This is a genomic window from Bradyrhizobium sp. ma5, assembly GCF_042258955.1.
In the GTDB taxonomy this organism is placed as follows: domain Bacteria; phylum Pseudomonadota; class Alphaproteobacteria; order Rhizobiales; family Xanthobacteraceae; genus Bradyrhizobium.
The window spans coordinates 4,825,027-5,047,749 of the sequence record NZ_CP170156.1 but is presented as its reverse complement, the minus strand read 5'-3'; the positions used below and the strand labels follow the sequence as shown (position 1 = coordinate 5,047,749).

Below are 222,723 nucleotides of genomic sequence, written 5' to 3'. Positions count from 1 at the left end.
CTTCGGCATCGCGGCGATCGTGGCGCGGAGGAACTGCCGGCAGGTGTTGATCTCAACCGGCAGCGGCTTATTTTGCGGCGGCACGCAGCGCACCGCGTTGCTGATCCGCGCGTCGACCAGCTTCATGCCGTCGTCGGGCCGCGCCCGATAGACGCCGCTGGCAAAACCATATTCGAGCAAGGTCGCGTAGAGCAGGTCACCGGCATAATCGCCGGTGAACGGACGGCCGGTGCGGTTGGCGCCCTGCATGCCCGGCGCCAGGCCCACGATCAGCAGCCGAGCATTCGGATCGCCGAACGATTCCACCGGCGAGTTGAACCAGTCGGGGTTGCGCGCGCGGGCTTCTGCGCGGAAATCGGCCAGCCTTGGACAGAGCTGACAGTTGCTGTCGGGACGCGTCGGGGCGGCGACGAGATTACTCGTCGAATTCGTCATCAGCTCCCCGGGGGGCCATGGTGGTCGCGCGCTGCAGGAATTGCGGGGAGTGGTGACGCGGTTCGCGCGGGGCCGGACGTTCGGACGGATCGCGGCCAAGCTTGGATTGCAGCTCGACGAGGTCGGTGAAGACGTCGGCCTGGCGGCGCAGCTCGTCGGCGATCATCGGCGGCTGGCTCGCAATGGTGGAGATGACGGTGACGCGAACGCCGCGGCGCTGCACGGCCTCGACCAGAGAGCGGAAGTCGCCGTCGCCGGAAAACAGGATCATCTGGTCGATGTGCTCGGCCAGCTCCATGGCATCGACGGCGAGCTCGATGTCCATGTTGCCCTTCACCTTGCGGCGGCCGCTGGCGTCGATGAATTCCTTGGTCGCCTTGGTGACCACGGTGTAGCCGTTGTAGTCGAGCCAATCGATCAGCGGACGGATCGACGAATACTCCTGATCCTCGATGATCGCCGTGTAGTAGAACGCACGAAGCAGCGTGCCGCGACTCTGGAATTCCTTGAGAAGGCGCTTGTAGTCGATGTCGAAGCCGAGCGTCTTTGCAGTTGCATAAAGATTGGCTCCATCGATGAAGAGCGCGATCTTGTTGGAAACAGGTGACGACATCAAAGTGTTCTCGCGTGGTTGTTAGTGTTCTTAGCGCGGCGGTGATCAACCGCGCGTAATTTCCGGCGTTGCTGCCTAAAGTTCTGTGAATCTTTCCCCACGACAGTCACCACCGCAATTATGGTGAGGCGAGGGCAAAAAGCCTAGACCTTTGACATTGCAATGAAGAGATTTACTTGCCTGGGACAGCAACCTAGCCATGTCGTCAGACGCTCCGGCCGTTCTGGCCCCGGCAGAGGGGGTTATCAGAGCCTGTTGGGAAGGCAAATCACAAATTTTGCCTTGCGAAACGGGGGCTAGCCCTATAACTAACCCTCATAACCTACATGTTCGGTCCCTTTTACCACGGAGCGCCTCGAGATGGCTCGCGTCACCGTCGAAGATTGCATTGATAAGGTCGACAATCGTTTCGACCTCGTCCTGTTGGCCGCGCATCGCGCCCGGATGATCTCGTCGGGATCGCAACTCACGGTTGATCGCGACAACGACAAGAACCCGGTCGTGTCGCTGCGGGAGATCGCCGATTCGACGATCTCGCCGGAGGACCTGAAAGAGGAACTCGTGCACTCCCTGCAGAAGTTCGTCGAGGTCGACGAGCCCGAGCCGGACACTGTGCCGCTGATCGGTTCCGCCGGTGCCAGCGTCGACGCCGACGACACCGAGGTCGCGGTCGAGCGCATGACCGAGGAAGAGCTGCTGAAGGGCCTCGAGGGCCTGGCGCCCCCGGAAGAGCAGCCCGAGGAAGACGAGTAGGCTCGTCGTTCGGCTCCGCATCTCGGATCAATTTGCCAAAGGCCCGGAGATTGCTCCGGGCCTTTGCTTTTGTTGACAATTTCGCTGTTACGGTGCGTCCTATGCGGGCGCGGGAAATTGAATGGTTCCAGGGCCCGCGCGGGGTGCAGCTTCGTTCGAAAGCGCACTAGATTGAGGAGACGGGACGTTCCGGTCCCGCGCGAGAGGCAGCGAGTTCATGGCGTATCGACGCCGCAGTTCCATCCAGATGCAGGCTGCAACCGAAACGGTCGCGGTCGCGCCGGCGTCGCCCGCGGCGGAGAGGCCGGCCAAGCCGCGGACCCGAATGATGCGACAATATGACCTTGTCGAACGCGTCCGGTCCTATAACCCCGACACCAACGAAGACCTGCTCAACCGCGCTTACGTCTACGCCATGAAGGCGCACGGCACTCAGACGCGTGCCTCCGGCGATCCCTATTTCTCGCATCCGCTCGAGGTCGCCGCGATCCTCACCAACCTCAAGCTCGACGATGCCACGATCGTGGCGGCGCTGCTGCACGACACGATCGAGGACACCGAGGCGACGCGGGCCGAGATCGACCATGTGTTCGGCCATGAGATCGGCGCGCTGGTCGAAGGCCTGACCAAGCTGAAGCGGCTGGAGCTGGTGTCGCGCGAGGCCAAGCAGGCCGAGAATTTGCGCAAGCTGCTGCTGGCGATCGCCGACGACGTCCGCGTGCTGCTGATCAAGCTCGCCGACCGCCTGCACAACATGCGCACGCTGGAATTCGTGCCGCCGGCCTCACGCCGCCGCATCGCCGAGGAGACGCTCGATATTTATGCGCCGCTGGCCGGCCGCATGGGTATGCAGGAGATGCGCGAGGAGCTGGAGGACCTGTCGTTCTTTGTGCTCGATCCCGAAGCCTATGCGGTGGTCAAGCAGCGGCTCGATTCACTGGCCGAGCGCAACCGCAACCTGATCGGCGAGATCGAAACCCAGCTCTCCAAGAACCTGCAGAAGAACGGCATCACCGCGCGGGTGTTCGGCCGCCGCAAGCAGCCGTTTTCGATCTGGACCAAGATGGAGCGCAAATCGGTCGGCTTCGAGCAGCTGTCCGACATCTACGGCTTCCGCGTCATCCTCGACGATGTCGGCGCCTGCTATCGCGCGCTCGGCATCGTCCATACCACCTGGCCGGTGGTGCCGGGCCGCTTCAAGGACTACATCTCGACGCCGAAGCAGAACGACTATCGGTCGATCCACACCACCGTGATCGGGCCGGGCAAGCAGCGCGTCGAGCTGCAGATCCGCACCGAGGAGATGAACCAGATCGCCGAGTTCGGCATCGCCGCGCATGCCTTCTACAAGGAAGGGGCGGGCTCGCCGCATGAGCGGCTGAAGCACGAGTCCAACGCCTTCGCCTGGCTGCGCCACACCATCGGCATCCTCTCGGAGAGCTCCAACCCGGAAGAATTCCTCGAGCACACCAAGCTCGAGCTGTTCCACGACCAGGTGTTCTGCTTTACGCCGAAGGGCAAGCTGATCGCGCTGCCGCGCAACGCCAACGTGATCGACTTCGCCTATGCCGTGCACACCGGCGTCGGCAACAGCGCGGTCGGCTGCAAGATCAACGGCAAGTTCGCGCCGCTGTCCTCCGAGCTGCAGAATGGCGACGAGGTCGAGGTGCTGACCTCGAAGGCGCAGTCGGCGCCGCCATCGGCCTGGGAAGCGCTCGCCCGCACCGGCAAGGCGCGCGCCGCGATCCGGCGTGCCACGCGCGATGCGGTGCGCGACCAGTATGCCGGCCTCGGCCGCCGCATCGTCGACCGCCTGTTTGCCCGCGCCAAGATCGAATATGCCGACGACAAGCTGAAGGGCGCGCTGCCGAGGCTGGCGCGCACCTCGATCGAGGACGTGATGGCCTCGGTCGGACGCGGCGAGATCAAGGCCTCCGACGTCGCGCGCGCGATGTATCCCGACTACAAGGAAGAGCGGCTGCTGCGCTACGGCGCGAAGGGTATGGCCGCCAAGCTGAAGACGCAGCCGGCGGCGCATCCGGCACGCGCCGCCTCGGTGATCCCGGTGCGTGGCATCAATTCCGACCTGCCCGTGAAGTTCGCGCCAAACGGCGGCGCCGTGCCGGGCGATCGGATCGTCGGCATCGTCACGGCGGGCGAGGGGATCACGATCTATCCGATCCAGTCGCCGGCGCTGAAGGATTTCGAGGAGGAGCCGGAGCGTTGGCTCGACGTGCGCTGGGACATCGACGAGACAATGCCGCAGCGCTTCCCCGCGCGCATCCTGATCCACAATGTCAACGAGCCGGGCAGCCTCGCCCAGATCGCGACCGTGATCGCCGAGCACGACGGCAATATCGACAACATCCACATGTCGCGCCAGTCGCCGGACTTCACGGAGTTGACCGTCGATCTTGAGGTCTATGACCTCAAGCATCTCAGCGCTATCATCGCGCAGTTGCGCGCCAAGGCCGTCGTCGCCAAGGTCGAGCGCGTCAATGGGTAAAGGTGGATGCGCAGGGCATCGGCGAGTGGACGCGACGCCGTCCGTCGGACGGCTATGCCCGCGCATGACACGTTAGAATTGCAGGTTAGAGACATGTCGAAGGCTCCTCCACTCCGTCTCGGTATCAACGTCGATCACGTCGCGACCCTGCGCAATGCGAGGGGCGGCGCGCGGCCCGACCCGGTGCGGCTGGCGCTTGCCGCGATCGCGGCCGGCGCCGACGGCATCACCGCGCATCTGCGCGAGGATCGCCGCCATATCCGCGACGAGGACATGGCGCGGCTCAAGGCCGAGATCTCCAAGCCGCTGAATTTCGAGATGGCGGCGACCGACGACATGCTGCGGATTTCGCTCGCCACCAAGCCGCATGCGGTTTGCCTGGTGCCGGAACGGCGCCAAGAGCTCACCACCGAAGGCGGCCTCGACGTGGTCGGCCAGCACAATGCGCTGGCGCCTTTCATCGCGCGGCTCAATGATGCCGGCATCCGGGTCTCGCTGTTCATCGCCGCCGATCCGAGGCAAATCGAGATGGCCGCGCAGCTGAAGGCGCCCGTGATCGAGATCCACACCGGCGGCTGGTGCGACGCCGTGGTCGACGGTCACAAGGACAAGGCGGAGGCCGAGTGGAAGCGCATCGTCGCCGGCGCGAGGCTCGCGCAGGCGGCCGGGCTCGAGGTTCATGCCGGCCACGGGCTGGATTATGAGACGGCGGAGACGATCTCCGCGCTGCCCGAAATCCGCGAGCTCAACATCGGCTATTTTATGATGGGCGAGGCGCTGTTCGTCGGCATCGCTGCCACGGTGCGCGAGATGCGTGCGGCGATGGACCGCGGCCGCGCCAGGACGCAAGGCGCCGTCAGCGCATGATCATCGGCATCGGCTCCGACCTGATCGACATCACCCGGATCGCGAAGGTGATCGAACGGCACGGCGAACGATTCCTCGATCGCATCTTCACCGACGCCGAACGCGCCAAAGCGTTGCGCCGTGCCAACAGCGAGAAGATGGTGGTCGCAACCTACGCCAAGCGCTTCGCCGCGAAGGAGGCTTGCTCCAAGGCGCTCGGCACCGGTATCCGGCGCGGGGTGTGGTGGAAGGACATGGGGGTGGTGAACCTGCCGGGCGGGCGGCCGTCGATGCTGCTGACCGGCGGGGCGCTGGCCCGGCTTCAGGAGCTGACGCCCGAGGGCATGCAGGCGCAGATCGACCTTTCGATCACGGACGATTGGCCGCTGGCGCAAGCCTTCGTCATAATTTCGGCGGTTGCTCCCGCCAGATGAGCGGGCGGCGCCGGAATCTGCCAGAAAACTTCAGCAAACTAAAAAATCATTGACATTTCAATGAATTGCGAAGTTTTGAGGCGGCGCTTGATTGCGCCCCTGCGAACAACCGTCTAAAACGCCGCAGGGTATCGAGCGAGACGCGGATTCCGGGTTCAGGCCGGAATTTGCCCTCAAGATCAGAATCAAGGCCATTTTCCTCACGCGGGGGTCGAACGCTTCGCGTGGAGAGAACGTTCTGCCACCGCGTGGGCATCTGGGCCCGCGGGAATTGGGAAAGCAATGAGCGCGACCACCGGGACCAAATCTGAGAGCGGCTTGGGCGAGACCATCCGCGTCGTCATCCATGCCCTTCTGATAGCGCTCGTCATCCGCACCTTCCTGTTCCAGCCGTTCAACATCCCCTCCGGGTCGATGAAGGCGACGCTGCTGGTCGGCGACTACCTGTTCGTCTCGAAATATTCCTATGGCTACAGCCACTACTCGATCCCGTTCTCGCCGAACATCTTCTCAGGACGCATCTTCGGCTCGGAGCCGAACCGCGGCGACATCGTGGTGTTCCGCCTGCCGCGGGATGACTCCACCGATTACATCAAGCGCGTCATCGGACTGCCGGGCGACCGGATCGAGGTCCGCAACGGGCTGCTCTACATCAACGATGAGCCGATCAAGCGCGAGCGGCTGAGCGATTTCGTCGGCGAGGATCCCTGCGGCTCGGCGGACGCGACCGCCCGGGTCAAGCGCTGGAAGGAAACGCTGCCGAACGGCGTTAGCTATGAGTCGCTCGACTGCACCGACAACAGCTACATGGACAACACCATCGTCTACACCGTTCCGCCCGGGCATTTCTTCATGATGGGCGACAACCGCGACAACTCCACCGACAGCCGCTTCCTGTCGCAGGTCGGCTACGTGCCGTTCGAGAACATCATCGGGCGTGCCCAGATGATCTTCTTCTCGATCGCCGAGGGCGAGCAGGCCTGGATGATCTGGCGCTGGCCGTTCGCCGTGCGGTGGAATCGCCTATTCTCCATCGTGCGATGAACGACGATACCGCAGCCATCAACGATCAAGCGCCCACCGGCGAGCCGAGCCAGACGCCCGCCGCCGAGAGCACGGCCGCGCCGAAGAAGCGGCGCAGCAAGGCTGCCAAGGCGGCTGAAGAAAAGGCCGCGATCGCCGGCACCGAGGCGCGCATCGGGTATACGTTCTCGGATGCCGCGCTGCTGACCACCGCGTTCACCCACGTCTCCGCGCTGAAGCCCGCCACCCGCAACCGCGCCGACAGCTACCAGCGGCTGGAATTCCTCGGCGACCACGTACTCGGGCTGATCGTGTCCGACATGCTGTTCCGGGCGTTCCCGAAGGCCGATGAGGGCGAGTTGTCGAAGCGGCTCGCCGATCTCGTGCGCAAGGAAAGCTGCGCCGACGTCGCCAAGTCGCTCGGGCTGCTCGAGGACATCAAGCTCGGCATGGTGAAGGCGGTCGAGGGCGCGCGGCTGCGCAAATCCGTGCTCGGCGATATCTGCGAGGCGGTGATCGGAGCGATCTTTCTCGACGGCGGCTACGAGGCCGCGCGCCAGTTCGTCGAGCGCAACTGGACCGAGCGGATGCACAAGCTGCGCCGGCCGCTGCGCGATCCCAAGACCGTGTTGCAGGAATGGGCGCAAGGCAAGGGATTGCCGACGCCGGTCTATCGCGAGGTCGAACGCACCGGCCCGCACCACGATCCGCAATTCCGCGTTGCGGTTGACCTGCCGGGCCTGGCCTCCGCCGAGGGCCTCGGGGGCAACAAGCGCGCGGCCGAGAAAGCAGCAGCATCCGCGATGATCGAGCGTGAAGGCGTCGGCACCAATGACTGACGAACCCAAAGGGCAGGGAGACGCGACGCGCTGTGGCTTCGTCGCGCTGATCGGTGCGCCCAATGTCGGCAAGTCGACGCTGGTCAACGCGCTGGTGGGCTCCAAGGTCACCATCGTGTCGCGCAAGGTGCAGACAACGCGCGCGCTGATCCGCGGCATCGTGATCGAGGGCAACGCGCAGATCATCCTGGTCGACACGCCCGGCATCTTCGCGCCGCGGCGTCGGCTCGACCGCGCCATGGTGTCGACCGCCTGGAGCGGCGCCCACGACGCCGATCTCGTCTGCGTGCTGCTCGATGCGAAGTCGGGCATCGACGAGGAGGCCAACGCGATCCTGGCCAAGCTCGAAACCGTCGCACATCCGAAGATCCTGGTGCTGAACAAAGTCGACCTCGTGCAGCGCGAGAAGCTGCTGGCGCTGGCGCAGGCCGCCAACGAGCGGATGCGCTTCGAGCACACCTTCATGATCTCGGCGCTGTCGGGCGACGGCGTTGCCGACCTGCGCGAAGCGCTGGCCAAGCTGGTGCCCGCGGGACCGTTCCTCTATCCCGAGGACCAGATGTCGGATGCGCCGATGCGGCATCTGGCGGCCGAGATCACCCGCGAGAAGATCTACAGCCATCTGCACCAGGAATTGCCGTACCAGTCGACGGTCGAGACCGACAGCTGGACCGACCGCAAGGACAAGTCGATCCGCATCGAGCAGACGATCTTTGTCGAGCGCGAGAGCCAGCGCAAGATCGTGCTCGGCAAGGGCGGCGCCACCATCAAGTCGATCGGCGCGCAGGCGCGCGCCGAGATCGCCGAGATCATGGGCGTTCCCGTGCACCTGTTCCTGTTCGTCAAGGTGCGCGAGAACTGGGGCGACGATCCCGACCGCTACAAGGAAATGGGACTGGACTTCCCCAAGGAATGAGCCGGCGCCCGAATGTGCCCAGAGCAGTGAGCGGGCCCAAAGCAATGAACGTGCCCAGAAATGTGCTGTGGTTTGAGGTGCTGCTCTATCTGTCGCTAACGCTCGATGCGTTGTCGGTGGCGTTCCAGGACCGCACGCCGACCGACATGCGGACCGATCAGATGATCACCGGCGAGACGCTGACCGCCGGCTGCATGATCCTGCTGCTGGTGTATTTCGTCCGGCTCGCCGCGCAGCACCGCAAGAACTGGCCGCGCTGGGCGCTCGGCGCGATGCTGGTGCTGTCGGTGATCTCGCTGGTGCAGGTGATCGGCGAAAAAGGCCTCGAGCTCGACAGCGCCATCGAGGTGGTGTCCTGTATCCTGACCGCGGCCGGACTGTATTACTCCTTCACTGGCGACGCGCAGGGCTGGTTCAACGCGTAAAGGGCGGTGCGCAGGGCGCGCGCTGCCAAAATATCGAAAACAACCCCATGCAAAGTAGCCGGTGGCGACGGGCGCTCGGCCGGGCAACTTGACACGTCGGGCAACTCAGCATTACAATTCTAATATTCCGAAATTATGCAAGCGCTGCCGCCCGTCGGCGTGACGGCGCATGATGACTGCGCGGTGCGCTGGAATCCTGTAGTCTCTCTTTCATGGAATGGACCGACGAAGGCATCGTGCTGGGCGTGCGGCGGCATGGCGAATCCTCTGCCATCGTCGAGCTCCTGACCCGCGAGCACGGGCGCCATCTCGGCCTCGTGCGCGGCGGCGCCAGTTCGCGGATGCGGCCGCTGCTGCAGCCGGGCAACAGCGTCACGGCGGTGTGGCGGGCGCGGCTCGACGAGCATCTCGGCATGTACGCGCTGGAAGGCACGCGGCTGCGGGCGGCGACGCTGCTCGCCTCGTCGCACGCGGTCTATGGCGTGACCCATCTGGCGGCGCTGGCGCGGCTGCTGCCGGAGCGCGATCCGCATGAAGACATCTACGAGATGCTGCAGGGGACGCTCGACGATTTCGACGATGCCGGTATCGCCGCGGTGCACCTGATCCGGTTCGAGCTCGCCATGCTGACCGAGCTCGGCTTCGGGCTCGACCTGGAAAACTGCGCGGCGACCGGAGAGACCACCGACCTGATCTACGTGTCGCCGAAATCCGGCGGCGCCGTGTCCCGCGCCGCCGGCGAGCCGTGGCGCGACCGCCTGTTGCCGCTGCCGGCGTTCCTGCGCGAAGGCGAGGGCGGCGCCAACGGCTGGTCGGAGCAGGACCTGCGCGACGGTTTCCAGATCACCGGCCTGTTCCTGCTCCGCCACGTGCTGGAGCCCCGCGGCCAGGGCCATTCCGACGCTCGCGAGGGGTTTATCAACGCCGTGACCAGGCCGCGGACCCGAACGGCGGTTCCGTAAGGCCGATTCGGGCCCTAAATTCCCGGTAATTCGCGGCTTGCCCGATTCACCGCCAAGGTTTAACGCCTCCCCATGGGAAAACGACAGGTACCGCCGGAAAAGCCGGCCGAAATTCACGAGGTGCCGCTGCGTGACGCGCTCGAGGAGCGCTATCTCGCCTATGCGCTCTCGACCATCATGCATCGTGCGCTGCCGGACGCCCGCGACGGGCTGAAGCCGGTGCACCGGCGCATCCTCTACGGCATGGACCTGCTCGGGCTCGACCCGCGCGCGGCGTTCAAGAAGTCGGCCAAGATCGTCGGCGACGTGATGGGCTCGTTCCATCCGCATGGCGACCAGGCGATTTATGACGCCATGGTGCGCCTCGCGCAGGATTTTTCCTCGCGCTACCCGCTGGTCGACGGCCAGGGCAATTTCGGCAATATCGATGGCGACAACGCGGCCGCCTACCGCTACACCGAAGCCCGCATGACCGAGGTCGCGCGGCTCCTGCTCGAAGGTATCGACGAGGACGGTGTTGAATTCCGCCTCAACTACGACGGCCAGACGAAAGAGCCGGTGGTGCTGCCGGGCGGCTTCCCGAACCTGCTCGCCAACGGCGCGCAGGGCATCGCGGTCGGCATGGCGACCTCGATTCCGCCGCACAACGCGGCCGAACTCTGCGACGCCGCGCTGCATCTGATCGAGAAGCCCGACGCCAAGTCAAAGGCGCTGCTGAAATGGGTCAAGGGCCCAGACTTCCCGACCGGCGGCATCGTCGTCGATTCCAAGGAATCGATCATCGAGGCCTACACCACGGGGCGCGGCTCGTTCCGCACCCGTTCGCGCTGGACCCAGGAGGAGGGTGCGCGCGGCACCTGGGTGATCGTCGTCACCGAGATTCCGTGGCTGGTGCAGAAGTCCCGGATCGTCGAGAAGATCGCCGAACTCATCAACGAGAAAAAGCTGCCGCTGGTTGGCGATGTCCGCGACGAGTCCGCCGAAGACATCCGCCTCGTGATCGAGCCGAAATCGCGCACCGTCGATCCGGCGCTGATGATGGAGTCGTTGTTCCGGCTGACCGAGCTGGAAAGCAAGATCTCGCTGAACCTGAACGTGCTGATCAAGGGCCGCATCCCGAAGGTGGTCGGCCTTGCCGAGTGCCTGCGCGAATGGCTCGACCATCTGCGCGACGTGCTGGTCCGTCGTTCCAACTTCCGCAAGACTCAGATCGAGCACCGCCTGGAAGTGCTGGGCGGCCACCTCGTCGCCTATCTGAACCTCGACAAGGTGATCAAGATCATCCGCACCGAGGACGAGCCGAAACCGGTCTTGATGAAGACCTTCAACCTCACCGAGGTCCAGGCCGATGCCATCCTCAACATGCGCCTGCGCAATTTGCGCCGCCTGGAGGAGATGGAGATCCGCACCGAGGACAAGGATCTGCGCAAGGAGCTGAAGGGCATCGAGGGCCTGCTCGGCTCCGAGACCGAGCAATGGGCCAAGGTCAGCGATCAGGTCCGCAAGGTGCGCGACATCTTCGGGCCGAAGACGCCGCTCGGCAAGCGCCGCACCACGTTCGCCGATGCGCCCGAGCATGACCTCGCCGCAATCGAGGAAGCCCTGGTCGAGCGCGAGCCGTGCACCGTCGTGATCTCAGAGAGGGGCTGGGTGCGGACGCTGAAGGGCCACGTCGAGGATCTCTCGGGGCTCGCCTTCAAGACCGACGACAAGCTCGAGCACTCGTTCTTTGCCGAGACCACCTCGAAGCTGCTGCTGTTCGCCACCAACGGCAAGTTCTACTCGCTCGATGTCGCCAAGCTCCCGGGCGGCCGCGGCCATGGCGAGCCGATCCGCATGTTCATCGACCTCGAGCAGGACGCCGCGATCATCTCGCTGTTCGTCAACAAGGGCGAACGCAAGTTCCTCATTGCGAGCAGCGAGGGACAGGGCTTCATCGTCAAGGAAGAGGACTGTGTCGGCAACACCCGCAAGGGCAAGCAGGTGCTCAATGTCGAGATGCCGAACGAGGCCCGCGCGATCACGACCGTGAACGGCGACACCGTTGCGGTGATCGGCACCAACCACAAGATGGTGCTGTTCGGTCTCGACCAGGTGCCGGAGATGGCGCGCGGCCGCGGCGTTCGGCTGCAGAAATACAGCAGCTCGGAGCTGTCCGATGTCGCGGTATTCGATGCCAAGACCGGCCTGACCTGGAAGGATTCCGCCGGCCGTGAGCACAGCATGACCTTGAAGGAGCTGGCCGACTGGCGCGGCAACCGCGCCGACGCCGGCCGGCTCGCCCATGGCCTGCCGAAGTCGAACAAGTTCAATCGCGGCGTGGAGTAGTTGCGAAGGGCGGGTTAGGCGCAAGCCGTAACCCGCCGTTCGACAGCTGCGGTGTGATAGTATCCGCATTTCACCGCGCTATAACCGTCGCCGACGATATCGGGCGACGGTTGCCATGGCACACAATCACGACCATGACCATGACCACAGCGGTCATTCTCACGCACACGCCGGTCACTCGCATGCCGGGCATTCCCATGCCGGGCACAGCCATGCGCCCGCGAGCTTTGGCACGGCCTTTGCGGTCGGCGCGTCGCTCAACACCGCGTTCGTCATCGCCGAGCTGATCTTCGGCTATTCCGCCAACTCGCTGGCGCTGGTCTCCGACGCCGTTCACAATCTCTCCGACGTCATCGCGCTGCTGCTGGCCTGGGGCGGGGCGTGGCTCGCCGGCCGGCGCCCGACCGACACTCACACCTATGGCTACCGCCGTGCCTCGATCCTCGCGGCATTGTTCAACGCCGGGCTGCTGTTGATCGCGGTCGGCGGCATCGCGGTCGAAGCGATCAACCGCTTTCGCGAGCCGGCCGAAGTCGCAAGCTGGACCGTGGTCTGGGTCGCGGCGCTCGGCATCCTGATCAACGGCGGCACCGCGCTGCTGTTCATGCGCGGCCGCGACAGCGACCTCAATGTGCGCGGCGCCTATCTGCACATGGCGGCGGATGCCGGCGTCTCGTTCGGCGTCGTGATCGCCGCGCTGCTGATCATGGCGACCGGCTGGCAATGGCTCGATCCGGCGATCAGCCTGGCCATCGCCGCGGTCGTGCTGCTGAGCGGCTGGGAGCTTGCCCGCGACAGCGTCAACCTCGCGCTCGACGCGGTGCCGAGAGGCATCGATCTCAAGCAGGTGAGGGATTATCTCGTCGCGCTTGAGGGCGTCACCGAAGTGCACGATTTGCACATCTGGGCGATGAGCACTAGCGAGACGGCGTTGACTGCGCATCTGGTGCGGCCCGGCGGACATGACGATGTCTTCCTGCATCGCGTCTGCGGCGAGCTGTCGGAACGGTTCAGCATCCACCACGCGACCCTGCAGGTCGAGATCAGCAGCGAGACCTGCCGGCTGGCGCCAGCGGAAATGGTCTAACCGGCTGCGGCCGCTTCACTCGCGTTCAATTGATCGATCAACCCACGTCCGTGTCTTCCACGCCCGCCGCTGAGACGGCACATTGCGGCCGCGCGCGTAGAGCGGGCTCGATCAATGGAGGGCAACGTGAAGAAGGCTATCGGTCTTGCAATGTTGCTCTGGGTCGTGGGCGCGGTGCTGCCCGCGGACGCCCAGCCGGTGAAAACAGGCGTCGAGCGACTCTACATCCTCAACTGCGGTGAAGGCGTTGCAGGCGACATTTCACGCTGGTCGCCTGGCGTCAATGAAGGCAAGTCGATGGACTTCGTCGACAATTGCTATCTGATCAAGCACGCGCAGGGTTGGTTCCTCTGGGACACCGGCATTCCCGACGCAGTGGCGGCGATGCCGAACGGCCTTGCGCCCGCCGATCCCAAGGCCGTGACCTGGCGGCGGCCGAAGACGTTGGCCGCGCAGCTCGACCAGCTCGGCGTGAAGCCGTCGGACATCAAGGCTATCGCCGTCTCGCATACCCATCCCGATCATATCGGCAATGTCGAGATGTTCCCGACCGCGATGCTGTATGTGCAGAAGGCGGAATATGAATGGCCCGGCGCCAACAATGCGCCGCGCTTCAAGCCCGAGCATCCCGTCACGAAGCTCGAGGGCGATCGCGACGTGTTCGGCGACGGCGGCGTCACCATCCTGTCGACGCCGGGCCACACGCCCGGCCACCAGTCGCTGCTGGTGAAGCTGCCGAAGACCGGCGCTGTTGTGCTGACCGGCGATGCCGTCCACTTCAGAGACAATTGGGACAATCGTCGCGTGCCGAGCGCAAATGCCAGCAAGGAGCAGACGCTGGCCTCGATGCAGAAGATCGCCGACACCCTGACCAAGGAGAAGGCGCAGCTCTGGATCAACCACGACAAGGCGCAGCGCGACGGGCTGAAGCTGTCACCGGATTTCTATGACTGAGCGGCTTCGCGACCGCGCGCTTTCGACCAGTTTCGAAATATCTGCGCAGTCGCGTCGTTCATCGGAAAGAAGCTTTCGATGCGCAGCTCCTGCAGCGTGACGTCCTGGGGCGTTCCCAGCGTTGCGATGGTGGTGAACAGCTGCAGGTGGACGTCACCCTTGTGGAACAGCATCGGCAGCACCGGTCCGGACGCGGGTCCCGCAGGCGGCGCGGTCAACGCAGCCTCGACGCCGTCATAGGCCAAGAGGCGTTTGAGCAAGTCGGCCGTCGCGCCGGTGCCGTCGGCGGCGGCATCGGCCTCGACGCTGCGGACGAAGTAGGCCGCCACTTCGGTCCAGTTGTTGAGATAGGGCCGCAGCACGCCGGGCGCGACCAGTGCATCGGCGAGATTGACCGCTGTGCCTGATACCAGCGGCCCGACCAGGAATTCCACCAGCTTCCCGGCGCCTGTATTGGCGAGCAGCAGATTCCAGTGCCGATCGACCACAACCGCAGGGAAGGGCTCCTGCTGCGCCAATATGAAATCGAGCGCGTAACGGATTTGCGCGAGCTCAGGCGAAGCAAGGTCGGTTTGCCGCCAGACCGGTGCGAAACCGGCCGCGACCAGCAGCGCGTTCTGCTGGCGCAGCGGCACGTCGAGCGCCGCGGCGAGCCGGATCACCATGTCGCGGCTCGGTGCGGCGCGGCCGAGCTCGAGGAAGCTTAGATGGCGCTGCGAGATATCGGCGCGTCCGGCGAGCTCGAGTTGCGAATGGCCCTTGCGCTGCCGCCACCAGCGCAAGCTGGCTGCAAAATCGCGCTGCTGCGACATGAATACCTACCAGGTAGTTGCTGGAATGACTTCTCTCGGCAAGATGCCACAAGCGAGCACGAAACGCATGGGGACCGGAATGGGCGAGTGGATCGGCGTTGCGATTGCACTGGTCTCGAGTTGTCTCGGCGGCACCGCGGCGGCGATCACGCGTTATCTGGCAGGCAATGCCGACCCGATCACGCTTGCGATCCTGCGCTGGGTGATCGGCTTTCTCTGCGTGCTTCCCGCCGCGGTCCTGCTTCGCGCGAAGTGGCCGCGGCGCGAGGATTTACTTGCGGTCGCTGCGCTCGGGATCGCCTTCTTCGGCGTGTTCTTTGTGCTCTACAACATCGCGATGTCCTACACGACGGCGGCGCGCGCCAGCCTTGCGCTGGCGACGTTGCCGCTCTCCACCATGGTGGTCGGTGCCTTGCTCGGCATCGAGCCGCTGACGATGCGCAAATCGGCCGGGGTTTCGATTGCGGTGCTCGGCGTGGCCGCCGCGCTCGCATCCGGGCTGTCGGCGGCGCCGGCGGGGGCATGGCGCGGCGAGCTGATCATGGCTGCCGCGGTGCTCTGCATGGCGTTCTACAACGTGCTGTCACGACCGTTCATCCGCCGCTCCAGTGCGCTCGGTTTCCTCGCGGTGGGCATGGGCGCGGGCGCGGCGGCGCTGGTGGCGGTCGGGATGTTCACCGGCAGCCTGGCGACGCTGCGCGAATTCGGCCCATCGCAGTGGATCGCGGGGCTCTATCTCGGAATAGCCGGCGGCGCGCTGGCCTTCATCCTGTGGGTGCTGGCGCTCGAGCGGGCCTCGCCGACCCGTGTCGCCAACACCATGACGGTCAATCCGATCGCCGCCGGGCTGCTGGCGAAGCAGCTGATCGGCGAGCCGATCACCGCCAATCTGGTCGTTGGTCTGATCGCGGTCTTCGCCGGAATCTGGATCGCGACGTCGGAGACCAAGCAGGCCTGATCAACTGTGCGGGGCGGACGGCGCGGTCACCGGCGGAGCCGGCGTGTGCTTCGGCTTCATCGTGCCGGCGTAGAACGACAGGGCGTAGACCAGGATGATGCCGGCCAGATAGACCCCATAGGATTGCGGCGGGGTGATCGCCCATCGCATGAGGCGTCGGATCGGATTCGGCTGGCCGGCGTCGTTTTCCATGCGGCTCTTGTGCGCGAAGGCCGGGGCAAAGGGAAGCGGAATCGCCGGCATTCGACGGCGTCGTTCCGCCCGAAAATGATGAAGAGGGATGGCTTGCAATGCCGCACGAGCGTCCGCATCTGTCACGCGAACGACCAGCCCTTCCTCCCGCACCAATTGCCCGGCATAATCCTGCGTATGGAACTCACGCCCCGTTTGCGCCTCATGAATTGGCTGGTCCGCCAGGGTCTGACCGGCCTGCCGGAAAACGACCTGCTGCGCGGCTTCTGCGAGCGCTGCCGGGCCGCCGGCATGCCGTTGTCGCGGGCGATCGTCTTCATCGACACCCTGCACCCGATCTTCGAGGGCCGCGGCTTCCGCTGGAACGACGGCGAGAGCAACGAGGCCGACATCTTCGAATACGGCTCGACCAGCAGCGGCGAGGCCAGCCAGAACTGGCGGCGGTCGGCGTTCCATCACATGCTCGAAAACGGCCATGACGAGATGGTGATCGACCTCAATGGCTCGCACGATTTTTCGATGATCGGCGACCTCGCCGAGAAGGGCCACAAACACTTCGCCGCCTTCGTGCATCGCTTCGGCGAGGCCGGCACGATCGGCGAGATGGACTGCTTCTACTCCTACTACACCACGCGCCGTTCGGACGGCTTCGACGAGAACCATATGTCGGCGCTGCGCGACCTCGTGCCGGTGCTCGGGCTCGCGATCAAATCGGCCGCCCAGGTCGAGATCGCCCGCACGCTCGGACGGGTCTATCTCGGCCGCGAGACGGCGGAGCAGGTGCTGCGCGGGCGCATGCAGCGCGGCATCACCGAGAAGATCAAGGCCGTGCTGTGGTACTCCGACGTGCGCGGCTCGACCGCGATCAGCGAGCGCATCGGCCCGGACGAGATCATCCCGTTCCTCAACGACTACGCGCAGGCCTCGATCGACGCGATCCATGATGCCGGCGGCGAGGTGCTGAAGCTGATCGGCGACGGCGTGCTGGCGATGTTCACCGGCGAGAACATGGCGAGCGCCAGGCGCGCGGCACTGCGCGCCGAGCACAGATTCCGTCATAACATGCGCGTGCTGAACGATCGCCGCGAGAACGAGGGTCGGCCGACCACCACGGCCTATGTCGGCCTCCATGTCGGTGAGGTCTTCTACGGCAATATCGGCAGCGAAGACCGGCTGGATTTCACCGTGGTCGGACCCGCCGTCAACGAGGTCAGCCGGATTGCCTCGATGTGCGCCTCGGTTGATCGGGAGCTGCTGACCTCGACCGATTTCCGCACTGGCCTCGACGCCGCCGGCCGCAACTATCTGGTCTCCACTGGCCGCTTCGTCCTGCGCGGCATCGGCCATGCGCAGGATCTCTTTACGCTGGATCCGGCCGTCACCGCCGACGAGGTCGTCGGCGGCAAGTACGAGCGCTATCTGGCAAGTTAACCGATTTCGTTCCGTCGTCATTGCGAGCGAAGCGAAGCAATCCATCCCGCCGCGGTTGGGGTCTGGATTGCTTCGTCGCTTCGCTCCTCGCAATGACGGCGAGCACAGGGGCTGTTCAACAGCGCGCGGGTTCGCCGACCATGTCGGGCTGCCGCCTGAGCGACACCGCGGGCGACATCAGGATCACCAAAGCCTGGACGGCGAAGATCGCGGCCGCGAGGTAGAGGCAGGCTTCGGCGCCGTAGAGGCCACCGACGACGGCGCCGAGCGCGGAGCCGAGCGGGCGGGCGCCGTAGCTCATGATGTTGATCGCCGAGACGCGGCCGAGCAGCGAGGGCGGCGTCACCGATTGCCGCAGCGTGGTGGTCGAGATCACCCACAGGATCGGGCCGACGCCGAGCAGGAAGAAGCCGAGGCCCGCGAGCAGCGGCGTCGCAATCCAGGTCGTCAGCGCCATCACGAGCGAGGCGACGAGGCCGGTGACCGGGCCGAGCCCGATCACGGTGCCGAAGGCCAGCCGCTTCATCACGCGGGTTGCGAACAGCGCGCCGACCACCATGCCGACGCCGTACATCGCGAGCGTTGTACCGACACCGGTGGCGCTGAGCCCGAGATGGCGCACCGCATAGGGCACGAACACGGCGAGCAGCAGGAAGGACGCGGTGTTGAAGATGAACTGGGTGATGAACACCGGCCGCAGCAAGGCGTGATGCATCACGAAGACGGCGCCTTCCTTGATGTCCTGCAACGGATGGCGTCGCGGGGCAGGCTGGCGTGCCGGCTCGTAGATGCCGGCGAGCAGCACGACCGCGATCGCCGACAGCGCCGCGGCAAACCCGAATGCGGGCGCAGCGCCGACCCAGCCGACCAGCACGCCGCCGAGCGCCGGGCCGCTGGCGAAGGCGACGGTGCGCGCAAGTTCGATACGGGCATTCGCGGCCGGCAATTGCTGCGAGGTCACCAGCGACGGGACCAGCGCCGGAGCTGCGACGCTATAGGCAACCGTGCCGCAGACCGCGATGAAGCCGAGCAGAGCGAGCAGCGGCAAGGTCATCGCGCCGAACCACAGCAACAGCAGGATCGCGGCCAATGCAGCGGCGCGCAGCGCCTCGGAGCCCGCCATCACCCAGCGCCGCGACACGCGGTCGGCGAGCAGGCCGGCGGGTATAGCAAACAGAATGAATGGCAGCGTCAGTGCGGTCTGCAGCAGGCCGGTCTGGCCTTCGCCGACGCCGAGCACCAGCACGGCGACGATGGGCGCGGCTGCAAGCGCAATCTGCTCGGCCGATTGCGCGGCGAGGTTGGACCAGGCCAGGCGATTGAAGGTAGCCGGCAGGCGAGGCGTATCGGCGGACATGGCAGAATCCTTGGGGACATTCGATCTGGCCGTAGTGTGTGGTTGGAAGACGCCCGATCCCACCCGTTTCCCGACAACGCCAAAAGCAAAGGCCCGCGTGACGGCGCGGCTTCATTTCCTTCTCGTTCTCAACTCGATTCACCCTATGGGGGAATTGCGACTTGGAATCGCGCGGCGTCGAATTGGCGCAAGCAGTCCAGTCGCTGGGCGAACTCCATCAACAGGAGACGAGACATCATGAGCCAAGCCCCCTACGAGAGTTTTGAAGGCCGGCCTGATCCGGAGCGTCGCCGGCTCCTGAGCATCGCCCTTGCAAGCGTCACGGGGGCAGTTCTGCCGGCAGCATCGCGCGCGAGGTCAAACAGGTCCAAGCATGGGAGCCGACGCTCAGGGCAACGACGTGCACCTGTTTCGACGATGCGCCGGAACAGGCGTGGACAGCACGGTCTGCTGCACGATCAGGCTATCGAACCTACTGCCATCACGCTTTCGTGGAAGTGAGGACGAGTTTGGCAGCCGCATCGGAGCTGCATTCCCGTCTCCCGCTTGCGGGGAGGGCTACGGTGGGAGGCGACCGGTATCATTTTCGTGAGCCTAGATGCAGTTGCAAATGAGTTGCAATAACGGGAGAGATCGGCCATCCTTTCGTGATGGACGCTCGGACTCCTGAAATGTCTTCCGTTTCTGTTCCTGACGCCGTGCCAGACGGCTGGCGCGGCGATGCCGGGCATGCGCGCAGCCTGCCCGAGGTGAACGCGACCGTCGCGGTGCCGACTTCAGGCGTGTGGTGGCGGCGGCTGCTGGCCTTCGCCGGGCCGGGCTACCTGGTCTCGGTCGGCTACATGGACCCCGGCAATTGGGCCACCGACCTCGCGGGCGGATCGAAGTTTGGCTACACGCTGCTGTCGGTCATCCTGCTCTCCAACCTGATGGCGATCCTGCTGCAGGCGCTTTCGGCCCGGCTCGGCATCGCCACCGACCGCGACCTGGCGCAGGCCTGCCGCGCGACCTATTCGCAGCCGGTGAATTTGCTGCTGTGGCTCGCCTGCGAGGCCGCGATCATCGCCTGCGACCTCGCCGAGGTGATCGGCACCGCGATCGCGCTGAAGCTGCTGTTCGGCATTCCCTTGATCGGCGGCGCGCTGCTGGCGGCGCTCGATGCGTTCCTGCTGCTGCTCCTGATGAACCGCGGCTTCCGCTTCCTCGAAGCCTTCGTGATCGCGCTCCTGATCGTCATCGCGGTCTGCTTCGCGGTCCAGATCGCCGCCGCCGCGCCGCCGATTGCCGGCGTGATCGGCGGCTTCATACCGTCGCGCGAGATCGTCACCAATCCGGAGATGCTCTACATCGCAATCGGCATCATCGGCGCCACCGTGATGCCCCATAACCTCTATCTGCACTCATCGATCGTGCAGACCCGCGCCTATCCGCGCACCGAGGAGGGCCGGCGCGACGCGATCAAATGGGCGACCACCGACTCCACCATCGCGCTGATGCTGGCGCTGTTCGTCAACGCCGCGATCCTGGTGCTGGCGGCCGCGACCTTCCACAAGAGCGGCCACTCCGATGTCGCCGAGATCGATCAGGCCTTCGAGCTGCTTTCGCCGCTGCTCGGGCTCGGCATCGCCTCGACGCTGTTTGCCGTGGCGCTGCTGGCCTCCGGTCTCAACTCGACGGTGACGGCGACGCTGGCCGGCCAGATCGTGATGCAGGGCTTTCTCGACCTCAAGCTGCCCGACTGGTTGCAGCGGCTGGTGACCCGCGGCATCGCGATCGTCCCGGTCATCGTGGTCGCCGCGCTTTATGGCGAGAGCGGCACCGCGCAGCTCTTGGTGTTCAGCCAGGTCGTGCTGTCGATGCAGCTGCCGTTCGCGGTGATCCCGCTGGTCCGCTTCGTGTCCGACAAGCGCAAGATGGGCACATTCGCGATCTCGCGTCCGGTTGCGGTCGCGGCGTGGATCGTCGCCGGCCTGATCGTGGTCCTGAATGTGAAGCTGCTCTACGACACCATCTTCGGCACCTAGAGCGTCTGACCGAAAGTGCTAGTCCTGCGGCTCGGCCAGCGCCTCGCCTGAGGCGTCGACGCGCAGCCAGCCCGACGGCGCGAGCCGCTGCTGCGGCAGGAAGCGGCCCTTGTAGTCCATCTTCTTGGAGCCCTCGATCCAGTAGCCGAGATAGACGTAGGGCAGGCCCTGCCGGCGGGCGCGGGCGATGTGATCGAGGATCATGAAGGTGCCGAGCGAGCGGGCCTCAAGCCCCGGCTCGAAGAACGAATAGACCATCGACAGCCCGTCGCTGAGCACGTCGGTCAGCGCCACCGCCATCAGTTCGTCGCCGCGGCCGGTGATGGCGCTGTCGGCATTGCGCTTGCGGTACTCGATGATCCGGGTCTCGACATGGCTGTCCTCGACCATCATCGCGTAGTCCAGCACCGTCATGTCGGCCATGCCGCCGTTGCGGTGGCGGCGGTCGAGATAGGCGCGGAAGACCGAATATTGCTCGGAGGTCGGGACCGCCGTGCGCTGCTCGCCGATGATGTCGGCGTTGCGGGCCAGCACCTTGCGGAAATTGCGTGAGGGGCGGAATTCGTTGGCGACCACCCGGACCGAGACGCAGGCCCGGCACTGGTCACAGGCCGGGCGGTAGGCGATCGACTGGCTGCGGCGGAAGCCGCCATGGGTCAGCAAGTCGTTGAGATCGCCCGCTTTGTCGCCGACCAGGTGCGTGAAAACCTTCCGCTCATGCCGGCCCGGCAGATAGGGGCAGGGTGAGGGCGCCGTCAGATAGAACTGGGGGGTATCACGCGAGTGCTGGGTCACGTCTGATCGTCAGGCTCCACATACAATACAGGCAGCCGAGTTAGCATCGCCCCCCGGAGGCTAACGGTCAATTGGTTTAGGCGGGCCTAATAAGAGGCCCGTGCGGCCGGGGTGACCTGGGTCCGGACCGAGCTGTTGATGATGACGGTTCCGAGGATGATGTCATGCAGCAGCCGGCGGCGGCCGTTGAACAGTCCGACCAAGAGCACCAGCGGCGACAGGAACGAGATCGTCACCCAGAACAGCACCGCGTGGATGGCGCCGAGCACGAAATAGCCGCGCGCGCCGTACCAGGTGCGCAGTTCGAGGTCCATCATGCGCATGCCAAGCGTGGCCGAGTGCTGCCCGCCGATCGAGGCGCCATAGTAGACGATGGCCCAGACGATCGAAGCCGGCGACACCAGCCAGAACAGCGCCCAGCCGAGGCCCAGCGTGACGATGCCGAAGATCGCGATGAAGATCACCGCCAGGATCACCGGCACCGACAGCACGAAGAGGTCGATCAGGAACGCAAAGACACGCCGCGTCGCCACGCCACGGAACAGTTCCGGCTGCATCAGCGGATCGAACGCATGCGGGGGAACGCCGCCGTCGTTGCGCCAGGCGCTACCGTCACTGCCGTAAGACATGACCAACCTCCGATGAAACTCCCGCGCAGGACATGGGAGCACGAGCCGCGCCTGCCAAGTCCGCGCCAACATTAACTAGCCGAAATATTCCGGCGATTCGGCGGCCGAAACCGTCTGCCTCGGTGTAGGCTGGAGGTTGCGTGACGGCGGGGGGCATATGGGCACACAGATCGGGTTGCGCTGCCGCTGTGGAGAGGTTCGGGGCGTGGTCACGAACGCCGCGCCGACGGCCGTCAATCGCGTCGTCTGCTATTGCGACGACTGCCAGGCGTTCATGCACCGGATCGGGCGGGCCGATCTGCTCGATGTCCACGGCGGTACCGACGTTGTCCAGGTCGCCCCGGCGTCGCTCAGCTTCGTGCAGGGGCAGGACAAGATCGCCGGGCTGCGGCTGACGCCCAAGGGGCTGTACCGATGGCACACCACCTGCTGCAATTCGCCGATGGGCAACTCGCTGACGCCTGCTATCCCATTCGTCGGAATCGCAGTGCAGGCCTTCGAGGGCGGTGCGGCGCGCGTGGACGAGGTGTTCGGCAAGCCAACCGGCGCAATCCTCGGCAAATATGCGGTCGGCGAAGCCCCGAAGGGATCGACCGGCTTCAACCCGTCGCTGATCCTGCGCGCGATCGGCAAGATTTTGGGCTGGCGCCTGCGGGGCAAGGCTTGGCCGCACCCGTTCTTCAAGCGCGAAACGAATGAGCCGGTCTACCCGCTGAGGGTGCTGTCGCAGCACGAGCGCGAGGCGCTGCGCCCGCTCTGCGGTCCACGTCCAACCGCGTCGGCCGGACCCGTGTAGCGCCCTTACGATTCCGCCTTGATCTTCTCGGCGGCCCGCGGCGCAAAATAGGTGAGGATGCCGTCGGCGCCGGCGCGCTTGAAGCCGACCAGGCTCTCCATCATCGCGCGCTCGCCGTCGATCCAGCCATTGGCGGCGGCGCCCGCGATCATCGCGTATTCGCCTGACACCTGGTAGACGAAGGTCGGCATCGCGAAATGGTCCTTCACGCGACGGACGATGTCGAGATAGGGCATGCCCGGCTTCACCATCACCATGTCGGCGCCCTCGGCGATGTCGAGCTCGACTTCGCGCAGCGCCTCGTCGGAGTTGGCGCTGTCCATCTGATAGGTGCGCTTGTCGCCGGTCAGCGTCTTGGCCGAGCCGATCGCGTCGCGGAACGGGCCGTAGAACGCCGAGGCGTATTTTGCGGCATAGGACATGATCTGGACGTCGCCAAACCCGTTGTCGTCGAGCGCCTCGCGGATCGCGCCGATCCGGCCGTCCATCATGTCCGACGGCGCGATCACGTCGCAGCCGGCCTCGGCCTGGGTCAGCGCCTGCTTGACCAGCACCGCGACGGTCTCGTCGTTGAGGATCTTGCCGCCCTCGATCAGCCCGTCATGGCCGTGGCTGGTGAAGGGATCGAGCGCGACATCGCAGAGCACGCCGATGTCGGGAAATTCCTTCTTGATCGCGCGCACCGCCTGGCAGACCAGATTGTCGGGGTTGAGCGCCTCCGAGCCTTGCTCGTCGCGCAGGGCCGGCTCGGTGAAGGGGAAAAGCGCGATGCAGGGGATGTTGAGTTTTGCGGCGCGCTCGGCATCGCGGACGATCTGGTCGACTGTGAGCCGCTCCACGCCGGGCATCGAGGCCACCGGCGTGCGGGCGTTGTGGCCGTCGACCACGAACATCGGCCAGATCAGGTCGTCGGTGGTCAGCACATTTTCGCGCACCAGGCGGCGGGCCCATTCGGACTTGCGATTGCGACGCATCCGGATCGTGAGGTCGAGCGAGGGGGAGGCGAGGGCGTCAGTCTGGCGCCGCGGCGTATCGCGCAGTTCGATCGGGCGCCCGAATTTGATCGCCATGTCTTGTTCTCCTCGACGGACGGCTGGTCTGGACTTGATATAAGTCGGGTTCTAGCACCTGTCAGGGGTGCCGTCATTGCGCCGCTATTGCAGCCCTGTTGCACTCTTGGCGCCCTTGATCTACCGCAACGGCAATTGATTTTGCCGCCCCGGCGGGCCAAGACTGCGCCATGAACCCCATTTTGCAGCCGTTGTGCGGCGATTCGGATGTCTGACACCTCTGCACGCGATCAGGCGCGGGACAACGCCATCTCGGTGAGCGCGATCTCGTCCGACCGGATCGAGCCGGACGACAATGCGTGGACGCGGCGCCTCGTCATCTTCCTGCGTATCATGGCCGTCGTCTCGGTCGCCAAGGGCCTCTATCACTGGGCCCAGGTGACGGGCTTCGTCGGCGGCGAGGAGGAGGCCTTCGAGAACCAGTCGATGGCCTGGCAGACTGCCACGATCTATTTCGCCGTCATCGAGCTCGTCGCCGCCGTCGGGCTCTGGCTCGCGACGCCGTGGGGCGCCGTGGTCTGGCTAACTACGGTGGTCTCGATGGCGGTCATCGAGCTGATGTTTCCGGGCATCTATGGCGGCAGCCTTACCGTGGTCGGGCTCGAGGCCGTGATGCTCGCGGCCTATCTGGCGCTGGCCTGGATGTCGGCGCGCGAACGCCCGCCATAGGCCCGCGCACCGTGATGGCTTGAGCACTGTTGCCCGGCTGCGACAGCGCGGCGAATAGCCGACGGTGGCACCCAATATATCGCAGTCGTGCGCGGAGCGAGAAGACAGCGTCGCTGGTTCTGCTAGGTGGATGCCACAGATCGCATCCCCATTTAAGGCGTCCCATCTCGGCAGCGCCTTTGCGGGACCTGCCGTCGGGACCCATTTCACCGGATCTCGGCGCGTGTGCCGGCCGGCTTTGCGCGGGCCGACGGCGGAACCGATCTGGCCGCGGCGACCAATGTGGGCGGCTTGCGCGCGTCCCGCCCCGATGCGCTCTCATAAAATTTTCGAAGAATTTTCCGGTAACCGATCGGTCACCGTAAAGGGTTCCCTCATACCCGTTACGGCACCGTTTCGAATTCGGACGCTGCTGTTTCCGAATGTGACAGGTAAGGCACACGAAGCGTGAACAGGGGCCTGCCACCGTCAATGAAAAGTTGCGAAAAGTCCTTGATCCATGGGCTTAATCCACGATTCACTGTCTTAAATTCATGATCTCTTTATTCTCTTATTTAAGCGGATATTCAAACGGCCCCCTTACGTTGGACCTATCAGGCGGGACACAAGTTTCGTCGAAATAAAGTCGATAAAAACGACAAACAGGGGAAGTGTCATGATGAAAGCCGTTGCGACAACGGCGGCGGATGCCGCTGATCGCGCTACCGGTCAAGCTCCGGTGCAGCCGCTCTATCTCGAAGCCCTGACTTTGGTGGAGCGGCTGCATCGCCGGCTCCTCGACGTCATCAAGGACGAATTCGATCGTCGTGGCCGCGCCGACATCAACTCGGTGCAGGCGCTGCTCCTGTACAATATCGGTGACAAGGAGCTGACCGCCGGCGAGCTGCGCACCCGCGGCTACTATCTCGGCTCCAACGTTTCCTACAATCTGAAGAAGCTCGTCGAGCTCGGCTTCCTCGATCATCAGCGCTCGCGCGTCGATCGCCGCTCGGTCCGCATCCGCCTGACCCCGCAGGGCCAGGAAGTCCGCAAGATTGTCGATGCGCTCTATCAGAAGCACGTCAAGACGGTCGAGCAGGTCGGCGGCATCTCGAACGAGGAGTTCGCGAGCCTCAACAAGTCGCTGCACCGCCTCGAGCGCTTCTGGACCGACCAGATCCTGTATCGCCTCTGAGCCTTCCTCTCCTTGCCTGATGGCCAAGCCGGCCACCCAGAAGACCGGCAGCCTCCCTCCAGTCCAGCCTTGCAGTCAACGCATCGGTCATGCCCGGCCGATGCGTTTTTCATGCTGCACCTGCGAAAATAAATAGGTCCCGGCGAGGAACCAAGCCGCTTCCTGCGCTTTATCCCGTCTCCCAACAGAGAGGCAGGGATATGCTGGTCGAGCGCGGGATTGAGGTGCTGAACGTCGAGGTCGTCGGTGACGCCTACGCGATCGCCTCGAATTATCTGCGCAAATCCGGCATCATTCCCGACACTTTCGCCACCAATGAGCGCCTGCTCGGCATCATCGTGAAGCTGTTCCAGCGCGGTGAGCTGAACCGACTCCGCCTCGCCAACAAGGCGATCGCGAAGTTCGAGGCCGAGACGCTGGTGGTCGCCTGAGCGTCAACCCGGAGACTTCAATGGAAGCTGCGATCGATCGGATCATGCAGACGTATGACCTGCTGCTCAACCGCACGTCCGCTGCAAGCGACGAAGCCCGGGCGAAGGTGACAGAGTACGTGCAGACGCTGTTCGAGGCTGGCGAGCGCGATACGCACCGGTTGACGGTGTGCGGGCTGACCTATCTGCGCCAGCTCGACGGCAGCACCGACCATGTGAAGGCCGGGTTTACCGGGCTGTAGCGGCCTGGTTTCTTTCCATCACCGTCATCCTGAGGAGCGCCAACGGGTCCGCGCGAAGCGCGGCCGATGACAGGCTCCGCGCGTCTCGAAGGATGCACGGCCACGAGCCCGGACGTGCACCCTTCGAGGTTCGCTGCGCTCGCACCTCCAGCGACAAAGGCGAAGCCTCTGCGCGGAGATCACGGTGATGGAGCAGATTCAACTGTCAAACTGCCACTCGGTGTCATCACCCGCGCATGCGGGTGATCCAGTATTCCAGAGACGCCTGTGCTTGAGCCGAGAGGCCGCGGCGTACTGGATCGGCCGGTCGAGCCGGGCGACGACATATGAGGACGAGGATGCAGCTCCGCATTCCCGCGACGTGATTGCCCGAGCTTTGCATTTCGTTTTCGCGCTCTCTCTTTCAGAGGGCGCAGGGGTCGGTTCGCGGGGAGGCGGCGCCTTGCAAGCACGCGGCTGGGTTTGCGTGGCTCTCGGTGCGTCCCAGATACGCCGCCGGCCTGGTTCCGTCGCCGGAACCCCGTACTGATCCGGATTTCATCAAAAGCCAGGATGGTCGTAATACAACTCTGCCGGCACTACTTTTGTTTACAGAGCATTTTTTAACTTTTGAGTTTTTACAGATCTATTCCAACCGGCAGAAAAGGACCGTCCATGTGACGGTCCTTTTCGATTCGAACAATCACCCCAGCAGAAGCCACGCCACGCTGGCAAGCAGCGCCATCAGCGACACGACCGCAGCGCAGACAAAGGCAAGCTCCACTCCGTCGAAATGGTGATGGTTCTGGTGATGGTTCGCCTGCATCGTCGCCCTCCTAGATGGGCGTTCGTTGACCCGGGGACGTCAGCCATTCCGTCATGTGCGCGGCGGCTTCATTATGCTGCGCGCGCTGGAGCAGCGCGTCACGGTCCTGGCCGGCCGGAAGTTGCCCGGCACGGTCGCGAAGTTCTTTCGCTCCCTCGGTGAGCCGGATTTCGAGCGTATCAGCTTGCTTCACGCGGCGGCGGATCTGTCCCATGCATTTCCCTTTATCGGTTCCTGCCCGGAACAGGAGCCCAATTATCGGGACACCGTAAGGTTCCAAGCTTAAAGCTCTTTCGGCAGTACGCCTGCCAATTCCATTGCTCCGGTGCGCGGGAAGAGCGTTGCGGAAAATGTGCCGCGCTTCAGCTTCAGCGCCCACCGGCAATCCGGTTCACCTGATCCCGTTTCGAGAAGCGGCGGTTGACCTCACGCCGGGTGGACTGCGGCGCCTATCGGTGGAGATGCGCACCGGCGATGTGGCGGTGAACTCCGGTCCCGGCACGTCGCAGGTGGGGAAAGTATTCTTCAGCCATGTCAATGCACGTGCCATCGAGGCTGTGTGCCGCCTGATGGTTGATTCTCTCGATCTCGAAACGCTCATCTCGGTTATCCCATTATGCCGCTTCGTCGGCATGCACCACCGTCCGTTCGCGATGCGAGCGCGAATGAATGAAGCGGCCTAGCTTTCCGAATTGAAAATTGCCGGGACGGAATTTTCTCCGCGCTCCCGGACTGGGACGATAACTCTGTGCTTGTCGTTCTGGTTCCCGGCAAAGCAACGGTCGATACGATCCGCCTTCTGATTGGCGGGCTACACGCCGCCGCTGCGATGTCAAAACTGAAATGGAGCAACCGAAACGGACAGTTTTCCGTCGGCTGATTTTTGCGCGGTAAATTCCACTTCCTTCGACGCCTTGACGTCGCCGACGGATACCGAAATCCCGCCGCTGCACTGCAGGGTTCGCTTGTCCTTGCTCGTCGAAGTCGTGACGATTCTTTCACCGAGCAGGTATTGTGGCTTCGAATCTTCCGGATCAGGCTTGGCCGTCGACTCCTTGGCGGCGTAGTTGACCAGCGGATTCCGATGGTCGTCGGCAATGGCCTGGAGCACGGCCTTTCGGGTGTCGATCGAATCGCACGCGAGCTGATCGCCACAACCGCTCAGAACAAGCAGAAGCGCAAAACCCATGAGCGAAAGCAGTCGTGACGCCATGACAATACTTTGTGTGGATGGGTGGATGCTTTCCGACAACCGACCCGAAGGAGCATGGTTCCTGCGCGCCCCCTCAAAGCGCGCGGCCGCCCGTCGGACGACGGCTTTGCCCCTGAGCGATCTGCGCCGTGGTCTGAAGAGAAAGATGGGAAGCTACCGGAGACTCGCGCCTGGCCAGTCTGACCTTTGGTGAGATCGCTCACATGCGGTTCTGTCGAGGAACCAACGAAAATCGGCAGCGTAGACTCGCAGCTCCCGGCCTTTGCCCCCAAGCCCTCCGGGAGTAGCGATCCCCGGCGCTGTGAAACCTCCGGCGCCCGGGGATCGTTGGTTTGCGGATCAAGCAAACAGGAACACGCCCAAGGTTGGTCGGTGGGTTGGTCGGTTGTCGCACGTTCGGTGCCTTCCGCTGGCGGCATCGGATCATCAACGCGGGAATCCGGCTTCACTGCCTCTTGTTCGCCCGGCTGCGGCGAAGTTCGAGGTGCAAGCAAACGCCCCAGCGCGGGAATGCGCCGGGGCTAGTGCGCCGCTTGCTCGTCAAGCTGCGTGATCGGCAATGCACCGCCAAGCAGGCGAACTTTCGGTGTTACTTGTTCTCAGGAATCCAGGTCGTGCTGGCCCGATCGTACTTGAAGCCCGGTGCAGCCTTCAGGCTGTCCTTGGTCTCGTCGAGCGTGAGCCACCACTTGTCGTCTTTCTTTTGCGATTTGACGGCCGTGTACGGCACGATCACGTCCTTCTCGCCGGCGCCGAGAAAGCCGCCGACGCCGACGACGAGGCCGGTCACCTTGCCCGCCTTGTCGACAAGCACGTCGTCGATCGTCCCGATCTTGGATTCCTTCGGATCATAGACATTCTGCTTGTAGTAGTTGGTGATGGTCCAGCTGTCCGTCGGGGCGGCGGGCATAGTGGTCGCCGCGTGCGCGGCGGTCGCGAACGCCGCAGCCAAGATGCAGCCGATAGCAAACTTCTTCATAAGAGAAACTCCTCGCCTTCAGTGGAGATGACCGATCCGGCAGGCACCGTCACCCAGGATAACGACTGCCGCATGGCCCAAATAATGATGATTGGCGTGCTCGGCGCCTATTAGTCGGACGTGCAGACCTTGACTGTCTTCATGCCGGTCTCGGCTTCGGAGCGCGTCTTGTAGATCGTGCCCGACGGGCCGACGACGGTGGTCGTCGTATCGACCGGCTTCTGATCGACGATCGTGCACTTCTTCGTCTTGACGTCCTGCACGACGTAGAATTCGTCCGCTGCAAATGCCGGCGTGACAAAAGCGGCAAGCAATGCTGCCGCGACAATCGTTTTAACGTTCATGTTCTCTCCTCCAATGCCGTATCTATCGGCGGAGGTGGAACGGGAAGAAGTCGCGATGGTTCCTAGAGTTGGACTGGCCGGCGGCACCGTGCTGCGCGGTGTGCCGTCGCGACGGGATTCTGATCTGCGACATTAGCTAAGCCGGCTTCGAGCGAGCCGGCCGGCCCCCGGCTCAAGTCATCGCAAGCGGAAAGCAATCAGCGAGGTGCGGCGATTTGCAGCATGGTGTAGCTGCGCCGCGGGCTTGCCGAAGGCTGTGGCGAATGGTCGCTAAGGATGCGCAGACGCGAGCTCGGCGCGCGATTCCATAACCCGATGGGACTCGCGCCTATCGATTGGCGATGCGACCACGCGACTGGACGCAGCCGGCGATCGGCGGGTTGCGTCTGAAAATCCAGGAGGAAGCCCCATGATCTCGTCCCGCATGCGCCTGTTCGGCGCGGTCGTCGCGCTGTTGCTTGGGGCGAACGGTCCGGCGCCCGCGCAGCAACTCGAGCTCAAGCTGATGGCGCCCGCGGCGCCTGGCGGCGGCTGGGATCAGACCGCGCGTTCGATGCAGCAGGCGCTGGTCGCCGCCGGTGTCGCGCGCAGCGTCCAGGTCACCAACGTGCCCGGCGCCGGCGGCAGCGTCGGCATCGCGCAGTTCGTCAACGGCGCCAAGGGCGACGGCAACCAGATGATGGTCAACGGCTTCGTCATGGTGGGGGCGCTCGCCATGAACAAGTCGCCGGTGACCCTGGATCAGGTGACGCCGATCGCGCGCCTGACCGAGGAGACCCAGGTCATCGTGGTGCCGGCGAGTTCGCCGATCAAGACGGCGCAGGATCTCGCCACAGCGCTCAAGGCCGATATCGCCAAGGTGACCTTTGCCGGCGGCTCGGCCGGCGGCGTCGACCACGTGATGGCGGCGCTGTTCGCGGGCACGGTTGGCGCCGACGCGAAGAAGATCAACTACATTCCGTTCTCGGGCGGCGGCGAGTCGCTCGCCGCCATTCTCGGCGGCAAGGTTACGGCTGGCATTTCCGGCCTCAGCGAATACGACGGCCAGATCAAGGCCGGCAAGCTGCGCGCGCTCGGCGTAACCTCGGCGCAGCGTCTGCCCGGCGTCGATATCCCGACCTTCAAGGAGCAGGGCATCGAGCTGGTGCTGGCCAATTGGCGCTCGGTGGTGGCGCCGCCCGGCATCACGCCGGAGCAGCGCAAGGTGCTGAGCGATGCCGTCGAGAAGATGGTGAAATCCGATGCCTGGAAGGACATCCTGAAGCAGAAGGGCTGGGATGACGCCTATCTCGGCGGCGATGCGTTCGCCGATTTCCTGAAGAAGGAAATCACGCGCGTGACCGAGGTGCTGAAGTCCGTCGGCCTCGTGAAATCATGACGCCGGACACGGTTTCCGACAATCTCCCGCGCGCGCCGGCACGGCGGCTCGATCGCGCGGGCATCGCCATCGCGGCCGCGCTCGCCGTCCTCGCCGCGGTGCTGGTGTGGGACGCCAGCAAGCTGCCGGCCACGACGATGTACGGTATGGGCCCGGAGGCGATGCCGATCGTGATCGCGATCGGCCTCGTCATCCTCGCTGTCGGCAATCTGATCGACGCGCTGCGCGGCAACCTGCCGCCGCGCGAGAGCATGGATCCGAAACCGGTGTGGCTGATCATCGGCGGCCTCGCGCTCCTGATCGCCATCATCGGCTTCGGTGGTGGCTTCATCCTTGCCACCTCGGCGCTGTTCGTCACCACCTCGGCTGCCTTCGGCCGGCGTGCTGTCCTGGCCGACACTGCCATCGCGCTCGTGATCACGACCCTCATTTATCTCGCGTTCGACAAACTGTTGACGCTGAGCCTTCCCGCCGGCCCGCTGGAGCGATTGCTGTGATGGACACTTTCGCCGCGCTGGCGCACGGCATGGCGGTCGCCATGCAGCCGATGAACCTGCTCTACGCCCTGATCGGCGTGTTCCTCGGCACCGCGGTCGGCGTGTTGCCCGGCATCGGTCCGGCGCTGACGGTCGCGCTGCTGCTGCCGGTGACCTACAAGCTCGATCCCGGCGGCTCGCTGATCATGTTCGCCGGCATCTACTATGGCGGCATGTACGGCGGCTCGACCACCGCGATCCTGATCAACACGCCAGGAGAGAGCGCGTCGATGGCGACCGCGCTCGAGGGCAACAAGATGGCCAAGGCCGGCCGCGGCGGCCCGGCGCTGGCGACCTCGGCGATCGGCTCGTTCGTGGCAGGCACCATCGCCACCATCGGCCTCGCATTCCTCGCGCCGTGGCTGGTCGACTTCGCGGTGCGGTTCGGGCCGGAGGATTACTTCGCGCTGATGTGCGTCGCCTTCGTCACGGTATCGGCAACCTTTGGCGACTCGCCGGTCCGCGGCCTCACCAGCCTTTTCATCGGCCTGACGCTCGGGCTGGTCGGCATCGACAAGCTCACCGGGCAGGCGCGGCTTGCCTTCGGCATCCCCGAGCTGCTCGACGGCGTCGAGGTGACGACGCTCGCGGTCGGCCTGTTCGCGGTGGGGGAGGCGCTCTATGTCGCCTCGCGTCGCCATCACGCCGAGGAGAAGCTCGAGCCGGTGCGCGGCTCCCTGTGGATGACGCGGGAAGACTGGCGGCGCTCGTGGAAGCCGTGGCTGCGCGGCACGCTGTTCGGCTTTCCGATCGGCGCGCTGCCGGCCGGCGGCGCCGAGATCCCGACCTTCCTGTCCTACTCAACCGAGCGGCGGCTGACCAAACATCCGGAGGAGTTCGGCAAGGGCGCGATCGAAGGCGTCGCCGGACCCGAAGCCGCCAACAATGCCTCCGCCGCCGGCACGCTGGTGCCGCTGTTGACGCTCGGGCTGCCGACCTCGGCCACCGCGGCGATGATGCTGGCGGGCTTCCAGCAATACGGCCTCAACCCCGGGCCGCTGCTGTTCGCGGAGCGGCCGGACCTGGTGTGGGGCCTGATCGCGAGCCTGTTCATCGCCAACGGCATGCTGCTGGTGCTCAATCTGCCGCTGGTCGGGCTGTGGGTGCGGCTGCTCGCGATCCCGCAGCCCTGGCTCTATGCCGGCATCCTGGTGTTCGCGACCATGGGCACGATCGCAGCAAAACCGTCGGTGGTCGAGCTGTCGATGCTGGCAGCGTTCGGCGTGATGGGTTTCCTGATGCGGCGGTTCGATTTCCCGATCGCGCCTGTCGTGATCGGGCTGATCCTCGGGCCGATCGCCGAAAGCCAGTTGCGCCGCGCGCTGGCGATCAGCCTCGGCGATCCCATGGTGCTGCTGCAAAGCCCGATGTCGGCAACGCTGCTCGGCGTTGCGCTGATCGCGCTGCTGGCACCGTTCGTGCTGAGGGGACTCGGGCGGTTCAAGGCCAATGAAGATTAGGTCGTGAATCGATCGATCTGCCAGACGGCAACGCCGCCAACATTTGCGTGATCGGGAAATATCCAAACTCCGATCTCGGTCTCCCTTTCAGCAACGCACACGCCTCGCTTGCGCGAGGCACAATCAAGGCGGCTGAACGATGAAGACGATCTACCTTCTGGCGGCGCTCATGCTGGCGCCATCTCTCGCGACCCAAGCAATCGCTCATACGCGAACCGGCAGAGGCAGCGATCGCGTGCATGTCGGCACAGGACCGACGATTGGGGGCGGACTGCTAGGCTACAGGATCGTCGGTCGTCAGATCGCGGCTCCGCCGTGGAGTGCTGCCTGCATGAACGACGTAGGCCCATGGCAATGCGACGAGCCGATGTGGGTCTATGGCAGCCCAGACTATGTCGCGCAGTTCAGGAATGCATTCTGACGTTGGTCCCGCGCGCGGCCGGTGCGACTGGCTCGGATGCCCTCGGGCTGCCGTGGGAAGCCCTTGGCATGTAAAAGGCCCGCTCCGGGGCTCGCAATTCGGAGCGGGCCAGTCTGGGCGCGGCAAGTCTAGCCGCGCCGCGAACCTAGCGCGACATGCTGACACCACCCTGACGGCGGTCAAAAAAGGAGAGGCGGTTGCACGCCGCCTCTCTGTCTCAATGATGGATTTTTGAACGGAATGTTGCGCGGCGTGCTCACCATTTGTAGGCGAGGCTTGCCGTGATGCGCCGGCGATCGCCGTAGTAGCAGGAGCTGATCGTCGCGCAGCTCGCGACGTATATCTTGTCTGTGACGTTCACCACATTGAGTGCCGCGCGCCAGTTCTTGTCCCACTCGTAGTGCAAGGCGAGGTCGCCGAGCACGACCCCCGGGACGCGCGCGGTGTTCGCGGTATCGGCAAACGACGAGCCGACATAGCGCACGCCGCCGCCGAAGCCGAAGCCGTTCAGCGGGCCGTCGCGGAAGGTGTAGTCGGTCCAGACCGAGGCGAGCTGCCGCGGCGTGTTGGTCGGCACGGTGCCGACCAGCGCGGCATTGAGGTCCTTGCTGACGAACAGCTCGTAATTGGTGTAGCTCGCCACCAGTTTGAAATCCCGCGTGATGTTCGCCACCGCCTCGAGCTCGACGCCGCGCGAGGTCACCTCGCCATTCTGGGTCTGGAACAGCGTGTTGTTCGGATCTGTCGTCAGCGCGTTCTTGCGCTTCAGATCGAACAGCGCGACGCCGAACCGCGCATTGAGCCCGACCGGCTCGTACTTGACGCCGACCTCGGTCTGCTCGGAGGTCTCCGGCAGCAGCAACTGGCCGGCGGCATTGGTGCCGATCACCGGATTGTAGCCCGTCATGTAGGACACGTACGGCGCAACGCCGCTGTCGAAATTGTAGATCGCGCCGACCCGGCCGGAGAACTTGCTGTCGTCGCGGCCCTGGGAAGCGCCGATCCGGTTGTTGTTGGTGAGATCGACCCAGTCCTGGCGCCCCGACAGCACGACCGTCAGGCGGTCGAGCTTGACCTGATCCTGCAGATAGAGCCCGGCCATGCCCTGGGTGAGATAGGCGTTCTGATACAGCGGGCCGCTATACGGCAGATTGTTGCCGTAGACCGGATTGAGCGCGTTGAGAGTCGTGCCCATGCCAAAACCCTGCCGGTCGTCGATGCCGTAATATTTCAGATCGACGCCGACCAGCGCGGTGTGCTGCAGCGCGCCGGTCGAGAAGCGATATTCGAGCTGATTGTCGAGGTTGAGCTGCGTGGCGATGCCGCGGGTGTAGAAATTGCCGCGGGTGATGTCGGCGGCCGCCGGTGTCGTCGCGTAGCCGAGCCCGTAGAGGCCGGCGTAATAGACGTCGACATGTGCCATGCGCGCGTTCTGGCGGAAGTCGACGTTGTCAGTCACGCTCTTCTGGAACTGGTAGCCGACCATCTCCTGGTCGCGGCGGAACTGGTCGACGCTGGGATCGCCGACGAACAGGCTGGTCGGAATCCGGCCGAACGGCGCGTTGGTGACGGTGCCAACATAGGGCAGGAAGTTCAGCGCGCGGGTATTGCTGTGCGAGGCCATACCGAACACCGTGAGGCTGGTGTCGGCATCGGGCCGCCAGGTCACCGACGGGGCGAAGAAGAAATTGTTGTCGTAGACATAGTCGGTCTGGGTGCCGCCGCCCTGGGCCTGGCCGACCAGGCGATACTGCACCTGGCCGCCGCCGGGCTGCGCCGTCGCGCCGCCAATGTCGAACTGGGTATAGGCGTTGCCGAAATTGTTGACGCCGGTCTCGATGTAGCGAATGGGCTCGGCCTGCGGCAGCTTGCTCACGGCGTTGACGAGGCCACCCGGAGCCGACCCACCATACAGGATGCCGGAGGGACCGCGCAGCACCTCGACGCGCTCGAGATTGAAGGGCTGCAGCTTCCAGCTCGCATAGGAGGTGTAGAACATCTGTAGGCCGTCGAGGAACAGCGACTCGTTCTGCGCGGGGAAGCCGCGGATCATGAACCAGTCGTTGCGGAAGTCGGCGCCATAGGTGCCGCCGATGACGCCAGGCGTGTAGCGCAGCACCTCGTCGAACTTGCTGACGATCTTCTGGTCGCGGATCTGCTCGGCGCTGATGACCGTCACCGATTGCGGCGTCTGGATGATCGGCGTGCTGGTCTTGGTGCCGCTGGCGCTCTGCCGCGCCAGGTAGCCGGTGACCGGGCCGTTGGCGCGCTCGTGTCCGCCGCCTCCGCCCGCGGCCTGCTGTGCCGCCTGTGGCTGCGCGCCCACTGGCGCGACTGTTGCGCGGCGCGAGGCGCTGCGCGCGCGCGTGGTCCGTTGCGAAGGCTGCTGCGATCGCGCCGCTTGCCGGTGCTGCGGCGCATCGACCGTCACGGACGGCAATTGCGTCTGCGCGAACACTTCGTCTGCACCAGCAACCGAAAACACCACCAGAGCCGAAGCAGCAAGCCGCTGCGGCCGAATCCATCCGTCCGTCATTCAACGCCCTCAAAGAGAATTGTCTTCGGCGTCGTTGTGCGCGCGGTTAGAAGCTATCGAAGCTGTGCGCAAAGCCGGTCTGTGTGACTGAGAGACAACGGAGTACGTCGTACATTTGCACGCATCGCGTGAGAGGCTTGAATCGATCCAGTGTTGAACGATTCAAAAATCGAACGATTCAAAATCGTCTCGTGACTCGATGCATCATGATCGCGCGTGTGATGATCCAGAGAGTCGGCCGTCGCGTGATTGAGTGAAGCGTGATTGGGGGACCGGCACTGGCGAAGTTCGAGGGTGTTGCTTGCGCCTTGAGGCGTCAGCCCCGATGGGGCGGGCGCTCGGGAAAGAGGGCGCACGTCCGCCCCGCAGGCTGCCGCGGCGATGCCGTCCGGGAGGATCGGAACCGGGTCACGGGCGGGCCGGCCCGGCCGGCTGGCAATCCCCGGCATCCCCACCATATCTGGCATAATTGACCGGCGGGGACCGCAACCGCTTGGCCATTTTGGGGTGATGTGATAACCCTCTGAAACCAGCTTCGACCGCCACTCGTGACCGTCCGCATCCCGTGTAAAGGCTTGCGGCGGTGGAGATATTTCGCCGATGACCTCATCGTCCAAGACCGCTTCCGCGCCCGATTCCTTCTTCACGGCAACCCTTGCCGAGGCCGACCCCGAGATCGCTGCCGCGATCAAGGGCGAGCTCGGTCGGCAGCGCCATGAGATCGAGCTGATCGCCTCCGAGAACATCGTCAGCCGCGCGGTGCTGGAGGCGCAGGGCTCGGTGATGACCAACAAATATGCGGAAGGTTATCCGGGCGCGCGCTACTACGGCGGTTGCGAATGGGTCGACGTCGCCGAGAACCTCGCGATCGAGCGCGCCAAGAAGCTGTTCGGCGCCGGCTTCGCCAACGTCCAGCCGAACTCCGGCAGCCAGATGAACCAGGCGGTGTTTCTGGCGCTGCTGCAGCCCGGCGACACCTTCATGGGTCTCGACCTCGCCGCCGGCGGCCATCTCACCCACGGCTCGCCGGTCAACATGTCCGGCAAGTGGTTCAAGGCCGCGCACTACACGGTGCGCCGCGAGGACCAGATCATCGACATGGACGAAGTCCAGAAGCAGGCCGAGCAGGTCAAGCCGAAGCTGATCATCGCCGGCGGCTCGGCCTATTCGCGCGCCTGGGACTTCAAGCGCTTCCGTGAGATCGCCGACTCGGTCGGCGCGTATCTGCTAGTCGACATGGCGCATTTCGCGGGCCTCGTCGCTGGCGGCGTGCATGCCTCGCCGGTGCCGCACGCCCACGTCACGACAACCACGACCCACAAGTCGCTGCGCGGTCCGCGCGGCGGCCTGATCCTCAGCAATGACGAGACGCTCGCGAAGAAGCTGAACTCGGCGATCTTCCCCGGCCTGCAGGGCGGCCCGCTGATGCACGTCATCGCCGCCAAGGCGGTCGCCTTCGCCGAAGCGCTGCGGCCGGACTTCAAGGTCTACGCCAAGAACGTGGTCGAGAACGCCAAGGCGCTGGCGGAGACGCTGCGCAGCCATGGGCTCGACATCGTGTCCGGCGGCACCGACAACCATCTGATGCTGGTCGATCTCAGGCCGAAGGGCCTGAAGGGCAACATCTCCGAGAAGGCGCTGGTGCGCGCTGCGATCACCTGCAACAAGAACGGCATCCCGTTCGATCCCGAGAAGCCGTTCGTCACTTCGGGCTTGCGTCTCGGTACGCCGGCTGCGACCACGCGCGGCTTCGGCGTCGCCGAGTTCAAGCAGGTCGGCGGCATGATCGCGGAAGTGCTGAACGCGCTGGCGCAGTCGCCGGACGGCAAGGCGCCGCTGGTCGAGGCTGCGATCAAGGAGCGCGTCAAGGCGCTGACCGACCGCTTCCCGATCTACCAGTAGCCGTTCGCTCGTAAAGGTCCCGTCGGATGCGCTGCCCGAGCTGCAATTCTCTCGATACGCAGGTCAAGGACTCGCGTCCGACCGAGGACTCCGCCGTCATCCGCCGGCGGCGCGTCTGCATGGCCTGCAACTTCCGCTTCACGACCTTCGAGCGGGTGCAGCTGCGCGAGCTCACCGTCATCAAGCGCAACGGCCGCCGCGTGCCGTTCGATCGCGACAAGCTGGTGCGCTCGCTGCAAATCTCATTGCGCAAGCGCCCGGTGGAGTCGGAGCGGGTGGAGAAGATGGTGTCGACCATCGTCCGCGAGCTCGAAAGCGGCGGCGAGGCGGAGGTCTCCTCGGAGGCGATCGGCGAGATCGTGATGGAGCATCTGCGCCAGCTCGACGACGTCGCCTATGTGCGCTTCGCCTCGGTCTATCGTAATTTCCGCGAAGCCAAGGACTTCGAGGCCGTGCTCGACGAGCTGACCGGCGAAGACGACCCGCGGATCGCGACGTTGCGAAAATGATCTTCCGCATTCTGGAAGAGCAGCTCGGGCAGAAGGCCAAAGAGGCGAAGGAAGCGGCCAAGGAAACGGCAAAGGCCGCCGACCTGCGCTTCATGCAGCTCGCGCTCGCGCTCGGCCGTCGCGGGCTGGGGCGCACCTGGCCCAATCCGGCGGTCGGCGCCGTCATCGTCAAGGACGGCGTGATTGTCGGCCGCGGCTGGACCCAGCCCGGCGGCCGCCCGCATGCCGAGGTCGAGGCGCTGAGACGGGCAGGTAGCGCCGCGCGCGGCGCCACGCTCTATGTCACGCTCGAACCCTGCTCGCATTTCGGCCGCTCGCCGCCTTGCGCGGATGCCGTCGTCGCAGCCGGGCTTGCCCGCGTGGTTTCGGCGATCGAGGACCCCAATCCGGACGTCGGTGGCAAGGGGCATGCGAAACTGCGAGCCGCTGGGATCGCGGTCGATGTCGGGCTGTGCGCCGCCGACGCCGCGCGCGACCATGCCGGGCATTTCCGCCGGATCACGGACCAGCGCCCGCATGTGATCCTCAAGCTTGCGGTGTCCGCCGACGACAAGATCGCAGCCGGCGGACACAAGCCAGTTGCGATTACCGGCGAAGCTGCGCGAACCCGTGTGCATCTGCTGCGCGCGCAGAGCGATGCGATCCTGATCGGCATCGGCACGGTCAGGGCCGACGATCCAATGCTGACCTGCCGGCTCCCCGGCATGGCGGCGCGCTCGCCGGTGCGGGTGGTGCTGGATCGCGCGCTGCGGATCGCGGGCGACAGCCGCCTGGTGCATTCGGCGCGCGAGACGCCGCTCTGGGTGATGACGTCGGATCTTGCCGAGGCGCCGGCCGCGATGATGCTCGGTGCTGCCGGGGCGGAGGTGATCCGCGTTGCGTCCAGCGCGCAACCGGGGCTCGACCTGCCGGCGGTGTTGCATGCGCTGGCGGAGAAGGGCATCACGCGGCTGATGGTCGAAGGCGGCGCGCGGGTGGCAAATTCTTTCGTGGCAGCGGGCCTGGTCGATGAAATCTGGCTGTTGCGCGGACCCGAACCGATCGGCGCCGATGGTGTTCCCGCGCTGGACGCAATGCCGCTCGACGCAATCACGCAGTCGCCGGGCTTCAAGGTTCGTGCTAGCGAAACCTTCGATAACGACAGTCTCACGATCTACGAGCGTGCGTAATGTTTACCGGAATTGTCACCGATATCGGCGAGATCACCAGCCTGAAGCCTGTGGCGCAGGGGCAGCTGCACCGGTTGCGGATTGCCTGCGACTACGACCAGACCACGATCGCCGACGGCGCCTCGATCGCCTGCAACGGCGTCTGCCTCACCGTGGTCGCCTCCGGCACGGCTGACGGCAAGACCTGGTTCGATGTCGATGCCGCGGCCGAGACGCTCGGCATGACCACCGCCAGGCACTGGGCGCAGGGTGGCCGGCTCAACCTCGAGCGCGCGCTCAAGATCGGAGACGAGCTCGGTGGTCACATCGTGGCCGGGCATGCCGACGGGATCGCGACCATCGTCAAGCGCGACGATCTGCCTGACATGGCGCGCTTCGAGCTGCGAACCACCCGCGAACTGGCGCGTTTCATCGCGGCGAAGGGATCGATCACGCTGGACGGCGTGTCGCTGACCGTGAATACGGTCGATGACGTCACCTTTTCGGTGCTGATCATCCCGCACACGCTGTCCGTCACGACCCTGAGCGGCTGGAAGGCCGGCAGTGAGGTCAATATCGAGGTCGATCTGATGGCCCGCTACGCGGCGCGGCTGTCGGAGATGAAATGACGGCGTAGCCGTCATTCCGGGGCGATGCGTCAGCATCGAGCCCGGAATCGCGAGATTCCGGGTCTGGTCCTACGGACCATCCCGGAATGACCGTGTTTGAAGCATTCCTGCTTGGCTTCAGTCGTTGGGGCGACTACAAACTCGCAAAACGTTGACATGCAACGTTATCGGTGAATGTCAACAAAATGAAATGGATACCTAAATGGCTGACGCGCGGCGCGCACCCCTGAAGGACCAGACCGACATCACAGGCGCACGCGTGCTGATCGTCGAGGCCCGGTTTTATGACGACATCCAGGATGCACTGCTGGAAGGCGCGCTTGCCGAGCTGAAGACGGCCGGTGCCAGCCACGACGTGATCACGGTGCCGGGCGCGCTGGAGATTCCCGCCGCGATCGCGATTGCGATCGATGCGGCGGCGGCGAACGGCAAGCCCTATGACGCGGCGATCGCGCTCGGCTGCGTGGTGCGCGGCGACACCATCCATTTCGAGATCGTCTCGCAGGAATCCTCGCGTGGATTGATGGATCTGGCGGTGAGCCGGAAATTCCCGCTCGGCAACGGCATTCTCACCGTCAACACCGAGGCGCAGGCCTGGGCGCGGGCGCGTGCCAGCGAGTTGAACAAGGGCGGCGACGCCGCGCGCGCGGCGATCGCGATGCTGCGGGTCAAACGCCGTCTGGCAAAGGCCTGACCATGGCTCACAACAAGAAGCCCGCGAAAGCCCCCGACAGGAAAGCCAACCGACGCGGCGCGGCACGGCTCGCGGCCGTGCAGGCGCTGTACCAGATGGACATTGGCGGCGCGGGCATCAACGACATCTTCGCCGAGTTCGAGAGCCACTGGCTCGGCAACGAGGTCGAGGGCGAGAAGTACCTGCCGGCGGAAGCGGCGTTCTTCCGCGACGTCGTCTCTGGCGTGGTGCGCGACCAGGCCAAGCTCGATCCGCTGATCGACGAGGCGCTGTCGAAGGGCTGGCCGCTGAAGCGGATTGACGCGATTTTGCGCGCGGTGCTGCGGGCCGGGTCCTATGAGCTCGAGCACCGCCGCGACGTGCCGGGCCGCGTGGTGGTTTCCGAATATGTCGACGTCGCGCACGCCTTTGTCGAGAAGGACGAGACCGGCATGGTCAACGCCGTGCTCGACCAGATCGCACGCCAGTTCCGCGGCGACGAGTTTGTGCGGAGCTAAACCACGTATTCCGCCGTCACCACCCGCGCATGCGGGTGATCCAGTACGCCGCGGCGGTTATTGGCAACAACAGCTTCCGCGGCGTACTGGATCGCCCGGTCAAGCCGGGCGATGACAGCTGAGGGGAACGCGCGCGATATGCCAGAGCGTCACGACAGTCCCTCCGGCGAAGACTCCCTCATCGCGCGCTACTTCAAGCCGCTGGCGACCGACCCGGGCGCGTTCGGGCTCGACGACGACGCCGCGGCGCTGCGGGCGGCCGGCGAGGACATCGTGGTCACCACGGATGCGATCGTTGAGGGGGTGCATTTCCTCCCTGATGATCCGCCCGACACCCTGGCGCGCAAGGCGCTGCGGGTGAACCTGTCCGACATCGCGGCCAAGGGGGCGGTGCCGGCCGGCTTCGTGCTGACGCTGGCGCTGTGCCACGCCGAGGAGGCCTGGCTCAAGCCGTTTGCCCGCGCGCTCGGCGAGGACGCCAGCCATTATGGCTGCCCGCTGCTCGGCGGTGACACGGTGTCGACGCCGGGACCGCTGATGATCTCGATCACCGCGTTCGGGCGGCTGCCGCAGGGCAAGATGGTGCACCGCGCGGGGGCAAAAGCCGGCGACCGCGTGTTCGTGACCGGCACGATCGGGGATGCCGCGCTCGGCCTCGACGTGCTCCGGGGCGGCCCGGTCGCCGCGGCACTGGCCGACGATGCCGCCGGACGGGATTTTCTTGCCGGCCGGTACCGTGTGCCGCAGCCGCGCAACGCACTCGCCAAGGCCGTCCGCAGCTACGCCAGCGCGGCGATGGATGTGTCTGACGGTCTCGCCGGCGATCTGGCCAAGCTTTGCGCAGCCAGTGGCGTGACAGCCGTGATCAACGTGCCGAGCATCCCGTTGTCGCCTGCGGCCGCGGGGCTGCTCGCGCGCAAGGCGATCGGTATCGAGACGCTGGTCGCTGGCGGCGATGACTACGAACTCTTGTGCGCGGTGCCGGGCGATCGCGCGGACGCCTTCCTGCGAGAGGCACGGCAGGCCAAGGTCGCCGTGACCGCGATCGGTGGCCTCATTGCTGGCTTGTCACCGCCAAGCTTCCTCGACGGACAGGGCCGGGAACTGGCGCTGAAGCGGCTGTCCTACAGCCATTTCTAGAACGTCCGGCCGAAACGCGCCGACTTTCCCTCTAAATAGCTGCCAATATCGGCGTTTTCGGCCGCAGGTGGCGTTGCACAGCGGTAACGATTTTGGCAAGGTCGCGCCCGATTTGAGGCAATCCGTTTTTGGGGAGGATTGTCCTCGCAAAATAAGCGCCTGCCGCCCCCTAGCGGCACAAAGAAGGCGCGGGGGTTACATCAAGGATCTGAGGCAACATTCAATGACAGCTTTATGGTTGATTGTGCTCTGCGGGGCGCTTTCCATCGTCTACGCGATCTGGGCGACGCAGTCGGTCTTGAACGCGGATGCGGGCAGTGCCCGCATGCAGGAAATCGCGGGCGCGGTGCGCGAGGGCGCACAAGCCTATCTGCGGCGGCAATACACGACGATCGGCATGGTCGGTATCGTGATCTTCGTGGTGCTGGCCTACTTCCTTGGCCTTCTGGTGGCGATCGGCTTTGCGATCGGCGCCATCCTGTCGGGTGCGGCCGGCTTCATCGGCATGAACGTCTCGGTGCGCGCCAACGTCCGCACCGCGCAGGCGGCGACCACTTCGCTCGCCGGCGGCCTCGAACTCGCCTTCAAGGCGGGTGCGATCACCGGCATGCTGGTTGCCGGTCTCGCGCTGCTTGGCGTCACCATCTACTTCATGGTGCTCGTCAAGTTCATGGGGCTGGAAGCCGGCAGCCGCACCGTGGTCGACGCCATGGTGGCGCTCGGCTTCGGCGCTTCGCTGATCTCGATCTTTGCCCGTCTCGGCGGCGGTATCTTCACCAAGGGTGCTGACGTCGGCGGCGACCTCGTCGGCAAGGTCGAGGCCGGCATCCCCGAGGACGATCCGCGCAACCCGGCCACCATCGCCGACAACGTCGGCGACAATGTCGGCGACTGCGCCGGCATGGCGGCCGACCTGTTCGAGACCTACGCGGTGACCGCGGTCGCCACCATGGTGCTCGCGGCGATCTTCTTCGCCAAGACGCCGATCCTGGTGAACATGATGACGCTGCCGCTCGCGATCGGCGGCATCTGCATCATCACCTCGATCATCGGCACCTTCTTCGTCAAGCTCGGCGCCAGCCAGTCGATCATGGGTGCCCTGTACAAGGGCCTGATCGCCACCGGCATCCTGTCGCTGGTCGGCGTCGCGGCCGTGATCAACTGGCTGATCGGCTTCGGCAAGCTCGATGGCGTCAGCTTCACCGGCATGGCGCTGTTCGAGTGCGGCGTGGTCGGTCTCGTCGTCACCGGCCTGATCATCTGGATCACCGAGTACTACACCGGCACCGATTATCGCCCGGTGAAGTCGATTGCGGCGGCCTCGGTCACCGGTCACGGCACCAACGTGATCCAGGGCCTCGCGATCTCGATGGAGGCGACCGCGCTGCCTGCGATCGTCATCATCGCCGGCATCCTGGTCACCTACAGCCTGGCCGGCTTGTTCGGTATCGCGATCGCGACCGCCACCATGCTGGCCCTGGCCGGCATGATCGTCGCGCTCGACGCCTTCGGCCCGGTCACCGACAACGCCGGCGGCATCGCCGAGATGGCGGGTCTGCCCAAGGAGGTGCGCAAGTCGACCGACGCGCTCGATGCGGTCGGCAACACCACCAAGGCGGTGACCAAGGGCTACGCGATCGGCTCCGCCGGTCTCGGTGCGCTGGTGCTGTTTGCGGCCTATAATGAGGACCTCAAATTCTTCATCGCAGACTCTGCCAACCACCTCTACTTCAAGGGCGTCAATCCCGACTTCTCGCTCAATAACCCCTACGTCGTGGTCGGCCTGCTGTTCGGCGGCCTGCTACCGTATCTGTTCGGCGCGATGGGCATGACGGCGGTGGGACGTGCCGCCAGCGCAATCGTTGAAGAGGTGCGCCGTCAGTTCCGCGAGAAGCCCGGCATCATGCAGGGCACCGACAAGCCGGATTACGGGAAGGCGGTCGACCTGCTGACCAAGGCGGCGATCAAGGAGATGATTATCCCCTCGCTGCTGCCGGTGCTGTCGCCGATCGTCGTCTACTTCCTGATCTATGCGATCGCGGGCGGCGGCGCGGCGGGCAAGTCGGCGGCGTTCTCCGCGGTCGGCGCCATGCTGCTCGGCGTCATCGTCACCGGCCTGTTCGTCGCGATCTCGATGACCTCGGGCGGCGGCGCCTGGGACAACGCCAAGAAGTACATCGAGGACGGCCACTACGGCGGCAAGGGCTCTGACGCCCACAAGTCCGCGGTGACCGGCGACACCGTCGGCGATCCCTACAAGGATACGGCGGGCCCGGCGGTCAACCCGATGATCAAGATCACCAACATCGTGGCGCTGCTGCTGCTGGCGATCCTGGCGCACTAAATTCTTGGCGCACTGAGCGGCGCCAAACGAAGGAATGCAAAACCCCGCGGTGCGAGCCGCGGGGTTTTTGTTTTGCATGGACTTGGTTCGGTGTACTGCCGGATTGATCGGCTTTCCGCCAACGATATCTGCCGACAACCAGACGCGAACAGAACGGAGATCAATCGATGTCGCTCTCATCCGCACGGAACTATGCGCTCCGCGCCTCCAAGTCGCAGGATCAGAAGGAGGCCATCGAGCTGCTGTCGCAGGCGATCATGGAGCTGGCGATGTCGATGGAAGCAACTGACGCCAAGATCAAGAAGATCAACAAGTCTTCGTAATCTTGGCCGCACCGTGCTCCGGGAGGAATGCGAGTGACGGCTGCGCCGTCACTTCACCTCCATCTGCAAGCCTTCCTTCTCGATGATGGCGGCGAACTTCTTCGTCTCGGCATCGACGAAATCGGAGAATTGCTGCGGCGTGCCGTAGTCGGCGCGGGCGCCCATGCCACTGATGTTCTTCCTGACGTCGTCGCGCTCCAGCATCGCCTTGATCTGACGGTTCAGCTCGTCGACCACGGGTGCGGGTGCGGCCTTCGGCAGGAACACGCCGAACCAGGACGCGACGTCGAATTTGGCGAGCTCCGGCGCGCCCTCGCGCATCACAGGCAGATCGGGTGCGGACTCGCTGCGGTCGGCCGTGGTGACGCAGAGCCCGTTGAGCTTGCCGTCCTGGACCTGCGGCAGCGACGGATAGAGATTGTCGAACAGGATCTGGATGTCGCCGGCGAGCCCGGCCTGGAGCGCGGGGCCTGCGCCGCGGAACGGCACATGCGTCATCTTCAGCCCGGTGAGTTGCAGGAACCAGGCGCCGGTGAGGTGAGGGCTCTGCCCGGTGCCGGACGAGCCATAGGTCAGCTTGTCGGGATTCTTCTTCAGATAGGCGATCAATTCGGGGATCGACTTGATGTCGGTCGATGGATGCGCCGAGACGATGTTCGGGATCCGGATCATGTTGGAGACCGCCTGCAACTGCTCGGCCTTGTAGGTCAGGTTCCGGAAGATGCTGAAGGCAATCGCGTTCGGGCCGGGATTGCCGATCAGGATGGTGTGGCCGTCGCCTTTGCTGCGGGCAACCTCCGCGGTGCCGATGGTGCCGCCGGCGCCGGAGCGATTCTCCACCACGACCGACTGGCCCCAGAGCGGCTGCAAATGCGCCGCCAAGAGCCGCCCCATCACGTCGGTCGAGCCGCCGGCCGCGGCCGGCACGATGATCCGAACCGTTTCCGTCGGCCGCCAGTCGCCGGCTCCGAGACTGGCGCGTGGCAGGATCGACGCGGCCGCCAACGCGGCCGTGCCCGACAATACCGTACGACGGGAAAATCTCTTCGCTCTCACGCGCTTACCCCCTGCTCAGGCTTCTTGTTTGCGAGCAAGCCTAGGGGACCGCTTGCCCGTGGGGCAAGCGACAAACTGGCGCAGTCCTTAAGCTCTAGTTGAAGCTCAGCAGCTTGAAGAGCGGTGTCAGGTAGGACATTTCCTGGCCCGACGTCGGCGTGCTGCGGCTGACGAAGTCGAAGATCTTGCCGTCCTTCAGGCCGTAATTGGCGAGCCGGCGCACCTGGCGGTTCTTGTCGAAATAGACCGCGATGACGCGCTGGTCGACCACGCGCTGGTTCATGAAGGCGACGGGGCGCGAGGTCCGCTGCGAGATGTAATAGAACACCTCGCCGTCGAGCGTTGCGACCGTCGAGGGCGTGCCGAGCACGATCAGCACCTGATCCTGGCTCGCGCCGATCGGAATCTGCTCGAGCGCCCCGTCGGGCAGGATGTAGCCCTTCTGGAATTGCTCGCCGGCACAGCCGCCGAGCGCAGCGGCGCAGAACAGACCAACGACCGCGATAGCGCGGAAGCGCGAAAGGAACCCGCGCGCGGAAGCTGCGCGAGACTGTCGTGAAAAGGTGTGGTTCATCGGCGGATCTGATCCGTCCTCTTGCATCGGCCGGGGCATTGACGTACCGGGCAGCTCAATGGATTGCAATCATGCCGGCGTCCGACGGGCGCCCCCTCAACAGGCGTCCCTTTGGGGACCGGCAGCCGGAACCCGCTATGCTTTGGCCGTTCAATCACTTCAGAAGACCCCGGGTGCCCGCGCGCAGCACCATTGAGACCATCTATGGCATGATCGTGACGCAGGCGCGAGAACCGTTGTTTTACCGTGACTTGGGCGTTCCGGACACGGTTAATGGCCGTTTTGACCTGCTTCTGATGCATCTGTGGGTGGTGCTGCGGCGATTGAAATCCGCGGAAGGCGGCGTGGAGCTGTCCCAGGCCCTGTTCGATCATTTCTGCATCGACATGGACGACAATCTCAGGGAAATGGGTGTCGGCGACCTGACGGTGCCGAAGCGGATGCAGGCGTTCGGCGAGGCCTTCTATGGCCGTACCGCGGCCTACGACCTGGCGCTGACCGACGGCGACGAGGCCCTGGCGCAGTCGTTCTGCAAGAACATCCTCAATGGTCAGAACCTCGACAAGGCCCGCGAACTGGCCGTCTATGCCCGCCAGGCGATGGCCGAGTTGGCGCGCGCCGACCTCGCGGCGCTGACCCGGGGGGCATGGCGCTTCCAAGCGCCGCAAGCTGCGAGGACCACGGCATGAGCGGCGGCAGCACAGGGCGATCAAATGCCGCGCGGGACCCTTGGCGCGTTCTCGTCAATGTCGCGCAGATCCCGGATACCGGGCTGCATCGCGAGATCGTGGCCGACGAGGCGACGCGCAAGGCGATGGCCGAGGTCGCCGAGTTGCGCGAGGTCGTGTCCGCGCATGCCGAGTTCGATCTGCAGCCCAAGCGCGACGGCAGCTACCACGTCACCGGCAGGGTTCAGGCGAGGGTTGGGCAGACCTGCGTGGTGACGCTCGATCCGATCGAGAGCGAGGTCATTGAGCCGATCGATGTGGTGTTCGCGCCGCCGGAGCAGATCCCGGAGATGGCCGACCTCGTCGACGACGCCGAGGAAAGCGAAGAGGAGACTCCGGACCCGCCGGAGCCGATCGTCGGCGGCTTCATCGACATCGGCCGGCTCGCCACCGATGCGCTGTTTCTCGGTATCGACCCCTATCCGCGCAAGGCGGATGCGGTCTTTGAACATGAGGTTGAAGCGCCTGATCCGGAAAATCATCCCTTCGCCGCGCTGAAGGCGCTGAAGGACAAGGCCGACGGCAAGAAGCCGAAGGGGAATTGAGGGAAGCCGAGGGAAGCCAGCGCCAACATTTGAGGGGATGGCTTGCCTGCGGGCCTGCGCGAGGGGTATTCCCGGTTACTTCAAGTATGCGTCATAATAGTTTGAAATGTAACGTATTTCTGGTATGTCTTGATGTGTTGCGTGACGGTTCGGCGCCTCGGTTGTTTGTGGTCAAGAGGTTGTGTCGGACCGCGGACACGCTATTGTCGCGGCCCGGCCGGGACGCGAGTTCGTGTTTCGCCGCGCGCCGTTGACGGCGGTGACTTCAAGCTCGCGGTCTTCATCTGAAGGGCTGTGGGAGAGCAGGCTTCCGGGACGTTCATGCCTCATAAGGTTCGAATCGCGCTTGACGCCATGGGGGGCGATGTCGGCGCATCGGTGGTCATTCCCGGCGCCGCGATCTCGTTGAGCCGTCATCCCGACAGCGAATTCCTGCTGGTCGGGGACCGGGCCCAGATCGAGCCGGAGCTTGCGAAACATCCGGCGCTGAAGGCGGTATCGAAGGTGATCCATACCGACGTCGCGGTGAAGAATGACGAGAAGCCGAGCCAGGCGCTGCGGCGGACCCGCAGGGCGTCGTCGATGTGGCTGGCGATCGATGCGGTGAAGCACGGCGAGGCCGACGTTGCGGTCTCTGCGGGCAATTCAGGCGCGCTGATGGCGATGGGCAGTATCAATCTGCGGACGTTGCCGGGCGTCGACCGCCCGGCGCTCGCTGCGGCGTGGCCGACGCTGCGAGGCGATTCGGTGGTGCTCGATCTCGGAGCCTCGATCGGCGGCGACGCTCGCCATCTGGCAACGCTCGCGGTGATGGGCAGCGCGATGGCGAGCGTGCTGTTCAATCTCGAGCGGCCGACCGTCGGCCTGCTCAATATCGGGTCCGAGGAGATCAAGGGCCACGGGGAAATCCGCGAGGCCGCCGAGATGCTGCGCGCGATGAACGCGCCGCAGTTCAACTATATCGGCTTTGTCGAGGGCGATGCGATCGGCAAGGGGCTCGCTGACGTCATCGTGTCGGAAGGCTTCAGCGGCAATATCGCGCTCAAGGCCGCCGAGGGAACCGCGCGCCAGATGTTCACGCTGTTGCGCGAGGCGATGTCGTCGAGCTTGCTGGCGCGGATCGGTTACCTGTTTGCCCGCGGCGCGTTCCAGAAGCTGCGCGACAAGCTCGATCCCAACAAGTCGAATGGCGGCCTGCTGCTCGGCCTGAACGGCGTGGTGGTCAAGAGCCATGGCGGCACCAACGCGGAAGGCTTTGCCTATGCGGTGGATGTTGGCTATGAGATGGCCCACTACGATCTCCTCACCAAGATCAATCAGATGCTCAACCGTGACGGCGGCGCCCTGGTAAAGGCGCAGACCGCGCAGGAGGCTGTCTCGTGACTACGATACGTTCGGTAGTGCTCGGCTGCGGCTCATATTTGCCGGAGCGGGTTTTGACCAATGCCGAACTGGCTCAGCGCATCGATACGTCGGATGACTGGATCGTGCAGCGCACCGGTATCAGCGAGCGGCACATCGCTGCCGATGACGAGTTCACCTCGCATCTCGCGATCAATGCCGCGCGCGCCGCGCTCGCCGATGCCAAGATCGACGCCCAGTCGATCGACCTCATCGTGCTGGCGACCTCGACGCCCGACAACACCTTTCCGGCGACCGCGGTCGCCGTCCAGCACGCGCTCGGCATCAACCACGGCGTCGCGTTCGACCTGCAGGCGGTGTGCTCCGGCTTCGTCTTTGCGCTGACCACCGCCGACAATTTCCTGCGCGCCGGCGCCCACCAGCGGGCGCTGGTGATCGGCGCCGAAACCTTCTCGCGCATCCTCGACTGGAACGACCGCGGCACCTGCGTGCTGTTCGGCGATGGCGCCGGCGCGGTGGTGCTGGAAGCGCAGCAGCATTCCGGCACCACGGACGATCCCGGCGTGCTGACGACGCATTTGCGCTCGGACGGGCGCCACAAGTCGAAGCTGTTCGTCGATGGCGGTCCCGGCTCGACCAAGACGGTCGGCCATCTCCGGATGGAAGGCCGTGAGGTATTCAAGCACGCCGTCGGCATGATCACCGATGTGATCGTCGATGCATTCAAGGCCACCGGCTTTACCGCCGACGACATCAACTGGTTCATTCCGCACCAGGCCAACAAGCGAATCATCGATGCATCGGCCCACAAGCTGCATATTGCGCCGCAGAAGGTGGTCTTGACAGTCGACAAGCACGGCAACACCTCGGCGGCCTCGATCCCGCTGGCGCTGTCGGTCGCCGTGAAGGACGGACGCGTCAAGAAGGGCGATCTGGTGCTGTTCGAGGCGATGGGCGGCGGCTTCACCTGGGGCTCGGCGCTCGTGCGCTGGTAGCGCATCGTCAAAGAGTATCGGCAGGTTGCCGGCATCTTTCCAGCGCCCGGATGCTGGTCGCTGTTGACCATTGCGCGCTAAGCTTTTAATTTCAGTCAAGAAATTGTTCGCCGAGAGTGCGGGGCAGGCGATGACCAATGGAACTGGAAAAACAGTGACGCGCGTCGATTTGTGTGAGGCGGTCTACCAAAAGGTAGGTCTGTCGCGCACGGAATCGTCGGCGTTTGTCGAGTTGGTGCTGAAGGAGATCACCGATTGCCTGGAAAAGGGCGAGACGGTGAAGCTGTCCTCATTCGGCTCCTTCATGGTGCGCAAGAAGGGCCAGCGTATCGGGCGCAATCCAAAGACCGGCACCGAGGTGCCGATCTCGCCGCGGCGTGTGATGGTGTTCAAGCCGTCGGCGATCCTGAAGCAGCGGATCAATGGCCATGTCGTCACCAATGGCGACGGCAGCAAGGCCGACTAGGGCGTTTTCAAGCGAAGTGGATACCCGGTTCGCGTGAAGAAGACGCGCCAAAACTAGAATCAAGGGCCCCGTTCCGATTCAACCGGAACGGAAGGGGCTCTGGGCATTGAAGCCAGAGGAGCGGGCATTTGGACAAGGCGCCGGATGCGTTCCGTACCATCAGCGAAGTCGCAGATGAGCTCGATATTCCCCAGCATGTGCTGAGATTTTGGGAAACGCGCTTCGCGCAGATCAAGCCGATGAAGCGCAGCGGCGGACGCCGCTATTATCGCCCCGACGATGTCGACCTGCTCAAGGGCATCCGCCGGCTGCTCTACGGCGAGGGTTACACCATCCGCGGCGTGCAGCGGATCCTGAAGGAGCACGGCATCAAGTCGGTGCAGGGCATCGCCGACCAGACCGCCGCCGTCTCGTTCGGCGCGGTCGAGGAGGCGGTCGGCAACAGCATGGCCGAGCCCGACGACCTCGAGAGCAATGACGGCCTCGATTTCGACGGCGAGGAAGGCGACGGAGACGAGGGCGGTATCGACTACCGATTCGTCGATCCCGACGAGGACCCGATCCTGTCGACCTACAAGAAGGCGCACGCCCATCCGGGCAAGGCGTCGGCCGCACCGCCGGTGCGTCCCTCCGTCCCTCCAGTGGACCGGGAAAAGCTCGAACGCGCGCTGCAGGAGCTGGTCGCCTGCCGGCAGCTGATCGATGCGGCGATGAAGGACGGCTGAGCCAAGGAAGCTGCCATGGGGAACCGGGCCCCGGATTGCAGCCTTTAAGCGCCTGCGCCGCCTTGCGCGAACGCAGGATCGCAGCTAATGGAACGGCATCGGAGCGTGGCGCAGCCCGGTTAGCGCACTAGTCTGGGAGACTAGGGGTCGGAGGTTCAAATCCTCTCGCTCCGACCATTTTTCAAAGCATGCGATTTTGAAAGCATTCGGGCGTTGTTTGCGACCCGATGCGGCGATCGTCAGGTCTCGAGATCCATCGCGGCGATCAGGCATGCCTTTTCCATGCGGTTGTTGAGCATCGCAAGCTTGGCCGTGAACTCGGCCAGTTCGGGCTCGCTGAATTCCTCGAACACGGTCTTCTTGAACGCCTTGTGCTGGTCGGCGAGGCCCGCCAGATGCTTTCGGGTCTTGTCGGTCAGCGACAAGCGGACCACGCGCGCATCGGCCGGCGAGGACGCGCGGCGCAGCAGCTCCTTCTGCTCGAGCAGCTTGGACTGCGTGGTCACGAACGACGGATCGACATGCAGCAGCTTCGACACCACGTTGATCGGCACGCCGTCGTCCTTGTCGAGGTCCGAGATTGCAATCAGGATCATCCATTGCGGACCGCTGACGCCAAGCGCCTTGCCCCAGAGCTGGCGGACCCGTTCGAGATGCGAGTTGATGGACGAGATCTCGAGCGTAAAGCGCTTGATGATGTCGAGATTCTCGATGGCGCGCAGGCGCGCCTGATCCTTCCTGGTCACTGACACAGCTTCCCCTTCCCTAGGTGCCGACTCAGCTTTGTGCTGATTTATTTCTTGATTCCGGCGTCGACGGGACGTTTTTTCTAGTAAGTCGCTCAGGAAGGCAAGTGAACGTAATGCAATTATGATGCGTGTGTGACGATTGGACTTTTTGGGGTGCGACAAATTGGCCATGCAGGTAAGGGGCTTACGTCGAGCGTTGCTGGCGGGACACAGTGTGGCCGCATTCGCATTCCTGACTTTATAAACTATTTTGATTGGGCAACTCGCCCATGCATATTGAACCCGGCGGTAGGGGAATCTCGATCGTCCCGTTGCGGTGATCGTTCAAGTCCGTCGCACTCACAGATTGATCTGAGGGTGCGAGGTTTGGGGAAAACGGTCTTGGACAATGCGGGAGGATCACGGGGCGCTCGCGGCCCGGACTCTACGCATATGAGCAACTTGGAGGTTTAATATGAAATTGGCGAAGAGCCTTATTCTGGGCTCGGCCGCTGCGCTGGTCGCGGTCGGCGGGGCACAGGCAGCCGATCTTCCCGTTAAGGCCAAAGCGGTCGAATACGTGAAGGTTTGCTCTCTCTATGGTCCGGGCTTCTACTACATCCCCGGCACCGACACCTGCATCAAGCTGGGCGGTTTCGTTCGTGCCGACGTGGTTGTGAACGGCAACAGCGTCTACGGCCCGAACGTAAACGGCGCCAGCGGTGCCAACAACCGCTTCACCAACGGCTACACCTGGCGTTCGCGTGAAGACTTCAACATCGACACCCGCACCGCGACCGAGTACGGCGTGGTCCGCACCTACTTCGACGCGGTGTTCACCTGGACCACGGATAGCTACGGTCCGGGCGCTGCCGCCGGTTCGACGATCTATTCGCCGATCGGCACGTCCTCTGCGCCGAACAACGCTGGCTCGGGCAACGTTGCCGCTGGTTCGGTCGGCGTCTACTACGCCTTCATCCAGTTCGCCGGCTTCACCATGGGTAAGGCGGTCTCGCAGTTCGCTGCTCCCTGGAACGGTTATCCGGGCAACAACTACGACGGTCTCGTCGGCGGCGTGAGCACCACCAACGGCATCAACCAGTTCACCTACACCGCACAGTTCGGCAACGGCGTGTCGCTGGCTCTGTCGGCGCAGGACCAGGCTGCCTACATGCAGGCTGGCGTGAACAACCTCTCGGTTGCCGGTGCTTACGGCTCGAGCGACTACGCTGGCACGATCGCGCCGGACTTCGTCGCTGCGCTCAAGGTCGACCAGGCTTGGGGCATCTTCCAGGCGTCGATCGCCGCGCATGACAATCACGCAGCCTACTACGGCGGCACCGAGTTGACCGGTCATCCCGACGACAAGTGGGGCTGGGCTGGTGCGCTGGCCCTGTCGATCAAGAACATCCCGACCGGACCTGGCGACACCATCAACATCCAGGGCGTCTACACGGACGGTGCGACCCGTTACAACATCCAGGAACTGGCCAGCCAGTTCAGCTCGGTCGCCATCTACAGTGGTTCGAACCTCCCGGGTGCGTATGGCAGCGTCGGCTTCGGCACTGCGCCTGACACGGTGTTTGGCCCTGGCGGTCAGCAGCAGAGCGTCAAGACCTGGGGTATGCGCGGTGCGTACACCCACAACTGGGATCCCTACTGGAACACCAGCATCTACGGTGCTTACGCTGCGATCATGTACAACGACACGGCTAAGTCGCTCATCTGCGGCGTCGGCGGCGTCGGTGGCACGTTCCGCACCACCTTCGGTGGCGGCGCTGGCGTGACCAACTGCAACCCCGACTACAACATCGCGCAGGTCGGCTTGATCACCCGTTGGACCCCGGTCAAGAACCTGACCTTCTCGGCCGACGTGACGTACGTCCACCTCGACCAGAAGTATGCCGGCACGATCACCACGGCTGCTGCTGCTGTCGGCAAGCCGACCGCGACCTACGAGCTGAAGGATCAGGACACTGTCCAGATGCTCTTCCGCGCTCAGCGCAACTGGTAATACCGGTTGATCTGATCACGATCTGACAGAACCCCGGCAGGCAACTGCCGGGGTTTTTCTTCGACTGAAAATAGGTAGCGGAAGATTGGCTGCGTCAATTCGGTCCAGGCGAACAACGAAGACGTGCCATGCGATTCATTCGCGGCAAATTTATTTACTTACCTGATCTACTAAACTATATATGTGGCGGCCAACACATTGAATGATGGCTCTTAGCTCATGCTAAGCCTCCCAAACCTCCGGCAATGCCCTGCCGGAGGTTTTTGATTCAAGGCACCGGCCGCCGTCGCCGCCGATGGTGATGCGCGGCCGTCGCAAACAGTTGCTCGCAAGCAGGGCTCACTCCGTCTCGCCGATTCGACGCCGTCAAGATTTGACGGAATCGATCCGCAGTGCATTCTCGTTACTCATGAGACGCTTCAAGAACAGCCGCCTGGCTCGAATGAGCAGCGGCCATTACTGCTTGATCCGGGATCTCGGGCTGGTGAAGGGCGGCAAGGGGTTACGGCACCATGAAGTTGTCGTCGACTTCTCGTGGCGCGGCCTGCTCAAGCTTGTCTTGAGCGCCGGCACCGGCGTTCTGCGGCGGCGCGCGCCTGTGCAGATCGAGACAGCCGAATAGCGCGCGAGCGGTCCCGCGCTCCGACATCTCGCTCACCGAATTCGCGGACAAGCGTTCGAGATTCGAGCGACATCATCGCAGCATCCGAGAGCGCGCATACGATGACGATGTATCGGGCCATGCCGCTTCTGCGCTTGTCGATATCGGATTGTTCGCTACGCGGAATGATTTCGATCTGCTGCCGGCGGCACACTTGCGCGCGATGAGTGGGCGCCGTTGCTGCGCGATAATTCGGTGATGTAGAGTGCCGCAGCCAAGCGGCTGCGACTGCGATCCGCGCTCCAGCCGAAACCAAGAACAAGCAGGCAAGAATCAAGGAAGGAACGGATCTCACATGAAGGATTTTGCCGGAAAGATTGCCGTCATCACCGGTGGCGGCACGGGCATGGGGCGCGAGCTGGCGCGGCAGCTCGTTGCTGAAGGATGCAACGTCGCGATGTGCGATGTCTCGATGGAAGCGATGGCCGAGACCAAGCGGCTGTGCGAGGTCGAGAAGCTGCCGCAGGGGCTGCGCATCACCACCCATGTCGCCGACGTCTCGATCGAGGACCACTACAAGCGCTTTCGCGATGAGCTGGTCGAGCAGCAGGCGACCGACAAGATCCATCTGCTGTTCAACAACGCCGGCATCGGCGGTGGTGGCAGCCTGTTCACCAATACGCGCGAGCAGTGGGAGCGCACCTTCAACATCTGCTGGGGTGGCGTCTATCTCGGCGTCCGCACCTTCCTGCCGCTGCTGGTGAAGGCCGACGAGGCGCACATCGTCAACACCTCGAGCGTCAACGGCTTCTGGGCCTCGGTCGGCATGGGCGTGTCGCACACCGCCTACAGCGCGGCGAAGTTCGCGGTGAAGGGATTCACCGAGGCGATGATCAACGATCTCCGCCTCAACGCGCCGCACGTCAAATGCTCGGTCGTGATGCCCGGCCACATCGGCACCTCGATCGTGTCGAACTCGCGCAAGGTGCAGAATGGCGCCGACCAGCTCAATCCCGACGAGATCAGGCAGGCACGCCAGCGTCTGCAAGGGCAGGGCATCGACGTCGCCAAGATGTCGGATGCCGACATCCAGCAGCTCGCGCTCGACCGTGCTCGTATCTTCCATGACGAGGCACCGACGACGGCCGCCGCCGCCGCCAAGATCATCCTCGATGGCGTGAAGGCCGATCGCTGGCGCATCCTGGTCGGCGACGATGCGCATCTGCTCGACGAGCGCGTGCGCAACACCCCGGAGCAGGCCTACACGCCGGAGTTCTACCAGGGGATCGTGGCGGCGACCGGCTGGAAGGTCGGGTGATCAGCAGGTCCGGTTCTGATCGATCAGAACCGGACCTGCTTCCCGTTTCGACGCGGTGCGCGTCGCGCGAAACGCTACCTGCGGATCGCGCGCTGGCGTGATCCCGCCTGATAGGCGAGGCGATAATGCCCGGAGCAATAGGGCATGCCGCCGAGCGGCGTGTTGCCGCAAAAGCAGAAATCATCGGCGCCAGGTGTGCTGATCGGCCAGCGGCAGCGCTGCTCGCTCAGCTCGAATAGCGAGCAGTTGTTGGCGCTGACGATCGGTGCATCGTCGGCCACTTGTTCGTAGACCTCCTGAAGCAACCGGAGCTGCTGCTTCGCGGTCGCCCGCTGCGCGGCGTGCGCGGTGGATTTCTTCCGCCTGGCACGGCGTTCGTCCGGCGTCGTGCGCGTCAGGTTCAGCCGCGACAGCTTGCCGATCACCGCATTGCGGCTGACGCCGATATTGACGGCGATGTCGCGGCAGGAGAGGCCGGCTTCAAAGTAGATCTTGAGTTGGTCGACGCGCTCCGGCGTCCAGGTCGGCTCGATGGTGATCATTTTGACGGTTCCACGTTCTGTGTTGAACCGCCGCGCCGGCACACGTCCCCGTCAGGGCGTGCGGCCGTTGTCGCGGATTGCAAGCAACCCGTCCTTGATGGCGAGCCGAATGCCTTCCTCGATCAATGTCCGTGCGACGCCCGGGACGCTCGTGCCGTGGGTGCCCTGTCTCACCAGCTTCTCGAGGTAACCAATGGTCGAGAGCGCCAACGTGACCGGGACGCGGTCGGTTTCGGCCTTTTCTGTAGCCATGAGAAAACGCTTAACCCTGAACGCTTGTACTGAAAAGTATTTATTTAGAGTCTATTTAGGAATATGGCGGTCCGTCAAGCCGTGGACTGCGAAACTGGACGCGCACGCTCGCGCGCGCCGGAAGCTGATTCCGGCGCGGCGCTGCCGTCAAATTAGCTAGGTAAATGAGTGTATTAGGATCGTAACTCGACCTTGACCGGGAACGTCTTGAGAAGCCGTTCAGCTGTTTCGGCCTTGTCCGCCGGCGCGCTCACACTCAGGTACAGCCCGCGGGACGGGTCGGTGATGGCCTCGACGCTGACCTCGCCGGACAAGCCTTCCCGCGCCAGCAGTTCACGCGCGGCCTCGCCGGCGGCGATCTCGCGCAGCTTCGGCTTGAAGATCTTGCCGACCGGCGTGACCGGCATCTCGGGGATCACCGACACCACCCGCGGCCGCGCCGGCGGCTCCAGGATGTTGTCCTGCACGAAGGCGGCGAGCGCGTTCGGATCGATATGGGCGCCGGGCTGCGCCGAGACGAACAGCATCGGCACTTCGCCGGCATAGCTGTCCGGACGCCCGACGGCCGCGGCCAGCGCCACGCCCGGAAACGCCAATGCGGCATCCTCGATCGCGCGCGGATCGATGTTGTGGCCGCCGCGGATGATGACGTCCTTGGCGCGGCCCAGAATGTAGACGAAGCCGTCGGCGTCGATCCGGCAGATGTCGCCGGTGCGCAGCCAGCCGTCGCGGAACGCCTCCTCGGTCTGCTTCTTGTCGACGTAACCGGCGAACACCTGCGGACCCCTGGTCAGGAGCTCGCCGACCGGCGAGGGCCACGGCCCGGTGTTGAGCTTGCCGCCGTCAAGGATCGCGAGCTCGACCAGCGGATTGCGGGTGCCGACGCTCTCGGCGCGCGGCTTCACGCCGTGCACGTCGTGGGTGATGGCGCCGGCGAGCTCGGTCATGCCGTAGAGCTGCTGGATGCAGGGGCCGCCCCAGGTCGCAAGGTACCGCCGTTCGATCTCCGGCGGGCAGATCGAGGCGCCGGTGGCGGTGACGCGCAGGGTCGAGATGTCGCTGTCCGCGACCGGGATGTCGGCCAGCGCCCCGAGCGTGGTCGGCACGTTGCCGGAGATGTTGACGCGGTATTTCTCGACGATCTTCCAGAAATGCGTGATCAGCGCCGGATCGCGGGCGCCGGCCGGGCCGGGGATGAAAATCGTCGTGCCGGCGGAAAGGCAATTGGCCGTCGTGCAGAACAGGCCGCCGACATGGAACAGCGGCATCGTGATCATCGCGCGCTCGCTGCGGTGAAAATCGAGCGCCATGCGCGAGGACACGGAGGATGCGACCATCGCGCGGTTGGTGAGCCGCGCCACCTTGGGATGACCTGTCGTGCCGCCGGTCGGCAGCATCACCGCGACCCGGTCGGCCTCGCTCATGTCCTTGGACTTGCCGTAGTCGTCGCGCCACGCGGGATCAGGCCGCAGCACCTCGCCGTCGAACGCGATGCTGCCGTCGAGCGGCACGATCACGATGCGCTGGAGCGACGGCACCTCGCGCTGCAAGCCTTCGACCCGCTCATAGAGCCCGCCCGGCATGCCGGGCGGCGGCGCCAGCAACAGCTTTGCCTTGATGGCGTTGAGCTGGGCGACGATCGCCTCGCGCGTGAACAGCAGATTGAGCGGCTCGGCGACGCCGCAGGCGGCTGCGCCGAAGATCGCGACCACGGTCGCCGGGCACGCCGGCACCAGGACGGCGACCGCATCGTCCTTGCCGATGCCCTGGCCGCGGAAATAGTTTTCGGCCGCCTTGATGCAGCCCATCAGATGATCGTTCGAGATCACGACCGGGTTGGGATCGAGCGGCGAACGCAGATAGATCGCGGCTTCGGCGTCCGGCGCGCCCTGGGGGCCGCGGGCAATGAGATCGAGGATGCGCGGGCAGGCGGCGAGCGTCTCCTGCATCTCCTTGTCGCGCGCAGCCTCGTCGGCCGGCGAAAGCCTGTCCTTGAGCATATCCGTCCCCGTCCATTTTTGTTCGTTGGAACGGGGATTGTATCGAGCCGCGCTTGCGGAACACAAGTGCGGCTTATCGACCGGCGTCAGCCGTGAACGACCGATTTGGCGATCATGCAGTGAATGCCCTTGGAGCCGTTGACGGTCTGCGTGACGCGCAGGTCGGCGGCCAGGCTGCACAGCATATAGGCGTCCTCGCGCGACAGATTGCGCTTCTCGCCGAGCAGCACGATCATGTCGCGCAGCGCGCGCACCACGCACTGGTCGAGATCGGGATCCATCGCCATGGTCATGTAATGGTCGGCGGTCTCGGCGCGCGGATAGGCGAGCTTGAGGTCCTTGCGCAGGGTCAGGCGGAAGCGGCCGGTGAGCGCGGTCTCGATCGCGGTGACGCAGACCTCACCGTCGCCCTGCACGCCATGACCGTCGCCGCAGGAGAACAACGCGCCCGGCACGAACACCGGCAGATACAGCTTGGCGCCGGCCCCGAGCTCCTTGTTGTCGAGATTGCCGCCCATCGCGCGCGGGATCAGCGAGGAGATGCGGCCCCAGGCCGGCGGCGGCGATACGCCCATCACGCCGAAGAACGGCTTCAGCGGCAGGTCGAGCCCCCATGGCATGCGGCCGACCATACGCGCGCGATCGAGCGGGATGTTGAGGATGCGGGTCTCGTGGAAATCGTCGGGCAGGGTGCCGGACAGCGGCTTGATCAGATTGTAGCCCCAGTCCTGACGGAGCTGGACGTCGAGAATATCGACCTCGAGCACGTCGCCGGGCTCGGCGCCGCTGACGGCGATCGGGCCGGTCAGGATGTGCCCGGGCACCATCCGCTCGCATTTCGCGTGAATGTCGTCGAGCTCGGGAGGCACGACGAACTTGCCACGGTCGGGCACTACGTCGGGGCCGCCGCTGACGGTCTCGATCGTGACCTCGTCGCCGCTTGCGATGGTCAGGACCGGCTTCAGCTTTGCTTCGAAGAAGCCCCAATGGCAGGTTTCGGGACTGGACTTCAGATGATGATGGGTCATGTGACTGCTTTTTATTGCATTCCCGACAGCGTATGACGCTGTAGCAGAACTTCGCAGAGGCTTCGCTTGTTTTTTGTGCTCTCCAAGACGCTCGGCATCCTGCTGCTGCCGATCAACTTCCTGATCGGTATCGGCGTGATCGGCGCCGTTCTGCTGCTGACGCGGTTTGCCCGGCTCGGCGGCAGGTTGATGGTGGCGTCAGCGCTGCTGCTCGCGATCTGCGGCTTCTCGCCGCTCGGCAATGTCCTGATCTCCATCCTGGAGCAGCGCTTTCCGCCATGGGACGCTTCGCGCGGCGCGCCCGACGGCATCATCGTGCTCGGCGGCTCGATCGATGCCGATCTGTCGGTTGCGCACGGCACGCCGGTGGTGCGCACCGCGGCGGATCGCGTCATCGCGGCGGCGGCGCTCGCGCGCAGATATCCGAACGCGCGCCTCGTGTTCACCGGCGGCAGCGCGAACCTGATCTCGAATGACGCGCGCGAAGCCGACTACGCCGCCGAGATATTCGAGAGCCTCGGCATTGCCAAATCGCGATGGATCATCGAGCGCCGCTCGCGCAACACGGTGGAGAATGCCGAGTTCTCCAAGGCGCTGGTCGATCCCAAGCCGGGTGAGCGCTGGCTGCTCGTGACGTCGGCCTATCACATGCCGCGGTCGGTCGGGCTGTTCCGCAAGGCGGGATTCAACGTCGAGGCCTATCCGGTCGATTGGCGGGTCGGCAATGTCACGGGTTTCGCGACGCTCGCGGTCGAGGGCCTGTCGCGCACCGATCTCGGCGCGCGGGAGTGGATCGGGCTGGTGGCCTATCATCTGGCGGGCAAGACCGATGATTTGCTGCCGGGACCAGCACGTTGAGCCGCACCACGAGCTTGTCGCTTCCCTCGTCCAATCCGGCTAACATCAAAGCAACAGGCGGCGCCAAGCCGCCGATCACGGGAGTTTCTCGCCATGCAACAGCAGACACCGCCGGAACAGTTCGACCTCTCCGCAATGGTGGCCGACCTGAACAACCTGCTGCGGCTGAAGACCACGGTCATCGGCATCAAGATGTTCGCGCGCGTCGAGGAGATGGAGGCGATCCCGAAGATCCGCCGCCCGTCGGCGGTCCACACTACGGACCAGATCGTCAGCATGGCCTCGCGGCTCGGCTGGACCGTCGGCATCACCGGCGATGATCTGGTCGGCGCGCAATGCCGTGCGGTGATCGGGCTCGCGCCGCAGGACGAGAAGTGGCTTGCCGGCGAGAACTATGTGGGCGTCTGGCACGGCACGGCCGAAGACGCGCGCAAGCGCCAGGAGGCGCTCGACGTGGTGCCTTACGGTCAGTACCAGGCGATGGCGGTGAGCCCGCTGACCAGCGGACGTCTCAATCCGCCCGACATCTGCCTCGTCTACGCAACGCCGGGACAGATGATCATCCTGATCAACGGGCTGCAGTATATCGGCTACAAGAAGTTCGAGTGGGGCGTGGTCGGCGAAACCGCCTGCGCGGACTCGTGGGGGCGGGCGCTGAAGACCGGCGAGCCGAGCCTGTCGCTGCCGTGCTTCGCCGAGCGCCGCTATGGCGGCGTGCCCGACGAGGAGATGCTGATGGCGCTGCCGCCGGCCTATCTGGTGAAGGCGATCGCGGGGATGAAGCAGCTCGCCAAGAACGGCCTGCGCTACCCGATCGCACCCTATGGCATCCAGGCCGACGTGCGCGCCGGCATGGGCGTGTCCTATGCCAAGAAATAGCTGCAAGAAATAGCTGCGAGAAATAGCGGCAGGAAATACTGGATTGCGTCGCCGCGCCCGCGATGACAAAAGGGGCGCCCATTTTGCTGCGCACGGAGCCCGATCCATGTCCTCGTCGAAACTCGACATCGTCGTTTATGGCGCAACCGGCTTCACCGGCCAACTCGTCGCCGAATACCTCGCGGCGCATTATCGCAACGGCAGCCTGAAATGGGCGATGGCCGGGCGCAGCAAGGACAAGCTCGCCTCGGTCCGTGATGCGATCGGCGCGCCCGCCGACACGCCGCTGATCGTTGCCGATGCCGGCGACGCTGCATCGCTGAAGGCGATGCTGGCGCAGACCAAGTCGGTCATTTCTACGGTCGGTCCGTATCAGCTCTATGGCAATGAGCTGATCGCGGCCTGCGTGGACAGCGGCACCGATTATTTCGATCTCTGCGGCGAGCCGGTCTGGATGCGGCAGATGATCGACAGGCACGAGGCCGCGGCAAAGGCCAGCGGCGCGCGGATCGTGTTCTCGTGCGGCTTCGATTCCGTGCCGTTCGAGCTCGGCGCCTTCTTCGTCCAGGAGGAAGCCAAGCGGGTGTTCGGTGCGCCGGCGCAGCGCGTCAAGGGCCGGGTGCGCGACATGCGCGGCACGCTGTCCGGCGGCACGGCCGCGAGCGCCAAGGCAACGTTCGATGCGGTCGCCAAGGATTTGAGCCTGGTCGCGATCCTCAACAACCCGTTTGCATTGACGCCGGGCTTCGAAGGCCCAAAGCAGCCGCGCGGCAGCAAGCCGGCCTATGAGGACGACCTGCACTCATGGACGGCGCCGTTCATGATGGCACTGATCAACACGCGCAACGTCCATCGCTCCAACATGCTGATGGGCTTTCCCTACGGCAAGGAGTTCGTCTACGACGAGATGGTTCTGACCGGCCCCGGCGAGAAGGGCGAAGCGATCGCCAAGCGCGTGATGGCGCTGAATTCCGAGAAGACCGGGCCGAGCGCGCCGAAGCCGGGCGAGGGACCGTCGAAGGAGGAGCGCGAGAACGGCCGCTACGATCTGCTTTATCTCGCGGTCGCGCCTGACGGCCGCATGGTCCGCGCCGGCATCAAGGGTGATCGCGATCCCGGCTACGGCTCGACCTCGAAGATGATCTCGGAATGCGCGATCTGCCTGTTGCGCGACACGCCCGACGTCGCCGCCGGCTTCTGGACGCCGGGAGCGGCGATGCAGCACAAGCTGATCAAGCGCCTGGTCGATCACGCCGGGCTGACGTTCGAGGTCGAGAAGTAACTTCCCGTCCCCTTGTCCCGTGTCATCGCCCGGCTCGACCGGGCGATCCAGTACGCCGCGGCCTCTCGGCTCAAGCACTGCTGTCTCTGGAATACTGGATGCCCCACTTTCGCGGGGCATGACAGCTGGTAGCTACGCCGCCGCGCGCGGGTTGTACGCGTACATGAAGTCCATGCCCTTGGACGACACCGGCAGCAGCAGCTTCAACATGTGATCGCGCAGCCAGGCGCCGGTCGGGCCGAACTCGCGCTTGCTGTTGCCGTTGCGGCGGGCGATCGCCACGATCTTCTCGGCGCGCGGGCGCCGTTCGTGCTCGAAGGCCTGGAACGTCAGGCCGAGCTCCTGGCCGTCGCGCATCAGCATGCCGAGCCGCATTGCATCCTCCAGCGCGAGCGATGCGCCCTGGCCGGCATGCGGGCTGGTGGCGTGCGCGGCGTCGCCGATCAGGAGCGTGCGCTTGCGCGACCAGGTCGGCAGCGTCGCGACGTCGAGCGTATCGGTCACCACGATGTTTTCGGCGGCCTCGATGATCTCGGGGATCGGCGCGTGCCAGCCGGCGTGGAAATCGCGCAGATGCTGCCTGATCGCGTCCTGGCTCTGCAGCCGGTAGGCCGCCGCGGTCATGCCGTGCGATGGCTGCGTGCTCCACCACATCCCACCCGTGTCCGGATCGGGGCTGCACAGGCCGTAGCCGAAGAAGCCGCTTTGCCCGAACGTCGTCTCGAGCTTCTGACCGATCGAGAGGCGCTCGAACATGGCCCGCGGCACGAATCCGCCGAAACCGATCAACCCGGTATCGAACGGCGTCGGACCGTCCGGGATCACGTGCCGACGCACCGCCGAATGCACGCCGTCGGCGCCGATCACGAAATCGCCCTCGGCGGTGGTGCCGTCGTTGAAATAGGCGATGACCGGCTGGTCGCCGCGATCCTCGATCTTCACCAGCTTCTTCTCGAAGAACACCGAGACGTTGGAGGCCCAGGCCTTGTCGATCAGCGTCTCGTTCAAGGTCGCACGGCACATGTTCACCGCGGGCTGGCCGAAGCGCTGCTGCATGTTCTGATTGAGCGAGCCGAGCTTCTTGCCGGCCTGCGAATAGAAATCGAACGACTCCGCGATCGAGCCGCTGCGGATCAGCTCGTCCGCGAGGCCGAGCTCCGCCAGCACATGCATGCCGTTCGGTGCGATCTGCAAGCCGCCGCCGATCCCGGTGGAGTAGGGCCATGCTTCATAGAGCTCGGCCTCGATGCCGGCGCGGGTCAGGAACATCGCGGTCACCGGACCTGCGATGCCGGCGCCGATGATCAGAGCTTTACGGGGACGTGAGGTCATGCCTTGCTCCGTGCATCCGTGTGGGGTACGAAAGGTTAGTTGCTAATTATCTTAGAAGATAAGATATTTGGCGAGTAAGATATAGGAGCAGATTTGTCAAGCGGGAAGTCGCGCGCGGCGCTGATGCAGGAACTTGAGGAGGCGATGCGCCGGTCATCCGCGCAGGGCGTGATGTACGGCCAAGCCGTTGCAAACATGGCTGGAATCTCCAATTCCGACATGGAATGCATGGATATCCTGCACCTCGAAGGGCGGGTGACCGCGGGCCGTCTCGCCGAAGTCACCGGGCTGACCACCGGCGCGATCACCGGCGTGGTCGATCGACTGGAGAAGGCGGGTTACGTGCGCCGCGAGCGGGACGAGAGCGACCGCCGCAAGGTCTTCATCTCGGTGATGGAGGAAAAGGCGGCCGAGATCGGCAAGTTCTACGTGCCGATGCAGGAGGCGATGCTCAAGCTCTGGAGCCGTTACACCGACGACGAACTGCGCCTGCTGCTGCGCTTCGCCAATGACGGCTACAAGGGTGTGCTGGAAGCGACCGGCGCGTTGAAGACGGTGATCGACATGCCGCCGGAGCAGCGCGCCGAGCTCAAGCTGCCGCCGAAGCCTCGTCGCTGACCTCGGCCGGTGTCGCGCGGGTGCGCTCGGTGGCCGCGTACATGCCCCACATCGTGCCCAGCATCATCCAGAAATGCCGCCAATGGTCGGTATCGATGATGAAGCTCTCGCCGGCGATGCCGAGGAATGCCGAGAAGATCGCGAGGTAGTCGCGCTGCCACGGCACCCGCTTGTAGATGTAGCGGAAGCCGATGATCGCGCTGACGAACACCAGCGCCGGATAGCAGATGCCCGAGATCCAGCCGCCCGACATGAAGGCGTTGAGGAAGGAGTTGTGGGTGTCCTCGGGGAAGTAGGTGTGGAATTGCAGCGGGCCGATGCCAAACGGCAGCTCGAGCGCCATCTGGGCACCGAGGATGTGGCGGCCGAAGCGGCCGAAGCGGCCTTCGTCGTAACTCTGGTCGAAGCTCGCGCGCTGCTTGAACATGTCGGCGACCGAGCCGATCGACAGCAGCACCGCGACCAGTGCGACGGCCAGGATCGCGGCGATCAGGGTCATCACGATGATGCGCGAGCGCTGCGCCTGCGAGCGGCTGGTGAACACCATCAGCGCCAGCATGAAGGCCGCGGTGACGATCAAGCCGCCCCAGGCCGCGCGGGAGAACGACAGCAGGATCGCAAGCGAGATGATGCCGAAGGCGATGGCATTGCGGAACGCCTTGCCGAAGCGGTCGGTGACCACGCTTTGCAGCGTGAACAGCGCCGGCAGGATCAGGAATGCGCCGAGCACGTTCGGATCCTTGAAGGTGCCGCGGGCACGATCATACAGGGTCAGCAGATCATAGCCGCCGGGCACCAGATGGAAGTAGCCGGCGATGCCCGCAAGCGAGGCGATCATCGCGCCGACGATCAGGCCGCGGCGCAGCATGTCGAGCCGCGCTTCGGTGTCCTCCGACATCACCATCGCGAAGAAGATGACGGTGACGGCCATGTACCAGGAGGTCAGGACCCAGTTCACCACCTCCGGCTTGTCGAGGAACGGCACCGCGCCGATGCTGTAGCCGACATTGAGCACGATCAGCGCGAACAACAGCGGCATGAACACGAGCTGCATGCGCAGGCCTGTGGCAAAGAACAGCACGCAGGCGGTCAGCGTGACCAGTTCATACGGGCTCGGCTCGATGAACACGATGGCGATCGAGGCGCCGGCGAGCCACACCAGCGCCCGCTGCAGCGCCAGCACGCCTGACGGCGCCGATGTCGGCGAATGGGACGTCCCGGCTGTCGCCGCATAGGCCATCGGATACTCACGCAACTCGATACAAAATCTTGGTTCCGTCATTGCGAGCGGAGCGAAGCAATCCACCTATCCTCGAATGGCGGCATGGATTGCTTCGTCGCTTCGCTCCTCGCAATGACGATAGTCGATCTCAGTACGCGTTCTCGTTCTTGGTCAGCAGCGAGAACGGGGTCTTGAGCAGGATGTAGAGGTCGAACAGCACCGACCAGTTCTCGATGTAATAGAGGTCGAATTCGACGCGCTTCTGGATCTTCTCATCGGTGTCGACCTCGCCGCGCCAGCCGTTGATCTGCGCCCAGCCGGTGATGCCGGGCTTGACGCGGTGGCGGGCGAAGTAGCCGTCGACGGCCTCGTCAAACAGGCGGTTCTGCAGCTTGCTCTGCACGGCGTGCGGACGCGGACCGACCAGCGAGAGATTGCCCTTGAGCACGACGTTGAACAGCTGCGGCAGTTCGTCGAGCGAGGACTTGCGGATGAAGCGGCCGACGCGGGTGACGCGCGGATCGTTCTTGGTCACCACCTTGGAGGCGGTGGGATCGGCCTGGTGATGGTAGAGCGAGCGGAACTTGTAGACGTCGATCCGCTCATTGTTGAAGCCGAATCGCTTCTGGCGGAACAGCACCGGGCCGGGGCTGTCGAGCTTCACCGCAAGCGCCACCAGTCCGAGCACCGGCAGTGCCGCAAGTAGGGCCAGGCCGCCGACCACGCGGTCGAACAGCCATTTCAGCACCAGATCCCAGTCGGTGATCGGCGCCTCGAACACGTCGAGCGTCGGCACCTTGCCGACATAGGAATAGGAGCGGGGGCGGAAGCGCAGCTTGTTGGTATGAGCCGACAGGCGGATGTCGACCGGCAGGACCCAGAGCTTCTTCAGCATCGCCAGGATGCGGGTCTCGGCCGAGATCGGCAGCGCGAACAGCACGAGGTCGACGCGGGTGCGGCGGGCGAATTCGACGATGTCGTCGACCTTGCCGAGCTTCGGTGAGCCGGCGCAGGTCTCCATGGCGCGGGCGTCATTGCGGTCGTCGAACACGCCGAGCACGTGGATGTCGGAATCATCGTCGGCATTGAGCGCCTCGATCAGTTTCTCGCCGTTCTGGTCGGCGCCGACGATGATGGTGCGGCGGTCGAGCCGGCCATCATGCGCCCAGGCGCGTACCATCGAGCGCAGCGCGAGCCGTTCGGCGATCAGCACCGCAAGGCCAACGCAGAAGAACGACGACAGCCAGAACCGCGAGACCTCGCCGCCGAGCTTGACCAGGAAGGAGACCCCGATGAACAGCAGGAATACAAACGCCCAGGACGAGATCATCCGCGTCATCTGGCGGAGCTGGCCGCGAAAGATCTGTACCTGGTAGATATCCGCGGCCTGGAAGCAGACCACCGCCGCAGCCGACATGCCGAGGATCGATGCGATATATCCCCAATGGATGGCGATCGGCCTGACATAGGCAAAATAGAGCCCGACGCCGACCAGGCTGAGCAGCACGAAGTCGGCGAGGCGAACCACGCCGGCGATCACGACCGGCGAGTAGGCGCTGCGGACTTTCTGATTGGTAATAGCGAGCGCGGCCGGCGACAGGCGGCGGCGGCGTTCGACCTGCGGCTGAGCGGCCGTCGCAGACGCAGCGGCATCCAGCATCGAGCGTGCGTTAAACGGTTCCACGAGTCCACGTCCATTTCTGCGCGTGCAGATGGGCATCCGCGCGCAGCACCGAAATTCCCCTGGATGTGAGTTAAGGGGACAAATCGGAAGAAACGGTTACGTGTGTAAGAAATGGTTAACGTTTGGCGAATGCGTCGCGATAGCCGGCCAGCACGCCCTCGACCATTGCGCTCTGCGAGAAATGTTCGGAAATCCGTTCGCGGAGTTTCTGCGCGCGCGCAGCGGTAGCGGTGGGATTGTCGAGTGCGGCCTTGATAGCCTCGGCCATCGCGCCGGCATTGCTGGGCGCGAACAGCGCGTCGGTGTGGGTATCGAAGATCTCCGGGATGCCGCCGACATTGGCCGCGATCATCGAAACACCGGCCGCGCCGGCCTCGATCACCACATAGGGCATCGAATCGCCACGCGAGGGAACCACCAGAATGCTGCCCTTCGAGAAGCCGTATCGCGCTTTGACGTGGCCGATAAAGCGAACGGCATCGCCGAGCGACAGCCGCTTCACCTGCTCCTTGAGCCGTTCGAACTCCTCGCCGTCGCCGCCGAGCGTCAGCGTCACCGGCTTGCCCTCGGCGCGCAGTTTCGCCACCGCATCGATCAGGAGGTCGGCGCCCTTGATGCGCCGGAATTCGCCGACATAGGCCACGTCGGAGGCGTCGTCGGCCTTGGGAACCGGTTCGAATTCCTCCGACGTGACGCCGTTGAAGACACAGCGGACGAGGCCTGAGGGCTTGCCCACCGTGCGCTGATAGGTGTCGCGGGCGAACGCGCTCTCGAACAGGAACAGGTCGGTGCTGTTCATCAGCGTACGCTCGAGCTGGCTGTAGAAGCGGCCCTTCCAGGTGTCGAGCGGATAGTGCAGCGAGCCGCCGTGTGGCGTGTAGACCCGGATCACCTTGTCCGATCGCCGCCGCAGCCGGACATAGGCGCCGGCCTTGGCGCCATGACCATGCACGACATCGGGTTTCAGCTTCCGGGTCAGGCCGGCGATATGCGCCCAGACCATGAAGTCGGCGAAGCGCGGCTCGCGGCGAATAGCCACCCGGTGGACGCCGAGCTTGAGGCGTGGCTCGATCTCGGCGAGGACCGCGTCGGCCCGCGTGCCGCCGGTCAGGCTGTCGGCGACGATGCCGACGTGGTGGCCGCGTTCGATCTGGCCGTTGGCGACATCGAGGATGTGACGAATGATGCCGCCGACCGGGGCACGGACGACGTGCAGGATGCGGAGCGGCCGTTCCTGATTTTGATGCTGTGCCATCGATCAGAACCAGCGTTCGCCGACGAAGACGGTGTCGCCGGGCCCGATCGGCGTGCCCAGGGGAACGACGAAGCGGCCGGCGCCCGATGCATCGGTGTGGGTGAGGGTGACCTCGTCGCGCCTGGCGCGCGGCGAGAAGCCGCCGGCGATCGCCACTGCGCTCTCGACCGTCATGTTGGGTACATAGGGATATTGGCCGGGAGCCTGAACTTCGCCGAGGATGAAGAACGGGCGGTAGGATTCGATCTCGACCGCCACCGAAGGCTCGCGGATGAAGCCGTTGCGCAGCCGTGCGGTGATCTCGGCGGCAAGCCCGGCAGGCGTTCGGCCGCGTGCCGGCACCGAGCCGATCAGGGGCATGGTGATCGCGCCGGCCGCATCGATCGCATAGGAATTGGTCAGGCCCTCCTGGCCATAGACCACGACGCGAAGCCTGTCGCCGGGGCCGAGATTATAGGCCTCACGCGTCGGCGCGGGATCGGCATAGGCCACGGCCATCGGCGCGGGCGCAGCAAAGTCTGGCTGCCCATACGCCATCGAATCGAGGGCCGGGTCACCGGCAACCGGCGACGTTCGGCCCATGCAGCCCGACAACGCGAGCGCAGCAATCAGACAAACGAGGGGAGCGCGCAGGTCGCGCATGTGAAGAATCCCGCAACAATATCGGCGTCGATTAACGGCACTCATGGTTAACAAACGATGACGGCCGGTGGTGGCCGCCGCATCCACCAACTCCGCCGATTAACCCAGCAGCAACCTTAATGGACTGTAATCGCGGCCATTGAGATGGAATCGCGGCGTCCGCGGGAGTTCGTTATGCGTTTTGCATTCTGGCGTAGAGGCAAGGAAAAGGCCGCGGCGCAACGGGCGTTGCCGAAGTCTGCGCCGGTTGCCGCCGAAGCCGTTGCGAGACCGGCTGCACCGATATCAGCTCCTGACGAGCCGACGCGTCCGGCGGAGACGACGGATCTCGATCTGCATGTGCTCGGACGCGCGCTGGCGCGCAAGCGAAGCTGGATCATCGTGCCGACCGTGCTCGTGTTTGCGGTGTCGCTTGCCGCCGTCAACGTCGTGACGCCGCGCTACAAGTCGGAAGCGCGAATCCTGATCGACAATCGCGAGAACGCCTTCCTGCGCCCGAACGGCGAGCGCGACCTCGAGCGCACCTCGCTCGACGCCGAGGCCGTGACGAGCCAGGTCCAGCTTTTGCTGTCGCGCGATCTCGCTCGTGACATCATCAAGAAGAACAAGCTCGCCGAGCGCCCGGAGTTCGATCCGGTGCTGCGGGGCTTTTCCCCGCTGAAGTCGCTGCTGGCGCTGTTCGGCATCGGCCGTGACCCGTTCAGTCTGACCCCGGAAGAGCGGGTGCTCGATTCCTATTACGAGCGCTTCCAGGCCTATGCGGTCGACAAGTCGCGCGTCATGGTGATCGAATTCCAGTCCGAGGATCCCGAGCTTGCGGCGCGCGTGGCCAACTCGATTGCCGACGGTTATCTGGTGTTGCAGCAGGCGGCGCGGCAGGACCAGGCCAAATCCGCCAGCACCTGGCTGCTGGGTGAGATCGACAAGCTGCGCAGCAAGGTCGCGGAAGCGGATTCGCGGGTCGAGGAATTCCGCTCCAAGTCGAGCCTGTTCGTCGGCACCAACAATATCCCATTGTCGAACCAGCAGATGGGCGAGCTGAACACGCAGCTCAACAATGCGCGTGCGCTGAAGGCGGATGCCGAGACGAAGGCGCGGCTGATCCGCGAAATGCTTCAGGGCGGCAAGCCGATCGAGGCCTCCGAAGTGCTCAATTCCGAGCTGATCCGCCGGCTCGCCGAACAGCGCGGTACGCTGCGTGCGCAGCTCGCCGAGCAGTCGTCGACGCTGCTCGACAACCATCCGCGCATCAAGGAGTTGAAGGCGCAGATCGCCGACCTCGACCGCCAATTACGCGAGGAAGCCGGCAAGATTTCGCGCTCGCTCGACAACGATGCCCGCGTCGCCGATGCCCGCGTCCAGGCGCAGCAGGCGGGCCTGGATCAATCGAAGAAGCAGGCGTCGTCGAGCAACAGCCAGGACGTCCAGCTGCGCGGATTCGAGCGTGAAGCCAAGGCGCAGCGCGATCTGCTGGAAGCCTATCTCGCGAAGTATCGCGAGGCGACCGCACGCGAGAACATCGAGGCGGCACCGACCGACGGCCGCATTATCTCGCGCGCCACGGTTTCGAACACGCCGGCCTATCCGAAGAAGCTGCCGATCGTGCTGATCGCCACGCTGGCGACGCTGTTGCTGTCGTCGGGCATCATCATCACCGGTGAGCTGCTGCGCATCTCCGCGCCCGGCGCGGTGGGCCGTGCCTTCGCACCGGCCGCCGCAGTGATCCGGCGCCGCGAGCCGATCATGGAGACCACGACTGTCGACGAGCCGGCACTGACGCTGCCGCCTGAACCTGAGCTCGCGTCGCCGCTCGCGCCCAGCCTGTCGCCCGAGCCTGATCTGAGGTCCGAGCCCGCCGTTGCATATGAGCCCGTAATCAACGATCCGCAGCCTGTGCCCGCCCGGACGGCCAACGAGATCGATGAGCTGGCCGAGCGCCTGGTCGCGGCCGGTCCCGCCGCCCACAAGGTCACGGTGCTTGGTCCGGCCGCCGGCGAGAGCGTCACGCTGACCGCGCTGACGCTGGCCCGTCTGATGGCGCGTCAGGCCAAGGTCGTGGTGGTCGATCTCGTCGCGTCTTCACCCGCGCTGACGGCGGCAACTGTCGATTCCGGCGCGCCCGGCCTTGCCGAACTGATGCAGGGCGAAGCGACGTTCGCACAGATCATCACCAAGGATCGGCAGTCGCGGGTTCAGATCGTCAGCGCCGGGCGTCCGGGCTTCGATCGCTCGCATCTGCAATCGCCGCGGCTGGCGTTGGCGATCGATGCGCTGCTCCGGGTCTACGACCACGTGCTGCTCGACGCCGGCACGGCCGTCGACCTGCCGGCCGAGCTGCTGACCGCAAAGGCGCAAGCCGTCGTCGTGCCCGATGCCGGAATGGCGCAGGATGCCCGGCGCTCGATGGTCGATCAGCTCAGGGCCGTCGGCTTCTCCGAAGTCACGATGCTGAGCAAGCCCTGCGCGCCGTCGGAAACGGTCGTGACCGGTCCGCGCGTGGTGGCGGCCTGACGAAACCTTCAAAGCGCGATGGGTTGAGCCGTCATCGCGCTTCTCTTCGGAGGGCGCCTCTCGCCTCTAGATGGCGCCTCAGTGCGCGAGCATGGGCTCACGCGCGGCCCGCTCGAGGACGGGATCGATCCGCAGCCTGATCGTGACCAGCGCGCCGATCAAGCCGACGACCGCGAGCAGCAGCAGGCCCGCGGTGAATCCACCGGTCAGGTCCTTGAGATAGCCCATCGCGAACGGGCCCGCGAAGCCCGACAGATTGCCGAGCGAGTTGATCGCGGCAATGCCCGCCGCGGCCGAGGCGCCGTTCAGGATGCTGGCCGGCATCGGCCAGAACATCGGCGGCACCGCCGAAACGCCGATCTGCGCGATGCAGAGCAGGCCGATGATCAGCACGGGACTGGAGACCAGTCCGGCGAGGCCAATGCCGACGGCGGCGAGCACGAGTGCGCCGGCGACATGGTAGCGCCGTTCACCGGTCTTGTCGGAATGGCGGCCCAGCAGCACCATGCCGACCGCGCCGAACACGAAGGGCAGGGCGGCGATGAAGCCTGTCTGGGTGTCGGTGACGCCAAACGCCTTGATGATGGTGGGCAGGAAGAATGCGACACCGTAGCTGGCGGCGTTGAGGCAGAAGTAGACGAGGGCGCAGGAGAGCACCCGCGAGTCGGTGAGCGATTGCATGACCGAGATGTGCTCCACGGCTTCCTTCTTTTGCCGCTCGATCTCAAGCGTGTTCTGCACCCATTTGATCTCGTCGGGCTGCAGCCAGCTCGCCTGACGCGGGAAGTCCGGCAGCATCGCCAGGACGGCGAAGCCGACCAGCACCGACGGCAGTGCTTCGCAGATGAACAGCCACTGCCACCCGGTCAGACCGCCTCCGGACAGGTTGAGCAGCAGGCCCGAGATCGGCGCCCCGATGATGCTCGAGATCGGGATCGCGAGCATGAACAGGCTGATGACGCGGGCCCGATAGATCGTCGGGAACCAGAGGGTCAGATAGAAGATGATCCCGGGGAAGAAGCCGGCCTCGCAGGCGCCGAGCAGCAGGCGCAGGAAGTAGAAGATCCACTCGCTCGAGAGGCCGCTCGCCGCGGACATCTGCGGGATGAACGCGAACGCCGCCGAGACGATGCCCCAGCTGATCATGATGCGGGCGATCCAGCGCCGCGCGCCAAACCGTTCCAGCAGGATGTTGGAGGGCACTTCGAAGAAGAAGTAGCCGATGAAGAACAGGCCCGCGCCGAGCCCGTAGGCGGCTTCGCTGAGCCCAAGCGCCGTGTTCATGTGCAGCTTGGCAAAGCCCACATTGACGCGATCGAGGTAGGCCACGAAGTAACACAGGATGAGGAACGGAATCAGCCGCCGCATCATCTTTCCGATTGCGCGCTTCTCGACATCGTCGCTCATCGTTCCCATCCCTTCCGGTTTTTCGATTCGGCGCACGGTGATCGCGCTGTCCGGGCGGCACCTTCGTGCAGCCGCAGCGGTTCGTCGCCTTGCCCTTGCAAGTATTGCATTCATTGTTGTGTAATCGACCGCCGCGTGACTAATGGCATTTGGGAATGGAGCCACGGCGAAACTGTCATGATGCACCGCGGTATGACCGCGGGAACCCTGGAGCGTTTTCCAGCGAAATGGATGCCGGTTCGCGGCAGGAAAAGCGCGTCAAGATAGATTCAAGAGCCAGGATGGTGGCGGGCCGTGATCAATAATCTGAAATTGCGCCAGTTGCGCCTGCTGGTCGCGCTCGACAGCGAGCGCAAGCTGCAGCTGGCCGCCGAGCGCCTCAACATCACCCAGTCGGCGGCATCCAAGATGCTGGCCGAGATCGAGGCCGTGGCGCGGGTTCCGTTGTTCGAGCGGACGGCGCGCGGCGTCGAGCCGACCGCCTATGGCTCGATCCTGATCCGGGGCGGCAGGAGCGTGCTGGCCGACCTTGACCGGGTCACCAATGAATTCGCCGGTTACCGGTCCGGCGAACTCGGCACCGTATCGGTCGGAACGGTTGCCAAGCCCAGCATCGACCTCGTCGTCGATGTGATGCAGTATCTCGGCGAGAAGCTGCACCGGGTGAACATTTCACTCGATGTCAGCACCAGCCCGCCACTGGTTGCGCGGCTGCTCGCGCTTGAGCTCGATTTCATCGTTGCGCGGATACCCGTCGGCGTCGATTCCGGGCAGTTCGACTATCACGAGATCGGCGCCGAGCAGGCCGGCCTGCTGGTTCGCGCCGAGCATCCGCTGGCCGCGCTCGACAGCGTCAATCTGGAAGACACGGTCGACCTGCAATGGATTTCCCAGCCGCGGGAATCCTTCATGCGCCAGGCGCTTGAGCGGCTGTTCTACAGCCGGGGCATTGCGCCGCCGCAGCGCATGATCAACACCGAATCCTTCTCCGCCTCGATCGGAATTGCCGCAGGGATCGATGCGATCGTGCCGGTGCCCCTCTTGATCTTCGATCTGCTCGATCCGCAGCGCTTCAAGATGCTGCGTATCCGCGACCAGCTGATGCTCGAGAGTTACGGGCTGATCAAGCTGCGCAGGCGGGCGCTGTCGCCGGCCGCGATGCTGGTGTTCGATGCGATGATGCGGCTTGGCGTCGAGAGCGGACGGCAGGCGTCCGACAGCTCTATCTAACGTCGCCCTGTGGGCGTCCTCAGCGGAACATGCTGCGCAGGTTCTGCGCGATTTCGAACAGCGCCGGATTTTGCTTCACGGCGCGCTTGGCGCGGCTGATGGCCGCCAGCGCGCTTGCCGCCGGCTTGCCGCGCAGGCTGAGCGGAACGAAGCTGTCGACGATCGCTTCGTCGTCCTTGCAGAACAGCCGCTTGTACTCGTCCGAGCCGATGCCGAGGTCGAAGGCGCGGTAGTTCATGCCGGCATGGCGATCGATGATGTCGCGCATCAGGATCAGGCCGGGGCTGAACTTGGAGTTGGCCGACATCGTGTAGGTGTTGAACATCATCGAGAACCGATGACCGTCGGAGACACCGGCGTAGATCGCAATCACTTCCTCGTCACACTCCAGCGCGTGGATGTCGATCGCGTAGCCCTTGCCGTCGGCGCGCGGCGCAAGGCAGGCGCTGCGGATGAACTGCTCGACGCCGGGCTCGGCGAACACGTCCGGCAGCTTCTGCTCGGCCATGCGCTGCGGCTTGACGCGGAAGAACCAGTCGAGCAGGCGGTAGACGTCGGCGCTGTCGGCCGCGACGTGATAGCGGTAGCCGGGCAGCGGCTGCAGCTTGCGCTCCTTCCCCTTGAGGCGACGGCGGAACGAATTGCTGATCAGCGCTGCGGGCGCGGCGCCGGGCTCGATCACAAGCAGCGGACAGTCGTTCACCGAAGCCTGGTGCGGCAGCAACGCCAGTGGATTGGGCTGGTCCTGCCAGCGCAGCGGCTGCTGGCACAACACGAGCGCGTCGACGCGGGACCGCTCGGCAATCGAGCTCATCAGAGCCGTGATGTCGGCTTCGGTTGCGTTGGCGGCGAAGTCCTTGTCGTACAGCGCCATGTTGAAGGTCGCATGCTTGCCGCCCATGAAGCTCGCGCAGTTCGCGCCCAAGCGAGACTCGATGGCAAGCGGCAGCAGCAGCAGCGGACGGCGTTCGCTGTCATGGGCCACGACGATGAAGGGCCGCAGTCCCTCGCGCTCGCCGACCTGGCGTTGCCAGTTGGCGAGAAAATCGAAGCGCTGATAGGGCGTGTAGCTGTGTTGCGGTGTCTCGAGACTGCGCCAGGTCGCCTCGGCCGCGGTGAGGTCATGAAAGATGTCGACGCCGGCGACGCGGATTGCGTTCGGCCACGGTTGCGTCCCCGCCGTCTGGCCTTCAACTGCCGCCGCCATGATCATCTCGGAACCCAAATTTTTTAAGGTATTAATTTACAGGTCTCGGCTGGGGCCGACCTTCGCAGGGAAATGTCAACAAAGAGTAATAAGAATGGCTCGGCAGGGGGCTTGGCGGCGTGTGTGGGAACCGCCGGGCAGAGGCGGGGATTTTGGCGCCGGACAACAGGATTTTGCGGCGGGCCCGGATGGAGCTCGCCTATTTCAGCGGCGCCTTCCGTCTGCGGGAGCGCGAGGCCGGGGGCGCCGGGGCTATCCTGCGCTTCGCGCGCGTCCGTCCCGCGCACCGGCCCCGGTTCCAGCCGCTGAAATCCCAGGAGATCACGCCTGCCTTCCTCGATCGCACCATTCGTGCGCTGAAGCGCTGGAAGTACGACATCGTCGGGATCGACGAGGCTTGCCGCCGCGCGGTGACCATGCCGGAGCGCCGGCGCTTTGTCTGCCTGACCTTCGACGGCGCCAGCAAAGACGTCGTCACGCATGGCTATCCCGTGCTCGCAAGGCACGGCGTGCCGTTCACGCTCTATTTGCCGACAGCCTTCCCGGATGGCGTGGGCACGGCGTGGTGGCTGGTGCTCGAGGACATCATCGCGCGCGAGAGCCGCATCAGCCTTGTTATCGACGGCAGGGAGCGGCACTTCGTGGTCTCGAGCCTGTCGGACAAATACGAGCTGTTCGATTTCCTGTCCGGCTGGCTGCGCAAGCTGTCGCCGCGTGATCTGTCCTATGCGGTAAACGATCTCGGCCGGCGCTATTCGGCCGATGCGGCGCAATTGTCACGCAGCACGTCGCTCGACTGGAAGGATCTGGCGAGGCTTGCGGATGATCCGAACGTGACGTTCGGCAGCGCGACCGTGAACTATTCCGTCCTGTCCAATCTCAGGGATAGCGATGCGCAGCGCGAGATGGCGATGGGAAAGGCGGTTGCCGAGAGCGCGCTTCGGCGGCCGATCAAGCATTTCGCATTCCCGTTTGGGGACCGCGACGCGCTCCGCCGTCCGCATGTCGTGATGGCCGAGGAGGCCGGCTTTGCCAGTGCGGTGTCGACCATCTCTGGTGTGGTCGAGGCGCAGGGGCGCACCAATCTCTACGCGCTGCCGCGCATCGCATGGGACGGCCGCGTGCGCTCATTACGGATGATGCGCGTGCTGCTCTCGGGCGTGATGTTCGCACCGGTGCGGCCGACCCGGCACGGGCGCGACGAGGGCGCGATCTAGGCGCGGTCGGGCCGGGACATCCAGGAGACGATCGGCATCGCCGGCAGCACCCAGCCAAGTCCCGCGACGACATAGAAAATCGCCTGGAGCAGTCCTGAATTGGCGAGCCACGGGGTCTGGGCGATCGTCATGCCAAGCAGCGACCACACCACGACCAGGATCAGCAGGAAGATGGTTCCGAGCAGTTTGCGGGTGCGTATGGCCATGGCGGAGATGTAAACTCGTGATCCAGAGTGTTTTCGCGCGAAGTGGGTACCGGTTCGCGCTAGAAAACGCGTCAAAACAAGGTTCTGGAGCTCGTTCCCGATCGATCGGAACGCGGCTCCGGGCGGCGCTTGCGCGACCGGCGCGGCGGACTATAAGGGGCCCGAAAATCCAATCAAGTCAGGGCGAAATGGCCGGTATTTCCGCACAACCATCGCAGCTCCGCGCCGTCAGGGTCTGGCTGATCGCGGTCGCCGCCCTGATCGCGCTGATGGTCCTGGTCGGCGGCGCCACGCGGCTCACCGAGTCCGGCCTGTCGATCGTCGAATGGAAGCCGGTGACCGGCGCGCTGCCGCCGCTGACCGAGGCGCAGTGGACGAAGGCCTTCGAGGGCTACAAGACCATCCCGCAATATCGCGAGCTCAACGCCGGGATGACGCTCGATCAGTTCAAGACGATCTTCTGGTGGGAGTGGAGCCACCGGCTGCTCGGCCGGGTAATCGGCGCCGCCTACCTGCTGCCGTTCCTGTATTTCCTGTGGCGTGGCGCGGTGAGCGGCGAACTCGGCCGGCGGCTGTGGGTGATCTTCGGTCTCGGCGCGCTGCAGGGTGGCGTCGGCTGGTGGATGGTGGCGTCAGGCCTCTCGGAGCGCGTCGAGGTGTCGCAATATCGGTTGGCGACGCATCTGGTGCTGGCGCTCCTGATCTTCGCGGCGATCGTCTGGACGCTGCGGCGCTTGACGGACCGTCCGTCGGTCATTGCGCCGGTCAGGCTGAAGGTCACGAGCGCGGTGCTGCTCGTGCTCACCTTCGTGCAGCTCTATTTCGGCGCGCTGGTTGCGGGCCTGCGCGCGGGCAGGGTCTACAACACCTGGCCCGATATTGACGGTGGCTTCATTCCATCGGCCGATCGTCTCTGGTTCGAGACGCCGTGGTGGCGCAATTTGTTCGACAACACGCTGACGGTGCAGTTCGAGCACCGCATGACCGCCTATTTGCTGTTCGCGCTAGCGATCGCGCATGCGATCGATGCCGTGCGCGCCCGCGCCGGAGGTGCGGTGATCGCGGGCGCCTGGTGGCTGGTGGCCGCGATCACGCTGCAGGCGACGCTCGGCATCCTGACGCTGCTGCATCAGGTGCCGATCGATCTGGCGCTGACGCACCAGGCGGTCGCGATCGTGGTGCTGACGCTCGCGGTGCTGCAGGCCGAGCGCTTCGCGGCGCGGCGGACCGAACGGGACCAGCCGAATCTGGTTCCGGTCGGCCAGTCGCTTTGATCCATCAGGACAGATAGTCGAGCCCGATATCGAGCGTGGCCGAGCTGTGGGTTATCCAGCCGGCCGAGATCAAATCGACGCCGGTGGCGGCAATCGCCGCGGCGGTCGAAGCGGTGATACGGCCGGAGGCTTCGGTGAGCGCCTTGCCGCGCGCCATTGCTACCGCCTGGCCGAGCTGCTCTGTCGTCATGTTGTCGAGCAGCACCGCGTCGACACCGAGTGCCAGCACCTCTTCAAGCTGCGCCAGCGTGTCGACCTCGACCTCGATCTTCACGAGATGACCGGTATTGGCCTTGGCGCGCTCGATCGCAGGACGGACACCGCCGGCGAGCGCGACATGGTTGTCCTTGATCAGCACGGCATCGTCGAGACCGAAGCGGTGATTGCCGCCGCCGCCGGCGCGCACCGCGTACTTCTCCAGCGCACGCAGCCCCGGCGTGGTCTTGCGGGTGCAGACGATCTGCGCGCGCGTACCTGCGACAGCTTTGACGAGCGTGGCGGTTGCGGTCGCGACGCCGCTCAGATGGCAGAGGAAGTTGAGCGCGGTGCGCTCCGCGGTGAGCAGGCTGCGGGCCGGCCCGTCGATGATCGCGATGACATCGTCGGGTTCGACAGCGCTGCCGTCGGGCCGCTCGGCGCGCAACTCGACCGCCGGCGACACCGTCTGGAAGACGGTGCGCGCGATGTCGAGCCCGGCGATCACGCCGGGCTGTCGCGCCCGCATCACCAGGCGGGCCTGCTGGCTGGCCGGTACGATGGCGTCTGCCGTGATATCGCCGGCGCGGCCGAGATCCTCGCGCATGGCGGTTTGCACGATCGGCTCATACAGCAACGGCAACAGGGGATTGAGGGTCATGAGCGGGCACTCCTGGCTGATAGCTTGGATTCAACGATGTCGTGCGCGGCGGCGAGCGCTTCCGCACGGGTGAGGGAAGACGGCGCTGCCGACAAAGCGGTGTGGGGGAAATCGGTGCGGAAATGACCGCCGCGGCTTTCCTCGCGTCTGATGGCGGCAATCGCGATCATCAATCCGACCAAAGCTGCGTCGGATGCCGCACTGGGACTGCGTGCGAGCGGATAGAGGCTCCGGATCGCGCGCGCGATACCGTCGTGATCGCGCAGCACGCCGAGCCCCTGGGTGAGGATCGGACGTACGGCAAAAGGATCGGAGGCGGGCGGCATCGTGTGTTCGCTCAACATCGCGCGTGGACCTGCGCTGACGCCTTCGATGCTCTCGGCGACCCAACGCGCGCAGACGATCGCTTCCATCAGCGAGTTGCTGGCGAGCCGGTTTGCACCGTGCAGCCCGGTGCGCGCGGCCTCGCCGCAGGCCCATAGGCCCTGCACCGTGCTGCGGCCATGGCCGTCAACCGCGATGCCGCCCATGTGGTAGTGGACCGCCGGCCGGATCGGGATCGGATCTGTGGCGGGAGCGATGCCCGCCATCTTGCAGAACGCGCTGATCACGGGATAGCGCTGCGCGAAGTCGGCGCCTGGATGCTGGCGCGCATCGAGGAAGGTGCGGTGCCCCGCGGCGCGGTGGCGCCAGACGGCGCGCGCGACGATGTCGCGTGGCGCAAGCTCGGCGCCGGGCTGATCGGCCATGAAGCGCTGCCCGGTCTCGTCGATCAGGGTCGCGCCGTCGCCGCGGATCGCCTCGGTCAACAGCGGCATCGGCCGTGACGGCCCGTCGAAGGCGGTCGGATGAAACTGGACGAATTCGAGATCCGACAGCTTTGCGCCGGCATGGGCCGCGAGTGCGAGCCCCTGGCCGAAACATCCGCCGGGATTCGTGCTGTCTGAAAACAGCCCGCCGATGCCGCCGGTCGCGATCACGACGCGGTTGGTGGCTATCGTTAGCGTACCGCGGTCGCTGGCTGCGAGCACGCCCCTGATGGCATTGTCCTCGACGAGCAGCCGGCGCGCCTCGACGCCTTCCAGTAAGGTGATCGATGGCGTCTGGCGGACCGCCGCGATCAGCGCGCGCATGATCTCGCGGCCGGTGCCGTCGCCGGTGGCGTGCACGATGCGGTTGCGGCCGTGCGCGGCCTCGAGCCCGAGACGCCAGCTGCCGTCGGCGCGGCGGTCGAAGGCGACGCCGAGCTCGGCCAGATGCTCCACGGCGGCAGGCGCGGCGTGGACGATCCGGGATGCTGCGGCCGCATCACAGAGGCCGGCACCCGCAGCAAGAGTATCGGCGAGATGGAGGGCAGGGGTGTCATCCGCGCCGACCGGCGCGGCGAGACCACCTTGAGCCCACATGCTGGAGGCTTCCGCGCCGAGCGGCGATTTCGACAGCAGCACGACCGGCTCGGGCGCGAGCTGCAGCGCGGTCATCAGCCCCGCGGCGCCGCCGCCGATGATCACCGGGCGGCCGTTGAGATCGGAGATATCGGTACTCATATCGCCAGCATCCTTTCGACACTCCTGCGCGCGCGATCGGCGATCGCGGGATCGATCATGACCTCGTGCTGATTGGTCTCCAGCGCGTGGCGGATGTTCTTCAGCGTGATCCGCTTCATGTGCGGACAGAGATTGCAGGGCCGGACGAAGTCGACATCGGGATTGCGGGCCGCGATGTTGTCGCTCATCGAGCATTCCGTCAGCAGCACCACACGCGGCGGACGCTTGGTCTCGACGAACGACTGCATCGCAGCCGTCGAGCCGGAAAAGTCCGCTTCGGCGACCACCTCGGGCGGGCATTCCGGATGCGCCAGAACGGTGACATCGGGATAATTCTCACGCAGCTGACGCACGTCGTCGGCGGTGAACAGCTCATGCACCTCGCAATGGCCCTTCCAGGCGATGATCTTCTTGCTGGTCTGCTTGGCGATGTTCTGCGCCAGATATTCATCCGGCAGCATGATGACGCGCTCGGCGTCGAGCGATTCCACGATCCTGAGCGCATTGCCTGACGTGCAGCAGATGTCGGACTCCGCCTTCACCGCGGTCGACGTGTTGACATAGGCAACCACGGGCGCGTCCGGGTAGCGCGCGCGCATCAGCCGCACGTCGGCTGGCGTGATGGAGTCCGCCAGCGAGCAGCCGGCCTTGAGGTCCGGGATCAGCACGGTCTTGGCCGGGTTCAAGAGCTTCGCCGTCTCGGCCATGAAGTGCACGCCCGCGAGCACGATGACATCGGCGTCGACCTTGGTTGCTTCACGCGCGAGCAAGAGACTGTCGCCGACGATATCGGCGACGCCGTGGAAGATCTCCGGCGTCTGGTAGTTGTGTGCCAGCACCACCGCATTGCGGCGGCGTTTCAGTTCGAGGATCGCGTCGACGTCCTCGGCGAACGTGGCCCATTCGAATGGCGGGATGACGCGCTTGACGCGCTCATAGAGCGGCGCGGTGCGGGTGAGCAGATCGGTATCGAGTGCAACCATTTATACTCTCCTTGAGCATAAGATGGTTTATACTTATCCTGAGCATAAGGCATGTCAAGTGCGCGAAAGCGGGAGCTTGGTGCCGGCGACGGCCCGTTCGGCCAAGACGGCGTGGCGGAAGCGGAACAGCTTGGCCGGCCGTCCGACGGTATCGGCGGCCATTGCGCCAGTCTCTTCAACGAGTTCCTGCTGCTCGATGAGCCGGCGGAAGTTCTGCTTGTGGACCAGCCGGCCTGCGAGTGCCTCAACACTGCGTTGCAGTTGCAGCAGGGTGAACTCGGCCGGCATCAATTCGAATACCACCGGACGGTATTTGATCTTGGCGCGCAGCCGCGCGATTCCGGTCGCGAGGATGCGGCGATGATCCGCCGACATCGGCTTGCCCGGCACGATCGGCGCCTCGCGGTCATGCGCGCGCCCGGCTTCCGGGATCAGCAACGCCTCGTAGAGCAGCTCGTAGCGCTGCAGCACGAGTTCTTCGTTCCAGTCGCGATCGTCGAGGCCGAAGGTGATCGCGCAGCGCTGCCAGCGCTCGCGCTGCAGTGTTGGTGATGGTGCTGCCTTCGCCCATGTCTTCAGCTTCGGCGCGATCATCTTCGCAAGGCAGACCGGCGTGCCGGCGCGATGATCCTCCCAGGGGAAATAGTCGTACCAGCCGGACCAATGTGCCTCAAAACCTTCGCCGACCTGGTCCTCGCGGGTCAGGCCGAGATAGCTGATCGAGACGCTGTGCGGCGTCCTGGCGTCGCCGGACCGGCCGCGGTCGGCAAAGGTGTAGAGCTGCTCGACATAGCCGAGCGGATGGCCAGTCTGCGCCTCGACCCAGGCGCGCAGCGCGGTCTGCAGCGAGCGATGGGTGAACTCGAACGGGCCGCTCGGCAGCGCGGAGCCGCCGGCGATGGTCATGATCCTCGGCGTGCCGTCGGTGACGGCGACCAGCACCGCGACGAGGTCGGCGGTCACAGCGTTGCCCGAAGCCGGTGCGCTGGTTTTCTTCTGCGGCGATCTGGCCACGCGCGTGTCCCGGGCTAGCAGTAGCCGTAGACGCCGCAGGCGTAGGGCAGGCGGTCCCAGTAGGTCACATAGGCGCCGCCGTAATAGGGGCCGTAATAATTGTAGGAGTGCCAGTTGCCGTAATAGCCGGGCAATGACGACGATCCAGGCAGCAGCGGTTCACCCTGCATGTACGGGATGTACGGCTCTGAGTTGAGCGGGATCACCTTGGGCTCGACGACCACGAGCTGGCGTCCGCGCCGCACATAGGTCGGTGACGTGATGGTGGTGCGGTAGGCGTATTGTCGGCGCGGCAGGCCCGCCGGCAGCTGGCGCGCGGCCTTGACGGTGGCGCGTTTGGTGACGACAGGGCCGTCGGCGGCGTCAGCAGGCGAAATCGCAAACAGCGCGATCGCGAGCGGCAATATCCAGCGCAGCATCAATGGTCTCCCGAATCATCCGGAGCCTATCACTGCCACTTTATGCCGGATTGAGCGTTAACGAGAGACCCGTCGGTATTAAGCGTTAACGAGACGGTCGGTTCGGGCAAGGTTGCCGGAGCGATGCGGGTGCACCGCTCCCGGAACCAACGTCGGGATCAGGCGCGCAGGGCCTGGTCGAGGTCCGCGATCAGGTCTTCCTTGTCCTCGATCCCGATCGACAGCCGCACCACCTCGGGCGCGGCGCCCGATTTCACCTTGGCGGCGTCGTCGAGCTGGCTGTGGGTGGTCGAGGCCGGGTGGATCACCAGCGAGCGGGTGTCGCCGACATTGGCGAGGTGAGAGAACAGCCTCAGGTTCGACACCAGATTGACGCCTGCGTCGTAGCCGCCCTTGAGGCTGAAGGTGAACACCGCGCCGGCGCCCTTCGGCGCGTATTTGCGCTGCAGGGCGTTGTACCTGTCGCCGGGCAGGCCGGCGTAGTTCACCGCCGACACGGCCGGGTGGGTGGAGAGGAATTCCGCCACCGCCTTGGCATTGTCGCAGTGCTTCTGCATGCGCAGCGGCAGCGTCTCGATGCCAGTCAGGATCATGAAGGCGTTGAACGGCGACAGCGCGGGGCCGAGGTCGCGCAGGCCGAGCACGCGGCAGGCGATTGCGAAGGCGAAATTGCCAAAGGTCTCCTGGATCCGGATGCCGTGATATTCCGGGCGCGGCTCGCTCAGCATCGGATATTTGTTGTCCTTCGACCAGTCGAAGGTGCCGGCGTCGACGATGATGCCGCCAAGCGAGTTGCCGTGACCGCCGAGAAACTTGGTCAGGGAGTGCACGACGATGTCGGCGCCATGGTCGATCGGCTTGATCAGATACGGCGAGGCCAGCGTGTTGTCGACGATCAGCGGCACGCCGGCCTTGCGCGCGACGGCCGCGATCGCCTCGATATCGGTGATGCTGCCGGCGGGGTTGGCGATCGACTCGATGAAGATCGCCTTGGTATGCGGCGTCACCGCCTGTTCGAAGCTTGCGACGTCGTCGGGATCGGCCCAGGCGACGTTCCAGCCGAACGCCTTGAAGGCGTGGGTGAACTGGTTGATCGAGCCGCCATAGAGTTTTCGCGCGGCGATGATTTCGTCGCCGGGCCGGAGCAGTTGTTGCAACACCACGAGCTGCGCGGCGTGGCCGGAGGCAACCGCGAGCGCTGCCGTGCCGCCCTCGAGCGCTGCGACGCGTTCCTCGAGCACCGCGTTGGTCGGGTTGCCGATGCGGGTATAGATGTTGCCGAAGGCCTGCAGGCCGAACAGCGACGCCGCATGGTCGGCGTCGTTGAAGACGAATGACGTGGTCTGGTAGATCGGCGTCGCCCGCGCGCCGGTGGTGGGATCAGGCTGCGCGCCGGCGTGCACGGCGAGGGTGGAAAATCCCGGAAGGCGATCGGTCATTCTTTGTGTCCTGTTGTGGCCTGGTCGAAACGCGCGGCATGCTGATGGCGGCGGCGTCCGCCGTCAAGCGAGTTGGGCACGCCGCCGGTTTTGGGAGGGGCATCCCGGGCTATACCGGATGATCGGAGCGATTATTCCGCTGCGATGTCAGGTCGTCTCGGTCTTGTTTTTTGCCGCGCGGTCGGATGCCGCAGTCTGGCCGCCGCCAAAACTCGTGCGGTTGAGCGACAGCCGCATGCCCTGAGTCGGGATCGGCGCGCGCTTGGAACTCAGCGTGCGCGAGTTGACGCCCATCCAGGAGATCTCCGACGACAGCCGGCCGTACTCGATCTTCGGGCAGCGGTTCATCACAACCTTGAGGCCTGCGGCCTCCGCCTTCTCGGCGGCGGCATCGTCGCGTGCGCCGAGCTGCATCCAGATCACCTTCGGCAGCGGCGACAATTTCAGCGCCTCCTCGACGACGGGCATGATGTGGCTCGAATTGCGGAAGATGTCGATCATGTCGATCGGGCGATCGATATCCGCGAGCGATGCGACGAACGGCTTGCCCATCAGCGCCTTGCCGACATGGCCGGGGTTGACCGGGATCATGTCGTAGCCGCGCTGCGCCAGATACTTGAACGCGAAATAGCTCGGCCGCACATTGACCGGCGAGGCACCGACCATCGCGATCGATTTCACGTTGTTCAGGATGCCGCGGATGTAGTTGTCGTCGTAGGCGTCGTGGTTCATCTGTCTTCCGGGTTTGTCATTCCGGGGCTCGCGAAGCGAGAACCCGGAATCTCGAGATTCCGGGTTCGATGCTGCGCATCGCCCCGGAATGACGACGCAAAAATTGCGCCGTTACTTATCCTGCCACTTCGGGTCGCGCTTTTCGATGAAGGCGCCGATGCCTTCCTCGGCGTCGCGCGCCATCATGTTTTCGGTCATCACCTCGGCGGCGAAGCGATAGGCCTCAGTGAGGCTCATCTCGGCCTGGCGATAGAACGCCTCCTTGCCAAGCTTGACGGTGTAGGCCGATTTCAGCGCGACCTTCTCGGCCAGCGCGATCGCGGCGTCGCGTTCGGTACCTGCCGGCACCACGCGGTTGACGAGGCCAATGCTCTGCGCCGTTGCCGCGGAGACCGGTTCACCGGTCAGCAACATCTCCATCGCCTGCTTGCGCGGCACGTTGCGCGACAGCGCCACCATCGGCGTCGAGCAGAACAGCCCGATGTCGACGCCTGGCGTGGCAAACGCCGCGGCCTCGGAGGCGACCGCGAGGTCGCAACTCGCGACGAGCTGGCAGCCCGCCGCGGTCGCGATGCCCTGGACGGACGCCACCACCGGCTTTGGCAGGTGCACGATCGCCTGCATCATCGCGCTGCAGGCATTCATGATCTCCGCGAAATAGGCGCGGCCGCGGTCGGCGTCGGTGCGGCGCGCGGTGAGCTCCTTGAGGTCGTGGCCCGCGCAGAAGGCCGGGCCGTTGGCGGCGAGCACGACCGCACGGATGCTCTTGTCAGCGCCGATATCGTTCAGCGCAGCGTGCAACTCGCCGATCAGGCCCTCGGAAAGGCTGTTGCGCGCCGCGACGCGGTTGAGCGTCAGTAGCGCGATACTGCCCACGGTCTTGCGCAGCAGGATCGGCTGGTGTTGCGGCGCTTCGGCGCGGGCGGCTTGGGCGGACATGGCAAAAATTCCACTTTGGTCTCTATGACAACTTAATGTAACAGGCAGGCTGAAGCGAGGGCAGGGACCGCATGGCGATTGCGAAAATGAGCGTAGCTGATCTGGAGGAGTTCCTGCGCAAGGAATTTCCGCAGGCGTTCACCCACGACGACATCCGGATCGAGAGCGCCGACGGCGAGACTGCCCTGCTGCGCCAGCGCTTCAGCGAGCGCATGCTGCGGCCGGGCGGCACGGTGTCCGGACCGACCCTGATGGGGCTGGCGGATTTCGCGATGTATGTGGTGCTGCTGTCGGCGATCGGGCCGATCGGCCTTGCTGTCACCACCAACCTCAACATCAACTTCCTGCGGAAGGGCCAGCCGGGGCAGGACGTGCTCGCGGTGGCCAAGCTGCTGAAGCTCGGCAAACGGCTTGCGGTCGGCGAGGTGAACCTGCTGTCCGGCACTTCACCCGATCCGATCGCCCATGTCACGGCGACCTATTCCATTCCAAATCAATAGTCTTTTCTGCGGTATTATTGCACCATATTTACAAGCGGTTGTTTTTGCTGATATAAATTGCGCGTATCGGCGTTGACGCGCGCCCGCGGCTTCTCTAGAAACCCACGCAGTTCGGCGCATTCGGCGCCGATTTCCTTTTCACGGATTTCACACATGAGCACGTTCTCGGCCAAGCCCGCCGAAGTGACGAAGAAGTGGGTTGTGATCGACGCCAAGGGTCTGGTCGTCGGTCGTCTCGCCACGCTCGTCGCGATGCGCCTGCGCGGCAAACACCTGCCCACCTACACCCCGCATGTCGATTGCGGCGACAACGTCATCATCGTCAACGCCGCGCATGTGGTGCTGACCGGTCGCAAGCGCGACCAGAAGGTCTACTACAAGCACACCGGCTTCATCGGTGGCATCAAGGAGCGCACCGCGAAGCAGATCCTCGAGGGTCGCTTCCCCGAGCGCGTCGTCGAGAAGGCGATCGAGCGCATGATCCCGCGCGGTCCGCTCGGCCGCATGCAGATGGGCAATCTGCGCGTCTATCCGGGTGCCGAGCATCCGCATGAGGCCCAGAGCCCCGAGAAGGTCGATATCGCTTCCCTGAATCGCAAGAACACGAGGGCCGCATAATGTCCGATACTTTGCAGTCCCTCGACCAGCTCTCGCAGGTCAAGCCGGCGGCTCCCGACGCGCCGAAGTACGTCAAGAAGATCGACAAGTTCAACCGCGCCTACGCCACCGGCAAGCGCAAGGACGCGGTCGCCCGCGTCTGGATCAAGCCGGGCGCCGGCAAGATCTCGGTCAACACCCGCGACATCGAAGTCTACTTCGCCCGCCCGGTGCTGCGCATGATGATCCAGCAGCCGCTGGTCGCTGCCGCCCGTAACGGCCAGTACGACGTGATCTGCACCGTCGCCGGTGGCGGTCTGTCCGGCCAGGCCGGTGCTGTCCGCCACGGTATCTCGAAGGCGCTGACCAACTTCGAGCCCGAGCTGCGCGGCGTCCTCAAGAAGGGCGGCTTCCTGACCCGCGATAGCCGCACGGTCGAGCGCAAGAAGTACGGCAAGGCCAAGGCCCGCAAGTCCTTCCAGTTCTCGAAGCGCTAATTCGAGTTCTCAAATGCGCGGCAATTGCCGTGTGCATCGAGTTGCAGAGGGCGCCGCGAGGCGCCCTTTTTGCTGCACCCAACAGCGCGTGCTTCGACGCGAATTAGCGCAGTTTTTCATGAAAACTTGCGTGTGCGTGCAAACGAAATTGGAACTCGGGCCTTCTAGCTTGCGGGCTCGCACTGGCGCTGCATCACCGTATTATTTGCGCCTGCGAACGTTGCATCACCGGGCTGGGGTGACACTATGTCGTTCGATCCATCGACGCTTTATCTGTTCGCCACCATGGTCGCGGGCATGCTCGGCGCCATGCTCTGGTTGTTCGGCAGGCAGGAGAACATTCCCGCGCTGAAATGGTGGGGCACCGCCTATCTGCTCGGTGCGGCCTCCGTCGCGCTGTGGACGGTCGGCAGCTCGACGCTCGATCCGATGGTCCTGCTGGGCCTCAATGCGATCGGCTTCGCCGCCTGCGGCATGGTCTGGAATGCTGCGCGTATCTTCCACGGCCGCAAGGCCAACCTGCTGGGCCTTGTGCTCGGTCCGCTCGCTTGGATCGGCACCGTGACGACCATGCAGGATCCGGCGATGCGCCTGACCATCGGCGCCGGGATCGTCGCGATCTACGCCGCGCTGACCGCCTCCGAACTATGGAGCGAGCGCCGCCGCGCGATGCAACGTCGCTGGATTGCGATCGCGATCCCGGTCGCACATGGCTGCGTCCTGATGCTGCCGATCCTGGTCGGCGACCTGCTGCGGCTGAACGGCCAGAACTTCATCAGCAGCTTCTGGGTCACGCTATTCTCGATCGAGCTCGTGCTGTACGCGATCGGCACGGTGTTCGTGATCTTCATGATGGTGTCTGACCGCGCGGTGGCCGTGCACAAGACCGCTGCGTCGGTCGATCCCTTGAGCGGCATGCTCAACCGCCGCGGATTTACCGAAGCCTGCGCGCGGGTGATCGAGCGGGAGGCCACGGCCGGCCGGCCGGTCACCGTGATGATCTTCGACCTTGATCACTTCAAGTCGATCAACGACCGGTTCGGCCATCCCGCGGGCGACGAGATCCTGAAACTGTTCTCCGCCGTGGTGGTCAACAGCCTCAGGATCAGCGATCTGTCGGGCCGGATCGGCGGCGAGGAGTTCGCGGCACTGCTGCCGTGCTCGCTGGAGGAGGGCGTCCTGGTCGCCGAGCGCGTGCGCGAAGCCTTCGAGAACAGCAACATCAGCTGCGAGGAAGGTTCGGTCGATACCACGGTCAGCATCGGCGTGGCCGGTGGACCTGCCGGGACCGAGCTCGAGGTGCTGCTGGCCTCGGCCGACACGGCGCTCTACCAGGCCAAGCGCAGCGGCCGCAACCGTGTCGAGGCGGCGGAGGAATTGCCGCTGTCGCTGGAGAATTGGCGGCGCAAGACCGCGGGCCTGCCGGCATCGGCGCGGCAAAAGCCCACGCCCGCCCGCGCGTGAGTGCGCGGTAACGACTGGTTAGCCATTCGATCCCATGCTTTCGGGCATGGAATCGATCCGAACACGCAACCCCCATTCAGCCCTGATGTCGCTCGAAGCCGACGCGGCTTCGGCGCGCAGGGGCTTCGCTTGCCTGTTCTCGGACTCCGGTGAATACGAGACCGCGCTGATCGCCGAACGCCGCGCGCAGGGACGATACCAGCCACCGAGGAGCCGCTGGCCGATCGTGATGCTTCTCGGCGCGATGCTGATGGTCGTCGGCACGGTGCTGCTGTTCAACTGAACCGCCGCGTGATTGCCGGATCGGGCGCCCAACGCGGGCGCCTTTTGCTTTTGGGCGGGCTGGGCTAGAGACGGGCCTCAAGGGAAACCAACAAGGGAGGCCAGAGCTCGATGATCACGGAAATCGCACAGATCGACGTCAAGCCCGGTAGCGAGAAGGATTTCGAGGCGGCGGTGGCCAAGGCGCGCCCGCTGTTCCTGCGTGCCAAGGGCGGCAAGGGGTTCGAACTGCACCGTTCGATCGAGAAGCCGTCGCGCTATCGCCTCGTGGCCAAATGGGAGACGCTGGAGAACCACACCGTCGATTTCCGCGGCTCCGAGGATTTCACCGCCTGGCGCGCGCTGGTCGGTCCCTATTTTGCCGCCGCGCCCGAGGTCGAGCACACCGAGACCGTCTTGACCACCTAAGGAGGATTTACGCTGCCTGCGCCGGCGCTTGATCCTCCGCCTTGAAGTGGTCGATCATCACCTTGGCAATCGCCATCAGCGGCAGCGCCAGCGCGAGCCCCCAGATGCCGAACACGACGCCGAGCAGGATCTGGAACGCGAACAGTGTTGCCGGCGGGATATCGAGCGCCTGGCGCTGGATGATCGGCGTCAGCACGTAGCTTTCCAGCGCGTGCACGCCGAGGAACAGGATGAAGGCCGACAGCGCCGCGATCCACCCGCTCGCCAGGCTCGCCAGCACCACGATCAGCCCGCCCAGGATCGCGCCGACCGTCGGGATGAAGGCGAGCAGGCCGGCCTGGATGCCGAGGATGAACGAGCTCGGAATGCCGATGATGGCGAGCCCGATCCAGGTGACGAGGAACACCGCGGTCATGGTGATGATCTGCGCGATCAGCCAGCGTTCCAGCGTCTCGCCGATGCGGTCGACGATGACGGTCGCCTGCGCGCGGTATTTGGCCGGTGCAATGAACAGCAATCCGGCGCGGTAAATGCTCGGCTGGGCCGCGAAGGCGAGGCCGAGGAACAGCACGATGAAGAAGTTGCCGACGACGCCCACAGTGCCGAGCAGCACCTTCAGCGTCTGACTGATGATGGCGCCGCCACTGGAGGCCAGCGCGCCGGCGCCGGGGATGCCGTGCGACTGCGACGACGTTGTGGGCGTCGATGTCGTCGTCGTCACGGCGGAGCCTTCGCCTTTCGCCTCGCCGGCGGCGTTGGTGAAGTCGAGATAGCTGGTATCGACGCCGCGCTGCTCGAGGAACTCCTTGACGTTGCCGAGCTGCGATTTGATCGTGTTGCTCAGCACCGTGGCCTGCTGTGCGATCGTGGTGCCGCCGAGGAACACGATGCCGGACAATAGCCCAGCCATCGCCAGGCAGACGATCGCAAGCCGCAACGCGTGAGGCAGCCCGGTCAGCCGGCCGAGCAGGGTGGCCATGGCATTGAGGGCGACCCCGAGCAGCATGCCCGCGAACAGCAGGAACAGGGTCGCGGCGAACTGCCAGGCGAACGTCAGCAGGGCGGCGAACAGCACTATGCCGATGCCGCCGACGGCGATCGCCCATGCCATGTCATTGCGGGCCTGCAGGCGATTGTCAGCCGGGTCAGTCACGGGTGATTCCCCCTTCGCGACGGTGTTCAGTGCAGTCTTTGGCGAAAATCCCGCCGGGATCAAGCTGGGCGGACCGTGCCGGTTTGCCGCTGACACGCCGTGGTCCGGGGGCGCCCGTTGGGCGCCAAGCCGGATTGGGACCCCCGAGGGCTGCGAATCTGTGCAGGATCGCAAGCCCCCCTGTGCAGATATAGACAGTTGATCCGGCGGGAACTCGAAGGCATGATCGTCTCCGCAAAGTCGCAAACTTAGAAGAATCATTGCGCGAGACTTCAATAATGAGACGGCCCGTGGTCGGCGTGATCGGAAACGCCCATCGCATCGAAAATCGTTTCACAGTCCAGATGGTCGGAGAGCGCAACCTTCGCGCGGTTGCCGAGGTGTCGGGCGCCGTGCCCTTGATGTTCGCTGGCAGCCCCGAAATCACCGAGGTCGCCGCCTTGCTCGACGTGGTCGACGGCGTGGTGCTGACCGGGGCCCGCGCCAACGTTCATCCGACCCGCTTCAACACCGAACCTTGCGCGGCTCACGAGCCCTACGACATCCACCGCGACGACGTCGCGCTGGCGCTGTCGGAGGCCTGCGTCGCGCGCGGCGTGCCGATCTTCGGCATCTGCCGCGGCCTGCAGGAGATGAACGTCGCCTTCGGCGGCTCGCTGCATCCGGAGATTCGCGAGATCCCGGGCCGCATGAACCACCGGATGCCGCGGCTGGAGAATGGCGAGATCCATCCCGATCCGACCGTGGTGTTCGCCGACCGTCACGACGTCGCGCTGACGCCGGGTGGCGCCTTCGCAAGGATCCTCGGCTGCGAGTCCATTCGGGTCAATTCGCTGCACGGCCAGGGAATCCTTAAGCCCGGCGAGCGCGTCGTGATCGAGGGCATCGCCGAGGACGGCACCATCGAGGCGATCCGCATCGCCGATGCGCCCGGCTTTGCGCTCGGCGTGCAATGGCACGCCGAATACGATCCGCAGCGCAACCCGATCAACCGCGCGCTGTTCGAGGCCTTCGGCGACGCCCTGCGCGAGCGGCGCCGGGCGGCGTAGCTGGCCCGCTCACCGCACAGCTTGGGTAGCAATATCGTCAGCCGCAAACGTTTCAAGCGAGCCTAGACCAGATGAAACCCGCTGCTTGTGTCGGGCACCGGCGGGTAGGGCGTGCCGGCCGGCAGGCCGAGATAGAGATATTCGAGGCCGTAGGTCGCCGCGAAGCTGGACGCATTGGCGTCGAGGACGATGTTGCCTGCGGTGCCGAAATGCAGCTCGGGGCGGCTCAGGCCGTCGGTCGAGAAGGCCGGCGCGTCATTGATGGAAAGGCCGGTAAAGCTCGCATTCAGATGCGAGAGGTCGGCGGCATTGCCGGCGAGATCGGAGATCGCAGCGCCGTTCGCGTTGAGGCCCGTCACCCCAAGCGTCGCGGTGGGATTGTCGGTCCCCGAGACGAGATAGTCGAAGGCGAGCTTGGTTGGATCGTGCAGCGCCGCGGTCGCTGCCGCATCAAAGATCGCGTTCGCGCCGTTGTTGAGCGTGAGCGCCGGCGTGCCGCCGGACACCGTGACGGCTTCGTTGAAAGCCAGCGTCAAGATGACGGACGCGCCGGCCGTCTCGATGCCGATCGCCGGCGCCGCGCTGACCCCGCAGGCCTCCGGCGCAGTGGTGTCGATTTGCAGGATGCCGCCGGGATTGGTCACCGCACCGACGAGGCTCGCATGATGGCCGTAGCTGTCCGTCAGCGACGCGCCGTGCAGCAGGAAACCTGATACCGCGAGATCTGCCGCGTTGTCGCCGGCGGCGACCGTGAAGCTGAAGGTCAGGGCATCGCTCCCACTGCCGCCCGTAAACGTCGCGACACCGCCGTCGTTGAGCAGCAAGGTCGGCGCGCCATGGGTGGTGTCCACGGTGACGGCGTCGCTGATGTTTAGCGTGAAGGTGACGGCGTGGCCGGCGTTGAGGTCGCCATTGCCATTCGAGATGCCGGCGCCGCTCGTCGCAACCGACAGCACCGACGGCAGCAGGAAGATCGCGGTGCCGCCAAAGCCGTCGCCGCCGACACCAAAGGTCTGACCGGCGAAATTGTCGTTCGGATCGAGCTGGAAGTCGAAGGTCTTGTTGTGTTCGGTGAGCTCGAGCAAATCGCCGGGTAGCAGCGTGACCGCGGCATTGCTGCCGATGCTGACACCATAGAAATCGATGGTGTCGCCGATTGCAAAGCCGCTGATGATGTTGGCCGGCGGCGTGTGCGCGTCGATCTCGAGTGTGCCGCCGGCGCCCTGGAACACGACCGGTGTGCCGCCGGTCACGCCGCCGCTCGCGATTTCGACCAGCCCGCCCGCGATCGTCACGCCATCGGCCGAGCCTCCGGAATCGACGGTGAGCGTGCTGCCGGCATCGACGATGATGCCGTGGATCGCGCCGCCGTTGTCGATCTCGGCATTGCCGCCATCAGGCGCAACGGCGGTTGCGGTACCCGCGACGTCGAGCGTGCCGCCCGCCTGCACCACAAGGTTGCCGGCGGTATGGCCGGCTGCGACGAAATAGATTTCGCCGTCGAACACGAAATTGTCCGGCGTCGACGGACTCCACCCGAGCGTCTGCATCTGGATGAAATCGGTCTGGGTGAAGCCGTTGATGACACCCGAATTGCTTTCATTGTTGAAGGCATCGTCGCCGAACGGGCCCGGACCCCCGCCGGAGCCGAAGCCGGAATCCCAGTCGCCGAGATCGCCCTTGGCGACATGGTTGTTCCAGCTTGCGAGGCTGGTCGCGCCATTGTCGATCGAGAAATAGCCGGTGGAGTGGACGGCGCCGGGCGCAAGCTCGCGGACGCCGGGCGCCGAGAAGCGGAACAGGTCGGGGACGCCCCAACCATTGGAATAGTGCTCGCCATTGACGCCGAGCAGCGAGTCGCGGCCCATCACCTCGGTGATCTCGTGCTCGATCGAGCCGACCAGATAGTATTGATTGCTTCCCGGCGTGGCGGTCGGTCCGTACGACCAGTTTGTCGTGGCGTCGAAGCCGACCCAGCCGTCATTGGCCGGATCGTTGGCGCCGATTAGACCGAGCGCCTTGGCTTCCGCGCGCCCGATATCGAACGTTCCACCGCCGGTCGGATCCGATGTGGGCAAGGTCGCGAAGGCCGCGAGTTGGGCGCTGGAGGTGCCGTCCGCGATCAAGGCATCCCTGATCGTGGCGTAGTCATAGGCCGGCGCCTTTGCCTCCTCGCTTTCACCAAGGAAACCGGACGAGATTGCCGAGCCGCCGACCTCGCCCCAGCCGACATTGATGTTGAGGCTGACGTTGTTGGTGAAGGCGGTGTCGAGCAGGTTGACGACATAGGCGACCGCGGTCTTGAAGCCTGACGGCGCAGATGCGACGCTCGGGTCGTAGATGACGTTGATCTGCACCGATGCCTCCCGGGAGACTGCGAGCGACTTTGCGGAGCGCCGGCGGCTCGTGCGCGCCTGCGGCCGCGCGAAGATGCCCCGAATCGCAACCGCTGGCTTGGACTCCCCGGCGCTGGAGGTGGTTCAACCGGCATCGGCGGGTGCCGGCGCGGGTCTTCCCCGTACTTATACGGATACGAAAATGGCGGATTGCAGGGCCGGACTCGGCTAAGCAAGAAGGCGCAAGCCACCCGATATTGCCCCGGCGCCGACGATCCTTTCCGATATTATTTTGCTTTTCCATTTTCCGGTGCAGCTGCTCACGATGAGTTGGTCGGGATGAATTTGTCGGGCCGACTGGCGGCCGGGATGATGCTTCCCGTCGTCACACTCCTGCTGGCGCTGGGTTCATCCATGGCATCACCTGGCCGGGCATTCTGCTCGCTTGTGGTGTGGTTTCGGTGGTGTTGATGACGGCTGAGATGATTGCGAGGTCGCAGTCCAGAACGCCCGCCCAATTGGTGCGGGCGGCGGAGGCGCTGTCGCGCGGCGAGCAGCTCTCGATACGCCCGAGTGGCGACGACGAGGCCGCTCAGCTCGCTGCGACGCTTGCCGAACTGTCCGCGCAATTGGGCAGCCGGCAGCATCTGCTGGAGAAGACCGTCGAGAGCATCCGCGATCCGGTGGTGGTCGCCGACGAGCATGCGATGATCGTGATCGTCAACGCCGCGGCGCGGCGGCTGTACCGTGTCGAACCCGGTTTTGACACCCTGACCGGGGTTCGCACCTTCCAGAACTATTATGCCGACGGCACGACCGTGATGCCGGTCGCAGAGACGCCGATGGCGCGTGCGCTGCGCGGCGAGGATATCGACGATTGCGAACTGATCGTCAAACCGCTGCGGCCGGAACCGGCTGTCTGCCTTGTCGCCAACGCCAGGCCGCTGCGCGACGATGCCGACAATTTGCGCGGCGCGGTCATCGTGCTGCGCGATGTCACCGCGGAGCGTCAGGCGCATCGGGCGCTGGTGGAGAGCGAGCAGATGGCGCAGGCCATCGTCAGGACGGCGCTCGACGCCTTCGTCCAGACCGACCAGGACGGCATCGTGCTCGACTGGAGCCCGCAGTCCGAGGCGCTGACCGGCTGGACGCGCTCCGAGGCGGTCGGCCGGCGCGTGGTCGAATTGGTGTTTCCGGAAGAGCTGCGGGTTGCACACCGGCAGCGGATCACCCGCTTCCTGCAGGAGACCGCGACCGGCGGCATGGGCATGCGCTATGAAACCGCATCCGTGCACCGCGACGGCCACCGGTTCTATGTCGAGGTGTCGCTCAATGCGCTGCGCCGTGGCGATGGCTGGATCATCAATTCCTTTGTCAGGGACGTCACCCAGCGGCGGCGCGCCGAAGAGCAATTGATCCAGGCGCAGAAGACGGAATCGCTCGGGCGGTTGACCGGCGGCATTGCGCACGACTTCAACAACATGCTGACCGTGATCACCGGCACGATCGAGATCCTCGCCGACGGCGTCAGGGATAACCCGCAGCTCGCCGCGATCGCCAAGCTGATCAGCGACGCCGCCGATCGCGGCGCGCAACTCACCTCGAGCCTGCTGGCATTCGCGCGCAAGCAGCCGTTGCAGCCCGCCGAGACCAACGTCAACGACCTGATCGGCGAAGTGGTCCAGCTGCTATCGCAGACGCTGGGCTCGCAGACCGAGATCAGGACAGAGCTCGGCCGCGACGCCTGGTTCGCCTTCGTCGACCGCAGCCAGCTCGGCGCGGCGCTAGTCAATCTCGCCATCAATGCGCGCGATGCGATGCCTGAGGGCGGAACGCTGACCTTTGCGACCCGCAACATGCAGCTCGGGATTCCCGATGCCGTGGCGCACGGCGTCGAGCGCGCCGGCGATCATCTGGTGATCGAGGTGAGCGATACCGGTACCGGAATTTCGCCGTCGTATCTGGAGAAGATCTTCGATCCGTTCTTCTCCACCAAGGAGGTCGGGCAGGGCACCGGGCTCGGGCTCAGCATGGTGTTCGGTTTCGTCAAGCAGAGCGGCGGCGGGATCGAGGTCAAGAGCGAGCAGGGGCGCGGCACCATCTTCAGGATCTATCTGCCCAAGGCGGACGGCACCGCGCAGCGCGCGGTCGAGGAGGAAGAGCTGCCGGTCAGGGGCGGCAACGAGACCATTCTGTGCGTCGAGGATGACCCCACGATCCGTGACTACGTCACGGGCCAGCTCGAAAGCCTCGGCTACAGCGTGCTGATTGCGGCTAACGCAGATGCCGCGCTCGAGATCGTCAGCCGCGGCACCGCGTTCGATCTTTTGTTCACCGATATCGTGATGCCCGGCAGCATGAACGGCCGGCAATTGGCGGAGACGCTGATGGCCGGGCGACCGGCGCTGCGGGTGCTGTTCACGTCGGGCTACAGCGATGGCGCGCTGCCGGCGCAACAGGGCCGTGGCGGCCACGGCATTCCGCTGCTGACCAAGCCCTACCGGCGCAGCGAGCTGGCGCGGATGCTGCGGCGCTGCCTTGATCTTCAGGTCGATTTTCAGGGCGATCCGGTTCCGCAGCCTTACTCCGTGCAGCCCGATCTCGAACGCTTCCTGCGCGAGAACCCGCCTGAGAAGAATTAGTCCGCAGCGCGGACTGATCACTTTCGCAAGCCCCGACACGATGGATATCGCGGAGCTTATCATCGGGCCGCTCGTTGCGCGGACCCGTTGGCTCAACCCATCCTGCGCGCTACGCTGCTCGACACAGGCTAGGCGCAGGAGAACAGTGCGGTGCAGGATCACAGCAAGATCGCGATCTTCGACGGCCACAATGATGCGGCTCAGCACCTGGCTGAATACCGGGAAGGCGGGCGGGATTTTCTCGTGCGCTCCGAGGATGGTCATCTCGATCTGCCGCGTGCCCGGGAAGGCGGCATGGTCGGTGGCCTGTTTGCGATGTACGCCAAGGCAGAACATCCGCGCCAAGGCGATTTCACCCGAACCGCCGACGGGTACGAGGTGCGCCTTGCGGAGCCGCTCGATGCTGCCTATACGCGCCGTACCATCGATGCCCAGCTGAGCGCACTCGAGACCATGGTGGCCCGCGCCGGCGGAAAAATCCGGTGCGCGACGACCGTGGATGAAATCGAGGCGGCACGCAGGGACGCAGCGTTTTCAATTGTGCTGCACCTCGAGGGCGCCGAAGCGATCGACGCCGATCTGGACGGGCTGGCGCAGCTTTATTCCCGCGACCTGCGTTCGCTTGGCCTGGTCTGGAGCCGGCCCAACATCTTCGGCCATGGCGAGCCGTTCGCCTATCCGCGCTCGCCGGATACCGGCCCCGGTCTGACTGACGCGGGGAAGGCGCTGGTGAAGGCCTGCAACGAGCTCGGCATCATGCTCGATGCAGCTCATCTCAACGAGCGTGGGTTCTGGGATCTCGCAGCGGTCAGCACCGCGCCCATCGTGGCCACCCACGCCTGCGCGCATGCGGTCTGCCCGGCCACGCGCAACCTGACCGACAAGCAGCTCGACGCCGTCAGAGCATCGGGCGGCGTTGTCGGCTTCAATTTCAGTGTGTCCGAGGTGCGCCCGGACGGGCACCGCGATCCGGACATCCCGATCGATACCGTCGTCGACCACCTCAGCTATCTGGTCGAACGGATGGGTGACGACCACGTTGCGCTGGGATCCGATTTCGACGGTGCGCTCATGCCCCTTCCGCTCCGGGATGCAAGCCACCTCCCGAAGCTGATCCATGCGCTGCGGGCGCACGGCTACGATGACGCAACACTGCACAAGCTCGCATTCGACAATTGGATGCGGGTGTTCCGTCAAAGCTGGCGGTGAAAACTGCTGCACACTGTCGGTCGATCGTGATCTATTATAGCTGCACAACAATGGCGCGGCCGGTCAACGGCCCGATTCAGGGAGCATGGAATGCAGGACCGCAAATGGTCGAGACGCGACTGGCTCAAGGTGACGGCGGCGACGGCTACGGGCATGGCGTTCGCCGAACCGTTGCGGGCGGCGCCGCCGCCGGCTGAGGCCGTGACGTCGGAGTTGATCGCAGCCGCCAAGAAGGAAGGCAAGATCTCGTTCTACAGCGCGCTCGAACTGAACACGGCAGAGCGTCTCGCGCGCGACTTCGAGCAGAAATATCCCGGCATCAGCGTCCGTGTCGAGCGTTCCGGCGCGGAGCGCATCTTCCAGCGCATCGCGCAGGAGCAGGGCAGCGGCATCCATGCCGTCGACGTTGCCAACTCGACCGACCCCGCGCATTACCTCGACTGGAAGAAGAACGATTGGCTCGCGGCTTACCTGCCGGAAGACGTCGCCAGGCATTTCCCGGCCGATCAGATCGATCCCGACGGCACCTCGGCGACGTCCTGCGCCTGGTTCGAGGTGATTGGCTACAACACCGAGCAGGTGAAGCGCGAGGAGGCGCCGAAGAGCTACGCCGATCTGCTCGACCCAAAATGGCGCGGCAAGATCGTCAAGGGACACCCGGGTTACTCCGGCGCGATCATGACCGCGACCTTCGTGCTGGCGCGCGATCTCGGCTGGCCGTATCTGGAGAGGCTTTCGCAGCAGCGGGTGATGCAGGTGCAGTCGGCGGCCGATCCACCGAAGAAGATCCTGCTCGGTGAGCGCGCGGTCATGGCCGACGGCAACGACTACAACCTCGTGCTGGCCAAGGATCAGGGCAAGCCGGTCGAGGTGGTCTACCCGACTGAGGGCGCGCCGCTGATCATCGTGCCGAGCGGCATCTTCAAGAGCGCGCCGAACCCGAACGCGGCACGGCTGTTCCAGAGCTATTTCTTCAACGCCGAAACCCAGCAGATGCTGGCGGACGAATTCGCGCACCGTTCGTTCCACGCCAAGGTGAAGGAAAAGGCTGGCCACGTGCCGCTCGACAAGCTGAAGATGCTCAAGGCCGATCCGGCCCAGGTGCAGGCGCAGAGCGAGGAGATCAAGGCGCGCTACGCGAAGCTGTTTCGGGTGTGACAGCCGGTCCTCGCCTCCCATCCTGCGAGCGAGGTCAACGACGAGGAGCATTGGACAATGGCGATCGGAGCTTTGCGGACCGCGGATGTATGCTTTGATGGCCTGCCCGGCTATGCGTTCGCGCCCAACTATCGTGACGATCTTCCCGGCTATGCCGGTTTGCGCATGCACTATCTCGACGAGGGACGGGGCAATGCCCGTGTTGCGCTGTGCCTTCATGGCCAGCCGACCTGGAGCTACCTTTATCGCAAGATGATTCCCGGCCTCGTCGCCTCCGGCTATCGGGTGATCGCGCCCGATATGTTCGGGTTCGGTCGCTCCGACAAGCCTGTCGAGGAGTCCGTGTACACCTTCGACTTCCATCGCGAGAGCCTGATCGCCCTGATCCGTGCGCTCGATCTCGGCCGCATCACGCTGGTTTGCCAGGACTGGGGCGGCTTGCTCGGTCTTACCATCCCGATGGACATGGCCGATCGTTTCGAAGCGCTGCTGATCATGAATACCATGCTCGCGACCGGTGACCGGCCGCTGACGAAGGGCTTCATGGATTGGCGCGCGTGGAGCAACGCGAATCCCGACATGGCCGTCGGCAAGCTGATGGCGCGCGCCTGCCCGCAGCTCTCACCCGCGGAGGCCGCGGCCTATGACGCACCTTTCCCTGATGCCAGCTACAAATCCGGTGTGCGCCGCTTCCCGAATCTCGTGCCGGACCAGCCCGATGCCGGCGGCGCGGCCATCTCGCGCAAGGCGCGCGAATGGTGGCGAAGCGAATACAGTGGCAAGACCGCGATGGTGATCGGCATGACCGACCCGGTGCTCGGGCCGGTCGTGATGGCGGAGATGCGGCAAACGGTCCGCAATTGCCCCGAGCCGGTCACGCTCACCGCAGCTGGACACTTCGTGCAGGAATGGGGTGAGGATGTCCTGAAGGGCGCGCTGCCGCTGCTGTCCTGACCGCGGAGGATAGGCAGAGACGGGTAAGGGCAGCCGCGCTGCAAAGCTTGAACTGATCGGTAATCTCAGGCCGCACGCATCACCCGCTGTGCGCGATATGCCTGGGGCGACAGCAGCGTCAGCTTGCGGAAGGCCTTGCGAAAGCTGCTCTCGTCCTCGTAGCCGGTGGCGCGGGCGATGGCCTTGATTGGTTGCGCCGTCGTCTCCAGCAGCGTTCGGGCGTGCTCGACGCGGCGGCGCATGATGAAGGCCTGCGGCGGCTCGTGGGTCAGTTCGCGGAAGCGACGGTTCAGCGTCCGCTCGCTCAACCCCAGCGCCTGCGCAAGGCTGCGTACCGTGATCGATGCCTTGCCGGTGCAGCGCACCAGCATGTCCGCCTTCATCAGCAGTGGATCCTGGGCGAGCATGTAGCCGAGCGGCATGAAGATCGCCTGCGTGCGCTGTGCGGTGTCGATCACCGCATAGTCGGCGCAGACCTTTGCGACCTCCGGGCCCTCGACGAGCTCGATCAGCCGCAGCAATAGATCGACCCACGACATCGGCCCGGCGGCACAGACCAGGCGATCCGCCTGTGTGAGCACGGCATCGCTCGCGAGATCGATCCTGGGATGGCGGCGGCGGAGTTCACTTTGCAGCCACCAGGTGATGGTGGCGCGGCGGCCATCGAGCAGGCCGGCATTGGCGAGCAGCAGCACGCCGCTGCAGAAGGCGCCGATCAAGCGACCGCTCGCATGTTGCTGGCGCAGCCAGGCGCCGGCCCGGTCATATTGCGGTTGCAGGTGCTCGGCGGTGAGATGATCGACCAGGCTGCCCGGCACGATGATCGCGTCGAATGCCGTGCGCTTGCTGACCGCGCCGTCGACGGCGAGCAACTTGCCGCCGCCGGCACGCACCGCCTTGCCGTCGAGCGAGAGCGTCTGCCAGGTGAACCGTGCCTTGCCGCCGCGCAGCTGCATCACATGGTTACCGAGCGTGAGGATGTCGGCGATGCCGGCGACCGCCGATTGCATGCAGCCTTCCAGCGCGAGGATCGCGAGCTTCATGGGACCTCCGAAATTTGCCGTCATCCTACCCGATTGGCGCAGGCAGGCCGTGGCAGATATTGCCCGATCTCTGTCCGATCGGCCACTGCCTGAGTGCGGTGTCCAGGTCCATCTTCGTTGCGTTGTCACAACCTCAGCAATGGAGAGAGACCATGCCTTACGTCACCATTTCCACCGTCCGCGGCATCTTCGATGTCGCGCAGAAGCAGGCGCTGCTGCAGCGCGTTACCGATCTCATGGTCGAGGTCGAGGGGCAGGGTAACCCGGACTTCCGCCGCAACGTCTGGGTCAAGATCGAGGAGGGCGAGCCGGCGAGCTGGTCGCTCGGCGGCATGATCCCGACGCCCGACATGATCGCGGGCAATTCCGGGGCGCTCGACGCCGGCGGACGGCGGGTCGCGAAGGCGAAAGTTTAAGCGAAGAAGGGGCGTCTTCGCGGCATCGTCATTGCGAGCGAAGCGAAGCAATCCATCTCTCCGTGTGCGCGGATGTGTGGATTGCTTCGTCGCTTCACTCCTCGCAATGACGGAGAGATACGGCACCAAAACAAAAGGCGATTCCGGTGGAGGCGCCTTTTGCACGCGCCACGATCTGCGCTAGACGGTAGCTAAGGCCGGCGCACCTCGAAGTAGGTCTTGCCGCCACGTTCAAAGCCCGCTTCCTCATAGAAGCGGAGGGTGGTCTCCCGCTTCGAGCCCGTCGCCAACAGAACCTTGTAGCAGTCGGCCTGCCAGGCAACATCGAGCGCGTGCGCAAGAACACGTCGGCCGAGCCCCTGCCGGCGGTAGTCGGCGTGGGTGACGACATTCTCGATCACGGCATATGATCTGCCACCTCGCGACAGGTTGGGCACGATCGCGAGCGTGCACGAGGAGACAAGCAGCTCCGCTGCTTGCGCCACGACCACGGTCATGAAGCTGGATGCAAGCAAATTCGACCAGACCCGCTCGGCAGCGACTGTCTCCAGCTCAGGATCGTGCGGATGAAGGTGTCGGTAAAGCTCCAACAGCTCGGGCAGTTCGTGCGCTGCCGCAGATCGGACGATCGCTTCGGTCATGGACTGATTCCAGGGATCACGGCTTCGCAACCCATCGCGCCGGTGCAAGCCTTGAGATGATGGGTTTCGCGGAGTTTATCATCGGGCCGCGCGTTGCGCGGACCCGTTGGCTCTACCCATCCTACGCATCGTTCAACCAAAAACAAAAGGCGCTTCCGGTGGAAGCGCCTTTTGCATTCGTGAGGTGCCGTAAAGCTTACAGCGAATAGTACATCTCGAACTCGACCGGGTGCGGGGTCATTTCGAAACGGGCGACCTCGGTCATCTTCAGCTCGATATAGGCGTCGATGAAGTCGTCGTCGAACACGCTGCCGTTCTTGAGGAACGCGCGATCTTTGTCGAGGCTCTCGAGCGCCTCGCGCAGCGAACCGCACACGGTCGGGATCTGCTTCAGCTCTTCCTTCGGCAGATCGTAGAGGTCCTTGTCCATCGCCGGACCCGGATCGATCTTGTTCTTGATGCCGTCGAGGCCGGCCATCAGCATCGCGGCGAAGCCGAGATAGGGATTGGCCATCGGATCGGGGAAACGCACCTCGACGCGCTTGGCCTTCGGGTTCGCCGTATAGGGGATGCGGCAGGACGCCGAACGGTTGCGCGCGGAGTAGGCGAGCAGCACCGGCGCCTCATAGCCCGGGACCAGACGCTTGTAGGAGTTGGTCGACGGGTTGGTGAAGGCGTTGATCGCCTTGGCGTGCTTGATGATGCCGCCGATGTAGTGCAGGCAGGTTTCCGACAGATCGGCATACTTGTTGCCGGCGAAGGTCGGCTTGCCGTCCTTCCAGATCGACTGATGGACGTGCATGCCCGAGCCGTTGTCGCCATAAACCGGCTTCGGCATGAAGGTGGCGGTCTTGCCGTAGATGTGCGCGACCTGGTGGATGCAGTACTTGTAGATCTGCATATGGTCGGCCATCAGGGTCAGCGTGTCGAACTTCATGCCGAGCTCGTGCTGGGCCGACGCCACCTCGTGGTGGTGCTTCTCGACCTTGACGCCCATCTTGGCCATCGCGCCGAGCATCTCGGAGCGCATGTCCTGCACCGAGTCCTGCGGCGGGACCGGGAAGTAGCCGGCCTTGGTGCGGATGCGGTGGCCGAGGTTGCCGCCTTCATACTCGGTCGCCGAGTTGATCGGCAGCTCGGAGGAATCGAGGCGGAAGCCGGTGTTGTAGGGGTCGGCCGAATAGCGTACGTCGTCGAACACGAAGAACTCGGCCTCGGGGCCGACGAACACGGTGTCGCCCACGCCCATCGACTTCACCATGGCCTCGGCCTTCTTGGCGATGCCGCGGGGGTCGCGGTTGTAGGGCTCGCCGGTGGTCGGCTCGAGCACGTCGCAGGTGATGACCATGGTGGTCTCGGCGAAGAACGGGTCGATCGTCGCGGTGACCGGGTCGGGCATCAGGCACATGTCGGATTCGTTGATCGCCTTCCAGCCGGCGATCGACGATCCGTCGAACATCGTTCCCTCGGCGAAGATGTCATCGTCGATCATGCTGACGTCGAAGGTGACGTGCTGCCACTTGCCGCGCGGATCGGTGAAGCGCAGGTCGACGTATTTGACGTCGTTGTCCTTGATCGATTTCAGGACGTCTTTGGCGGTCTTCATGAATACCCCTTATGGATGTGCGGGTGGTTTCCAGCGGAGAGCGACGTTATTCCCGCTTTTGGCGAGTTCGTGTGACTGCTGAAACGAAATGAGGCTGCCGAAGCAGCCTTTTTTCTCTTTTGCCGTCAGAAAATCCGGATAGCACCGCCCTTAAATAGCGTCCAGCCCGGATTCGCCGGTCCGGATGCGGATGGCTTCCTCGATATTGGAGACGAAGATCTTGCCGTCGCCGATCCGCCCGGTCTGGGCTGCGCGGCGGATCGCGTCGATCGCCTTCTCGACCAGATCGTCGCCGATCACGATCTCGATCTTCACCTTGGGCAGGAAGTCGACGATGTATTCCGCACCGCGATAGAGCTCGGCGTGGCCCTTCTGGCGGCCAAATCCCTTGGCCTCGGTCACGGTGATGCCTTGCAGTCCGACTTCCTGGAGCGCTTCCTTCACCTCGTCGAGCTTGAAGGGCTTGATGATGGCTTCAATCTTCTTCACTGAGCGCCTCCCGGGCATTGCAGATTGCAGGGTCGATTTCGATGCGCGTGGGGCGCAGTCTGGTTGGTCTTAAGCCTTCCGGCGGGTGGCCGGAAACACGCGCAATGGTCGCATCGGGCGGCATTGTGCGCGGCTTCCTCAAAAGCAGGGTCTATGCCAAGTTGTTCAGGCCCCCGATTTCGGAATGTTATCAGCCTTTTAACAGGCAGTCGGCTGATATCGAACTACACGGGCTATGATATCCAAGCCCAACAAATAGGCAAATAGATCAATCCGTATGCAGTCGGCCCGTAGAAACCCCGCGAACGTCACAGGAATTGCCTCTCGAAAAGGCGAAGCGATTGAGGATTCGGCATGGACGTTCTGACCACCACCGAGATGGAGCGCGCCGATCGGCTGACCATCGCAGCCGGCACGCCGGGCTTTGCGCTGATGATGAGCGCCGGCCAGGCCGTCGCCGAAGCCGCGATGGACCTGGTCGAGGAGGGGCCGATCGTCGTGGTCGCCGGCCGCGGCAACAATGGCGGCGACGGCTTTGTCGCCGCCGCCGAGCTCGCCGCGCGCGGTCGCGAGGTGTCGGTGATCCTGCTTTGCGAGCGCGACAGTCTGCAGGGCGACGCGGTGCTGGCGGCGAAGGGCTGGAAATATCCCGTGCTGCCGTTCAACCCGCAGGCGATCGGCAAGCCGGCGCTGATCATCGACGCGCTGTTCGGCGCCGGGCTCAATCGCTCGGTCAAGGGCGACCCGCTGGAGATGATCGCGGCCATCAACGCCAACGGTACGCCGGTGCTGGCGATCGACCTGCCGAGCGGTATCAACGGCACATCGGGCGCTGTCATGGGCGCGGCCGTGCAGGCCACCGAGACCGTCACCTTCTTCCGCAAGAAGCCGGCGCATCTGTTGCTGCCGGGCCGGATGTATTGCGGCCGGGTGCGCGTCGCCGACATCGGCATCGATCCGCAGGTGCTCGACGAGATCAAGCCGCTGACCGCGGAGAACGTGCCGCAGGCCTGGCGCTGGTCGTTTCCGGTGCCCCGGATCGATGGCCACAAATACGCAAGGGGCCACGCAGTCGTGGTCTCCGGCGACATCGCTTCGACCGGAGCGGCGCGGCTCGCCGCGCGTGCGGCGCTGCGCGCCGGCGCCGGCCTCGTGACGCTGGCCTCGCCGCGCGATGCTCTTGCCGTCAACGCGGCGGCGCTGACCGCGGTGATGGTGCGCGCGGTCGATAACCCGATCCAGTTCGCCGAACTGCTCGACGACAAGCGCCTCAATGCCTGCGTGATCGGGCCCGGCGCCGGGGTCAGCGCGCGCACCCGCGACTTCGTTCACACTACGCTGTCAGCGCGGCGACACCTGGTGCTCGACGCCGACGCGCTGACCAGCTTTGCCGGTTCGCCGGACCGGCTGTTCGAGGCGATCAAGTCCTTCGATGGACAGCAGGTGGTGCTCACTCCGCATGAGGGCGAGTTCCCGCGCCTGTTCAGCGATATCTCCAACAAGCATCCCGGCCGCTCCAAGCTCGAACGCGTCCGCGCGGCGGCCGAGCGCTCCGGCGCCGTGGTGCTGCTGAAGGGCGCAGATACGGTGATCGCATCTCCGGACGGCCGCGCCACCATCGCCGGCAACGCGCCGCCCTGGCTTGCCACCGCTGGCGCCGGCGACGTGCTGGCAGGCATCATCGCGGGCTTCCTGGCGCAGGGTGTCGCGGCATTCGAGGCCGCCAGCATCGGTGTGTGGTTGCACGGCGAAAGCGCCAGCGAGGCGGGGCCCGGCCTGATCGCCGAGGATCTGACCGAGGTGCTGCCGGCCGTGTTCCGCCGCCTCTATGACGAGTTCGGGATTGAGTATTAAGCGGCTCACGCTTGCCGACATGGACGCCGCCGCGCGTGTGCACCGCGCGGCGTTCGACAATGCGCTGCCCTGGCTCGCGGGCCTGCATACGCCCGACGAAGACCGCTGGTTCTATCGCGAGCGGATGTTTGCCACCTGCACGGTGTGGGGCGCATTCGACGGCGGGGCGATGAGCGGCGTGATCGCGTTCCACGACGACTGGATCGAGCAGCTCTACGTGTTGCCGGCCGCGCAGGGCCGCGGCATCGGCGGCACGCTGCTCGAGATCGCAGAGCAGGGTGCGGACCGGCTGCAACTCTGGACCTTCCAGCGCAACGCGCGGGCGCGCCGCTTCTACGAGGCGCGCGGCTTTGCCGCGGTCGAGGAAACCGACGGCAGCCGCAACGAGGAGAGGGAGCCGGACGTGCGCTATCTCTGGGCGCGCAGGGCCGGCGGATGACATATTGATCGGATTGACTGACCCCAGCCGGACCCGGGGAACAGGACGGGGCTCACGGCGGGGCGAAAGATCATCTGGCAATCGGCCACCATTTGAGCACTTAATGCCTGTATCGACGAGCGAATGTACCCTTAGCCTCGAAGCTGCGTGGTACGGACCGGAGCAACATGACGAGTCCCTGCCGCGTTCTAATGATCTATCCGAAGTTCGTTCCAGACTCATTCTGGAATTATACGGAAGCTTGCGAACTCGTCGGCGCGAAGTATCCGGCGGCGCCACTCGGACTGATCACCGTCGCCGCCATGCTGCCGAAACATTGGGAGGTTCGGCTCGTCAACCGTAACACCGAGCCTTCGACCGACGCGGACCTTGACTGGGCCGACCTCGTCATGATCGGCGGTATGCTCAACCAGCAGCCTGATTTTCTCCACCTGATCGATCTCGCCCACCGGCACGGCAAGCCGGTATGTGTCGGTGGGCCTGACGTCTCCTCCAGCCCGCACCTTTACTCGGATGCGGACTTCCAGGTGATCGGCGAGGCCGAGCACATCATCGAGGAATTCATCGCCGCCTGGGAACGCGGTGAGCGCAAGGGCGTGTTCACCGCCGAGAAATTCAAGATCGACGTCACGCTAAGCCCGATGCCCCGCTACGATCTGATCAAGTTCGATCATTATCTCTTTATTGGCGTGCAATATTCGCGTGGCTGCCCGTTCACCTGCGAGTTCTGCGATATTATCGAGCTGTACGGGCGCGTGCCGCGCACCAAGACCCCTGATCAGATTCTCGCTGAGCTGCAAGCGCTCTACGATCATGGTTATCGTGGGCATGTCGATTTCGTCGACGACAACTTCATCGGCAACAAGAAAAACCTCCGCATCTTGCTGCCGCGGCTCAAAACCTGGCTGGAAGAGCGAGACTATCCGTTCGAGTTCTCGACCGAAGCCTCGATCAATATCGCTGATGACAGCGAGCTGTTGCAGGCAATGAAGGACGCGAACTTCTTTGGAATTTTCGTCGGCATCGAGAGCCCGGATCCGGAGACCCTCGTGCAGATGAAGAAAAAGCAGAACACCAGGCGCAACATCGCCGAGAGCGTTCACAAGATTTACGACTATGGCATGTTCGTCACGGCGGGTTTCATCGTCGGGTTCGATACCGAGAAGGTCTCGATGGCGCAGGCGATGATCGACTTCATCGAGGAGGCGAGCATTCCAGTCTGCATGGTTGGACTGCTCTATGCGCTGCCTGGCACACAGCTGACGCGGCGGCTGGCCCAGGAAGGCCGCCTGCACGAAGGCCATGATCTCATGAAGGTCGAGCAGGCGGGCGACCAATGCACGCTCGGCTGCAATTTCGAGACCAAGCGTCCGCTTCGTGACATCCTTGTGGACTACAAGACTGTGCTGGGGCACGTGTTCAGCCCGGCGGCATATGCAGGGCGGCTGTCGCGGCTTTCCGTCATGCTCGACCGGTCCGATCGGCGCCGCGATCTGCCCGATGGCGACGTGCGCACGAAGCTTGGCGGCATCGAGGGCGTACACAGGATCATGCGGACCCTGCCGGAGGTTCGCGAGCCGTTCTGGAAGACCTTCGTCGAGGTCGCCAAGTCCAACCCAGGCGCACTGCGCTACATTGTGATGCTGATGGCGCTGTACCTGCACTTCGGGCCGTTCTCGAAGCACGTGATCGGTGAGATTGACCGCCGGATTGCCGAACTGGATGCCAAGCCTCCGGTAAGGGTCGCGGAGCTTGTGCCGCGAGCTCAGCTGGACGCCGTTTGATGGACGGCAAAGTTCGCTGGCGGGGCCGCGGGATCTGCATGCGCCAGCCCGCGAGCTGTCGCTGATCTCCAAGCGGCGCAGCAGGATCACGATTGAGCAGCCCATGCGTCTCGCCGATTTCATCGCATCAGCGCGCCGCCGCCGTCCGGACGGTATCGATTGCGCCAATCCACGCCATTTCAAGAATGAGGACCGCGAATGACCGTCTATGTGATCGCACTGGTGAAGTTCACGCAGGAGGAATACTACCGCCGTTATCAGTCCCGTTTTGCCGGCGTCTTCAAGGCCTTCAACGGCCGCCTGCTGGCGGCCGATGAGAGGCCGAAGGTTCTCGACGGCGAGTGGACCCGCGACAAGGTCGTGATCATGGAATTTCCCGATGAGACGGAGGCGACCCGCTTTCTCGACTCGCCGGCCTATCAGGAAATATCCAGGGATCGCATCGCTGGCGCGACCGTGCTGTCACTGCTGGTGAAGGGGCTGCCGTAGCCGCTGTGAGCAGCACGCGTGGCCGCACCGGCACCGCGGGCGGTGCCGACGAGACTCAGGCAACGTCGGTGGAAAGCGAAACGCTCTTCCATGCATCGAATTCGGCCTGCAGCAGTTTCATTTTTTCCCCGACCAGCCGCACGGCATCGCTGCCGAGCAGCAGATGCGCCGGCGGATCGTCCGACAAAGCGAGCTTCAACATCGCCTGCGCGGCCTTTTGGGGATCGCCGACCTGCCAGCCGTTCAGTTCCATCCGGCGTTTTCGGATCGGGTCGATGAGAGCGTCATAGTCTGCGATCGACCGTTCGGCTCGTACCATCGATCGTCCGGCCCAGTCGGTGCGAAAGCCGCCCGGCTCGACCGCGGTGACCTTGATGCCGAGGTCCTTGACTTCCTTGCCGAGGGTTTCCGATATCCCTTCCAGCGCGAACTTGCTGCCATGGTAGTAGCTGAGGCCGGGCATCGTGATGATCCCGCCCATCGACGTGATGTTGAGGATGTGCCCGGCGCGCCGCTTGCGCATGAAGGGCAGCACCGCCTGGATCATCGCGACCGCGCCGAAGACGTTGACCTCGAACTGGCGTCGCAGATCGTCGATCGATGATTCCTCCAAGATGCCCTCGTGGCCATAGCCGGCATTGTTCACGAGAACGTCGATCGCGCCGATCCTGCGCTCGACATCGGCGACCGCGGGCGCGATGGCCTCGGTGTTGGTAACGTCAAGAACCACTGGGCGCGCACCTGCGCCGAGCGCTTCGAATTTCCGCTTGTCGTTCTCGTTGCGCACGGTGCCGGCGACGGTATGGCCGTCGGCCAATGCTGCCTCGGCCAACGCGCGGCCGAAGCCGGACGAAACACCCGTGATGAGGAAAGTCTTTGCCATGGAGATGTCCTTCAGATCGAGATTGCAGGCTCGATATAGGCGACTTGATTAGTGCAATAATCAGCATAGAGTGGCATGATCTGATGCAGATAATCGAACAATGCAGCACGCTGGCCTTTTCGAGCTGAACGCCGTCGTCGCGATTTCAACGCGTCGCAGCTTTCGCGCGGCCGCGACTGAACTCGGCATTTCGCCCTCGGCGTTGAGCCATGCGATCGCCGCCCTGGAAAAGCGGCTTGGTGTGCGCCTCATAAACCGGACGACGCGCAGCGTCGCGCTGTCGGAAGCCGGAGAGCGCTTCCTCGCCAGGGTCAGCCCTGCGTTGCGCGAGATTGCCGGCGCGATGGAGGATGTGAACGAGTTCCGGGATACCCCCGCAGGAACGCTGCGCATCAATTTGAAGGAGCGGGCCGCGCACCAGATCCTCCGTCCGGTCGTTGCAAAGTTTCTACGGCGCTATCCCGACATGAACGTCGAACTGACCCTGGAGGGACGTCCCATCGATATTGTCGCTGAAGGTTTCGATGCCGGCATCCGGCTGGCCGAAGCTGTGCCGCAGGACATGGTCGCGATCCCCTGCGGCCCGGACACGCGCTTCATCGTCGTTGGCGCGCCGGATTATTTCGCCCGCGCTTTGGTGCCGCGCTCTCCGCTCGATCTCCTCGCCCATGAATGCATTCGCAGGCGGATGCCGAGCGGCAAGCTCTATCACTGGGAGTTCGAGAAGCGCGGCGGCGAGCAGATGGTGGTGGATGTTCGGGGCAGGCTGACCCTCGACAGTGACAGCCTGATGGTCGAAGCCGCACTCGACGGCCTGGGACTGGCGTTCGTCAGCGATTTTTGGGTGACCGGGCATCTCGCCGCCGGCACCCTGCGAGCCGTGCTGGACGACTGGACGCCGCCATTTCCCGGCTTGCGTCTCTACTATCCACGACACCGGCACATGACGGCCGGGCTTCGTGCCTTCGTCGACATGATCCGGGACGAGACGAAGTCGGGTGCCAGGGGTGGGGTGGTCCGTTCACCTGCGGGCGCATCGGCCCCATCGAACCATAGTTGATCCGGCAAACGTGATCTTGCAGCACGATAATTTTGACGGCGACGGTACAGTCCGGGCAGAGGCTGATCCTTGGGACGCGGCAATTCGCGTTGAAGCCTCCTCTCGCGTTGGCCATGCCGGTCGCCAACACCGACAGGACTGTTGATGGACGCGCGGAGAGACGCGGGGCTAAGGCCCAACGACATTCTCTCTCGTATCATCCGGAAACTGTCCCATGAGTGGCAGGCAAAACGATTTCCTCGCTCAGGCGCTGCAACAGGGCGCAATGGCGCTCCGAACGCAGCAGTTCGCTCGGGCAGAGCAGATTGCGGCCAACATCCTGAAATCCAGCCGCACGGACAGGAACGCAGCGCTTCTGCTCGCACATGCGTTGAGGGGACAGAACCGCGGAGGCGAGGCGATCGCATCGCTCGAAAGGATTGCACGCCGCCCGCCATATCTCCCTTCATTTCAGGAACTCGCCGGGCAGCTTGCCAAGGTCGGTCAATACGACGAGGCGATCAGCACGGTCGAGGCCGGCCTGGCGCTGGCCCCCGACAGCGTCGATCTGAAGCTTGATCTCGGGCGGCTGCTGCATGATACCGATGACTTCGCGCGGGCTGCGCATGTCCTGACCGCCGCGCGCGATGCTGCGCCGGGACGCCCCGATATTCTCAACCAACTCGGGCGGGTCCTGGTCCTGCATGGCGACTACGCCGCGGCCGCGGATGCTTTCCGCCGCGTGCTCGCCCAGTACCCTGACGATCGCTCGACCCGCGCCTACCTTGCCACATCGCTCTTCGAGCAGGGTGAGCGCGACGCTGCCGAGGCGGCGCTGCGCTCCGTCATTCGTGGTCAGCCCCAGCTTCTGGGACGCGCGGCGTTCGTCATGGCCGCGGGATCGCGTGGCCGCTTCTTCTTCGCGCAGAGCGACGCTGCGAAATTCCTCGGCGGGGAAGCAGGCTGAGCGGATCGAACGAAATCTCGTCGCGCCTCAGGCCCTGAAGTTTCTCCGGTAGAGGTTGGGCTGTCGCTTGAGCTCACCCCTGAACTCGCCGACGCGCTTGGCTTCTTCCGCGGTGAATGACGATGCCTGCGCAGTCCAGTCGTCGCGCTTGACCGGAATGCATTGCGCGATGGGGGGCCCCTTGCGGAGGACACCTCGGAAATTCCGGTCGTGCCAGTACGCCGGGAAGTGCACCCAGTTGTCGGTATAGAGGTCCGAATTGACCAGGCCGCTGAGCGTGGTGAACGGCAGGTCGAAGCGGTTGACGGGATGCGTGAAGTAGATCGCGTAGCCTTCAGGCGCCTCGACGGTCCACAGATTGTGGAATTTGAGAAAGAAGCGGCCCGCTTCGAACAACGGTGTGCCGCTGACCTGACCCGGATCGTGAAATCCGATCGGCGAGCGCGGAAATTCGGGTGTGCCTCCCGGCGGCAGGTCGTGATCCCAGGTGATTTCGCCGTCCTCGACCTTGAGATCGCAGACCAGTGGCAGCAGGTACCCGCAGGTCATCGCGTCAACGAACGGCGGGCAGCGCTTGATGGTGTCCTCGTCGTGCAGGTTGATCGAGGAGAAGGCCGTTGCCGGCATGGTCTTGAGCCAGTCGGGAATGCCTTGGGCCGCCGGGACCGGTCGCGGGATCAGTCCTTCGAGCTGTTTCGGACAGCGAAATTTGAGCGTCAGCTTGTTGTTGTTCGTCATTGGGCGCTCCAGTGCGCCCGATCGACCTACATGATGATGTCGTGAATTCTCGCTCACGATCGATTGATGGCGACCTCAGCCATGCGTCAGACAAACGCCAATCCGTTGCCGCCCTCATCGGAAGCAGGGGCAGATACAATCTGAAGCAAACGGGAAGCGCCGGGCGCGCTAGCTCACGAGATACTTCGCCACCGCCGGCTCGTTCCATTCGATGCCGAGCCCGGGACCGCGGGCCGTCACTGCGCCGTCTATGATCTCGGCGGGCCTTGCGAGGATCGCGCCGGCGAAGTCGAGGAACTCGAGCCAGTGCGCGGTCGGCGTCACCGCCAGCAGATGCGCGCTGACTTCCGCGAACAGATGGCTCGACATCGGGATCGATGCGGCATCGGCCTGTCCCGCGACCTGCATCCAGCCGGTGACGCCGCCGACCTTCATCACGTCGGGCATGATGAAGTCGGATGCGCCGGCCGCGATCGCCTCGGCGAAACCGCGGGGAAACCACCAGTTCTCGCCGGCCTGGATCGGCGTCGGCGAGGTCTCGCGGACCCTGGCATGACCGGACAGGCTTTCCTGCGGTACCGGCTCCTCGATCCAGTGCAGGTCGTAGGGCGCAAGCCGGGTGATGCGGCGGGCGGCTTCGGCCGGATCGAGCGACTGGTTGAAATCGATCATCAGCGCGATGTCGGGGCCGAGCAGGGCGCGCACGCCCTTCACGACGCGCTCGTCATTGGCGGCATCGCCGTCGCCGCCCTTGATCTTGATGCCCTTGAAGCCTTGGTCGAGCGAGCGGCGCAGCGCGCGCTCGTCCGCTACGGGATCGACCGCGCCATAGCTGTCATAGGCCTTGATTGGCTTCGCCGAGCCGCCGAGCAGCTCGACAAGCGGCCGGCCGGCGAGTTGGCCGAGCACATCCCAATAGGCCATGTCGAGGCCCGACACAGCCATACCGACCAGACCTTGCGCGCCGAGCAGCCGGAACTTGGCATCCATCGCCTTCATCAGATCGAACGGGGCGACTGGCCTGCCGATCAGCTCGCGTCCGATCTCGTCGATCAGATAGCAGAGAGGATGAAGTGTGAGCTTGCTGTAGGCGAAGATGTAGGTGCGGCCGGTAACGCCTTGATCGGTCTCGACATCGATCAGCACCAGCGGGCCGGAATCGATCAGGCCAAACGCGGTCTTCACAGGACGCTTGAGCGGCACCACGACGCTTCGTGCCTTCACTCCGCGAATCGCTGCAACTGTCTGGCTCATCGGTGCTTCCTTTGGCGGTTTCCACTTCTTGTCATTGGACACTGTACCATCGCAGCAGCCGCGGCGCGGCCCAATCGGTCGCGACCTGCTCGATCAGATAGCGGCCGGGGTATTCGGCGAGGAAGGCGATGCGCTGGGTCTGGCCCGGTTCGACCGCGAGCGTGTCGAGCCAGAACGGCTTCCAGCCGTCGTCGAGCCGGTCGAGCAGACGGAAGTGATGGCCGTGCAGATGAAAGGCGCTGGCGATTGCGCTCGGGTTGGTCAGGGCCAGCACGATGGTTCGGCCTGCCTTGGCCTGAAAAGCCGGGGCGGTGGAGGGCTTGAACTCCGCCGGGCGGAACCAATCGGTTGGCGTGCCCAGCGCCAGATCGAATCTCGCTGCACTCTTGAGATCGAGCTGGGCGGGCATGTCGTTGCCCGGGAGCGGCGGGGCCGGCGGGAACGGCGCCGTCCGGATCGGCGGTTCGTTCGAGACAACCAGTTTGCCGACCGGGCGGGCCTGCTTGCCGTCGTGCAGCAGGATCGGGAAGCTGGTTCCGGCCGGACCGGTCACATCGACAAAGACGTCCGTACGGCCGCCCGGAGCCAGGATCAGCGCACCGTTGCGGGCCGGGAACGGTTCGGCCGGCTGGCCGTCGATCGCCATCACGCGGACGTCGAGATTCTCGAGCTTGACCGCCAGCACGCTGCGTTGGCTGCCGTTGATAAAGCGGAGTCTGAGACGGGCATTGGCCGGTGCCGAGATTTCGTATGAGCTCTTGCCGTTAATTGTATGAATCTGCGTCGAATCTTTCGGATCGCTTCCAGGCGGGATCGCGGTTCCATCGGACTGCAGGCGCCACTCTTCGATGAGCAGGACCTCGTCGCGATCGACCGCCACCGGCGAGGTGCCGGTCACGATCAGCGGGCGCGGCCGTGCCGGCGCCGAGCCATCCCCGAACAGCGGTTCGCACAGGAATGTGCCGGCATGCCGAAGCGGCAGCTGAAAGGTATCCTTTGCCCCGGCGGCAAGGGGCGCCCGGGAGGCCAGCGGCTCCGCGGCCGGGACGCCATCGAGCCCGCGGCAATCAAGTGCGGCGGCAACCGGCAGCTCGTTGCCGAACGTCACGTCGAGGACCTCGCCGCGCTTGAAGCGGAGGTCGCCACTGCCGAGCGACCAGACCGGGGTCTCCGGGGTGCCCGGACGAAGCAGGATGCGGTCGGTTTTGGCCTGCAACGCGACCGCCGTCCGGCCCTGTGCCCAGCCGGTGCTCGGCCAAGCGGGGCAAAGCGCCGCGGCGCCGAGGCCGGCGATCAGGTCGCGTCGAGTGAGGGAAAATTCGGGACTTGCTGCAGGGCTTGCCATCCGGCCGATGCGGACCATTTTCAGATGTACCTGTCCAGTCGCGATCGGTCGCAGGGCGGGCTCTCCAGCGGCCATTTTTTTGCTGCGAACCGGTGGGCGCATGTTATAAGCCCGGCCGCCCGCGGCATCGCGGCCGGAGTGGATGCTTTTCGCGCGGGCGTGGCGGAACTGGTAGACGCGCTGGATTTAGGTTCCAGTGACGAAAGTTGTGGGGGTTCGAGTCCCTCCGCCCGCACCAAGCGCTTACAGCGTTTGCATGACGAATTCTTGGAGAACCTTGGGCCCCGAAGGGGACGAGGGTTCGCCGAACCCACAGACGTTAGGCCGCAAGGCTCACCGTCGAACAGACTGGACACTGCCACGGCCGCTCGGGCCGCGGCAAAAGCGGAAGAAGATTGATACCATGCAGGTCACCGAGACCCTCAACGAGGGACTGAAGCACGAATTCAAGATCAGCGTTCCGGCATCCGATCTCGATGCCAAGGCGGGCGCCAAGCTGGTCGACCTCAAGGACAAGGTCCGTCTCAACGGCTTCCGTCCCGGCAAGGTGCCGGTTGCGCACCTGAAGAAGATCTACGGCCGCTCGGTCATGGCCGAGACCATCGACCAGACCATCAGCGACACCAACCGGCAGATTTTCGAAGATCGCGGCTTCCGCCTCGCCGGCGAGCCGAAGATCACGATGCCGACCGAGAAGGACCAGGTCGAGGAATTGCTGTCGGGCAAGACCGACCTGACCTACACGGTCGCGATCGAGGTCGTGCCGCAGATCCAGCTCGCCGATTTCAAGTCGTTCTCGGTCGAGAAGCCGGTGGTCGATGTCTCCGACGCCGACGTCGACGATGCCATCAAGCGCGTCTCCGAGGGCAGCCGTCCGTACAATGCCAAGGCCGAAGGGGCGGCGGAGAAGGGCGACCGCGTCACCATCAGCTTCAAGGGCACCATCAACGGTGAAGCCTTCGAGGGCGGTACCGGCGAGGGCATTCAGGTCGTGATCGGCGCCGGCCAGTTCATTCCGGGCTTCGAGGAGCAGCTGATCGGCATCGGCACGGGCGAGACCCGCACGCTGAAGGTCCCGTTCCCGAAGAACTACCTCAATGAAAAGCTCGCCGGCCAGCCGGCCGAGTTCGAGACCACGGCGACGCTGATCGAGGCGCCCGGTGAGGTCACGGTCGACGACGAATTCGCCAAGACGCTCGGCCTCGAGTCGCTCGACAAGCTCAAGGAGTTGATGCGCGAGCGCCTGACCGCCGAGTTCGCTGGTGCGACCCGCCAGAAGGTCAAGCGCGCGCTGCTCGACCGGCTCGACGAGAGCCACAAATTCGAGGCCCCGCCGTCGCTTGTCGCCGAAGAGTTCAACCTGATGTGGAACTCGATCAAGGCCGAGATGGACTCGACCGGCAAGACCTTCGCCGACGAGGACACCACCGAGGATGCGGCCAAGGAGGAGTACCAGAAGATCGCCGACCGCCGCGTCCGCCTCGGCCTCGTGCTCTCGGAGATCGGCGAGAAGAACAAGATCACCGTGACCGACGACGAGGTCTCGCGCGCTGTCATCGAGCGCGCGCGCCAGATGCCGGGCCGCGAGAAGGAAGTCTGGGATTACTACCGCAGCAACGCCCAGGCGCTGGCCCAGCTCCGCGCCCCGATCTACGAGGACAAGGTCGTCGACTTCGTCCTGGAGCTCGCCAACGTGACCGAGAAGAAGGTCTCGAAGGATGAGCTGTTCAAGGATGAAGACGCCGAGAAAACTGCCGCTTAATTGCGGCACCTCGCGTTAATGATGAACCGTGAAAGCACGCCTGCGACGGGCCTCCGTCGCTAGGCGCGCCGACGCGAATCGGCTTGAACTTCTGCGACCTGCCCAGTTGGCTAGTGCCGGTCTTGTCGGCCGGAAATTGGCCCATATCTGGGTTAAGCCTTAACGTTCTGCATCACCCCTAACCCTTGGGTTCTTTCATGCGCGATCCCGTTGAAACCTACATGAACCTCGTGCCGATGGTCGTCGAGCAGACCAATCGCGGCGAACGCGCCTACGACATTTTCTCGCGCCTGCTGAAAGAGCGCATCATCTTCGTCACCGGTCCGGTGGAGGACGGCATGTCGACGCTGACCGTCGCGCAGCTGTTGTTCCTTGAGGCCGAGAATCCGAAGAAGGAAATCTCGATGTACATCAACTCGCCGGGTGGCGTGGTGACGTCGGGCCTTGCGATCTACGACACCATGCAGTTCATCCGTCCGCCGGTGTCGACGTTGTGCACGGGGCAGGCGGCCTCGATGGGCTCGCTGCTGCTGGCAGCCGGCGAAAAGGACATGCGCTTCTCGCTGCCGAACTCGCGCATCATGGTGCACCAGCCGTCCGGCGGCTTCCAGGGCCAGGCCACCGACATCATGCTGCACGCTCAGGAGATACTGAATCTCAAGAAGCGCCTCAACGAGATCTACGTGAAGCACACTGGCCAGACCTACAAGGCGATCGAGGACGCGCTCGAGCGCGACAAATTCCTTACTGCCGAGGATGCCAAGACGTTCGGTCTCGTCGACAAGGTCATCGACAAGCGGCCGGAAGACCCGTCGGCGGCCAAAGCTGCCTGACGACGCCGGCTGATCTGGACAGGCGACCCGGGGCGTCGGTGTGATCTCCACATTGACGCCTCACATAGTCGGCAAAGCAGGACGGCGGAGTACCTCGCAAGCGCATACGCGGGGCCAGAAAGTTCCGCTTTCGTGCTCATGGCTCGGCGTGGTAATCCCGCAACGTTCCGTGGATTTCGACGCGTATTCCACGTACGATCGTGGAAAATCACGGTATTGTCACGGTCTTGAGCCTGCCCCCCGATTAGCGAATTCTTGATAGTCGGGTGCCAGCATGGTTGGCTGTAATGCATCGGCTATGATCGCGGAGATTCGAATAAACCGTGATCCACACGGTCAGTATTGCGTAGGGTCTTTTTTGGTACGGAATTTGCTCTATCTACCCAATACTCCGGTTTTGTGCCGGATTGGGTCGATCTGGCAAACGAGGTCGAACGGCGGACGGAGATAATGAATGAGTAAGGTCGGCACGAGCGACGCCAAGAACACGCTATATTGCTCGTTCTGCGGCAAGAGCCAGCATGAAGTTCGCAAGCTGATTGCCGGACCGACTGTCTTCATTTGTGACGAGTGTGTCGAACTCTGCATGGACATCATTCGCGAGGAGAACAAGTCCTCGCTGGTGAAGTCGCGAGACGGCATCCCGACACCGAAGGAAATCTGCAAGGTCCTGGACGACTACGTGATCGGCCAGAGCCATGCCAAGAAGGTGCTGTCGGTCGCCGTCCACAATCACTACAAGCGGCTTAACCATCAGACCAAGCACAACGACGTCGAACTGGCGAAGTCGAACATCCTGCTGATCGGTCCGACCGGTTCGGGCAAGACGCTGCTCGCGCAGACACTGGCCCGCATCCTCGACGTGCCCTTCACCATGGCTGACGCCACGACGCTGACCGAAGCCGGCTATGTCGGTGAGGACGTCGAGAACATCATCCTGAAGCTGCTGCAGGCCGCCGACTACAACGTCGAGCGCGCGCAGCGCGGCATCGTCTATATCGACGAAATCGACAAGATCAGCCGCAAGTCCGACAATCCCTCGATCACCCGCGACGTGTCGGGCGAGGGCGTCCAGCAGGCGCTGCTGAAGATCATGGAAGGCACGGTGGCCTCGGTCCCGCCGCAGGGCGGCCGCAAGCATCCGCAGCAGGAGTTCCTGCAGGTGGATACCACCAATATCCTGTTCATCTGCGGCGGTGCCTTCTCGGGCCTCGAGAAGATCATCTCCGCGCGCGGCCGTTCGACCTCGATCGGCTTCGCGGCGCAGGTGCTCGCGCCGGAGGATCGCCGTACCGGTGAGATCTTCCGTCACGTGGAGCCGGAGGATCTGCTGAAGTATGGCCTGATTCCGGAATTCGTCGGCCGTCTGCCCGTCGTCGCGACGCTGGAAGACCTCGACGAGGCCTCGCTGAAGAAGATCCTGACCGATCCGAAGAACGCGCTGGTGAAGCAGTACCAGCGGCTGTTCGAGATGGAGAACATCGAGCTCACCTTCGCCGACGAGGCGCTTGGCGCGGTCGCCCGCAAGGCGATCGAGCGCAAGACCGGTGCGCGCGGCCTGCGGTCGATCCTGGAGAGCATCCTGCTCGAGACCATGTTCGACCTTCCAGGCCTCGAAGGTGTCGAGGAAGTTGTGATCTCGCGCGAGGTCGTCGAGGGCACGGCGCGTCCGCTCTACATCTATGCTGATCGTTCCGACCGCGCCGTCGAGAGCAGCGCGAGCGCCTAAGGCGCAACTTTCTGTCGTCGCAATTCATGCGGCTGCCGGGCGATCCGGCGGCCGTTGTGGCGCAGCAGCAGGCCATTTTCGCGTCGCAGTAAATGCCTGTTTAGCCTATATTTCCCGGCACTTCTCAGACTTGACACCCCCCCGCCTGATAGCCACCTAATGCTATCGGTGAGGGATCTCATGTGTTGAGATTCGTCGCTTTACGATGCGGAATATGCGGCTGCTGACGGCAATCTAATTCCGGATCACCAAGGCACCTTGTGGCGGTTGCGCAAGCAGGCGGACTGCGTGCAAGGGGGCAAAACAAAAGGATAAGGCCATGACGACATCAAAACCCCGGCCAACGATCGTCCACGGCGAAAGCCACTCCTATCCGGTGCTGCCGCTCCGCGACATCGTCGTCTTCCCGCATATGATCGTGCCGCTCTTCGTCGGCCGCGAGAAATCGATCCGCGCGCTCGAAGAGGTGATGAAGAACGACGCGCTGATCATGCTCGCGACGCAGAAGAACGCGTCCGATGACGATCCGGCTCCCGATTCAATTTACGAGACTGGTACGCTTGCCAGCGTGCTGCAGCTCCTGAAGCTGCCCGACGGCACCGTCAAGGTGCTGGTCGAGGGCCTCGAGCGCGCGCGTGTCGAGAAGTATTCCGACCGCAGCGAGTATTACGAAGCGACCGCGGTCGCCCTCGCCGACGCGGACGCCACCTCGGTCGAGGCCGAGGCCTTGGCGCGTTCAGTCGTGTCCGACTTCGAAAGCTATGTGAAGCTGAACAAGAAGATCTCCGCCGAAGTCGTCGGCGTGGTTCAGGCGATCACCGATTTCGCCAAGCTCGGCGACACCGTTGCCTCGCATCTCGCGGTCAAGATTGCCGATCGGCAAGCGATCCTGGAGACGTTGTCCGTCACCCAGCGCCTGGAGAAGGTGCTCGGCCTGATGGAGAGCGAGATCTCGGTGTTGCAGGTCGAGAAGCGCATCCGCTCGCGCGTCAAGCGCCAGATGGAGAAGACCCAGCGCGAGTATTATCTGAACGAGCAGATGAAGGCGATCCAGAAGGAACTCGGCGACGACGAAGGTCGCGACGAGCTGGCCGATCTGGAGGAGAAGATCTCCAAGACCAAGCTGTCCAAGGAAGCGCGCGAGAAGGCCCAGCACGAGCTGAAGAAGCTGCGCCAGATGTCGCCGATGTCCGCGGAAGCGACCGTCGTGCGCAACTATCTGGATTGGCTGCTGTCGATCCCGTGGGGCAAGAAGTCCAAGGTCAAGAAGGACCTCGAGGCCGCGCAGGCGGTGCTGGACTCCGATCACTACGGGCTCGAGAAGGTCAAGGACCGTATCGTCGAGTATCTCGCGGTGCAGTCGCGCGCCAACAAGCTGACCGGACCGATCCTGTGCCTGGTCGGGCCTCCCGGCGTCGGCAAGACCTCGCTCGGCAAGTCGATCGCGAAGGCGACCGGCCGCGAGTTCGTGCGCGTGTCGCTCGGCGGCGTGCGTGACGAGGCCGAGATCCGCGGTCACCGCCGCACCTATATCGGCTCGATGCCCGGCAAGATCATCCAGTCGATGCGGAAGGCGAAGACCTCGAACCCGCTGTTCCTGCTGGACGAGATCGATAAGATGGGCGCCGATTTCCGCGGCGATCCGTCGTCGGCGCTGCTTGAGGTCCTAGACCCCGAGCAGAACTCGACCTTCAACGACCATTACCTGGAGGTCGATTACGACCTGTCCAACGTGATGTTCATCACGACCGCGAATACGCTGAATATTCCGGGACCGCTGATGGACCGCATGGAGATCATCCGGATCGCCGGCTACACCGAGAACGAGAAGGTCGAGATCGCGCGCAAGCACCTGATCCCGAGCGCGATCTCCAAGCACGGTCTGGACTCCAAGGAATGGTCGATCGACGACGCGGCCTTGCTGTTGATGATCCGCCGCTACACCCGCGAAGCGGGCGTGCGTAACCTGGAGCGTGAGCTCTCCACACTCGCCCGCAAGGCGGTGAAGGAGCTGATGATCTCCAAGAAGAAGTCGGTGAAGGTCACCGAGGCGAACATCGAAGAGTTCCTCGGCGTTCCGAAGTATCGCTTCGGCGAGATCGACGACGAGGATCAGGTCGGTATCGTCACCGGCCTGGCGTGGACCGATGTCGGCGGCGAGCTGTTGACCATTGAAGGCGTCATGATGCCCGGCAAGGGCAAGATGACCGTCACGGGCAATCTGCGCGACGTGATGAAGGAGTCGATCTCGGCGGCGGCGTCTTACGTCCGCTCGCGCGCGATCGTCTACGGCATTGAACCGCCGATGTTCGACCGCCGCGACATCCACGTTCACGTGCCGGAGGGCGCAACGCCGAAGGACGGTCCGTCCGCCGGCGTGGCGATGGCCACCGCGATCATCTCGGTCATGACCGGCATCCCGGTCCGCCACGATGTCGCGATGACTGGCGAGATCACGCTACGTGGTCGCGTGCTGCCGATCGGCGGTCTCAAGGAGAAGCTCTTGGCTGCCGCGCGCGGTGGCATCAAGACGGTGCTGATCCCCGAAGACAACGCCAAGGATCTCACGGAGATTTCCGATGCGATCAAGGGCGGCATGGAGATCATTCCGGTCTCGCGGCTGGATGAGGTCGTTGCCAAGGCGCTGACCCGCGTGCCCGTGCCGATCGTCTGGGAAGAGGAGACCAGCAAGGTCGACGTCAAGCCCGACGCTTCGGATGAGGCGTCCGGTGGCCTGACGGCGCACTGAGCGAAACTCCAATCGAAATAATGAAACGGCGCCTTCGGGCGCCGTTTTTGTTTTGGCTCTGGTGCGGAAGGGGGGCCGATCTCGCGCACCAGACCATGCATTGACAATAAATGCCGTCTGGCGGTCAGGGCGTCACGTCGCGGACGAAATCGTTTGGTGCAGTCTGGCCTTCGACAAGAAGCGTTTCTGAAGCCGATCCCAGATCAGAAGAAAGCGATCAGATGACCACGCAACCTGGAGCGCCACTGCCCCCTGACGATATCAACCGGAACCTTACGTTGGTGCATTTCGACGATCCGATGCTTCGCCATGTCTCGATCGCCCACACCATCCTCGTGTCCGGCGAGCAGACCGGCGGCCGCTACTGTCTGATCGACATGCTGGTGCCGCCCGGCGGCGGCCCGCCGCCGCACCGTCACGAGTTCGAGGAGATGTTCACCATTCTGGACGGCGAGGTTGAGTTGATCTTCCGGGGGCAACCATATCGGGCAGGCGCCGGCTCGACCGTGAACATCCCTGCCAACGCGCCTCACGCGTTCAAGAACAGGTCCGACAAGCCGGTCCGCATACTCTGCATGTGCACGCCGGCAGGCCAGGAGGAGTTATTCTTGGCAGTGGGCGATCCGGTCGCGAGTCGTACTGCGCCGCCGCCAAACCTCGGTCAGGCCGAGCGAGCTGGACGCATTGAAAGAGCAAAGGCACTGTCCGCGAAATACCGGACCGAACTGTTGGCATGAGGCATCTCGTCTCGCGGCGGGCGGCCAGACCAGGCTAGCGGGTTGCCGCGAGGGCTTGCACGGTTGCCAATGCACCGCCGTGCGCAACTACTCCTTTTTCTCGACGAGGAAATTGCCGATCGCCCCGAGCGCCATCAGCACGCTGGTGCCGAGGAACACCGCGCGCATGCCGATATGGCCGCCGATGAATCCGCCGGCGAGCGGGCCGATCACCTGGCCGGCATATTGCGCCGAGATCGAGTAGCCCAGCATGCTGCCGGTGACCGTGTCGGGTACGCTGTGCCGGATCACGCTTGCGATGCACGGCAGCAGGCCCCCGAGCGCGAGCCCCATCAGGAAGCGGAGCAGGATCAGCTGCCAGCCGCTGACCACGAAAGCCTGCGGGATCAGCAGCAGTGCGGATGCGGCCAGGCAGATGGTGATGATCCGCCAATGGCCGACGCGATCGGCGAGCTTGCCGAGATGCGACGACGACAGCAGGCTGCCGAACGCCGCTGCCGACATCACGAGGCCGGCGACGAACGTCACCTGCGGCGTCTCGACCAGCTGCGCGACATAGACCGTGATGATCGGTTCGATCGACATGTTGGCGATCATCAGCAGCAGGCCGGTGCCCCACATCGCGACGACAGGACGCTTGTCCGGAACCAGCGACCAGCCGCCACGCGCCTTGGCGCCTTTCGCTGTCTTCGGACGCGCCTCCTCGCGGATCAGGAAGGTGGTGCCGAGGAAGGTGATGAAGATGACGCCGCCGATCAGGAAGAAGGTCGCGCGGATGCCGATCAGGCCCGGTAGCACGCCGCCGACCAAGGGGCCGACCAGGCTGCCGGCCATGATGCCGGCCGACAGCACGCCGATCGCCCAGCCGGAGCGCGCCTTCGGTGTCTGCGACGCGATCAGCACGGTCGAGCCCGAGGCGTAGCCGCCGAGCAGGCCGGTCAACAGCCGCAAGCCGACCAGCTCATAGACATTGTGCGCCATGCCGATCAGCGACATGGCGACTGCCATGCCGAGGCTGGCGCGGATCAGCATCAGCTTGCGGCCATAGCGGTCCGCAAGCCGTCCCCACAGCGGCGCCGTCAGCGCTGCGCTGAAGAAGGTCGCGCCGTAGGCTACGCCCGACCATTGCACGATGGCGGCATGGTCGGTCACGCCGAGCTGCTCGACATAAAGCGGCAGGAACGGCAACAGCAGCGTCATCCCCACGATGGTCGTGAAAGATCCGAACACGCAGACGATGAGGTTGCGCCTCCAGGGGCCGGCGTCGAGGGCCGCCTCGCGATCGATCTCCATGTTCATGTCAGCGCAGCCCGATGACGGCGAAGCCGCGCGCCCGCAGGCCGCGGCGGTCTTCGTTCAGCGAACGGAGCAGGCGATTGCGGGTGTCGGCGATGTGATCGGCGGCCTCGCGCGCAGCGGAATCCGGATCGTTGGCCTTGATGAAGCCGAGAATGCGCCGGTGCTCGCGCCAGGCCTGCTCGCGCGAAGGTTCGGTCCACACCTCGAGCCAGCGTGCCCGCGACAGCCGCGTCATGGCGCCCGCGATCGCCTTGACGATGAAGGGGTTGCCGGAGAGGCGAGCGATCTCGACATGGAAGTCGGTGCCGGCCCGGTGCCATTCCTCGCGCGGCGCGCCGGACTGGCAGGCATCTAGCATCTCCTCGACGCCGGCGATGTCGGCCGCGCTCGCCCGCGCACAGGCGAGGCGGACGGCCGTCGTCTCCAGCGGGATCCTGAACTCCGCAAGCGCCTCCAGCTCACCGAGGTCGATCGGTGCGACGATCCAGTTGCGGCCGTCGCGGCGGACCAGCTCTTCACCTTCGAGCCGCACCAGCGCGGCGCGGATCGGCGTGCGCGATCCCTCGAACCGGCTCTCGAGCCAGCGCTCCGTCAGCCGCTCGCCCGGGCCGAGGTCGAGGGAGAGGATCATCTCCCGGAGCTGGTCGTGGATCTGAAGCATCTGCGACATGGCGGTCTGCCGGTGTGGGAGTAGGTTATTGTCGACGTATCCCGAATTGGTATCCCAAACAATCCCGTTTTGGGATACCAGTATTGTCCCAACGGGGCACCACACCGTGTCCCGGATGCCTTGCGGGGCCGCATCTCCGGGAACGACCTCTTGGCGACAGCCTTATTGGACAACGCCGACTTGGGAGAGCGCGGATGCAGATCGACGGGCAATGCCATTGCGGCGCCGTGACCTATCAGGCCGAGATCGATCCCGAACGGGTGTCGATCTGCCATTGCACGGACTGCCAGGCGCTGACCGGCTCGCCCTATCGCGTCACGGTGATCTGCGCCGCCGAGCAGGTCCGGCTGACGGGAGGTGCGCCGAAGATCTACGGCAAGCGGGGCGACAACGGCCGAATCCGCTTCCAGCATTTTTGCGGCGACTGCGGTTCCCCGTTGTTTACGAGCGGCGAGGATGGCGGTCCGGACGATTGGGGGATCCGCTGGGGCAGCATTCGCCAGCGTGGCGAATTGACCCCGCGACGCCAGGTCTGGTGCCGCTCCGCCGCGCCCTGGATCAATGATCTCAAGGGATTGCCGGCGCGGCCCAGGGATTGAAGCCCAAGGATTGAAGCCTACGGATTGGGGCCTTGCAGCCTGGCGACCTTGCGCCCGAGGGGCGGGCGAGGCTAAAGAGGCGCGCAGGTAAGGGCGGCTAGCTCAGCTGGTTAGAGCATCTCGTTTACACCGAGAGGGTCGGGAGTTCGAATCTCTCGCCGCCTACCAGCCTTCGCTCCTCATGGCTACGGCTCGGCGAGCCAGCTTTTGCGGATCAACTCAACCGCTTGTTCGGTCCGCAGGGCGAAGGCTGTCGCGCCGAAGCTCGAAGAGCGAAGGCGGACTGGTTCATCAGGAATCGCTGCTGTTCCCCGCGAGCTACGAGCCGAGGCGGACAAAAGTATGACTGCCTTCATCATCATTCTTGCCGCGCAGATTTGATGCCGGCACGGCTGCGATGCTAATCTCTCCGCCTAACCGGGAACTCGATGCATGCGCAAACTCGCCGCGATTTTTCTTCTCACCATGATTGCCGGACCGGCATTGGCGCAGCAGGACCACGTTCAGCGCTATCGCGAAGAGATCGAGAAGTCGCCGTCGGATGTGGCCAACGAGGCGCGGCAGCAGCGCGCCTACCAGCGCGCGCTCAGTGGCGTGCCGGACCAGAAACCGACCGATCCGTGGGGCATTGCGCGCAGCAATGACGGACAGGCTGGCCCGAAGGGGACTGCCGCCAAGACGCCTGCGCCGAAGCCGGCCAAGCCGACGAGCGCCGCCGCCAAATAATTCGAGAGGGCGGACCAGGTCGATGAAGCACTACGTCTGCAAATTGACCGGACCGCGCCCGACCTTTCCGCAGGACATGACGCCGCAGGAAGCCACCATCATGCAGGCGCATGTCGCCTATTGCGGCGAATTGCTGCAAGCCGGCAAGGCGCTGATCTTCGGGCCGGTGGCCGATCCCGCCGGGGTCTGGGGATTGGGCGTGCTGCAACTACCTGACGATGCTGATCCGCAGGAGATCGTCGCCAACGATCCCGTCGTCAGGGCCAATGCCGGATTCACCTATCAGGTGATGCCGCTGCTGCGCGCTGCGACGCGCGAGAGTTGCTAGAGTCTCTGGAAGCTTCTCAACAAGGTTGGATCGCATGAACGCAGGCCATCCGCAGAACGCCGATCAGATTGCATATTGGAACGGGCCGGGCGGTCAGCGCTGGGCGTCCAGGCAGGCCGCGCAGGATATCGTGCTGCAGCCGGTGCTCGACCTCCTGATCGATCGCGCCGCGCCGAAGGCCGGCGAGCGCATCGTCGATGTCGGCTGCGGCAGCGGCGCTTCGACGAATGGGTTTGCGAACAAGGTGGGGCCGTCAGGCCATGTGTTCGGCGTCGACGTCTCCGGGCCGATGCTGGAGCGGGCACGGCAAAGCACGCCGAAGGATGCGCCGGTCACCTATGCGCTCGCCGACGCCACGGTCTACCCGTTCGATCCCGCAAGCTTCGATCTCCTGGCGTCGCGTTTCGGCGTGATGTTCTTTGCCGATCCGGCGGTGTCGTTCGCCAATCTGCACAAGGCGCTGAAGCCGTCGGGCCGGCTCGCCTTCGCCTGCTGGCAGGAGCCGCGCGAAAATCCGTTCTTCATGGCGCCGTTGCAGGCGGTCTACAAGCACGTGCCGAAGCTGCCGCAGCTTGGTCCCGACGACCCCGGCCCCTTCTCATTCGCGTCCGAAGCGCGCGTGAACCGAATCCTCGGCGAAGCAGGGTTTGCCGGCATCGCGATGGAGCCCTGCCGGCTTGAGTTCGACGTCGCGATCGGGCGCGGAATTGACGCCGCCGTCCAGAGCGCGCTCGAGATCGGGCCCGCCAGCCGCGCACTGGAAGGACAACCGGATGACCTCCGGGCCGCCGCCGTCACGTCGATCCGCGAGGCGTTGACGCCGTTTGCGAAGGGCGATTCTGTGCTGCTGCCCGGCGCGATCTGGATCGTGACGGCGCGGGCCTGATCAGGCCTTCTCTTCCCAGATCATCGCCAGATGCACGATGGTCTGCACGGCCTTCTCCATGTCCTGGCGGCTCACCCATTCGAGCCGCGAATGAAAGGCGTGCTCGCCAGCGAAGATGTTCGGGCAGGGCAGTCCCATGAACGAAAGCCGCGAGCCATCCGTGCCGCCGCGGATCGAGGTCTTCACCGGCAATAGCCCTGCGCGCTCGATCGCCTCGATCGCATAGGCGACGATCTGCGGGTGGCGATCGATCACCTCTTTCATGTTGCGGTATTGCTGCTTGACCTCCATGCGGTAGGTCGAGCGCGGATATCCCTTCATGACGTCCTGCACGATCTTTTCGAGCAGCGCTTCCTTCTGCGTCAGGCCGGCCTCGGTGAAATCGCGCACGATGAAGTCGATCCGCGCGTTTTCCAGGGCCCCCGAGATGGCGACCGGATGCAGAAAGCCTTCCTTGCCCTCGGTGGTCTCGGGCGAACAGGTATCCTTCGGCAGGCGATCGACGATGGCGGCCGCGATCTTGATCGCGTGCTCCATCTTGCCCTTGGCGAAGCCTGGATGGGTCGCGACGCCTTCGATGATGATGCTGGCGCCGTCGGCGGAGAAGGTCTCGTCCTCGATATGACCCGCGGTCTCGCCGTCCATGGTGTAGCCGAAATCGGCGCCGAGCTTCTTGATGTCGACCTTGTCGACGCCGCGGCCGATCTCCTCGTCCGGCGTGAACAGGATCTTGATGGTGCCGTGCTTCACCTGCGGGTTGGTGACGAGGAAATGCGCGGCATCCATGATCTCGGCGAGGCCGGCCTTGTTGTCGGCGCCGAGCAGGGTGGTGCCGTCGGTCGTGATGATGTCGTTGCCGATCTGGTCGGCCAGCGCTTCGTGCTCGGCGGCGCGGATCACCTGCGAGGCATCGGCCGGCAGCACGATGTCGCCGCCGCGATAATTCTTCACGAGCTGCGGCTTGACGTTCTTGCCGGTGCAGTCGGGTGAAGTGTCCATGTGCGAGCAGAAGCAGATAACCGGCACCGTCTTGTCAGTGTTGGCCGGGATCGTCGCATAGACGTATCCGTGGGGATCAAGATGCGCATCCGATATGCCCATCGCCTGCAGCTCGGCGACCAGCAGGCGGCCGAGATTCTTCTGCTTCTCGGTGGAGGGGCAGGTCGGTGAATCCGGGTCGGACTGGGTGTCGATCACGACATAGCGCAGGAAGCGCTCGGTGACGGTGTGCTTGAAGTCGAGAGCCGGTGCCAGCATGAAGACCGCGCAGGAATGGAGGACAGGAACATGACGCTCAGGCGAAGTTGGTTTGCGCAAGCAAAGCGCATCGAGAGACAACTCTACAACAGAAAAGCGCCACTCCGGGGCCGCGTCGCGAGCCGGAATGGCGCTTGGTATCAAGCAAGTTAAGGACCCTAAACTGCTTCCTTCAACTCCTTGGCGGCGCGGAAGGCGACCTTCTTGCTCGCCTTGATGTGGATCTGCTCGCCGGTTGCCGGGTTGCGGCCCATGCGGGCGGCGCGCTTGCGAACCTGGAGGATGCCGAGGCCGACGATGCGGATCCGCTCGCCCTTCTTAAGGTGCTTGGTGATCCGGGTGACCATGTCGGTCAGGATCGCCTCGGCCTGCTTCTTGGACAGCTCCTGCTCTTCGGCGATGGCCGCCGCCAGGTGCTTCAGCGTGATCGTCGCCGGGGTCGCTGCTTTCTTCGCCATGTGTGGCCCTCCTCGTTGCTGAATGGCTGGATTGCTGCTTTCACGCGAATGGCGCGCCGTTCGCGTCGGGAAAATGCGTCCGGAAGAGTCCTGAAACCGCCGGTTCTGGGAACAGGCAGCGCCGGGCCCGGCCACAGGAAACCCAGACGTATCAGGCCTTATTTGATTCGGGGCTTTGCTGACTACGCCGTTTCCCTTGAAAACAGGCGACAACTCGCGTCCACAGCGCGAAAATACCCGCGCTGTGCAGGGCTCCGCAACGTGCTTGACTATCCGGATGCGGGCCTTTATGCCCTCGGTCCTGCGCGGATCAATCCGATGATCGGCATCCGCGGGAGTAGCTCAGTTGGTTAGAGCGCCGCCCTGTCACGGCGGAGGCCGCGGGTTCGAGTCCCGTCTCTCGCGCCAGTCTTATCAAGCACTTAGACCCAGGTTCCAGACTTAAGGCATGTCGCGCGCAGCGCCGTCATGACACCTTGAACGTCCTTTTGCTCGGGCTTCCCGCGCTCCGATAGTCGCCACCTCTCAGACGATCTCGATCGCTGGTTCGCACCCGGCAATCGCCTGATCCTCATTCACGCGCGCAATCTGACACTCCGCGACGCCCGAAACGATCAGCCAGGTTTCCGGCTTCGCTCCTTCGCCAATCACGACCGTTGCGTCCTGATCCGGGAGTGCTTGGAGCAGTTGAAGTAGCTCGCGGACTTTCATCGACATGCTTCCTGGAGGCCGGCCAACTGGTTCGCCTCTCACGCAAACATCACGTCGGCTGATGCGGTAGTGACTATCGCCACCCAGACCAGCAGGTCTCGGTTCGAGCGCGGAGCGTAACGCGCGAGCCTGACGTCAGCCTTACTCTCATGGCATCGCCCTAGGCGACAGAGGTCGCAGCCAGTGCGGAAACCGCGTCAGCGGTTCCACCACCTCCCGGAACTCACACGCTTTCGATGTGTCTTAAAGTTGCCGGAGTAAGCGAAGACAGTTCAGGAAATCTAGACGACGCGAGCGTGGGCGAGGGCTGATGAAGCGAATCTGACACGGAGGCGTGCTGATGAATTGGAGTTCGTGGCTCAACGAATACTACAACGACGAACTGGAAAAAGCGGACGCCGCCTGCCGAAGCGGAGCGTCCGTCTACGACGCACTCAAATGGATCGACGATCCGTATCTGTGGAACGTGCTGCTCTGGAAGGAATATGATGGCTTCAAGGCCATCAAGGCCGCCATTCCCGATCCGCCCGACGCCGGCACCCAGAAAAACTGGAGCGGTCGTTCCGGGATGGAGCTCGGCGCCGCAGTCATCGAAACCTATCGCCTGTTGCACGACAAGCTCAGGTGTCATCTCGATAAGCCATTCAATGAATGCGCGGTGCTGGACTATGGCTGCGGCTGGGGCAGTGTGCTCCGGTACTTCATGAAGGATGTGCCGCTGCGCAATCTGCATGGCTGCGATCCGCACAAGGGCATCATCCAGGTCGCGCAACGTTCCAACCCGCGCGCGGATATCGTGTTGTCGGACAGCCTGCCGAGACGTCTGCCGTTCAACCAGAAATTCGATGTCGCTTACGCGTTATCAATCTGGACGCATCTCTCGCCGGCCGCAAGCGACACATGCCTCGCCGCGGTTCACGATTCTCTGGAGAATCGCGGTCTCTTTCTTCTGACCATTCGGCCGCCGGCATACGCATTCTATGAGCCGATTTCCAAATTGCCTGGCTGGGATCAGCAAAAAATCGCCGAGACTGTGGCGCGAGACGGATTCTACTTCTATCCGCAAAGCTATCCGGTCGACGGCGTAATGACCTACGGCGAAACAATCATCAGCAAGCGCTACATCGAGACGCACTGGACCGACAGGTTTGATCTCGTTGACGTCGGCATGAACGGGATCTCACCGTATCAGAGCATCATCGTTCTCCGAAAGAAGTGAGGCCGCCACAGGGTTGGTCGCGGCATTGTGCAAAAATCAGGCCGCGACACCGACGGCACTCATGGGCCGCGTTGACTGTTGCTGATGATGCGAAGCTTCCGTTCGCCATTCGGGCGTCAGCCACCACAGCAGGAACAGCAGGGCGATCCCGTTCGAGGCCAGGCTTGTCGTGAGCGGCACGTTCATGATCGCCTGAACGGCGATGCCTGACGACACCGCGATGAAGCGTGGTGACAGGTGCCGCGAGACCATCGACCCCACTGACAGGATCAGGCCGCACACGAGTGCCGAAACCGGGGCGAGCGCAAGACCAACCGACGCGATGCCCTCGGTGGCGAGGAAGGAGGCGTTGAAATTGCCGTCGCGATAGATCGCTCCGAGCGCTGGGCCGAGCTCGCCATATGGGCAGGCGATCACCTGTCGCACGATCGATATCTGGCAGAAGCGCGTCAGGTCGCGGTGTGCAAAGAAGTCGGCATATTGATCAAGGGCGAGCGATGGGATTGCGAGGAAGCGCAGGTTGATGGCGCTGAACACGACGTAATCGCGGTCGGCGCCGAGCATGGCAAACGCCGTCAGCCCGATGATCATCGGAATGAGAAATGCGAGCACCGTGGCCAGCCGCGGGTTGAACCGGCCGAACAGCCAGAACAGAAACGGCAGCCAGATCGGCAGCAGCAGCACGGTCTTGTTGTTGACCACCGGATAGAAGCAAAGCGCAAACAGCAACACGCAGGCGGCCTGTATCCATTGCCGACGCGACGCGAAATGCGCGAACAGATAGGGCAGCACCGCGCCGATGATGATTCCAGTGAGATAATTCAACAGCGCCGGCCGCGTGACGGCGTTGCGGGCTGCGCCATAGGGATTGCCGAGATTGGCGCCGTACGAGATGTCGGCGACCAGCACGACGAAGGACGACGCCAGCAGCAGCAGCGCAATGCGTTTGATCGCCGCATCAGACAGGCCGGGCCGCCACACCGGCATGTTCTGGAACATCAGGGGGATCATGGCCGTGGTCAACGCGGCGACCATGGCCCAGCGGGCGATAGCATGCGGATAATCGAACGCGCTGAAGAAGCTGAGCCAGACGAAGCCGAACACCGCTGACAGCAGCGCGAAGCTCACCAGATAACCGAAGCTGAAGCGGCCTGCGACGAACGCCGGGATGAAGAAGGCCATCATCGCCGTGCCGAGGATGGCCTCGACCGTGATGCCGGAGCGCCAGACATGCATCGCCGGGAACGCGTACCCGCAGGCGATCATCGAGGCGGTGCTGAGGACGAAGAATGCGAGGATTGTGACCCCGACAGTCAGGTCGTCGCGCGTCAATTGCATCGGCCCGTCCGATTCGAAAGCTGTGTGACAGCTAGCAAGTCGGCCTTGGGCTAATCAAGTCAAGCAAGGTTAGACAGCGTCTCGATCCGTATTGTTATGTTTCCGCCGGGCGATCGGTCACCGCAGCGCCACATTGAATTCACAAACGCGCGACGCGTTGCCTTGTTCAAGCAAAGAATGCAGCGACCGCGTTCAGGTCGGATTGTCCGGGGGCGTCGCCACGCAAATTCGCGTCGATGATGCGGCGGCAGGCATCGACCGTATGGGTGTCGCCCAATTCATTGGCGGCCTCGAGGATCGACCAGACCGTGTCCAGGGGAATGTCGCTCTGCATGGTCGCGTTCGGGTCGGACAGCATCGGCGGCGCCGGGGTTAGAATTCGAACAGGTCGCGGCCGCGCCGCGCCATGGTGTGCAGGTCCGCCATCGTGCCGCGTACGGCGTTGCAGCGGCGGCATTCGATGATGGTGTCGCCGGACGCATGCGCGGGATCGGCGACCTTGATCGCCAGGCTGCCGCAATCCGTGCAGATGATCTTGAATCCGGTCGAAATTACTTGCTGCTGCAAATTCATTGTGGGCCTGCGCCTCTGTTGACGTCCACCTTACGGAACAATTTTTAAAACGGGGATCGCGGAGCGGATTGCAATCGAATGACCGCGTTAGGAGGCGGTTAAGATTTCGCCGCGGCGGCGCGTTGGCCAAGCCGCGCGTGCATCTCGCGCGCCCCGATCTCGGTGGTCCTGCAGTCGCCGCAGCCAACACTGGCGAAGGCCACATTGTCTTGATCGAAGCGCGAGACGATCAGGACCAACAAAAAGCCGCCCGAAGGCGGCCGCTTTGTTTGCCGAAGCGTCAACACCGTCTTAGCGGACCGTCGAGGTGCCCGAGGAGGTGATCGCGACAGGCTTGCCAGCCTTGATGACCTGGTTGGTCTGGGCGGTCTGGGTGAAATCCGCATTATTCCGGGCCGAAATGCCGAAAGCCGCAACCCCGATGGCCGCAACGAGCGCAACAACCACAATTTTGAGGTGGGTCGCGCGATCGGCAGAATGGATCGAGTGGTTCATGGTCGCCTCCGGGCGTCTATGCGCCGTCTATGGCAGCTAGTGCTAAGCCCCATCTGTTTCCGGATCGTTTCGTGAGTTCCCGGAAATGGTTTCGTGCCACGGACGGATTGGTTTCACCGTGCCTTGCATCACACAGGGAGAGCGCTGAAACTGGCCGCGGGCGCGGACGGTGCCTGGGAGAAAAACAATAATGAAAACAAGGAATATGACCCGACGGCGGGTGCTGGGAACTGGCACGGTGGCGCTTGCCGCGGCGATGTTTGGTAAGCCGTCTCTTGCCGCTGCCGAGTTCGACTTCAAGCTCGGCGTCAACACTCCGGAAACCCATCCGCTAACAATCCGTTTGGTCGAGGCGGCGAAGGCGGTCGGGGCGCAGTCGTCGGGCCGGGTCAACATCACGGTGTTCGCCAACAGCCAGCTCGGCGGCGATCCGGAGATGCTCTCGCAGGTCCGCGCCGGCGGGATCGAACTGTTGGCCGCGCCCAGTATGACGCTGTCGACGCTGGTGCCGCTGTCGGGCCTGCCCAGCATCGGCTTCGCCTTCCAGTCCTACGACCAGGTCTGGGCGGCGATGGACGGCGGCGTCGGCGACATCGTCCGCGATGCGATCGCCAGGACCGGCGTCGTGCCGCTAAAGAAGGTCTGGGACAACGGCTTCCGCCAGATCACCTCGTCGTCGAGCCGGCAGCTCAACAGCGTCGACGATCTCAAGGGCTTCAAGATTCGCGTGCCGTTGACGGCATTGCTGACCTCACTGTTCTCAGGACTGGGCGCATTGCCGTCGAGCATCTCCTACAGCGAGCTCTATTCGGCGCTGCAGACCCACATTGTCGAAGGGCAGGAGAATCCGCTGGCGCAGGTCTCGACCGGAAAGTTGTACGAGGTGCAGAAATACTGCGCGCTGTCGAACCATTGCTGGAGCGGCTACTGGATCCTCGGCAACCGCCGCGCGATGGCGGGTCTGCCGCCCGAGCTGCTCGAACTGATCAATGCGGCATTCGACGCGGCGGCGGTAAAGGAGCGCGCCGATCTGGTCGAGATGGACCGCTCGTTGCAGGCCGAGCTGACCGCGAAGGGCATGACTTTCAACAAGCCCGATCCGGTGCAGTTCAGGGCCGCGTTGGTGAAAGCCGGCTTCTACACGCAGCGGCAAAAGACCTATGGCGCGGACGCCTGGGCGGCGCTGGAGAAATACACCGGCAAGCTGACGTGAGCGCAGCCTGACATCACGCGCGTGATTACCTGACACGTAATCGCGCGCGCGATCTCCCTTTGCGATGGTCGGTGCATCGGCGGCGATGTTGCCGATCGATCTGCAAAGGGACTTCCATCATGGCAAGCCAACCGCTCTATGCGACCGCAAGCGACGGCACAAAACTGTTCATGCAGGATTGGGGCTCGGGCAAGCCGGTGCTGCTGCTTGCCGCATGGACATTCAATTCCGGCGTCTGGGGCAGCCAGATCGTGGCGCTGAACGCCAAGGGCTTTCGCTGCGTTGCGCCTGACCGGCGCGGCCACGGCCGTTCCGACATGCCGATGACGGGATACGATCTCGACACGCTGACCGATGATGTCGCCGCCGTGATCGAGCAGCGTGATCTTCGCGACGTCACAATCGTCGCGCATTCGATGGGATCGATCGAGGCGGTGAATTATCTGGCGCGTCACGGCGCCGATCGTATCGCGCGGCTGGTCCTGGTCGCGCCGACCACGCCGTATATCGTCCAGACCGACGACAATCCGGTCGCGGTGCCGAGAGCGATGGTCGAGGCCCAGAATGCTGCGATCGCGCAGGACTTCCCGAAATGGATGGGCGAGAACGAGGCGCCGTTCTTCATGCCCGACACGCCAGATGCCACGCGGGCCTGGATCAGGGAGATGATGCTGAGCGTGCCGCTTCCGGTGGCGCTGGCCTGCCGCAAGACCATCTCGTTCGCCGATCTGCGCGCCGCGGCCAAGCGTATCGATCGCCCGACGCTGATCGTGCACGGCGACAAGGATGCCAGCGCGCCGCTCGAACTGACCGGCGCGAAGACGGCGGCGCTGATCAAGGGCAGTAAGCTCGCCGTCTATGTAGGCGCGCCGCACGCTTTGCCGCTGACGCACAGCGCGCGCCTGATGGCCGACTTGCTGGCCTTCATGGACGCTTAACTGGCGCGCGCGATGTCCGATCGGATCCAGCGCGCTGCCCAGACGAACAGCAGCGCGCCGAGTGTCGTCGTGACCGCTGCCGACAGCAGCGAGTAGCGAACCGCATCCGTGCCGTACGCGCCCTTCAGGGCGTCGTTGATCATGCCGACGGCGAGGGGGCCGACGCCCTGGCCGAAACAGGTCGCGGTGAGCAGCACGATCGCCGAGGCCAGCGCGCGCATGCTGGGCTTTGCGACCGTCTGGGCGATCGCGAAGATCGGGCCGAGATGGAAGCCGACCATGAACGAGGTCAGCGCGAGCGTCGCTACCATCAGCGTGAAGCTGTGCGTCAGCATGCACAATGCGAAGACGGGACCGGCGAGGCCCGACATGATCGCGGGCGCCCATAACTTCCAGCGATCATCGCGGCGGCCGATCTGCGCCACCACGAGGCCGCCGATCAGCGTGCCCGCCATGCCGGCGAGGCCCTTGAAGGTGCCAGCATAGGTGCCGATCTCGGCGCTGGTGAGGTGATGGATGCGCGCCAGGAACGGCGGGATCCACACCGCGGTGGCGTAGTTGGTGTAGGTTGTGAGGCAAAAGCCGACCAGCACGATGAGGAAGCTCGGCTGCGCGATCAGGAAGCCCAGCGTCGGCCCGATCGGCTCGGCCTTGAAGGTCTCGGCCATCGCACCGCGCCTCGGCTCGGAGATCGTCAGCCACAGCACCGCGGCGAGCGCGATGCCGGGCAGGCCCGCGGTGAAGAAGGCCATCCGCCAGCCATAGTGCTGATTGACATAGCCGCCGATGAAATAGCCGAGGAAGACGCCGAGATAGGTGCCGATCGCGTAGATGCCGAGCGCGCGCGGACGCTCGTTCTTGTCGAACAGATCGGCGATCATCGATTGCGAGGCCGGCGTGCCCGCCGACTCTCCGATGCCGACCCCGACCCGCGCCAGTGCCAGCGTCGCGACGCTGGAGGCCATGCCGCAGAGATAGGTCATCGCACTCCAGAACGCGAAGGCTGCCGCGACGATGTTGCGGCGGTTGAGGCGATCCGCCATCCGCGCGATGGGAATGCCGAGCAACGAGTAGAACAGCACGAAGCCGAACCCGGCGAGCAGGCCCATGGTGGTGTCGCTGAGCGCGAACTCCTTCTTGATGGGCTCGATCAGCACGTTGAAGATGGTCCGGTCGAGGAAGTTGAGGGCGTAGATGATCGTGAGCAGGCCAAGGACGTAGTAGCGGCGCGCGGCGGGCGTGGCGGCGACTTGCGCTTGCGCGGCCGCCTGCGGTGCGACATCGACCATGACTTCCTCCCCCGATTTTTGTCTTTTCTTGTTTGCTTTGCGCGCGGGCCTTACCCCTCGCGGATGTAATTCCCTGCTTCGAATTCCACCGGCTCGGCATCGGCATCGAACGACACGCCGATCGGGTCGCGGCCGGCGGCCATGGCCTCGAGCTGGTCAGAGAGCATCCGGCGGATCATCAGGACGCCGCGGTCGCTCTGGCCGAAATGCTCTTCCGAATGAACCGTCACCGGCCCCTGGCCGACCTGCGCCTCGTAGTCGCCGGGGAATTGCTGGTGCTCCTGCTCCGTCATGTCCCACCAGAACTTGCCGTTGAACTTCGAGCGCATCCGGCCGATATCGCCCGCGTTCTTGACCCGGCCGGCGACATAGATGCGGAACGAGGTGTCGTCGATCGGCAGGGTCCAACCGATCGATTCGACGCGGGCGAATTGCGCGACCCGCGGGTTGGGCACGACGCGGAGCGTGGGCAGGGCGGCCTCGGTGACGCGATAGAACACCTTGCCGTCGTCCTGCCTGCGGATCGAGCGCACCGCGACGCCGCGCGGCGACATCTCGAACTTCACCTCGGGCATCGAGGCCATCATGGTCGTGAATTGCGGCCCGGAGAACGAGCCGTGTAGCACCGGCACATGGTAGGGGTCGGCGACGTTCTCGAAATGCTGCAGCCAGTTGCACGGGATCACGGCAGGGCCGCCGCCGCCGATCGAGGAATCGTCTGCCTCGACGAACTCGCCGTCGTCCATGGTCTCCAGGCATTCGTAGCGCGGCAGCACCGGCTGCTTAACCGCCGGGCCCATATAGGCGAAGATCAGGCCGTAGCGTTCCTGCACCGGATACCAGGGCTGGCGCACCTTGTCCTTGAACAGGCCGCCTTCGGGCTCGCAGGGCTGTTCGAGGCAGCGGCCCTCGGTGTCGAACTTCCAGCCGTGGTAGCAGCAGCGGATGCCGTCTTCCTCGACCTTGCCGTAATAGAGTGTGGTGCCGCGATGACAGCAGCGCGCATGCAGCAGGCCGACCCGGCCGTGCCGGTCGCGGAACAGGATCAGGTCCTCACCGAGCGCACGGACTTTTCTGGGGATATCGGTCGCGTCGCCCGAAAGGCCGATCGGGTGCCAGTAGCGGCGCAGCAGCTCGCCCATCGGTGTGCCGCGGACGACCGAGGTGAGCTCGGTCCGAGTGGTGGACGGCTGCATCGCATAGGCCGTGCCGAGATCGCGATCGAGCTGGGTCATCGTCATGCTGTTTCCTCCCCGCCGCCGGATTCTTGCCGACGGTCGCTGTGTCGTTGATGGCAGTCAACGTTGTTGACGAAGTCAACGATATATCGATGACAATGTCAACGATCTCGATTAGCTTGGCAGCGATCAGCTTTGTTGGCAGAGGTTGGCGATGACCGAGAAGCTCAGGACTGCGAGGGCCTTGCCGCCGGAGGCGGTCGTTGACGCCGAGCTGGCGCCGATCACCGCGATGATGTCGTCGCGACTGATGGTGCTGGCGAATCTGCTCAGGCGCGGTGCGTTGCTGCGCTACAAGCGCCTGACCGGGCTGTCCTCGGTCGAGTTCGGCCTGGTTGCCTCGCTCGGCCGGCGGCCGCCGATGAGCGTGGTGCGGCTTACCGAAGCCGTCGGCATGGACAAGGGGCAGATCAGCCGGGCGCTCGCCGAGCTCGTTGCGCGGAAGCTGGTCTCCAAGGCGGCCAACCCGCGTGACAATCGGGAAACACTTGTCTCCCTCACCAAGGCCGGGCTCGCCGCCCATGACGCCATTGTGGCCGGCGCGCAGGAGCGAAACCGGCGCCTGCTGGAACAGCTTGGTCCGCAGGATCTTGAGTTGCTACTTGCACATATCGACCGGCTGACGTTGGCCGCGGCCGAGATGCTCGCGGTCGAGCGGGAGCTGGGCTGATATGGGAAGAGCGCAGGGCACCGGACGGCGCCGGCGGCGTTCCCCGTTGTGGCAAGCGCTTCCGCCTGATGCGGCAAAGAGCCCGCGGGAGGGACGGTAAAAGCGTCAAAATTGCTTGTCTTGCGCCCCCTGTTGCGCTGCGCTAAAGCCTCAAGAACAATTCCAATCAACGAATCTGCGGGACGTTCGAAACCGCAGCAAGAAGGCCCCGCCGATGACCGGCATCCTGCAGAATTATCTCCCACTTGTGGTCTTTATCGGGGTAGCGAGCCTGATCGGGCTGGCGCTCCTGATCGCGCCGTTCCTGGTCGCGTTCCAGTCGCCGGATCCGGAAAAGCTGTCCGCCTATGAATGCGGATTCAACGCTTTTGATGACGCCCGCATGAAGTTCGACGTCCGCTTCTACCTGGTGGCGATCCTCTTCATCATCTTCGATCTCGAAGTGGCGTTCCTGTTCCCCTGGGCCGTGGCGTTCGGAAAACTGGGCGCGACTGGTTTCTGGTCGATGATGGTGTTCCTGGCCGTGCTGACGGTCGGGTTCGCGTATGAATGGAAGAAAGGCGCGCTCGAATGGGATTGAGCCCCACCGCCGCAACCTCGCAGCCGGCGATAGCGCAAGCTCCGAGAGGCATTCTCGATCCGTCGACCGGCAAGCCGGTCGGCGCCAATGATCCGTTTTTCCTCGAGGTCAATCACGAGCTGTCCGACAAGGGCTTCTTCGTCGCCGCGGCCGATGACCTCATCACCTGGGCGCGTACCGGCTCGCTGATGTGGATGACGTTCGGTCTCGCCTGCTGCGCGGTCGAGATGATGCAGGTCTCGATGCCGCGCTACGACGTCGAGCGCTTCGGCTTTGCGCCGCGCGCCTCGCCGCGGCAGTCCGACGTGATGATCGTCGCGGGCACCCTGACCAACAAGATGGCGCCCGCGCTGCGCAAGGTCTACGACCAGATGCCGGAGCCGCGCTACGTCATCTCGATGGGCTCCTGCGCCAATGGCGGCGGCTACTACCACTATTCCTACTCGGTGGTGCGTGGTTGCGACCGCATCGTGCCGATCGACATCTACGTGCCGGGTTGCCCGCCCACGGCGGAGGCGCTGCTCTACGGCGTGCTGCTGCTGCAGAAGAAGATCCGCCGTATCGGCACTATCGAACGCTAAGGTTTCAGGCATGGACGACGGCAAGCTCGACGCCCTTGGGCAGACGATCGTGAGCGCGCTTCCGGGCGCCGCCACGGCGCACTCGGTCGCGTTCAATCAACTCACTATCGACGTCGAGATTGGCAGAATCGTGGACGTCGTCAGTTTTCTGCGTGACGATCCGAACTGCCGCTTCGTCAACTTCACCGACGTGACCGCGGTCGACTATCCGAGCCGCGAGAAGCGCTTCGATGTCGTCTACCATCTGCTGTCGCCGACGCTGAACACGCGTATCCGGGTGCGCGGCCAGGCCGACGAGACCACGCAGGTGCCTTCGATCATCGGCGTCTTCCCCGGCGCCGACTGGTTCGAACGCGAGACCTACGATCTCTACGGCGTGATCTTCGTCGGGCATCCGGACATGCGCCGCCTGCTGACCGATTACGGTTTCGACGGCCATCCGTTGCGCAAGGATTTCCCGCTCACCGGCTTCGTCGAGGTTCGCTACGACGACCAGGAGAAGCGGGTGCTGTACGAGCCGGTCCGGCTCAACCAGGAATTCCGCAAGTTCGATTTCCTCTCGCCCTGGGAAGGCGCGGACTATCCGCTGCCCGGTGACGAGAAGGCCAAGGCGGAGCCGAAGCCATGAACGAGCAACCGCAAGATCTTCGTAACTTCACCATCAACTTCGGCCCGCAGCATCCGGCGGCGCACGGCGTGCTTCGTCTCGTGCTGGAGCTCGACGGCGAAGTCGTCGAGCGCGTCGATCCGCATATCGGCCTGCTTCACCGCGGCACCGAGAAGCTGATCGAGCACAAGACCTATCTGCAGGCGATTCCGTATTTCGACCGGCTCGACTACGTCGCGCCGATGAACCAGGAGCACGCGTTCTGCCTCGCGGCGGAGAAGCTGCTCGGCATCACGGTGCCGCGTCGCGGCCAGCTCATCCGCGTGCTGTACTGCGAGATCGGCCGCATTCTTTCCCATCTGCTCAACGTCACCACGCAGGCGATGGACGTCGGCGCGCTGACCCCGCCGCTGTGGGGTTTTGAAGAGCGCGAGAAGCTGATGGTGTTCTACGAGCGCGCCTCAGGCTCGCGCATGCACGCGGCTTTCTTCCGCGTCGGCGGCGTGCACCAGGATCTGCCGCTGAAGCTGATCGACGATATCGAGGCGTGGTGCGATCCGTTCCTCAAGGTCGTCGACGACCTCGATACGCTGCTCACCGGCAACCGCATCTTCAAGCAGCGCAACGTCGATATCGGTGTGGTGCCGCTGAAGGAGGCCTGGGAGTGGGGCTTCTCCGGCGTCATGGTGCGCGGCTCGGGCGCGGCCTGGGACCTGCGCAAGTCGCAGCCGTATGAGTGCTACGCCGAGATGGATTTCGACATTCCGATTGGCAAGAACGGCGACTGCTACGACCGCTATCTGATCCGCATGGAAGAGATGCGCCAGTCGGTGCGCATCATGAAGCAGTGCATCCAGAAGCTGAAGGCGCCGGACGGGCAGGGCCCGGTCGTGGTCGAGGACAACAAGATCGCGCCGCCGCGCCGTGGTGACATGAAGCGCTCGATGGAAGCGCTGATCCATCACTTCAAGCTCTACACCGAAGGCGTGCACGTGCCGGCCGGCGAGGTCTACGCCGCGGTCGAGGCGCCGAAGGGCGAGTTCGGCGTCTATCTCGTCGCCGACGGCACCAACAAACCCTACAAGTGCAAGATCCGCGCGCCGGGCTTCGCCCATCTGCAGGCGATGGATCACATCTGCAAGGGCCATCTGCTGGCCGACGTTTCCGCCATCCTCGGCTCGCTGGACATCGTGTTCGGCGAGGTCGACCGGTGATGATGTCCGCATCCGCACCGCGCGCAATGAGAGTTTGATCGATGTCCGTCCGCCGCCTTGCCCCGAAGGAATTGCAGCCCGCGAGCTTCACGTTCACGGACGAGAATCTTGCCTGGGCCAAGAAGCAGATCGAGAAGTATCCGCCGGGCCGTCAGGCCTCGGCTGCGATCGCGATTCTGTGGCGCGTGCAGGAGCAGCATGACGGCTGGGTCTCGGAAGCGGCGATCCGTGCCGTCGCCGATCTGCTCGAGATGCCGCATATCCGCATGCTGGAGATCGCGACCTTCTACACCATGTTCCAGCTCTCGCCGGTCGGCAAGAAGGCGCATGTCCAGGTGTGCGGTACCACGCCGTGCCGGCTGCGCGGCGCCGCCGACCTGATCGAGGTGTGCCAGCATCGCATCCATCACGATCCCTTCCAGCTGTCGAAGGACGGCAACTTCTCCTGGGAAGAGGTCGAGTGCTTAGGGGCCTGCGTGAACGCGCCGATGGTGCTGATCTGGAAGGACACCTACGAGGATCTGACGAAGGAAAGCTTCGGCAAGGTGCTCGACGGCTTTGCCGCCGGCAATCCGCCGAAGCCGGGCCCGCAGACCGACCGCCAGTTCTCGGCGCCCGCAGGCGGGCCGACGACGCTGAAGGAAACCACCTGATGCGGGGCTTTCAGGTGCAGGAAAACGAGGTGGGGAGGGGCGCTGCGATGAAGGCCTGGCGCACGATCGCCCTGCATACCACCGTCGCGGCCGGCTTCATGTTCCTGCTGCAACGTTACGGCCTGAGCGCCACGCTGGAATCCAGCCTGTTGTGGGCCATCGTGTTCGGCGGCTGTGCCGCCGGGCTCGCTTACTCCCAAGCCAATCGGTGATGTTCGGAAAGTTTTGAGCATGCTCGACGACAAGGACCGCATCTTCAAGAACCTCTACGGCCTCCATGATTGGGGCCTCGAGGGCGCGCGCCGCAGAGGCGCCTGGGATGGCACCAAGGGGATCATCGACAAGGGCCGCGACTGGATCATCAATGAGATGAAGGCCTCGGGCCTGCGCGGCCGCGGCGGTGCGGGCTTCCCGACCGGCATGAAGTGGTCCTTCATGCCGAAGGAATCCAAGGACGGCCGTCCGAGCTATCTCGTCGTCAACGCCGACGAGTCCGAGCCCGGCACCTGCAAGGACCGCGAGATCATGCGGCACGATCCGCATCTTCTGGTCGAAGGCTGCCTGCTCGCGAGCTTCGCGATGGGCGCACATGCCTGCTACATCTACATCCGCGGCGAGTTCATCCGCGAGCGCGAGCGGCTGCAGGCGGCGATCGACCAGGCCTATGAAGCCAAGCTGGTCGGCAAGGACAACATCAACGGCTGGCCGTTCGACATCTATGTGGCGCACGGCGCCGGCGCCTATATCTGCGGCGAGGAAACCGCGCTGCTCGAAAGCCTCGAGGGCAAGAAGGGCCAGCCGCGGCTGAAGCCGCCGTTCCCGGCCAATGTCGGCCTCTATGGCTGCCCGACCACCGTCAACAACGTCGAGTCGATTGCGGTTGCGCCCGACATCCTGCGCCGCGGCGCCGCCTGGTTCGCTGCCATCGGCCGTCCGAACAATGTCGGCACCAAGCTGTTCTGCATCTCCGGTCACGTCGAGCGGCCCTGCAACGTCGAAGAGGCGATGGGGATTCCGTTCCGCGAGTTGATCGAGAAGCATTGCGGCGGCATTCGTGGCGGCTGGGACAACCTCAAGGCTGTGATCCCCGGCGGCTCGTCGGTGCGCATGGTGCCGGCCGACCAGATCATCGACACGCCGATGGATTTCGACAGCCTGAGCAAACTTCGCTCGGGCCTCGGCACCGCGGCCGTGATCGTGATGGACAAGTCGACTGACCTGATCCGGGCGATCGCGCGCATCTCCTATTTCTACAAGCATGAGAGCTGCGGCCAGTGCACGCCGTGCCGCGAGGGCACCGGCTGGATGTGGCGCGTCCTGACCCGCATGGCAGATGGCCGCGCCCACAAGCGCGAGATCGACATGCTGCTCGAGGTCACCAAGCAGGTCGAAGGCCACACCATCTGCGCGCTCGGCGACGCAGCAGCGTGGCCGATCCAGGGTCTGATTGCGCATTTCCGTCACGAGATTGAAGAGCGCATCGATCAGTATTCGCACAAGGCCGATCTCGACGATCAGGGCGTTCGTGATCCCGTCCATATGGTCGCGGCGGAGTAGAGAAGAGACATGAGCAAGATCATCGTCGATGGCAAAGAGATCGATGTGCCGCCGGAGTACACGCTGTTGCAGGCGTGCGAGGCGGCGGGCGCCGAGATTCCGCGCTTCTGCTATCACGAGCGGCTGTCGATCGCCGGCAATTGCCGGATGTGCCTGGTCGAGGTGAAGGGCGGCCCGAAGCCGGTCGCAAGCTGCGCCTGGGCCGTGCGCGACTGCCGTCCGGGCCCGAAGGGTGAGCCGCCGGAGATCTCGACCCGTTCGCCGATGGTCAAGAAGGCGCGCGAAGGCGTGATGGAATTCCTGCTGATCAACCATCCGCTCGACTGCCCGATCTGCGACCAGGGCGGCGAGTGCGATCTGCAGGACCAGGCGATGGGCTACGGCGTCGACACCAGCCGCTTCGCCGAGAACAAGCGCGCGGTCGAGGACAAGTATCTCGGCGCGCTGGTCAAGACCTCGATGAACCGCTGCATCCAGTGCACGCGCTGCGTCCGTTTCTCCGCCGAAGTCTGCGGCGCGCCGGAAATGGGCGCGACCGGGCGCGGCGAGGACATGGAGATCACCACCTATCTGGAGCAGGCGCTGAGCTCGGAGCTGCAGGGCAATCTCGTCGATATCTGCCCGGTCGGCGCGCTGACCTCGAAGCCGTATGCCTTCGCGGCGCGCCCCTGGGAGCTCGGCAAGACGCAGTCGGTCGACGTCATGGACGGCGTCGGCTCCGCGATCCGCGTCGACACCCGCGGCCGCGAGGTGATGCGCATCCTGCCGCGCATCAATGAGGCGGTGAACGAGGAGTGGATTTCCGACAAGACCCGCCACGTCGTCGACGGCCTGCGCACGCAGCGCCTCGACCGGCCCTATGTGCGCGAGAACGGTCAGCTCAAGCCTGCGACCTGGCAGGAAGCCTTTGCTGCCATCGCCACCAAGGCCGGCCGCATCGACGGCAAGCGGATCGGTGCGATCGCCGGCGATCTCGCCGCGGTCGATGAAATGTATGCGCTGAAGGAGCTGCTCGCGAAGTTCAGCTCGGTCAATCTGGCCGTGCAGGGCGGCGACGCGTTCGATGCCAAGGCCGGCCGCGGCTCCTACATCTTCAACCCGACCATTGCCGGCATCGACCAGGCCGACGCGATCCTGATCGTCGGCTCGCATCCGCGCAAGGAAGCCGCCGTGCTGAACGCGCGGATCCGCAAGCGCTGGCGCACCGGCGGGCTCAAGGTCGGCATGATCGGCGCCAAGGCCGATTTCACTTACGACCACGACTATCTCGGTGCAGGCACCGACACGCTCGCCGACCTCGTGGCGGGCAAGCATTCCTTTGCCGACGTGCTGAAGAACGCCAAGAACCCGATCATCCTGGTCGGCGCCGGCGCCTTCACCAGGCATGACGGCGCGGCGGTGCTGGCGCAGGCCGCCAAGCTCGCCGTCGATGTCGGTGCGCTGAAGGACGGCTGGAACGGCTTTGCCGTGCTGCAGGACACCGCCTCGCGCGCCGGCGCGCTCGATATCGGCTTCTCGCCGGCGGCCGGTGGTCTGACCACGACGCAGATGACGACCTTCGGCACGCTCGACGTGCTGTTCCTGCTCGGCGCCGATGAGATCAAGGCGCCGGATGGCACCTTCGTCGTTTATATCGGCACCCATGGCGACAAGGGCGCGCACCGCGCCGACGTGATCCTGCCGGGCGCCGCCTATACCGAGAAGTCCGGCATCTTCGTCAACACCGAGGGCCGGGCGCAGATCGCCAACCGTGCCGCGTTCCCGCCGGGTGAAGCCCGCGAGGACTGGGCGATCATCCGCGCGCTGTCCGACGTGCTCGGCAAGAAGCTGCCGTTCGACTCGCTGCAGGCGCTGCGCCAGGCGATGTTCAAGACCGCTCCGCATCTGATGCGGCTCGACCAGATCGAGGCCGGCAAGGCTGATGACGTCAAGGCGCTGGCCGGCAAGGGCGGCAGCATCGACAAGGCGGCATTCAAGCCGACCATCGAGGATTTCTATCTGACCAACCCGATCGCGCGGGCCTCTGCCGTGATGGCGGAATGCTCGCGGCTGGCGTCGGGCCGAATGCTGACGGCAGCGGAGTGAGCGTGACCTGATGGCTGAATTCTTCGCAAGCGCGTTCTGGACCGGCTTCCTCTGGCCGCTGATCATCATGGTCGCGGAAAGCCTGTTGCTGCTCGTCGTGCTGCTGATCGCGATTGCCTACATCCTGCTCGCCGACCGCAAGATCTGGGCGGCGGTGCAGATCCGCCGCGGGCCCAACGTGGTCGGCCCGTTCGGATTGCTGCAATCCTTCGCCGACCTGCTGAAGTTCGTGCTGAAGGAGCCGGTGATTCCGTCCGGCTCCAACAAGGGCGTGTTCCTGCTGGCGCCGCTTGTCTCGTGTATCCTGGCGCTGGCCGCCTGGGCCGTGATCCCGTTCAATCTCGGCTGGGTGATCTCCGACATTAATGTCGGCATTCTCTACATCTTCGCGATCTCGTCGCTGTCGATCTACGGCGTCATCATGGCCGGCTGGTCGTCGAACTCGAAATATCCGTTCCTGGCCGCGCTGCGCTCGGCGGCGCAGATGGTGTCCTACGAGGTCTCGATCGGCTTCGTCATCATCACCGTGCTGCTCTGCGTCGGCTCGCTCAACTTGTCGGCGGTGGTCGAGGCCCAGAATAGCCGCGGGCTCGCGCATCTGATCGGCCTGCCGCAGCTCACCATCCTGAACTGGTATGTCTGGCCGCTGTTCCCGATGTTCGTGGTGTTCTACGTCTCGGCGCTGGCGGAAACCAACCGTCCGCCGTTCGACCTCGTTGAAGCGGAATCCGAGCTGGTCGCCGGCTTCATGACCGAGTACGGCTCGACCCCGTATCTCCTGTTCATGCTTGGCGAGTATGTCGCGATCACCACGATGTGCGCGCTGGCGTCGATCCTGTTCCTGGGCGGCTGGCTGCCGCCGGTCAACCTGCCGCCGTTCACCTGGATTCCGGGCATCGTCTGGTTCGCCCTCAAGGTGTTCTTCATGTTCTTCATGTTCGCGATGGCGAAGGCGATCGTGCCGCGCTACCGCTACGATCAACTGATGCGGCTCGGCTGGAAGGTGTTCCTGCCGCTGTCGCTGGCGATGGTGGTGATCGTGGCCGGTGTGCTGCAATTCGCCGGCATCGCGCCGAAGTGAGGTCGTCATGAGTGTCAACGTCAACGCAACAGCCCGCTCGCTTCTGCTCTCGGAATTCGTCTCGGCGTTCGTTCTCGCCATGCGCTATTTCTTCAAGCCGAAGCCGACGCTGAATTATCCCTTCGAGAAGGGGCCGATCTCGCCGCGCTTCCGCGGCGAGCACGCGCTGCGCCGCTATCCGAATGGCGAGGAGCGTTGCATCGCCTGCAAGCTGTGCGAGGCGATCTGCCCGGCACAGGCGATCACGATCGAGGCCGGCCCGCGCCGCAACGACGGCACCCGCCGCACGGTGCGCTACGACATCGACATGGTGAAGTGCATCTATTGCGGGCTGTGCCAGGAGGCATGCCCGGTAGACGCCATCGTCGAGGGACCGAATTTCGAATTCGCGACCGAGACCCGCGAGGAACTCTACTATGACAAGGCGAAGCTGCTCGCCAATGGCGACCGCTGGGAGCGCGAGATTGCGAAGTCGATCGCGCTCGACGCGCCGTACCGGTGAGGTGAGGGCATGATCCTTCCGGCGCTGTTCTTCTATCTGTTCGCCGCGGCCTGTGTGGCCTCGGCGGTCATGGTGATTGTCTCGCGCAATCCCGTGCACTCCGTGCTGTACCTGATCCTGGCGTTCGTCAACGCCTCGGGCCTGTTCATCCTGATGGGCGCCGAGTTCCTCGGGATGATGCTGATCGTGGTCTATGTCGGCGCCGTCGCGGTGCTGTTCCTGTTCGTGATCATGATGCTCGACGTCGACTTCGTCGAGCTGCGCGAGGGCTTCATCCAGTATCTGCCCGTCGGCATCGTGATTGGCGGCATCTTCCTGTTCGAGCTGCTGCTCGTCGTCGGCGCCTGGGTGATCAACCCGCAGGTCACCAAGACGATCACGGCGGCGATCCCGACCAATATCAGCAACACCGAGGCGCTCGGCCTCGTGCTCTATACGAAGTACATCCATTACTTCCAGCTCGCCGGCATGGTGCTGCTGGTCGCGATGATCGGCGCCATCGTGCTGACGCTGCGCCACAAGGCCAACGTCAAGCGGCAGAACATCAATGTGCAGAACGCGCGCACGCCGGAAATGGCGATGGCGATGCGCAAGGTGGCGTCGGGGCAGGGCCTGCAGGATGCCGATGCGGCGGAGTGGGTGAAATGACGATCGGGCTAGGGCACTATCTGGCGGTCGGCGCGATCCTGTTCACGCTCGGGATTCTCGGCATCTTCCTCAACCGCAAGAACATCATCGTCATCCTGATGTCGATCGAGCTGATCTTGCTCTCGGTCAACATCAATTTGGTGGCGTTCTCGACCTTCCTCGGCGACATCGTCGGCCAGGTGTTCGCACTGCTGGTGCTGACGGTGGCGGCAGCCGAGGCCGCGATCGGCCTCGCCGTGCTGGTGGTGTATTTCCGCAACCGCGGTTCGATCGCGGTTGAAGACGTCAATCTGATGAAGGGCTAGTCCGGCAAATGATACAGGCAATCGTATTCCTGCCGCTGCTGGGCGCCATCCTCGCAGGCATCATCTCGCTGGTCGGCGCGCATGCGCGCTGCCCAAGCGGCGACACCGTCGACCACCACGACGACGCGCATGGCGACGCCCATGCTTCTGACGCCCATGCCTCGGCGGCCCACGACGATCACGGCCATGATGACCATGACCACGACGACCACCACGTCGCTGAGCCGGCGGCGGCGGGCTCCCGGCTGGCCGAACTGATCACCACGGGCCTCTTGTTCGTGTCGGCGGCGCTGTCCTGGTTCACGCTGGTCGACGTCGGCTTCATGCACCATGACGCGCGCGTCGTGCTGCTGCCCTGGATCACCTCGGGCGACCTGCAGGTGGCCTGGACGCTGCGGGTCGACACCCTGACCGCCGTCATGCTGGTCGTGGTCAACACCGTTTCCGCGCTCGTTCACCTCTATTCCATCGGCTACATGGACGAGGATCCGAACCGGCCGCGCTTCTTCGGCTATCTCTCGCTGTTCACCTTCGCGATGCTGATGTTGGTGACCTCGGACAACCTCGTGCAGCTGTTCTTCGGCTGGGAGGGCGTCGGTCTGGCAAGCTACCTGCTGATCGGGTTCTGGTACCAGAAGCCGTCAGCCAATGCGGCGGCGATCAAGGCGTTCGTGGTCAACCGCGTCGGCGACTTCGGCTTCGCGCTCGGCATCTTCGCGATTTTCGCGCTGGTCGGCTCGACCGACTTCGAGACCATCTTCCACGCCGCGCCCGGACTGACCGGCAAGACCATCGACTTCTTCGGCTGGCACCCCGACGCGCTGACCTTGACCTGCCTGTTCCTGTTCATGGGCGCGATGGGCAAGTCGGCGCAGTTCCTGCTGCACACCTGGTTGCCGGACGCGATGGAAGGCCCGACCCCGGTGTCGGCGCTGATCCACGCCGCGACCATGGTCACCGCCGGCGTCTTCATGGTGGCGCGGCTGTCGCCACTGTTCGAGCTGTCGCCGACCGCGCAGGCGGTGGTGATGTTCTTCGGTGCGACCACGGCGTTCTTCGCGGCCACGATCGGCCTGGTGCAGAACGACATCAAGCGCATCGTCGCGTACTCGACCTGTTCGCAGCTCGGCTACATGTTCGTGGCGATGGGCGCAGGGGCCTATTCGGTCGGCATGTTCCATCTGTTCACGCACGCCTTCTTCAAGGCGCTGCTGTTCTTGGGTTCCGGCTCGGTGATCTACGCGATGCACCACGAGCAGGACATCCGCAACATGGGCGGCCTGTGGCGCAAGATCCCGTACACCTTCGCGGTGATGTGTATCGGCACCCTGGCGCTGACCGGCTTCCCGCTGTTCGCCGGCTACTTCTCCAAGGACGCGATCATCGAGGCGGCCTACGCCGCGCACAACCCGTTCGCGACCTACGCCTATCTGATGACGATCGTGGCCGCCGGCCTGACCTCGTTCTACTCCTGGCGCCTGATCTTCAAGACGTTCTTCGGCGAGCCGCACGACCAGAAGCACTACGAGGCGGCGCATGAGAGCCCGGTCTGGATGCTGGTGCCGATCGGCGTGCTTGCCGCCGGCTCGATCCTGGCGGGTCTGCCGTTCAAGGAAGTGTTCGCCAGCCCGCACGGCGTCGAGGAATTCTTCCGTGAATCCGTAAAGATGAACCCGCACATCCTCGAGGACATGGAGCACATGCCGAGCTGGCTCGCGCCGCTGCCCACCGTGATGATGGCGCTCGGCCTGTTCATCTCGTACCTGTTCTACATCCGCAGGCCGTATCTGCCAGTCGAGCTCGCGAACCAGCAGCCGATGCTGTACCAGTTCCTGCTCAACAAATGGTACTTCGACGAGCTGTACGACTGGATCTTCGTGCGCCCGGCAAAGTGGCTCGGCTACACGCTGTGGAAGAAGGGCGACGGCTTCGTCATCGACGGCTTCGGTCCCGACGGCGTCTCGGCCCGCGTGCTCGACGTCACCCGCAACGTCGTCAAATTGCAGACCGGCTACCTCTATCACTACGCGTTCGCGATGCTGATCGGGGCCGCCGGATTGATCACCTGGTTCATGTTCGGCTTGGGAGGCCAGTAAATGACAACCTGGCCCATCCTTTCCGTCACGACCTTCCTGCCAGCGGTCGGCGCGATCCTGGTCTACCTGCTGGCGCGGGGCGGCGACGAGACCGCGAGCCGCACGGCGCGCTGGATCGCGCTGTGGACCACGCTGATCACTTTCGCAGTGTCGCTGATCCTGGTGGCACGCTTCGATCCCGCGCAGTCCGACTTCCAGTTCGTCGAGAAGACCTCCTGGCTCGCCACCGGCATCACCTATCACATGGGTATCGACGGCATCTCGCTGCCGCTGATCATCCTGACCACCGCGATCATGCCGCTCTGCATCATCGCGAGCTGGAAGTCGGTGACGCAGCGCGTCAGCGAATACATGATGGCGTTCCTGATCCTGGAAACGCTGATGGTCGGCACTTTCTCGGCGCTCGACCTCGTGCTGTTCTATCTGTTCTTCGAGGGCGGCCTGATCCCGATGTTCCTGATCATCGGCGTCTGGGGCGGTCCGCGCCGGGTCTACGCCTCGTTCAAGTTCTTTCTCTATACGTTCCTTGGCTCGGTGCTGATGCTGCTCGCCATCATGGCGCTGTACTGGAACGCCGGCACCACCGACATCCCGACCCTGATGCACACCGCGGTGCCGCGCTCGATGCAGACCTGGGCGTGGCTGGCCTTCTTCGCCTCGTTCGCAGTGAAGATGCCGATGTGGCCGGTGCACACCTGGCTGCCTGACGCGCATGTCGAGGCGCCGACGGCGGGCTCGGTGATCCTGGCCGCGATCCTGCTGAAGATGGGCGGCTACGGCTTCCTGCGCTTCTCGCTGCCGATGTTCCCGCTGGCTTCGCACGACTTCGCGCCGTTCGTGTTCACGCTGTCCGTCATCGCCATCATCTACACCTCGCTGGTGGCGATGATGCAGGAGGATATGAAGAAGCTGATCGCGTACTCCTCGGTCGCGCATATGGGCTTCGTCACCATGGGCATCTTCGCGGTGACCACGCAGGGCGTCGCCGGCGGCATGTTCCAGATGATCTCGCACGGCATCGTCTCCGGCGCGCTGTTCCTCTGCGTCGGCATCGTCTACGACCGCATGCACACCCGCGAGATCGCGGCCTATGGCGGCCTCGTCAACCGGATGCCGCTCTACGCGATGACCTTCATGGTCTTCACCATGGCCAATGTCGGTCTGCCCGGCACGAGCGGCTTCGTCGGCGAGTTCATGACCTTGCTCGGCACCTTCAAGATCTCGCTGCCGACGGCGTTCTTCGCCACCACGGGCGTGATCCTGTCGGCCTGCTACGCGCTCTGGCTCTACCGCAAGGTGGTGTTCGGCGCGCTGGTCAAGCCGTCGCTGATGTCGATCAAGGATCTCACCTTCCGCGAATGCGTGACGCTGTTCCCGCTGATCGCGCTGACCATCCTGTTCGGCGTCTACCCGAAGCCGGTGCTCGACATGTCGGCCGCCTCGGTGCAGCAGCTCGTCAACAATTACAACACCGCCGTGACTGCCGTGAAGGCAGCCGCGCTGGTTACGCAGTAAGGCCGCTGTCATGAGCTTTTCCAGTGCAGGTTATCAGTTGCAGCCGGTGCTGCCGGAGCTGGTGCTCGCGGTCGGCGCCATGGTGCTGTTGATGATCGGAGCCTATCGCGGGCAGGGGACGACCCGGCTGATCACCGCGCTCGCGGTGTGTCTGTTGGTCCTGACCGGCGTGCTGGAGCTGTGGCTGCCGGCCGGCAAACTCGTCACCTTTGGCGGTAGCTTCATCGTCGACGACTTCGCCCGTTTCCTGAAGGTCCTCGCTTTGATCGCCTCCGCGGCGACGCTGATCCTGTCGACCGAGTACCTGTCCCAGCCGTCGACCCGCAACTTCGAGTTCTCGATCCTGGTGCTGCTGTCGACGCTCGGCATGATGGTGCTGATCTCGGCCGGCGACCTGATCTCGCTCTACCTCGGCCTCGAGCTGATGAGCCTTGCGCTCTACGTCGTCGCCGCCAGCCAGCGCGACAACGCCAAGTCGAGCGAGGCCGGCCTGAAGTATTTCGTGCTCGGCGCGCTGTCGTCGGGCATGCTGCTCTACGGTGCCTCGCTGATCTACGGCTTCACCGGCACGGTCAGCTTCGCCGGCATCGCGGCCGCCGCGACCACCGGCAGCATCGGCATCGTGTTCGGCCTGGTGTTCCTGCTCGCCGGCCTCTGCTTCAAGGTCTCGGCGGTGCCGTTCCACATGTGGACGCCTGACGTCTATGAGGGCGCACCGACCCCGGTGACGGCGTTCTTCGCCTCCGCCCCGAAGGTCGCCGCGCTCGCCGTGTTCACCCGTGCGACGCTGACCGCGTTCCCGGGCATCGTCACCCAGTGGCAGCAGATCCTGGTGTTCGTGGCGATCGCCTCGATGGCGCTGGGCTCGTTCGCCGCGATCGGTCAGACCAACATCAAGCGGCTGATGGCCTATTCGTCGATCGGCCATATGGGCTTTGCGCTGGTCGGCCTCGCCTCCGGCACGGTCGAGGGCGCGCAGGGCGTCCTGATCTACATCACGATCTATGTCGCGATGACGCTCGGGACCTTCTCGATCATCCTGGCGATGAAGCGCAACGGCCAGGCGCTGGAGCAGATCAGCGATTTCGCCGGCCTGTCCCGCACCAACCCGCTGATCGCCTTCATCTTCGCAATGCTGCTGTTCTCGCTGGCCGGCGTGCCGCCGCTCGCCGGCTTCTTCGGCAAATGGTACGTGTTCGTCGCCGCGATCAAGGCCAATCTGTTCACGCTCGCGGTGATCGGCGTGCTGACCAGCGTGGTGGGCGCGTTCTACTATCTGTCGATCGTCAAGGTGATGTATTTCGACCAGCCGCTCGGCAAGCTCGACCCGGTCCGCGTCGAGCTGCGCACCGTGCTGGCGGTCGCAGGCATCTTCAACATCTTTTTCTTCGCCTATCCGGGCCCGCTGGTGAGCGTGGCCACGGCGGCGGCGAAGTCGCTATTCTGATGCACATGATCCCGAAAACAGGGCGCTGGCTTTCGGATCGGATCATGCGCATAACCTCACTATGACCTTCACGCTCGGACCCCGGGCCATTGCGGCGGGCTATAAGCTCGCCGCCTTCGACCAGATCGGCTCGACCAACGCCGAGGCGATGCTGCGCGCCCGCGACGGCGAGCAGGGGCCGACGTGGTTCGTGACGACAGAGCAGACCGCAGGGCGGGGCCGGCGGCAGCGGGTCTGGATCGCGCCGCGCGGCAACCTTGCCAGCAGCATTCTCGAATTGATGGACGTTCCGCCGGCCGTTGCCGCGACGCTCGGCTTTGTCGCCGGGCTGTCGGAGGAAGCCGCCCTGGAGAAGGTCAGTGTCGAGGCGGCCCTTCGTCTCGGTTCTGACCGGCCGAGATATGCGCTGAAGTGGCCGAACGACGTGCTCGCTGGCGGCGCGAAGCTGGTCGGCATCAATATGGAGGCCGAAGCCGTCGGCGATCGCCTCGCGGTGGTTGTCGGCATCGGTACCAATGTCGTGGCGTCGCCCGAGGGCACGCCGACGCCTGCGGTGTCGCTGGCGGAGCTCGGCGTCCAGATCAGCGCGGAAGAGCTGTTCACGGCGCTGTCCGATGCCTGGGTCGAGTTCCGCGGCATCTGGGACAACGGCCGCGGCTTTGCTGAGATCCGCCGGCGTTGGCTCGAGCGCGCGGCCGGGCTCGGCGGCGAGGTCGCGATCAACACGGGCTCGGCGACCATCGAGGGCATCTTCGAAACCATCGACGAGACCGGTTGTCTGATCGTGTGTACGGCCGAGGGCAAGCGTATCCCGGTTGCGGCGGGCGAGGTCTATTTCGGCAGCGCAGCCTCGAAGAGGGCGGTGTGATGGCGCGACTTGACGAGCTTACCTTTGCACCGCTCGGCGGCGTCGGCGAGATCGGCATGAATTTGTCGATCTATGGGCTTGGCAACCGCCACCAGCGCTCGTTCCTCGCGGTCGATCTCGGCGTCTCCTTCGGCGACGAGGAGCATCTGCCGGGCATCGACCTGATCATGCCCGATGTGCGTTTTCTCGAGAAGGAGCGCAACAATCTGATGGGCCTCGTGCTGACGCATGCCCATGAGGACCATTTCGGCGCGATTATCGATCTCTGGCCGAAGCTCGGCTGCAAGATCTACGCGACACAATTCAGCGCGGCACTGTTCGAGGCCAAATGCGCCGCCGAGCGCAATCCGCCCAAGATCCCGATCACCGTGATCCCGTCTGGCGGGCGGGTCGATATCGGCCCGTTCAATGTCGAGTTCATCCCGGTGGCGCATTCGATTCCGGAATCGCACGCGCTGGCGATCAAGACCGATGTCGGCACCGTGCTGCACACCGGTGACTGGAAGATCGATCCGACCCCGATCATCGGCCTGCCGACCGACGAGCGGCGGCTGCGCGAGCTCGGCGACGAAGGCGTGCTGGCGCTGGTCGGCGATTCCACCAACGCGGTGCGCGACGGGCGCTCGCCCTCGGAGACCGAGGTTGCCGCCACCATCAAGAAGCTGGTCAAGGCGGCCAAGGGCCGGGTCGCGGTCACGACCTTCGCCTCCAATGTCGCGCGCGTGAGGGCGGTGGCGGACGCTGCGAACGCCGCCGATCGCGAGGTCGTCGTGGTCGGCCGCGCCATGGAGCGCGTGGTGCAGGTCGCGCGCGAATGCGGCTATCTCGACAGCTCGCACAAATTCCGCAGCACCGACTATTACGGCCATTTCCCAGCCGACAAGGTGCTGGCGCTGTGCACCGGCAGCCAGGGCGAGCCCCGCGCCGCGCTGGCCCGGATCGCCAACAACGATCACCCGCAGGTGACCCTGAACAGGGGCGACACCGTGATCTTCTCCTCCCGCACCATCCCCGGCAACGAGAAGGCGGTCGGCGGCATCATCAACGGGCTGGTGACGCAGGGCGTCGAAATCATCACCGACCGCGAGCATCTGGTGCACGTCTCCGGCCATCCGCGCCGCGACGAGCTGCGCGACATGATCTCCTGGGTGCGGCCGCAGCTACTGATCCCCGTGCATGGCGAGGCGCTGCATCTCGCCGAGCACGCCAAGCTGGCGCGCGCTGCGGGTGTCCCGAAAGTCCTGACCTGCCGCAACGGCGACCTCGTCAAGCTCGGGCCCGGCGATCCCGGAATCGTCGGCGAAGTGCCGTCGGGGCGGCTCTACAAGGACGGAACCATCCTGGAGGACTCCAAGTCGCGCGCCGTGGTCGAGCGGCGGCGGATGGGTTTTGCCGGCTGCGCCTTCGTGGCCATCGCCATGACCGCGCAGGGCGAGATGGTCGACGATCCCGAGGTTGATCTGGTCGGCATGCCGGAGAACAATGCTGCGGGCGAGCTGCTCGACGACATCGTGTTCGATGTCGTGGTATCGACCATCGAGGGCTTGCCCAAGCCGCGGCGCCGCGATCCGGACGCGCTCGGGGAATCGGTGCGCCGCGCGGTGCGGGCCGCGCTGAACGAGCAGTGGGGCAAGAAGCCGATCTGCGTCGTGCACGTTCTGACGGTCTGACACACGCCTTTAAGGCGTGCGCAACGACAAAGGGAGAGAGATATGCTGGGCCGGCTCAATCACGTCGCCATTGCGGTCAAGGACGCCAGGCAGGCCGCCAAAATCTACGGCACGGCCTTCAATGCCGAGATTTCCGATGCGGTGCCGCTGCCGGAGCATGGCGTCATCACCGTGTTCGTGACGCTGCCCAACACCAAGATCGAGTTCATCGAGCCGCTCGGCGAGGCCTCACCGATCGCAAAGTTCGTCGAGCGTAACGCCGACGGCGGCATCCACCATGTCTGTTACGACGTGCCCGACATCATCGCGGCCCGCGACCGTATGATCGCCGAGGGTGCGCGGGTGCTAGGCGATGGCCAGCCCAAAATCGGCGCGCATGGCAAGCCGGTGCTGTTCTTCCACCCCAAGGACTTTTCCGGCGCCTTGGTCGAGATCGAACAGGCCTGAGGCCAGTATGGCGTACCAGATCTCCACCGGGCTTGCGATCTACTTCGTTCTTTGGTGGCTCGTCCTGTTCCTGACGCTGCCGTTCGGCATACGCAGCCAGCATGAGGACGGCGTCGGTGCGCCCGGCACCGACCCCGGCGCGCCGATCATGGCGCGGATGGGCCGCAAGCTGTTTTGGACCACGCTGATCTCGGCCGTGATCTTCGCGATCGGCATGTGGGCCTATTATGCCGGCTATCTCTCGGTCGAGCGGCTGTCCAAGCTGATGGGGATGCCGTTCTAAAGCCGACCAGGATCTGATGCCGATGGAGTGAGGATCAACCTCACCCCGGCGATGCGGAGGAGGCGACCACGATGAACCTGCAGGCCCAGCCAGGCTCCGGGCAGAGCGCCTATCGAATCCTGCGGGAAGCCGATCTGCGCGACTATCTCGCGAGCCTTCCCGGCATCGTCACCCAACTCGGCGGAGCGCCGGCCGACTGGTCGATCAGCGAGGTCGGCGACGGCAATCTCAACCTCGTCTTCATCGTCAAGGGCAGCAGCGGCGGCATCGCCGTCAAGCAGGCGTTGCCCTATGTGCGGCTGGTCGGCGAGAGCTGGCCGCTGCCGTTGTCGCGAGCCCATTACGAGCATCGGGCGCTGGTGCATCAGGCACGGCTGGCACCGAACCTCGTGCCGGCAGTGCTGCATCATGATGCACCGCTCGCGCTCACCGCGATGGAGCTGCTCGAGCCGCACATCATCATGCGCAAGGGCCTGATCGGCGCCACGCGGTATCCGCACTTTGTCGAGGATATCTCGACCTTCCTGGCGCAGACGCTGTTCTTCACGTCCGACCTGGCGCTGTCGGCCGCGGATAAGAAGCAGGGGATCGCCGATTTCGCCGGCAACCACGCGCTCTGCAAGATCACCGAGGATCTGATCTTCACCGACCCCTATCGTATCGCCGAGCAGAATCGCTGGACCGCGCCGTATCTCGACGCGACGGCGGCGGCGTTCCGCGAGGATCTCGACCTCCATGTCGCGATCTCCAGGCTCAAGCTGAAATTCATGGCGAGCCCGGAGGCGTTGCTGCACGGCGACCTGCACACCGGCTCGATCATGGTCACCGACAGCGAGACCAAGGTGATCGATCCCGAATTCGCCTTCTATGGTCCGATGGGTTTCGACATCGGTGCCGTCATCGGCAATCTCCTGATGGCCTATCTGGCCTCCGCCGGTCATGAGCGCACGCCGGGCGAGCGCGCAGCGTTCGAGGCCTGGCTCCTGGAAACCATCGAGGGCGTCTGGAGCGAATTTTCGCGCAAGTTTCTCGCGCTGTGGCGCAGCGAGGCTGATGGCGACGGCTATCCGGCGTCGCTGTTCGCGGGCGAGGCCGGCGCCGCGCGGCTGGAGGCGGAGCGGCAGGCCTATATGGCGCGGCTGTTCCAGGACACGGTCGGCTTCGCCGCCGCCAAGACCATCCGGCGCATCCTTGGCCTTGCGCACAACATCGATTTCGAGTGGATCGCGGACGAGAAGCAGCGCGCGATCTGCGAGGCACGGGCCCTCAAGCTCGCTCGCAACATGATGCTGGAGGCTGCGTCCTACACGACGGTCGGCACAGTCACCTACGCCGCGCGTGAGCTCCGCCACTGGCAGCCGGATCTCGCCAGGTGATCTGGTGAGCATCGATCGTCGTGTACGGCAAGGATCGGCAAGGATTGTTTGGCAGGCCGCTGCGGCATGGACTAACTTTCGGCCGGACGCACGAAACAGAGAATGCCGGCCTCAGGCGTGAAACAGACCACGGCGCGGTTCGTCGGGTTGTCGGTTCTGTTGATGATCCTGTTCGGTGGGACCCGCAGCCAGAATGGCGCCGACAACTTCCAGCGACCATCAATTAGGACTTCGTAGCCGTCTCGGTCCTGTCGGAACTCAACCGTCCGGCAATCCGCAATCGAGCAGCAAGATGCACCGGTGCCTGGTTGCTTCAGGCTCTCAAACCATGGGGCAAGCGCAGGATTTGGGTTATCGGGCGGTGCTGCTACCGCAGCCTGACTTAGAGCAAGCCCGGCCGCGACCGCCATTTTCCAGCCGATCCTCTCACGGTGTGCCCTCGACGCTGACAAAGGCGAGCCCTCCGCTGCCCACCAGAGGTTAGCGAATATTTGGGCCATTGCCACGGCGCTTGAGTACGGAATTAACCATGAGCGAGCGGAAGCGAGCGATGAGGGGCACAACTTCAACTCCTGACCTGGAGCGAACATCAGAGCTTCATCGCTGGTGAAAATCACCGAAGGCGGCGGCACGCTGCCAGCGATCGCGCGTTGCGCTCGAGCAACACCCTTTGGAAAAGCGTAGGGCCAACGGCTTCCGACCATTGCGCGTTTACATTTTGATCCAAATGATTGACCCCGTCGCGTGCTTGGCTGTGCAACAGGGCTCGGATCGGGCCTTTGGAGGCTACGGGATGATGAACCCGCGGCGAATTGCGACGGTGACGCCTGAACTGTGCGGGGCGGTCGTTCTCGCAGGTTGGCTCGCTGCCTGGCTGGCTGGCTTTGCCGGCATGGGGAACTTTGGAGCAGTGCCCATCGAGGGCCTTGCACCATCTCTCGCCGCCAATGCCGAACTGGCCGATACGCCACAGACACCTGCAGTCAGCAACGTCGCCAACGTGAACGCTGAGGTGACGATGACTGCCGAACCCGTGACGGAGCCGGCCTTCACGACGGCCACCCTGCAGGCAGACGTCACGGGCAACGCTGTCGCTAACGTCGACGCGGCGATGGCGGTTGAATCGATGCCGGCGACGACCCCTGATGCGACGGCGACCTCAAGCGAGCCGAAATCGATTGTCGTGGCGGCGTTGCCGGATTCGTCGCAGACGCTGCCGGTCGAAACATCGCCGGTGCAAACGACGACAGCGAGCGCGCCTCCAGTGTCGAGCGACACCAAGGAGGCCGCGAGACCCCTGGATATTTTCGAAGAGTGCCTCGTCGTCGATGTGTGCATCGACCGGTACCTGTGGGCGCTCTACGAGCGGACGCCCAAGGAAGACACCATCAGCGTACAAGAGCAGCGGAAGGTAACGGTCAAAAGGAAGCGCAAGACGGTGACCGTCACCAGGACGTTCAGCAGGCGCGTCGATAACGATTTCACGTGGAAGGATCCGAAGGCGGCGGAAAGAATGGGCATGCCGATGATCGACTACGTGATTGGAGGGGTGGATCGGGGCTTTAAGCTCAAGCTCTTTCATGCGCTCTACGCGGCGGAGCAGGCCGGGTTGTCGCCCGGGATAACCAGCGCGTTCCGCGATGACTACCGTCAATCGATCGCGAGCGGCCTGAAGGCGGCGTCCGACAAGTCATACCATGGAGGGAGCTTCCGCGGTGGCTACGGCCACGGGCTTGCCGCTGATATCGTGAGCGTCAAAGGCGCGACGCGCGCGGAGCGTTGGGTTTCCACTGAGGCCCTTTGGAAATGGATCGATGCGCGCGGATCGGATTTTGGAATCGGACGACCGTATCTCGATCGAGATCCACCGCATGTCGCGCCTATAGACGGCAAGGAATATGCCGCTCACCGCGGCGGGACGAAAGCTCAGCACGCGGAAGCGGATATCAAGAAGCGCAACCGGGGCGCTCTGCGGGTCGCCGCGAAGCGATCAAAAACCGCGAAAGCGTCGAAGGGGAGAACGATCTGATCCGGTTCAGCTGCGCCTTTCAACACGACGCGGGCAAGAATGCCTAGCAATCCCATCATCGTGCAAAAATATGGCGGCGCCTGTCTCGAAACACCGGCAAGAATCCGCGCAGTGGCGAGCAGTGTCGCTGATTTGCATGGCCGTGGTCATCGTGTCGTGGCGATCGTTTCAGCGATGGGCAAGACCACCGACGAACTCGTCAGGATGGCCTATCAGATCAGCCCGCATCCCAATCGCCGCGAACTCGATATGTTATTGACCACCGGCGAGCGCATCAGCATGTCCTTGATGAGCATGGCGCTGTCTGATCTAGGCGTACCGGCGATCAGCTTTACCGGCAGTCAGGCCGGTGTGATGACCGACGGATCCCATTCATCCGCACGCATTTTGGATGTGCGGCCCATTCGTGTGCGCGAAGAGCTCGATCGCGGACGCATCGTGGTCTTGGCGGGCTTCCAGGGCGTGGATCCGCTGACCAAGGAAATCACGACGCTTGGCCGGGGTGGCAGCGATACCACTGCGGTCGCCATGGCTGCGGCGCTCAAGGCGGAGTGCTGCGAGATTATAAAGGAAGTCGACGGAGTGTGCTCGGCTGATCCTCGCATCGTCGCGGATGCAAAACCCTTGCGTCAGCTGGATTTCGCATCCCTATCCGAAATGTGTTTCTGGGGCGCAAAAGTCCTGCACTTCCGCAGCGTGGAACTGGCCCACAGCCAAAACGTGCCTCTGGTCTTGAGAAAGTGGGGCGGCGCTCGACACAGCACGCAAGTGATGAAGGAAGTCGCGGATATGGAGAACGGAAAAGTCCTGGCCGTCAACTCAATGGCTCGCATTGAGCACGTGGAGATCGATTCGGCGAACCTCAATCAAGGCTTTGAGAAGTTCGCGCAGCATCTCAAGCAAAATGGCTTGCCTTGGCCGCAACTCCTGGCCTCGGCTTTCACCGCCGACAAAACCCGCATCATGATGACTTGCGATTCGGAGACTCTCGACGCGTTGCTCCGCACACTGGAAGGGAGCAAAGACCTGCGCAAACAGCGCGAGACTCTGAGTTCGGTGAGCCTCACTTGCTTTGGCGGCATTTCTTCGGATCTGCCGTACAAGGCGGTTCAGATTCTGCAACATCACGGGATCATCGCCGACAAGTATGTCTTGTCATCGCATTCGGTAAGTTTCTTTGTTTCGGTGGAGAGCCGTGAGGCTGCGGTCAGGGCTTTGCATTCGCTGATCTAGCACTGCGAATTCGCGATGGCACGGATGAATGATCGTGCACACGATGTCGGCGCGATTTGCGATCGCCGCCGATGCCACTGAGTTGCCCGACGGCGTAAGCTCGGGCGAAACGTGCCCGAGGACGCGAAGCAGCGTCCCCATAATCATCGTCGTCCTGGCGTAAGCCAGGCCATTACCCCAAGTGATTGTCGTTGTGCGACGCTGGAACGACGATTCCAATTCACAACGCCTGCTGCGGAGGATGGGTCCTGGCTTTCGCCACGACGACAGCGGAGGATACGTCGCGACATCGACAACTGGAGCGGGGGCTTCCATCACCATCATGTTGAGCTGGCTTCTGCCCGCTCACTCCGCTGCCTGCTCCCGCAGCCGCTGCGCGTAGACGTTGATGACCAGCGCGGCGAGCAGGATCAGGCCGCGGATCAGGATCTTCAGGAAGCTGTCGATGTTGACGTGGTCGAGGCCGTTGTTGAGCACGCCGAGCACGAACAGGCCGACGATGGTGTTGCCGATGCCGCCGCGGCCGCCGAACAGGCTGGTGCCGCCGACCACCACCGCCGCGATCGAATCCAGCAGATAGGTGTCGAACTCGTTCTGCTGCGCGCTGCCGAAATGCGCGACGCCGAGCATGCCGCCGATCCCGGAGCAGACCGCCGAGATCACCATCACGCTGCCGAGGATGAGCTTGACGTTGAGGCCGGCAAATTCCGCAGCCTCGCGATTGCCGCCGACCATGTAGACGTAGCGGCCGAAGCGTGTGTAGGTCAGCACCAGATGGCCGCCGAGCAGCATCACCGCTGCGACGATCACGATCCAGGGGATGCCGCCGATCGAGCCCGAGCCGAGCGTCGTGATCAGCGGCGGCACCTTGTAGGCGATCTGGCCGCGCACCAGGAGCGCCGAGACGCCGGCCGCGATCTGCATCATCGCCAGCGTCATGATGAAGGAGGGGATGCCGATGATGGTCAGGCCCAGGGCGTTGACGAGGCCGAGCAGCGCGCACAGCGCCAGCGCCAGCAGGATCGCGGCAAAACCCGGCATCGGGATATTGGCGATGTTGACGTAGGACTCTTGCAGCGTGAAGTACGCCACCGCAATGCCGGTGACGTTGGCGATGCTGGCGATCGACAGGTCGATCTCGGCGCACAGGATCACGAAGGTGAGGCCGACGGCGATGATGCCGGTGACCGACACTTGAGTGAGGATGTTGCCGAGATTGTCGATGGTCGCAAACGACGGGCTTGCGATCGCGAAGAATCCGCTGAGGAAGATCAGCGTCAGGAACGGCGCGATGTTGCGCATCTGCGAGCGCAGGAACGGCGCCAGCCCGCGCGGCCGCTTGTGATCGGCTGGGCTCGTCGCGCTGTCACTGCTCGCCATGATGACTCTCCATTACGCCGCCTCGAGCAGCCGATCCTTGCTGACTGCTTCGCCGGCGAATTCGCGCACCACCGCGCCGCGCTTCAGCACCAGGATCCGGTCGGCCAGCGACAACACCGTCTCCGGCTCCGTCGACAGCACGATGATCGCCAGTCCCTTGGCGCGGAGGTCACGCACGATGTTGATCACGTCGTTCTTGGCCCCGACATCCATGCCGCGGGTCGGCTCGCACAGCACGAGCAGGCGCGGCGGGTAGGTCAGCCATTTCGCCAGCGCCACCTTCTGCTGGTTGCCGCCCGAGAGCATGCCGAGATCGAGGCCGACCACCGGCGGCCTGATCTGCAACTGCTCGACCTGGCGCTGGGCGATGGCGCGCTCGCGCACCGGCTTGAGCAGCAGCGCCGAGATCCGCTCGAGGATGCTGATCGAGATGTTCTTGTAGACTGGCTCCTGGTGGAACAGCATGGCGCGGCGGCTCTCCGGCACCAGCGCAACGCCGGCCCGCCGAGCGGCGGCGGTGCTGCGGAAGGTTTTCGCGGCGCCATCGACGACAAGCGTTCCGCCGTCGGGTCTCAGCTTGCCGAACAGGATACGCGACAGCTCCAATTGGCCGCAGCCCATGAAGCCGTAGATGCCGAGCACCTCACCGGCGCGGGCCTCGAACGAGACGTCCTGCAGGCTGCGGCGGAGCGAGAGCTGATCGACCTTCAGCACCGTCGAGCCGTCCCCCGGTTGCGGGAGCATCAGGTCATCGGTGTAGCTGTGCTCCAGCGCCTCGCCGCCGCGGCCGATCATGGCTTCGATCAGCGCGCCCTTGGTGGTATCCGCGGACGCGGTCTCGGCGATCTTCCGCCCGTTGCGGAACACGGTGACCACGTCGGACACCCGCAGGATGTCCTCGATGAAATGCGAGATGAAGACGATGCTGGTGCCGTCGTCACGGAGCTTGTGCAGCGTCGTGAACAGGCGCTCGACCTCGGGTGGGGAGAGGGCGGAGGTCGGCTCGTCGAGGATGATGATGCGCGCGCCGGAGAACAGCACGCGGGCGATCTCGATCAGTTGCTGCAGGCCGATCGGCAGGTCGCCGAGCCGCGTCATCGGATCGACGTCGATGCCGAACCGGGACAGCTGCTCGCCGGCCTCGCGCGCCATCCGCCGCCATTGCACGAAGCCGAGGCGGTTGGTCGGCTGGTTGCCGAGGAAGACGTTCTCGGCGACGGTGAGATCGGGCGCGACGCTGAGTTCCTGATGCACCATGCCGATGCCGGCGGCATGGGCGTCGCGGGTGGAGCGGAAGCGGGTTTCCTTGCCGTCGAGCACGAAGCGGCCGGAGAACTCCGGATGCACGCCGGCGATGATCTTCATCAGCGTGCTTTTTCCGGCGCCGTTCTCGCCGACGAGACCATGGATCTCGCCGGCGTGCAGCGCGAAGTCGACCCCACGAAGGGCTTCGACACCGCCGAAGGCCTTCGTGATCTGGTTCAACTCGAGGATCGGGGAGCGTCCCTGCGACATGCGGACCGCTCAGATCAGGAAGTGATCCTCCATCCATTGCATACCGGCGGCGTTGGCCTTGGTCACCACGGGACCATCGGTCACGACGTTCTTCGGAATGCCCTGGCCACTCTTCTCGCCGCCGACCACCGCCGCGACGCCCGCGACGATCGCACCGCCATGGATGCGGCAGGACGGATTGCGCACGGTTGCGAACATGCGGCCTTCGCTGACCGCCTGGATCGCCGGCGGCATGGCGTCGACGCCGCCGATCAGGATGTTGGTGCGGTTGTGCGCCTTCATGATGTTGGCGGCGGCAAGCGCCATGTCGTCATTGTGGAAGAACGCCGCGTCGATCTGCGGATATTTCGTCAGATAGGTTTCCCAGAGCCGGGCGGTCTTGGAGACGTCCCAGTCGGCGGGCTGGGTGTCCAGCACCTCGACGTTCGGGAACTGCTTGACGACCGAGTTGAAGCCCTTGGCGCGGCCCTGCGCGCCGGTGTGGCCGAGCGCGCCCTGGGTCATGATGACCTTGCCCTTGCCGCCGATCGCGTTGCACAGCGCCTGCGTCACCGAGGCGCCCATGAACTCGTTGTCCGGGGCAAGGAACGAATGGACGTTGATCTGGTCGAGCGGCGCGATCAGCGTGTCCATGTCGATCACGGGGGTGCCGGCGTCGATCATCTTTTGCACCGGCTGGGTCAGCGTGCCGATGCCGAACGCCTGGATCGCGACGAAATCCCATTTCTGCGACGCCATGTTGTCAATTGCGGCGCGCTGCTTGACGGCATCGAGCTGGCCGTCGAACCAGGTCACTTCGACGTTGAACAGCTTGCCCCAGAATTCTGCGGCCTGCTTGCCCTGCGCGCACCACGTCGCCTGCAATCCGGCGTTGGAGAACGCGGCTTTCAGCGGCTTTTCCGAACGTCCCATTTCGGCTGCGAGCGCGGACGTCGTCACGCCCATTCCGCCGAACAGGCCGGCCGCAGCTCCGCCTGCCGCCGCCAATTGCAGAAGGTCGCGCCGAGTCGTCGACGCCTTGTCCATCCCCTTGTCGGTTCCTGGCATTGTTTGCTCCCTCTTCGTTTTTCTGACCGTCGGCGTCAGTTGCACGCGCCGCGGATAAAGGGAGTGTGTCACAATCGGAACGGTGACGCTACGCCTTCGCGTCCACGAGATGTTTCTGCTGCAGCACGATGGCCTCGATGTCGCGAAGCAGCTTGTGCCACGCAGCATCGATCTCGTCAGACCATTGCTCGCCGACAATGTCGCGCAAGCAGTCCGCGATCACGGCGAAGAATGCGACGAACAATTCGCGCGGCGTCCCGTAGGCATCATGCGAGAACACTTCGGATTCGATCAGGCGAAAATGTCCGCGGCGCTCGCCCGCGAAATCGAGGATGGCTTCGATCGTCAACGCCAGCATCGAGCCCTTCACCGGCTCGCTGCCTTCGGTGCGAAACATCGCCTGCGCCTCGGGATGTTCGCGAAACAGGCGCTGGTACACGTGCGGCGTCAGATCATCGCAAGCCGCGGCTGCGAGTTCAAAGCTGCGTTCGATTGGATTCGATGATGGAGTCATAGTGCTTTGCGATCATCACATAAAAAAAGAGCAGGGCTCCAAGCCCTGCTCCAAAAATTGTGTCGACCCTATTTGCCCCAAAAATTCGATTTGATCTTGATTCATGGGGTGACGCTGCTTGTGCGCGTCGGGCTCCTCCCGAGACTTGGACCACCAGGACACACCTCGCGGCTGGCCTGAGCCCGAATTGGTAGACTATCTTTCCAGCCTTGTCATCATTTTCGGCAACGATTGTTCAAATTTCGAGCAGTTTGCGAAATGATTGGGATAGTGCCACCGGCAGTTGCGAAAGTGAGCTGAAAACACGTGACGGGGTAAGGGGATACAAAGGCCTGTGGAGTGGCCGTGACGCAAGTGTCACGCCCGGCAATTTCCGTCAGCCGGAAGAAATGCGCGAGGTCGATGATCTCGACTTCCGAGGCCTGTGGTGGTTAGTTCCGTTCCGGATGGGTTTTGCGATGCGCCGGCGGCTGAAGATTTTTCTGCCCATAGTCCTGGTTGCCCTGCTGGTGCAGATTTTCGCGCCGATAGGGGCCTGCTGGGCGACGAGCCTTGCCCTATCCGATCCACTCGCGGCTGCCACCATCTGCCATGGCAATGCCGGCTCCGGAGCCGGGCAGGGTGACCAGACCGGTCATGATGCCCACGACGGTTGTTGTTCCGCATGCAGCGTGCTGCAGACCGGAGCGCCCGTTGATAACCCCGTAATCACGGCTCACGCCGTCGAGCGGCCTTCGACGCGCATCGCCTGGCTTGATTTCGCCAACGAATTCGATCGCTCGCCGGCGCGCCTCTCCGCGCAAGCCCGCGCGCCGCCGCTGTTTTCCTGACGACGTTCTCGCTGCCGGTGCGCCTCGCGCGCCGGCGAGTGCCTTAGAGCAAGCCGGCCGAAGAGCCGGTGTCAGGATTCATCCATGTTTCGATTTCATCCGCGGGCCGGGGCCAGTGCGCTGACGCTGGGCTTTGCGCTTTCCACGCTTACAAGTTGGGCAGAGGCTCAGACGACGCTGCCGTCCGTCACGGTCGACGCACCGCAGGCCGCGCGCGCGAAACCGGCAAGGTCCAAGCCGAAGACGCGCGCGGTTGCCGCCCGGCGGCCGGCAAGGCCGCTGGCGCCCCTGGCCGTGGCGGCGGCCGGCCGTGCGCAGCGCATCACGCCCAGTGCGGCGCGGGATGGCCTGAACCAGGGGCCGGCCGGTCAGACCCAAACCACCATCGACCGCAGCCAGTTCGACAATCGGCCGTCCTTCTCGGTGGCGGACGTGTTGCGGGACAGTCCCGGCATCTCGATCAAACAGGGCAATGGCCCACGTGATTTCGGCATCTCGATCCGCGGGTCGAATGCGAGGAATGGCTTCGGCATCCGTAACCTCGTGATCTTCGACGACGGCTTTCCGGTCACCCAGCCGGACGGCCTGTCTCGCAGCGACCTGATTGATCCGCACGCCTATGGCGCGATCGACGTGGTCCGCGGGCCATCATCGGCGCTCTACGGCAACTATGCGACCGGCGGCGCGTTGAATTTCCGGACCCGGCCGGGCGGCACGATCGACGGCGTCGAATACGGCGTCGACGGCGGCAGCTTCGGCTATCTCAACAACTATCTGGCCGCGGGCAAGAAGGTCGGCAATTTCGAGGGCTCGCTGTTTGCGAGCGACGCGCGTGGCGACGGCTACATCGGCAACAGCTGGTTCAATACCCAGACCGTCAATTTCCTCGGCACTTTGCAGGTCACGCCGGACGACCGTTTCACGTTCAAGCTGATCAACAACGATTTGACGGCGCGCCTGCCGATCCGCTCGTCGCTCAATCAGTTCTACCAGAACCCGTTCCAGCAGGGCTGCACCACCGGCGCCACGGCTGCTCCTGGGTGTGGGGCCGTCTCTCTGTTCAACAACGGCTTCAACGGAACCAAGTCCACCGAGACTGCGGTTCAAGCTGGCCTCGGCCGAGATGACCACCGGACGATCGTTGGGGGGCGCTGGGAACACGATTTCGACAACACGACTACTTGGCGCAACCAATTCGTCTTCGACGACAGGAACATCAATCAGCCGACGGGATCGACCAGCGCGCTGGGTGACTATCCTTCGTACAACTTCATGAGCGATTTGACCAAGCGCGGCGAATTGTTCGGAATGGATTCGACCACGATGGTCGGGGGTTGGTACAACACCCTCACGACGACCGGTACGACCTGGAACGTTTCGCCCGCGGGCAATGCGACACTCGGACTGCCACAGAGCAGTCTGTATCAATCGACAACCAACTATGGCGTCCGGGCGCGGGAAGAAATCAAGCTTGTTCCGTCGGTGACGGCGATCGCTGGGATCGGCTGGGAAACGACCACGCTGAACGGTGTCAACACTGCGCTGTCCTATCCGGTCATCAACAATCCCGCAATCGTGGGAGCGACCGTGACGCAAGCGGCGCCTGTGTTCACCAACACCGCGCCGGAGTTCGCGCTCATTTACAAGCCGGATAACGAATGGCAGCTACGTGCTCGCGTAGCGACCGGCTACGGTACGCCGCAAGTCAGCAATCTGTTCGTTCTGCCGAATGGGTCATCGGGTAACAACACGTCGCTCAAGACCCAGACCAACCTCGGCTACGACCTTGGCGCGGATTGGTCGCCCAACAAGAGCGTGAAGGTTAGCGCCACCGCCTTCTACGAATTCTTCAACAATGAACTTGTTTCTCAGGCGACGCCTGTGGCGGGAATTACATACACCTTCAACGCACCGCGCTCGGAGCATCGCGGCGTTGAACTCGCCGCTCAATGGGGCTTTTATCAGGGGTGGCGGCTCACGGCGGCCTACACCTATCTGGACGAGGTATATACCGACTACACGGAAAGCATCAGCGGCTTCACATTCAATCGGGTCGGGAACAAGATTCCCGGCGTCTCGCCGAATGAGTTGACGACACGACTTGGCTATGACCAGCCGTCGGGTCCATTGCAGGGACTCGGCGGGTTCGTCGAAGTCCAGTGGAAGGATGGCTTTTACATGGACAACGCCAATCTCCTGAAGGCGCCGGGCTACGAGCTGGTCAATCTCAACGTTCACTACACGACGGATCTGATCTCCGACTATTTCAGGTCGCTGAATCTGTATTTCGAGGTGCGGAACGTGTTCGATCGAACCTACATCGCCTCGGCGAACAATATCGCCAACTCGGTGACGGCGGCGGGCGTTCAAAATCCCGCGAGCATACTGGCGAACTCGACCAACTCGATCTATGCCGGATCGCCGCGCGCCTTCGTGGCGGGCATGAAGATCGCGTTCAAGTGAGGAGCGCATCGATGACGTCTCGCAAGTCTGCGGCTTGGATCGTGCTGGCGACGGTCATGCTCGGGGCCTTGCCCAATATCGCCGGGGCGCAGATGAGCCACCAGCACGCCTCGGAAGCGGCGTGCGAGGAAACCGTCCTGCGCTGCGCGACCAAAGTCACGCCCGCCTTCGCGCCGGACGGGACACTGTGGCTCGCATGGATGGCCGGAGGTGAGATCTCCGTCGCGAGCTCGAAGGATCAGGGCAAGAGCTTTTCCGCGGCGGTGCAGGTGACCCGGGACCGGCTCAACCTGGATTGGGGGCCGGATGCGCGCCCGAAGCTTGCGATCGACGCCAAGGGAGGCATCGCGTTGGCTTTCTCGACCTTCCGCGATCAGGCCTTCAACGGCCAGGTGCTGACCTCGCGTTCGACCGATGGCGGGCGCAGCTTCGATCCGCCGAAGCCGATCAATACCAGCAACGAGAGCCAGCGGTTCGAGGCGATCGGCTTCGATCCTTCAGGTGCCGTGTTCGCCGTCTGGCTCGATAAGCGCAACCGCGTGCCGGCGCAGCAGCGCGGCCAGAAGTATGATGGTGCGGGATTGTTCTTTGCGACCTCGAAAGATGGTGGCGCGAGCTATTCCGACGCGCAGCTTGTGGCCGACAACACCTGCGAGTGCTGCCGTCTCGCCTTGGCGTTCGACGGTGCCGGCCATCCGGTGGTCGTGTTCCGGAACATTTTCGAAGGCGGCGTGCGCGACCATGCGATCGTGACATTCAACGATCTGGCAACGCCCGGCGATGTGCATCGGGTGAGCCGCGACGACTGGCAGATCGCGGCATGTCCGCACCATGGTCCCAGCCTGACCATTTCGTCCGCAGGAACCTACCATGTGACCTGGTACACGAATGGCAAGGCGCGCAAGGGATTGTTCTATGCGCGGTCACGCGACGGCGGCAAAACCTTCTCCGATCCGCTTCCGGTCGGTCAGCCGAACCGCAGCCCGTCGCGGCCGCAGATCGTCGCGGGGCCGCAGGGGCTTGCGATGGCCTGGAAGGAGTTCGACGGGCAGAAGACGTCGATCCATCTGATGACATCACACGACGATGGTGCGACGTGGTCGAAGCCAACTGATATCGCCGACACAGCCGACAGCTCCGACCATCCGCTGCTGGTCTCGGACAGCCGGCAGACCTACCTGTCGTGGATGACCAAGGCCGACGGCTACCACTTTCAAGCGATCGAGGGCGAACCATGAAACGTTATTTGCTCGCGGCCCTTGTCCTGCTCGCAACCCTGCCGTCCGCACTGGCGGCGGGCGAGGGCGCGCCGAAGCCGTTCGAACGCGGCAGCTGGCAAAAGCTGCTGCATGCGCACGCCGGCCATCCGACCCTGGTGCATTTCTGGGGTGTCACCTGCGGACCATGCAAGGTCGAGCTGCCGCAGCTTGGCCGGTTCATGAAGGATCATCCCGATATCGACGTCGTCACGATCAGCGCGGATTTGGTTCCGAACCTTCCGGAGGCGACGCGATCGATGCTGGATCAGGCCGGGCTCGCTTCAGCCGAGAACTGGATTTTCGGCGACGGCTTTGCCGAGCGACTGAGATTTGAGATCGATCCGGCGTGGCAAGGTGATATCCCGCGAACCATGCTGATTGCCCGTGACGGAACGATCACGACGATCGAAGGATCGGCCGAAATCGCCGATCTGAACAAATGGTCCGAGGCCCAGGCCGCAACAATCCGATAGCACAGCTACTTCAATCTGAAAGGAAGCCGCCACCATGAAATCGTTCTCTCGCATCCTCACCCTCGCGACGCTGACTGCCGCGCTCGTGTCGACGTCCGTACGCGCCGAGGACGTCAAGGCCGGCGACCTCGTGATCACGCAGGCGTGGACGCGTGCCACGCCGAACGGCGCCAAGATCGGCGGCGGCTATTTAACGATCGAGAACAAGGGGACGACGCCCGACCGGCTTGTTTCAGGCTCCGGCGACGTCGCAGGCAAGATCGAAGTCCACGAGATGTCGATGGACAACGGCGTCATGAAGATGCGTGCGCTCGACAAGGGACTGACCATCGAGCCGGGCAAGACCGTGAAGCTCGCACCGGGCGGCTATCACCTCATGATGTTCGACCTCAAGAACCCGCTGAAGCAGGGCGACAAGGTGCCGGTCACGCTCGAATTCGAGAAGGCCGGCAAGGTCTCGGTCTCGCTGGATGTCCAAGCCGTCGGGGCGCAAGCGCCCGGTGGCAGCGATCATTCCGGCCATGGCGACCATTCCGGTCACATGGACATGAAGAAGATGTGAGGAAGCCATGCGATCACACACGCTCCTCATTGCCACGGCGGCGCTGCTCGTAGCGCAGCCTGCGGTCGCCCATATCACGCTTGAGGGAAAACAGGCGGCGGTCGGCTCGTACTACAAGGCGGTCTTTGCCGTGCCGCATGGCTGCGCGGGATCGGCGACGATCAAGATCCGCGTGCAGATTCCGGAAGGCGTGATCGGGGTGAAGCCGATGCCGAAGCCCGGCTGGACCCTCGATACGGTCGCCGGCAAATATGCTGCCCAGTACGACTTTCACGGCGCCAAGCTCACCGAGGGCGTGAAGGAAGTCGCCTGGAGCGGTGGCAAGCTCTCCGACCAGAACTACGACGAGTTCGTGATGCAGACGTTTCTCACCGACACGCTGAAGGCGAATACCACGTTGTATTTTCCCGTCGTGCAGGAATGCGAGCAGGGCGTCAGCCGCTGGATCGATATTCCGGCCGAGGGGCAGGGCGGTGGGCACGACGGCAGCAAGACGCCGGCGCCCGGCCTCAAGCTGCTGCCGAAGTCGTAAGCCGTGCGGACGGTCGCAAGTCTTGTCGTTGCAAGTCTTGCCGCGTTGTTCGTGGCGCTGTGTCTTGCGACCTCGGCCGACGCGCATGCCGTCCTGATCGCCGCTGAGCCGGCGGACGGCAGCGTGGTGACGGAGGCACCGAAGATGGTGGTGCTCCGCTTCAACGAAGCGGTGGCGCCGACCGCGGTCAGCCTGCTCGACGCTGCGGGCAAGCCGCGCGACGTCAGGATCCGCACCGTCGATCAATCTGTCATGGTGACCCTGCCGGCGGACTTGCCTCAGGGTACACAGGTGGTCAGCTATCGCGTGGTGTCGCAGGACGGCCATCCGGTTGCGGGCTCGTTGTTGTTCTCGATCGGCGTCGTCACCGGCTCGGCGGCGCCAACTGGCGACGGCGTGCTGCATGCGCTGATCTGGCTGGCACGGCTCGGGCTCTATCTCGGACTGTTTGCCGGCGTCGGTGGTGTGTTCTTTGCCGCCTGGATCGGGCAGGGAGCAGCGGGTGGACGGCTGATCATGTGGTCGCTGGCGCTCGGCCTCATTGGCGCGATCGCCTCGCTTGGCTTGCAGGGTGTCGACCTGCTGAACCTGCCGATCACGGGCATCTTGACATGGGCGGCATGGGCCAGTGCTGCCGGCACCAGTTTGTTTCCCGCGCTGCTGCTCGCGATTGTCGCGATGTTGATCGCGGCGATCGCCTGGTGCAGTCCGTCGTTCGGCGCGGCCTGGATCAGCACCGCGGTCGCAATGATCTGCGTCGGGCTGTCGCTTTCGGTCAGCGGCCATGCCGCCACCGCTTCTCCGCAATGGCTGACGCGGACCGCGCTGTTCATCCATGGTGTTGGCCTCGCCTTCTGGATGGGGGCGCTCGGGCCGCTCGCCGTGCTGGCCTGGCAGCGCAAGGATTCGCTGCTGCGGGTGCTCCGGCGCTTTTCGACGCTCGCGATGCCGGTTGTTGCGTTGATCGCTCTGTCGGGCCTCGCACTTGCCGTCGTTCAGCTCGAAAGCTTTGGCGCGCTGATCGACACCGGGTACGGCAACGTCCTCCTCGCGAAACTTGTGCTGGTGTCGCTGTTGCTCACGCTCGCTGCGCTGAACCGGCTGGTGTTCACGCCGGCCATCGCGCGCGAATTTTACCGCACGCGGCCGCTGCAGCGCTCGATCGCGCTCGAGTTCGTACTGATGATCGCGATCCTCGGCCTCGTCGCGCCGTGGCGCTTCACGCCGCCGCCGCGCGTGCTGGCGATGTCGGACGACGTCCCGCTCGCGGTCCATATCCACACCGATGCCGCGATGTTCCAGGTGTTGATCGCGCCGGGCAGGGTCGGGCAGAACGATTTCGTGCTGCAGCTGATGAACGGCGATGCCAGCCCGTTCGCGGCCAAGGAGGCGACGCTGACGCTGAGCCTGCCGGATCGCGGCATCGAGCCGTTGGAACGCAGCGCAGCGCTCGGTCCCGACGGCTATTGGCACGTCAAGAAGGTGCCGTTGCCGGTCCCGGGCCGCTGGCACATGCAGATCGACGCCCTTGTGACCGATTTCAGGAAAGTGACGCTGGAAGACGATTTCGAGGTCAGGTAAACGCACGACCAGCGCGCCGGGCACGCCGGTGGGACGCAAATCGCCGAAATGGCGGAAAATCGCCTGATTTGAAGGGCTTTTGTCATTTGGCGGCCTTGTGTTTTCACAGCCGATCCGGTTTCACTGCTGCGCTTCCCACGCTTTCCTGATTCCCGAGTAACGCCATGCGATTGTCGCGGTTTTTCCTGCCCATCCTGAAAGAAAACCCGAAAGAGGCGGAGATCGTCTCGCATCGGCTGATGCTGCGCGCGGGCATGATGCGGCAAGAGGCCGCCGGCATCTATGCCTGGCTGCCGCTCGGCTTCCGGGTGCTGAAGAAGATCGAGCAGATCGTTCGCGAGGAGCAGAACCGTGCCGGCGCACTCGAGCTGCTGATGCCTACGCTGCAGCTTGCCGATCTCTGGCGTGAAAGCGGCCGCTACGACGCCTATGGTCCGGAGATGCTGCGCATCCTCGATCGTCACAAGCGCGAGTTGCTGTACGGACCGACCAACGAGGAGATGATCACCGAGATCTTCCGCTCCTACGTCAAGTCCTACAAGAACCTGCCGCTCAACCTCTACCACATCCAGTGGAAGTTCCGCGACGAGCAGCGTCCGCGCTTCGGCGTGATGCGTGGCCGCGAATTCCTGATGAAGGACGCCTATTCGTTCGACCTCGACGAGGCCGGTGCACGGCGCTCCTACAACAAGATGTTCGTGGCCTATTTGCGCACCTTTGCGCGGATGGGCCTGAAGGCGATCCCGATGCGGGCCGAGACCGGTCCGATCGGCGGCGATCTGAGCCACGAATTCATCGTGCTGGCGGAAACCGGCGAGTCCGGCGTGTTCATCAACCGCGATGTGCTGGACCTGCCGGTGCCGGGCGAGGACGTCGATTATGACGGCGATCTCACGCCGATCATCAAGCAGTGGACCTCGGTCTATGCTGCGACGGAGGACGTTCACGAGGCTGCACGCTTCGAGCAGGAAGTGCCTGAAGCAAAGCGGCTCAACACCCGCGGCATCGAGGTCGGCCAGATCTTCTATTTCGGCACCAAATATTCCGACACCATGAAGGCGATGGTGGCGGGCCCCGATGGCGTCGACGTGCCGATCCACGGCGGCTCCTACGGTGTCGGTGTGTCGCGCCTGGTCGGTGCCATCATCGAGGCCTGTCACGATGACGCCGGCATCAAGTGGCCCGAGGCGGTCGCGCCGTTCCGCGCTGCGATCCTCAACCTCAAGCAGGGCGATACCGCGGTCGACGGTGCCTGCGAGCAGCTCTATCGCGAGCTCTCGGCGAAGGGTGTCGACGTGCTCTACGACGACACCGATCAGCGCGCCGGTGCCAAGTTCGCCGCCGCCGATCTGATCGGTATCCCCTGGCAGATTCTCGTCGGACCCAAGGGGCTCGCGGAGGGCAAGGTCGAAGTGAAGCGCCGCAGCGACGGTTCACGAGAGAACATGAGCCCCGCGGACGTGGTCGCGAAGCTCGCGGGTTAAAGTTTATTCACGCCGTATCTATCGGCGGGGTAATCCGGCCACATTTGACCCGAATCATGGGATTATCGAGAGATGGATGAGACCATGAGCGAGCCAGTCCGTACCCCGCCGTTTGCGCCATTCGAATGGCTGCTGTCCGGACGCTATCTGCGCGCACGCCGCAAGGAAGGGTTCATCTCGGTCATCGCCGGCTTTTCCTTCCTCGGCATCATGCTCGGCGTTGCGACGCTGATCGTGGTGATGGCCGTCATGAACGGCTTCCGCAAGGAACTGCTCGACAAGATCCTCGGCCTCAACGGCCACCTTCTGGTGCAGCCGCTGGAATCGCCGCTGACCGACTGGAAGGACGTCGCCGATCGTATCAGCCAGGTGCAGGGCATCCGTCTCGCCGCGCCCGTCGTGGACGGACAGGGGCTCGGATCATCGCCGTTCAACGCGGCCGGCGTCTTCATCCGCGGTATTCGCGCCGACGATCTCAACAACCTCACCTCGATCGCCAAGAACATCAAGCAGGGCACGCTCGAGGGTTTTGACGAGGGGCAGGGGGTTGCGATCGGCCGCCGGCTTGCCGACCAGCTCTCGCTGCATGCCGGCGACATGATCACGCTGGTCTCGCCGAAGGGCGCGGTGACGCCGATGGGCACCACGCCGCGCATCAAGCCCTACAAGATCACGGCGGTGTTCGAGATCGGCATGTCGGAATACGATTCGACCTTCGTGTTCATGCCGCTGGCCGAGGCGCAGGCCTATTTCAACCGCAACAACGACGTGTCCTCGATCGAGGTGTTCACCACCAATCCGGACAAGATCGACACCTACCGCAAGCTGGTGACGGAGGCGGCCGGGCGGCCGGTCTTTCTGGTCGACTGGCGGCAGCGCAATTCGACCTTCTTCAACGCGCTGCAGGTCGAACGCAACGTGATGTTCCTGATCCTGACCATGATCGTGCTGGTCGCGGCGCTCAACATCGTCTCGGGACTGATCATGCTGGTGAAGGACAAGGGCCAGGACATTGCGATCCTGCGCACCATGGGCGCCTCGCAAGGATCGATCATGCGGATTTTCCTGATCACCGGCGCCTCGATCGGCGTGGTCGGAACGCTGACCGGGTTTGCGGTCGGCATGCTGATCTGCCTGAACATCGAATCGATCAGGCAGTTCCTGTCATGGCTCACCAACACCGAGCTGTTCTCGCCGGAGCTGTATTTCCTTTCCAAGCTGCCGGCTGAGGTCGATTTCGGCGAGACGCTTGCCGTCGTGATCATGGCGCTGACGCTGTCCTTCCTGGCGACGCTCTACCCGTCGTGGCGCGCCGCGCGCCTCGATCCGGTCGAAGCGCTCCGGTACGAATAGGGGCGCACATGGCAGAGGGGGCGGAAGACGTACCGGTTGTCTATCTTCATGATATCAAGCGGGAATACAGGCAGGGCGAAGCGACGCTGACGATCCTGAACGGCGCCAAGCTCGCGCTGTGGCCCGGTCAATCGGTCGCGCTGGTGGCGCCGTCGGGATCCGGCAAGTCGACGCTGCTGCACATCGCGGGCCTGCTGGAGAGTCCCGATGAGGGTGAGGTCTATGTCGCGGGCACGCCGACCTCGCAGATGTCCGACATCGACCGCACGCAGATTCGCCGCTCCGATATCGGCTTCGTCTATCAGTCGCACCGGCTGCTGCCGGAGTTCTCGGCGCTCGAGAACGTCATGCTGCCGCAGATGATTCGTGGCCTCAAGCGCTCCGAGACCGTGAAACGCGCGACTGAGATTCTCGCCTATCTCGGGCTTGGCGACCGCATCACCCATCGTCCCGCCGAACTCTCGGGTGGCGAACAGCAACGCGTGGCGATCGCGCGCGCGGTTGCGAACGCACCGCGGGTGCTGTTTGCGGACGAGCCGACCGGGAATCTGGATCCGGGGACAGCCGATCACGTCTTCAACGCGCTGATGCAGCTCGTGAAGGCGACCCGGGTAGCGATGCTGATCGCGACCCACAACATGGATCTCGCTGCGCGGATGGATCGCCGGGTGTCGCTGTCGAACGGACAGGTCGTCGAACTCGAATAGCGTTTCGCGCGAAGCGGGTCGCAGTTCGTGTGAAGAACACACGCTAAGCACAGGAATCTAGGGTTTTTTCCGCCCTGCTTCAGTCGGAATGGAAGGGGCTTGAGCCCTCAATAGGCGGGCCGAGGCCGTCTGCCGGACTGGCTCGGCCGACGATCGATCGGCGGCCCGGCATAATACGGATTGTTGATGCACATCGCGGCGAGGCCGGACGCTGAGGCGCGGCACTGCTCCAGCGACGTGTAGCCGCAGTCGGTGTCCTCGCCGCCCCACCGGTAGTTCGTCTTGCAGACCGGCGAGGTCGAATCGTATTTCTGGGCATTGGCTGGCGTGCTTGCGATCGTACCCAGCACCAAGAGCGCCGGAAACAGTGCCAGAATCAGGTTTTGCATCGGAAGCTCCAATCGATCTGGCGCCGGCAACGCGAGCGCTGAATGTCCATGCAAATAGGCGCCCGCGTGCGGGGGCGATCAACTCACATTCCTGCGGCGACGACGCCGGACCGGGCGTCAGTGAATGAAAAGGTCGAAGAAATTGCCCTCACGGCGGTCGCGCGGTGAGGCGTGCAGATAGGAGCGCGGGTCGTTGTCGCCGGCATAATAGGGGTTGGCGATGCAGTTCTGTCCGATGCCCGAGGCGGTCGCGAGGCACGCTTCATAGGACGGATAGGAACAGTTGCTCAGGCCGGGATAGCGGTCGCCCTGGATGCAGAACGGGTAGCGCACGCCGACGGCATAGGAGGGCGTAGTACCAAGCGTAGCGAGCGCGACCACAGACGCCGTAGCAGCAAGAATCATCGTCCGCATGTGCATTCCTTATCGCTGCGAGGATTCGATCTCGGCGACGATCCAAATCGGACAAGCCGGTTCCGGTCAACACGATCTTGCGGGCAGCTTGCCCACGCAGTTTTGAATTGTGAAAATTGTGCGGCAGCTATGTGGCAAAAGTTCCAAGAAGTGCTTGTAACGCAGTATTAACTTCAAATTTGAGCGAAGTCGTTTGGGCCTGCCTGTTGCAGCGAAGTTACAGCAATTCCGACGGGGGCTGCTATGACGGTGTCTCGCGGCCTTGGGGGCCTGTAGAAAAAGTTGGAACGGGAAAATGAAAAAGATTTTGCTTGTCACCGCCAGCCTGCTCGCGCTCAGCGCGACCGCTGCCTCTGCGGCTGACCTCGCGGCTCGCCCTTACACGAAGGCTCCGCCGCCCATGGTTGCCGCTGTTTATGATTGGACCGGCTTCTACATCGGTATCAACGGTGGTTGGGGCCAGAGCCACGACAACCGTTCGGTCGACGGCATCGGCCAGGCTGGCAGCTACGATGCCAACGGCGGCACCGTCGGTGGCCAGGTTGGCTACCGCTGGCAGACCGGCGGCTGGGTCTGGGGTCTGGAAGCTCAGGGCAACTGGGCTGACTTCTCCGGCAGCACCGGCAACCTGCTCGTCCCGGGCGGCACCGTCCGCTCGAAGACCGATGCGTTCGGCCTGTTCACCGGTCAGATCGGCTACGCCTGGAACAACGTCCTGCTGTACGCCAAGGGCGGTGCTGCGGTCACCGATCGCAACTACCAGTTCCTGGCTCCCGGCGGCGCGCTGGCTTCCTCGACCGGTTACGACACCCGTTGGAGCCCGACGGTCGGCGTTGGCCTCGAGTTCGCCTTCTCGCAGGGCTGGTCGCTCGGCATCGAATACAACCACATCTTCGAAGACACGCACGGTGCGACCTTCGTGACCCCGGCTGGCGTTGCCGTGGCCGGCTTCCACACCGGTGGCGACACCGACATGGTCCTCGGCCGTCTGAACTACAAGTTCGGTGGCCCGATGATCGCGCGTTACTGATCGCTCGCTTAATCCAAGCGGCATCGAAAACCCCGGGCTTCGGCCCGGGGTTTTTTGTTGGCCTGGCGGATTACCCATTGTGGCAAGTGGGCGGGGACGAAAAATGGGGGCATATTTGTTCCCATGGGACAGTGGCTAAAGGCGGCCTTGGTCATTTTCGGCTTGTGCGCCGGATGGATGGTCATTGGTTACCTGGCCTTCGATGCTGATGACGATGACGTCGTCCAGACCATCGTGGCGCATAAAAAATCGCACAAATGACCCTAAGCGGCCCAGAGGCCCAACCAGTTCGCCACGCGGATCATTGATATCGCTACGGGCGAGGCGCCTGACAGCGATCCTACGCCGGAGGAAGAGGGCAAAGAGCGGGGATGAAGCTCTGGAATGAGCGCGCGCGAAGTCGCAGGGCTGGAGAATAGAACCAATGGCGCTGCCAGCTCCCGCCACGATTAACCAAGGGATTTTCTTTCGGGGGCAGTTTTCAAACTGACCCACTACCCTCGCTTGACTCCAAGAACAAAAAAGGAACAATGTTCTGCATACGTTCCAGTTCAGGGAGAGCGGCCATGTTGAAGATCTTCGTGCAGGAAGCTGCAGCGCTGGCATCGATCACGCTGTTCGTCGGGATGATCGCGGTTTGGGCCCAGCTGATCACTCAGTTCTGAAAATGCGCCCGCGGGGCAGGGGCATAGCTTGCTTCTGGGGAAAAGCAGGACGACCTGCCGCCACGCCGGGTTCGGCGTGGACTTGGCAGGGCCCAAGCCCCACGATGGGGATGCGAGTCGGGTCTGAAGCGTTCGAGTTCCGGCTTTGGCACTCGCGCCATCCCTGACTTCAAGAGATCCCGTAAGCAGCCATGCCGAATGCCGGATTCGTTCATCTCCACGTCCATTCCGCCTATTCGCTGCTGAAGGGCTCGATCAAGATCGCCAAGCTCGGCGAGCTCGCCAAGGCTGACCGCCAGCCGGCGCTGGCGCTCACCGACACCGACAACATGTTCGGGGCGCTGGAATTCTCCGACAAGATGGCCGGCTACGGCATCCAGCCGATCGTCGGCTGCGAAGTTGCGGTGGATTTTGGCGACGTCGACCCCAATACGCGGAGCATCCTGGCGACGACCGGGCCGACGCGAATCGTGCTGCTGGCGGCCCGCGAGCGCGGGTACCAGAACCTGATGCGGCTGAACTCGCGGGCGTTCCTGGAGACGCCGGTGAACCAGACGCCGCACATCAAGCTCGACTGGCTCACCGACGCCGCCGAGGATTTGATCGCTCTGACCGGCGGGCCCGACGGGCCGATCGCGCTGGCGCTGCGTGCCGAGCAGGCGGCGCTGGCCGCGACCCGCTGCGAACGTCTGGCGAGCCTGTTCGGCGATCGTCTCTACGTCGAATTGCAACGCCACGGCATCGATAAGGAGCGCCGCACTGAGGGCGGCCTGATCGATCTCGCCTACAGCAAGGGCCTGCCGCTAGTCGCGACCAACGAGCCGTATTTCGCCACCAGTGACGACTACGAATCGCATGATGCGCTGCTGTGCATCGCCGGCGGCCACCTGATCGCCGAGACCAACCGCGAGCAATTGACCCCCGATCACCGCTTCAAGACCCGTGCGGAGATGGCGGTGCTGTTCGCCGATATTCCGGAGGCGCTGGCCTCGACGGTGGAGATCGCCGAGCGCTGCTCGTTCCGCCCGAAGACCCGCAAGCCGATCCTGCCGTTCTTCACCGTCGGTGCCGCGGCGAGCTCCGACGCCGCCGCCGACGAAGCCGCCGAGCTGAAGCGCCAGGCCGAAGAGGGCCTCGCCAACCGCCTGCGGGTGCACGGTCTCTCGCCGGGCATGACCGAGGAGGACTACGCCAAGCGGCTTGCCTTCGAGCTCGACGTCATCACCCGCATGAAATACGCGGGCTACTTCCTGATCGTCTCGGACTTCATCAAATGGGCGAAGGCGCAGGGCATTCCGGTCGGACCAGGCCGCGGCTCGGGCGCGGGCTCACTGGTCGCCTGGGTGCTCACCATCACCGACCTCGATCCGATGCGCTTCGCATTGCTGTTCGAACGCTTCCTCAATCCCGAGCGCGTCTCGATGCCGGACTTCGACATCGACTTCTGCCAGGACCGCCGCGGCGAGGTGATCCAATACGTGCAGGAGCGCTACGGTCGCGACCAGGTGGCGCAGATCATCACCTTCGGTACGCTGCAGGCGCGCGGCGTGCTGCGCGACGTCGGGCGCGTGCTGCAGATGCCGTACGGGCAGGTCGACAAGCTGACCAAGCTGGTGCCGCAGAATCCCGCGGCTCCGGTGACGCTGGCGCAGGCGATCGAAGGCGAGCCCAAGCTGCAGGCGTTCCGCGACGAGGATCCGGTGGTGGCGCGCGCGTTCGACATCGCGCAGCGCCTCGAGGGTCTGACGCGCCACGCCTCGACCCACGCCGCAGGTATCGTGATCGGTGATCGGCCGCTGAGCGAGCTGGTGCCGATGTACCGCGATCCGAAATCCGACATGCCGGTCACCCAGTTCAACATGAAATGGGTCGAGCCGGCGGGCCTCGTGAAGTTCGACTTCCTCGGCCTCAAGACGCTGACGGTGCTCGATGTCGCGGTCAAGCTGCTCAAGCAGCGTAACGTTGACGTCGACCTCGCGACACTGCCGATCGACGATGCGCCGAGTTACCAGATGCTGGCCCGGGGCGACGTCGTCGGCGTGTTCCAGGTGGAAAGCCAGGGCATGCGGCGCGCGCTGATCGACATGCGGCCCGACCGCTTCGAGGACATCATCGCGCTGGTCGCGCTGTATCGCCCGGGCCCGATGGCGAACATCCCGACCTATTGCGCGCGCAAGCACGGCGATGAGGAGTCGGAATATCTGCATCCGATCCTTGAGCCGATCCTGAAGGAGACCTTCGGCGTCATCATCTACCAGGAGCAGGTGATGCAGATCGCGCAGCAGATGGCGGGCTATTCGCTCGGCCAGGCCGACCTGCTGCGCCGCGCGATGGGCAAGAAGATCCGCGCCGAGATGGACAAGCAGCGCGACATCTTCGTCGCCGGCGCGATGAAGAACGGCGTTGGGAAGGGGCAGGCGGAGACGATCTTCGAGCTGCTCGCCAAGTTCGCCGATTACGGCTTCAACAAGAGCCACGCGGCGGCCTATGCGCTGGTGTCGTACCACACCGCCTATATGAAGGCGCATTATCCGGTCGAGTTCCTCGCGGCGTCGATGACGCTCGAACTCAACAATACCGACAAGCTCTCCGAATTCCGCTCCGAGGCGCAGCGCCTCGGCATCAAGGTCGAAGCGCCCAACATCAATCGCTCCGGCCCGACCTTCGAGGTCAGCGGCAACACGATCTACTACGCGCTCGCCGCGCTGAAGGGTGTCGGCATCCAGGCGGTCGAGCAGATCATCGAGGAGCGCAACAAGAAGGGCGCCTTCACCTCGCTCGCCGATTTCGCAGCAAGGGTGAGCCCGCGCGCCGTCAACAAGCGGATCATCGAAAGCCTTGCGGCGGCCGGCGCGTTCGACACGCTGGACCCGAACCGGGCCCGCGTGTTCGCCGGCGCCGATGCGATACTGGCCGCCTGCCAGCGCAGCCACGAGGCGGCAACCTCAGGCCAGAACGACATGTTCGGCAGCGCTCCGGATGCGCCGAGCATCATGCTGCCGCAGGTCGAGCCATGGCTGCCCGCGGACCGGCTGCGGCGCGAATATGATGCGATCGGCTTCTTCCTGTCGGGTCATCCGCTCGACGACTATGCGACCGCGCTGAAGCGGCTGCGCGTGCAATCCTGGGCGGAATTCTCGCGTGCGGTGAAGACCGGCGCCACGGCCGGCAAGGTCGCGGCAACCGTGGTGTCGCGGATGGAGCGGCGCACCAAGACCGGCAACAAGATGGGCATCATGGGGCTGTCGGATCCGACCGGCCATTTCGAGGCGGTGTTGTTCTCCGAGGGCCTCGCGCAGTACCGCGATGTGCTGGAGCCTGGGGCGGCCGTGCTGTTGCAGCTCGGCGCCGAGCTGCAGGGCGAGGACGTGCGAGCGCGGGTGCTGCACGCCGAGCCGCTCGATCACGCCGCGGCGAAGACGCAAAAGGGCCTGCGAATCTTCGTGCGCGACACCAAGCCGCTGGAGTCGATCGCGCGCCGGCTCAACATGCCGGACGCCGCGCCCGCCCCGGGTGGCGCCGCAAGGCCACCGGCGGTCAAGCCCGCACCGTCGGCAGCGCCGGCAGGTGCTGCCGACGGCGACGTCTCGCTGGTGATGATGCTGGATCTCGAGACTGAGGTCGAAATGAAGCTGCCCGGCCGCTACAAGGTCTCGCCGCAGATCGCCGGCGCGATCAAGGCGGTCACGGGCGTGGTCGACGTGCAGACGCTTTAGACGACGATCCCGGCGACGCTGCGGAAAACCAATGGCTTTGGCTTAAGCACTATTGCAACCACACCGTGCTTCTTTCTATGGCCGCGCCTGCTGGGAATTTCGGGGGCGGGATGTTTGGACGTTACGCGGCCTTGCTGGCCGGTGTGTTGATGGTGTCGGGCTGCGTGAGCGATGGTGTCGGCACCAACTATGCGGCGGTCTCGCAGAAGTTCGGGCCGCCGAAGCCGGGGCATTCCCGCGTCGTCGTGCTGCAGGAAAAGCGCAAGGGACTGAGCATGGCGATCTGTGCCTGCGACGTGAAGCTCGATGGCGAGCCGATCGGCGAGGTCGCCATCGGCACTTATGCATTCGCCGATCGGTCCGCCGGCCGGCACCAGTTGGTCGCCAGCGAGGTGATGTTTCCCGGCGAGACCACGCACAATTTCACGACCGAGCCGGGCCGCACCTATTTCTTTCTGGTGAAATCGAGCGAGCGGCATGATGCCGTCACCGGCGTGACGATGGTGGGAGGTCTGGTCGGTGCCGTCGTTGCATCGGCCGCGACTTCGACCGCCGGCAATCCCGGGCCGGGCGATTTCGTTGTACTGGACGAGGCGACCGCGCGCACGACGCTGGCGGACCTGCAATTGGCGCAATAGGGGGCGTCCGGCCGGGCTCCTGACGGGGGCTCTTGTCGGCCACATCGGACCAGTTTTGGCCAAAACGGGCCAGTTCCGGGGCTCAAAGAGCCCATCCGGCCGGCGTAACCGGCCGTATTTCCTTGCTTCTGGCGCAAATCGCGCTATATAGCGCGCCATCTCACACGGAAACATGGCTCTCAAAGGCCGTCCGGTGGCAACCGGGCCATTCAGGCTCGTTTGCTCACACGTTTCCGGAGGAACCAACCGGAGAATTAGATCTATGTCGCTGCCCGAATTCAACATGCGTCAGCTTTTGGAAGCCGGCGTTCACTTTGGCCATCAGTCCCACCGCTGGAACCCGAAGATGCAGGATTACATCTTCGGCGCCCGCAACAACATCCACATCATCGACCTCGCGCAGACCGTGCCGATGCTGCACCGTGCTCTGCAGGCGGTCAGCGATACCGTCGCCAAGGGCGGCCGTATCCTCTTCGTCGGCACTAAGCGCTCGGCCCAGGACGGCGTTGCCGATGCGGCCAAGCGTTCGGCCCAGTACTTCGTCAACTCGCGCTGGCTCGGCGGCACGCTGACCAACTGGAAGACGATCTCGGCCTCGATCAAGCGCCTGCGCCATCTCGACGACGTGCTGTCGTCGGGCGACGCCAGCTCCTACACCAAGAAGGAGCGCCTGACCCTGCAGCGCGAGCGCGACAAGCTCGACCGCTCGCTCGGCGGCATCAAGGACATGGGCGGTCTTCCCGACATGATCTTCGTGATCGATACCAACAAGGAAGACATCGCGATCCAGGAAGCCCAGCGGCTCAACATCCCGGTCGCTGCGATCGTCGACACCAATTCGGACCCCAAGGGCATCACCTATGTGGTGCCGGGCAATGACGACGCCGGCCGCGCGATCTCGCTGTATTGCGATCTCGTGGCGCGCGCCGCCATCGACGGCATCTCGCGCGCCCAGGGCGATTCCGGAATCGATATCGGCGCGTCGGCTGCGCCCGTGCAGGAAGAGCTCCCGGCGGCTGCGCCGTCCGGCTTCCAGGGCCTCGCTGGTCCGCGCGGCACCGCCGACAACCTCAAGAAGCTTACCGGCGTGTCCGGTACGATCGAGAAGAAGCTCAACGACCTCGGTATCTTCCACTACTGGCAGCTCGCCGAGCTCGACCACGACACCGCGCACAAGATCGGCGAAGAAGTTGGTCTGCCGAGCCGTGCCGACGCTTGGGTTGCCCAGGCCAAGACGCTCGCCGAAGCGGAATAAAAGTTACGCGGCGTGGCCGGGTCTCGCCCGGCCGCCGCTTCAATTCCACGAACAACGATTTCCCTGTCGCTGACAGCGGCGCCATCGGGCGCCGCGGTTTCTGTACAGGCAAGAAGGACATTGAACGATGGCAACGATCTCAGCAGCGATGGTCAAGGAACTCCGCGAGTCGACCGGCGCGGGCATGATGGATTGCAAGGCGGCGCTGACCGAGACCGACGGCGACATGACCGCCGCGCAGGATTGGCTGCGCAAGAAGGGCCTCTCCAAGGCCGCCAAGAAGGCTGGCCGCGTCGCTGCCGAGGGCCTGATCGGCGCGCTGACCTCCGGCACCAAGGGTGTGCTGGTCGAGGTCAATTCCGAGACCGACTTCGTTGCGCGCAACGAGCAGTTCCAGGGCCTGGTCAAGATGATTGCGCAGGTCGCGCTGAAGCACGGCTCCGACGTCGAGGTCATCAAAGCCGCCAAGGTTGGCGACTTCACGGTGGAGCGGGCGATCTCGGACGCGATCGCCACCATCGGCGAGAACATGTCGCTGCGCCGCGCTGCTTCGCTCGAGGTGAGCAAGGGCGTGGTGTCGAGGTACGTCCACAACGCCGTCGTCGAAGGCGCCGGCAAGATCGGCGTGATCGTGGCGCTGGAGTCCACTGGCAAGACCGACGAGCTCGCCGTGCTCGGCCGCCAGCTCGCCATGCACGTCGCGGCGGCAAAGCCGCTGGCGCTCGACCCGGCCGGGCTCGATCCGGAGACCGTCAAGCGCGAGAAGGACGTGCTGGCCGACAAGTACCGCCAGCAGGGCAAGCCGGAGAACGTCATCGAGAAGATCGTCGATTCCGGCCTGAAGACCTACTACAAGGAGGTCTGCCTGCTCGATCAGGCCTTTATCCACGACAGCGGCAAGTCCGTTGCCCAGGCGGTGAAGGAAGCTGAGGGTAAGGTTGGCGGGCCGATCAAAATCGCTGGCTTTGTGAACTATGCTCTCGGTGAGGGAATCGAGAAGCAGGAAAGCGACTTCGCCGCCGAAGTCGCGGCCGCCAGCGGCAAGAAGTAACCGCTGACACCAAGGCGTCCGGCGCACGCGCCGGAGGCCTGCCTGCGCGGGATAAGAAAGCGATCGCATCATGGCTGAGCCGATCTATCGTCGCGTGGTGATCAAGCTGTCCGGCGAATATCTGGCCGGCTCCCACGGGTTCGGTATCGATCAACCGACCGTCGACCGTGTCGCCGACGACCTGATCGCGGCCCGCAAGCTCGGCATCGAGGTCGCCGTCGTGATCGGCGGCGGCAACATCGTCCGCGGCGTCGAGGTGTCCTCGCGCGGCGTGTCCCGGCCGACCGGCGACACCATGGGGATGCTTGCCACCATGATGAACTGCCTCGCGCTCGAGGCGGCGATCGAGCGCAAGGGGAGCCCGGCGCGGACCTTGTCGGCATTCGTGATGCCGGAGATTTCCGAGCTGTTCACCCGTAGTGCGACGCACAAATATCTCGCCGAGGGACGCATCGTCCTGCTCGGCGGCGGAACCGGCAACCCGTTCTTCACCACCGATACCACCGCCGTGCTGCGCGCGGCCGAGATCGGCGCGCAGGCGGTGCTGAAAGCCACCAATGTCGACGGCGTCTACAGCGCCGATCCGAAGAAGGACCCCAAAGCCAAGCGCTTCGACCGCCTGACCCATTCGCAGGCAATCGAGGGCGGTTACAAGGTCATGGACGCGACCGCTTTCGCACTTGCCCGCGAGACGTCGCTGCCTATCATCGTGTTCTCGATCGCGGAGCCCGGTTCGATCGGTGCGATTCTGCGCGGTACCGGACACGGCACGGTCGTCGCCGGCTGATTGCCGCGCCTCCGGGTCCAGACTTTGGACCCGAGGGCGTCGACAGCCGGTTTCTAGTAAAGGGAGAAGCGTCATGGCCGCAGCTGGTTTTGACATCAACGACGTGAAGCGCCGCATGCAGGGCGCTACACAATCGCTCAAGCACGAGCTCGGCGGTCTGCGTACCGGCCGCGCCGCTGCCTCCATGCTGGAGCCGGTCCAGGTCGAGGCTTACGGCTCGCATATGCCGCTCAACCAGGTTGCGACCATCAGCGTGCCCGAGCCGCGCCTGCTCTCGGTGCAGGTCTGGGACAAGTCGATGGTGAAGGCCGTGGAGAAGGCGATCATCGACTCCAATCTCGGCCTTTCGCCGGCAACCGAAGGCCAGGTGTTGCGCTTGCGGATTCCCGAACTCAACGAGGAGCGCCGCAAGGAACTGGTCAAGGTCGCGCACAAATACGCGGAAGCTGCCAAGGTAGCGGTACGCCACGTGCGCCGCGACGGCCTCGACGTGATCAAGAAGCTCGAGAAGAATCACGAGATCTCCGAAGACGATCAGGAGCGCCTGTCGAACGAGGTGCAGAAGGCGACCGACGGCGTGATCGCCGAAGTCGATCAGCTGCTTGCCGCCAAGGAAAAGGAAATCCTGACGGTCTGAAGGCGCTACGGGAAAGAGCCGATGTCGAATGCCGCCGCCCCAGCAACTGACGGACCGGATCGCTCCGGCAGTCCGTTGCATGTGGCGATCATCATGGACGGCAACGGGCGCTGGGCCGCTTCGCGCGGCCTGCCGCGCGTCGAGGGCCACCGCCGCGGCGTCGAGGCACTGCGCCGCGTGGTGCGTGCGGCCCATGAACTCGGCATCGTCTATCTCACGATCTTTTCGTTCAGCTCGGAAAACTGGTCGCGCCCGGCCAGCGAGATCGGCGATCTGTTCGGCCTGCTGCGCCGCTTCATCCGCAACGATCTGGCGACGCTGCATCGTGACGGCGTGCGGGTGCGCGTGATCGGCGAGCGCGCCGGGCTCGACCCCGACATCTGCGCGCTGCTCAACGAGGCCGAGGAGCTGACGCGGAATAACGTCAAGCTCAACCTCGTGGTCGCCTTCAACTACGGCTCGCGGGCGGAGATCGCTGCCGCCGCGCGGCGCCTTGCGCGCGAGGTCGCCGAGGGCAAGCGCGACGCCAACTCCATCGATGCCGATACGCTCGGGCAATATCTCGATGCGCCCGACATTCCGGACCCCGACCTGATCATCCGCACCAGCGGCGAACAGCGGCTGTCGAACTTCCTGATGTGGCAGGCCGCCTATAGCGAGCTCGTGTTCGTGCCGATTCACTGGCCGGATTTCGACAAGGCGGCGCTCGAAGGCGCGATTGCGGAATACGGCAAACGTGAGCGCCGGTTCGGCGGCCTCGCCGCGAAAACCGGATCGTGAGCGAGCGCGAAGCCGCACCGGCGGCAGCAAGCGAGCAATCGCCGGCGGCACCAGGCGAGCAGGGCTCGCGCAACCTCGTGATGCGCGTGGTTGCGGCGCTGGTACTGGCGCCGGTCGCGATCGCGCTGGCCTATCTGGGTGGCGTGGCCTGGTCGCTGCTGGTGACGCTGATTGCGGTCGGATTGTTCGCGGAATGGCTCATGGTCACCGGGCTCGGACGCGAACTCCGCGTCATGGTGCCCGGTGTTGTCGCGCTGCTGCTTGCCGGACTTTGCCTGATCGCCGGCCGCATTGATGCGGCGCTGGCGGTCCTCGCCGTCGGTGCGGTTGTTGTGGCGCTGACCTCGGGCGCGCGGCGCAACTGGGCGATTGCGGGATTGCTCTACGCTGCGGCCGCAGAGATCGCATCGGTGGTGCTGCGTCTCGATACGGCGAAGGGCTTTGCCGCGCTGATGTTCGTGCTGCTGATCGTGTGGGTCACCGACATCGGCGGCTATTTCGCGGGCCGCAGCATCGGCGGGCCGAAGCTTTGGGTGCGGGTCAGCCCGAAGAAGACATGGGCTGGCGCGGCCGGCGGTTTCGTCGCGAGCCTGTTGGTTGCGGCCTGCTTTGCCGCCTTCGAGATCGGCACGACCGGGCCGCTGCTGATGCTCGGAGCCGTGTTGTCGGTGGTCTCGCAGCTTGGCGATCTCTTCGAATCCGCGGTCAAGCGGCGGTTCGGGGTGAAGGACTCGAGCCACATCATTCCCGGCCATGGCGGCCTTCTGGATCGCCTGGACGGATTTGTCGCGGCCGTCGTTGTGGCGGCGATTTTCGGCTTTCTCCGTGGTGGCGCCGATGGCGTCGGACGCGGTCTTATGGTTTGGTGATGAGATGAGCGCAGTTCCGTTGCGTAACAACAAGGCCGCGGCGGCATCCGCCGCGCGGTCCGTGACCGTCCTCGGTGCCACCGGCTCGATCGGCGACAGCACGATGGATCTGCTGCGTGGCGCGCGCGACCGCTACCGGGTCGAGGCGCTGACCGCGAACAGCAATGTCGAGGGACTGGCCAAGCTCGCCAAGGAGTTCGGCGCGCGGTTCGCCGCCATCGCCGATCCGGCGCGACTTTCCGAATTGAAGGACGCGCTGGCCGGAACCCGCATCGAATGCGGGGCCGGGGAGAGCGCCATCATCGAGGCGGCCGCGCGGCCGGCGGATTGGGTGATGGCCGCGGTCAGCGGCGCTGCCGGATTGAAGCCGGCACTCGCCGCTGTCGATCGCGGCGCAACCGTCGCGCTCGCCAACAAGGAGTGCCTGGTCTGTGCCGGCGATATCTTCATGGAGCGGGCCAAGAAGGCTGGCGCCTGCATCCTGCCGGCGGACTCCGAGCATAATGCGCTGTTCCAGGCGCTGGCTTCCGGCAATCGCGAGGAACTGACGCGGGTGATCATCACTGCGTCCGGCGGGCCGTTCCGCACCTGGGCTCCCGCCGACATCGAACAGGCGACGTTGGAACAGGCGCTCAAGCATCCGAACTGGAGCATGGGGCAGAAGATCACGATCGATTCCGCCTCGATGATGAACAAGGGCCTTGAGGTGATCGAGGCGTCCTATTTGTTCGCCCTGTCGCCCGACGAGATCGACGTGCTGGTGCACCCGCAGTCGATCATCCATGGCATGGTCGAGTTCTCCGATCGCTCCGTGATGGCCCAGCTCGGCACGCCCGATATGCGGATCCCGATCGCGCATTGCCTCGGCTGGCCGGATCGGATCGTGGGCCCGTCAGCCAAGCTCGATCTCGCCAAGATCGGACAGCTCACCTTCGAGGCGCCGGACTTTCAGCGTTTCCCTGGGCTGCGCCTCGCCTACGAGGCGCTGCGCCTCGGGCATGGCGCGACGACGGTCTACAACGCCGCGAACGAAATCGCGGTCGCCGCGTTTATCGCCGGCAAGATCAAGTTCGGTGCGATTGCCCGGCTGGTCGAGGCGACCATGAACGATTGGATCAGGTCGGGGAATCAGCCACCACTGAACTCGGCGGATGATGCGATTTCCGTTGACCATATCGCGCGAAATAAAGCTGCCGCCCTATTGCCTCAAATTGCCTTAAAGGCAACCTAGAGGGTTGGGGACGGAGCCTATGGCTCTTGTCGAGGGGAATTCGAATGCTCGAGTATTTGCTTCATAGTATCAATGCGTTGAGCCATGGGCTCCTCGGCTATATCGTTCCCTTCCTCTTCGTCCTGACCATCGTTGTCTTCTTTCACGAGCTCGGCCACTTCCTGGTCGCGCGCTGGGCCGGCGTGAAGGTGCTGACGTTCTCGCTGGGGTTCGGACCGGAGCTTGCCGGCTTCAACGACCGGCATGGCACACGCTGGAAGATCTCCGCTATCCCGCTCGGCGGTTACGTCAAATTCTTCGGCGACGACAGCGAGGCATCGACGCCCTCGACGGAGACGCTCGCCGCCATGACGGCGGAGGAGCGCGAAGGCAGCTTCCACCACAAGTCGGTCGGCAAGCGTACCGCAATCGTCGCGGCCGGTCCGGTGGCGAACTTCATTCTAGGCGCCCTGATTTTCGCGGGCATGGCGCTCTATTACGGCAAGCCCAGCACGATCGCCCGGGTCGATGGCCTGGTCGCCGAAAGCGTCGCTGCGAACGCAGGGTTCAAGGTCGGTGATGTCGTCGTCGATATCGATGGCAGTGCGATCCAGAGCTTCGCCGACATGCAGCGGATCGTAGCTTCGAATGCTGGTTCAGAGCTTGGTTTCAAAGTGAAGCGGGACGGCGCGATCGTTTCGCTGAAGGCGGCGCCGGCGCTGAAGGAGGTCAAGGACCCCTTCGGCAATGCCCACCGAATCGGCGTGCTTGGAATCGAGCACAAGGCCCAGGTCGGCGAATCATCCAGTGCTCCGGTCGGCGTGCTGGAAGCGATGAAGATCGGTGTCGAGCAGGTTTGGTACATTATTTCCAGCACGTTCAAGTTCCTGGGGTCGCTGTTCGTCGGGACCGGCAATCCGGCCGAGGTGAGCGGGGTCATTGGAATCGCGAAGCTGTCGGGGCAGGCCGCGAGCGCCGGATTCCAGTTCGTCGTCAATCTCTGCGCCATCCTCTCAGTCTCGATCGGGCTGTTGAATCTGTTCCCGATCCCGCTTTTGGACGGTGGACACCTCCTGTTCTACAGCGCGGAGGCGCTTCGTGGACGCCCGCTCTCGGAGCGGACGCAGGAGGTGGGTTTCCGAATCGGTCTGGGTTTGGTTCTGATGCTGATGGTGTTTGCGACGTATAACGACATCCTCAGAATCGCTGGGTCCTGAAACGGGGCTTTTCTGTGGCGTTGCCAATGGGCAACGTCTTGGTATGAAAATGGAAATGTTCAGCTGTAGTAAGTTTGCCCCCTAGGCAAAGTTGGCTACAAGCTGAGCGGCAGGTTGGGAATCTGTCGGGTCGTTGGGGAACGGTCCGGCATTGCTAAAGATAAGGGCGCGTTGCGCATGATGTTTGGAATGCGAGTGAGGGGGGGGCTGTTCGCCGCCTTGGTCATGTTCGCCGCGCCAGCGGCGGCCACCTTGGCGGCCGTTGCTGTCTCTGCGCCTGCGCATGCGCAGACTGTTGATTCGATTGCGGTGGAGGGGAACCGTCGCGTCGAGCTCGAAACCATTCGTTCCTATTTCCATCCCGGACCGGGCGGTCGGCTGGGCCAGGCCCAGATCGATGACGGCCTGAAGGCGCTGATCGAGACCGGCCTGTTCCAGGACGTCCATATCGATCAGCGGGGCGGGCGCTTCGTCGTGGTCGTGGTCGAGAACCCGGTGATTGGCCGCGTTGCCTTCGAAGGCAACAAGAAGGTCAAGGACGAGCAGCTCACCGCCGAAGTCCAGTCCAAGCCGCGCGGCACCTTCTCGCGCCCGATGGTGCAGTCGGATGCCCTGCGCATTGCCGAAATCTACCGCCGCTCCGGCCGTTACGACGTGCGGGTCAATCCGCAGATCATCGAGCAGCCGAACAACCGCGTCGACCTGATCTTCGAGGTCAATGAAGGCGTGAAGACCGGTGTGCGGTCGATCGAGTTCCTGGGCAACAATGCCTATTCGGCGTCCCGCCTGCGCGACGTCATCAAGACCCGCGAATCGAACCTCCTGAGCTTCCTTGGCGGCAACGACGTCTATGACCCGGACCGGGTCGAAGCCGACCGCGACTTGATTCGCCGCTTCTACCTCAAGAACGGCTATGCCGATGTACAGGTCGTGGCCGCACTGACCGAATACGATCCCGACAAGAAGGGCTTCCTGGTTACCTTCAAGATCGAAGAGGGCCAGCAGTACCGCGTCGCCGCCGTCAACTTCACCTCGTCGATCGCAACACTCGACCCGAACGCGCTGCGCTCGTACTCGCGCGTCAATACCGGCTCGCTCTACAACGCCGAGGCGCTGGAGAAGTCGGTCGAGGAGATGCAGATCGAGGCATCGCGCCGCGGCTATGCATTCGCGGTGGTCCGGCCGCGCGGCGACCGCAATTTCGACAATCACACGGTGTCGATCACCTTCGCGATCGATGAAGGTCCGCGCACCTATATCGAGCGTATCAACGTCCGCGGTAACAGCCGCACGCGCGATTACGTGATCCGCCGCGAATTCGATATCTCGGAAGGCGACGCCTACAACCGTGCGCTGGTGGACCGTGCAGAGCGCCGGCTGAAGAACCTCGACTTCTTCAAGACAGTGAAGATCACCACCGAACCCGGATCCTCCAGCGATCGCGTCATCCTGATCGTCGATCTCGAGGAGAAGTCGACTGGCGACTTCTCGGTGTCGGGCGGCTATTCGACCACCGACGGCGCGCTGGCTGAAGTCAGCGTCTCCGAGCGCAATCTGCTCGGCCGCGGCCTGTTCGCGAAGGCGTCGGTGACCTATGGCCAGTATGCCCGCGGCTACTCGCTGTCGTTCGTCGAGCCCTATCTGCTCGACTATCGTGTCGCGCTCGGCCTCGATTTCTATCAGCGCCAGCAGCTGTCCAACAACTACATCGCCTACGGCACCAAGACGCTCGGCTTCAGCCCGCGTCTCGGCTTCAGCCTGCGGGAAGACCTGTCGCTGCAGCTGCGCTACTCGATCTATCAGCAGGAAATCACCCTGCCGTCGACGCTCAACAACTGTAACAACAATCCCTTCCTGGCTGACGGCGTAACGCCCAATCCCGCATTCAATCCGAGCCCGGCCTATGCGAACCTGAACGGGATCAGCCTGGTGTCGACCAATGGTCTCGGCTGCTACAGCGACGGTGAAGCCTCGCTGCCGGTCCGCAAGGAACTGGCTGGCGGCAAGACGTTGACGTCGGCGCTGGGTTATACGCTCAACTACAACACGCTCGACAACAACAAGAACCCGACCGACGGTCTGATCGTCGACTTCAAGCAGGACTTCGCCGGCGTCGGTGGCGACGTCAGCTACATCAAGAGCGCGATCGACGCGAAGTACTACACCCCGCTGGTCTCTGATATCGTCGGCGTGATCCACGCCCAGGGCGGCATCCTGAACAAGCTGGGCAGCGACGAACTGCGCATGCTGGATCACTTCCAGATGGGCCCGAACTTGGTCCGCGGCTTCGCGCCGAACGGCATCGGTCCGCGTGACATCAATCCGTACGGCACCATGGACGCCGTCGGCGGCACCAAGTACTGGGGCGTGTCGGCGGAACTGCAGATGCCGTTCTGGTTCCTGCCGAAGGAAGTCGGGCTCAAGGGCGCGGTCTATGCCGACGCCGGCGGCCTGTACGACTACAAGGGACCGACCTCGTGGGCGGCGACCGGCGAAGTCAACACGCCCGGCTGCGTCAGGCCGACCAACAACCCACCGTCTCCGGGTACCTGCTTGGGTCTGAGCTATGACGACAGCAAGGTTGTCCGTACCTCGGTCGGTGTCGGCCTGATCTGGCAGTCGCCGTTTGGTCCGCTGCGCTTCGATTACGCCGTACCGCTGACCAAGGGTGCGTATGACCGCGTGCAAGAATTCCGGTTTGGCGGCGGCACGACTTTCTAACACCGCTGATCGACCGGACTGCGACGGATGGAATGGCGCAGCCGATCTTCTACAAGAGTCCTCCTTCGTCATCGCTGGCTGAAATTGCCGCGCTGACGAAGGCGCAACTGGTCGACCCCGAAAGGGGCGCGCTTCAGATCAGGGGGCTGGCTTCGCTTGACGAGGCCGGTCCGATGCATCTCGCGTTTTTCGACAATCTCAAATACGCCGACCAGCTTGCCGCGACCAAGGCCGGTGCCTGCCTGGTCAGCCCGCGCTTCGAGGCGCAGGTGCCGAAGGGCACCGCGGTGCTGCGCGCGGCGAAACCGTTCCAGGTGTTCGTCGAGCTTGCCCGCGAATGGCACGCCGATGCGCTGCGGCCGCAATCCTGGTTCGGGACCGAGGGCATCGCCCCGTCGGCGATCATCGATCCCACCGCGCGCCTCGAGGACGGCGTCATCGTCGATCCGCTGGTCGTGATCGGCCCACGGGTCGAGATCGGCGCCGGCACCATCATCGGCGCCGGCGCGGTGATCGGCGCCGACGTCAAGATCGGCCGCGACTGCAATGTCGGCGCCAAGACCACCATTCAGTTCGCGCTGATCGGCAACAACGTGCTGATCCACCCGGCCTGCAATATCGGCCAGGACGGCTACGGCTTCATCTTCTTCGGGCCGGCCGGGCACGTGAAGGTGCCGCAGACCGGCCGCGTGGTGATCCAGAACAATGTTGAGGTCGGCGCCGCCTCGACCATCGACCGCGGTTCCCTGCGCGATACCGTGATCGGTGAGGGCACCAAAATCGACAACCAGGTCCAGATCGGCCACAATGTGACCATCGGCCGGCACTGCCTGCTCGCGGCCCAGATCGGGCTCGCCGGCAGTCTGACGATCGGCGATAATGTTGCGCTCGGCGCCAAGGTGGGCATCAACAACCACCTCAAGATCGGCGACGGCGCCCAGGTGACGGCGATGAGCGCGGTCAAGGACGACATTCCGGCCAATGGTCGCTGGGGCGGGCACTTCGCCAAGCCGACCAAGCAGTGGTTCCGGGAAATTATCGCGGTGGAGCGCCTGGTGCGCGACAACGAAGCCAAAGGCAAGGAACAGGAGTGATGGAGGAGGCACCGGTCAAATTCGAGCTCGTGGATATCAACGATATCCTGAAGACGCTCCCGCATCGCTTTCCGATGTTGCTGATCGACCGGGTGATCAAGATCCGCACCGACTACAGCGGCATCGGCATCAAGAACGTCACCTTCAACGAGCCGCCGTTCCAGGGGCATTTCCCGGATCGTCCGGTCTATCCCGGCGTGATGATGATCGAGGCGATGGCGCAGACCGCCGGCGTGATCGGCATCAAGTCGGTCGAGGGCACCGAGAAGCCGCGCGCGGTGTATTTCCTCACCATCGACAAGTGCAAGTTCAGGAAGCCGGTGATGCCCGGCGACACCATCGAGTACCACATGCGCTCGCTCGGCCGCCGCAAGACGATGTGGTGGTTTCACGGCGACGCCAAGGTCAACGGCCAGGTCGTCGCCGAGGCCGATGTCGGTGCGATGCTGACGGATTAGAGCAACGTCAGCTCGCCGCCGTCACGACGTGCTGCAGGCATATCGGCCGTCCGCGCCGGCGATCCGCAGCACGCGATTGAGGAAGACGCCCATCGATGGTGCGATCATCAGTGCGTCGTAGGTCTCCGTAGGCACGCCGCAATAGTGCTGGTAGCTGCCCCTGACCGCGACCAGCAGCGTGCGCTCGCTTGCGCTGTAGCAGACCCGCTGGACGATCGTGCTGCGGTTGATGTCGCGACACTCGAAGCTCGAGAGATTGACGGTCGTGCTGTTTCCGAGATCGACGGTCTCCGGACCGACCGGCGCGGAGAACAGGCTGAGGATCAGTGCGGCGGCCCGGACCATGGATCGGTTGCGACCTTCTCGTTTGCAACAGGCGGTCATCATACGTCACTGGACAGGGCGGGCAAAGTCGCGCTAACGACCGCTCAAATCGACTGATACCACCTTGGCGCGATTAACGAATTCCGGACCGTAACGACATGAGCATGATCGACCCCACTGCGCGGATTGCGGATGGCGCTATGATCGGGGCCGGCACCGAGATCGGTCCGTACTGCATCATCGGCCCCAACGTCGTGCTGGGCGAGAACTGCAAGCTGATCGCGCATGTCACTGTCAGCGGACACACGAAGATCGGCGCCGGCTGCGTCATCTCGCCGTTTGCCGCGCTCGGCGGGCCGCCACAGGATCTGAGCTATCGCGGCGAACCGACCCGTCTTGAAGTCGGCGAAGCCTGTACGATCCGCGAAGGCGTGACGATGAATGTCGGCACGATCAAGGGCGGCGGGCTCACCCGCGTCGGCGACCGCGGCTTCTTCATGAACAACAGCCATGTCGGCCATGATTGCATGGTCGGCAATGGTGTGATCTTCGCGACCTCGGCGACGCTCGGCGGCCACTGCGAGATCGGCGACTCCGTCTATATCGGCGGCCTGTCAGCAGTGCACCAGTTCACCCGCGTCGGCTCGCAGGTGATGATCGGTGGCGTCTGCGGCGTGCGCGGCGACATCATCCCGTTCGGGCTCGCCAACGGTCAATATGCGGTGCTCGAAGGGCTCAACATCATCGGCATGCGGCGGCGCCAGTTCACCAAGGCGCGGCTCGCGACGGTGCGCGCGTTCTATCAAAAGCTGTTCCACGGCCCCGGCATCTTCGCCGAGCGGCTGGTGTCGGTGCAGCCGCTCGCGGGCGAGGATCCTGCGATCGCGGAGATCCTCGCCTTCATCGAGGGCGGCAAGCTCCGGCCGCTCTGTCTTCCCGCCGACGTCAATTGAGCAGGGGATGGCCGCCAGCATGACGTCAGCGGCTCCCTCGCTTTCCTCGCCGGTCGGCGTGATCGCCGGCGGCGGCGCCATGCCGTTCGCGGTCGCCGATCAGCTCACCGCGCGCGGCATCACGCCGGTGCTGTTCGCGCTGCGCGGCGCCTGCGATCCGGCGCGCGCGCAGCGGTTTCGTCATCGCTGGATCTCGGTCGGCCAGCTCGGACGCGCGACCCGGCTGTTCCGCGACGAAGGCTGCCGCGACCTGATCTTCATCGGCACGCTGGTGCGTCCCGCGCTGTCGGAGATCCGGCTCGACTGGGGCACGCTGCGTTTGCTCGGCCACGTCGTGCGCGCGTTTCGTGGCGGCGACGATCATTTGCTGTCGAGCGTTGGCCGCATCCTCGAGCAGCAGGGATTTCGCATGGTCGGAATCAAGGATGTCGCGCCCGATCTCCTGATGCCTGAGGGCGCCGTGACGCGCACGACGCCGGACTCGAGCGCGCTCGCCGACATCGCACGCGGACGCAGTGTGCTCGATGCGCTCGGCCCGTTCGACATCGGTCAGGCCGCCGTGGTGATCGACGGTCACGTCGTTGCGGTTGAGGACATCGAAGGCACCGATGGGCTGCTCGCGCGGGTGGCGCGGCTGCGCGCCGAGGGCCGTATCCGCGCCAAGGCCGGCCGCGGCGTGCTGGTGAAGGCGCCGAAGAGCAAGCAGGATCTGCGCTTCGATCTGCCGACCATCGGCCCTCGGACGGTTGAGGGCGCGGCCGCGGCGGGCATCGCCGGGATCGCCGTGATTGCCGGTAACACGCTTGCCGCCGAGCCGCAGGCCCTGATCGAGGCCGCCGACGCCAAGGGGCTGTTTGTCATCGGACTGGCGGGCTGATGCAGGCGCGCAGTCCCAGCAGCGGCCGCAAGATCTTCCTCATCGCGACCGAGGAGTCCGGTGATCGCCTCGGCGCGGCACTGATGAAGGTGCTGCGCCAGCGCCTCGGCGATGCCGTGCAATTTTCCGGCGTCGGCGGCCGGCAGATGACGAGCGAGGGTATCGATCCGCTGTTTCCGATCGAGGAGCTCTCGATCATCGGCTTTGCCGCCGTCGTGAAGCAATTGCCGAAGATCCTGCAATTGATCCGGCGTACGGCCGATGCCGTGCTCGATGCTGCGCCCGACATGCTCGTCATCATCGACAGCCCTGACTTCACCCACCGCGTCGCGCGCCGCGTTCGCGCGCGCAACCCGAACATTCCGATCGTCAACTACGTGTCGCCATCGGTCTGGGCGTGGCGGCCGGGTCGAGCGCGCGCGATGCGAGGCTATGTCGATCACGTGCTCGCGCTGCTGCCGTTCGAACCGGAGGAATATCGCAAGCTGCAGGGGCCGCCATGCAGCTATGTCGGACATCCCCTGACCGAGCAGCTCACTGCGCTCCGGCCGAACGAGGAGGAACAGAAGCGGCGCGATGCGCAGCCGCCGGTCCTGCTGGTGCTGCCCGGAAGCCGGCGCAGCGAGATCAGGCATCATCTGGCGCTGTTCGGCGCGGCGCTCGGCCAGCTCAGCAAGCAAACCCCGTTCGAGCTCGTGCTTCCGACCATGCCGCATCTCGAGGCCATGGTGCGCGAAGGCGTCGCGTCGTGGCCCGTGGTGCCGCGGCTTGCCGTCGGCGAGACCGAGAAGCGCGCCGCATTCCGCGTGGCCCGCGCGGCGCTCGCAAAGTCGGGCACGGTGACGCTGGAGCTCGCGCTGTCAGGCATTCCGATGGTGACGGCCTATCGCGTCGGTGCTGCGGAAGCGTTCATCCTGCGCCGTGCGATCCGGGTGTCGTCGGTGATCCTCGCCAATCTCGTGATCGGCAGCGACATCATTCCCGAGTTCCTGCAGGAGGACTGCACGCCGGATAAGCTCGCGCGCGCACTGGGTGACGTCCTCGCGGATTCGCCGGACCGTCTGCGGCAGCTCGTGGCGTTCGCGACGATGGACGGCAAGATGTCGACCGGCGACCAGCCGCCGAGTGTCCGCGCCGCCGACATAGTGCTCGCGGAAATGAGCCGGCGTTCAACCTAGTCATTCGGTCATCGTGGTGATGCGGCGACATGTGGCCGCAACGGTTCCGCTTGCTTTGGGAATTTAGGCTGCGCTAATATTAGTAATAACTAATATTGATGCGGAGCGCCGTCATGAAGATCGATCCTGTCGCCTATGTCGGAGCCGTCGTTCGCGAAGTCGCGGTCCGGGAGCGCGATGGCAAGCCGGCGTGGGCGGTCATCGCGACCCGCAGCTACGACACCGACATCGCCGATCTCTGGGACGCGCTGACCAATCCCGAGCGCATTCCGCGCTGGTTCCTGCCGATCTCGGGCGATCTCAGGCTGGGCGGCCGCTATCAGTTCCAGGGTCAGGCGGGCGGGGAAATCACGACGTGTGAGCCGCCGCGCCGGCTTGCCGTGACCTGGGAGGCGATGGGCGCCGTCAGCTGGGTCACCGTGACTCTGGCCGACGATGGCGCCGGCGGCACGCGGCTCGAGCTGGAGCATCTTTCACTGATCGAGGGCGACTTCTGGGATCGCTACGGGCCCGGCGCGGTCGGTGTCGGCTGGGACCTCGCCTTGATCGGGCTCGCGCTCTATGTCGCGGCAGGCCCCGGCGGGCAGTTCGACCGGGCGGCAGCCGAGGCCTGGCCCGGCTCCGGGGACGGCAAGGATTTCATCCGCCGCAGCAGTGCGGACTGGTGCAGGGCGTCGATCACGGCGGGAACGGACGAGGCGGCGGCACGTCGGGCCGGAGCCAACACGACGTCGTTCTATTGCGGCGAGCCCGAGCCGGGCGGTGGAGGCTAGCGGTGCACGCCTTCGACATCTTGGGCGATCCGGTTCGCCGGCGCATCCTGGAACTGCTGGCGACCGGCGAGCATAGTTCGGGCGACGTCGTTGCCGTCGTGCAGCGCGATTTCGGCATCACCCAATCGGCGGTCTCGCAGCAGCTGCGGATCCTGCGGGACGCCGGTTTCGCGTCGGTGCGCGCCGACGGCACGCGCCGGATCTATGCCGTGGAGCCGGCGCGGCTGCGCGAGGTCGATGACTGGCTCGACCGGTTCAGGGCGTTCTGGCTGCCGCGTCTCGATGCGCTCGCGACCGAGGTCGCGGGCGGCAAACGAAAACGGCGCCATCGGGAATGATGGCGCCGTCTCGAACTTGTCAGCGATGAAGCTTACTTGCGCTTGTCGATCGTCACATAGTCGCGGCGCGCCACGCCGGTGTAGAGCTGGCGCGGACGGCCGATCTTCTGCTGCGGATCCTCGATCATCTCGCTCCACTGGCTGATCCAGCCGACGGTGCGGGCGACTGCGAACAGCACGGTGAACATCGAGGTCGGGAATCCCATCGCCTTCAGCGTGATGCCCGAATAGAAGTCGACGTTCGGGTAGAGCTTGCGGTCGATGAAGTAGGGATCGCTGAGCGCGATCTTCTCGAGCTCGAGCGCAACCTTCAGCATCGGGTCATCGCCATGGCCGGTCTCGGCCAGCACCGCGTGACACATCTTCTGCATGATCTTGGCGCGCGGATCGTAGTTCTTGTAGACGCGGTGACCGAAGCCCATCAGGCGGACTTCGCTGTTCTTGTCCTTCACCTTGGCGATGAACTCGGGGATCTTGTCGACCGTTCCGATCGACGACAGCATGGCGAGCGCGGCTTCGTTGGCGCCGCCATGGGCCGGACCCCACAGGCAGGCGATGCCGGCCGCGATGCAGGCGAACGGGTTGGCGCCCGAGGAGCCGGCGATACGCACCGTCGAGGTCGACGCGTTCTGCTCGTGATCGGCATGCAGGATGAAGATCTTGTCGAGCGCGTCGGCGAGCACCGGGTTGATCTTGTATTCCTCGCACGGCACCGCGAAGCACATCTGCAGGAAGTTCTCGGCGAAGGAGAGCGAGTTCTTCGGATACACGAAGGGCTGGCCGATGGTGTATTTGTAGGCCATCGCCGCCAGTGTCGGCACCTTCGCGATCATCCGCATCGAGGCGATCATGCGCTGTTTCGGATCGTTGATGTCGGTGGAGTCATGGTAGAACGCGGCGAGCGCGCCGACCGCAGCAACCATGATCGCCATCGGATGCGCGTCGCGGCGGAAGCCCTGGAAGAAGCGCGCCATCTGCTCGTGCACCATGGTGTGGTGGATCACGCGATGGTCGAAGTCCTTCTTCTGCGCCGGGGTCGGAAGCTCCCCGTAGAGCAGCAGGTAGCAGGTCTCGAGGAAGTCGCCGTTCTCGGCGAGCTGCTCGATCGGGTAGCCGCGGTATTCGAGGATACCGGCGTCGCCGTCGATATAGGTGATCTTCGACTGGCAGCTGCCGGTCGAGGTGAAGCCGGGGTCGTAGGTAAACACCCCGGCCTGGCCGTAGAGCTTGCCGATGTCGATGACATCAGGCCCAACCGTGCCGCTCAGGATCGGGAAATCGTAGTTCTTGTTGCCAATGGTGAGTGTGGCTGTCTTGCTGGATTTTGCGTCCATCGTGATATCCCCGATGAAATCGTTGCGAAAACCGACCTTGCCCAGTCGCTAATTTGCGGCCCATGGCGGGGCGGAACGGCTTGTGGAGAAAGCGTCCGGGGATGGGTAGCTCATTGCAATGTGCGCTGCAAGATGGACCCTGGAGGGGGTCCATGCAGGATCACACCGCCTGATCGGCGAGACGAGCGAGACACTCCTGGCGTCCCAGCACGGCCAGCACGTCGAATATGCCCGGCGACGTCGTCCGGCCCGTCAGTGCCACCCGCAGCGGCTGGGCAACAGCACCGAGTTTCAGATTGTTCTGCTCGGCGAAATTCCGCATGGCGGTCTCTGTGGTTTCCGCCGTCCAGTCATTGACGGCCTCCAGCGCGGTGCGCAGCCGGCCGATCAACGCGCGTGTTTCCGGCGTGAGTAGCGCGGATGCTTTCGGATCGAGCTCCAACGGGCGATCGGCGAAAATGAAGTAGGCGCTCGCGATCAGCTCGATCAGCGTCTTGGCGCGCTCCTTCAGGTTTGGCATCGCCCGCAGCAATTGCGCGCGGGTGGTGTCATTGAGCTTGGCCTTCAGCGCGGCGCCTTCAGGAACATAATCCAGCACGCTCTCGAATTGGGTCACGAGGGATTGATCGTCGCTCTGCCGGATATAGTGGCCGTTGAGGTTCTCCAGCTTGGCGAAATCGAACCGCGCCGCCGAGCGGCCGATGCCGGAGAGATCGAACGCGTCGATCATCTCCTGCGTCGAGAAGATCTCCTGGTCGCCGTGGCTCCAGCCGAGCCGGACGAGATAGTTGCGCAAGGCGGCCGGCAGATAGCCCAGCGCTCGGTAGGCATCGACGCCGAGCGCGCCATGGCGCTTCGACAGTTTCGAGCCGTCGGGCCCATGGATCAGCGGAATGTGGGACATGCTCGGCAGCTCCCACTCCAGCGCGTCGTAGATCTGCTTCTGGCGCGCGGCGTTGATCAGGTGGTCGTCGCCGCGGATGATGTGGGTGACGCCCATATCGTGGTCGTCGACCACGACCGCGAGCATGTAGGTCGGGGTGCCGTCGCCGCGCAGCAGGACGAGGTCGTCGAGGTTCTCGTTCTGCCAGACCACGCGGCCCTGGACCTGATCCTCGATCACGGTCTCGCCGGTCTGCGGCGCCTTGAGGCGGATGGTCGGCTTGACATCGGAAGGCGCGGACGCCGGATCGCGGTCACGCCACATGCCGTCATAGAGGCGGGTGCGGCCCTCGGCGCGCGCTTTCTCGCGCATCGCGGCCAGTTCCTCCGGGGTGGCGTAGCAGTAATAGGCCCGCCCGGCGGCGAGCAGGCCCTCGGCGACCTCGCGATGGCGCGCAGCGCGGCTGAACTGGTAGATGACGTCGCCGTCCCAATCGAGCTCGAGCCATTTCAGGCCGTCCAGGATGGCGTCGATCGCCGCCTCGGTCGAGCGTTCGCGGTCGGTGTCCTCGATCCGGAGCAGCATCTTGCCGCCGAGCTTCCTGGCATAGAGCCAGTTGAACAGCGCGGTGCGGGCGCCTCCGATATGGAGGAAGCCGGTTGGCGAGGGGGCGAAGCGGGTAACGACGGAATTGGTCATGATCGATTGCGACGTATGCTGGAATGGGCGGTGGTGTATATCAGGAACCGGACATAACTAAAGCCCCGGCTGACCTTTTGCCGGCCAAACCAGGCTTTGAAAGCAGGCTTGGCCGGACGGCGCGAATTTGGCAGAAGGTTAAGCTTAATCCTCCAGGGAACCCTTTGATGACGACTGACACGACGGCAGAGGCAGGGCGCGACTTCATCCGCGACATCGTCCAGGCCGATCTCTCCTCCCATAAGCACAACCGGATCGTGACCCGCTTTCCGCCGGAGCCGAACGGCTACCTGCATATCGGCCACGCCAAGTCGATCGCCCTGAATTTCGGCATCGCGCAGGAATTCGGCGGCCAGTGCAATTTGCGCTTCGACGACACCAATCCGACCAAGGAGGAGCAGGAGTACATCGACTCGATCCAGGCCGACGTGCATTGGCTCGGCTACGATTGGGGCAAAAACCTCTTCTTTGCGTCGGACTATTTCGAGCGCCTGTACGATTGGGCCGAGGGCCTGATCAAGGCCGGCTACGCCTATGTCGACGATCAGTCGCAGGAGGAGATCCGCACGTCCCGCGGCACCTTGACCGAGCCCGGCAAGAACTCGCCGTTCCGCGACCGCACAGTCGAGGAGAACCTCGACCTGTTCCGCCGCATGAAGGCCGGCGAGTTCTCGAACGGCGCTCGCGTGCTACGCGCCAAAATCGACATGTCGGCCGGCAACATCAACCTGCGCGATCCCGTGCTGTACCGCATCCTGCACGCCCACCATCCGCGCACCGGCGACAAATGGTCGATCTACCCGAACTACGACTATGCGCACGGCCAGTCGGACGCGATCGAGGGCATCACCCATTCGATCTGCACGCTGGAGTTCGAAGATCACCGCCCGCTCTATGAGTGGCTGCTCGACAAGCTGCCGGTGCCCTCGAAGCCGCGTCAGTACGAAATGGCGCGGCTCAATTTGACCTACACGCTGCTGTCCAAACGCGTGCTGACCCAGCTCGTCCGTGAGGGCCATGTCGCGGGCTGGGACGATCCGCGCATGCCGACCGTCGCAGGCCTGAAGCGGCGCGGCGTGCCGCCGGCTGCGGTGCGCGAATTCATCAAGCGTATCGGTGTCGCCAAGGCCAACAGCGTGGTCGATGTCGGCATGCTCGAGTTCTGCATCCGCGAGGAGCTGAACCGCACGTCGCAGCGCCGGATGGCGGTGCTGCGGCCGCTCAAGGTGGTGATCGAGAACTATCCGGAAGGGCAGGTCGAGGAGATCGAGGCGATCAACCACCCCGATAATCCGGAAGCCGGCACCCGCAAGATCGCCTTCGGCCGCGAGCTTTATATCGAGCGCGACGACTTCATGGAGAATCCGCCGAAGAAGTTCTTCCGCCTCTCGCCTGGCAATGAGGTGCGGCTGCGCTACGCCTACTTCATCAAGTGCACGGGCGTCGTGAAGAACGACGCCGGCGAGATCGTCGAGCTTCGCGCGACCTACGATCCCGCGACCAAGGGCGGCAACGCGCCCGATGGCCGCAAGGTGAAGGCGACGATGCACTGGTTGCCGGCGGCGCAGTCGAAGCCGGCGGAGATCCGCATCTACAATCAGCTGTTCGCCAACCCGAGCCCGAACGCCGCCAATTTCGCCGCCGACCTCAACCCGCAGTCGCTGGAAGTGCTGAGCGATGCGCGGGTTGAGCCTGCGATCGCCGAGGGCAATTCGCCTGAGGCGATGCAGTTCGAGCGGCAGGGCTATTTCGTGCGCGATGCGGATTCGACGCCGGACCGGCTGGTGTTCAACCGCACCATCGGCCTGCGCGATACCTTCGCCAAGGAAGTCGGCGGCAAAGGTTAGCGCAATCCTGCGCGGACAACGGACGGAGGCAATCGATGCCTGACGAAGCCGAAGACATCGCCTCCGCCATCATCGCGAGATGGTCCGCAGGTTTCAGTAAGCTCGATGCGGACACACTTGCTGCGCTCTACTCGCGGCACGCGTTCTTCTTCGGCTCGAACCCGACGCTCTATCGCGGCCGCGACGGCGTGAAGGCCTATTTCAACGGCCTGCCGCGCTGGCACGCACCGCGCGTACAGTTCAGCGATATCAGGACCGAACGGGTGAATGCCGATCTCGTCAATATGGCTGCTATCGCGTCGTTCTTCCTCGACGGCGATGCGCCTTCGCTTACCGTCAAGATCACCTGGGTGATCACGCGGGAGGACGGCGACTGGAAGATCGCCTGCCATCACGTCTCCTCGCAGGCGCCATTGATCTAGCACCCGCCAAAATATCGAAAACAACCCCATGCAAAGTAGCCGGCGGTCGCCGGCGTTCGACATGGCAACTTGACACGTCGGGCAAATCAACGGTATTTTTCCATTATTCCGAAATCATTCAAGGCGCCCATTCAAGCTCTAGCCGGGGCCCGCATCACGTCTCGGCGGACATGTTCTGCTCTTGCAGGATTTTGACGAGCGCCCGGTGCTCCAGGCAGCCGGCCAATCCCGGCAGCGTGAGCAGGGTGGCCGGCACGGTCACGCCCTTCGGCGAGCGAAGTTCAATGTGCTCGAGATGCAGTCCCGGATGCGATCGCGTGGTGGGTCGCACCAAGGCATCGAGCCTGCCGTCGATCAGTTCGCCGAGATCGCCGGTCGCGGAGAGATTGATGCGCAATTGCCGTTGATCCTGCCGCGTCAGGCTTTGGATCGCAGGGCACTTCCTTGACAGGATGACCGGTGCAACGCCGAGCCGAAGCCGCCTGCCGCGAAGCGCGGGCGCCGTGCGATGCGTCGCATGCGATATCTCGCGGAAGGCGCGGCTGATCGACGGCAGGTACTCTTCGCCGGCGGTCGTCAGCAGCAATCCGCGCGGCAACCGCCGGAACAGCGCGATCCCCAACGCGGTCTCCAGCGCCTTGACCTGCTGGCTGACCGCGCCGGGCGTCACGCACAGTTCGTCGGCCGCGCGCTTGAAGCTCAAATGCCGCGCGGACGTCTCGAAGGCGCGCAGTCCGTTCAGGGGAGGGAGACGGTAGCTCATTGTCGGCACTTCTCAGGTTCTGTCGAGCCGCAGTTTTCAGGGATAGATTTTCTAAGTCAACGGCCGAGAAGGATTAGTTTGATCCCGCCGGTCCGCTCCCGCAGAAATAGCCCGACCGGTTTTTGCCAGGGAGAGCATCCATGCCCGACACTCACGACGTGGCCATCAGTCATTTGCAGCGGCGCAAGATCGAGGGCCGCGTTCTGATCCCCTTCATCCAGACGCTGCGCGACAAGCTCGGCGACGACGCCACGCGGGAGCTCGTCGATGCCACGATACGCCGGCTCGCGGCCGAGGACGGCGCAACATGGGCCTCCACCTACGGACAGGGCATCGGGTCGTTGAGGCGGATCGTCGATGAATTGTGGGCGGGCGGCGGCGCTATGGAGGTCCAGATCCTGGACCAGTCAGAGGAGCAGTTTGCCTTCAATGTGAAGCGTTGCGGCTATGCCGAGTTCTACAAGGATCTCGGCCTCGCCGACATCGGCTACGAGGTTCACTGCAAGCGCGACCATGCCATGCTCGCAGGCTTCGACGACGGCCTGCAACTCTCCCGTTCCCAGACCTTGATGGAGGGGGCTTTGTGTTGCGATTTCCGCTTCCGCCGAACCCCGTAGCAGCCGCAGCTCGTGCTGCCGGATACCTTCGTGTTCCGGTTGTGTTCCGCTAGGCGGCCAGCGGGAGCTTCCGCTAGCTTTGTGGCCCGGCAGGGATCGCAAGCGGAATGGCGGAGCAGGGCACGACGCCGGGCGGCAGACGTGGCTACGCGGGGACTTGGCCGCCGCGCGCGGCTGCGCCGGTCGGTGGCTACATTCCGGTGCGCACCAGCATCTGGCGTCCTCTCGTCGAGACATTGCGGCAGTGGGTGCGTGCGGAGGCGGGCGCCGGACGGCTGTTGCCGTGGGTGCCGGTGGCATTCGGCACCGGGATTGCGTTCTATTTCGCGGCTGAGCACGAGCCGGTGTTGTCCGTCGCGGCCACTGTCGCGGTCGCGCTCTGCCTGCTGGCGTTGCTGCTGCGGCGGCGCCGGGTGTTTCCCGCCGTCGTGATGCTGGCTGCGGTCGCGGCGGGCTTTGCGACGGCGACATGGAAGACCGCGCGGATCGCCCATGGCGTGCTGGCGCGGCCGATATATTCCGTGGCGCTGACCGGTTTTGTCGAGACGCGCGACGTCAGGGAGAAGACCGACCGCTTCGTGCTGCGCGTCGTGTCGATGGAAAGCCAGCGCGAGGTGCCAAAACTCGAGCGCGTCAGGCTCTCGGTGAAGAAGGGCACCGCGCCTGATGTCGGCAGCTTCGTGGAATTGAAGGCGCGGCTGATGCCGCCGCTCGGGCCGCAGCGTCCGGGCTCCTACGATTTCGGCCGCGACCTCTATTTCCAGGGCATCGGCGCATCCGGCTTCGTGATGGGCGCGGTGAAGACGAGGGAGCCGCCGGCGAGCGGCGGCCTCGCGCTGCGTTATGCCGCCTTCATGCAGTGGCTGCGCGACGCCATCGACGCGCGGATCCGCACCACGCTGGACGGCGACCAGCGCGCGATAGCAACGGCGCTGCTCACCGGCCGGCGCGATGCGATCACGACGCCGGTCAACGACGCGATGTTCATCTCGGGGCTCGGCCATGTGCTGTCGATCTCCGGCTACCACATGGCGGTGGTCGCGGGCGTCGTGTTCTTCACGATCCGCGCGCTGCTTGCGCTGTTTCCGGCGCTGACGGCCGGACACCCGATCAAGAAATGGGCGGCGGCGGCCGCGCTCGTCGCGGCGGCGTTCTACCTCCTGCTGTCGGGGGCGGAGGTCGCGACCCAGCGATCGTTCTTCATGACGGCCGTGGTGCTGATCGCCGTGATCGTCGACCGCCGCGCGATCACCTTCCGCACGCTGGCGGTGGCGGCGCTGATCGTGCTCGCGATCGCGCCGGAGGCGCTGGTGCATCCGAGCTTCCAGATGTCGTTTGCGGCGACCCTTGGGCTGGTGGCGCTGGTGCAGATCGGGCTGCCGAACCTGCTCGCGTCGCCGGACCATTCCGCGACCGCGCGGGTTGCACTGTGGGGCGGGCGTGAGCTCACGATGCTGATGCTGGCCTCGCTGGTCGCAGGGCTCGCGACGACGCCTTACGCCGCGTTCCATTTCCATCGCGTGACGCCCTACGGGCTGCTGGCGAACCTCGCGGCGATGCCGGTGGTGTCGGCGGTCGTGATGCCGGCCGGGCTGCTCGGGCTGCTCGCCATGCCGTTCGGCTTCGACGGCGTGTTCTGGGCGATCATGGGGTTCGGCATCGACTGGATGATCCTGGTGACGCAATGGGTCGCGGCGCTCCCGGGCGCGGTCGGCCGGATGGCGGCGTTCGGGGTCGGGCCGATGATCGTTGCAAGCGCCGGCCTGATCCTGCTCGGGCTGTTGCGTTCGCAGCTGCGCTGGTCGGGCGCCGTGCTGCTGGTGGTGGCCTCGGTCTGGGCGGTGCGGGTGCCGCAGCCGGACGTTCTGGTCTCCGCCGACGGCCGCAATGTCGCGGTGCGGGGCGGCGACGGCCGGCTGCATCTGATGCACAGCGCGAAAGACGCCTTCCTGGTCAAGGAGTGGCTGGTGGCGGATGCCGATGCGCGGACCGCCACGGACGCCTCGCTCGGCCAGGGCGTCTCCTGCGATCCGAGCGGCTGCGTGACGCAGGGTCCCGGTGGCGCCTTCGTCGCGCTGGCGAGCCGGCCCGAGGCTCTGGCCGACGACTGCGAGCGTGCGGCGCTGATCGTGAGCGCGCGACCGGCGCCGAAGGATTGCGCGGCCTCGGTGATCGATGCCGAGCGGTTGCGGCGCCACGGCGCGCTGGTGCTGCGGCGCATCAGGGACGGCTACGCCATCGACGCGGTCAAGCCCGGCGGGATCGACCGGCCGTGGTCACCGGCGGTTCCCGGCGATGGCGAGAGCGAGACCACGCTGCGCACACCTGCCAGCGCGCCGCGGCCCGCCGTCGATGCGACACCGGCCGAGACCGATTTGCAGGGCGAAGACTAGCCGCCCAGGATTAGCCATTGTCGGGTGAGGGGCCGGTCGGCAGCTCGAACAGGCCGAGATGGAATTCGTCGGAGTCGGGGCCGGCGTCGGGCTTCTTGACGAGGGTGAAGGAAGCCTCCGGGAATTGCTCCCAGACCTTCAGGTCGTCAGCCGTCACCGTCAGCCAGCCGAACCGGAACATGTAGCGGCCCGGCTCCGTGACGCGTCCAGCCTTTTGCCATGTGACCTTGTCGACCACTGAGCAGGTTTCCGTGAGTGCACGTCCTCCGTACCCAATGATGCGCCAAGGCGCGCGCCGACGCAATTCTCCTGCTGCGCCCCGGAGCCCGGCGTCCGGGGTCGCTCGAAATCGGTTAGGTCCTTCGCCGCCGGATTACTCATTCCGCGGCGACGATGCGTTCAACCCAAAAACAGCGACGCAAATGCGGAGGGCCGCCGCTCCACAACCTTCGGCTTCTGCTCGACCGGCGGATGCAGCGCCGGCAATTGCAGCACGCTGACGCGTTGTCCCTCGACCAGCTGGGTCACCAGCACATGGCTGCCGTCGGGGAATTCGACCGCGTCATGATGGCGATCGGGAACGTCGGGCTCAACCTCGTTGAACACGCCGACGCGGAAATTCATCGTCTTGGTCCAGATCCAGCGGCTGTCGTAGCGAACGTTCTCGGCGAAAGCGAGCTCGGTGCCCGGCAGCATGCAGACCGCGACAGTCGGATCGTTCTCCGAAGCAAAGCCGCGGGTCGACGTGCCGCGGAAAGTCGTGGTGATCAGCGTCTCTCCAACAATGGCGGGGCGCGACGCCACGGCGTGCAGACTATAGTCACACATCGGATGGCTCCTCTATTCGAGGTAGCGACCCGTGCCTCTCCTTGAGGCATAGGGCCTCTACCAGAGTGGACGATAGCGAACGAGTGTCTCCTCGTTTCTAGGCGATTGTACGACTGCTCGACGAAACGCCCCGATCACAAACACGCGACGCTGCGTGAGAGGTATCGGAGCGCATCGGGCAGGCCGCACGTTACGCTATCTTTCAAGGAACGATCCGATGTGTTGCTCGTTCCCTGCCGCCATCAGTATTTGCGATAGAGGCCGATCAGCTTGCCCTGGATGCGGACCCGGTTCGGCGGCAGGATGCGCACTTCATAGGCGGTATTGGCCGGCTCCAGCGCGATCGATGCACCGCGGCGGCGGAAGCGCTTCAGGGTGGCTTCCTCCTCGTCGATCAGCGCCACCACGATGTCGCCGGTGTTGGCGACGTCGTTGCGCTGGATCAGCGCCATGTCGCCGTCGAGGATGCCGGCATCGACCATCGAGTCGCCGCGCACTTCCAGCGCATAGTGCTCACCGGCGCCGAGCATGTCGGGCGGCACGCTGATGGTGTGGCTGCGGGTCTGCAGCGCCTCGATCGGCGTACCGGCGGCGATCCGGCCCATCACCGGGACCGCGACCGGACGGTTGCCGTCGTCCTCGGCGATCGGCGGCGAGCTGCTGCGCTTGCCAAGGGTGCCTTCGATGACGCTCGGGGTAAAGCCGCGGCGGCCGTTGCCGCTGCCGGCCGAGAGCTCGGGCAGCTTGATGACCTCGATGGCGCGGGCGCGGTTGGGCAGGCGGCGAATGAAGCCGCGCTCCTCAAGCGCAGTGATCAGGCGGTGGATTCCGGACTTCGAGCGCAGATCGAGCGCATCCTTCATCTCGTCGAACGAGGGCGGTACGCCGGCCTCCTTCAGACGTTCATTGATGAAACGCAGTAGTTCGTACTGTTTGCGCGTGAGCATCTCGAGTATTCCCCCGGTTGGTAGCGTCGTTCGATTCCGAGACTCTTCAGGTGGGCCTGCAGGCGGGGCCTGACCTCAGGAGCGCGGTGCTCGGTACAAGCGCTTCCTGGATGGTCTCCCGTTTGTAGACACCAGTACTCGAAACAAATCATGAACGGACACTATATGTTCGATATGTGTTCCGCAACCACTTAATTTCCGGTGAACGTAACGGGCAAGCGCTCAAGCGATGCCGTCTGCGCCGTCACTCGGGCAGTGTCAGGATCTCGCATTCGCTGCCTTTGCCGGCGGCAGGCGCAAACGGCGGACGCACGAGAAGTGCCCGTGCCGCAGCGAGATTCCCGAGCAGGGACGAGTCCTGCTGCATGACAGGCGTTGCGATCAGCGTGCCGTCGTCGCGCGCCTCGAGGCGTGCGCGCAGATAGTCCTCGCGCTGGTCGTTGGCGGCGAGGTCGCGGCCGAGCAATGCGCTGGCGCGGGCATGATGGACAGTCTTTTGGCCGCTCAGCGCCCGAATCAACGGCACCAGAAACAGGAAGGCACAGACATAGGAGGACACCGGATTGCCGGGCAGGCCGATCACTCGCATCGCCCCTAACCGGCCATGCATCATCGGTTTGCCGGGCCGCATCGCGATCCGCCAGAACGCCATCTTGACGCCCTCGGCCTCCAGCGACTGCTTGACCAGGTCGTGGTCGCCGACCGAGGCGCCGCCGGTCGTGATCAGGATGTCGGCGCCGGTCTCGCGCGCCCGGCGGATGCCGGCGGTGGTGGCTTCCACCGTGTCGGCGGCAACCCCGAGATCGACGGTGTCGGCGCCTTCGGCGCGCGCCAGTGCCCGCAGCGCGTAACCGTTGGAATAGACGATCTGGCCGGGACCGGGCTCCGAGCCCGGCATCACCAGTTCGTCGCCGGTCGCCAGCACCGCGACCTTCGGGCGGCGGTGCACCGCGAGCTCCGGATAGTTCATGGCGGCTGCCAGCGACAGCGCGCGGTCGGAGAGGCGGCTGCCGGCGGCGAGCAGCACGTCGCCCTCACGGAAGTCGACGCCGGCCGGGCGGATGTGCCGCCCGGCGGCAGCCAGCTCGGTGATCGTGATGTGGTCGCCGTCGACGGCGGTGTCTTCCTGGATGATGACGGCGTCGGCGCCATGGGGGACCACGCCGCCGGTGAAGATCCGAACCGCTTCGCCCGGGCCTACCGTCCGCTCGAACGGCCGGCCGGCGGCGACTTCGCCGATCACCTTGAGCCGGGCCTTCAGATCACCAGCGTCGGCCGCGCGCACGGCATAGCCGTCCATCGCCGACATCGGCTGCGGCGGCTGGGTGCGCCGCGCGGCGAGGTCGCGCGCCAGGGTGCGATGGTAGGCGGCATCGAGCGCGACCATCTCCTCCGGCAGCGGGTCGGCGCCGGCAAGGACGGCGGACAGGGCATCGGCAACCGGCATCAGGGCCACGCTCAGAGCTCCTCAATTCCTAATTACATACCAAGTGCGGTCAGAGCCCTTGCCACGTCATCCGTCGATGTCACGTGGATGGCATGAAGGCCGCGCGCCCGCGCGCCGTCGATATTGGCGGCCAGATCGTCGAAGAACAGGATCCGCGACGCCGGCACGCCGATGGCTTTTACCACATGATCGTAGGCCTCGGCGTCGGGTTTCCGGTGGCCGATCGTCGAGGACAGGAAGACCGTTCGGAAATGGCCGAGCAACTCGGTATGGACGGCTGAGAAATGCGCGACATGGGCCGGATTGGTGTTGGAGAAGGCGTACAGCGGCATCCGCTTCGCGGCGGTCGCGAGCAAGGGGGCAATCCCCGGCATCTCGCCGGTGAAGATCGCATTCCAGCCTTCGAGAAACTGCGCGTCGGTGATGTCGATACCGAGCGTCCGGCGCAGGTTTGCGAAGAACGCCGCGTCGTCGATCCGGCCGATCTCGTGATGCTTGAAGCTGTCGTCGACCACAAAGCGCGCGGCGAGATCGGCCGGCGCGCAGCCGGAATGCTGCGCCCAGTGCGCCATCACCTTCTCGAAGTCGATGTCGAGCACGACGCGGCCGATATCGAACAGCAGCACGTCGACGGAATCGGGGGAGAGTTGCGAGGTCATTGCGTGAAACCCTGTACGAAAATTGCGGGCGGGCGGCAATGTCCTCGATTTGTGCGGCAGGCATGCGACGCAGGCTATGCTTCCGTCCCTGCGAAGGCGGGGACCCATACTCCGCGGCGGGTGTTGTCGAAGGGACGCCTCGTACCCACTTCGCCTAACCATGACCATTCGTGGTTATGGGTCCCCGCCTTCGCAAGGGGAGCGATGATGATCGTTCGCGATTCAAGTTGTCACGTCACGCGGTGTCAGTTGTGGTGGGGACGCAGCCCTACAATCTCTCGACATGAATCGTCTGAGCTTTGCTTCTCGTTTCGCCGCTTGAAAGCAGAGGGCACAGGAAAGCCGGGTGCCGCCATGGGCCACTCACATCCTGGAAAGCGCCAGGCCGAGGTAGGCGATCAGCGCGCCGGTGCTGAGAATGACGACGACGAGCGCCTGTTCCGAACGTGCTTGCAGAGTTTTTCGGCTCACGGCGATGACGCTCCATCCTTCAAAATCATACGGTCCAACTCACGTCGGCTGATATCCGTTCCGGTTCCTGGCCGGGAACTTTCATCGATGTCAGCTTCGCGGGCGCGCTCGGTCTCCTCTCGTTGCAGGCCAGAAACGCACAACGCCGCCCGCATTGAAATACGACGGGCGGCGCTGGTTCTAGCCCCAGGAGGAATGGCAAAATCCTGACGTTATGGATACGGGCGAGAGAGCAATAGGGTTCAGTCTAAGGCTCCGTACGATTCCGGTACTCCGAAGGAGCAAAGGAAACTGTCGGGGCGAGGTCTACGATGGTGTGACCAAGTTGTACTGGCCTCAGCGTGTACCCCCTCGCTGGGGCCCTTTCTTGAGGCCGTCGATTCCGCGGCGCCGCGGGGCAGGGCACAGCGAGATTCATTTGGCGGCCTTGCACGGACGAGCGCGCTCTCGAAGCGCCGCGACGGCGTCAACCAACGGCAAGACGGAAACGGCCCCGGCGCGCTCGCGGAGGCTTATGGTGCCTTGTTGCGCCTCACGCTGCCCGACGACCGCCACGACTGGAATACTCGCCTCATGCGCGGCAACGATCCGTCGCGACAGCGTGTCGGCGCCGGCGAACAGAACGCCTCTGATGCCGGCAGCTTCGAGCGCATCGAGAACCTTGACCGCGTAATCGGAATGATCACGCGAGATCGGCGCGACGGCGACCTGGTCCGGAGACAGCCAGAACGGTAGCGCGCCGGCATGATGTTCAAGCAGCATCGCGATGACGCGACCGATTGAACCGAACACGGCATGGTGGATCATCACCGGGATCGCGCGATCGCCGTCCGGTCCGACGTAGGACGCGTCGAGACGGCCCGGCAGAACGCTGTCGAGCTGAACCGTTCCGCATTGCCAGGACCGGCCCAGCCGATCGCGGAGCGCAAACTCCAGCTTAGGCCCATAGAAGGCGCCTTCGCCGGGCTGGATCTCGTACGACAGCCCGCACTGGCGCGCGGCCGCGGCAAGGCTCGCTTCCGCCCAATCCCATAATTCGTCCGAACCGGCGCGCGCGGCAGGCCGGGTGGAGAGCGACACCTCAGGCTCGGGGAAGCCGAACTCGGCATAGACTTCCGACAGCAGCGCGACGAAGCGGGCGACTTCACTTGGCACGTCCTGTTCGCGGCAGAACACATGGGCGTCGTCCTGCTCGAAGCCGCGCGTGCGCATCAATCCGTGCAGGGAGCCGGACGGCTCATCGCGGTGGCAGATGCCGAACTCGGCGTAGCGCAGCGGCAGGTCGCGCCAGGAGCGCAGGCCCTTGTTGAAGATCTGGACGTGGCAGGGACACGACATCGGCTTGAGCGCTATTGCGCGCTCGCCGTCGGCGAAGCCGAACATGTGCGCACCGAATTTTTCCCAATGGCCGCTTCGAATCCACAACTCGCGGGGCAGTAGCTGGGGCGTTCGAACCTCGGCATAGCCCAACCGGCGCATCTTGTGGCGGATGTAGTCCTCCAGCACCCGATAAAGCGTGTTGCCGCGCGGATGCCAGAACACCATCCCCGGCGCATCCTCCTGGATGTGCCAAAGATCGAGACGCGTTCCGAGGCTTCTGTGATCGAGATCGTCCATAGCTTGCTCTCCTGATTGGAAGCAGCGCGGACGAGTTTGCGCATGAAAAAAGCCCCGTCCGTCGCCGGCGGGGCCTTGTCTGGTTGTGCAGTCCGTTACCGCATACGACCAGGAGACGACCCGCCAAGGCTGGTCGTCGCGGTGGTCGAAGACATGGAACAGATGTTGCGCATGTCGCTATTCTGGATTGTCTGTCCCATCTCGTCAACCTGCCCGTAACACGAGAACGGCTGTGGGGCAGCGTTAGTCACGCGGCGATGCGGGCTCACGGTTCGCCCAGATCGTTCTGCGTCAGGATGCCCTGGCGCAGCGCGAGGCGGACCAGCTCGATGTCCGTGCCGACGCCGAGCTTGTCCTTGATCATGGAATGCAGGTTCGCGACCGTCTTGGGGCTGAGATGCAGCGCCTCGGCGATCTCGTCGGTGGTCTTCTCCGCAAGCAGCATGCGCAGCACCTCGAATTCCCGCGCGGTCAGCAGATCCGCTGCTGCGCTCTCGCCGGCGAGGTGGCTGAGCGCGAGCTCGTGGTCGATGTCCGGACTGATCGCGATCTTGCCCGACAGCGCGTCCATCACCGCGTGCACCAGCGTCTCCGGCGGGCTCGTCTTGGTGACATAGCCGCTCGCGCCGGCGCGGATCGCCTGCACGGCAAAAGCTGCGTTCTGGTGCATGGTGAATACAAGGATCTTTGCGCGCTTGTCCCACTGCCTGAGGCGCCGGATGGCCTCGATGCCGCCGATGCCGGGCATCGAGAGGTCCATGATGACGAGGTCGGGTCCGGTCTCCTTGTAGAGGCGGTAGGCCTCGACGCCATCGGAGGCTTCGGCGACGACGGCGAGGCCCGGCTGCTTCTGCAGCATCGCCCGGTAGCCTTCACGAACGACGGCGTGGTCGTCGACCAGCATGATGGTTCGCGCCGTATTGCTCATGCAGCGCGTTCCACGAATGTGGCCTCTCGACCGACCGCGACGGGAACGCTGACACGGAGCGAAGCGCCGTTGGACTGTCCGGTCTCGAAGCTCAGCCGCCCGCCGAGCGCGGCGACGCGCTCGCGCATGCCGAGCAGGCCCATGCCGGACTTCACCTGAGGATCGCCCTGGGGATCGCCGGGCCTGCCGTCATCGTCGATCGCGAGCACGATTTCGCTGCCGCCGCCGTCTGACGCCGTCTCGCGCATCTCAAGCCGCAGCGTGACGCGCGTAGCGCCGGCGTGCTTGGCCGCGTTGGTGAGCGCCTCCTGCACGATGCGGTAGAGGTTGGCGCCGGTGGAGGCGGGGATGTGCTCGAACGATCCCGCTATGGCGATCTCGAACCGCTGACGTCCCCGGCTGCGGCCGTTCCAGCCGGCGATCAGGCCCTCCAGGCTGGCCGCTAGGCCGAGTTCGTCGACATCGGGCGGGCGCAACCTGAAGAGGGCGCCGCGCAACGTCTCCATCATGTCGGTCGCGGTGCGCGCGATGCCGTCGCATTCGGCGAGCAAAGGCGGGCAATCCTGGACCGCGGTCAGACGCGCCGAGGCAGCAAGCGCGCGGATCGCGGCCAGCGATTGCCCGAACTCGTCATGCAGCTCGCGCGCAAGATGCCGACGCTCCTCGTCCTGCACCACGATCAGTTTCTGGGTCAGCGCGTTGCGGTCGGACAGCGCGGTGGCGAGGCGTTCGGCGAGATGGTTGAAGACGTCGCCGATCGCCGACAATTCGGCGAGGTCGAACGGCGGCAGCCGCGCGGCGAGGTCGCCTGCGGCGATCCGCTCGAGCCCGTCGCGGATCAGCCGCGTCGGACGCAGCGCACGCGCCAGCGCCGCATAAACCAGCGCACAGAGCAGCGGCAGCGCGAGCATCAGCACCGCCATCAGCCGGCCGGCGTCGTGCCAGGCTTCCGCCGTCAGCACCGCCGGATCGACCCAAACCGCGGCCTCGCCGATCGCCTGGCCGCGCGCAATCACCGGGCGCACGGTCTCCCGGCCGGGATCGAACAGGCGGCGATAGAGCGCCGCGAAGGCCTGCGGCGGCGCGGCCGTATCGGTCTGCGTGCCGCCGCAGAAGCGCTGGCTGATCTCGCCGCTATTGCTGCGAAACGCGAGGCACAGGCCGGGCGCCATGACCGAGGCGGCCACGCTGTCGAGATCGGGGAAATCGGAGCGCGGATTGTTCAGCCACTGGATCTTGCTCTGCTGCAGCTCCAGCGTCCTGGCGGCGACATCGGCAACGGCCGCGATTCTGGCGCGCACCGAGCGGTCGGCCTCGATCAGGAAGTAGCCGGAGATCGCAGCAAAGCAGAGCATCGACACCGCGGCCACACGCAACGTCAGCCGCAGCTTCAGATCGCTTCCGGACCAATTCCACATCGGCGTATCCTCAGAGGTCGCAGACGGCCTTCGGCGCGTGGTTGCGGGCAGGACCGTCATGCCCATTAAACGGCAGAATGGAAGTGTCGAGAAGCACTGCCTTGGGCGCGGACCTCGGTCGTGAAATTTTCCCGGCGGCGGCCGGGAGGCGTTCCGCTGCGGCGCGGCGGCCTGCCGGCCTAGGTTGCGATCGAACCGACCGCATCAGCACCTGAAAGGCCTCGATCATGCGCCAGTCCCGCCTCGTCTTGCACGCCCTCGCGTTGATCGGCCTTCTGGCCGGATATTGTCCGCTGCGCGCCGAGACCGGTGCCGCTGCGGCTTCCCCGCTTGGCGTCAACATCGATGATTTCAGCTATGTCGACACCTCGGGCGAGGTGATCGATCAGACCGCCACCCATCAGAAGCGGCTGGATGCGTTCATGGCCGCGCTGCGCGCCGATATTGCCGCGGAGCCGCGCTATCGCCTGGTGCCGTCAGCGGCGCCCGCAGGCGAGGCCCGGATCAAGGTGGTCGGCGGCGTGCAGAAGATGAGCACGCTGGTGCAGTGGGCCAAGGTGGCCGTCATCGATGTCGGCGCGAGCCGTGTGCTCTACGAAAAGCTCTACACGTTCCGCGGCGACAATGACGAGGCCTGGGACCATGCGCGGATGTTCGTGTCGCGCGAGGTGCGCGCCGTTCTTGCGGCTGCGCTGCCGACGGCGCCGACCGCCGCCGTGGCGCCTATCGGGCTCGCCGTGTTCGAGTTCGAGCTCGAGGACAATTCCGCGGCACCGTCATCCGGCCTTGCCGGCTCCGATGCTGCCATTTTGGCCGATGTCACCCAAGGCGTCCGCGACCGGCTTGCGCAATCGGGCCGCTACCGCCTGGTCGATACCGCCGGCGCAATGGCCGAGCCCGCCAAGGTGCGGGCGCTGCGCGACTGCGACGGTTGCGAGGCGGCGATCGCGCAGAAGCTCGGTGCCGATCAATCGCTGATCGGCGTGATCAGGCGGGTCAGCCGGACCGAATACACGGTCGGCTTCCAGGTGCGCGACTCCCGCAGCGGCGCGGTCGTGTCGCGCGGCGACAGCGGCTTGCGGATGGGCGCCGATTATTCCTGGACCCGCGGCGCGGTTCACTTGGTCGGCGACCGCCTGCTCGCGGGTGAGGCGCAGTAGTAGCGATCCGGACCATCGCAAAGCGCGATAGCTGATAGACACATCATCTTCTATCGCCGGGCCTGTGTGTGGGCTATCACCGCCATCCGATCACCGCACAGGAGCCGCCGATGCGTTTGCCCGCCGTCCTTTTCGCGCTCTCGCTCGCTGCAAGCCCCGTGGCGGCCGAAGAGCCGTCGGGCACGCTGCAGAAGATCAAGGAGACCAGGAAGGTCACGCTCGGCTTTCAGGAGGCCTCCGTTCCCTTCAGTTATCTCGACGACAATCAGCGGCCGATCGGCTTCGCGCTCGATATCTGCCTCAAGATCGTCGATGCCGTGAAGAAGGAGCTTGGCATGCCCGACATAGCGGTCGACTATTTGCCGGTGACCTCGTCGAACCGAATCCCGCTGATGGTCAACGGCACGATCGACCTGCATTGCTCGGCGACCACCAACAGCGCCGAGCGCCAGAAGCAGGTGACCTTCACCAACTCTCACTTCCTGAGCGCGACGCGATTTGCCGCCAAAAAGTCCGCCGGCATCAACACCATCGACGACCTCAAGGGCAAGTCGGTCACCGCCGTTGCAGGCTCGGTGAACCTCACGCAGCTCGTCAAGGTCAACACCGAACGCAAGCTCGGCATCAACGTTCTGCCGGCCAAGGACCAGGCCGAGGCGTTTTTGATGCTGGAGACCGATCGCGCCCAAGCCTATGCACTCGACGACGTCCAGCTTGCGGTGGCGATTGCGAGATCCAAGCAGCCTTCGCTCTACATGATCAGCGAGGAGGCGTTCTCGAAGGCCGAACCGTTCGGGATCATGCTGCGCCGGGAGGACGCGCCGTTCAAGGCGCTCGCCGACCGCGCGACGGCCGAGCTCTACAAGAGCCCGGAGATCGAGGTCATGTACAAGAAGTGGCTGGAGCAGCCGACCCCGCCGAACGGCATCAACTACAACGTCCCGATCTCGCCGGCGCTGCGCAATGCGTTCGCTCATCCGAGCTCGAGTTTTGATCCTGATGTGTACGAGGTTGCGAAGTAGCGCAGTTGCCGTGGCCCGCATGGCGATGCGATATGCGGGGTGTCAATCGTGGGGGCTGACGGAGCGACCCCGGATGTCGCTTCGCTCATCCGGGCTATGCCGAGGCAATAGTGCAACCGGAAAAGAGATCACCGCGCCAGGCCGTCAATCTTTGGAACGGCTTTTCGCGCGCGCGGCCAAAAACGAAATAGCGTCTCATATACATCGGCGGGTTTTCTCCTAATCTTGCACCAGTTTTGACTGCTGATCAGGAGCCTGCGCCGGTGACCACGCCACCTCTCTCTCGACGTTCTGCGCTCGGCGTTCTTGCCGGAAGTCTGGTTGCGAGCGGCGTTCGCGCAGAGGGCGGGGCGGGCGCGGGTCCCGATCTCGGCGGCGTCACGTTGCGGGTGGCGTATTACAAAGGCGGCTGGCGTCCGCTGCTGCAGGCCGCCGGCGAGGACAAGACGCCCTACAGGATCGAATGGAAGGAGCTCAACAACGGCGTGCTCCACATCGAGGCACTGAACGGCGATGCGCTCGACGTCGGTTCGGGCAGTGAGATTCCGGCGATGTTCGCCGCGCGCCAGAACGCCAAGGTGCGCTTCATCGCTGTCACCCATGAGGATCTCAACATCCAGGTCACGGTGGCGGCAAAAGATGCGCCGATCCATTCGATCGCCGATCTCAAGGGCAAGCGCGTCGGCTATGTGCGCGCGACCACGGCGCACTACTTCCTCGCCAAGCAGCTCGAGGAAGCCGGGCTTGCATTCGGCGATATCGAGGCCATCAATCTGACGCCGTCGGACGGCTACTCGGCGTTCGCCTCCGGCAAGCTCGATGCCTGGGCGATCTACGGCTACAACGGACAGCTCGCCATCGCCAAGCAGGGCGCGCGGCTGCTCAAGACCGGCGTCGGCTATCTCTCCGGCAACTTCCCGATCTACGCCAATCCGAAGGCGGTCGACGATCCGCTGCGCCACGCGGCCGTGAGCGATCTGTTGCTGCGCATCCAGCGCGCCTATGCGTTCGCCAACAAGAATTTTCCTCTCTATGCGGCGGCGCAGGTGGCCGAAACCCATCTGCCATTGCAGGACATTCTCGACCAGTTCGCCCGCCGCAGCGACGACTTCTCGCTCGCCGGCGTGAGCCCTGACGTGCCGGAGACCCACCAGAAGGTCGCCGACACCTTCCTCAAGCTCGGCGTGCTCGACGCGCGCGCGGAGGTCGGAAAATTCT

Annotated in this window: 219 protein-coding genes and 4 tRNA genes (2 of these 223 cut by a window edge); 145 read left to right on the top strand and 78 right to left on the bottom strand. The window is 64.4% G+C overall.

Annotated elements, in window-relative coordinates:
* Together ACE103_RS23470 and ACE103_RS23465 are read right to left on the bottom strand one after the other, a co-directional pair.
* Positions 1 to 435 carry the 5' portion of a uracil-DNA glycosylase gene (locus ACE103_RS23470; protein WP_375781168.1) on the bottom strand. The gene continues 225 nt to the left of window position 1, outside the view, so the window shows 435 of its 660 coding nt (coding positions 1-435); the start codon lies at positions 433 to 435; the stop codon falls past the left edge of the window.
* On the bottom strand, positions 416 to 1,048 hold the full coding sequence (locus ACE103_RS23465; protein WP_028340981.1) for an NYN domain-containing protein: 633 nt from the start codon (positions 1,046 to 1,048) through the stop codon (positions 416 to 418). Before ACE103_RS23465 ends, ACE103_RS23470 begins: the two co-directional genes overlap by 20 nt.
* A 360-nt stretch (positions 1,049 to 1,408) precedes the next feature.
* On the opposite strand from ACE103_RS23465, the gene rpoZ reads away from it, so the two are divergent.
* The 12 genes from rpoZ (at position 1,409) to ACE103_RS23405 (ending at position 14,121) form a co-directional block, all read left to right on the top strand.
* Positions 1,409 to 1,801: a DNA-directed RNA polymerase subunit omega gene (gene rpoZ / locus ACE103_RS23460; protein ID WP_016844003.1), complete on the top strand. Its 393-nt coding sequence runs from the start codon at positions 1,409 to 1,411 to the stop codon at positions 1,799 to 1,801.
* Positions 1,802 to 2,018: 217 nt separating this feature from the next.
* Positions 2,019 to 4,307, top strand: a complete 2,289-nt coding sequence (locus ACE103_RS23455; protein ID WP_223967567.1) for a bifunctional (p)ppGpp synthetase/guanosine-3',5'-bis(diphosphate) 3'-pyrophosphohydrolase — start codon at positions 2,019 to 2,021, stop codon at positions 4,305 to 4,307.
* A gap of 93 nt (positions 4,308 to 4,400) precedes the next feature.
* Complete coding sequence (locus ACE103_RS23450) at positions 4,401 to 5,174, top strand: pyridoxine 5'-phosphate synthase (RefSeq protein ID WP_375775058.1); 774 nt, start codon at positions 4,401 to 4,403, stop codon at positions 5,172 to 5,174.
* Positions 5,171 to 5,587 (top strand): holo-ACP synthase, encoded by a 417-nt coding sequence (gene acpS / locus ACE103_RS23445; RefSeq protein ID WP_223967569.1) that lies wholly within the window; start codon positions 5,171 to 5,173, stop codon positions 5,585 to 5,587. The genes ACE103_RS23450 and acpS overlap by 4 nt, the downstream gene beginning before the upstream one ends.
* 282 nt (positions 5,588 to 5,869) lie before the next feature.
* Positions 5,870 to 6,631: a signal peptidase I gene (gene lepB, locus ACE103_RS23440; RefSeq protein ID WP_092114761.1), complete on the top strand. Its 762-nt coding sequence runs from the start codon at positions 5,870 to 5,872 to the stop codon at positions 6,629 to 6,631.
* Positions 6,628 to 7,449, top strand: a complete 822-nt coding sequence (gene rnc / locus ACE103_RS23435) for a ribonuclease III (RefSeq protein ID WP_050422613.1) — start codon at positions 6,628 to 6,630, stop codon at positions 7,447 to 7,449. Before lepB ends, rnc begins: the two co-directional genes overlap by 4 nt.
* The gene (gene era / locus ACE103_RS23430) at positions 7,442 to 8,365 is read left to right on the top strand and encodes a GTPase Era (protein ID WP_092114759.1); all 924 of its coding nucleotides are present in this window, start codon (positions 7,442 to 7,444) and stop codon (positions 8,363 to 8,365) included. The genes rnc and era overlap by 8 nt, the downstream gene beginning before the upstream one ends.
* A 44-nt stretch (positions 8,366 to 8,409) precedes the next feature.
* Complete coding sequence (locus tag ACE103_RS23425) at positions 8,410 to 8,790, top strand: hypothetical protein (RefSeq protein ID WP_375775057.1); 381 nt, start codon at positions 8,410 to 8,412, stop codon at positions 8,788 to 8,790.
* Between the two features lie 212 nt (positions 8,791 to 9,002).
* Entirely contained in the window at positions 9,003 to 9,752 is a 750-nt protein-coding gene (gene recO, locus ACE103_RS23420) for a DNA repair protein RecO (RefSeq protein WP_375775056.1), read from the top strand.
* Between the two features lie 72 nt (positions 9,753 to 9,824).
* The gene (parC, locus tag ACE103_RS23415; RefSeq protein WP_375775055.1) at positions 9,825 to 12,080 is read left to right on the top strand and encodes a DNA topoisomerase IV subunit A; all 2,256 of its coding nucleotides are present in this window, start codon (positions 9,825 to 9,827) and stop codon (positions 12,078 to 12,080) included.
* A 115-nt stretch (positions 12,081 to 12,195) separates the two neighbouring features.
* On the top strand, positions 12,196 to 13,167 hold the full coding sequence (locus ACE103_RS23410; protein WP_375775054.1) for a cation diffusion facilitator family transporter: 972 nt from the start codon (positions 12,196 to 12,198) through the stop codon (positions 13,165 to 13,167).
* 150 nt (positions 13,168 to 13,317) lie between these two features.
* A complete protein-coding gene (locus ACE103_RS23405) occupies positions 13,318 to 14,121 on the top strand; it encodes an N-acyl homoserine lactonase family protein (RefSeq protein WP_375781167.1) in 804 nt (267 codons plus the stop codon).
* Here the strand turns inward: ACE103_RS23405 and ACE103_RS23400 are convergent.
* On the bottom strand, positions 14,112 to 14,933 hold the full coding sequence (locus ACE103_RS23400) for a helix-turn-helix domain-containing protein (RefSeq protein WP_375775053.1): 822 nt from the start codon (positions 14,931 to 14,933) through the stop codon (positions 14,112 to 14,114). The two genes, ACE103_RS23405 and ACE103_RS23400, sit on opposite strands and share 10 nt — an antisense overlap.
* 79 nt (positions 14,934 to 15,012) lie before the next feature.
* Between ACE103_RS23400 and ACE103_RS23395 the strand changes: the two genes are divergently transcribed.
* Positions 15,013 to 15,891, top strand: a complete 879-nt coding sequence (locus ACE103_RS23395; RefSeq protein WP_375775052.1) for a DMT family transporter — start codon at positions 15,013 to 15,015, stop codon at positions 15,889 to 15,891.
* On the opposite strand, the gene ACE103_RS23390 is transcribed toward ACE103_RS23395, so the two are convergent.
* Entirely contained in the window at positions 15,892 to 16,134 is a 243-nt protein-coding gene (locus ACE103_RS23390) for a hypothetical protein (protein ID WP_308444388.1), read from the bottom strand.
* 126 nt (positions 16,135 to 16,260) lie between these two features.
* Here ACE103_RS23390 and ACE103_RS23385 point away from each other — a divergent pair, with 126 nt between their 5' ends.
* Positions 16,261 to 17,514: an adenylate/guanylate cyclase domain-containing protein gene (locus ACE103_RS23385; RefSeq protein WP_375775051.1), complete on the top strand. Its 1,254-nt coding sequence runs from the start codon at positions 16,261 to 16,263 to the stop codon at positions 17,512 to 17,514.
* A gap of 115 nt (positions 17,515 to 17,629) precedes the next feature.
* Here the strand turns inward: ACE103_RS23385 and ACE103_RS23380 are convergent, their stop codons facing one another.
* Positions 17,630 to 18,871, bottom strand: a complete 1,242-nt coding sequence (locus ACE103_RS23380; protein ID WP_375775050.1) for an MFS transporter — start codon at positions 18,869 to 18,871, stop codon at positions 17,630 to 17,632.
* Between the two features lie 650 nt (positions 18,872 to 19,521).
* On the opposite strand from ACE103_RS23380, the gene ACE103_RS23375 reads away from it, so the two are divergent.
* A complete protein-coding gene (locus ACE103_RS23375; protein WP_375775049.1) occupies positions 19,522 to 20,895 on the top strand; it encodes an Nramp family divalent metal transporter in 1,374 nt (457 codons plus the stop codon).
* A gap of 18 nt (positions 20,896 to 20,913) precedes the next feature.
* Here ACE103_RS23375 and ACE103_RS23370 read toward each other — a convergent pair whose 3' ends face one another.
* Positions 20,914 to 21,690, bottom strand: coding sequence for an arginyltransferase (locus ACE103_RS23370; RefSeq protein WP_212013383.1), 777 nt, complete (start codon positions 21,688 to 21,690; stop codon positions 20,914 to 20,916).
* Between the two features lie 86 nt (positions 21,691 to 21,776).
* A complete protein-coding gene (locus ACE103_RS23365; protein ID WP_375775048.1) occupies positions 21,777 to 22,319 on the bottom strand; it encodes an RDD family protein in 543 nt (180 codons plus the stop codon).
* Positions 22,320 to 22,524: 205 nt separating this feature from the next.
* Here ACE103_RS23365 and ACE103_RS23360 point away from each other — a divergent pair, with 205 nt between their 5' ends.
* Positions 22,525 to 23,115, top strand: coding sequence for a DUF6151 family protein (locus tag ACE103_RS23360; RefSeq protein WP_375775047.1), 591 nt, complete (start codon positions 22,525 to 22,527; stop codon positions 23,113 to 23,115).
* A gap of 5 nt (positions 23,116 to 23,120) precedes the next feature.
* Here the strand turns inward: ACE103_RS23360 and hemB are convergent, their stop codons facing one another.
* Positions 23,121 to 24,185 carry a porphobilinogen synthase gene (gene hemB, locus ACE103_RS23355; RefSeq protein ID WP_176530917.1) on the bottom strand — a complete coding sequence of 355 codons (1,065 nt, stop codon included), beginning with the start codon at positions 24,183 to 24,185 and terminating at the stop codon, positions 23,121 to 23,123.
* Positions 24,186 to 24,392: 207 nt separating this feature from the next.
* Between hemB and ACE103_RS23350 the strand changes: the two genes are divergently transcribed.
* The 4 genes from ACE103_RS23350 to ACE103_RS23335 all read left to right on the top strand — a co-directional run bounded on the left by ACE103_RS23350 (position 24,393) and on the right by ACE103_RS23335 (position 26,701).
* Positions 24,393 to 24,854 carry a DUF6163 family protein gene (locus ACE103_RS23350; protein ID WP_050422596.1) on the top strand — a complete coding sequence of 154 codons (462 nt, stop codon included), beginning with the start codon at positions 24,393 to 24,395 and terminating at the stop codon, positions 24,852 to 24,854.
* Positions 24,855 to 25,509: 655 nt separating this feature from the next.
* Positions 25,510 to 26,028, top strand: a complete 519-nt coding sequence (ldtR, locus tag ACE103_RS23345) for a transcriptional regulator LdtR (protein ID WP_018271925.1) — start codon at positions 25,510 to 25,512, stop codon at positions 26,026 to 26,028.
* A gap of 200 nt (positions 26,029 to 26,228) precedes the next feature.
* Positions 26,229 to 26,459 (top strand): hypothetical protein, encoded by a 231-nt coding sequence (locus tag ACE103_RS23340; RefSeq protein ID WP_223967582.1) that lies wholly within the window; start codon positions 26,229 to 26,231, stop codon positions 26,457 to 26,459.
* Positions 26,460 to 26,479: 20 nt separating this feature from the next.
* Positions 26,480 to 26,701, top strand: coding sequence for a hypothetical protein (locus ACE103_RS23335; protein WP_092114742.1), 222 nt, complete (start codon positions 26,480 to 26,482; stop codon positions 26,699 to 26,701).
* 682 nt (positions 26,702 to 27,383) lie between these two features.
* Here ACE103_RS23335 and ACE103_RS23330 read toward each other — a convergent pair.
* Entirely contained in the window at positions 27,384 to 27,506 is a 123-nt protein-coding gene (locus tag ACE103_RS23330; RefSeq protein WP_375775046.1) for a hypothetical protein, read from the bottom strand.
* Between the two features lie 10 nt (positions 27,507 to 27,516).
* Complete coding sequence (locus tag ACE103_RS23325) at positions 27,517 to 27,720, bottom strand: hypothetical protein (protein ID WP_223967584.1); 204 nt, start codon at positions 27,718 to 27,720, stop codon at positions 27,517 to 27,519.
* A 136-nt stretch (positions 27,721 to 27,856) separates the two neighbouring features.
* Here ACE103_RS23325 and ACE103_RS23320 point away from each other — a divergent pair, with 136 nt between their 5' ends.
* The gene (locus tag ACE103_RS23320; protein WP_375775045.1) at positions 27,857 to 28,189 is read left to right on the top strand and encodes a hypothetical protein; all 333 of its coding nucleotides are present in this window, start codon (positions 27,857 to 27,859) and stop codon (positions 28,187 to 28,189) included.
* A gap of 149 nt (positions 28,190 to 28,338) precedes the next feature.
* On the opposite strand, the gene ACE103_RS23315 is transcribed toward ACE103_RS23320, so the two are convergent.
* The 3 genes from ACE103_RS23315 to ACE103_RS23305 all read right to left on the bottom strand — a co-directional run bounded on the left by ACE103_RS23315 (position 28,339) and on the right by ACE103_RS23305 (position 30,042).
* Positions 28,339 to 28,719, bottom strand: a complete 381-nt coding sequence (locus ACE103_RS23315; protein WP_223967586.1) for a hypothetical protein — start codon at positions 28,717 to 28,719, stop codon at positions 28,339 to 28,341.
* Between the two features lie 589 nt (positions 28,720 to 29,308).
* Positions 29,309 to 29,698, bottom strand: coding sequence for a PRC-barrel domain-containing protein (locus ACE103_RS23310; RefSeq protein ID WP_207829893.1), 390 nt, complete (start codon positions 29,696 to 29,698; stop codon positions 29,309 to 29,311).
* Positions 29,699 to 29,808: 110 nt separating this feature from the next.
* Entirely contained in the window at positions 29,809 to 30,042 is a 234-nt protein-coding gene (locus ACE103_RS23305) for a hypothetical protein (protein WP_223967587.1), read from the bottom strand.
* 409 nt (positions 30,043 to 30,451) lie between these two features.
* Here ACE103_RS23305 and ACE103_RS23300 point away from each other — a divergent pair, with 409 nt between their 5' ends.
* The 4 genes from ACE103_RS23300 (at position 30,452) to ACE103_RS23285 (ending at position 33,837) form a co-directional block, all read left to right on the top strand.
* Positions 30,452 to 31,420, top strand: a complete 969-nt coding sequence (locus ACE103_RS23300; protein ID WP_375775044.1) for a Bug family tripartite tricarboxylate transporter substrate binding protein — start codon at positions 30,452 to 30,454, stop codon at positions 31,418 to 31,420.
* Positions 31,417 to 31,917, top strand: a complete 501-nt coding sequence (locus ACE103_RS23295) for a tripartite tricarboxylate transporter TctB family protein (protein ID WP_375775043.1) — start codon at positions 31,417 to 31,419, stop codon at positions 31,915 to 31,917. The genes ACE103_RS23300 and ACE103_RS23295 overlap by 4 nt, the downstream gene beginning before the upstream one ends.
* Complete coding sequence (locus ACE103_RS23290) at positions 31,917 to 33,416, top strand: tripartite tricarboxylate transporter permease (protein WP_298369127.1); 1,500 nt, start codon at positions 31,917 to 31,919, stop codon at positions 33,414 to 33,416. Before ACE103_RS23295 ends, ACE103_RS23290 begins: the two co-directional genes overlap by 1 nt.
* A 139-nt stretch (positions 33,417 to 33,555) precedes the next feature.
* Positions 33,556 to 33,837 (top strand): hypothetical protein, encoded by a 282-nt coding sequence (locus ACE103_RS23285; protein ID WP_375775042.1) that lies wholly within the window; start codon positions 33,556 to 33,558, stop codon positions 33,835 to 33,837.
* Between the two features lie 256 nt (positions 33,838 to 34,093).
* Here ACE103_RS23285 and ACE103_RS23280 read toward each other — a convergent pair whose 3' ends face one another.
* Positions 34,094 to 36,373 carry a TonB-dependent siderophore receptor gene (locus tag ACE103_RS23280; protein ID WP_375775041.1) on the bottom strand — a complete coding sequence of 760 codons (2,280 nt, stop codon included), beginning with the start codon at positions 36,371 to 36,373 and terminating at the stop codon, positions 34,094 to 34,096.
* A 600-nt stretch (positions 36,374 to 36,973) separates the two neighbouring features.
* On the opposite strand from ACE103_RS23280, the gene glyA reads away from it, so the two are divergent.
* The 9 genes from glyA to ACE103_RS23235 all read left to right on the top strand — a co-directional run bounded on the left by glyA (position 36,974) and on the right by ACE103_RS23235 (position 45,559).
* Positions 36,974 to 38,275 (top strand): serine hydroxymethyltransferase, encoded by a 1,302-nt coding sequence (glyA, locus tag ACE103_RS23275; RefSeq protein WP_375775040.1) that lies wholly within the window; start codon positions 36,974 to 36,976, stop codon positions 38,273 to 38,275.
* Between the two features lie 26 nt (positions 38,276 to 38,301).
* A complete protein-coding gene (gene nrdR / locus ACE103_RS23270; RefSeq protein ID WP_176530931.1) occupies positions 38,302 to 38,784 on the top strand; it encodes a transcriptional regulator NrdR in 483 nt (160 codons plus the stop codon).
* A complete protein-coding gene (gene ribD, locus ACE103_RS23265) occupies positions 38,781 to 39,953 on the top strand; it encodes a bifunctional diaminohydroxyphosphoribosylaminopyrimidine deaminase/5-amino-6-(5-phosphoribosylamino)uracil reductase RibD (RefSeq protein WP_375775039.1) in 1,173 nt (390 codons plus the stop codon). Before nrdR ends, ribD begins: the two co-directional genes overlap by 4 nt.
* Positions 39,953 to 40,561, top strand: coding sequence for a riboflavin synthase (locus tag ACE103_RS23260; RefSeq protein ID WP_223967595.1), 609 nt, complete (start codon positions 39,953 to 39,955; stop codon positions 40,559 to 40,561). The genes ribD and ACE103_RS23260 overlap by 1 nt, the downstream gene beginning before the upstream one ends.
* A 202-nt stretch (positions 40,562 to 40,763) precedes the next feature.
* Positions 40,764 to 41,255: a 6,7-dimethyl-8-ribityllumazine synthase gene (gene ribH / locus ACE103_RS23255; RefSeq protein ID WP_375775038.1), complete on the top strand. Its 492-nt coding sequence runs from the start codon at positions 40,764 to 40,766 to the stop codon at positions 41,253 to 41,255.
* A 2-nt stretch (positions 41,256 to 41,257) separates the two neighbouring features.
* Positions 41,258 to 41,752, top strand: coding sequence for a transcription antitermination factor NusB (gene nusB / locus ACE103_RS23250; RefSeq protein ID WP_375775037.1), 495 nt, complete (start codon positions 41,258 to 41,260; stop codon positions 41,750 to 41,752).
* Between the two features lie 138 nt (positions 41,753 to 41,890).
* The gene (thiL, locus tag ACE103_RS23245; protein ID WP_375775036.1) at positions 41,891 to 42,892 is read left to right on the top strand and encodes a thiamine-phosphate kinase; all 1,002 of its coding nucleotides are present in this window, start codon (positions 41,891 to 41,893) and stop codon (positions 42,890 to 42,892) included.
* A gap of 223 nt (positions 42,893 to 43,115) precedes the next feature.
* Positions 43,116 to 45,236, top strand: coding sequence for a sodium-translocating pyrophosphatase (locus ACE103_RS23240; protein ID WP_223967598.1), 2,121 nt, complete (start codon positions 43,116 to 43,118; stop codon positions 45,234 to 45,236).
* A 167-nt stretch (positions 45,237 to 45,403) separates the two neighbouring features.
* A complete protein-coding gene (locus tag ACE103_RS23235; RefSeq protein WP_223967599.1) occupies positions 45,404 to 45,559 on the top strand; it encodes a hypothetical protein in 156 nt (51 codons plus the stop codon).
* A 48-nt stretch (positions 45,560 to 45,607) separates the two neighbouring features.
* On the opposite strand, the gene ACE103_RS23230 is transcribed toward ACE103_RS23235, so the two are convergent.
* On the bottom strand, positions 45,608 to 46,615 hold the full coding sequence (locus tag ACE103_RS23230; RefSeq protein WP_375775035.1) for a Bug family tripartite tricarboxylate transporter substrate binding protein: 1,008 nt from the start codon (positions 46,613 to 46,615) through the stop codon (positions 45,608 to 45,610).
* A 94-nt stretch (positions 46,616 to 46,709) separates the two neighbouring features.
* Positions 46,710 to 47,189, bottom strand: a complete 480-nt coding sequence (locus ACE103_RS23225) for an outer membrane protein assembly factor BamE (protein WP_375775034.1) — start codon at positions 47,187 to 47,189, stop codon at positions 46,710 to 46,712.
* A gap of 137 nt (positions 47,190 to 47,326) precedes the next feature.
* Between ACE103_RS23225 and ACE103_RS23220 the strand changes: the two genes are divergently transcribed.
* The 7 genes from ACE103_RS23220 (at position 47,327) to ACE103_RS23190 (ending at position 52,187) form a co-directional block, all read left to right on the top strand.
* Positions 47,327 to 47,878 carry a ubiquinol-cytochrome C chaperone family protein gene (locus ACE103_RS23220; RefSeq protein ID WP_375775033.1) on the top strand — a complete coding sequence of 184 codons (552 nt, stop codon included), beginning with the start codon at positions 47,327 to 47,329 and terminating at the stop codon, positions 47,876 to 47,878.
* A complete protein-coding gene (locus tag ACE103_RS23215) occupies positions 47,875 to 48,462 on the top strand; it encodes a DUF177 domain-containing protein (RefSeq protein WP_375775032.1) in 588 nt (195 codons plus the stop codon). Before ACE103_RS23220 ends, ACE103_RS23215 begins: the two co-directional genes overlap by 4 nt.
* Positions 48,463 to 48,783: 321 nt before the next feature.
* On the top strand, positions 48,784 to 49,845 hold the full coding sequence (gene plsX, locus ACE103_RS23210; protein WP_375775031.1) for a phosphate acyltransferase PlsX: 1,062 nt from the start codon (positions 48,784 to 48,786) through the stop codon (positions 49,843 to 49,845).
* On the top strand, positions 49,842 to 50,819 hold the full coding sequence (locus ACE103_RS23205) for a beta-ketoacyl-ACP synthase III (protein WP_375775030.1): 978 nt from the start codon (positions 49,842 to 49,844) through the stop codon (positions 50,817 to 50,819). The genes plsX and ACE103_RS23205 overlap by 4 nt, the downstream gene beginning before the upstream one ends.
* A 130-nt stretch (positions 50,820 to 50,949) precedes the next feature.
* Positions 50,950 to 51,285: an integration host factor subunit alpha gene (locus ACE103_RS23200; protein WP_223967606.1), complete on the top strand. Its 336-nt coding sequence runs from the start codon at positions 50,950 to 50,952 to the stop codon at positions 51,283 to 51,285.
* Between the two features lie 128 nt (positions 51,286 to 51,413).
* Positions 51,414 to 52,010, top strand: coding sequence for a MerR family transcriptional regulator (locus ACE103_RS23195; protein ID WP_223967607.1), 597 nt, complete (start codon positions 51,414 to 51,416; stop codon positions 52,008 to 52,010).
* A gap of 99 nt (positions 52,011 to 52,109) precedes the next feature.
* A tRNA-Pro gene (locus tag ACE103_RS23190) sits at positions 52,110 to 52,187 on the top strand.
* 62 nt (positions 52,188 to 52,249) lie between these two features.
* Here ACE103_RS23190 and ACE103_RS23185 read toward each other — a convergent pair.
* Entirely contained in the window at positions 52,250 to 52,762 is a 513-nt protein-coding gene (locus ACE103_RS23185) for a MarR family winged helix-turn-helix transcriptional regulator (RefSeq protein WP_223967608.1), read from the bottom strand.
* Between the two features lie 451 nt (positions 52,763 to 53,213).
* Between ACE103_RS23185 and ACE103_RS23180 the strand changes: the two genes are divergently transcribed.
* The 3 genes from ACE103_RS23180 to ACE103_RS23170 all read left to right on the top strand — a co-directional run bounded on the left by ACE103_RS23180 (position 53,214) and on the right by ACE103_RS23170 (position 56,671).
* On the top strand, positions 53,214 to 54,752 hold the full coding sequence (locus tag ACE103_RS23180) for a porin (RefSeq protein ID WP_223967609.1): 1,539 nt from the start codon (positions 53,214 to 53,216) through the stop codon (positions 54,750 to 54,752).
* A gap of 442 nt (positions 54,753 to 55,194) precedes the next feature.
* Entirely contained in the window at positions 55,195 to 55,374 is a 180-nt protein-coding gene (locus ACE103_RS23175) for a hypothetical protein (RefSeq protein ID WP_375781166.1), read from the top strand.
* Positions 55,375 to 55,708: 334 nt separating this feature from the next.
* Positions 55,709 to 56,671, top strand: a complete 963-nt coding sequence (locus ACE103_RS23170) for an SDR family oxidoreductase (RefSeq protein ID WP_375775029.1) — start codon at positions 55,709 to 55,711, stop codon at positions 56,669 to 56,671.
* Between the two features lie 74 nt (positions 56,672 to 56,745).
* On the opposite strand, the gene ACE103_RS23165 is transcribed toward ACE103_RS23170, so the two are convergent.
* From ACE103_RS23165 to ACE103_RS23150, 4 genes are all read right to left on the bottom strand, one after another.
* Positions 56,746 to 57,213: a GcrA family cell cycle regulator gene (locus ACE103_RS23165; protein ID WP_375775028.1), complete on the bottom strand. Its 468-nt coding sequence runs from the start codon at positions 57,211 to 57,213 to the stop codon at positions 56,746 to 56,748.
* Between the two features lie 51 nt (positions 57,214 to 57,264).
* A complete protein-coding gene (locus ACE103_RS23160) occupies positions 57,265 to 57,465 on the bottom strand; it encodes a hypothetical protein (RefSeq protein ID WP_016844973.1) in 201 nt (66 codons plus the stop codon).
* Between the two features lie 173 nt (positions 57,466 to 57,638).
* A complete protein-coding gene (locus ACE103_RS23155; RefSeq protein WP_375775027.1) occupies positions 57,639 to 59,465 on the bottom strand; it encodes an AMP-binding protein in 1,827 nt (608 codons plus the stop codon).
* 86 nt (positions 59,466 to 59,551) lie between these two features.
* Positions 59,552 to 60,493, bottom strand: coding sequence for an acetamidase/formamidase family protein (locus ACE103_RS23150; RefSeq protein WP_375775026.1), 942 nt, complete (start codon positions 60,491 to 60,493; stop codon positions 59,552 to 59,554).
* A 66-nt stretch (positions 60,494 to 60,559) separates the two neighbouring features.
* On the opposite strand from ACE103_RS23150, the gene ACE103_RS23145 reads away from it, so the two are divergent.
* From ACE103_RS23145 to ACE103_RS23135, 3 genes are all read left to right on the top strand, one after another.
* The gene (locus tag ACE103_RS23145) at positions 60,560 to 61,351 is read left to right on the top strand and encodes a YdcF family protein (RefSeq protein WP_375775025.1); all 792 of its coding nucleotides are present in this window, start codon (positions 60,560 to 60,562) and stop codon (positions 61,349 to 61,351) included.
* Positions 61,352 to 61,444: 93 nt separating this feature from the next.
* The gene (locus ACE103_RS23140; RefSeq protein ID WP_375775024.1) at positions 61,445 to 62,230 is read left to right on the top strand and encodes a DUF169 domain-containing protein; all 786 of its coding nucleotides are present in this window, start codon (positions 61,445 to 61,447) and stop codon (positions 62,228 to 62,230) included.
* Between the two features lie 106 nt (positions 62,231 to 62,336).
* Positions 62,337 to 63,512, top strand: a complete 1,176-nt coding sequence (locus tag ACE103_RS23135; protein ID WP_375775023.1) for a saccharopine dehydrogenase family protein — start codon at positions 62,337 to 62,339, stop codon at positions 63,510 to 63,512.
* A gap of 132 nt (positions 63,513 to 63,644) precedes the next feature.
* Here the strand turns inward: ACE103_RS23135 and ACE103_RS23130 are convergent, their stop codons facing one another.
* A complete protein-coding gene (locus ACE103_RS23130; RefSeq protein WP_375775022.1) occupies positions 63,645 to 64,844 on the bottom strand; it encodes an FAD-dependent monooxygenase in 1,200 nt (399 codons plus the stop codon).
* A gap of 123 nt (positions 64,845 to 64,967) precedes the next feature.
* On the opposite strand from ACE103_RS23130, the gene ACE103_RS23125 reads away from it, so the two are divergent.
* Positions 64,968 to 65,462, top strand: coding sequence for a MarR family transcriptional regulator (locus tag ACE103_RS23125; protein ID WP_375781165.1), 495 nt, complete (start codon positions 64,968 to 64,970; stop codon positions 65,460 to 65,462).
* Here the strand turns inward: ACE103_RS23125 and ACE103_RS23120 are convergent.
* The 4 genes from ACE103_RS23120 to ACE103_RS23105 form a co-directional block, all read right to left on the bottom strand.
* Positions 65,434 to 66,702, bottom strand: coding sequence for an O-antigen ligase family protein (locus tag ACE103_RS23120; RefSeq protein ID WP_375775021.1), 1,269 nt, complete (start codon positions 66,700 to 66,702; stop codon positions 65,434 to 65,436). The two genes, ACE103_RS23125 and ACE103_RS23120, sit on opposite strands and share 29 nt — an antisense overlap.
* A 130-nt stretch (positions 66,703 to 66,832) precedes the next feature.
* Positions 66,833 to 68,368, bottom strand: a complete 1,536-nt coding sequence (locus ACE103_RS23115) for an undecaprenyl-phosphate glucose phosphotransferase (protein ID WP_375775020.1) — start codon at positions 68,366 to 68,368, stop codon at positions 66,833 to 66,835.
* Positions 68,369 to 68,483: 115 nt separating this feature from the next.
* Complete coding sequence (locus tag ACE103_RS23110; protein ID WP_375775019.1) at positions 68,484 to 69,623, bottom strand: glycosyltransferase family 4 protein; 1,140 nt, start codon at positions 69,621 to 69,623, stop codon at positions 68,484 to 68,486.
* A gap of 3 nt (positions 69,624 to 69,626) precedes the next feature.
* Complete coding sequence (locus tag ACE103_RS23105) at positions 69,627 to 70,265, bottom strand: polysaccharide biosynthesis/export family protein (protein WP_375775018.1); 639 nt, start codon at positions 70,263 to 70,265, stop codon at positions 69,627 to 69,629.
* Positions 70,266 to 70,439: 174 nt separating this feature from the next.
* Here ACE103_RS23105 and ACE103_RS23100 point away from each other — a divergent pair, with 174 nt between their 5' ends.
* Positions 70,440 to 72,776: a GumC family protein gene (locus ACE103_RS23100; RefSeq protein WP_375775017.1), complete on the top strand. Its 2,337-nt coding sequence runs from the start codon at positions 70,440 to 70,442 to the stop codon at positions 72,774 to 72,776.
* Between the two features lie 78 nt (positions 72,777 to 72,854).
* Here ACE103_RS23100 and ACE103_RS23095 read toward each other — a convergent pair whose 3' ends face one another.
* A complete protein-coding gene (locus ACE103_RS23095) occupies positions 72,855 to 74,192 on the bottom strand; it encodes an MFS transporter (protein ID WP_374707966.1) in 1,338 nt (445 codons plus the stop codon).
* A gap of 285 nt (positions 74,193 to 74,477) precedes the next feature.
* Between ACE103_RS23095 and ACE103_RS23090 the strand changes: the two genes are divergently transcribed.
* Positions 74,478 to 75,413: a LysR family transcriptional regulator gene (locus ACE103_RS23090; RefSeq protein ID WP_223967623.1), complete on the top strand. Its 936-nt coding sequence runs from the start codon at positions 74,478 to 74,480 to the stop codon at positions 75,411 to 75,413.
* A gap of 19 nt (positions 75,414 to 75,432) precedes the next feature.
* On the opposite strand, the gene ACE103_RS23085 is transcribed toward ACE103_RS23090, so the two are convergent.
* Positions 75,433 to 76,626, bottom strand: a complete 1,194-nt coding sequence (locus tag ACE103_RS23085) for a GNAT family N-acetyltransferase (RefSeq protein ID WP_375775016.1) — start codon at positions 76,624 to 76,626, stop codon at positions 75,433 to 75,435.
* Positions 76,627 to 76,808: 182 nt separating this feature from the next.
* On the opposite strand from ACE103_RS23085, the gene ACE103_RS23080 reads away from it, so the two are divergent.
* Positions 76,809 to 77,837, top strand: a complete 1,029-nt coding sequence (locus ACE103_RS23080) for a polysaccharide deacetylase (protein WP_375775015.1) — start codon at positions 76,809 to 76,811, stop codon at positions 77,835 to 77,837.
* On the opposite strand, the gene ACE103_RS23075 is transcribed toward ACE103_RS23080, so the two are convergent.
* Positions 77,834 to 78,043: a DUF2842 domain-containing protein gene (locus ACE103_RS23075; protein ID WP_050422561.1), complete on the bottom strand. Its 210-nt coding sequence runs from the start codon at positions 78,041 to 78,043 to the stop codon at positions 77,834 to 77,836. The genes ACE103_RS23080 and ACE103_RS23075 overlap by 4 nt on opposite strands.
* A gap of 188 nt (positions 78,044 to 78,231) precedes the next feature.
* On the opposite strand from ACE103_RS23075, the gene ACE103_RS23070 reads away from it, so the two are divergent.
* The gene (locus ACE103_RS23070) at positions 78,232 to 79,317 is read left to right on the top strand and encodes a COX15/CtaA family protein (RefSeq protein ID WP_375775014.1); all 1,086 of its coding nucleotides are present in this window, start codon (positions 78,232 to 78,234) and stop codon (positions 79,315 to 79,317) included.
* Positions 79,318 to 79,321: 4 nt separating this feature from the next.
* Here ACE103_RS23070 and nadC read toward each other — a convergent pair whose 3' ends face one another.
* The 8 genes from nadC to ACE103_RS23030 all read right to left on the bottom strand — a co-directional run bounded on the left by nadC (position 79,322) and on the right by ACE103_RS23030 (position 87,246).
* Positions 79,322 to 80,173: a carboxylating nicotinate-nucleotide diphosphorylase gene (nadC, locus tag ACE103_RS23065; RefSeq protein WP_375775013.1), complete on the bottom strand. Its 852-nt coding sequence runs from the start codon at positions 80,171 to 80,173 to the stop codon at positions 79,322 to 79,324.
* Complete coding sequence (locus ACE103_RS23060; protein ID WP_375775012.1) at positions 80,170 to 81,720, bottom strand: L-aspartate oxidase; 1,551 nt, start codon at positions 81,718 to 81,720, stop codon at positions 80,170 to 80,172. The genes nadC and ACE103_RS23060 overlap by 4 nt, the downstream gene beginning before the upstream one ends.
* Complete coding sequence (gene nadA, locus ACE103_RS23055; RefSeq protein ID WP_375775011.1) at positions 81,717 to 82,703, bottom strand: quinolinate synthase NadA; 987 nt, start codon at positions 82,701 to 82,703, stop codon at positions 81,717 to 81,719. Before nadA ends, ACE103_RS23060 begins: the two co-directional genes overlap by 4 nt.
* A 54-nt stretch (positions 82,704 to 82,757) precedes the next feature.
* A complete protein-coding gene (locus ACE103_RS23050) occupies positions 82,758 to 83,717 on the bottom strand; it encodes a hypothetical protein (protein WP_223967630.1) in 960 nt (319 codons plus the stop codon).
* 14 nt (positions 83,718 to 83,731) lie between these two features.
* The gene (locus tag ACE103_RS23045) at positions 83,732 to 84,136 is read right to left on the bottom strand and encodes a hypothetical protein (RefSeq protein ID WP_223967631.1); all 405 of its coding nucleotides are present in this window, start codon (positions 84,134 to 84,136) and stop codon (positions 83,732 to 83,734) included.
* A 158-nt stretch (positions 84,137 to 84,294) separates the two neighbouring features.
* Entirely contained in the window at positions 84,295 to 85,575 is a 1,281-nt protein-coding gene (locus ACE103_RS23040) for an O-acetylhomoserine aminocarboxypropyltransferase (protein ID WP_375775010.1), read from the bottom strand.
* A gap of 147 nt (positions 85,576 to 85,722) precedes the next feature.
* Positions 85,723 to 86,307 (bottom strand): CoA-binding protein, encoded by a 585-nt coding sequence (locus ACE103_RS23035; protein ID WP_375775009.1) that lies wholly within the window; start codon positions 86,305 to 86,307, stop codon positions 85,723 to 85,725.
* A 111-nt stretch (positions 86,308 to 86,418) separates the two neighbouring features.
* Positions 86,419 to 87,246 carry an enoyl-CoA hydratase gene (locus tag ACE103_RS23030; RefSeq protein WP_375775008.1) on the bottom strand — a complete coding sequence of 276 codons (828 nt, stop codon included), beginning with the start codon at positions 87,244 to 87,246 and terminating at the stop codon, positions 86,419 to 86,421.
* Positions 87,247 to 87,317: 71 nt separating this feature from the next.
* On the opposite strand from ACE103_RS23030, the gene ACE103_RS23025 reads away from it, so the two are divergent.
* On the top strand, positions 87,318 to 87,746 hold the full coding sequence (locus ACE103_RS23025) for a PaaI family thioesterase (protein ID WP_097673498.1): 429 nt from the start codon (positions 87,318 to 87,320) through the stop codon (positions 87,744 to 87,746).
* Positions 87,747 to 87,760: 14 nt separating this feature from the next.
* Here ACE103_RS23025 and ACE103_RS23020 read toward each other — a convergent pair whose 3' ends face one another.
* The gene (locus tag ACE103_RS23020; protein WP_375775007.1) at positions 87,761 to 87,901 is read right to left on the bottom strand and encodes a hypothetical protein; all 141 of its coding nucleotides are present in this window, start codon (positions 87,899 to 87,901) and stop codon (positions 87,761 to 87,763) included.
* On the opposite strand from ACE103_RS23020, the gene rplM reads away from it, so the two are divergent.
* The 5 genes from rplM to ACE103_RS22995 all read left to right on the top strand — a co-directional run bounded on the left by rplM (position 87,900) and on the right by ACE103_RS22995 (position 90,994).
* A complete protein-coding gene (gene rplM / locus ACE103_RS23015; RefSeq protein WP_050405657.1) occupies positions 87,900 to 88,364 on the top strand; it encodes a 50S ribosomal protein L13 in 465 nt (154 codons plus the stop codon). The genes ACE103_RS23020 and rplM overlap by 2 nt on opposite strands.
* Positions 88,364 to 88,840: a 30S ribosomal protein S9 gene (gene rpsI, locus ACE103_RS23010; RefSeq protein WP_223967634.1), complete on the top strand. Its 477-nt coding sequence runs from the start codon at positions 88,364 to 88,366 to the stop codon at positions 88,838 to 88,840. The genes rplM and rpsI overlap by 1 nt, the downstream gene beginning before the upstream one ends.
* A 246-nt stretch (positions 88,841 to 89,086) precedes the next feature.
* Positions 89,087 to 90,304 (top strand): GGDEF domain-containing protein, encoded by a 1,218-nt coding sequence (locus tag ACE103_RS23005; protein WP_223967635.1) that lies wholly within the window; start codon positions 89,087 to 89,089, stop codon positions 90,302 to 90,304.
* Positions 90,305 to 90,350: 46 nt separating this feature from the next.
* Positions 90,351 to 90,587: a hypothetical protein gene (locus ACE103_RS23000; protein ID WP_223967636.1), complete on the top strand. Its 237-nt coding sequence runs from the start codon at positions 90,351 to 90,353 to the stop codon at positions 90,585 to 90,587.
* A gap of 110 nt (positions 90,588 to 90,697) precedes the next feature.
* Positions 90,698 to 90,994, top strand: a complete 297-nt coding sequence (locus ACE103_RS22995; RefSeq protein ID WP_076857811.1) for an antibiotic biosynthesis monooxygenase — start codon at positions 90,698 to 90,700, stop codon at positions 90,992 to 90,994.
* 7 nt (positions 90,995 to 91,001) lie between these two features.
* Here the strand turns inward: ACE103_RS22995 and ACE103_RS22990 are convergent, their stop codons facing one another.
* Complete coding sequence (locus ACE103_RS22990) at positions 91,002 to 92,147, bottom strand: AI-2E family transporter (protein WP_375775006.1); 1,146 nt, start codon at positions 92,145 to 92,147, stop codon at positions 91,002 to 91,004.
* A gap of 278 nt (positions 92,148 to 92,425) precedes the next feature.
* Here ACE103_RS22990 and ACE103_RS22985 point away from each other — a divergent pair, with 278 nt between their 5' ends.
* Complete coding sequence (locus ACE103_RS22985) at positions 92,426 to 93,196, top strand: gamma-glutamyl-gamma-aminobutyrate hydrolase family protein (RefSeq protein ID WP_375775005.1); 771 nt, start codon at positions 92,426 to 92,428, stop codon at positions 93,194 to 93,196.
* A 62-nt stretch (positions 93,197 to 93,258) separates the two neighbouring features.
* Here the strand turns inward: ACE103_RS22985 and ACE103_RS22980 are convergent, their stop codons facing one another.
* Positions 93,259 to 95,553 (bottom strand): NF038122 family metalloprotease, encoded by a 2,295-nt coding sequence (locus ACE103_RS22980; protein WP_375775004.1) that lies wholly within the window; start codon positions 95,551 to 95,553, stop codon positions 93,259 to 93,261.
* 449 nt (positions 95,554 to 96,002) lie between these two features.
* Here ACE103_RS22980 and ACE103_RS22975 point away from each other — a divergent pair, with 449 nt between their 5' ends.
* The 4 genes from ACE103_RS22975 (at position 96,003) to ACE103_RS22960 (ending at position 101,495) form a co-directional block, all read left to right on the top strand.
* Positions 96,003 to 98,174, top strand: coding sequence for a PAS domain S-box protein (locus ACE103_RS22975; protein WP_375775003.1), 2,172 nt, complete (start codon positions 96,003 to 96,005; stop codon positions 98,172 to 98,174).
* Positions 98,175 to 98,324: 150 nt separating this feature from the next.
* Positions 98,325 to 99,383 (top strand): dipeptidase, encoded by a 1,059-nt coding sequence (locus ACE103_RS22970; RefSeq protein ID WP_375775002.1) that lies wholly within the window; start codon positions 98,325 to 98,327, stop codon positions 99,381 to 99,383.
* A gap of 90 nt (positions 99,384 to 99,473) precedes the next feature.
* On the top strand, positions 99,474 to 100,541 hold the full coding sequence (locus ACE103_RS22965; RefSeq protein WP_375775001.1) for an ABC transporter substrate-binding protein: 1,068 nt from the start codon (positions 99,474 to 99,476) through the stop codon (positions 100,539 to 100,541).
* A 57-nt stretch (positions 100,542 to 100,598) separates the two neighbouring features.
* Entirely contained in the window at positions 100,599 to 101,495 is an 897-nt protein-coding gene (locus tag ACE103_RS22960; RefSeq protein ID WP_375775000.1) for a haloalkane dehalogenase, read from the top strand.
* Positions 101,496 to 101,560: 65 nt separating this feature from the next.
* On the opposite strand, the gene ACE103_RS22955 is transcribed toward ACE103_RS22960, so the two are convergent.
* Positions 101,561 to 102,538 (bottom strand): GlxA family transcriptional regulator, encoded by a 978-nt coding sequence (locus ACE103_RS22955; protein WP_375774999.1) that lies wholly within the window; start codon positions 102,536 to 102,538, stop codon positions 101,561 to 101,563.
* Between the two features lie 152 nt (positions 102,539 to 102,690).
* Here ACE103_RS22955 and ACE103_RS22950 point away from each other — a divergent pair, with 152 nt between their 5' ends.
* Positions 102,691 to 102,954 carry a 4-oxalocrotonate tautomerase family protein gene (locus tag ACE103_RS22950; RefSeq protein WP_375774998.1) on the top strand — a complete coding sequence of 88 codons (264 nt, stop codon included), beginning with the start codon at positions 102,691 to 102,693 and terminating at the stop codon, positions 102,952 to 102,954.
* A gap of 191 nt (positions 102,955 to 103,145) precedes the next feature.
* On the opposite strand, the gene ACE103_RS22945 is transcribed toward ACE103_RS22950, so the two are convergent.
* The 3 genes from ACE103_RS22945 to ACE103_RS22935 all read right to left on the bottom strand — a co-directional run bounded on the left by ACE103_RS22945 (position 103,146) and on the right by ACE103_RS22935 (position 105,690).
* Positions 103,146 to 103,595, bottom strand: coding sequence for a GNAT family N-acetyltransferase (locus tag ACE103_RS22945; RefSeq protein ID WP_375774997.1), 450 nt, complete (start codon positions 103,593 to 103,595; stop codon positions 103,146 to 103,148).
* 196 nt (positions 103,596 to 103,791) lie between these two features.
* A complete protein-coding gene (gene glnA, locus ACE103_RS22940; RefSeq protein WP_223967647.1) occupies positions 103,792 to 105,201 on the bottom strand; it encodes a type I glutamate--ammonia ligase in 1,410 nt (469 codons plus the stop codon).
* Positions 105,202 to 105,351: 150 nt separating this feature from the next.
* Positions 105,352 to 105,690 (bottom strand): P-II family nitrogen regulator, encoded by a 339-nt coding sequence (locus tag ACE103_RS22935; RefSeq protein ID WP_011441447.1) that lies wholly within the window; start codon positions 105,688 to 105,690, stop codon positions 105,352 to 105,354.
* 354 nt (positions 105,691 to 106,044) lie between these two features.
* On the opposite strand from ACE103_RS22935, the gene ACE103_RS22930 reads away from it, so the two are divergent.
* The 4 genes from ACE103_RS22930 to ACE103_RS22915 all read left to right on the top strand — a co-directional run bounded on the left by ACE103_RS22930 (position 106,045) and on the right by ACE103_RS22915 (position 110,256).
* On the top strand, positions 106,045 to 107,544 hold the full coding sequence (locus ACE103_RS22930) for an NAD(P)H-hydrate dehydratase (RefSeq protein ID WP_375774996.1): 1,500 nt from the start codon (positions 106,045 to 106,047) through the stop codon (positions 107,542 to 107,544).
* 19 nt (positions 107,545 to 107,563) lie between these two features.
* Entirely contained in the window at positions 107,564 to 107,983 is a 420-nt protein-coding gene (locus ACE103_RS22925; protein WP_375781164.1) for a GNAT family N-acetyltransferase, read from the top strand.
* 167 nt (positions 107,984 to 108,150) lie between these two features.
* On the top strand, positions 108,151 to 109,767 hold the full coding sequence (locus ACE103_RS22920; protein WP_375774995.1) for a B12-binding domain-containing radical SAM protein: 1,617 nt from the start codon (positions 108,151 to 108,153) through the stop codon (positions 109,765 to 109,767).
* Positions 109,768 to 109,965: 198 nt separating this feature from the next.
* Positions 109,966 to 110,256, top strand: a complete 291-nt coding sequence (locus tag ACE103_RS22915) for a DUF1330 domain-containing protein (RefSeq protein WP_375774994.1) — start codon at positions 109,966 to 109,968, stop codon at positions 110,254 to 110,256.
* Positions 110,257 to 110,311: 55 nt separating this feature from the next.
* On the opposite strand, the gene ACE103_RS22910 is transcribed toward ACE103_RS22915, so the two are convergent.
* Complete coding sequence (locus ACE103_RS22910; RefSeq protein WP_375774993.1) at positions 110,312 to 111,139, bottom strand: oxidoreductase; 828 nt, start codon at positions 111,137 to 111,139, stop codon at positions 110,312 to 110,314.
* A gap of 100 nt (positions 111,140 to 111,239) precedes the next feature.
* Here ACE103_RS22910 and ACE103_RS22905 point away from each other — a divergent pair, with 100 nt between their 5' ends.
* Together ACE103_RS22905 and ACE103_RS22900 are read left to right on the top strand one after the other, a co-directional pair.
* A complete protein-coding gene (locus tag ACE103_RS22905) occupies positions 111,240 to 112,199 on the top strand; it encodes a LysR family transcriptional regulator (protein ID WP_375774992.1) in 960 nt (319 codons plus the stop codon).
* A gap of 214 nt (positions 112,200 to 112,413) precedes the next feature.
* Positions 112,414 to 113,145 carry a tetratricopeptide repeat protein gene (locus tag ACE103_RS22900; RefSeq protein ID WP_375774991.1) on the top strand — a complete coding sequence of 244 codons (732 nt, stop codon included), beginning with the start codon at positions 112,414 to 112,416 and terminating at the stop codon, positions 113,143 to 113,145.
* 27 nt (positions 113,146 to 113,172) lie between these two features.
* On the opposite strand, the gene ACE103_RS22895 is transcribed toward ACE103_RS22900, so the two are convergent.
* The 3 genes from ACE103_RS22895 to ACE103_RS22885 all read right to left on the bottom strand — a co-directional run bounded on the left by ACE103_RS22895 (position 113,173) and on the right by ACE103_RS22885 (position 116,500).
* Positions 113,173 to 113,883, bottom strand: a complete 711-nt coding sequence (locus tag ACE103_RS22895; RefSeq protein ID WP_375774990.1) for a hypothetical protein — start codon at positions 113,881 to 113,883, stop codon at positions 113,173 to 113,175.
* Positions 113,884 to 114,051: 168 nt separating this feature from the next.
* Positions 114,052 to 115,137: an enolase C-terminal domain-like protein gene (locus ACE103_RS22890; RefSeq protein WP_375774989.1), complete on the bottom strand. Its 1,086-nt coding sequence runs from the start codon at positions 115,135 to 115,137 to the stop codon at positions 114,052 to 114,054.
* 31 nt (positions 115,138 to 115,168) lie between these two features.
* The gene (locus ACE103_RS22885; protein WP_375774988.1) at positions 115,169 to 116,500 is read right to left on the bottom strand and encodes a multicopper oxidase family protein; all 1,332 of its coding nucleotides are present in this window, start codon (positions 116,498 to 116,500) and stop codon (positions 115,169 to 115,171) included.
* Between the two features lie 135 nt (positions 116,501 to 116,635).
* Between ACE103_RS22885 and ACE103_RS22880 the strand changes: the two genes are divergently transcribed.
* The 6 genes from ACE103_RS22880 to ACE103_RS22855 all read left to right on the top strand — a co-directional run bounded on the left by ACE103_RS22880 (position 116,636) and on the right by ACE103_RS22855 (position 124,292).
* Positions 116,636 to 116,720 (top strand) — tRNA-Leu (locus ACE103_RS22880).
* Positions 116,721 to 116,885: 165 nt separating this feature from the next.
* Entirely contained in the window at positions 116,886 to 118,244 is a 1,359-nt protein-coding gene (tig, locus tag ACE103_RS22875; protein WP_375774987.1) for a trigger factor, read from the top strand.
* Between the two features lie 197 nt (positions 118,245 to 118,441).
* Positions 118,442 to 119,077, top strand: a complete 636-nt coding sequence (locus tag ACE103_RS22870) for an ATP-dependent Clp protease proteolytic subunit (protein ID WP_223967219.1) — start codon at positions 118,442 to 118,444, stop codon at positions 119,075 to 119,077.
* A gap of 454 nt (positions 119,078 to 119,531) precedes the next feature.
* Positions 119,532 to 120,806 carry an ATP-dependent Clp protease ATP-binding subunit ClpX gene (clpX, locus tag ACE103_RS22865; protein ID WP_024583449.1) on the top strand — a complete coding sequence of 425 codons (1,275 nt, stop codon included), beginning with the start codon at positions 119,532 to 119,534 and terminating at the stop codon, positions 120,804 to 120,806.
* A gap of 319 nt (positions 120,807 to 121,125) precedes the next feature.
* Positions 121,126 to 123,555: an endopeptidase La gene (gene lon / locus ACE103_RS22860; protein ID WP_375774986.1), complete on the top strand. Its 2,430-nt coding sequence runs from the start codon at positions 121,126 to 121,128 to the stop codon at positions 123,553 to 123,555.
* Between the two features lie 221 nt (positions 123,556 to 123,776).
* Positions 123,777 to 124,292 (top strand): cupin domain-containing protein, encoded by a 516-nt coding sequence (locus tag ACE103_RS22855; RefSeq protein ID WP_375774985.1) that lies wholly within the window; start codon positions 123,777 to 123,779, stop codon positions 124,290 to 124,292.
* A gap of 87 nt (positions 124,293 to 124,379) precedes the next feature.
* Here ACE103_RS22855 and ACE103_RS22850 read toward each other — a convergent pair whose 3' ends face one another.
* Positions 124,380 to 125,591, bottom strand: coding sequence for an MFS transporter (locus ACE103_RS22850; RefSeq protein ID WP_375774984.1), 1,212 nt, complete (start codon positions 125,589 to 125,591; stop codon positions 124,380 to 124,382).
* A 1-nt stretch (position 125,592) separates the two neighbouring features.
* On the bottom strand, positions 125,593 to 126,261 hold the full coding sequence (locus tag ACE103_RS22845; protein ID WP_375774983.1) for a GntR family transcriptional regulator: 669 nt from the start codon (positions 126,259 to 126,261) through the stop codon (positions 125,593 to 125,595).
* A gap of 194 nt (positions 126,262 to 126,455) precedes the next feature.
* Between ACE103_RS22845 and ACE103_RS22840 the strand changes: the two genes are divergently transcribed.
* The 5 genes from ACE103_RS22840 (at position 126,456) to ACE103_RS22820 (ending at position 128,800) form a co-directional block, all read left to right on the top strand.
* Positions 126,456 to 126,860, top strand: a complete 405-nt coding sequence (locus ACE103_RS22840) for a GFA family protein (protein ID WP_375774982.1) — start codon at positions 126,456 to 126,458, stop codon at positions 126,858 to 126,860.
* Between the two features lie 91 nt (positions 126,861 to 126,951).
* Positions 126,952 to 127,028: transfer RNA gene (locus ACE103_RS22835), tRNA-Val, on the top strand.
* 264 nt (positions 127,029 to 127,292) lie between these two features.
* The gene (locus ACE103_RS22830; protein ID WP_375774981.1) at positions 127,293 to 127,586 is read left to right on the top strand and encodes a hypothetical protein; all 294 of its coding nucleotides are present in this window, start codon (positions 127,293 to 127,295) and stop codon (positions 127,584 to 127,586) included.
* A gap of 22 nt (positions 127,587 to 127,608) precedes the next feature.
* Positions 127,609 to 127,914: a YciI family protein gene (locus ACE103_RS22825; RefSeq protein WP_375774980.1), complete on the top strand. Its 306-nt coding sequence runs from the start codon at positions 127,609 to 127,611 to the stop codon at positions 127,912 to 127,914.
* A 34-nt stretch (positions 127,915 to 127,948) separates the two neighbouring features.
* A complete protein-coding gene (locus tag ACE103_RS22820) occupies positions 127,949 to 128,800 on the top strand; it encodes a class I SAM-dependent methyltransferase (RefSeq protein ID WP_375774979.1) in 852 nt (283 codons plus the stop codon).
* Here ACE103_RS22820 and pepT read toward each other — a convergent pair whose 3' ends face one another.
* Both pepT and ACE103_RS22810 read right to left on the bottom strand, forming a co-directional pair.
* Entirely contained in the window at positions 128,801 to 130,057 is a 1,257-nt protein-coding gene (gene pepT / locus ACE103_RS22815) for a peptidase T (RefSeq protein WP_375774978.1), read from the bottom strand.
* A 158-nt stretch (positions 130,058 to 130,215) separates the two neighbouring features.
* The gene (locus ACE103_RS22810; RefSeq protein WP_016847738.1) at positions 130,216 to 130,515 is read right to left on the bottom strand and encodes an HU family DNA-binding protein; all 300 of its coding nucleotides are present in this window, start codon (positions 130,513 to 130,515) and stop codon (positions 130,216 to 130,218) included.
* Between the two features lie 331 nt (positions 130,516 to 130,846).
* Here ACE103_RS22810 and ACE103_RS22805 point away from each other — a divergent pair.
* Positions 130,847 to 130,923 (top strand) — tRNA-Asp (locus ACE103_RS22805).
* 117 nt (positions 130,924 to 131,040) lie between these two features.
* Here ACE103_RS22805 and ACE103_RS22800 read toward each other — a convergent pair.
* Positions 131,041 to 131,226, bottom strand: coding sequence for a hypothetical protein (locus ACE103_RS22800; RefSeq protein ID WP_375774977.1), 186 nt, complete (start codon positions 131,224 to 131,226; stop codon positions 131,041 to 131,043).
* 340 nt (positions 131,227 to 131,566) lie between these two features.
* On the opposite strand from ACE103_RS22800, the gene ACE103_RS22795 reads away from it, so the two are divergent.
* Positions 131,567 to 132,445: a class I SAM-dependent methyltransferase gene (locus tag ACE103_RS22795; RefSeq protein ID WP_375774976.1), complete on the top strand. Its 879-nt coding sequence runs from the start codon at positions 131,567 to 131,569 to the stop codon at positions 132,443 to 132,445.
* A 36-nt stretch (positions 132,446 to 132,481) separates the two neighbouring features.
* On the opposite strand, the gene ACE103_RS22790 is transcribed toward ACE103_RS22795, so the two are convergent.
* From ACE103_RS22790 to ACE103_RS22770, 5 genes are all read right to left on the bottom strand, one after another.
* Complete coding sequence (locus ACE103_RS22790) at positions 132,482 to 133,783, bottom strand: hypothetical protein (protein WP_375774975.1); 1,302 nt, start codon at positions 133,781 to 133,783, stop codon at positions 132,482 to 132,484.
* Positions 133,784 to 133,949: 166 nt separating this feature from the next.
* The gene (locus ACE103_RS22785; protein ID WP_173642771.1) at positions 133,950 to 134,141 is read right to left on the bottom strand and encodes a hypothetical protein; all 192 of its coding nucleotides are present in this window, start codon (positions 134,139 to 134,141) and stop codon (positions 133,950 to 133,952) included.
* Between the two features lie 14 nt (positions 134,142 to 134,155).
* Positions 134,156 to 134,356 carry a hypothetical protein gene (locus tag ACE103_RS22780; RefSeq protein WP_375774974.1) on the bottom strand — a complete coding sequence of 67 codons (201 nt, stop codon included), beginning with the start codon at positions 134,354 to 134,356 and terminating at the stop codon, positions 134,156 to 134,158.
* Between the two features lie 98 nt (positions 134,357 to 134,454).
* Positions 134,455 to 134,595, bottom strand: coding sequence for a hypothetical protein (locus ACE103_RS22775; RefSeq protein ID WP_375774973.1), 141 nt, complete (start codon positions 134,593 to 134,595; stop codon positions 134,455 to 134,457).
* A gap of 52 nt (positions 134,596 to 134,647) precedes the next feature.
* Positions 134,648 to 134,851, bottom strand: coding sequence for a hypothetical protein (locus ACE103_RS22770; protein ID WP_021079164.1), 204 nt, complete (start codon positions 134,849 to 134,851; stop codon positions 134,648 to 134,650).
* A 256-nt stretch (positions 134,852 to 135,107) separates the two neighbouring features.
* On the opposite strand from ACE103_RS22770, the gene ACE103_RS22765 reads away from it, so the two are divergent.
* Both ACE103_RS22765 and ACE103_RS22760 read left to right on the top strand, forming a co-directional pair.
* The gene (locus ACE103_RS22765; protein ID WP_375781163.1) at positions 135,108 to 136,064 is read left to right on the top strand and encodes a TRAP transporter substrate-binding protein; all 957 of its coding nucleotides are present in this window, start codon (positions 135,108 to 135,110) and stop codon (positions 136,062 to 136,064) included.
* A gap of 119 nt (positions 136,065 to 136,183) precedes the next feature.
* A complete protein-coding gene (locus ACE103_RS22760) occupies positions 136,184 to 137,002 on the top strand; it encodes an alpha/beta fold hydrolase (RefSeq protein WP_375774972.1) in 819 nt (272 codons plus the stop codon).
* Here ACE103_RS22760 and ACE103_RS22755 read toward each other — a convergent pair.
* Both ACE103_RS22755 and ACE103_RS22750 read right to left on the bottom strand, forming a co-directional pair.
* Positions 136,999 to 138,291 (bottom strand): spinster family MFS transporter, encoded by a 1,293-nt coding sequence (locus ACE103_RS22755; protein WP_375774971.1) that lies wholly within the window; start codon positions 138,289 to 138,291, stop codon positions 136,999 to 137,001. The two genes, ACE103_RS22760 and ACE103_RS22755, sit on opposite strands and share 4 nt — an antisense overlap.
* A gap of 50 nt (positions 138,292 to 138,341) precedes the next feature.
* Complete coding sequence (locus tag ACE103_RS22750) at positions 138,342 to 139,532, bottom strand: Rieske 2Fe-2S domain-containing protein (protein ID WP_375774970.1); 1,191 nt, start codon at positions 139,530 to 139,532, stop codon at positions 138,342 to 138,344.
* Between the two features lie 151 nt (positions 139,533 to 139,683).
* On the opposite strand from ACE103_RS22750, the gene ACE103_RS22745 reads away from it, so the two are divergent.
* The 23 genes from ACE103_RS22745 (at position 139,684) to ACE103_RS22635 (ending at position 162,976) form a co-directional block, all read left to right on the top strand.
* A complete protein-coding gene (locus ACE103_RS22745; protein ID WP_375774969.1) occupies positions 139,684 to 140,199 on the top strand; it encodes a MarR family winged helix-turn-helix transcriptional regulator in 516 nt (171 codons plus the stop codon).
* 214 nt (positions 140,200 to 140,413) lie between these two features.
* Positions 140,414 to 140,779 (top strand): NADH-quinone oxidoreductase subunit A, encoded by a 366-nt coding sequence (locus tag ACE103_RS22740; protein ID WP_018271860.1) that lies wholly within the window; start codon positions 140,414 to 140,416, stop codon positions 140,777 to 140,779.
* Positions 140,770 to 141,360 (top strand): NADH-quinone oxidoreductase subunit B family protein, encoded by a 591-nt coding sequence (locus tag ACE103_RS22735; RefSeq protein ID WP_163153433.1) that lies wholly within the window; start codon positions 140,770 to 140,772, stop codon positions 141,358 to 141,360. Before ACE103_RS22740 ends, ACE103_RS22735 begins: the two co-directional genes overlap by 10 nt.
* A 10-nt stretch (positions 141,361 to 141,370) precedes the next feature.
* Entirely contained in the window at positions 141,371 to 141,988 is a 618-nt protein-coding gene (locus ACE103_RS22730; RefSeq protein WP_223967239.1) for an NADH-quinone oxidoreductase subunit C, read from the top strand.
* Positions 141,985 to 143,181 carry an NADH-quinone oxidoreductase subunit D gene (locus ACE103_RS22725; RefSeq protein WP_375774968.1) on the top strand — a complete coding sequence of 399 codons (1,197 nt, stop codon included), beginning with the start codon at positions 141,985 to 141,987 and terminating at the stop codon, positions 143,179 to 143,181. Before ACE103_RS22730 ends, ACE103_RS22725 begins: the two co-directional genes overlap by 4 nt.
* 41 nt (positions 143,182 to 143,222) lie before the next feature.
* Positions 143,223 to 143,834, top strand: coding sequence for an NADH-quinone oxidoreductase subunit NuoE (gene nuoE / locus ACE103_RS22720; RefSeq protein ID WP_163153441.1), 612 nt, complete (start codon positions 143,223 to 143,225; stop codon positions 143,832 to 143,834).
* Complete coding sequence (locus ACE103_RS22715; protein WP_375774967.1) at positions 143,834 to 144,046, top strand: hypothetical protein; 213 nt, start codon at positions 143,834 to 143,836, stop codon at positions 144,044 to 144,046. The genes nuoE and ACE103_RS22715 overlap by 1 nt, the downstream gene beginning before the upstream one ends.
* Before the next feature lie 19 nt (positions 144,047 to 144,065).
* Positions 144,066 to 145,391, top strand: coding sequence for an NADH-quinone oxidoreductase subunit NuoF (gene nuoF, locus ACE103_RS22710; protein WP_223967242.1), 1,326 nt, complete (start codon positions 144,066 to 144,068; stop codon positions 145,389 to 145,391).
* A gap of 9 nt (positions 145,392 to 145,400) precedes the next feature.
* A complete protein-coding gene (gene nuoG / locus ACE103_RS22705) occupies positions 145,401 to 147,476 on the top strand; it encodes an NADH-quinone oxidoreductase subunit NuoG (protein WP_375774966.1) in 2,076 nt (691 codons plus the stop codon).
* Positions 147,477 to 147,486: 10 nt separating this feature from the next.
* Complete coding sequence (gene nuoH / locus ACE103_RS22700; RefSeq protein WP_223967244.1) at positions 147,487 to 148,557, top strand: NADH-quinone oxidoreductase subunit NuoH; 1,071 nt, start codon at positions 147,487 to 147,489, stop codon at positions 148,555 to 148,557.
* Between the two features lie 7 nt (positions 148,558 to 148,564).
* The gene (gene nuoI, locus ACE103_RS22695) at positions 148,565 to 149,059 is read left to right on the top strand and encodes an NADH-quinone oxidoreductase subunit NuoI (protein ID WP_097673576.1); all 495 of its coding nucleotides are present in this window, start codon (positions 148,565 to 148,567) and stop codon (positions 149,057 to 149,059) included.
* Positions 149,060 to 149,068: 9 nt separating this feature from the next.
* The gene (locus ACE103_RS22690) at positions 149,069 to 149,707 is read left to right on the top strand and encodes an NADH-quinone oxidoreductase subunit J (RefSeq protein WP_375774965.1); all 639 of its coding nucleotides are present in this window, start codon (positions 149,069 to 149,071) and stop codon (positions 149,705 to 149,707) included.
* Positions 149,704 to 150,012, top strand: a complete 309-nt coding sequence (gene nuoK, locus ACE103_RS22685) for an NADH-quinone oxidoreductase subunit NuoK (RefSeq protein WP_027537255.1) — start codon at positions 149,704 to 149,706, stop codon at positions 150,010 to 150,012. The genes ACE103_RS22690 and nuoK overlap by 4 nt, the downstream gene beginning before the upstream one ends.
* A gap of 8 nt (positions 150,013 to 150,020) precedes the next feature.
* On the top strand, positions 150,021 to 152,108 hold the full coding sequence (gene nuoL, locus ACE103_RS22680; RefSeq protein WP_375774964.1) for an NADH-quinone oxidoreductase subunit L: 2,088 nt from the start codon (positions 150,021 to 150,023) through the stop codon (positions 152,106 to 152,108).
* A complete protein-coding gene (locus tag ACE103_RS22675; protein WP_212314858.1) occupies positions 152,109 to 153,623 on the top strand; it encodes an NADH-quinone oxidoreductase subunit M in 1,515 nt (504 codons plus the stop codon). It begins immediately after the preceding gene.
* A gap of 10 nt (positions 153,624 to 153,633) precedes the next feature.
* A complete protein-coding gene (gene nuoN / locus ACE103_RS22670) occupies positions 153,634 to 155,070 on the top strand; it encodes an NADH-quinone oxidoreductase subunit NuoN (RefSeq protein ID WP_375774963.1) in 1,437 nt (478 codons plus the stop codon).
* Between the two features lie 61 nt (positions 155,071 to 155,131).
* Entirely contained in the window at positions 155,132 to 155,938 is an 807-nt protein-coding gene (locus tag ACE103_RS22665) for a biotin--[acetyl-CoA-carboxylase] ligase (RefSeq protein ID WP_375774962.1), read from the top strand.
* Positions 155,938 to 157,608, top strand: a complete 1,671-nt coding sequence (locus ACE103_RS22660) for a ribonuclease J (RefSeq protein WP_375774961.1) — start codon at positions 155,938 to 155,940, stop codon at positions 157,606 to 157,608. The genes ACE103_RS22665 and ACE103_RS22660 overlap by 1 nt, the downstream gene beginning before the upstream one ends.
* 42 nt (positions 157,609 to 157,650) lie before the next feature.
* Positions 157,651 to 158,055 (top strand): methylmalonyl-CoA epimerase, encoded by a 405-nt coding sequence (mce, locus tag ACE103_RS22655; protein WP_092114633.1) that lies wholly within the window; start codon positions 157,651 to 157,653, stop codon positions 158,053 to 158,055.
* A gap of 7 nt (positions 158,056 to 158,062) precedes the next feature.
* Positions 158,063 to 158,338 (top strand): DUF1467 family protein, encoded by a 276-nt coding sequence (locus ACE103_RS22650; protein WP_223967252.1) that lies wholly within the window; start codon positions 158,063 to 158,065, stop codon positions 158,336 to 158,338.
* 71 nt (positions 158,339 to 158,409) lie between these two features.
* On the top strand, positions 158,410 to 159,714 hold the full coding sequence (gene mtnK, locus ACE103_RS22645; protein ID WP_375774960.1) for an S-methyl-5-thioribose kinase: 1,305 nt from the start codon (positions 158,410 to 158,412) through the stop codon (positions 159,712 to 159,714).
* Positions 159,715 to 160,507: 793 nt separating this feature from the next.
* Positions 160,508 to 161,743, top strand: coding sequence for a peptidase M15 (locus tag ACE103_RS22640; protein WP_223967254.1), 1,236 nt, complete (start codon positions 160,508 to 160,510; stop codon positions 161,741 to 161,743).
* 39 nt (positions 161,744 to 161,782) lie between these two features.
* Positions 161,783 to 162,976, top strand: a complete 1,194-nt coding sequence (locus ACE103_RS22635; protein WP_223967255.1) for an aspartate kinase — start codon at positions 161,783 to 161,785, stop codon at positions 162,974 to 162,976.
* Positions 162,977 to 163,321: 345 nt separating this feature from the next.
* Here the strand turns inward: ACE103_RS22635 and ACE103_RS22630 are convergent, their stop codons facing one another.
* The 4 genes from ACE103_RS22630 to ACE103_RS22615 form a co-directional block, all read right to left on the bottom strand.
* Entirely contained in the window at positions 163,322 to 164,356 is a 1,035-nt protein-coding gene (locus tag ACE103_RS22630) for an ABC transporter permease (RefSeq protein ID WP_223967256.1), read from the bottom strand.
* Between the two features lie 12 nt (positions 164,357 to 164,368).
* Complete coding sequence (locus ACE103_RS22625; protein ID WP_375774959.1) at positions 164,369 to 165,871, bottom strand: sugar ABC transporter ATP-binding protein; 1,503 nt, start codon at positions 165,869 to 165,871, stop codon at positions 164,369 to 164,371.
* 9 nt (positions 165,872 to 165,880) lie between these two features.
* Complete coding sequence (locus tag ACE103_RS22620; protein ID WP_375774958.1) at positions 165,881 to 166,918, bottom strand: sugar ABC transporter substrate-binding protein; 1,038 nt, start codon at positions 166,916 to 166,918, stop codon at positions 165,881 to 165,883.
* Between the two features lie 88 nt (positions 166,919 to 167,006).
* On the bottom strand, positions 167,007 to 167,432 hold the full coding sequence (locus ACE103_RS22615) for a globin (RefSeq protein WP_375774957.1): 426 nt from the start codon (positions 167,430 to 167,432) through the stop codon (positions 167,007 to 167,009).
* A gap of 389 nt (positions 167,433 to 167,821) precedes the next feature.
* Here ACE103_RS22615 and ACE103_RS22610 point away from each other — a divergent pair, with 389 nt between their 5' ends.
* The 10 genes from ACE103_RS22610 to ACE103_RS22565 all read left to right on the top strand — a co-directional run bounded on the left by ACE103_RS22610 (position 167,822) and on the right by ACE103_RS22565 (position 178,676).
* Positions 167,822 to 168,262, top strand: coding sequence for a DUF2946 domain-containing protein (locus tag ACE103_RS22610; RefSeq protein WP_375774956.1), 441 nt, complete (start codon positions 167,822 to 167,824; stop codon positions 168,260 to 168,262).
* Between the two features lie 84 nt (positions 168,263 to 168,346).
* The gene (locus tag ACE103_RS22605) at positions 168,347 to 170,725 is read left to right on the top strand and encodes a TonB-dependent receptor family protein (protein ID WP_375774955.1); all 2,379 of its coding nucleotides are present in this window, start codon (positions 168,347 to 168,349) and stop codon (positions 170,723 to 170,725) included.
* A gap of 11 nt (positions 170,726 to 170,736) precedes the next feature.
* Positions 170,737 to 171,963, top strand: coding sequence for an exo-alpha-sialidase (locus tag ACE103_RS22600; RefSeq protein WP_375774954.1), 1,227 nt, complete (start codon positions 170,737 to 170,739; stop codon positions 171,961 to 171,963).
* Entirely contained in the window at positions 171,960 to 172,457 is a 498-nt protein-coding gene (locus ACE103_RS22595; RefSeq protein ID WP_223967263.1) for a TlpA disulfide reductase family protein, read from the top strand. Before ACE103_RS22600 ends, ACE103_RS22595 begins: the two co-directional genes overlap by 4 nt.
* 34 nt (positions 172,458 to 172,491) lie before the next feature.
* Positions 172,492 to 173,019 carry a copper chaperone PCu(A)C gene (locus ACE103_RS22590; RefSeq protein WP_223967264.1) on the top strand — a complete coding sequence of 176 codons (528 nt, stop codon included), beginning with the start codon at positions 172,492 to 172,494 and terminating at the stop codon, positions 173,017 to 173,019.
* 7 nt (positions 173,020 to 173,026) lie between these two features.
* Positions 173,027 to 173,551, top strand: coding sequence for a YcnI family protein (locus ACE103_RS22585; RefSeq protein WP_375774953.1), 525 nt, complete (start codon positions 173,027 to 173,029; stop codon positions 173,549 to 173,551).
* A 3-nt stretch (positions 173,552 to 173,554) separates the two neighbouring features.
* On the top strand, positions 173,555 to 175,132 hold the full coding sequence (locus ACE103_RS22580; protein WP_375774952.1) for a copper resistance CopC/CopD family protein: 1,578 nt from the start codon (positions 173,555 to 173,557) through the stop codon (positions 175,130 to 175,132).
* A gap of 164 nt (positions 175,133 to 175,296) precedes the next feature.
* Positions 175,297 to 176,616, top strand: coding sequence for a proline--tRNA ligase (proS, locus tag ACE103_RS22575; RefSeq protein WP_375774951.1), 1,320 nt, complete (start codon positions 175,297 to 175,299; stop codon positions 176,614 to 176,616).
* 72 nt (positions 176,617 to 176,688) lie between these two features.
* Complete coding sequence (locus tag ACE103_RS22570) at positions 176,689 to 177,969, top strand: lipoprotein-releasing ABC transporter permease subunit (protein ID WP_021079195.1); 1,281 nt, start codon at positions 176,689 to 176,691, stop codon at positions 177,967 to 177,969.
* A gap of 8 nt (positions 177,970 to 177,977) precedes the next feature.
* A complete protein-coding gene (locus tag ACE103_RS22565; RefSeq protein WP_092114618.1) occupies positions 177,978 to 178,676 on the top strand; it encodes an ABC transporter ATP-binding protein in 699 nt (232 codons plus the stop codon).
* 107 nt (positions 178,677 to 178,783) lie between these two features.
* Here the strand turns inward: ACE103_RS22565 and ACE103_RS22560 are convergent, their stop codons facing one another.
* On the bottom strand, positions 178,784 to 179,065 hold the full coding sequence (locus ACE103_RS22560; RefSeq protein WP_375774950.1) for a DUF3551 domain-containing protein: 282 nt from the start codon (positions 179,063 to 179,065) through the stop codon (positions 178,784 to 178,786).
* 117 nt (positions 179,066 to 179,182) lie between these two features.
* Positions 179,183 to 179,479 (bottom strand): DUF3551 domain-containing protein, encoded by a 297-nt coding sequence (locus ACE103_RS22555; protein WP_223967270.1) that lies wholly within the window; start codon positions 179,477 to 179,479, stop codon positions 179,183 to 179,185.
* Positions 179,480 to 179,774: 295 nt separating this feature from the next.
* On the opposite strand from ACE103_RS22555, the gene ACE103_RS22550 reads away from it, so the two are divergent.
* The 15 genes from ACE103_RS22550 (at position 179,775) to fabZ (ending at position 197,607) form a co-directional block, all read left to right on the top strand.
* Positions 179,775 to 180,509: an outer membrane protein gene (locus ACE103_RS22550; RefSeq protein WP_223967271.1), complete on the top strand. Its 735-nt coding sequence runs from the start codon at positions 179,775 to 179,777 to the stop codon at positions 180,507 to 180,509.
* 57 nt (positions 180,510 to 180,566) lie between these two features.
* Positions 180,567 to 180,770 carry a hypothetical protein gene (locus ACE103_RS22545; protein ID WP_223967272.1) on the top strand — a complete coding sequence of 68 codons (204 nt, stop codon included), beginning with the start codon at positions 180,567 to 180,569 and terminating at the stop codon, positions 180,768 to 180,770.
* A gap of 595 nt (positions 180,771 to 181,365) precedes the next feature.
* A complete protein-coding gene (dnaE, locus tag ACE103_RS22540; protein WP_375774949.1) occupies positions 181,366 to 184,890 on the top strand; it encodes a DNA polymerase III subunit alpha in 3,525 nt (1,174 codons plus the stop codon).
* Positions 184,891 to 185,000: 110 nt separating this feature from the next.
* Positions 185,001 to 185,528: a DUF2846 domain-containing protein gene (locus ACE103_RS22535; RefSeq protein ID WP_375774948.1), complete on the top strand. Its 528-nt coding sequence runs from the start codon at positions 185,001 to 185,003 to the stop codon at positions 185,526 to 185,528.
* Positions 185,529 to 185,790: 262 nt separating this feature from the next.
* Positions 185,791 to 186,783, top strand: a complete 993-nt coding sequence (locus ACE103_RS22530; protein WP_223967275.1) for a 30S ribosomal protein S2 — start codon at positions 185,791 to 185,793, stop codon at positions 186,781 to 186,783.
* Positions 186,784 to 186,910: 127 nt separating this feature from the next.
* Positions 186,911 to 187,834, top strand: coding sequence for a translation elongation factor Ts (tsf, locus tag ACE103_RS22525; protein WP_375774947.1), 924 nt, complete (start codon positions 186,911 to 186,913; stop codon positions 187,832 to 187,834).
* Between the two features lie 70 nt (positions 187,835 to 187,904).
* The gene (gene pyrH, locus ACE103_RS22520; RefSeq protein ID WP_029080798.1) at positions 187,905 to 188,621 is read left to right on the top strand and encodes a UMP kinase; all 717 of its coding nucleotides are present in this window, start codon (positions 187,905 to 187,907) and stop codon (positions 188,619 to 188,621) included.
* A 73-nt stretch (positions 188,622 to 188,694) separates the two neighbouring features.
* Positions 188,695 to 189,258, top strand: coding sequence for a ribosome recycling factor (gene frr, locus ACE103_RS22515; protein ID WP_375774946.1), 564 nt, complete (start codon positions 188,695 to 188,697; stop codon positions 189,256 to 189,258).
* A gap of 21 nt (positions 189,259 to 189,279) precedes the next feature.
* Positions 189,280 to 190,038 carry an isoprenyl transferase gene (locus ACE103_RS22510; protein WP_223967277.1) on the top strand — a complete coding sequence of 253 codons (759 nt, stop codon included), beginning with the start codon at positions 189,280 to 189,282 and terminating at the stop codon, positions 190,036 to 190,038.
* An 80-nt stretch (positions 190,039 to 190,118) separates the two neighbouring features.
* On the top strand, positions 190,119 to 190,907 hold the full coding sequence (locus tag ACE103_RS22505) for a phosphatidate cytidylyltransferase (protein ID WP_375781162.1): 789 nt from the start codon (positions 190,119 to 190,121) through the stop codon (positions 190,905 to 190,907).
* A 4-nt stretch (positions 190,908 to 190,911) separates the two neighbouring features.
* Complete coding sequence (gene dxr / locus ACE103_RS22500; RefSeq protein ID WP_375774945.1) at positions 190,912 to 192,138, top strand: 1-deoxy-D-xylulose-5-phosphate reductoisomerase; 1,227 nt, start codon at positions 190,912 to 190,914, stop codon at positions 192,136 to 192,138.
* Between the two features lie 44 nt (positions 192,139 to 192,182).
* Positions 192,183 to 193,334 (top strand): RIP metalloprotease RseP, encoded by a 1,152-nt coding sequence (gene rseP, locus ACE103_RS22495; RefSeq protein WP_375774944.1) that lies wholly within the window; start codon positions 192,183 to 192,185, stop codon positions 193,332 to 193,334.
* A 177-nt stretch (positions 193,335 to 193,511) separates the two neighbouring features.
* Positions 193,512 to 196,055, top strand: coding sequence for an outer membrane protein assembly factor BamA (gene bamA, locus ACE103_RS22490; RefSeq protein ID WP_223967281.1), 2,544 nt, complete (start codon positions 193,512 to 193,514; stop codon positions 196,053 to 196,055).
* Positions 196,056 to 196,087: 32 nt separating this feature from the next.
* Positions 196,088 to 197,149: a UDP-3-O-(3-hydroxymyristoyl)glucosamine N-acyltransferase gene (lpxD, locus tag ACE103_RS22485; protein WP_375774943.1), complete on the top strand. Its 1,062-nt coding sequence runs from the start codon at positions 196,088 to 196,090 to the stop codon at positions 197,147 to 197,149.
* Entirely contained in the window at positions 197,149 to 197,607 is a 459-nt protein-coding gene (fabZ, locus tag ACE103_RS22480; RefSeq protein ID WP_016841580.1) for a 3-hydroxyacyl-ACP dehydratase FabZ, read from the top strand. Before lpxD ends, fabZ begins: the two co-directional genes overlap by 1 nt.
* Before the next feature lie 21 nt (positions 197,608 to 197,628).
* Here the strand turns inward: fabZ and ACE103_RS22475 are convergent, their stop codons facing one another.
* Positions 197,629 to 197,952 carry a KTSC domain-containing protein gene (locus ACE103_RS22475; protein ID WP_375774942.1) on the bottom strand — a complete coding sequence of 108 codons (324 nt, stop codon included), beginning with the start codon at positions 197,950 to 197,952 and terminating at the stop codon, positions 197,629 to 197,631.
* Between the two features lie 137 nt (positions 197,953 to 198,089).
* Here ACE103_RS22475 and lpxA point away from each other — a divergent pair, with 137 nt between their 5' ends.
* The 5 genes from lpxA to ACE103_RS22450 all read left to right on the top strand — a co-directional run bounded on the left by lpxA (position 198,090) and on the right by ACE103_RS22450 (position 202,050).
* A complete protein-coding gene (gene lpxA / locus ACE103_RS22470; RefSeq protein ID WP_375774941.1) occupies positions 198,090 to 198,884 on the top strand; it encodes an acyl-ACP--UDP-N-acetylglucosamine O-acyltransferase in 795 nt (264 codons plus the stop codon).
* 19 nt (positions 198,885 to 198,903) lie between these two features.
* Complete coding sequence (locus ACE103_RS22465; protein WP_223967285.1) at positions 198,904 to 199,761, top strand: LpxI family protein; 858 nt, start codon at positions 198,904 to 198,906, stop codon at positions 199,759 to 199,761.
* Complete coding sequence (gene lpxB, locus ACE103_RS22460; RefSeq protein WP_375774940.1) at positions 199,761 to 200,939, top strand: lipid-A-disaccharide synthase; 1,179 nt, start codon at positions 199,761 to 199,763, stop codon at positions 200,937 to 200,939. The genes ACE103_RS22465 and lpxB overlap by 1 nt, the downstream gene beginning before the upstream one ends.
* A 113-nt stretch (positions 200,940 to 201,052) precedes the next feature.
* Entirely contained in the window at positions 201,053 to 201,712 is a 660-nt protein-coding gene (locus tag ACE103_RS22455; protein ID WP_375774939.1) for an SRPBCC family protein, read from the top strand.
* A gap of 2 nt (positions 201,713 to 201,714) precedes the next feature.
* Positions 201,715 to 202,050: an ArsR/SmtB family transcription factor gene (locus ACE103_RS22450; protein WP_375774938.1), complete on the top strand. Its 336-nt coding sequence runs from the start codon at positions 201,715 to 201,717 to the stop codon at positions 202,048 to 202,050.
* Between the two features lie 32 nt (positions 202,051 to 202,082).
* Here ACE103_RS22450 and gltA read toward each other — a convergent pair whose 3' ends face one another.
* Complete coding sequence (gene gltA, locus ACE103_RS22445; RefSeq protein ID WP_092114598.1) at positions 202,083 to 203,384, bottom strand: citrate synthase; 1,302 nt, start codon at positions 203,382 to 203,384, stop codon at positions 202,083 to 202,085.
* A 160-nt stretch (positions 203,385 to 203,544) separates the two neighbouring features.
* On the bottom strand, positions 203,545 to 204,966 hold the full coding sequence (gene gltX / locus ACE103_RS22440) for a glutamate--tRNA ligase (RefSeq protein WP_375774937.1): 1,422 nt from the start codon (positions 204,964 to 204,966) through the stop codon (positions 203,545 to 203,547).
* A gap of 167 nt (positions 204,967 to 205,133) precedes the next feature.
* On the opposite strand from gltX, the gene ACE103_RS22435 reads away from it, so the two are divergent.
* Entirely contained in the window at positions 205,134 to 206,813 is a 1,680-nt protein-coding gene (locus tag ACE103_RS22435; RefSeq protein ID WP_375774936.1) for a glutamine--tRNA ligase/YqeY domain fusion protein, read from the top strand.
* Between the two features lie 35 nt (positions 206,814 to 206,848).
* The gene (locus ACE103_RS22430) at positions 206,849 to 207,235 is read left to right on the top strand and encodes a YybH family protein (protein ID WP_375774935.1); all 387 of its coding nucleotides are present in this window, start codon (positions 206,849 to 206,851) and stop codon (positions 207,233 to 207,235) included.
* Positions 207,236 to 207,389: 154 nt separating this feature from the next.
* Here ACE103_RS22430 and ACE103_RS22425 read toward each other — a convergent pair whose 3' ends face one another.
* Positions 207,390 to 207,998: a LysR family transcriptional regulator gene (locus ACE103_RS22425; RefSeq protein ID WP_375774934.1), complete on the bottom strand. Its 609-nt coding sequence runs from the start codon at positions 207,996 to 207,998 to the stop codon at positions 207,390 to 207,392.
* Positions 207,999 to 208,138: 140 nt separating this feature from the next.
* Between ACE103_RS22425 and ACE103_RS22420 the strand changes: the two genes are divergently transcribed.
* Both ACE103_RS22420 and ACE103_RS22415 read left to right on the top strand, forming a co-directional pair.
* Positions 208,139 to 208,615 (top strand): L-2-amino-thiazoline-4-carboxylic acid hydrolase, encoded by a 477-nt coding sequence (locus ACE103_RS22420; RefSeq protein WP_375774933.1) that lies wholly within the window; start codon positions 208,139 to 208,141, stop codon positions 208,613 to 208,615.
* A gap of 107 nt (positions 208,616 to 208,722) precedes the next feature.
* Positions 208,723 to 211,008: a ComEC/Rec2 family competence protein gene (locus ACE103_RS22415; protein ID WP_375774932.1), complete on the top strand. Its 2,286-nt coding sequence runs from the start codon at positions 208,723 to 208,725 to the stop codon at positions 211,006 to 211,008.
* A 10-nt stretch (positions 211,009 to 211,018) separates the two neighbouring features.
* Here ACE103_RS22415 and ACE103_RS22410 read toward each other — a convergent pair whose 3' ends face one another.
* The 8 genes from ACE103_RS22410 to ACE103_RS22375 form a co-directional block, all read right to left on the bottom strand.
* On the bottom strand, positions 211,019 to 211,246 hold the full coding sequence (locus tag ACE103_RS22410; protein WP_097676285.1) for a hypothetical protein: 228 nt from the start codon (positions 211,244 to 211,246) through the stop codon (positions 211,019 to 211,021).
* 161 nt (positions 211,247 to 211,407) lie between these two features.
* Complete coding sequence (locus tag ACE103_RS22405) at positions 211,408 to 211,836, bottom strand: hypothetical protein (protein WP_074130078.1); 429 nt, start codon at positions 211,834 to 211,836, stop codon at positions 211,408 to 211,410.
* Positions 211,837 to 212,078: 242 nt separating this feature from the next.
* Positions 212,079 to 212,783 (bottom strand): transcriptional repressor LexA, encoded by a 705-nt coding sequence (lexA, locus tag ACE103_RS22400; protein ID WP_375774931.1) that lies wholly within the window; start codon positions 212,781 to 212,783, stop codon positions 212,079 to 212,081.
* A gap of 244 nt (positions 212,784 to 213,027) precedes the next feature.
* Positions 213,028 to 214,239, bottom strand: a complete 1,212-nt coding sequence (gene glp, locus ACE103_RS22395; protein WP_375774930.1) for a gephyrin-like molybdotransferase Glp — start codon at positions 214,237 to 214,239, stop codon at positions 213,028 to 213,030.
* A gap of 23 nt (positions 214,240 to 214,262) precedes the next feature.
* Positions 214,263 to 214,889 (bottom strand): HAD family hydrolase, encoded by a 627-nt coding sequence (locus ACE103_RS22390; protein WP_375774929.1) that lies wholly within the window; start codon positions 214,887 to 214,889, stop codon positions 214,263 to 214,265.
* A gap of 885 nt (positions 214,890 to 215,774) precedes the next feature.
* Complete coding sequence (gene thrS / locus ACE103_RS22385) at positions 215,775 to 216,977, bottom strand: threonine--tRNA ligase (protein WP_375774928.1); 1,203 nt, start codon at positions 216,975 to 216,977, stop codon at positions 215,775 to 215,777.
* Between the two features lie 265 nt (positions 216,978 to 217,242).
* Positions 217,243 to 217,905, bottom strand: coding sequence for a response regulator (locus ACE103_RS22380; protein ID WP_375774927.1), 663 nt, complete (start codon positions 217,903 to 217,905; stop codon positions 217,243 to 217,245).
* Entirely contained in the window at positions 217,902 to 219,323 is a 1,422-nt protein-coding gene (locus ACE103_RS22375; RefSeq protein WP_375774926.1) for a histidine kinase, read from the bottom strand. Before ACE103_RS22375 ends, ACE103_RS22380 begins: the two co-directional genes overlap by 4 nt.
* A gap of 227 nt (positions 219,324 to 219,550) precedes the next feature.
* Here ACE103_RS22375 and ACE103_RS22370 point away from each other — a divergent pair, with 227 nt between their 5' ends.
* The 3 genes from ACE103_RS22370 to ACE103_RS22360 all read left to right on the top strand — a co-directional run.
* Complete coding sequence (locus ACE103_RS22370; RefSeq protein ID WP_375774925.1) at positions 219,551 to 220,483, top strand: DUF2380 domain-containing protein; 933 nt, start codon at positions 219,551 to 219,553, stop codon at positions 220,481 to 220,483.
* 110 nt (positions 220,484 to 220,593) lie between these two features.
* Complete coding sequence (locus tag ACE103_RS22365) at positions 220,594 to 221,505, top strand: amino acid ABC transporter substrate-binding protein (protein WP_223967302.1); 912 nt, start codon at positions 220,594 to 220,596, stop codon at positions 221,503 to 221,505.
* A 263-nt stretch (positions 221,506 to 221,768) separates the two neighbouring features.
* Positions 221,769 to 222,723, top strand: partial view of an ABC transporter substrate-binding protein gene (locus ACE103_RS22360; protein ID WP_375774924.1) — the 5' portion only. Its footprint extends 59 nt past the window's final position; only the first 955 of its 1,014 coding nucleotides appear in the window; the start codon lies at positions 221,769 to 221,771; its stop codon lies off the right edge, out of view.

What these genes read in the sequence shown, in the direction of transcription:
- ACE103_RS23465 (WP_028340981.1), bottom strand. Translation starts at nt 1,048, where the DNA reads ATGTCGTCACCTGTTTCCAACAAGATCGCGCTCTTCATCGATGGAGCC.
- rpoZ (WP_016844003.1), top strand. Translation starts at nt 1,409, where the DNA reads ATGGCTCGCGTCACCGTCGAAGATTGCATTGATAAGGTCGACAATCGT.
- ACE103_RS23455 (WP_223967567.1), top strand. Translation starts at nt 2,019, where the DNA reads ATGGCGTATCGACGCCGCAGTTCCATCCAGATGCAGGCTGCAACCGAA.
- ACE103_RS23450 (WP_375775058.1), top strand. Translation starts at nt 4,401, where the DNA reads ATGTCGAAGGCTCCTCCACTCCGTCTCGGTATCAACGTCGATCACGTC.
- acpS (WP_223967569.1), top strand. Translation starts at nt 5,171, where the DNA reads ATGATCATCGGCATCGGCTCCGACCTGATCGACATCACCCGGATCGCG.
- lepB (WP_092114761.1), top strand. Translation starts at nt 5,870, where the DNA reads ATGAGCGCGACCACCGGGACCAAATCTGAGAGCGGCTTGGGCGAGACC.
- rnc (WP_050422613.1), top strand. Translation starts at nt 6,628, where the DNA reads ATGAACGACGATACCGCAGCCATCAACGATCAAGCGCCCACCGGCGAG.
- era (WP_092114759.1), top strand. Translation starts at nt 7,442, where the DNA reads ATGACTGACGAACCCAAAGGGCAGGGAGACGCGACGCGCTGTGGCTTC.
- ACE103_RS23425 (WP_375775057.1), top strand. Translation starts at nt 8,410, where the DNA reads ATGAACGTGCCCAGAAATGTGCTGTGGTTTGAGGTGCTGCTCTATCTG.
- recO (WP_375775056.1), top strand. Translation starts at nt 9,003, where the DNA reads ATGGAATGGACCGACGAAGGCATCGTGCTGGGCGTGCGGCGGCATGGC.
- parC (WP_375775055.1), top strand. Translation starts at nt 9,825, where the DNA reads ATGGGAAAACGACAGGTACCGCCGGAAAAGCCGGCCGAAATTCACGAG.
- ACE103_RS23410 (WP_375775054.1), top strand. Translation starts at nt 12,196, where the DNA reads ATGGCACACAATCACGACCATGACCATGACCACAGCGGTCATTCTCAC.
- ACE103_RS23405 (WP_375781167.1), top strand. Translation starts at nt 13,318, where the DNA reads ATGTTGCTCTGGGTCGTGGGCGCGGTGCTGCCCGCGGACGCCCAGCCG.
- ACE103_RS23400 (WP_375775053.1), bottom strand. Translation starts at nt 14,933, where the DNA reads ATGTCGCAGCAGCGCGATTTTGCAGCCAGCTTGCGCTGGTGGCGGCAG.
- ACE103_RS23395 (WP_375775052.1), top strand. Translation starts at nt 15,013, where the DNA reads ATGGGCGAGTGGATCGGCGTTGCGATTGCACTGGTCTCGAGTTGTCTC.
- ACE103_RS23390 (WP_308444388.1), bottom strand. Translation starts at nt 16,134, where the DNA reads ATGCCGGCGATTCCGCTTCCCTTTGCCCCGGCCTTCGCGCACAAGAGC.
- ACE103_RS23385 (WP_375775051.1), top strand. Translation starts at nt 16,261, where the DNA reads ATGGAACTCACGCCCCGTTTGCGCCTCATGAATTGGCTGGTCCGCCAG.
- ACE103_RS23380 (WP_375775050.1), bottom strand. Translation starts at nt 18,871, where the DNA reads ATGTCCGCCGATACGCCTCGCCTGCCGGCTACCTTCAATCGCCTGGCC.
- ACE103_RS23375 (WP_375775049.1), top strand. Translation starts at nt 19,522, where the DNA reads ATGGACGCTCGGACTCCTGAAATGTCTTCCGTTTCTGTTCCTGACGCC.
- ACE103_RS23365 (WP_375775048.1), bottom strand. Translation starts at nt 22,319, where the DNA reads ATGTCTTACGGCAGTGACGGTAGCGCCTGGCGCAACGACGGCGGCGTT.
- hemB (WP_176530917.1), bottom strand. Translation starts at nt 24,185, where the DNA reads ATGGCGATCAAATTCGGGCGCCCGATCGAACTGCGCGATACGCCGCGG.
- ACE103_RS23350 (WP_050422596.1), top strand. Translation starts at nt 24,393, where the DNA reads ATGTCTGACACCTCTGCACGCGATCAGGCGCGGGACAACGCCATCTCG.
- ldtR (WP_018271925.1), top strand. Translation starts at nt 25,510, where the DNA reads ATGATGAAAGCCGTTGCGACAACGGCGGCGGATGCCGCTGATCGCGCT.
- ACE103_RS23340 (WP_223967582.1), top strand. Translation starts at nt 26,229, where the DNA reads ATGCTGGTCGAGCGCGGGATTGAGGTGCTGAACGTCGAGGTCGTCGGT.
- ACE103_RS23335 (WP_092114742.1), top strand. Translation starts at nt 26,480, where the DNA reads ATGGAAGCTGCGATCGATCGGATCATGCAGACGTATGACCTGCTGCTC.
- ACE103_RS23330 (WP_375775046.1), bottom strand. Translation starts at nt 27,506, where the DNA reads ATGCAGGCGAACCATCACCAGAACCATCACCATTTCGACGGAGTGGAG.
- ACE103_RS23325 (WP_223967584.1), bottom strand. Translation starts at nt 27,720, where the DNA reads ATGGGACAGATCCGCCGCCGCGTGAAGCAAGCTGATACGCTCGAAATC.
- ACE103_RS23320 (WP_375775045.1), top strand. Translation starts at nt 27,857, where the DNA reads ATGTGCCGCGCTTCAGCTTCAGCGCCCACCGGCAATCCGGTTCACCTG.
- ACE103_RS23315 (WP_223967586.1), bottom strand. Translation starts at nt 28,719, where the DNA reads ATGGCGTCACGACTGCTTTCGCTCATGGGTTTTGCGCTTCTGCTTGTT.
- ACE103_RS23310 (WP_207829893.1), bottom strand. Translation starts at nt 29,698, where the DNA reads ATGAAGAAGTTTGCTATCGGCTGCATCTTGGCTGCGGCGTTCGCGACC.
- ACE103_RS23305 (WP_223967587.1), bottom strand. Translation starts at nt 30,042, where the DNA reads ATGAACGTTAAAACGATTGTCGCGGCAGCATTGCTTGCCGCTTTTGTC.
- ACE103_RS23300 (WP_375775044.1), top strand. Translation starts at nt 30,452, where the DNA reads ATGATCTCGTCCCGCATGCGCCTGTTCGGCGCGGTCGTCGCGCTGTTG.
- ACE103_RS23295 (WP_375775043.1), top strand. Translation starts at nt 31,417, where the DNA reads ATGACGCCGGACACGGTTTCCGACAATCTCCCGCGCGCGCCGGCACGG.
- ACE103_RS23290 (WP_298369127.1), top strand. Translation starts at nt 31,917, where the DNA reads ATGGACACTTTCGCCGCGCTGGCGCACGGCATGGCGGTCGCCATGCAG.
- ACE103_RS23285 (WP_375775042.1), top strand. Translation starts at nt 33,556, where the DNA reads ATGAAGACGATCTACCTTCTGGCGGCGCTCATGCTGGCGCCATCTCTC.
- ACE103_RS23280 (WP_375775041.1), bottom strand. Translation starts at nt 36,373, where the DNA reads ATGACGGACGGATGGATTCGGCCGCAGCGGCTTGCTGCTTCGGCTCTG.
- glyA (WP_375775040.1), top strand. Translation starts at nt 36,974, where the DNA reads ATGACCTCATCGTCCAAGACCGCTTCCGCGCCCGATTCCTTCTTCACG.
- nrdR (WP_176530931.1), top strand. Translation starts at nt 38,302, where the DNA reads ATGCGCTGCCCGAGCTGCAATTCTCTCGATACGCAGGTCAAGGACTCG.
- ribD (WP_375775039.1), top strand. Translation starts at nt 38,781, where the DNA reads ATGATCTTCCGCATTCTGGAAGAGCAGCTCGGGCAGAAGGCCAAAGAG.
- ACE103_RS23260 (WP_223967595.1), top strand. Translation starts at nt 39,953, where the DNA reads ATGTTTACCGGAATTGTCACCGATATCGGCGAGATCACCAGCCTGAAG.
- ribH (WP_375775038.1), top strand. Translation starts at nt 40,764, where the DNA reads ATGGCTGACGCGCGGCGCGCACCCCTGAAGGACCAGACCGACATCACA.
- nusB (WP_375775037.1), top strand. Translation starts at nt 41,258, where the DNA reads ATGGCTCACAACAAGAAGCCCGCGAAAGCCCCCGACAGGAAAGCCAAC.
- thiL (WP_375775036.1), top strand. Translation starts at nt 41,891, where the DNA reads ATGCCAGAGCGTCACGACAGTCCCTCCGGCGAAGACTCCCTCATCGCG.
- ACE103_RS23240 (WP_223967598.1), top strand. Translation starts at nt 43,116, where the DNA reads ATGACAGCTTTATGGTTGATTGTGCTCTGCGGGGCGCTTTCCATCGTC.
- ACE103_RS23235 (WP_223967599.1), top strand. Translation starts at nt 45,404, where the DNA reads ATGTCGCTCTCATCCGCACGGAACTATGCGCTCCGCGCCTCCAAGTCG.
- ACE103_RS23225 (WP_375775034.1), bottom strand. Translation starts at nt 47,189, where the DNA reads ATGAACCACACCTTTTCACGACAGTCTCGCGCAGCTTCCGCGCGCGGG.
- ACE103_RS23220 (WP_375775033.1), top strand. Translation starts at nt 47,327, where the DNA reads ATGCTTTGGCCGTTCAATCACTTCAGAAGACCCCGGGTGCCCGCGCGC.
- ACE103_RS23215 (WP_375775032.1), top strand. Translation starts at nt 47,875, where the DNA reads ATGAGCGGCGGCAGCACAGGGCGATCAAATGCCGCGCGGGACCCTTGG.
- plsX (WP_375775031.1), top strand. Translation starts at nt 48,784, where the DNA reads ATGCCTCATAAGGTTCGAATCGCGCTTGACGCCATGGGGGGCGATGTC.
- ACE103_RS23200 (WP_223967606.1), top strand. Translation starts at nt 50,950, where the DNA reads ATGACCAATGGAACTGGAAAAACAGTGACGCGCGTCGATTTGTGTGAG.
- ACE103_RS23180 (WP_223967609.1), top strand. Translation starts at nt 53,214, where the DNA reads ATGAAATTGGCGAAGAGCCTTATTCTGGGCTCGGCCGCTGCGCTGGTC.
- ACE103_RS23175 (WP_375781166.1), top strand. Translation starts at nt 55,195, where the DNA reads ATGAGCAGCGGCCATTACTGCTTGATCCGGGATCTCGGGCTGGTGAAG.
- ACE103_RS23170 (WP_375775029.1), top strand. Translation starts at nt 55,709, where the DNA reads ATGAAGGATTTTGCCGGAAAGATTGCCGTCATCACCGGTGGCGGCACG.
- ACE103_RS23165 (WP_375775028.1), bottom strand. Translation starts at nt 57,213, where the DNA reads ATGATCACCATCGAGCCGACCTGGACGCCGGAGCGCGTCGACCAACTC.
- ACE103_RS23160 (WP_016844973.1), bottom strand. Translation starts at nt 57,465, where the DNA reads ATGGCTACAGAAAAGGCCGAAACCGACCGCGTCCCGGTCACGTTGGCG.
- ACE103_RS23155 (WP_375775027.1), bottom strand. Translation starts at nt 59,465, where the DNA reads ATGCTCAAGGACAGGCTTTCGCCGGCCGACGAGGCTGCGCGCGACAAG.
- ACE103_RS23150 (WP_375775026.1), bottom strand. Translation starts at nt 60,493, where the DNA reads ATGACCCATCATCATCTGAAGTCCAGTCCCGAAACCTGCCATTGGGGC.
- ACE103_RS23140 (WP_375775024.1), top strand. Translation starts at nt 61,445, where the DNA reads ATGCAACAGCAGACACCGCCGGAACAGTTCGACCTCTCCGCAATGGTG.
- ACE103_RS23135 (WP_375775023.1), top strand. Translation starts at nt 62,337, where the DNA reads ATGTCCTCGTCGAAACTCGACATCGTCGTTTATGGCGCAACCGGCTTC.
- ACE103_RS23130 (WP_375775022.1), bottom strand. Translation starts at nt 64,844, where the DNA reads ATGACCTCACGTCCCCGTAAAGCTCTGATCATCGGCGCCGGCATCGCA.
- ACE103_RS23125 (WP_375781165.1), top strand. Translation starts at nt 64,968, where the DNA reads ATGCAGGAACTTGAGGAGGCGATGCGCCGGTCATCCGCGCAGGGCGTG.
- ACE103_RS23120 (WP_375775021.1), bottom strand. Translation starts at nt 66,702, where the DNA reads ATGGCCTATGCGGCGACAGCCGGGACGTCCCATTCGCCGACATCGGCG.
- ACE103_RS23110 (WP_375775019.1), bottom strand. Translation starts at nt 69,623, where the DNA reads ATGGCACAGCATCAAAATCAGGAACGGCCGCTCCGCATCCTGCACGTC.
- ACE103_RS23105 (WP_375775018.1), bottom strand. Translation starts at nt 70,265, where the DNA reads ATGCGCGACCTGCGCGCTCCCCTCGTTTGTCTGATTGCTGCGCTCGCG.
- ACE103_RS23100 (WP_375775017.1), top strand. Translation starts at nt 70,440, where the DNA reads ATGCGTTTTGCATTCTGGCGTAGAGGCAAGGAAAAGGCCGCGGCGCAA.
- ACE103_RS23095 (WP_374707966.1), bottom strand. Translation starts at nt 74,192, where the DNA reads ATGGGAACGATGAGCGACGATGTCGAGAAGCGCGCAATCGGAAAGATG.
- ACE103_RS23085 (WP_375775016.1), bottom strand. Translation starts at nt 76,626, where the DNA reads ATGATCATGGCGGCGGCAGTTGAAGGCCAGACGGCGGGGACGCAACCG.
- ACE103_RS23080 (WP_375775015.1), top strand. Translation starts at nt 76,809, where the DNA reads ATGGAGCTCGCCTATTTCAGCGGCGCCTTCCGTCTGCGGGAGCGCGAG.
- ACE103_RS23075 (WP_050422561.1), bottom strand. Translation starts at nt 78,043, where the DNA reads ATGGCCATACGCACCCGCAAACTGCTCGGAACCATCTTCCTGCTGATC.
- ACE103_RS23070 (WP_375775014.1), top strand. Translation starts at nt 78,232, where the DNA reads ATGGCCGGTATTTCCGCACAACCATCGCAGCTCCGCGCCGTCAGGGTC.
- nadC (WP_375775013.1), bottom strand. Translation starts at nt 80,173, where the DNA reads ATGACCCTCAATCCCCTGTTGCCGTTGCTGTATGAGCCGATCGTGCAA.
- ACE103_RS23060 (WP_375775012.1), bottom strand. Translation starts at nt 81,720, where the DNA reads ATGAGTACCGATATCTCCGATCTCAACGGCCGCCCGGTGATCATCGGC.
- nadA (WP_375775011.1), bottom strand. Translation starts at nt 82,703, where the DNA reads ATGGTTGCACTCGATACCGATCTGCTCACCCGCACCGCGCCGCTCTAT.
- ACE103_RS23045 (WP_223967631.1), bottom strand. Translation starts at nt 84,136, where the DNA reads ATGCTGCGCTGGATATTGCCGCTCGCGATCGCGCTGTTTGCGATTTCG.
- ACE103_RS23040 (WP_375775010.1), bottom strand. Translation starts at nt 85,575, where the DNA reads ATGACCGATCGCCTTCCGGGATTTTCCACCCTCGCCGTGCACGCCGGC.
- ACE103_RS23035 (WP_375775009.1), bottom strand. Translation starts at nt 86,307, where the DNA reads ATGAACCACGACGCCTACGACGACAACTACATCCGCGGCATCCTGAAC.
- ACE103_RS23030 (WP_375775008.1), bottom strand. Translation starts at nt 87,246, where the DNA reads ATGTCCGCCCAAGCCGCCCGCGCCGAAGCGCCGCAACACCAGCCGATC.
- ACE103_RS23025 (WP_097673498.1), top strand. Translation starts at nt 87,318, where the DNA reads ATGGCGATTGCGAAAATGAGCGTAGCTGATCTGGAGGAGTTCCTGCGC.
- rplM (WP_050405657.1), top strand. Translation starts at nt 87,900, where the DNA reads ATGAGCACGTTCTCGGCCAAGCCCGCCGAAGTGACGAAGAAGTGGGTT.
- ACE103_RS23020 (WP_375775007.1), bottom strand. Translation starts at nt 87,901, where the DNA reads ATGTGTGAAATCCGTGAAAAGGAAATCGGCGCCGAATGCGCCGAACTG.
- rpsI (WP_223967634.1), top strand. Translation starts at nt 88,364, where the DNA reads ATGTCCGATACTTTGCAGTCCCTCGACCAGCTCTCGCAGGTCAAGCCG.
- ACE103_RS23005 (WP_223967635.1), top strand. Translation starts at nt 89,087, where the DNA reads ATGTCGTTCGATCCATCGACGCTTTATCTGTTCGCCACCATGGTCGCG.
- ACE103_RS23000 (WP_223967636.1), top strand. Translation starts at nt 90,351, where the DNA reads ATGGAATCGATCCGAACACGCAACCCCCATTCAGCCCTGATGTCGCTC.
- ACE103_RS22995 (WP_076857811.1), top strand. Translation starts at nt 90,698, where the DNA reads ATGATCACGGAAATCGCACAGATCGACGTCAAGCCCGGTAGCGAGAAG.
- ACE103_RS22985 (WP_375775005.1), top strand. Translation starts at nt 92,426, where the DNA reads ATGAGACGGCCCGTGGTCGGCGTGATCGGAAACGCCCATCGCATCGAA.
- ACE103_RS22975 (WP_375775003.1), top strand. Translation starts at nt 96,003, where the DNA reads ATGACGGCTGAGATGATTGCGAGGTCGCAGTCCAGAACGCCCGCCCAA.
- ACE103_RS22965 (WP_375775001.1), top strand. Translation starts at nt 99,474, where the DNA reads ATGCAGGACCGCAAATGGTCGAGACGCGACTGGCTCAAGGTGACGGCG.
- ACE103_RS22960 (WP_375775000.1), top strand. Translation starts at nt 100,599, where the DNA reads ATGGCGATCGGAGCTTTGCGGACCGCGGATGTATGCTTTGATGGCCTG.
- ACE103_RS22955 (WP_375774999.1), bottom strand. Translation starts at nt 102,538, where the DNA reads ATGAAGCTCGCGATCCTCGCGCTGGAAGGCTGCATGCAATCGGCGGTC.
- ACE103_RS22950 (WP_375774998.1), top strand. Translation starts at nt 102,691, where the DNA reads ATGCCTTACGTCACCATTTCCACCGTCCGCGGCATCTTCGATGTCGCG.
- ACE103_RS22945 (WP_375774997.1), bottom strand. Translation starts at nt 103,595, where the DNA reads ATGACCGAAGCGATCGTCCGATCTGCGGCAGCGCACGAACTGCCCGAG.
- glnA (WP_223967647.1), bottom strand. Translation starts at nt 105,201, where the DNA reads ATGAAGACCGCCAAAGACGTCCTGAAATCGATCAAGGACAACGACGTC.
- ACE103_RS22930 (WP_375774996.1), top strand. Translation starts at nt 106,045, where the DNA reads ATGGACGTTCTGACCACCACCGAGATGGAGCGCGCCGATCGGCTGACC.
- ACE103_RS22925 (WP_375781164.1), top strand. Translation starts at nt 107,564, where the DNA reads ATGGACGCCGCCGCGCGTGTGCACCGCGCGGCGTTCGACAATGCGCTG.
- ACE103_RS22920 (WP_375774995.1), top strand. Translation starts at nt 108,151, where the DNA reads ATGACGAGTCCCTGCCGCGTTCTAATGATCTATCCGAAGTTCGTTCCA.
- ACE103_RS22915 (WP_375774994.1), top strand. Translation starts at nt 109,966, where the DNA reads ATGACCGTCTATGTGATCGCACTGGTGAAGTTCACGCAGGAGGAATAC.
- ACE103_RS22910 (WP_375774993.1), bottom strand. Translation starts at nt 111,139, where the DNA reads ATGGCAAAGACTTTCCTCATCACGGGTGTTTCGTCCGGCTTCGGCCGC.
- ACE103_RS22905 (WP_375774992.1), top strand. Translation starts at nt 111,240, where the DNA reads ATGCAGCACGCTGGCCTTTTCGAGCTGAACGCCGTCGTCGCGATTTCA.
- ACE103_RS22900 (WP_375774991.1), top strand. Translation starts at nt 112,414, where the DNA reads ATGAGTGGCAGGCAAAACGATTTCCTCGCTCAGGCGCTGCAACAGGGC.
- ACE103_RS22895 (WP_375774990.1), bottom strand. Translation starts at nt 113,883, where the DNA reads ATGACGAACAACAACAAGCTGACGCTCAAATTTCGCTGTCCGAAACAG.
- ACE103_RS22890 (WP_375774989.1), bottom strand. Translation starts at nt 115,137, where the DNA reads ATGAGCCAGACAGTTGCAGCGATTCGCGGAGTGAAGGCACGAAGCGTC.
- ACE103_RS22885 (WP_375774988.1), bottom strand. Translation starts at nt 116,500, where the DNA reads ATGGTCCGCATCGGCCGGATGGCAAGCCCTGCAGCAAGTCCCGAATTT.
- tig (WP_375774987.1), top strand. Translation starts at nt 116,886, where the DNA reads ATGCAGGTCACCGAGACCCTCAACGAGGGACTGAAGCACGAATTCAAG.
- ACE103_RS22870 (WP_223967219.1), top strand. Translation starts at nt 118,442, where the DNA reads ATGCGCGATCCCGTTGAAACCTACATGAACCTCGTGCCGATGGTCGTC.
- clpX (WP_024583449.1), top strand. Translation starts at nt 119,532, where the DNA reads ATGAGTAAGGTCGGCACGAGCGACGCCAAGAACACGCTATATTGCTCG.
- lon (WP_375774986.1), top strand. Translation starts at nt 121,126, where the DNA reads ATGACGACATCAAAACCCCGGCCAACGATCGTCCACGGCGAAAGCCAC.
- ACE103_RS22855 (WP_375774985.1), top strand. Translation starts at nt 123,777, where the DNA reads ATGACCACGCAACCTGGAGCGCCACTGCCCCCTGACGATATCAACCGG.
- ACE103_RS22850 (WP_375774984.1), bottom strand. Translation starts at nt 125,591, where the DNA reads ATGAACATGGAGATCGATCGCGAGGCGGCCCTCGACGCCGGCCCCTGG.
- ACE103_RS22845 (WP_375774983.1), bottom strand. Translation starts at nt 126,261, where the DNA reads ATGTCGCAGATGCTTCAGATCCACGACCAGCTCCGGGAGATGATCCTC.
- ACE103_RS22840 (WP_375774982.1), top strand. Translation starts at nt 126,456, where the DNA reads ATGCAGATCGACGGGCAATGCCATTGCGGCGCCGTGACCTATCAGGCC.
- ACE103_RS22830 (WP_375774981.1), top strand. Translation starts at nt 127,293, where the DNA reads ATGCGCAAACTCGCCGCGATTTTTCTTCTCACCATGATTGCCGGACCG.
- ACE103_RS22825 (WP_375774980.1), top strand. Translation starts at nt 127,609, where the DNA reads ATGAAGCACTACGTCTGCAAATTGACCGGACCGCGCCCGACCTTTCCG.
- ACE103_RS22820 (WP_375774979.1), top strand. Translation starts at nt 127,949, where the DNA reads ATGAACGCAGGCCATCCGCAGAACGCCGATCAGATTGCATATTGGAAC.
- pepT (WP_375774978.1), bottom strand. Translation starts at nt 130,057, where the DNA reads ATGCTGGCACCGGCTCTCGACTTCAAGCACACCGTCACCGAGCGCTTC.
- ACE103_RS22810 (WP_016847738.1), bottom strand. Translation starts at nt 130,515, where the DNA reads ATGGCGAAGAAAGCAGCGACCCCGGCGACGATCACGCTGAAGCACCTG.
- ACE103_RS22800 (WP_375774977.1), bottom strand. Translation starts at nt 131,226, where the DNA reads ATGAAAGTCCGCGAGCTACTTCAACTGCTCCAAGCACTCCCGGATCAG.
- ACE103_RS22795 (WP_375774976.1), top strand. Translation starts at nt 131,567, where the DNA reads ATGAATTGGAGTTCGTGGCTCAACGAATACTACAACGACGAACTGGAA.
- ACE103_RS22790 (WP_375774975.1), bottom strand. Translation starts at nt 133,783, where the DNA reads ATGCAATTGACGCGCGACGACCTGACTGTCGGGGTCACAATCCTCGCA.
- ACE103_RS22785 (WP_173642771.1), bottom strand. Translation starts at nt 134,141, where the DNA reads ATGCTGTCCGACCCGAACGCGACCATGCAGAGCGACATTCCCCTGGAC.
- ACE103_RS22780 (WP_375774974.1), bottom strand. Translation starts at nt 134,356, where the DNA reads ATGAATTTGCAGCAGCAAGTAATTTCGACCGGATTCAAGATCATCTGC.
- ACE103_RS22770 (WP_021079164.1), bottom strand. Translation starts at nt 134,851, where the DNA reads ATGAACCACTCGATCCATTCTGCCGATCGCGCGACCCACCTCAAAATT.
- ACE103_RS22765 (WP_375781163.1), top strand. Translation starts at nt 135,108, where the DNA reads ATGTTTGGTAAGCCGTCTCTTGCCGCTGCCGAGTTCGACTTCAAGCTC.
- ACE103_RS22760 (WP_375774972.1), top strand. Translation starts at nt 136,184, where the DNA reads ATGGCAAGCCAACCGCTCTATGCGACCGCAAGCGACGGCACAAAACTG.
- ACE103_RS22755 (WP_375774971.1), bottom strand. Translation starts at nt 138,291, where the DNA reads ATGGTCGATGTCGCACCGCAGGCGGCCGCGCAAGCGCAAGTCGCCGCC.
- ACE103_RS22750 (WP_375774970.1), bottom strand. Translation starts at nt 139,532, where the DNA reads ATGACGATGACCCAGCTCGATCGCGATCTCGGCACGGCCTATGCGATG.
- ACE103_RS22745 (WP_375774969.1), top strand. Translation starts at nt 139,684, where the DNA reads ATGACCGAGAAGCTCAGGACTGCGAGGGCCTTGCCGCCGGAGGCGGTC.
- ACE103_RS22740 (WP_018271860.1), top strand. Translation starts at nt 140,414, where the DNA reads ATGACCGGCATCCTGCAGAATTATCTCCCACTTGTGGTCTTTATCGGG.
- ACE103_RS22735 (WP_163153433.1), top strand. Translation starts at nt 140,770, where the DNA reads ATGGGATTGAGCCCCACCGCCGCAACCTCGCAGCCGGCGATAGCGCAA.
- ACE103_RS22730 (WP_223967239.1), top strand. Translation starts at nt 141,371, where the DNA reads ATGGACGACGGCAAGCTCGACGCCCTTGGGCAGACGATCGTGAGCGCG.
- ACE103_RS22725 (WP_375774968.1), top strand. Translation starts at nt 141,985, where the DNA reads ATGAACGAGCAACCGCAAGATCTTCGTAACTTCACCATCAACTTCGGC.
- nuoE (WP_163153441.1), top strand. Translation starts at nt 143,223, where the DNA reads ATGTCCGTCCGCCGCCTTGCCCCGAAGGAATTGCAGCCCGCGAGCTTC.
- ACE103_RS22715 (WP_375774967.1), top strand. Translation starts at nt 143,834, where the DNA reads ATGCGGGGCTTTCAGGTGCAGGAAAACGAGGTGGGGAGGGGCGCTGCG.
- nuoF (WP_223967242.1), top strand. Translation starts at nt 144,066, where the DNA reads ATGCTCGACGACAAGGACCGCATCTTCAAGAACCTCTACGGCCTCCAT.
- nuoG (WP_375774966.1), top strand. Translation starts at nt 145,401, where the DNA reads ATGAGCAAGATCATCGTCGATGGCAAAGAGATCGATGTGCCGCCGGAG.
- nuoH (WP_223967244.1), top strand. Translation starts at nt 147,487, where the DNA reads ATGGCTGAATTCTTCGCAAGCGCGTTCTGGACCGGCTTCCTCTGGCCG.
- nuoI (WP_097673576.1), top strand. Translation starts at nt 148,565, where the DNA reads ATGAGTGTCAACGTCAACGCAACAGCCCGCTCGCTTCTGCTCTCGGAA.
- ACE103_RS22690 (WP_375774965.1), top strand. Translation starts at nt 149,069, where the DNA reads ATGATCCTTCCGGCGCTGTTCTTCTATCTGTTCGCCGCGGCCTGTGTG.
- nuoK (WP_027537255.1), top strand. Translation starts at nt 149,704, where the DNA reads ATGACGATCGGGCTAGGGCACTATCTGGCGGTCGGCGCGATCCTGTTC.
- nuoL (WP_375774964.1), top strand. Translation starts at nt 150,021, where the DNA reads ATGATACAGGCAATCGTATTCCTGCCGCTGCTGGGCGCCATCCTCGCA.
- ACE103_RS22675 (WP_212314858.1), top strand. Translation starts at nt 152,109, where the DNA reads ATGACAACCTGGCCCATCCTTTCCGTCACGACCTTCCTGCCAGCGGTC.
- nuoN (WP_375774963.1), top strand. Translation starts at nt 153,634, where the DNA reads ATGAGCTTTTCCAGTGCAGGTTATCAGTTGCAGCCGGTGCTGCCGGAG.
- ACE103_RS22665 (WP_375774962.1), top strand. Translation starts at nt 155,132, where the DNA reads ATGACCTTCACGCTCGGACCCCGGGCCATTGCGGCGGGCTATAAGCTC.
- ACE103_RS22660 (WP_375774961.1), top strand. Translation starts at nt 155,938, where the DNA reads ATGGCGCGACTTGACGAGCTTACCTTTGCACCGCTCGGCGGCGTCGGC.
- mce (WP_092114633.1), top strand. Translation starts at nt 157,651, where the DNA reads ATGCTGGGCCGGCTCAATCACGTCGCCATTGCGGTCAAGGACGCCAGG.
- ACE103_RS22650 (WP_223967252.1), top strand. Translation starts at nt 158,063, where the DNA reads ATGGCGTACCAGATCTCCACCGGGCTTGCGATCTACTTCGTTCTTTGG.
- mtnK (WP_375774960.1), top strand. Translation starts at nt 158,410, where the DNA reads ATGAACCTGCAGGCCCAGCCAGGCTCCGGGCAGAGCGCCTATCGAATC.
- ACE103_RS22640 (WP_223967254.1), top strand. Translation starts at nt 160,508, where the DNA reads ATGATGAACCCGCGGCGAATTGCGACGGTGACGCCTGAACTGTGCGGG.
- ACE103_RS22635 (WP_223967255.1), top strand. Translation starts at nt 161,783, where the DNA reads ATGCCTAGCAATCCCATCATCGTGCAAAAATATGGCGGCGCCTGTCTC.
- ACE103_RS22630 (WP_223967256.1), bottom strand. Translation starts at nt 164,356, where the DNA reads ATGGCGAGCAGTGACAGCGCGACGAGCCCAGCCGATCACAAGCGGCCG.
- ACE103_RS22625 (WP_375774959.1), bottom strand. Translation starts at nt 165,871, where the DNA reads ATGTCGCAGGGACGCTCCCCGATCCTCGAGTTGAACCAGATCACGAAG.
- ACE103_RS22620 (WP_375774958.1), bottom strand. Translation starts at nt 166,918, where the DNA reads ATGCCAGGAACCGACAAGGGGATGGACAAGGCGTCGACGACTCGGCGC.
- ACE103_RS22615 (WP_375774957.1), bottom strand. Translation starts at nt 167,432, where the DNA reads ATGACTCCATCATCGAATCCAATCGAACGCAGCTTTGAACTCGCAGCC.
- ACE103_RS22610 (WP_375774956.1), top strand. Translation starts at nt 167,822, where the DNA reads ATGCGCGAGGTCGATGATCTCGACTTCCGAGGCCTGTGGTGGTTAGTT.
- ACE103_RS22605 (WP_375774955.1), top strand. Translation starts at nt 168,347, where the DNA reads ATGTTTCGATTTCATCCGCGGGCCGGGGCCAGTGCGCTGACGCTGGGC.
- ACE103_RS22600 (WP_375774954.1), top strand. Translation starts at nt 170,737, where the DNA reads ATGACGTCTCGCAAGTCTGCGGCTTGGATCGTGCTGGCGACGGTCATG.
- ACE103_RS22595 (WP_223967263.1), top strand. Translation starts at nt 171,960, where the DNA reads ATGAAACGTTATTTGCTCGCGGCCCTTGTCCTGCTCGCAACCCTGCCG.
- ACE103_RS22590 (WP_223967264.1), top strand. Translation starts at nt 172,492, where the DNA reads ATGAAATCGTTCTCTCGCATCCTCACCCTCGCGACGCTGACTGCCGCG.
- ACE103_RS22585 (WP_375774953.1), top strand. Translation starts at nt 173,027, where the DNA reads ATGCGATCACACACGCTCCTCATTGCCACGGCGGCGCTGCTCGTAGCG.
- proS (WP_375774951.1), top strand. Translation starts at nt 175,297, where the DNA reads ATGCGATTGTCGCGGTTTTTCCTGCCCATCCTGAAAGAAAACCCGAAA.
- ACE103_RS22570 (WP_021079195.1), top strand. Translation starts at nt 176,689, where the DNA reads ATGGATGAGACCATGAGCGAGCCAGTCCGTACCCCGCCGTTTGCGCCA.
- ACE103_RS22565 (WP_092114618.1), top strand. Translation starts at nt 177,978, where the DNA reads ATGGCAGAGGGGGCGGAAGACGTACCGGTTGTCTATCTTCATGATATC.
- ACE103_RS22560 (WP_375774950.1), bottom strand. Translation starts at nt 179,065, where the DNA reads ATGCAAAACCTGATTCTGGCACTGTTTCCGGCGCTCTTGGTGCTGGGT.
- ACE103_RS22555 (WP_223967270.1), bottom strand. Translation starts at nt 179,479, where the DNA reads ATGCGGACGATGATTCTTGCTGCTACGGCGTCTGTGGTCGCGCTCGCT.
- ACE103_RS22550 (WP_223967271.1), top strand. Translation starts at nt 179,775, where the DNA reads ATGAAAAAGATTTTGCTTGTCACCGCCAGCCTGCTCGCGCTCAGCGCG.
- dnaE (WP_375774949.1), top strand. Translation starts at nt 181,366, where the DNA reads ATGCCGAATGCCGGATTCGTTCATCTCCACGTCCATTCCGCCTATTCG.
- ACE103_RS22535 (WP_375774948.1), top strand. Translation starts at nt 185,001, where the DNA reads ATGTTTGGACGTTACGCGGCCTTGCTGGCCGGTGTGTTGATGGTGTCG.
- ACE103_RS22530 (WP_223967275.1), top strand. Translation starts at nt 185,791, where the DNA reads ATGTCGCTGCCCGAATTCAACATGCGTCAGCTTTTGGAAGCCGGCGTT.
- tsf (WP_375774947.1), top strand. Translation starts at nt 186,911, where the DNA reads ATGGCAACGATCTCAGCAGCGATGGTCAAGGAACTCCGCGAGTCGACC.
- pyrH (WP_029080798.1), top strand. Translation starts at nt 187,905, where the DNA reads ATGGCTGAGCCGATCTATCGTCGCGTGGTGATCAAGCTGTCCGGCGAA.
- frr (WP_375774946.1), top strand. Translation starts at nt 188,695, where the DNA reads ATGGCCGCAGCTGGTTTTGACATCAACGACGTGAAGCGCCGCATGCAG.
- ACE103_RS22510 (WP_223967277.1), top strand. Translation starts at nt 189,280, where the DNA reads ATGTCGAATGCCGCCGCCCCAGCAACTGACGGACCGGATCGCTCCGGC.
- ACE103_RS22505 (WP_375781162.1), top strand. Translation starts at nt 190,119, where the DNA reads ATGCGCGTGGTTGCGGCGCTGGTACTGGCGCCGGTCGCGATCGCGCTG.
- dxr (WP_375774945.1), top strand. Translation starts at nt 190,912, where the DNA reads ATGAGCGCAGTTCCGTTGCGTAACAACAAGGCCGCGGCGGCATCCGCC.
- rseP (WP_375774944.1), top strand. Translation starts at nt 192,183, where the DNA reads ATGCTCGAGTATTTGCTTCATAGTATCAATGCGTTGAGCCATGGGCTC.
- bamA (WP_223967281.1), top strand. Translation starts at nt 193,512, where the DNA reads ATGATGTTTGGAATGCGAGTGAGGGGGGGGCTGTTCGCCGCCTTGGTC.
- lpxD (WP_375774943.1), top strand. Translation starts at nt 196,088, where the DNA reads ATGGCGCAGCCGATCTTCTACAAGAGTCCTCCTTCGTCATCGCTGGCT.
- fabZ (WP_016841580.1), top strand. Translation starts at nt 197,149, where the DNA reads ATGGAGGAGGCACCGGTCAAATTCGAGCTCGTGGATATCAACGATATC.
- ACE103_RS22475 (WP_375774942.1), bottom strand. Translation starts at nt 197,952, where the DNA reads ATGGTCCGGGCCGCCGCACTGATCCTCAGCCTGTTCTCCGCGCCGGTC.
- lpxA (WP_375774941.1), top strand. Translation starts at nt 198,090, where the DNA reads ATGAGCATGATCGACCCCACTGCGCGGATTGCGGATGGCGCTATGATC.
- ACE103_RS22465 (WP_223967285.1), top strand. Translation starts at nt 198,904, where the DNA reads ATGACGTCAGCGGCTCCCTCGCTTTCCTCGCCGGTCGGCGTGATCGCC.
- lpxB (WP_375774940.1), top strand. Translation starts at nt 199,761, where the DNA reads ATGCAGGCGCGCAGTCCCAGCAGCGGCCGCAAGATCTTCCTCATCGCG.
- ACE103_RS22455 (WP_375774939.1), top strand. Translation starts at nt 201,053, where the DNA reads ATGAAGATCGATCCTGTCGCCTATGTCGGAGCCGTCGTTCGCGAAGTC.
- gltA (WP_092114598.1), bottom strand. Translation starts at nt 203,384, where the DNA reads ATGGACGCAAAATCCAGCAAGACAGCCACACTCACCATTGGCAACAAG.
- gltX (WP_375774937.1), bottom strand. Translation starts at nt 204,966, where the DNA reads ATGACCAATTCCGTCGTTACCCGCTTCGCCCCCTCGCCAACCGGCTTC.
- ACE103_RS22435 (WP_375774936.1), top strand. Translation starts at nt 205,134, where the DNA reads ATGACGACTGACACGACGGCAGAGGCAGGGCGCGACTTCATCCGCGAC.
- ACE103_RS22430 (WP_375774935.1), top strand. Translation starts at nt 206,849, where the DNA reads ATGCCTGACGAAGCCGAAGACATCGCCTCCGCCATCATCGCGAGATGG.
- ACE103_RS22425 (WP_375774934.1), bottom strand. Translation starts at nt 207,998, where the DNA reads ATGAGCTACCGTCTCCCTCCCCTGAACGGACTGCGCGCCTTCGAGACG.
- ACE103_RS22420 (WP_375774933.1), top strand. Translation starts at nt 208,139, where the DNA reads ATGCCCGACACTCACGACGTGGCCATCAGTCATTTGCAGCGGCGCAAG.
- ACE103_RS22415 (WP_375774932.1), top strand. Translation starts at nt 208,723, where the DNA reads ATGGCGGAGCAGGGCACGACGCCGGGCGGCAGACGTGGCTACGCGGGG.
- ACE103_RS22405 (WP_074130078.1), bottom strand. Translation starts at nt 211,836, where the DNA reads ATGTGTGACTATAGTCTGCACGCCGTGGCGTCGCGCCCCGCCATTGTT.
- lexA (WP_375774931.1), bottom strand. Translation starts at nt 212,783, where the DNA reads ATGCTCACGCGCAAACAGTACGAACTACTGCGTTTCATCAATGAACGT.
- ACE103_RS22390 (WP_375774929.1), bottom strand. Translation starts at nt 214,889, where the DNA reads ATGACCTCGCAACTCTCCCCCGATTCCGTCGACGTGCTGCTGTTCGAT.
- thrS (WP_375774928.1), bottom strand. Translation starts at nt 216,977, where the DNA reads ATGGACGATCTCGATCACAGAAGCCTCGGAACGCGTCTCGATCTTTGG.
- ACE103_RS22380 (WP_375774927.1), bottom strand. Translation starts at nt 217,905, where the DNA reads ATGAGCAATACGGCGCGAACCATCATGCTGGTCGACGACCACGCCGTC.
- ACE103_RS22375 (WP_375774926.1), bottom strand. Translation starts at nt 219,323, where the DNA reads ATGTGGAATTGGTCCGGAAGCGATCTGAAGCTGCGGCTGACGTTGCGT.
- ACE103_RS22370 (WP_375774925.1), top strand. Translation starts at nt 219,551, where the DNA reads ATGCGCCAGTCCCGCCTCGTCTTGCACGCCCTCGCGTTGATCGGCCTT.
- ACE103_RS22365 (WP_223967302.1), top strand. Translation starts at nt 220,594, where the DNA reads ATGCGTTTGCCCGCCGTCCTTTTCGCGCTCTCGCTCGCTGCAAGCCCC.